Annotated in this window: 216 protein-coding genes, 26 pseudogenes and 1 riboswitch (1 of these 243 running past the window's edge); of the genes and pseudogenes, 62 read left to right on the plus strand and 180 right to left on the minus strand. The window is 40.3% G+C overall.

What is annotated here, in order from left to right; genetic code table 11:
* Positions 1–34: 34 nt before the first annotated feature.
* From M5V91_RS09235 to M5V91_RS09245, 3 genes are all read right to left on the minus strand, one after another.
* Positions 35–1,756: a glycosyl hydrolase family 18 protein gene (locus M5V91_RS09235; RefSeq protein WP_192908563.1), complete on the minus strand. Its 1,722-nt coding sequence runs from the start codon at positions 1,754–1,756 to the stop codon at positions 35–37.
* Positions 1,757–1,885: 129 nt separating this feature from the next.
* Entirely contained in the window at positions 1,886–3,328 is a 1,443-nt protein-coding gene (locus M5V91_RS09240) for a phospholipase D family protein (protein ID WP_192908562.1), read from the minus strand.
* Positions 3,329–3,459: 131 nt separating this feature from the next.
* A complete protein-coding gene (locus M5V91_RS09245) occupies positions 3,460–3,783 on the minus strand; it encodes a DUF3243 domain-containing protein (RefSeq protein WP_009334707.1) in 324 nt (107 codons plus the stop codon).
* Positions 3,784–3,979: 196 nt separating this feature from the next.
* On the opposite strand from M5V91_RS09245, the pseudogene plsY reads away from it, so the two are divergent.
* The 6 genes and pseudogenes from plsY to M5V91_RS09275 all read left to right on the plus strand — a co-directional run bounded on the left by plsY (position 3,980) and on the right by M5V91_RS09275 (position 8,105).
* A pseudogene (gene plsY, locus M5V91_RS09250) lies at positions 3,980–4,563 on the plus strand (glycerol-3-phosphate 1-O-acyltransferase PlsY).
* Positions 4,564–4,836: 273 nt separating this feature from the next.
* The gene (locus tag M5V91_RS09255) at positions 4,837–5,127 is read left to right on the plus strand and encodes a hypothetical protein (RefSeq protein WP_284522033.1); all 291 of its coding nucleotides are present in this window, start codon (positions 4,837–4,839) and stop codon (positions 5,125–5,127) included.
* A gap of 106 nt (positions 5,128–5,233) precedes the next feature.
* Positions 5,234–5,911 (plus strand): sensor histidine kinase, encoded by a 678-nt coding sequence (locus tag M5V91_RS09260; RefSeq protein ID WP_284522034.1) that lies wholly within the window; start codon positions 5,234–5,236, stop codon positions 5,909–5,911.
* 157 nt (positions 5,912–6,068) lie between these two features.
* The gene (locus M5V91_RS09265; RefSeq protein WP_009334710.1) at positions 6,069–7,226 is read left to right on the plus strand and encodes a CapA family protein; all 1,158 of its coding nucleotides are present in this window, start codon (positions 6,069–6,071) and stop codon (positions 7,224–7,226) included.
* A gap of 67 nt (positions 7,227–7,293) precedes the next feature.
* Complete coding sequence (locus M5V91_RS09270; protein WP_284522035.1) at positions 7,294–7,701, plus strand: hypothetical protein; 408 nt, start codon at positions 7,294–7,296, stop codon at positions 7,699–7,701.
* Between the two features lie 29 nt (positions 7,702–7,730).
* Positions 7,731–8,105 (plus strand): CPBP family intramembrane glutamic endopeptidase, encoded by a 375-nt coding sequence (locus M5V91_RS09275; RefSeq protein WP_009334711.1) that lies wholly within the window; start codon positions 7,731–7,733, stop codon positions 8,103–8,105.
* 95 nt (positions 8,106–8,200) lie between these two features.
* Here M5V91_RS09275 and M5V91_RS09280 read toward each other — a convergent pair whose 3' ends face one another.
* Entirely contained in the window at positions 8,201–8,461 is a 261-nt protein-coding gene (locus M5V91_RS09280) for a hypothetical protein (RefSeq protein WP_071158999.1), read from the minus strand.
* Positions 8,462–8,559: 98 nt separating this feature from the next.
* Here M5V91_RS09280 and M5V91_RS09285 point away from each other — a divergent pair, with 98 nt between their 5' ends.
* The gene (locus M5V91_RS09285) at positions 8,560–8,853 is read left to right on the plus strand and encodes a HesB/YadR/YfhF family protein (protein ID WP_009334713.1); all 294 of its coding nucleotides are present in this window, start codon (positions 8,560–8,562) and stop codon (positions 8,851–8,853) included.
* Between the two features lie 27 nt (positions 8,854–8,880).
* Here M5V91_RS09285 and M5V91_RS09290 read toward each other — a convergent pair whose 3' ends face one another.
* The 9 genes and pseudogenes from M5V91_RS09290 to acnA all read right to left on the minus strand — a co-directional run bounded on the left by M5V91_RS09290 (position 8,881) and on the right by acnA (position 16,877).
* Positions 8,881–9,180, minus strand: coding sequence for a hypothetical protein (locus M5V91_RS09290; protein ID WP_009334714.1), 300 nt, complete (start codon positions 9,178–9,180; stop codon positions 8,881–8,883).
* A gap of 33 nt (positions 9,181–9,213) precedes the next feature.
* On the minus strand, positions 9,214–9,651 hold the full coding sequence (locus M5V91_RS09295; protein ID WP_009334715.1) for an acyl-CoA thioesterase: 438 nt from the start codon (positions 9,649–9,651) through the stop codon (positions 9,214–9,216).
* 2 nt (positions 9,652–9,653) lie between these two features.
* Positions 9,654–11,965: pseudogene (locus M5V91_RS30935) on the minus strand (AAA family ATPase).
* Positions 11,966–12,108: 143 nt separating this feature from the next.
* Positions 12,109–12,351 (minus strand): small acid-soluble spore protein Tlp, encoded by a 243-nt coding sequence (tlp, locus tag M5V91_RS09310; protein WP_009334717.1) that lies wholly within the window; start codon positions 12,349–12,351, stop codon positions 12,109–12,111.
* 153 nt (positions 12,352–12,504) lie between these two features.
* Positions 12,505–12,648: an acid-soluble spore protein N gene (locus tag M5V91_RS09315; RefSeq protein ID WP_009334718.1), complete on the minus strand. Its 144-nt coding sequence runs from the start codon at positions 12,646–12,648 to the stop codon at positions 12,505–12,507.
* A gap of 62 nt (positions 12,649–12,710) precedes the next feature.
* Positions 12,711–12,842, minus strand: coding sequence for an FbpB family small basic protein (locus M5V91_RS09320; RefSeq protein ID WP_026041570.1), 132 nt, complete (start codon positions 12,840–12,842; stop codon positions 12,711–12,713).
* A 233-nt stretch (positions 12,843–13,075) separates the two neighbouring features.
* Positions 13,076–13,597 (minus strand): peroxiredoxin family protein, encoded by a 522-nt coding sequence (locus tag M5V91_RS09325; protein WP_071158994.1) that lies wholly within the window; start codon positions 13,595–13,597, stop codon positions 13,076–13,078.
* A 55-nt stretch (positions 13,598–13,652) separates the two neighbouring features.
* On the minus strand, positions 13,653–14,069 hold the full coding sequence (locus tag M5V91_RS09330) for a hypothetical protein (protein WP_254178954.1): 417 nt from the start codon (positions 14,067–14,069) through the stop codon (positions 13,653–13,655).
* 99 nt (positions 14,070–14,168) lie between these two features.
* Positions 14,169–16,877 carry an aconitate hydratase AcnA gene (gene acnA / locus M5V91_RS09335; protein WP_009334722.1) on the minus strand — a complete coding sequence of 903 codons (2,709 nt, stop codon included), beginning with the start codon at positions 16,875–16,877 and terminating at the stop codon, positions 14,169–14,171.
* 352 nt (positions 16,878–17,229) lie between these two features.
* Between acnA and sspO the strand changes: the two genes are divergently transcribed.
* Positions 17,230–17,379, plus strand: coding sequence for a small acid-soluble spore protein SspO (sspO, locus tag M5V91_RS09340; RefSeq protein WP_009334723.1), 150 nt, complete (start codon positions 17,230–17,232; stop codon positions 17,377–17,379).
* Between the two features lie 144 nt (positions 17,380–17,523).
* Here the strand turns inward: sspO and M5V91_RS09345 are convergent, their stop codons facing one another.
* Complete coding sequence (locus tag M5V91_RS09345) at positions 17,524–17,781, minus strand: hypothetical protein (RefSeq protein ID WP_009334724.1); 258 nt, start codon at positions 17,779–17,781, stop codon at positions 17,524–17,526.
* 264 nt (positions 17,782–18,045) lie between these two features.
* On the opposite strand from M5V91_RS09345, the gene M5V91_RS09350 reads away from it, so the two are divergent.
* Entirely contained in the window at positions 18,046–18,192 is a 147-nt protein-coding gene (locus M5V91_RS09350; protein WP_009334725.1) for a small acid-soluble spore protein P, read from the plus strand.
* 46 nt (positions 18,193–18,238) lie between these two features.
* On the opposite strand, the gene selA is transcribed toward M5V91_RS09350, so the two are convergent.
* Positions 18,239–19,642: an L-seryl-tRNA(Sec) selenium transferase gene (selA, locus tag M5V91_RS09355; RefSeq protein ID WP_284522038.1), complete on the minus strand. Its 1,404-nt coding sequence runs from the start codon at positions 19,640–19,642 to the stop codon at positions 18,239–18,241.
* Positions 19,643–19,734: 92 nt separating this feature from the next.
* Here selA and M5V91_RS09360 point away from each other — a divergent pair, with 92 nt between their 5' ends.
* Positions 19,735–20,136 carry an Hsp20/alpha crystallin family protein gene (locus M5V91_RS09360; protein ID WP_251157320.1) on the plus strand — a complete coding sequence of 134 codons (402 nt, stop codon included), beginning with the start codon at positions 19,735–19,737 and terminating at the stop codon, positions 20,134–20,136.
* 241 nt (positions 20,137–20,377) lie between these two features.
* Here the strand turns inward: M5V91_RS09360 and M5V91_RS30395 are convergent, their stop codons facing one another.
* Positions 20,378–20,611, minus strand: a complete 234-nt coding sequence (locus tag M5V91_RS30395) for an Rdx family protein (protein WP_341002335.1) — start codon at positions 20,609–20,611, stop codon at positions 20,378–20,380.
* Between the two features lie 131 nt (positions 20,612–20,742).
* Here M5V91_RS30395 and M5V91_RS09370 point away from each other — a divergent pair, with 131 nt between their 5' ends.
* Positions 20,743–21,486 (plus strand): arylamine N-acetyltransferase family protein, encoded by a 744-nt coding sequence (locus tag M5V91_RS09370; protein ID WP_019380006.1) that lies wholly within the window; start codon positions 20,743–20,745, stop codon positions 21,484–21,486.
* Between the two features lie 33 nt (positions 21,487–21,519).
* Here M5V91_RS09370 and M5V91_RS30400 read toward each other — a convergent pair whose 3' ends face one another.
* Genes M5V91_RS30400 through M5V91_RS09380 form a run of 4 tightly spaced genes read right to left on the minus strand, consistent with a single transcriptional unit; the run spans position 21,520 to position 23,706 of the window.
* Entirely contained in the window at positions 21,520–21,840 is a 321-nt protein-coding gene (locus M5V91_RS30400; RefSeq protein ID WP_369425949.1) for a Rossmann-fold NAD(P)-binding domain-containing protein, read from the minus strand.
* A complete protein-coding gene (locus tag M5V91_RS30405; RefSeq protein ID WP_369425950.1) occupies positions 21,831–22,172 on the minus strand; it encodes an NAD-dependent epimerase/dehydratase family protein in 342 nt (113 codons plus the stop codon). Before M5V91_RS30405 ends, M5V91_RS30400 begins: the two co-directional genes overlap by 10 nt.
* Positions 22,159–22,461, minus strand: a complete 303-nt coding sequence (locus M5V91_RS30410; RefSeq protein WP_369425951.1) for an NAD-dependent epimerase/dehydratase family protein — start codon at positions 22,459–22,461, stop codon at positions 22,159–22,161. The genes M5V91_RS30405 and M5V91_RS30410 overlap by 14 nt, the downstream gene beginning before the upstream one ends.
* A 54-nt stretch (positions 22,462–22,515) precedes the next feature.
* Entirely contained in the window at positions 22,516–23,706 is a 1,191-nt protein-coding gene (locus M5V91_RS09380; RefSeq protein WP_009334731.1) for a glycine C-acetyltransferase, read from the minus strand.
* 348 nt (positions 23,707–24,054) lie between these two features.
* Here M5V91_RS09380 and arcA point away from each other — a divergent pair, with 348 nt between their 5' ends.
* The 4 genes from arcA to M5V91_RS09400 all read left to right on the plus strand — a co-directional run bounded on the left by arcA (position 24,055) and on the right by M5V91_RS09400 (position 30,392).
* Positions 24,055–25,290: an arginine deiminase gene (gene arcA, locus M5V91_RS09385; protein WP_251175242.1), complete on the plus strand. Its 1,236-nt coding sequence runs from the start codon at positions 24,055–24,057 to the stop codon at positions 25,288–25,290.
* 295 nt (positions 25,291–25,585) lie between these two features.
* The gene (gene katA / locus M5V91_RS09390; RefSeq protein ID WP_019382982.1) at positions 25,586–27,043 is read left to right on the plus strand and encodes a catalase KatA; all 1,458 of its coding nucleotides are present in this window, start codon (positions 25,586–25,588) and stop codon (positions 27,041–27,043) included.
* A gap of 633 nt (positions 27,044–27,676) precedes the next feature.
* Complete coding sequence (locus M5V91_RS09395; RefSeq protein ID WP_009334734.1) at positions 27,677–29,230, plus strand: ABC-F family ATP-binding cassette domain-containing protein; 1,554 nt, start codon at positions 27,677–27,679, stop codon at positions 29,228–29,230.
* A 307-nt stretch (positions 29,231–29,537) separates the two neighbouring features.
* Positions 29,538–30,392: a DegV family protein gene (locus M5V91_RS09400; RefSeq protein WP_019382980.1), complete on the plus strand. Its 855-nt coding sequence runs from the start codon at positions 29,538–29,540 to the stop codon at positions 30,390–30,392.
* Positions 30,393–30,433: 41 nt separating this feature from the next.
* On the opposite strand, the gene M5V91_RS09405 is transcribed toward M5V91_RS09400, so the two are convergent.
* From M5V91_RS09405 to M5V91_RS09560, 30 genes and pseudogenes are all read right to left on the minus strand, one after another.
* Entirely contained in the window at positions 30,434–31,588 is a 1,155-nt protein-coding gene (locus M5V91_RS09405) for a homogentisate 1,2-dioxygenase (RefSeq protein WP_284522039.1), read from the minus strand.
* A gap of 10 nt (positions 31,589–31,598) precedes the next feature.
* Positions 31,599–32,522: a fumarylacetoacetate hydrolase family protein gene (locus M5V91_RS09410; protein WP_071157757.1), complete on the minus strand. Its 924-nt coding sequence runs from the start codon at positions 32,520–32,522 to the stop codon at positions 31,599–31,601.
* Between the two features lie 4 nt (positions 32,523–32,526).
* Positions 32,527–33,147: a flavin reductase family protein gene (locus tag M5V91_RS09415; protein WP_284522040.1), complete on the minus strand. Its 621-nt coding sequence runs from the start codon at positions 33,145–33,147 to the stop codon at positions 32,527–32,529.
* Between the two features lie 5 nt (positions 33,148–33,152).
* Positions 33,153–34,247, minus strand: a complete 1,095-nt coding sequence (hisC, locus tag M5V91_RS09420) for a histidinol-phosphate transaminase (RefSeq protein ID WP_192908558.1) — start codon at positions 34,245–34,247, stop codon at positions 33,153–33,155.
* A 148-nt stretch (positions 34,248–34,395) separates the two neighbouring features.
* Positions 34,396–35,511 (minus strand): 4-hydroxyphenylpyruvate dioxygenase, encoded by a 1,116-nt coding sequence (gene hppD, locus M5V91_RS09425; protein ID WP_192908557.1) that lies wholly within the window; start codon positions 35,509–35,511, stop codon positions 34,396–34,398.
* A 114-nt stretch (positions 35,512–35,625) separates the two neighbouring features.
* Positions 35,626–37,067, minus strand: a pseudogene (gene lpdA, locus M5V91_RS09435) (dihydrolipoyl dehydrogenase).
* Positions 37,068–38,291, minus strand: coding sequence for a dihydrolipoamide acetyltransferase family protein (locus M5V91_RS09440; protein WP_192908555.1), 1,224 nt, complete (start codon positions 38,289–38,291; stop codon positions 37,068–37,070). It lies immediately after the preceding pseudogene.
* Positions 38,292–38,302: 11 nt separating this feature from the next.
* Positions 38,303–39,298: an alpha-ketoacid dehydrogenase subunit beta gene (locus M5V91_RS09445; RefSeq protein ID WP_071157767.1), complete on the minus strand. Its 996-nt coding sequence runs from the start codon at positions 39,296–39,298 to the stop codon at positions 38,303–38,305.
* Positions 39,298–40,365 carry a pyruvate dehydrogenase (acetyl-transferring) E1 component subunit alpha gene (gene pdhA, locus M5V91_RS09450; protein ID WP_019382973.1) on the minus strand — a complete coding sequence of 356 codons (1,068 nt, stop codon included), beginning with the start codon at positions 40,363–40,365 and terminating at the stop codon, positions 39,298–39,300. The genes M5V91_RS09445 and pdhA overlap by 1 nt, the downstream gene beginning before the upstream one ends.
* Positions 40,366–40,439: 74 nt before the next feature.
* The gene (locus M5V91_RS09455; RefSeq protein WP_192908554.1) at positions 40,440–41,549 is read right to left on the minus strand and encodes a Leu/Phe/Val dehydrogenase; all 1,110 of its coding nucleotides are present in this window, start codon (positions 41,547–41,549) and stop codon (positions 40,440–40,442) included.
* A gap of 87 nt (positions 41,550–41,636) precedes the next feature.
* On the minus strand, positions 41,637–42,026 hold the full coding sequence (locus M5V91_RS09460; protein ID WP_009334747.1) for a thioesterase family protein: 390 nt from the start codon (positions 42,024–42,026) through the stop codon (positions 41,637–41,639).
* Positions 42,027–42,192: 166 nt separating this feature from the next.
* Positions 42,193–42,987, minus strand: coding sequence for an ABC transporter ATP-binding protein (locus M5V91_RS09465; protein WP_009334748.1), 795 nt, complete (start codon positions 42,985–42,987; stop codon positions 42,193–42,195).
* A pseudogene (locus tag M5V91_RS09470) lies at positions 42,962–43,941 on the minus strand (ABC transporter permease). The gene M5V91_RS09465 and the pseudogene M5V91_RS09470 overlap by 26 nt, the downstream one beginning before the upstream one ends.
* A 243-nt stretch (positions 43,942–44,184) precedes the next feature.
* The gene (locus M5V91_RS09480) at positions 44,185–45,195 is read right to left on the minus strand and encodes an ABC transporter substrate-binding protein (protein WP_009334750.1); all 1,011 of its coding nucleotides are present in this window, start codon (positions 45,193–45,195) and stop codon (positions 44,185–44,187) included.
* Positions 45,196–45,454: 259 nt separating this feature from the next.
* Positions 45,455–46,405, minus strand: coding sequence for an NAD(P)H-dependent flavin oxidoreductase (locus tag M5V91_RS09485; RefSeq protein WP_009334751.1), 951 nt, complete (start codon positions 46,403–46,405; stop codon positions 45,455–45,457).
* A gap of 144 nt (positions 46,406–46,549) precedes the next feature.
* Positions 46,550–47,050: a hypothetical protein gene (locus M5V91_RS09490; RefSeq protein ID WP_009334752.1), complete on the minus strand. Its 501-nt coding sequence runs from the start codon at positions 47,048–47,050 to the stop codon at positions 46,550–46,552.
* Positions 47,034–47,438 (minus strand): hypothetical protein, encoded by a 405-nt coding sequence (locus M5V91_RS09495; RefSeq protein ID WP_284522045.1) that lies wholly within the window; start codon positions 47,436–47,438, stop codon positions 47,034–47,036. Before M5V91_RS09495 ends, M5V91_RS09490 begins: the two co-directional genes overlap by 17 nt.
* Before the next feature lie 207 nt (positions 47,439–47,645).
* The gene (paaX, locus tag M5V91_RS09500) at positions 47,646–48,521 is read right to left on the minus strand and encodes a phenylacetic acid degradation operon negative regulatory protein PaaX (protein WP_009334754.1); all 876 of its coding nucleotides are present in this window, start codon (positions 48,519–48,521) and stop codon (positions 47,646–47,648) included.
* Positions 48,522–48,710: 189 nt separating this feature from the next.
* Positions 48,711–49,906 (minus strand): annotated as a pseudogene (locus tag M5V91_RS09505) (thiolase family protein).
* Complete coding sequence (locus tag M5V91_RS09510) at positions 49,903–50,769, minus strand: 3-hydroxyacyl-CoA dehydrogenase (RefSeq protein ID WP_192908552.1); 867 nt, start codon at positions 50,767–50,769, stop codon at positions 49,903–49,905. Before M5V91_RS09510 ends, M5V91_RS09505 begins: the two are co-directional and overlap by 4 nt.
* Positions 50,770–50,886: 117 nt before the next feature.
* The gene (locus M5V91_RS09515) at positions 50,887–51,660 is read right to left on the minus strand and encodes an enoyl-CoA hydratase-related protein (RefSeq protein ID WP_071157781.1); all 774 of its coding nucleotides are present in this window, start codon (positions 51,658–51,660) and stop codon (positions 50,887–50,889) included.
* Between the two features lie 18 nt (positions 51,661–51,678).
* Positions 51,679–52,458: an enoyl-CoA hydratase-related protein gene (locus tag M5V91_RS09520; protein ID WP_071157783.1), complete on the minus strand. Its 780-nt coding sequence runs from the start codon at positions 52,456–52,458 to the stop codon at positions 51,679–51,681.
* Positions 52,451–52,759 (minus strand): EthD family reductase, encoded by a 309-nt coding sequence (locus M5V91_RS09525; RefSeq protein ID WP_009334759.1) that lies wholly within the window; start codon positions 52,757–52,759, stop codon positions 52,451–52,453. The genes M5V91_RS09520 and M5V91_RS09525 overlap by 8 nt, the downstream gene beginning before the upstream one ends.
* 186 nt (positions 52,760–52,945) lie before the next feature.
* A complete protein-coding gene (gene paaD, locus M5V91_RS09530) occupies positions 52,946–53,443 on the minus strand; it encodes a 1,2-phenylacetyl-CoA epoxidase subunit PaaD (RefSeq protein WP_139266846.1) in 498 nt (165 codons plus the stop codon).
* Positions 53,444–53,464: 21 nt separating this feature from the next.
* Positions 53,465–54,285 (minus strand): annotated as a pseudogene (gene paaC / locus M5V91_RS09535) (1,2-phenylacetyl-CoA epoxidase subunit PaaC).
* A complete protein-coding gene (gene paaB, locus M5V91_RS09540; RefSeq protein WP_009334762.1) occupies positions 54,278–54,628 on the minus strand; it encodes a 1,2-phenylacetyl-CoA epoxidase subunit PaaB in 351 nt (116 codons plus the stop codon). The pseudogene paaC and the gene paaB overlap by 8 nt, the downstream one beginning before the upstream one ends.
* Before the next feature lie 25 nt (positions 54,629–54,653).
* Positions 54,654–55,613 carry a 1,2-phenylacetyl-CoA epoxidase subunit PaaA gene (paaA, locus tag M5V91_RS09545; protein ID WP_071157787.1) on the minus strand — a complete coding sequence of 320 codons (960 nt, stop codon included), beginning with the start codon at positions 55,611–55,613 and terminating at the stop codon, positions 54,654–54,656.
* Between the two features lie 34 nt (positions 55,614–55,647).
* Entirely contained in the window at positions 55,648–56,955 is a 1,308-nt protein-coding gene (locus M5V91_RS09550) for a phenylacetate--CoA ligase family protein (RefSeq protein ID WP_284522046.1), read from the minus strand.
* 344 nt (positions 56,956–57,299) lie between these two features.
* Positions 57,300–60,467 (minus strand): hypothetical protein, encoded by a 3,168-nt coding sequence (locus M5V91_RS09555; RefSeq protein ID WP_284522047.1) that lies wholly within the window; start codon positions 60,465–60,467, stop codon positions 57,300–57,302.
* Positions 60,433–60,684: a hypothetical protein gene (locus M5V91_RS09560; protein ID WP_284522048.1), complete on the minus strand. Its 252-nt coding sequence runs from the start codon at positions 60,682–60,684 to the stop codon at positions 60,433–60,435. Before M5V91_RS09560 ends, M5V91_RS09555 begins: the two co-directional genes overlap by 35 nt.
* 360 nt (positions 60,685–61,044) lie before the next feature.
* Here M5V91_RS09560 and M5V91_RS09565 point away from each other — a divergent pair, with 360 nt between their 5' ends.
* On the plus strand, positions 61,045–62,229 hold the full coding sequence (locus M5V91_RS09565; protein ID WP_071157792.1) for a processed acidic surface protein: 1,185 nt from the start codon (positions 61,045–61,047) through the stop codon (positions 62,227–62,229).
* On the plus strand, positions 62,226–62,822 hold the full coding sequence (gene srtD, locus M5V91_RS09570; protein WP_009334767.1) for a class D sortase, LPxTATN-specific: 597 nt from the start codon (positions 62,226–62,228) through the stop codon (positions 62,820–62,822). The genes M5V91_RS09565 and srtD overlap by 4 nt, the downstream gene beginning before the upstream one ends.
* Before the next feature lie 52 nt (positions 62,823–62,874).
* Here srtD and M5V91_RS09575 read toward each other — a convergent pair whose 3' ends face one another.
* From M5V91_RS09575 to M5V91_RS09585, 3 genes are all read right to left on the minus strand, one after another.
* Positions 62,875–63,066 (minus strand): hypothetical protein, encoded by a 192-nt coding sequence (locus M5V91_RS09575; RefSeq protein WP_009334768.1) that lies wholly within the window; start codon positions 63,064–63,066, stop codon positions 62,875–62,877.
* Between the two features lie 374 nt (positions 63,067–63,440).
* A complete protein-coding gene (locus tag M5V91_RS09580; protein WP_009334770.1) occupies positions 63,441–64,160 on the minus strand; it encodes a YebC/PmpR family DNA-binding transcriptional regulator in 720 nt (239 codons plus the stop codon).
* A gap of 191 nt (positions 64,161–64,351) precedes the next feature.
* On the minus strand, positions 64,352–65,305 hold the full coding sequence (locus M5V91_RS09585) for a Gfo/Idh/MocA family protein (RefSeq protein WP_009334771.1): 954 nt from the start codon (positions 65,303–65,305) through the stop codon (positions 64,352–64,354).
* Positions 65,306–65,473: 168 nt separating this feature from the next.
* Here M5V91_RS09585 and M5V91_RS09590 point away from each other — a divergent pair, with 168 nt between their 5' ends.
* Together M5V91_RS09590 and cypC are read left to right on the plus strand one after the other, a co-directional pair.
* The gene (locus M5V91_RS09590; RefSeq protein WP_009334772.1) at positions 65,474–65,704 is read left to right on the plus strand and encodes a hypothetical protein; all 231 of its coding nucleotides are present in this window, start codon (positions 65,474–65,476) and stop codon (positions 65,702–65,704) included.
* 267 nt (positions 65,705–65,971) lie between these two features.
* Positions 65,972–67,225: a CYP152 family fatty-acid peroxygenase CypC gene (cypC, locus tag M5V91_RS09595; RefSeq protein WP_071157794.1), complete on the plus strand. Its 1,254-nt coding sequence runs from the start codon at positions 65,972–65,974 to the stop codon at positions 67,223–67,225.
* Between the two features lie 116 nt (positions 67,226–67,341).
* On the opposite strand, the gene M5V91_RS09600 is transcribed toward cypC, so the two are convergent.
* The 5 genes and pseudogenes from M5V91_RS09600 to M5V91_RS09620 form a co-directional block, all read right to left on the minus strand.
* Positions 67,342–68,457 (minus strand): thermonuclease family protein, encoded by a 1,116-nt coding sequence (locus M5V91_RS09600; protein WP_083390498.1) that lies wholly within the window; start codon positions 68,455–68,457, stop codon positions 67,342–67,344.
* 112 nt (positions 68,458–68,569) lie between these two features.
* Complete coding sequence (gene sdaAA, locus M5V91_RS09605) at positions 68,570–69,445, minus strand: L-serine ammonia-lyase, iron-sulfur-dependent, subunit alpha (RefSeq protein WP_034297166.1); 876 nt, start codon at positions 69,443–69,445, stop codon at positions 68,570–68,572.
* Between the two features lie 34 nt (positions 69,446–69,479).
* Positions 69,480–70,142, minus strand: coding sequence for an L-serine ammonia-lyase, iron-sulfur-dependent subunit beta (gene sdaAB, locus M5V91_RS09610; protein ID WP_009334776.1), 663 nt, complete (start codon positions 70,140–70,142; stop codon positions 69,480–69,482).
* 85 nt (positions 70,143–70,227) lie between these two features.
* Positions 70,228–70,908 (minus strand): helix-turn-helix transcriptional regulator, encoded by a 681-nt coding sequence (locus M5V91_RS09615; protein WP_226280769.1) that lies wholly within the window; start codon positions 70,906–70,908, stop codon positions 70,228–70,230.
* Between the two features lie 166 nt (positions 70,909–71,074).
* A pseudogene (locus M5V91_RS09620) lies at positions 71,075–71,307 on the minus strand (hypothetical protein).
* 161 nt (positions 71,308–71,468) lie between these two features.
* On the opposite strand from M5V91_RS09620, the gene M5V91_RS09625 reads away from it, so the two are divergent.
* Genes M5V91_RS09625 through M5V91_RS09635 form a run of 4 tightly spaced genes read left to right on the plus strand, consistent with a single transcriptional unit; the run spans position 71,469 to position 74,079 of the window.
* Entirely contained in the window at positions 71,469–72,392 is a 924-nt protein-coding gene (locus M5V91_RS09625) for a sensor histidine kinase (protein ID WP_500797317.1), read from the plus strand.
* Between the two features lie 60 nt (positions 72,393–72,452).
* Positions 72,453–72,860: a sensor histidine kinase gene (locus M5V91_RS31090; protein ID WP_500797318.1), complete on the plus strand. Its 408-nt coding sequence runs from the start codon at positions 72,453–72,455 to the stop codon at positions 72,858–72,860.
* The gene (locus M5V91_RS09630) at positions 72,838–73,515 is read left to right on the plus strand and encodes a response regulator transcription factor (protein ID WP_071157798.1); all 678 of its coding nucleotides are present in this window, start codon (positions 72,838–72,840) and stop codon (positions 73,513–73,515) included. The genes M5V91_RS31090 and M5V91_RS09630 overlap by 23 nt, the downstream gene beginning before the upstream one ends.
* A 3-nt stretch (positions 73,516–73,518) precedes the next feature.
* Positions 73,519–74,079 carry a TVP38/TMEM64 family protein gene (locus tag M5V91_RS09635; protein WP_071157800.1) on the plus strand — a complete coding sequence of 187 codons (561 nt, stop codon included), beginning with the start codon at positions 73,519–73,521 and terminating at the stop codon, positions 74,077–74,079.
* 40 nt (positions 74,080–74,119) lie between these two features.
* Here the strand turns inward: M5V91_RS09635 and M5V91_RS09640 are convergent, their stop codons facing one another.
* From M5V91_RS09640 to ltaS (M5V91_RS09650), 3 genes and pseudogenes are all read right to left on the minus strand, one after another.
* Positions 74,120–74,719, minus strand: coding sequence for a YdhK family protein (locus tag M5V91_RS09640; RefSeq protein WP_284522049.1), 600 nt, complete (start codon positions 74,717–74,719; stop codon positions 74,120–74,122).
* 189 nt (positions 74,720–74,908) lie between these two features.
* Positions 74,909–75,238, minus strand: coding sequence for a four-helix bundle copper-binding protein (locus M5V91_RS09645; RefSeq protein ID WP_009334783.1), 330 nt, complete (start codon positions 75,236–75,238; stop codon positions 74,909–74,911).
* A 130-nt stretch (positions 75,239–75,368) separates the two neighbouring features.
* Positions 75,369–77,335 (minus strand): annotated as a pseudogene (gene ltaS / locus M5V91_RS09650) (lipoteichoic acid synthase).
* 377 nt (positions 77,336–77,712) lie between these two features.
* Here ltaS (M5V91_RS09650) and M5V91_RS09660 point away from each other — a divergent pair.
* Positions 77,713–78,288: pseudogene (locus tag M5V91_RS09660) on the plus strand (YczE/YyaS/YitT family protein).
* A gap of 34 nt (positions 78,289–78,322) precedes the next feature.
* Here M5V91_RS09660 and M5V91_RS09665 read toward each other — a convergent pair.
* A complete protein-coding gene (locus M5V91_RS09665) occupies positions 78,323–80,614 on the minus strand; it encodes an ATP-dependent DNA helicase (protein WP_284522052.1) in 2,292 nt (763 codons plus the stop codon).
* 137 nt (positions 80,615–80,751) lie between these two features.
* Here M5V91_RS09665 and M5V91_RS09670 point away from each other — a divergent pair, with 137 nt between their 5' ends.
* Positions 80,752–81,207 carry a hypothetical protein gene (locus M5V91_RS09670; protein ID WP_284522053.1) on the plus strand — a complete coding sequence of 152 codons (456 nt, stop codon included), beginning with the start codon at positions 80,752–80,754 and terminating at the stop codon, positions 81,205–81,207.
* 105 nt (positions 81,208–81,312) lie between these two features.
* Positions 81,313–81,498 (plus strand): hypothetical protein, encoded by a 186-nt coding sequence (locus M5V91_RS09675; RefSeq protein WP_009334788.1) that lies wholly within the window; start codon positions 81,313–81,315, stop codon positions 81,496–81,498.
* 71 nt (positions 81,499–81,569) lie between these two features.
* Here the strand turns inward: M5V91_RS09675 and M5V91_RS09680 are convergent, their stop codons facing one another.
* Positions 81,570–82,604 (minus strand): mechanosensitive ion channel family protein, encoded by a 1,035-nt coding sequence (locus M5V91_RS09680; RefSeq protein ID WP_192908548.1) that lies wholly within the window; start codon positions 82,602–82,604, stop codon positions 81,570–81,572.
* Positions 82,605–82,742: 138 nt separating this feature from the next.
* Between M5V91_RS09680 and M5V91_RS09685 the strand changes: the two are divergent.
* Both M5V91_RS09685 and M5V91_RS09690 read left to right on the plus strand, forming a co-directional pair.
* Positions 82,743–83,827 (plus strand): annotated as a pseudogene (locus M5V91_RS09685) (AI-2E family transporter).
* Between the two features lie 111 nt (positions 83,828–83,938).
* Positions 83,939–84,988 (plus strand): M42 family metallopeptidase, encoded by a 1,050-nt coding sequence (locus tag M5V91_RS09690; protein WP_071157809.1) that lies wholly within the window; start codon positions 83,939–83,941, stop codon positions 84,986–84,988.
* Between the two features lie 44 nt (positions 84,989–85,032).
* Here M5V91_RS09690 and M5V91_RS09695 read toward each other — a convergent pair.
* From M5V91_RS09695 to M5V91_RS09710, 4 genes and pseudogenes are all read right to left on the minus strand, one after another.
* A pseudogene (locus M5V91_RS09695) lies at positions 85,033–85,588 on the minus strand (M15 family metallopeptidase).
* Between the two features lie 128 nt (positions 85,589–85,716).
* On the minus strand, positions 85,717–85,959 hold the full coding sequence (locus M5V91_RS09700) for a M67 family metallopeptidase (RefSeq protein WP_369425952.1): 243 nt from the start codon (positions 85,957–85,959) through the stop codon (positions 85,717–85,719).
* Positions 85,950–86,345, minus strand: coding sequence for an MPN domain-containing protein (locus M5V91_RS09705; RefSeq protein WP_284522055.1), 396 nt, complete (start codon positions 86,343–86,345; stop codon positions 85,950–85,952). The genes M5V91_RS09700 and M5V91_RS09705 overlap by 10 nt, the downstream gene beginning before the upstream one ends.
* 28 nt (positions 86,346–86,373) lie before the next feature.
* Positions 86,374–87,555, minus strand: a complete 1,182-nt coding sequence (locus M5V91_RS09710) for a hypothetical protein (RefSeq protein WP_256814635.1) — start codon at positions 87,553–87,555, stop codon at positions 86,374–86,376.
* A 369-nt stretch (positions 87,556–87,924) separates the two neighbouring features.
* Between M5V91_RS09710 and M5V91_RS09715 the strand changes: the two genes are divergently transcribed.
* Both M5V91_RS09715 and M5V91_RS09720 read left to right on the plus strand, forming a co-directional pair.
* On the plus strand, positions 87,925–88,527 hold the full coding sequence (locus M5V91_RS09715) for a hypothetical protein (RefSeq protein ID WP_009334796.1): 603 nt from the start codon (positions 87,925–87,927) through the stop codon (positions 88,525–88,527).
* A 21-nt stretch (positions 88,528–88,548) separates the two neighbouring features.
* Positions 88,549–89,433 (plus strand): glycosyltransferase, encoded by an 885-nt coding sequence (locus tag M5V91_RS09720; protein WP_009334797.1) that lies wholly within the window; start codon positions 88,549–88,551, stop codon positions 89,431–89,433.
* A gap of 91 nt (positions 89,434–89,524) precedes the next feature.
* On the opposite strand, the pseudogene sat reads toward M5V91_RS09720, so the two are convergent.
* The 8 genes and pseudogenes from sat to M5V91_RS09760 form a co-directional block, all read right to left on the minus strand.
* A pseudogene (gene sat / locus M5V91_RS09725) lies at positions 89,525–90,687 on the minus strand (sulfate adenylyltransferase).
* 19 nt (positions 90,688–90,706) lie between these two features.
* Positions 90,707–91,300, minus strand: coding sequence for an adenylyl-sulfate kinase (gene cysC, locus M5V91_RS09730; RefSeq protein ID WP_009334799.1), 594 nt, complete (start codon positions 91,298–91,300; stop codon positions 90,707–90,709).
* 33 nt (positions 91,301–91,333) lie between these two features.
* A complete protein-coding gene (locus M5V91_RS09735; protein WP_071157811.1) occupies positions 91,334–92,191 on the minus strand; it encodes a sulfite exporter TauE/SafE family protein in 858 nt (285 codons plus the stop codon).
* A 134-nt stretch (positions 92,192–92,325) separates the two neighbouring features.
* Entirely contained in the window at positions 92,326–94,800 is a 2,475-nt protein-coding gene (locus tag M5V91_RS09740) for a glycosyltransferase (protein ID WP_284522056.1), read from the minus strand.
* 148 nt (positions 94,801–94,948) lie between these two features.
* Positions 94,949–95,311: a sulfotransferase domain-containing protein gene (locus M5V91_RS09745; protein WP_369425953.1), complete on the minus strand. Its 363-nt coding sequence runs from the start codon at positions 95,309–95,311 to the stop codon at positions 94,949–94,951.
* Positions 95,209–95,721, minus strand: a complete 513-nt coding sequence (locus tag M5V91_RS09750; RefSeq protein WP_284522058.1) for a sulfotransferase domain-containing protein — start codon at positions 95,719–95,721, stop codon at positions 95,209–95,211. The genes M5V91_RS09745 and M5V91_RS09750 overlap by 103 nt, the downstream gene beginning before the upstream one ends.
* A gap of 441 nt (positions 95,722–96,162) precedes the next feature.
* Positions 96,163–96,874 (minus strand): annotated as a pseudogene (locus tag M5V91_RS09755) (glycosyltransferase).
* 20 nt (positions 96,875–96,894) lie between these two features.
* On the minus strand, positions 96,895–97,713 hold the full coding sequence (locus M5V91_RS09760; protein ID WP_009334805.1) for a DUF4915 domain-containing protein: 819 nt from the start codon (positions 97,711–97,713) through the stop codon (positions 96,895–96,897).
* 160 nt (positions 97,714–97,873) lie between these two features.
* On the opposite strand from M5V91_RS09760, the gene M5V91_RS09765 reads away from it, so the two are divergent.
* Positions 97,874–98,986: a glycosyltransferase family 4 protein gene (locus M5V91_RS09765; RefSeq protein ID WP_372675446.1), complete on the plus strand. Its 1,113-nt coding sequence runs from the start codon at positions 97,874–97,876 to the stop codon at positions 98,984–98,986.
* 205 nt (positions 98,987–99,191) lie between these two features.
* Here the strand turns inward: M5V91_RS09765 and M5V91_RS09770 are convergent, their stop codons facing one another.
* The 5 genes and pseudogenes from M5V91_RS09770 to M5V91_RS09790 form a co-directional block, all read right to left on the minus strand.
* The gene (locus M5V91_RS09770; RefSeq protein WP_284522267.1) at positions 99,192–100,103 is read right to left on the minus strand and encodes an NAD-dependent epimerase/dehydratase family protein; all 912 of its coding nucleotides are present in this window, start codon (positions 100,101–100,103) and stop codon (positions 99,192–99,194) included.
* Positions 100,095–100,916: pseudogene (locus tag M5V91_RS09775) on the minus strand (dTDP-4-dehydrorhamnose reductase family protein); the annotation flags it as partial. The gene M5V91_RS09770 and the pseudogene M5V91_RS09775, both read right to left, overlap by 9 nt.
* A complete protein-coding gene (locus M5V91_RS09780; RefSeq protein WP_009334809.1) occupies positions 100,917–101,903 on the minus strand; it encodes a polysaccharide biosynthesis protein in 987 nt (328 codons plus the stop codon).
* Entirely contained in the window at positions 101,896–102,987 is a 1,092-nt protein-coding gene (gene wecB / locus M5V91_RS09785; RefSeq protein ID WP_009334810.1) for a non-hydrolyzing UDP-N-acetylglucosamine 2-epimerase, read from the minus strand. The genes M5V91_RS09780 and wecB overlap by 8 nt, the downstream gene beginning before the upstream one ends.
* A gap of 185 nt (positions 102,988–103,172) precedes the next feature.
* Positions 103,173–104,399 carry a BMQ_0737 family morphogenetic spore coat protein gene (locus tag M5V91_RS09790; RefSeq protein ID WP_009334811.1) on the minus strand — a complete coding sequence of 409 codons (1,227 nt, stop codon included), beginning with the start codon at positions 104,397–104,399 and terminating at the stop codon, positions 103,173–103,175.
* A 163-nt stretch (positions 104,400–104,562) separates the two neighbouring features.
* Here M5V91_RS09790 and M5V91_RS09795 point away from each other — a divergent pair, with 163 nt between their 5' ends.
* From M5V91_RS09795 to M5V91_RS09825, 7 genes are all read left to right on the plus strand, one after another.
* The gene (locus M5V91_RS09795) at positions 104,563–105,747 is read left to right on the plus strand and encodes a hypothetical protein (RefSeq protein ID WP_019382440.1); all 1,185 of its coding nucleotides are present in this window, start codon (positions 104,563–104,565) and stop codon (positions 105,745–105,747) included.
* A gap of 97 nt (positions 105,748–105,844) precedes the next feature.
* Positions 105,845–106,048: a hypothetical protein gene (locus M5V91_RS09800; protein ID WP_284522059.1), complete on the plus strand. Its 204-nt coding sequence runs from the start codon at positions 105,845–105,847 to the stop codon at positions 106,046–106,048.
* Positions 106,049–106,094: 46 nt separating this feature from the next.
* On the plus strand, positions 106,095–106,424 hold the full coding sequence (locus M5V91_RS09805; protein WP_284522060.1) for a hypothetical protein: 330 nt from the start codon (positions 106,095–106,097) through the stop codon (positions 106,422–106,424).
* A gap of 122 nt (positions 106,425–106,546) precedes the next feature.
* Positions 106,547–106,786 (plus strand): hypothetical protein, encoded by a 240-nt coding sequence (locus M5V91_RS09810; protein WP_284522061.1) that lies wholly within the window; start codon positions 106,547–106,549, stop codon positions 106,784–106,786.
* A gap of 4 nt (positions 106,787–106,790) precedes the next feature.
* Positions 106,791–107,354 (plus strand): hypothetical protein, encoded by a 564-nt coding sequence (locus M5V91_RS09815; RefSeq protein ID WP_284522062.1) that lies wholly within the window; start codon positions 106,791–106,793, stop codon positions 107,352–107,354.
* A gap of 53 nt (positions 107,355–107,407) precedes the next feature.
* Positions 107,408–107,533: a hypothetical protein gene (locus M5V91_RS09820; protein ID WP_284522063.1), complete on the plus strand. Its 126-nt coding sequence runs from the start codon at positions 107,408–107,410 to the stop codon at positions 107,531–107,533.
* A gap of 132 nt (positions 107,534–107,665) precedes the next feature.
* Positions 107,666–107,857 carry a CsbD family protein gene (locus M5V91_RS09825; RefSeq protein WP_251175215.1) on the plus strand — a complete coding sequence of 64 codons (192 nt, stop codon included), beginning with the start codon at positions 107,666–107,668 and terminating at the stop codon, positions 107,855–107,857.
* A 55-nt stretch (positions 107,858–107,912) separates the two neighbouring features.
* Here M5V91_RS09825 and M5V91_RS30940 read toward each other — a convergent pair.
* From M5V91_RS30940 to M5V91_RS09890, 13 genes and pseudogenes are all read right to left on the minus strand, one after another.
* A pseudogene (locus M5V91_RS30940) lies at positions 107,913–108,376 on the minus strand (C40 family peptidase).
* A gap of 816 nt (positions 108,377–109,192) precedes the next feature.
* A complete protein-coding gene (gene selB, locus M5V91_RS09840) occupies positions 109,193–111,070 on the minus strand; it encodes a selenocysteine-specific translation elongation factor (RefSeq protein WP_284522065.1) in 1,878 nt (625 codons plus the stop codon).
* 75 nt (positions 111,071–111,145) lie between these two features.
* On the minus strand, positions 111,146–111,949 hold the full coding sequence (gene coaW, locus M5V91_RS09845; RefSeq protein WP_019382446.1) for a type II pantothenate kinase: 804 nt from the start codon (positions 111,947–111,949) through the stop codon (positions 111,146–111,148).
* A complete protein-coding gene (locus M5V91_RS09850) occupies positions 111,924–112,676 on the minus strand; it encodes a YwaF family protein (RefSeq protein ID WP_019382447.1) in 753 nt (250 codons plus the stop codon). Before M5V91_RS09850 ends, coaW begins: the two co-directional genes overlap by 26 nt.
* A 65-nt stretch (positions 112,677–112,741) precedes the next feature.
* Positions 112,742–113,116 (minus strand): SET domain-containing protein, encoded by a 375-nt coding sequence (locus M5V91_RS09855; protein ID WP_009334820.1) that lies wholly within the window; start codon positions 113,114–113,116, stop codon positions 112,742–112,744.
* A gap of 35 nt (positions 113,117–113,151) precedes the next feature.
* Positions 113,152–113,652, minus strand: a complete 501-nt coding sequence (locus M5V91_RS09860; protein ID WP_369425954.1) for a Dph6-related ATP pyrophosphatase — start codon at positions 113,650–113,652, stop codon at positions 113,152–113,154.
* A gap of 20 nt (positions 113,653–113,672) precedes the next feature.
* Complete coding sequence (locus M5V91_RS30415) at positions 113,673–113,828, minus strand: Dph6-related ATP pyrophosphatase (protein ID WP_369425955.1); 156 nt, start codon at positions 113,826–113,828, stop codon at positions 113,673–113,675.
* Between the two features lie 64 nt (positions 113,829–113,892).
* Positions 113,893–116,673 (minus strand): SbcC/MukB-like Walker B domain-containing protein, encoded by a 2,781-nt coding sequence (locus tag M5V91_RS09865; RefSeq protein ID WP_284522066.1) that lies wholly within the window; start codon positions 116,671–116,673, stop codon positions 113,893–113,895.
* A gap of 20 nt (positions 116,674–116,693) precedes the next feature.
* Positions 116,694–117,026: an AAA family ATPase gene (locus M5V91_RS09870; RefSeq protein ID WP_284522067.1), complete on the minus strand. Its 333-nt coding sequence runs from the start codon at positions 117,024–117,026 to the stop codon at positions 116,694–116,696.
* A complete protein-coding gene (locus M5V91_RS09875; RefSeq protein WP_284522068.1) occupies positions 117,023–118,165 on the minus strand; it encodes an exonuclease SbcCD subunit D in 1,143 nt (380 codons plus the stop codon). Before M5V91_RS09875 ends, M5V91_RS09870 begins: the two co-directional genes overlap by 4 nt.
* Before the next feature lie 179 nt (positions 118,166–118,344).
* Positions 118,345–119,628: a Na+/H+ antiporter NhaC family protein gene (locus M5V91_RS09880; protein ID WP_251175210.1), complete on the minus strand. Its 1,284-nt coding sequence runs from the start codon at positions 119,626–119,628 to the stop codon at positions 118,345–118,347.
* Positions 119,629–119,714: 86 nt separating this feature from the next.
* Positions 119,715–119,819: riboswitch (SAM riboswitch) on the minus strand.
* 161 nt (positions 119,820–119,980) lie between these two features.
* The gene (locus M5V91_RS09885; protein WP_019382452.1) at positions 119,981–120,565 is read right to left on the minus strand and encodes a DUF421 domain-containing protein; all 585 of its coding nucleotides are present in this window, start codon (positions 120,563–120,565) and stop codon (positions 119,981–119,983) included.
* A gap of 117 nt (positions 120,566–120,682) precedes the next feature.
* The gene (locus tag M5V91_RS09890; protein WP_009334826.1) at positions 120,683–120,883 is read right to left on the minus strand and encodes a cold-shock protein; all 201 of its coding nucleotides are present in this window, start codon (positions 120,881–120,883) and stop codon (positions 120,683–120,685) included.
* Positions 120,884–121,217: 334 nt separating this feature from the next.
* Between M5V91_RS09890 and M5V91_RS09895 the strand changes: the two genes are divergently transcribed.
* Positions 121,218–121,496, plus strand: coding sequence for a phage holin family protein (locus tag M5V91_RS09895; protein WP_308937095.1), 279 nt, complete (start codon positions 121,218–121,220; stop codon positions 121,494–121,496).
* A gap of 52 nt (positions 121,497–121,548) precedes the next feature.
* Here the strand turns inward: M5V91_RS09895 and M5V91_RS09900 are convergent, their stop codons facing one another.
* From M5V91_RS09900 to M5V91_RS09915, 4 genes and pseudogenes are all read right to left on the minus strand, one after another.
* On the minus strand, positions 121,549–121,875 hold the full coding sequence (locus M5V91_RS09900) for a hypothetical protein (RefSeq protein ID WP_251175208.1): 327 nt from the start codon (positions 121,873–121,875) through the stop codon (positions 121,549–121,551).
* 126 nt (positions 121,876–122,001) lie between these two features.
* Entirely contained in the window at positions 122,002–122,757 is a 756-nt protein-coding gene (locus tag M5V91_RS09905; RefSeq protein ID WP_374940705.1) for an SDR family oxidoreductase, read from the minus strand.
* Between the two features lie 351 nt (positions 122,758–123,108).
* A pseudogene (rpmG, locus tag M5V91_RS09910) lies at positions 123,109–123,257 on the minus strand (50S ribosomal protein L33).
* Positions 123,254–124,455 (minus strand): annotated as a pseudogene (locus M5V91_RS09915) (GTP-binding protein). Before M5V91_RS09915 ends, rpmG begins: the two co-directional pseudogenes overlap by 4 nt.
* 298 nt (positions 124,456–124,753) lie before the next feature.
* Between M5V91_RS09915 and M5V91_RS09920 the strand changes: the two are divergent.
* A complete protein-coding gene (locus tag M5V91_RS09920) occupies positions 124,754–125,746 on the plus strand; it encodes a permease (protein WP_251175206.1) in 993 nt (330 codons plus the stop codon).
* 10 nt (positions 125,747–125,756) lie between these two features.
* Complete coding sequence (locus tag M5V91_RS09925) at positions 125,757–126,731, plus strand: TIGR03943 family putative permease subunit (protein ID WP_009334832.1); 975 nt, start codon at positions 125,757–125,759, stop codon at positions 126,729–126,731.
* A gap of 32 nt (positions 126,732–126,763) precedes the next feature.
* Here the strand turns inward: M5V91_RS09925 and M5V91_RS09930 are convergent, their stop codons facing one another.
* The 11 genes and pseudogenes from M5V91_RS09930 to M5V91_RS09980 all read right to left on the minus strand — a co-directional run bounded on the left by M5V91_RS09930 (position 126,764) and on the right by M5V91_RS09980 (position 136,077).
* A complete protein-coding gene (locus M5V91_RS09930) occupies positions 126,764–128,257 on the minus strand; it encodes a methyl-accepting chemotaxis protein (protein ID WP_369425985.1) in 1,494 nt (497 codons plus the stop codon).
* Positions 128,239–128,451, minus strand: a complete 213-nt coding sequence (locus M5V91_RS09935; protein ID WP_284522069.1) for a hypothetical protein — start codon at positions 128,449–128,451, stop codon at positions 128,239–128,241. Before M5V91_RS09935 ends, M5V91_RS09930 begins: the two co-directional genes overlap by 19 nt.
* Positions 128,452–128,816: 365 nt before the next feature.
* The gene (locus M5V91_RS09940) at positions 128,817–129,845 is read right to left on the minus strand and encodes a VanW family protein (RefSeq protein ID WP_251175205.1); all 1,029 of its coding nucleotides are present in this window, start codon (positions 129,843–129,845) and stop codon (positions 128,817–128,819) included.
* A 169-nt stretch (positions 129,846–130,014) separates the two neighbouring features.
* Positions 130,015–130,176, minus strand: a complete 162-nt coding sequence (locus M5V91_RS09945) for a hypothetical protein (protein ID WP_019382458.1) — start codon at positions 130,174–130,176, stop codon at positions 130,015–130,017.
* 23 nt (positions 130,177–130,199) lie between these two features.
* Complete coding sequence (locus M5V91_RS09950; RefSeq protein WP_019382459.1) at positions 130,200–130,343, minus strand: hypothetical protein; 144 nt, start codon at positions 130,341–130,343, stop codon at positions 130,200–130,202.
* Positions 130,344–130,462: 119 nt separating this feature from the next.
* On the minus strand, positions 130,463–131,968 hold the full coding sequence (locus M5V91_RS09955) for a sodium/proline symporter (protein ID WP_284522070.1): 1,506 nt from the start codon (positions 131,966–131,968) through the stop codon (positions 130,463–130,465).
* Positions 131,958–132,083, minus strand: a complete 126-nt coding sequence (locus M5V91_RS09960; RefSeq protein ID WP_019382461.1) for a hypothetical protein — start codon at positions 132,081–132,083, stop codon at positions 131,958–131,960. The genes M5V91_RS09955 and M5V91_RS09960 overlap by 11 nt, the downstream gene beginning before the upstream one ends.
* 23 nt (positions 132,084–132,106) lie before the next feature.
* Positions 132,107–132,898 (minus strand): enoyl-CoA hydratase, encoded by a 792-nt coding sequence (locus M5V91_RS09965; protein ID WP_019382462.1) that lies wholly within the window; start codon positions 132,896–132,898, stop codon positions 132,107–132,109.
* Positions 132,899–132,911: 13 nt separating this feature from the next.
* Positions 132,912–133,214 (minus strand): AMP-binding enzyme, encoded by a 303-nt coding sequence (locus tag M5V91_RS09970; RefSeq protein WP_284522071.1) that lies wholly within the window; start codon positions 133,212–133,214, stop codon positions 132,912–132,914.
* A complete protein-coding gene (locus tag M5V91_RS09975; protein WP_284522072.1) occupies positions 133,211–134,458 on the minus strand; it encodes an AMP-binding protein in 1,248 nt (415 codons plus the stop codon). The genes M5V91_RS09970 and M5V91_RS09975 overlap by 4 nt, the downstream gene beginning before the upstream one ends.
* 252 nt (positions 134,459–134,710) lie before the next feature.
* A pseudogene (locus M5V91_RS09980) lies at positions 134,711–136,077 on the minus strand (sigma-54 interaction domain-containing protein).
* A 171-nt stretch (positions 136,078–136,248) separates the two neighbouring features.
* Here M5V91_RS09980 and M5V91_RS09985 point away from each other — a divergent pair.
* Positions 136,249–136,431, plus strand: coding sequence for a hypothetical protein (locus tag M5V91_RS09985; protein WP_009334884.1), 183 nt, complete (start codon positions 136,249–136,251; stop codon positions 136,429–136,431).
* A gap of 89 nt (positions 136,432–136,520) precedes the next feature.
* Here M5V91_RS09985 and M5V91_RS09990 read toward each other — a convergent pair whose 3' ends face one another.
* Positions 136,521–138,062: a DHA2 family efflux MFS transporter permease subunit gene (locus M5V91_RS09990; RefSeq protein ID WP_251175202.1), complete on the minus strand. Its 1,542-nt coding sequence runs from the start codon at positions 138,060–138,062 to the stop codon at positions 136,521–136,523.
* Between the two features lie 189 nt (positions 138,063–138,251).
* On the opposite strand from M5V91_RS09990, the gene M5V91_RS09995 reads away from it, so the two are divergent.
* Positions 138,252–139,142 (plus strand): TetR/AcrR family transcriptional regulator, encoded by an 891-nt coding sequence (locus M5V91_RS09995; protein WP_009334886.1) that lies wholly within the window; start codon positions 138,252–138,254, stop codon positions 139,140–139,142.
* Between the two features lie 121 nt (positions 139,143–139,263).
* A pseudogene (locus M5V91_RS10000) lies at positions 139,264–140,753 on the plus strand (spore germination protein).
* A 25-nt stretch (positions 140,754–140,778) separates the two neighbouring features.
* On the opposite strand, the pseudogene M5V91_RS10005 reads toward M5V91_RS10000, so the two are convergent.
* Positions 140,779–142,193, minus strand: a pseudogene (locus M5V91_RS10005) (FMN-binding glutamate synthase family protein).
* Between the two features lie 135 nt (positions 142,194–142,328).
* Here M5V91_RS10005 and M5V91_RS10010 point away from each other — a divergent pair.
* A complete protein-coding gene (locus M5V91_RS10010) occupies positions 142,329–142,484 on the plus strand; it encodes a hypothetical protein (RefSeq protein WP_009334889.1) in 156 nt (51 codons plus the stop codon).
* A 35-nt stretch (positions 142,485–142,519) separates the two neighbouring features.
* Here the strand turns inward: M5V91_RS10010 and M5V91_RS10015 are convergent, their stop codons facing one another.
* From M5V91_RS10015 to M5V91_RS10055, 9 genes are all read right to left on the minus strand, one after another.
* Positions 142,520–143,605 carry a nitric oxide synthase oxygenase gene (locus M5V91_RS10015; protein WP_284522073.1) on the minus strand — a complete coding sequence of 362 codons (1,086 nt, stop codon included), beginning with the start codon at positions 143,603–143,605 and terminating at the stop codon, positions 142,520–142,522.
* A gap of 390 nt (positions 143,606–143,995) precedes the next feature.
* Positions 143,996–144,283, minus strand: a complete 288-nt coding sequence (locus tag M5V91_RS10020; RefSeq protein WP_251175200.1) for a DUF3986 family protein — start codon at positions 144,281–144,283, stop codon at positions 143,996–143,998.
* 251 nt (positions 144,284–144,534) lie between these two features.
* Entirely contained in the window at positions 144,535–144,993 is a 459-nt protein-coding gene (locus M5V91_RS10025) for a DinB family protein (RefSeq protein ID WP_284522074.1), read from the minus strand.
* Positions 144,994–145,422: 429 nt separating this feature from the next.
* Complete coding sequence (locus tag M5V91_RS10030) at positions 145,423–145,581, minus strand: hypothetical protein (protein ID WP_251175198.1); 159 nt, start codon at positions 145,579–145,581, stop codon at positions 145,423–145,425.
* 1,702 nt (positions 145,582–147,283) lie between these two features.
* Positions 147,284–147,772, minus strand: coding sequence for a hypothetical protein (locus tag M5V91_RS10035; protein ID WP_019383533.1), 489 nt, complete (start codon positions 147,770–147,772; stop codon positions 147,284–147,286).
* 361 nt (positions 147,773–148,133) lie between these two features.
* The gene (locus M5V91_RS10040; protein WP_009330420.1) at positions 148,134–148,679 is read right to left on the minus strand and encodes a GNAT family N-acetyltransferase; all 546 of its coding nucleotides are present in this window, start codon (positions 148,677–148,679) and stop codon (positions 148,134–148,136) included.
* Between the two features lie 256 nt (positions 148,680–148,935).
* Entirely contained in the window at positions 148,936–149,766 is an 831-nt protein-coding gene (locus M5V91_RS10045; RefSeq protein WP_284522075.1) for a sensor domain-containing protein, read from the minus strand.
* 552 nt (positions 149,767–150,318) lie between these two features.
* On the minus strand, positions 150,319–151,119 hold the full coding sequence (locus M5V91_RS10050) for a PP2C family serine/threonine-protein phosphatase (RefSeq protein WP_019382748.1): 801 nt from the start codon (positions 151,117–151,119) through the stop codon (positions 150,319–150,321).
* Between the two features lie 213 nt (positions 151,120–151,332).
* Entirely contained in the window at positions 151,333–153,018 is a 1,686-nt protein-coding gene (locus M5V91_RS10055) for a glycoside hydrolase family 13 protein (protein ID WP_019382749.1), read from the minus strand.
* Positions 153,019–153,268: 250 nt separating this feature from the next.
* Here M5V91_RS10055 and M5V91_RS10060 point away from each other — a divergent pair, with 250 nt between their 5' ends.
* Positions 153,269–153,445 (plus strand): hypothetical protein, encoded by a 177-nt coding sequence (locus tag M5V91_RS10060; RefSeq protein ID WP_157888535.1) that lies wholly within the window; start codon positions 153,269–153,271, stop codon positions 153,443–153,445.
* 73 nt (positions 153,446–153,518) lie between these two features.
* Here M5V91_RS10060 and M5V91_RS10065 read toward each other — a convergent pair whose 3' ends face one another.
* From M5V91_RS10065 to ltaS (M5V91_RS10075), 3 genes are all read right to left on the minus strand, one after another.
* Positions 153,519–154,529 carry a LacI family DNA-binding transcriptional regulator gene (locus M5V91_RS10065; protein WP_009330424.1) on the minus strand — a complete coding sequence of 337 codons (1,011 nt, stop codon included), beginning with the start codon at positions 154,527–154,529 and terminating at the stop codon, positions 153,519–153,521.
* Positions 154,530–154,749: 220 nt separating this feature from the next.
* The gene (locus tag M5V91_RS10070; protein WP_019382750.1) at positions 154,750–155,550 is read right to left on the minus strand and encodes a uroporphyrinogen-III synthase; all 801 of its coding nucleotides are present in this window, start codon (positions 155,548–155,550) and stop codon (positions 154,750–154,752) included.
* 265 nt (positions 155,551–155,815) lie between these two features.
* Entirely contained in the window at positions 155,816–157,819 is a 2,004-nt protein-coding gene (gene ltaS, locus M5V91_RS10075) for a lipoteichoic acid synthase (RefSeq protein ID WP_019382751.1), read from the minus strand.
* A 443-nt stretch (positions 157,820–158,262) separates the two neighbouring features.
* On the opposite strand from ltaS (M5V91_RS10075), the gene M5V91_RS10080 reads away from it, so the two are divergent.
* On the plus strand, positions 158,263–159,525 hold the full coding sequence (locus M5V91_RS10080; protein WP_284522076.1) for a serine hydrolase domain-containing protein: 1,263 nt from the start codon (positions 158,263–158,265) through the stop codon (positions 159,523–159,525).
* A gap of 104 nt (positions 159,526–159,629) precedes the next feature.
* Here the strand turns inward: M5V91_RS10080 and M5V91_RS10085 are convergent, their stop codons facing one another.
* The 22 genes and pseudogenes from M5V91_RS10085 to M5V91_RS10190 form a co-directional block, all read right to left on the minus strand.
* Entirely contained in the window at positions 159,630–160,235 is a 606-nt protein-coding gene (locus M5V91_RS10085; RefSeq protein WP_439649965.1) for a lysozyme family protein, read from the minus strand.
* Between the two features lie 249 nt (positions 160,236–160,484).
* The gene (locus M5V91_RS10090) at positions 160,485–161,378 is read right to left on the minus strand and encodes an NAD(P)-dependent oxidoreductase (RefSeq protein ID WP_251175196.1); all 894 of its coding nucleotides are present in this window, start codon (positions 161,376–161,378) and stop codon (positions 160,485–160,487) included.
* Entirely contained in the window at positions 161,375–162,136 is a 762-nt protein-coding gene (locus M5V91_RS10095) for a hydroxypyruvate isomerase family protein (RefSeq protein WP_251175195.1), read from the minus strand. Before M5V91_RS10095 ends, M5V91_RS10090 begins: the two co-directional genes overlap by 4 nt.
* Positions 162,137–162,337: 201 nt before the next feature.
* Positions 162,338–163,216: an MBL fold metallo-hydrolase gene (locus M5V91_RS10100; protein ID WP_009330432.1), complete on the minus strand. Its 879-nt coding sequence runs from the start codon at positions 163,214–163,216 to the stop codon at positions 162,338–162,340.
* A 111-nt stretch (positions 163,217–163,327) separates the two neighbouring features.
* Positions 163,328–164,938 (minus strand): glycoside hydrolase family 43 protein, encoded by a 1,611-nt coding sequence (locus M5V91_RS10105; protein WP_251175194.1) that lies wholly within the window; start codon positions 164,936–164,938, stop codon positions 163,328–163,330.
* A 28-nt stretch (positions 164,939–164,966) separates the two neighbouring features.
* Positions 164,967–165,515, minus strand: coding sequence for a YesL family protein (locus M5V91_RS10110; RefSeq protein WP_284522077.1), 549 nt, complete (start codon positions 165,513–165,515; stop codon positions 164,967–164,969).
* A gap of 140 nt (positions 165,516–165,655) precedes the next feature.
* Entirely contained in the window at positions 165,656–166,555 is a 900-nt protein-coding gene (locus M5V91_RS10115; protein ID WP_251175192.1) for a carbohydrate ABC transporter permease, read from the minus strand.
* A gap of 18 nt (positions 166,556–166,573) precedes the next feature.
* Entirely contained in the window at positions 166,574–167,449 is an 876-nt protein-coding gene (locus tag M5V91_RS10120; RefSeq protein WP_251175191.1) for a carbohydrate ABC transporter permease, read from the minus strand.
* A 76-nt stretch (positions 167,450–167,525) separates the two neighbouring features.
* Positions 167,526–168,839, minus strand: a complete 1,314-nt coding sequence (locus tag M5V91_RS10125) for an extracellular solute-binding protein (protein ID WP_217025103.1) — start codon at positions 168,837–168,839, stop codon at positions 167,526–167,528.
* 100 nt (positions 168,840–168,939) lie between these two features.
* Positions 168,940–169,731: pseudogene (locus M5V91_RS10130) on the minus strand (response regulator transcription factor).
* Entirely contained in the window at positions 169,700–171,424 is a 1,725-nt protein-coding gene (locus tag M5V91_RS10135; protein WP_284522078.1) for a sensor histidine kinase, read from the minus strand. The pseudogene M5V91_RS10130 and the gene M5V91_RS10135 overlap by 32 nt, the downstream one beginning before the upstream one ends.
* A 283-nt stretch (positions 171,425–171,707) precedes the next feature.
* The gene (locus M5V91_RS10140) at positions 171,708–172,151 is read right to left on the minus strand and encodes a RidA family protein (RefSeq protein ID WP_284522079.1); all 444 of its coding nucleotides are present in this window, start codon (positions 172,149–172,151) and stop codon (positions 171,708–171,710) included.
* A 302-nt stretch (positions 172,152–172,453) separates the two neighbouring features.
* A complete protein-coding gene (locus M5V91_RS10145; RefSeq protein ID WP_009330441.1) occupies positions 172,454–172,804 on the minus strand; it encodes a 2Fe-2S iron-sulfur cluster-binding protein in 351 nt (116 codons plus the stop codon).
* 106 nt (positions 172,805–172,910) lie between these two features.
* Entirely contained in the window at positions 172,911–173,081 is a 171-nt protein-coding gene (locus M5V91_RS10150) for a hypothetical protein (protein ID WP_251175190.1), read from the minus strand.
* A gap of 212 nt (positions 173,082–173,293) precedes the next feature.
* On the minus strand, positions 173,294–174,001 hold the full coding sequence (locus M5V91_RS10155) for a GntR family transcriptional regulator (RefSeq protein WP_019382766.1): 708 nt from the start codon (positions 173,999–174,001) through the stop codon (positions 173,294–173,296).
* A 24-nt stretch (positions 174,002–174,025) separates the two neighbouring features.
* Positions 174,026–174,556 carry a chromate transporter gene (locus tag M5V91_RS10160; RefSeq protein ID WP_019382767.1) on the minus strand — a complete coding sequence of 177 codons (531 nt, stop codon included), beginning with the start codon at positions 174,554–174,556 and terminating at the stop codon, positions 174,026–174,028.
* The gene (locus tag M5V91_RS10165) at positions 174,553–175,149 is read right to left on the minus strand and encodes a chromate transporter (RefSeq protein WP_019382768.1); all 597 of its coding nucleotides are present in this window, start codon (positions 175,147–175,149) and stop codon (positions 174,553–174,555) included. Before M5V91_RS10165 ends, M5V91_RS10160 begins: the two co-directional genes overlap by 4 nt.
* 84 nt (positions 175,150–175,233) lie before the next feature.
* Positions 175,234–175,713, minus strand: coding sequence for a GlcG/HbpS family heme-binding protein (locus M5V91_RS10170; RefSeq protein WP_019382769.1), 480 nt, complete (start codon positions 175,711–175,713; stop codon positions 175,234–175,236).
* Between the two features lie 18 nt (positions 175,714–175,731).
* On the minus strand, positions 175,732–177,240 hold the full coding sequence (locus tag M5V91_RS10175) for an aldehyde dehydrogenase family protein (protein WP_284522080.1): 1,509 nt from the start codon (positions 177,238–177,240) through the stop codon (positions 175,732–175,734).
* 76 nt (positions 177,241–177,316) lie between these two features.
* Positions 177,317–178,048 carry an iron-containing redox enzyme family protein gene (locus tag M5V91_RS10180; protein ID WP_019382771.1) on the minus strand — a complete coding sequence of 244 codons (732 nt, stop codon included), beginning with the start codon at positions 178,046–178,048 and terminating at the stop codon, positions 177,317–177,319.
* Between the two features lie 225 nt (positions 178,049–178,273).
* Complete coding sequence (locus M5V91_RS10185; RefSeq protein ID WP_009330448.1) at positions 178,274–179,044, minus strand: creatininase family protein; 771 nt, start codon at positions 179,042–179,044, stop codon at positions 178,274–178,276.
* A 60-nt stretch (positions 179,045–179,104) separates the two neighbouring features.
* A complete protein-coding gene (locus M5V91_RS10190; protein ID WP_009330449.1) occupies positions 179,105–179,437 on the minus strand; it encodes a 2Fe-2S iron-sulfur cluster-binding protein in 333 nt (110 codons plus the stop codon).
* 919 nt (positions 179,438–180,356) lie between these two features.
* Between M5V91_RS10190 and M5V91_RS10195 the strand changes: the two genes are divergently transcribed.
* From M5V91_RS10195 to M5V91_RS10205, 3 genes are all read left to right on the plus strand, one after another.
* Positions 180,357–180,692 (plus strand): hypothetical protein, encoded by a 336-nt coding sequence (locus M5V91_RS10195; protein WP_009330450.1) that lies wholly within the window; start codon positions 180,357–180,359, stop codon positions 180,690–180,692.
* 456 nt (positions 180,693–181,148) lie between these two features.
* Entirely contained in the window at positions 181,149–182,090 is a 942-nt protein-coding gene (locus M5V91_RS10200; RefSeq protein ID WP_284522081.1) for a hypothetical protein, read from the plus strand.
* Between the two features lie 2 nt (positions 182,091–182,092).
* The gene (locus M5V91_RS10205) at positions 182,093–182,530 is read left to right on the plus strand and encodes a hypothetical protein (RefSeq protein ID WP_284522082.1); all 438 of its coding nucleotides are present in this window, start codon (positions 182,093–182,095) and stop codon (positions 182,528–182,530) included.
* 25 nt (positions 182,531–182,555) lie between these two features.
* Here the strand turns inward: M5V91_RS10205 and M5V91_RS10210 are convergent, their stop codons facing one another.
* Both M5V91_RS10210 and M5V91_RS10215 read right to left on the minus strand, forming a co-directional pair.
* A complete protein-coding gene (locus M5V91_RS10210) occupies positions 182,556–183,236 on the minus strand; it encodes an NAD(P)-binding domain-containing protein (protein WP_251264604.1) in 681 nt (226 codons plus the stop codon).
* 91 nt (positions 183,237–183,327) lie between these two features.
* On the minus strand, positions 183,328–184,773 hold the full coding sequence (locus tag M5V91_RS10215) for a hypothetical protein (protein ID WP_009330453.1): 1,446 nt from the start codon (positions 184,771–184,773) through the stop codon (positions 183,328–183,330).
* A gap of 546 nt (positions 184,774–185,319) precedes the next feature.
* Between M5V91_RS10215 and M5V91_RS10220 the strand changes: the two genes are divergently transcribed.
* Together M5V91_RS10220 and M5V91_RS10225 are read left to right on the plus strand one after the other, a co-directional pair.
* On the plus strand, positions 185,320–185,472 hold the full coding sequence (locus M5V91_RS10220) for a hypothetical protein (RefSeq protein WP_284522083.1): 153 nt from the start codon (positions 185,320–185,322) through the stop codon (positions 185,470–185,472).
* Between the two features lie 41 nt (positions 185,473–185,513).
* Positions 185,514–186,125 (plus strand): aspartate dehydrogenase, encoded by a 612-nt coding sequence (locus M5V91_RS10225; protein WP_369425986.1) that lies wholly within the window; start codon positions 185,514–185,516, stop codon positions 186,123–186,125.
* Positions 186,126–186,152: 27 nt separating this feature from the next.
* On the opposite strand, the gene M5V91_RS10230 is transcribed toward M5V91_RS10225, so the two are convergent.
* From M5V91_RS10230 to M5V91_RS10240, 3 genes are all read right to left on the minus strand, one after another.
* Entirely contained in the window at positions 186,153–186,827 is a 675-nt protein-coding gene (locus M5V91_RS10230; RefSeq protein ID WP_009330455.1) for a GntR family transcriptional regulator, read from the minus strand.
* Positions 186,828–186,919: 92 nt separating this feature from the next.
* Positions 186,920–187,387 (minus strand): spore protease YyaC, encoded by a 468-nt coding sequence (yyaC, locus tag M5V91_RS10235; protein WP_284522084.1) that lies wholly within the window; start codon positions 187,385–187,387, stop codon positions 186,920–186,922.
* Positions 187,285–187,539 carry a hypothetical protein gene (locus M5V91_RS10240; protein WP_284522323.1) on the minus strand — a complete coding sequence of 85 codons (255 nt, stop codon included), beginning with the start codon at positions 187,537–187,539 and terminating at the stop codon, positions 187,285–187,287. Before M5V91_RS10240 ends, yyaC begins: the two co-directional genes overlap by 103 nt.
* Positions 187,540–187,814: 275 nt before the next feature.
* Between M5V91_RS10240 and M5V91_RS10245 the strand changes: the two genes are divergently transcribed.
* The gene (locus M5V91_RS10245; protein ID WP_157380156.1) at positions 187,815–187,964 is read left to right on the plus strand and encodes a hypothetical protein; all 150 of its coding nucleotides are present in this window, start codon (positions 187,815–187,817) and stop codon (positions 187,962–187,964) included.
* A gap of 39 nt (positions 187,965–188,003) precedes the next feature.
* Here the strand turns inward: M5V91_RS10245 and M5V91_RS10250 are convergent, their stop codons facing one another.
* On the minus strand, positions 188,004–189,131 hold the full coding sequence (locus M5V91_RS10250) for a M14 family zinc carboxypeptidase (protein ID WP_251175186.1): 1,128 nt from the start codon (positions 189,129–189,131) through the stop codon (positions 188,004–188,006).
* A 353-nt stretch (positions 189,132–189,484) separates the two neighbouring features.
* Between M5V91_RS10250 and M5V91_RS30945 the strand changes: the two are divergent.
* A pseudogene (locus M5V91_RS30945) lies at positions 189,485–190,389 on the plus strand (DMT family transporter).
* A 35-nt stretch (positions 190,390–190,424) separates the two neighbouring features.
* Here the strand turns inward: M5V91_RS30945 and M5V91_RS10265 are convergent.
* A complete protein-coding gene (locus tag M5V91_RS10265) occupies positions 190,425–191,672 on the minus strand; it encodes a helix-turn-helix domain-containing protein (RefSeq protein ID WP_071158424.1) in 1,248 nt (415 codons plus the stop codon).
* Positions 191,673–192,617: 945 nt separating this feature from the next.
* Between M5V91_RS10265 and M5V91_RS10270 the strand changes: the two genes are divergently transcribed.
* Positions 192,618–193,193 (plus strand): helix-turn-helix transcriptional regulator, encoded by a 576-nt coding sequence (locus M5V91_RS10270; protein ID WP_251175185.1) that lies wholly within the window; start codon positions 192,618–192,620, stop codon positions 193,191–193,193.
* Between the two features lie 4 nt (positions 193,194–193,197).
* The gene (locus M5V91_RS10275; RefSeq protein ID WP_232292460.1) at positions 193,198–193,314 is read left to right on the plus strand and encodes a LuxR C-terminal-related transcriptional regulator; all 117 of its coding nucleotides are present in this window, start codon (positions 193,198–193,200) and stop codon (positions 193,312–193,314) included.
* Between the two features lie 50 nt (positions 193,315–193,364).
* Here the strand turns inward: M5V91_RS10275 and M5V91_RS10280 are convergent, their stop codons facing one another.
* The 6 genes and pseudogenes from M5V91_RS10280 to ystJ form a co-directional block, all read right to left on the minus strand.
* Positions 193,365–194,639 carry an L-cysteine desulfidase family protein gene (locus M5V91_RS10280; protein WP_009330461.1) on the minus strand — a complete coding sequence of 425 codons (1,275 nt, stop codon included), beginning with the start codon at positions 194,637–194,639 and terminating at the stop codon, positions 193,365–193,367.
* A gap of 139 nt (positions 194,640–194,778) precedes the next feature.
* Entirely contained in the window at positions 194,779–195,126 is a 348-nt protein-coding gene (locus tag M5V91_RS10285) for a hypothetical protein (RefSeq protein WP_009330462.1), read from the minus strand.
* Positions 195,127–195,242: 116 nt separating this feature from the next.
* Positions 195,243–196,760: an osmoprotectant update ABC transporter permease/substrate-binding subunit OpuFB gene (gene opuFB, locus M5V91_RS10290; protein WP_251175184.1), complete on the minus strand. Its 1,518-nt coding sequence runs from the start codon at positions 196,758–196,760 to the stop codon at positions 195,243–195,245.
* Positions 196,757–197,709: pseudogene (locus M5V91_RS10295) on the minus strand (ABC transporter ATP-binding protein). The gene opuFB and the pseudogene M5V91_RS10295 overlap by 4 nt, the downstream one beginning before the upstream one ends.
* Before the next feature lie 280 nt (positions 197,710–197,989).
* Entirely contained in the window at positions 197,990–198,184 is a 195-nt protein-coding gene (locus tag M5V91_RS10300; protein WP_284522087.1) for a hypothetical protein, read from the minus strand.
* Between the two features lie 331 nt (positions 198,185–198,515).
* Positions 198,516–199,721, minus strand: a complete 1,206-nt coding sequence (ystJ, locus tag M5V91_RS10305) for an NADP-dependent malic enzyme (protein ID WP_251175182.1) — start codon at positions 199,719–199,721, stop codon at positions 198,516–198,518.
* Between the two features lie 141 nt (positions 199,722–199,862).
* Here ystJ and M5V91_RS10310 point away from each other — a divergent pair.
* A pseudogene (locus tag M5V91_RS10310) lies at positions 199,863–200,754 on the plus strand (LysR family transcriptional regulator).
* A 48-nt stretch (positions 200,755–200,802) separates the two neighbouring features.
* On the opposite strand, the gene M5V91_RS10315 reads toward M5V91_RS10310, so the two are convergent.
* The 3 genes from M5V91_RS10315 to M5V91_RS10325 all read right to left on the minus strand — a co-directional run bounded on the left by M5V91_RS10315 (position 200,803) and on the right by M5V91_RS10325 (position 204,761).
* On the minus strand, positions 200,803–201,507 hold the full coding sequence (locus M5V91_RS10315) for a gamma-glutamyl-gamma-aminobutyrate hydrolase family protein (protein WP_217025153.1): 705 nt from the start codon (positions 201,505–201,507) through the stop codon (positions 200,803–200,805).
* A 152-nt stretch (positions 201,508–201,659) separates the two neighbouring features.
* Positions 201,660–202,993, minus strand: a protein-coding gene (locus tag M5V91_RS10320) for an IS3 family transposase (RefSeq protein WP_099049179.1) whose coding sequence is annotated in 2 segments (ribosomal slippage) — positions 201,660–202,621 and positions 202,621–202,993 — 1,335 coding nt in all. Because the reading frame shifts where the segments join, the coding sequence is not laid out codon by codon here.
* A gap of 118 nt (positions 202,994–203,111) precedes the next feature.
* Entirely contained in the window at positions 203,112–204,761 is a 1,650-nt protein-coding gene (locus tag M5V91_RS10325) for a catalase (protein WP_217025156.1), read from the minus strand.
* Positions 204,762–204,996: 235 nt separating this feature from the next.
* On the opposite strand from M5V91_RS10325, the gene M5V91_RS10330 reads away from it, so the two are divergent.
* From M5V91_RS10330 to M5V91_RS10345, 4 genes are all read left to right on the plus strand, one after another.
* Positions 204,997–205,122, plus strand: coding sequence for a hypothetical protein (locus M5V91_RS10330; RefSeq protein ID WP_284522088.1), 126 nt, complete (start codon positions 204,997–204,999; stop codon positions 205,120–205,122).
* Positions 205,123–205,260: 138 nt separating this feature from the next.
* Positions 205,261–206,202, plus strand: coding sequence for a nucleoside hydrolase (locus M5V91_RS10335; protein WP_217025157.1), 942 nt, complete (start codon positions 205,261–205,263; stop codon positions 206,200–206,202).
* A 443-nt stretch (positions 206,203–206,645) separates the two neighbouring features.
* Positions 206,646–206,831 (plus strand): hypothetical protein, encoded by a 186-nt coding sequence (locus tag M5V91_RS10340; protein WP_284522089.1) that lies wholly within the window; start codon positions 206,646–206,648, stop codon positions 206,829–206,831.
* Positions 206,832–206,842: 11 nt separating this feature from the next.
* On the plus strand, positions 206,843–207,259 hold the full coding sequence (locus tag M5V91_RS10345) for a hypothetical protein (RefSeq protein WP_284522090.1): 417 nt from the start codon (positions 206,843–206,845) through the stop codon (positions 207,257–207,259).
* A gap of 42 nt (positions 207,260–207,301) precedes the next feature.
* Here M5V91_RS10345 and M5V91_RS10350 read toward each other — a convergent pair whose 3' ends face one another.
* Together M5V91_RS10350 and M5V91_RS10355 are read right to left on the minus strand one after the other, a co-directional pair.
* A complete protein-coding gene (locus tag M5V91_RS10350) occupies positions 207,302–208,087 on the minus strand; it encodes a glucose-1-dehydrogenase (protein ID WP_009330474.1) in 786 nt (261 codons plus the stop codon).
* A 19-nt stretch (positions 208,088–208,106) separates the two neighbouring features.
* A complete protein-coding gene (locus tag M5V91_RS10355; RefSeq protein ID WP_009330475.1) occupies positions 208,107–208,961 on the minus strand; it encodes a GRP family sugar transporter in 855 nt (284 codons plus the stop codon).
* 295 nt (positions 208,962–209,256) lie between these two features.
* Here M5V91_RS10355 and sstT point away from each other — a divergent pair, with 295 nt between their 5' ends.
* Positions 209,257–210,489, plus strand: a complete 1,233-nt coding sequence (sstT, locus tag M5V91_RS10360; RefSeq protein WP_019382012.1) for a serine/threonine transporter SstT — start codon at positions 209,257–209,259, stop codon at positions 210,487–210,489.
* A 113-nt stretch (positions 210,490–210,602) separates the two neighbouring features.
* Here sstT and M5V91_RS10365 read toward each other — a convergent pair whose 3' ends face one another.
* From M5V91_RS10365 to M5V91_RS10445, 18 genes and pseudogenes are all read right to left on the minus strand, one after another.
* The gene (locus tag M5V91_RS10365) at positions 210,603–210,998 is read right to left on the minus strand and encodes a VOC family protein (protein WP_019382011.1); all 396 of its coding nucleotides are present in this window, start codon (positions 210,996–210,998) and stop codon (positions 210,603–210,605) included.
* Positions 210,999–211,594: 596 nt separating this feature from the next.
* Positions 211,595–211,918: a class I SAM-dependent methyltransferase gene (locus tag M5V91_RS10370; protein ID WP_284522091.1), complete on the minus strand. Its 324-nt coding sequence runs from the start codon at positions 211,916–211,918 to the stop codon at positions 211,595–211,597.
* Positions 211,919–212,209: 291 nt separating this feature from the next.
* Entirely contained in the window at positions 212,210–213,109 is a 900-nt protein-coding gene (locus tag M5V91_RS10375; protein ID WP_251175766.1) for an NAD(P)/FAD-dependent oxidoreductase, read from the minus strand.
* Positions 213,110–213,172: 63 nt separating this feature from the next.
* On the minus strand, positions 213,173–213,613 hold the full coding sequence (locus tag M5V91_RS10380) for an Rrf2 family transcriptional regulator (RefSeq protein WP_284522092.1): 441 nt from the start codon (positions 213,611–213,613) through the stop codon (positions 213,173–213,175).
* 185 nt (positions 213,614–213,798) lie between these two features.
* Positions 213,799–215,357 (minus strand): annotated as a pseudogene (locus M5V91_RS10385) (SLC13 family permease).
* A pseudogene (locus tag M5V91_RS10390) lies at positions 215,254–216,434 on the minus strand (glycerate kinase family protein). Before M5V91_RS10390 ends, M5V91_RS10385 begins: the two co-directional pseudogenes overlap by 104 nt.
* Positions 216,435–216,677: 243 nt before the next feature.
* The gene (locus M5V91_RS10395) at positions 216,678–217,259 is read right to left on the minus strand and encodes an SRPBCC family protein (RefSeq protein ID WP_284522093.1); all 582 of its coding nucleotides are present in this window, start codon (positions 217,257–217,259) and stop codon (positions 216,678–216,680) included.
* A 14-nt stretch (positions 217,260–217,273) separates the two neighbouring features.
* Entirely contained in the window at positions 217,274–218,050 is a 777-nt protein-coding gene (locus M5V91_RS10400) for an SRPBCC domain-containing protein (RefSeq protein WP_251175768.1), read from the minus strand.
* Between the two features lie 281 nt (positions 218,051–218,331).
* Positions 218,332–219,690, minus strand: coding sequence for an IS1182 family transposase (locus M5V91_RS10405; protein WP_284522094.1), 1,359 nt, complete (start codon positions 219,688–219,690; stop codon positions 218,332–218,334).
* Positions 219,691–219,828: 138 nt separating this feature from the next.
* A complete protein-coding gene (locus M5V91_RS10410) occupies positions 219,829–224,217 on the minus strand; it encodes a TIM-barrel domain-containing protein (protein WP_251175462.1) in 4,389 nt (1,462 codons plus the stop codon).
* Between the two features lie 33 nt (positions 224,218–224,250).
* Positions 224,251–225,204, minus strand: coding sequence for a 1-phosphofructokinase family hexose kinase (locus tag M5V91_RS10415; RefSeq protein WP_251175461.1), 954 nt, complete (start codon positions 225,202–225,204; stop codon positions 224,251–224,253).
* A complete protein-coding gene (locus M5V91_RS10420; RefSeq protein ID WP_251175464.1) occupies positions 225,191–226,021 on the minus strand; it encodes a tagatose bisphosphate family class II aldolase in 831 nt (276 codons plus the stop codon). Before M5V91_RS10420 ends, M5V91_RS10415 begins: the two co-directional genes overlap by 14 nt.
* Before the next feature lie 115 nt (positions 226,022–226,136).
* Complete coding sequence (nagA, locus tag M5V91_RS10425) at positions 226,137–227,204, minus strand: N-acetylglucosamine-6-phosphate deacetylase (protein WP_284522095.1); 1,068 nt, start codon at positions 227,202–227,204, stop codon at positions 226,137–226,139.
* Complete coding sequence (agaF, locus tag M5V91_RS10430; protein ID WP_009330490.1) at positions 227,204–227,626, minus strand: PTS galactosamine/N-acetylgalactosamine transporter subunit IIA; 423 nt, start codon at positions 227,624–227,626, stop codon at positions 227,204–227,206. The genes nagA and agaF overlap by 1 nt, the downstream gene beginning before the upstream one ends.
* 22 nt (positions 227,627–227,648) lie before the next feature.
* Positions 227,649–229,289: a PTS N-acetylgalactosamine transporter subunit IIC gene (agaW, locus tag M5V91_RS10435; protein ID WP_284522096.1), complete on the minus strand. Its 1,641-nt coding sequence runs from the start codon at positions 229,287–229,289 to the stop codon at positions 227,649–227,651.
* A 20-nt stretch (positions 229,290–229,309) separates the two neighbouring features.
* Complete coding sequence (locus M5V91_RS31095; protein ID WP_500797325.1) at positions 229,310–229,597, minus strand: PTS sugar transporter subunit IIB; 288 nt, start codon at positions 229,595–229,597, stop codon at positions 229,310–229,312.
* The gene (locus M5V91_RS31100; RefSeq protein ID WP_500797319.1) at positions 229,540–229,782 is read right to left on the minus strand and encodes a PTS sugar transporter subunit IIB; all 243 of its coding nucleotides are present in this window, start codon (positions 229,780–229,782) and stop codon (positions 229,540–229,542) included. Before M5V91_RS31100 ends, M5V91_RS31095 begins: the two co-directional genes overlap by 58 nt.
* Positions 229,783–229,801: 19 nt before the next feature.
* Positions 229,802–230,686 carry the 3' portion of an SIS domain-containing protein gene (locus M5V91_RS10445; RefSeq protein WP_251175458.1) on the minus strand. The gene runs 285 nt beyond the window's last position, so only the last 885 of its 1,170 coding nucleotides appear in the window; the start codon falls outside the window, past its right edge — the gene reads right to left on this strand; the stop codon is at positions 229,802–229,804.

A 230,686-nucleotide genomic window follows, 5' to 3' on the forward strand; every position in this document is an offset into this window, starting at 1 on the left:
TTAAAATAAGGCCGGGGTTTTCTCCAGCCTTATTTCATTTCTTAGTGACTTCCTTATTATCTAATGTTAATGCTGCCCAAGCTGTTTCATCTGCAAAGTACCTGCTCCAGCTTGCCACACCGGCCAAATTATATTTCTTTGCCAATTCAGTCCGTTTGGTTAATGATAGTTCATCTTCAAGCCACACTTTATATGTGATTTTATCTTTTTCTGAAAAATGCTCAGCATAATTTTGCCCGCTTTCCGGATCATATACTGGAGTAACGTTATTCTGACTGAGCCACTCTTTTACTTTGCTCATAGAAAGTGCTTTAGAAGAAACATCCCCGTTTGATTTTTGTTCCCACAGTCTTGTATATAAAGGCACTCCCAATATTAATTTTTCATTAGGAACAATCTCCAGCAGATGTTTCAGGTTTTCTTCAACCCACGGCAGGCTCGCTACGCTTCCTGCAACCTGCGAGCTTCCCCAATGTTCATCATAAGCCATGACAACCAAATAATCTGCTATCCCGGCAAGTTTATCCCTTTCATAAAAAGCCGACCAATTACCGCTCGATGAAATGAATGTGATATCCATAGACACAACTAAACCTGCTTCATGAAAGTACGGAGTGGCTTCCCTCGCAAACTGTGTTATTAATGGCCCATCCTCCGGATTAACATTTTCAATGTCCAGATTCACCCCATTTAATTCATACATTTGACTGAAATGCATAAGCTGCCGAATCATATTCTTCCTTGATTCAAAAGAACCAAATGCTTCATGTGTTAAATCAGGGTCAAATGCATTTGAAAACAAGCCCCATATTTGGTATCCCTGTTTTCTTGCCCACATTGAATATTCTTTCGATCCCAGGTTTTTGATGGAACCTTTTCCGTCCGCAAGCTCAAACCATGTTGGAGAAATGACATTAATACCCGGCATCTTCGGTATTTTTGAAGTATTAGGGTTCTTTGTATATACCGCTTCCCAGGTCAGCTGTATAGGACCTTCCAGTTCCGGCACTGTATACGCAGATTCTTCAAGGGAAATAGCAATCTGTTTGTTCTCACCCTTTTTTATGTATTGTTTCTTCAAATAACCAGCTGTACCGTCTTCTTTTCTAATAAAATAGTAGTCTCCTTTTTCTTGTTCTACTAAAACTTCTTCATTTGGAGATACTGAAGCCGTGTACGGAGATTCCAGACTGTCTTTCGTCCTCAGCCGAAGCAATTCTTCATGAATATCTTTTTCCTTCACCTTGCCGGAAACCATTGACTCTCCATCTTTGTGAACCCATATTGCACCTGTATCAGAGAGAATTGAATAAGTAATAGGATAGAAAGCCAAAAGCGGCTCGATAGCCAAATATCTGTCTTTTCCTATCTGTTTAGCAGCTGTAAAATCCAGTTTCATAGGCTTATCATTCACATAATAGCTCAAAGATTCCAATGGCATCTGCACTACTTTATTTTTTGTGGCGATAATGATGGATTGTGAGTGTTCATCAAGAATAATGCCTTCATCGACAAATTCCTGCAAAAACGTTAATGGCAGGTAGATCGATTCACCTTCTATATAAGCATTGCCCGCCTGTTTGCCCATAAACAATATCGGATGTTCTCCTTTAAAGTAAGACACCTTTTCCTTTGAAGCAAAAGGATATAAAATCATGAAAATGCTTGAAATTATCAGTGTAAAAGCAAACAAAAGCCCCGCAAAGATAAGTTTTTTAGCGGCAGGCTTTTGTGGACTTGTTTCAATTTTATACATTCCTTTTCCTCCCTTAATTCCATCGTATCGAAATAAACAGAAAATGGGAAGAAAATTTAGAATACCTACAACTTATTTCCACCCCTCCTATATTAACGGAATGAAAACAGGAAAGGTTTCAGGTTTTTATCAATATGTTGTAAAGTGAGTAAGATTCTGCAATCTGTAAGTAATATATTTTACCAAAGGCATTTTTTCATTGGAAGGATAGTTTTTCGTATAAATTGCACCGTTATTATTCCAAAGCTTATTAAAGTAGCTGTCGACATCCTTCATAACCTGGGATTGGTCAGGAGCGCTGATTTTTAAATTTGTCTCCAGGTTTAAATCATCCAGATTTCTCTTTGTAAAATTGGCTGAGCCAGCAATGATCATACTATTTTCTTTGCCGGTTACATACATGATTTTCGAATGGTATTGCTCAAATCCCGTATTGTACCATCTGATTTTTATGTTTTCGTGGCCTAATTTGTCTAATTCAGCTGCGACAGGTATATTCGGAAGCCCAATTTTCTCAGAGCCGAAAGCATTCTGATTTGGATCCAGGATCATTTTTACTTTCACTCCCCGATCAGCTGCCTTTTTTAGAGAATCAACCACTTTCCGGTCAGCAAGATAGAACATGCCGAGCCAGATGGTTTCACCTTTGCCGGATTTATTGATTTCTTTAATAATGTGTTTATAGATTTTCCCTTCAGTCAGCACCTGGGCCTTTACAGTCCCAGTTTTTTTGCTGTCTTCAGGCTTAAAATCTGTCAGTTTGCCTGATGCTGAATAATCGACCACCGCCTGCTCGGTTTTAACGAGATCAGCCAGGATTGGCCCTTTTACTTCAAACGCGATATTAGAATGATACCCACTGGCATTGTGGGGATTTCCGGATGTTACAATCCCTGTTTTCTCCGTTACAAAAACCTTCCGGTGATTTGCTTTAATATTCATGAGATCGAGATATGACCCAAATGTCACTTCAGGAGCATTTTCTGCGAGCGGATTGGGAAGCCAGCCATTGCCTCCCTGTCCAAACCACTGTATAAATACACGCCAAAATGCCGAATAAATTGGATTAGAATCTCTCAAAGGGACTAATGAAGTATAAACTACATTTATTCCATTCTCCTTCAGCTTCTTGAATTCGGGTACATCATGTGATCCATATGTGCTGTTAATCCGATCTGTGATCACTGTAATATCCATATTGGGGTGGCTCTGTTTTTGTTCGATGAGCTTATCAGTTATTTTACCGCTAATATCCGGATAATCTTTATCCCCATCAGTAAAACCATTGAATAAAAACATATCCATCACGATAAAATCCTCCGCCTCACCAATGGCTTCTAATATCCGCTTAAAGATCTGTTGATCGCTTTCTCTTCTGCCGTTACCTTTTTCAAAATTCAAATCGTATAAAAACTTAATATCTTCTACAGTGTAAACTTCGCCTTCGAAAGAAAGGCCTTTTGGCAATGGTTTATTGGACTGATAGATAATAGTTGCTGCCAATACCAGCACAAGGCTCAAAATGGGTATCCATACCGTTTTTCTATTTAACTTTCCCAGAACCTTTTTCACCAGGACTCCCCCTACCCGCTAGACTGCGATAACTATATATAGACCATTTTTGACTATTGTAAACTCATCTATACGCCTTCACTCAATATAAAAGACGAAGGCCTGCGCCTTCGCCTTTAAAGATATATATTTTAACCTACAAGCTTTACAAGCATATGAGATAGTTTATGCTTTTCTTCTTCAGTTCCTACCTTCCACAATTCCTGCAGAAGCTTTTCTTCCCTGTTTCTTGGATCCTCTTTGGAAGCCAGATAATCGCCTACCTTTTGAGCTGTGTTCGCGAGCTGTTCCTCATCCATGCCCATTTTCTGGCCCAGGGAGACCTTTCCGCTTAAATATTCTTTAAAACCGTCAAAGCTTGAAAGAATTTCATCTTTCTTTTCGCTTCCCATATTACTGAGTTTTTCCTCTACATTGCCTGCTTGTCCATTTACATTATTCATATTCTGTTCCATGCTTGAATCTCTCCTTTATATGGATGTGATTGCTGTGACAGTCTACTAATACCCGCTGTTAATCATGTCAAACACAAGCCAGAGAGTTTGAAAAACCTCCCTGAAATAAATTGGACAACTTTTTATTTGCACATGGTATGCAGGTTTGCTCACATGGTACAATATACTAACATAGAAAGTATGAAGGAGAGTTTTTATGATTTATGGAATTATCATTATTTTAGCTTACTTACTGGGCTCCATTCCTTCTGGTTTAATAGTAGGAAAACTTTTTTATGGAGTGGATATCCGTGAGCATGGCAGCGGAAATTTAGGCGGAACTAATACTTTCCGGACCCTTGGAGTTAAGGCCGGCATGATTGTGACCATAGCTGATATCTTAAAAGGCACCCTTGCTGCATCCCTGCCCTTTTTCTTTGGATCGGACATGCATCATCTTGCTGCAGGAGTTTTTGCAGTTATTGGGCACATGTATCCGCTGTTTGCCGGCTTTCGCGGTGGTAAAGCAGTCGCTACATCGGGGGAGTGCTGTTAGCCTATGTTCCCTTAATGTTTCTTATCATATTGGGTGTTTTCTTTCTAAGCCTTTACATAACCAAGTACGTGTCCTTGTCCTCTATTCTGGCAGCACTGGCATCCATCATTTACGCACTAATTATATGGGACATTCCACTAATTATAGTAGTAACTATACTTGGCATCTTTGTTATTTACAGACATAGGGAAAATATTAAACGAATCAGGGACAAAACCGAGCCCAAAATAAAATGGCTTGGCTGAAAACCAGCCAGCCTGCAATGCAGCAGACTAGATCTGCTGTATTTTTTTGTCTAATTTTCTAATTCTTAAATTATTTTCAGATATTTCAGTCTAGTTTATTTGAATAAAGTGTTAAAGGAATATTATACTGATTACAAAGGCCTAGAAACATAATACTATAAAGCCTATATAACAATTTTTATACATAAAGAAACATAAATTGATATCTTTCGCCATACATTAGTTTAGGCTAAAATTTCAGCCAAAAACGTTAAAGTTAGGATGAAGAATTAAATGGATAAAACTCAAGGCCTGCTGGAAAACGTTTCCTTCCCATACTTTTTCATTGATCATAACCTAAGAATACTCACTTCATCATTAATAAGTGCTGAAGGAATGTTTACCGAATTTTTGGCAACAGAAGATATTAGCAGATTCAACAATCTATTAAAGAAAAATGAATCTGGCATTTTTAAACTTAAAATAGGTAATAGCATTCTTCCATATAGAATTCATCTAGAAAAAAGTGATGCTGCGCACTATCATCTTTTTTGTTTTCCCTCTCTTCAGAAGATGAGGAATTAAGAAAGATGGCGGAGCACATGCAAAAAAGGCTGCACCGCGTTAATTACCAATTAAGAGAAAAAAGAAACACTTAAATAAAGCAGTGAAAGAGAATAAAGAAACTGTTTTGATATCTGACTATTCAGCTGATGCTGGACAGTTAGCGGGGATTGCACATGAGATCCGGAATCCGCTAACAACTGTAAAAGGATTTTTACAGCTTTTGAAGCCTTATTTATTAGAAATCGGAAAAGAACAGTACGCTGAGATTGCAATTGAAGAAATTAATCGGGCAAATGATATAATATATGAATTCTTAAATGCATCAAAACCTCCTCAAAACAAAAGAACGGAAATAGAAGTCAACAGATTAGTTAAGGAAATGAAAATATTCTTCGAAAGCGAGGCGCATATTAGAAATATTAACCTTTCTGTATGCCTTTGCCCTAATAATCCCATTTTCTATGGTGATGTGAAGCAGATAAAGCAGGTCCTCATCAATATTATTAGAAATGCAATGGAAGCATGTGAAAGCATTCCTGCTCCAGAAGGAAAAATAGATCTTAAAGCAAAAGCCCTTAACCAAAAAGTATCCATCACCATCCAAGATAATGGATTGGGAATGTCAGAAAAAACAATAAGCAAATTGTTCGTCCCATTCTATACAACAAAAGAAAAAGGAACCGGCATCGGTCTATCCATATGCCAAAAAATAATTGAAGAGCATGATGGCAAGATAAATGTCCATTCGAAAATGTCACAGGGCACTGTCTTTGAAATTGAATTTCCGATGATTATCAACTGAAGTTATTAATTATTATTTTGTAAACAGTTATCAATGGAAATCAGATTATGACATTTAAAATAAAAAAATAGCAGAAAAATGATGAAAATTGAAAAAATTCATATTAAAATTAGACTATTAATATATCTTTATACTCTATATTAAGGGGATAATTTTTATGAAATTCAGTAATGCCTTCTTACTATCCACAGTCATCTGTACAATGTTAATTATTTGTTCGGCTTTATTCATCTATCAATTGCACACAGAGAATAAAGCGGAGGCAGCTGAAGCAAAACCTGCTCAATTGCATATGGAAAACAGAGAAACCACCGCGGTTAATAAAATGCTTATAGAGAAGGTGACATTGGGAGCAATTGGCGACATCCTTATTCATGACAGGGTATATAATGTTGCACAAACAAAAACAGGCTATGATTTCAAACCAATGTTTGAACATGCAAAAACGCTATTAAAAACGCCCGACATCCTGCTTGCCAATCAAGAAACTATTTTGGGAGGTCCGGAAATAGGAATTTCCAGTTACCCCATGTTCAACAGCCCTCAGGAAGTGGGAGACGCCCTCATTGAGGCTGGTGTTGACATAGTTTCAACTGCCAATAACCATTCACTCGATAAGGGAGAAAAAGGATTGAAAACATCCCTGGATTATTTGGATCAGATAGGATTGCCGCATGTGGGAACAAACAGAACACCCAGCGAACAGCAAACCTTGAAGGTAATAAACAAAAACGGAATTAAAGTTGCTTATCTTTCTTACACATATGGTACAAACGGAATTCCCGTTCCGGCAGGAAAAGATTATCTCGTTAACCTCATTGATAGAACAGCAATGAAAGAGGAAATTAACCGGGCAAAAGATGAAGCTGACGTAGTTGTTATGAGTATGCATTGGGGAAATGAATACCAGCTTCAGCCCACAGAGGAACAAAAGGAACTGGCAGAGGTCCTCGCAAATGATGGTGTGGATATTATTTTCGGACACCATCCACATGTACTGCAGCCAATGGAATGGATTGACAGGAAAGACGGACGGAAATCTCTTGTTGTATACTCTCTAGGCAATTTTTTATCCGGCCAGATTAATGATTACAAGGACATAGGCGGTATTGCAACTGTGGAGATTACGAAATATATTGATCAAAACGGGGTCGATATTGAACTTTCCAATCCGGGGTTCATCCCGACATACGTAAGTAATAAACAGCCAAAATATCGGGTAGTACCATTGAAGGATGCTGGCGGCTATGGCCTTCCCAATGCAGAGTCGAAATACAGCGAAATTATGGCACATATGCTCGATCATGTTCAATAAAGCGCTTTTTGGCGCTTTTTTTGTGTAAAAAATGGTAAAATATTTTGTAGGCAAAGGAGGTCTGATCATGAAAACCGCTTATGTTAATAAGTCTTTTCCTTATTTGCAATTATGTATATTCACAGCTGCAATATTGCTTTTTCAATACAAACTTTTTGCTTTCGCTTTCATACTTTGTTTTGGGCTTATCATTTTTTTACTATTCACTTCAGAGCAGGAACGTGTTTTTCCCTGGATCATTGCAGGGTATTTAACAGGCAGTCTACTGTTTCTTTACGGCGATAAAATGCTAGATGCACTGTCTTTTCAACACTTCATTTTAATGATTTTCAATCGGATTCTACTGTTGATCCCTATCCTTCTTCTTGTTTATATCTCAAAAAATTTAACAAAACTGCCATTCCTTTTTGGCGGAAGCCGGATTGGAATTCCCAAATATTTTTTCCATTCATATGGAGCGGCTTCCATTCATTAAAAATAAAACATTTTCTTGTGGTTGCTATCATGATTAATTTTGCTTCATTTGCGTATTCAATTTTTTTAGCTGAAAACTCCTTAACCAGGGACTTTATCATTTTCCTGATTGGTTTCTCCATCATTAATGGAATGATGGAAGAGCTCTTATGGAGAGGAATCATCTTATCCAGAATGTCGGAGCTTTCAGGAGAAAAGACAGCTGTCCTTTTTTCTGGGCTGGCGTTCGGTTTTTCCCATATAATGCTAGGCTACTCTTTTATCTCATGTCTGCTGTTTGCTTTTGGCGGAGTTTTTTATGCCGCCATTACAGTAAAATCCCGAAGCATTTTTCCGGCTGTCATATGGCATATTGCCATGAATGTATTTATGATTCTAAGCGGATTCATCCCTTTTCCAGGTTAAAAGCAGGACTTCTGACAGCAGCAAGTCCTTTTTATGTATAGGATTAAAGTAGCTTAATAAGCATAGCTGGATACACATCCTACTTTGCCAAATTATTAATGTCCTCCTCCAAATACCAGCTCCTGAAGAAAAACCATGCCAACAGAAAGCAGACCCAAAACTGCCATCAGGGGGACGAAAAGATTTTTGCTTTTATGAAAGATAAATGTAAGGGCAAAATACAATAGAGCTGATACAGTTAAAAAAATCCCTGATTCAGTTAATTTTTTAGTACCATCCGTTTGAATGAACACCTGGAGGGCTATGCCTGTAAACAGAGCGGCACCTAAGATATTAAAAAAACGAAATGAATTCATCTAATCACCCCATCAATTCATTTTATGAAAACATTATATTCGCGCATAAAGAAAAACTAGCCTATAATATGACTATCACCCAGGAGGAGGAATTTCAAATGAACATACATATTGAAGATCAGGCTGCCCAATGGTATCAGGAGGAAATGCTCTTGAATAAGGGTGACTTCGTCCGCTTTTTTGCAAGATATGGCGGGTGCAGTACTGTCCAGCAGGGATTTTCATTAGGAGTCTCTAATGAACACCCACATAACGCAGGAGTCCAGACTGAAAAAAACGGAATTACTTATTTTATTGAAGAAAAGGACTTATGGTACTTTGATAATCATGATTTATTGGTGACATTTAATGAGAAAGCACAGGAACCTGAATTCAAATATAACAATGGGTAAAAGAAGCAGATCCGGCCTGCTTCTTTTTCATTTCAGCCTTTCCAGCTGCTCCCAAAGCTTTTCCTTTTCAAGGATTTCTTTCTGCCTGGCACCAATCAAATCATAGTGCGAGTACCCATCATTACGATAATCAATCCACTCAGGCTTTAGGCCATGTGTTTCTCCCCATTCTATCAATTTCTTCAGATCCGAACATCCGACCTTTGTGACCGTTTTACAGCCTGGGAAACGATCATCTATCCAATAATGGGTTAAAAAAGCAATTTCTCCACGATCAATTTTCATCTTCCATTCCTGAAGATCTTTTCTGCGAAGACCGAATGCCATATATTTTCTCCATCCTTTAAGCAGCAGGCAAAATTATTTGACAGCACTCTCAGGCTGCTTTTTAGCTTCTTCATATGCTTCATGCCAATCAGGATATTTCTTTTTAATTGATATCGGCCGGAAATTATCCTTTTTGACGCAAACATGCTTGGACAAGCCTGTTACTGCAAGGTCTCCTTCATCATTGTATATTTCATATCCATAGCTGACGCGGAACCCGTCATACTCTTCAATCCACGTTTTTATCGTCGCGGTTTGACCGTAGCGCAATGGTTTCTTGTAGGAAGCCAGGATATCCAGAACAGGCGAAATGATGCCATCCTTCTCCATTTCAGCATAACTGAATCCAAGGTCTTTTATGATCTGTGTCCGGCCAAGCTCCATCCAAACCAGATAATTGGCGTGATACACGACTCCCATTTGATCTGTTTCTGCATACCTTACTTCTATTTCTTTTGTTGAAATGAGCATACCTATTCCCCTTTGCTTATCTTATTTAAAGCGATTTCGAAATCTTCTTTTTCCAAAATGCTAACCTGCTCAATATCCTCATCAATTGCTGATACAATTCTCATTGCCTGTGCCTGAATCGCCTCATCCGCAAGGTTGGCGGCAAAACGTCCGTTCCCATTTATTTCGATCTTTGATAAAGTGCGGTTAAGGTAGTCCCTCGCTTCTTCCGTAGGCGTATATTCATATTGTCCAGCATACGAAATTATTATTTCCAAGAGCTCTGCCGTTGAATAATCCTTAAAATGAAAGAACTTTTTAAATCGGGACTTTAACCCGGGATTGCTTGACAATAGCTTCTCCATTTCATTTGGATAGCCTGCTAAAACAACGACAAGATTTTCGTTATGTTTTGTCATTTCATCCACTAATGTATCGATGACTTCTTTTCCGAAATCTCCTGATGTCTGGGAAAGAAGTGAATAGGCCTCATCGATGAATAGGACGCCACCTAATGCCTCTCTTATCTTTTTCTTTGTTTTGATGGCGGTTTGGCCTACATAGCCAGCTACAAAATCCGCACGGCTCGCAACCATCAAATGTCCTCGTTTAAGAAATCCGCATTCCTCCAGCAATTCTGCATAAATCTTGGCTACAGTCGTTTTCCCTGTCCCCGGATTACCGGTAAATACTGAATGCAGCTGGATAGGGACTACAGGTAGCCCTCTTTCACGGCGCAGCTGCTGCATCTTAACAAATGACACTAAGTTTTGAACTTCTGTTTTGACTGTTTCAAGTCCGATTAACTGGGCAAGCTGCTCTTGAGGATTCATTACCTTTTCTTCTTCTTCACTTTCAAAATCTTCTTTTTCCAGGAGTGTATATGACATGATGTTTTCGTTCATTTTAGCTTGGGAGCCTTTTCTAAAAATGGCATCAAGAACAATGTTTCTGACGGTCCTGGCATTTCCGAACGTATCATCAACCCGCTCTTTTTCAATTCGTTTGCCCAGTTCCTGCTTTGCTCCTTCCGTAAGGACATAATCATTATCCGCAGACAGCTTTTCAGCAATCTGGAGAAGCTCCACATTAGAATAATCAGGCAGTGCAATAAAATTTGACTCTGGAAAACGGCTCCGAAGGCCAGGATTGCTGTCCAGAAATTGTCTCATCTCTTCTGGATAACCGGCCATGATAACCGCAAACTTCCCCCATATTCAGTCCCGGTCATCAGCGATACAAGAGTATCAATGGCTGTTTGTCCATAATCGCTGCCTGTCTGTCCCTCACGCTTTAAGCTGTACGCCTCATCAATGAACAGCACCCCACCGATTGCCTTTTCAACTGCCGCCCTGACATTTTCCTCTGTTTGCCCGACAAATCCGCCAACCAGCTGTGACCGATCTGCTTCAATCACTTCTTCCCGCGGCAATACACCCAGGCTATGATAAATCTTTGCTAAAAGCCGGGCAATAGTTGTTTTGCCTGTACCTGGATTGCCAGTTAGTATCATATTGAGGCTAAGTTCATCTTTCGTTTGAAAACCAAGTGACTTACGTTCGTTTTGATATTTTAAAAAACGGTAAAAGTCATGAACTCTGCTTTTGACCGAGTGCAGGCCAACCATTTCATTAAGTTCATCCAAGGGATCTTTTGATAAATCAGATTCTTCTTCCTCCGCATCAAATATCTCTTTCCATTCACCTTTAAGTCTGTTAATGGCATTCAAGTGCTTTTTCATATCGGTGTAGTAGGTTGAAGTATGAAAAACACCGGATATAGATTGCTCATATTCTTCAGATGCTTTTAAAAGAAAAGCTGTTTCTTCAATAGCTTTTTCAAGTATTTCAGTCAGCTTCCGGTATTCCACATCCTCATAGGCATGCTGCTTTTTCTGCAGATCTTCTAACTCATCATCTGATTTGTTGATAAAGCTTCTGCAAATTTCTATAAATTGCTCAGCTGTCTTCTTTTTTGCTGCCCTGTTATCGGTCTCCCGAATCGGCGGGAAAGTCAGGGTTTCAAGAAGATTGCTTTTATTTTTCCATTCCGATTTTCCCAATTGGGCAGCCGCCATACTATTGCCATTGTCCAGTTCAACAGCTTTTTGCAGCCATGCACTGGCAAGAGTATCATCTGTATACCTGCTTAACCGTGAAATAGCGGCAATGGTCAGTAATTCCGAAAGCAGTCCGGGATCTGCCTTTTCATTGATGTTTTTAATAACATTAAGCAATTCTGCTTCATTTTGTATGTATCCGTATTGATCAAGCTCATTTTTCCAATGATATGCCTGACCCTCTGCCGGTTTTGCCTGTCTTTTCTGCTGTGTCATCGATTATCACTTCTTCTTCTTAGTTTCCACAACTTATCTTACCATATTTCTGTAATTATCTATAAGGATGAGCTTCTTATCATGACCTTCCAGCAGAAAAAGACCTAATCACACTGGATCAGGTCTTTATAGGATGCTAATAATTATTGTTCAACGTTATTGCCGTTCTGCTGTGCCTGATATTCGTCCTTTATTTCTGAACGGAATGAAGCAAGGCTTTCCCTGCGGCGTTCATTTTTTGCTTCAATCCTTGCAAGATCTTCTGCATTTGCATACTTCATTGATTCTTCAGCTTCGTCCATATTCTCGATAGTATGAACGATCATGGATTGAAGCTTTTCAACGTTATCGCTGCGGTCATCTGGATTTGGTCTGTTATGTGCCATGGTTTGTTCCTCCCTTTATTAGGTGATGGTACAAAATTAGTTTGTGAAAGAACAAGAAAAATATTGGCGGTAATGTGTGGGCAGCTTGCCTGTGGTATGCCTGAATTTTGAAACAAAAAACCTGCCGAAAATGAAACGGCAGGTTAATTACAATTATTCGCCTTTAGTTTGAATTACTTGTGCATGCTGTCCGGATTTGTCCTGCATTTTTTTGCCTTTGTTGCCGCCAAATCCGCGTGATTGTGTACCAATATGGTTCGGAGCAAAATGATTAGGGTGTCTTTTTTGATTACTCATTGATATCCCTCCTCATTTTAAGTATGGTCAAATGCAGAGAGTTTCATGAATGGCAAGTAATTCTATTCGGCCTTATTAAGACGTTTAAGCTCGAGGCGTTCTTCGATTTTTTCCATTGCATCTTGGTCTTTAAGAAGCTGGCGTTTATTTTCTGAAACTAATTCAGCAAAGGAGCGTTTTCTAGGCTTTCTCATAAATCTTTCACCTTCCTTTAATACCATTGTAACAGTCATTATCTCCAGAAACTCTTTAAATTATTACAACTTTTCGAAAATTTAATCCGCATATATCCACAATACGTGAAAAAAGTACATAAGGTTCGCTTTTATTGGTAAAATATTCATAAAAATCACTCTTCTAATTTCATGTCCTTTTTTATAGCGGTGTAAACCTATACATAAAAAACATCTGCTCTTTGCAGATGTTCTTACATTTCATCTATATACTGATTCATAATTTCTAGGGACATCGCACTTAAGTATTTATTCCGGATAATTCCTTCTTCATCAATAAAAAAAGTGGTAGGAATCGTCATTATCTGATAGGCATTAGATACTTTTTCATCTACATCAAGCAGTATGGGAAAATTCACTCGCATTTCTTCCGCAAAACCGGCAACATCAGATTGTGGATCAATGTTCACTGCTAAGATAGCAACTTGATTTCCCTTTTGAGTATAGAATTTTTGGATGTCAGGCATTTCAGCTTTACATGGAGGACACCATGTTGCCCAAAAGTTAAGCATAACTTTCTTTCCTTTATAATCTGAGAGCTTTACTGTTTCCCCCTGAAGGTTTTTCAATTCAAAATCTGGGGCTTTCAAGCCAATTCCTAAACCAGTCTGATTAACGGGATGACTCTCGACTTCATCTTTTTCAACTGCCTGTACTACAAATATTGCAGTAGTAATTAATAATAACACAGCTGCTGCAAATAATTTTTTGAACATGCTGTTTTCCCTCCCGGCTATTAAAACCTTTTTGCTTCCTTGATTGTATTTTAACCTAGAAAAGCAAAATTAATAAGGTTCTGAACAGCCAATAAGACAGCATATATGTGACAGATCCGTAAACAATTCCATACATCCATTTTTTGAGCGGATATTTGTATTTCTTAATTTCCATTACTATATAGGTAAGTGCCAATAAAGTCCCTAAAATGGCTCCTTTCCTTCCACCTGAGAAATATAAAATCCCTATAGGGCTGCTTAGAATATTTTCGGTTTGAAAGAGAATTGAACTAAACTTATAAGTGAAAAAGCCAAAGAGCATTGAATTGAGCATGACATTCAGAAAGATTTTTTTATATTCCTTTTGGTCTCTTAATACATTTGCAATAGTAAAATAAGCAACGATACCTGATAGCAGGACTAAAACCCATTCATACTTTACTATTAAAGGTCCAATCAAAAAAGCATCCAATGTCACCCCCCAAAGTTAATATACATTTAGGATACCTAAGCCCGTATATTTTGTAAATAAAAAACCGCTATGTGAACGAGCACATAGCGGTTTTTTAAATTAATTTGCCAATTTATCACGAAGAACCATTTGCAGGATTCCGCCGTGACGGTAGTAATCAATTTCAACTTCAGAGTCGAAACGAACAAGAGCTTCAAAAGTAGTCTGATTGCCGTTTTCATCTGTAGCTGTAACCTTAACAAAGTCACGCGGTCTAACATTTTCGTCGATTTGAACATCGATCGTTTCTTTACCTGACAAGCCAAGAGTTTCTGCACTTTCGCCTGCCTTGAACTGAAGCGGTAGAACACCCATTAGAACAAGGTTGGAGCGGTGGATACGCTCATAGCTTTCAGCAATAACTGTTTTAATTCCAAGCAAGTTCGTACCTTTTGCAGCCCAGTCACGGGAAGATCCCATTCCATAGTCTTTGCCGGCAAGAACTACTAAGCCAGTTCCATCTTCCTTGTATTTCATGCAAGCATCATAGATGGAAGTTACTTCGCCAGTTGGCCAGTATGTTGTGAAACCGCCTTCTGTACCTGGTGCGATCTGGTTGCGGATACGGATGTTTGCAAATGTACCGCGCATCATAACTTCATGGTTACCGCGGCGGGATCCATAAGAGTTAAAGTCGCGTGGTTCAACACCGTTCTCGCGAAGGTATTTTCCTGCTGGTGTATCCTTGCCGATCGCACCTGCCGGAGAAATATGGTCAGTTGTGACAGAATCACCGAACTTGCCGACAACACGCAATCCTGATAAAGGTTTAACTTCATCAGCATTAGGAGTTAAGCCTTCAAAGAACGGAGGATTCTGGATATATGTTGAATTATCATCAAATGAATATAACGGCTCATTGCTTGTCTGGATTTGGTTCCAGCGGGCATTGTCATCAAATACATGCGCATATTCTTTACGGAACAATTCAGGTGTAACAGTCTGTTTAACCACTTCATTAACTTCAGCAGTAGATGGCCAAATATCGTTAAAGAAGACATCGTTGCCATTCTTGTCTTTTCCGATTGGCTCGTTTTGAAGATCGATATCGACTGTTCCAGCTAGTGCATAAGCGACTACTAATGGCGGAGAAGCCAGGTAGTTAGCTTTTACAAGCGGATGGATACGCCCTTCAAAGTTACGGTTACCGGAAAGAACAGATGTTACAAGAAGATCGCTTTCAGCTACAGCCTTTTCGATTTCTTCTCTTAATGGACCTGAGTTACCGATACATGTTGTACAGCCATACCCTACAAGGTTGAATCCAAGCTGTTCCATGTATGGAAGAAGTCCTGAATCACGCAGGTATCCAGTAACAACCTTAGATCCCGGAGCCAAGGAAGTTTTTACGAACTTAGGAACTTCCATTCCAAGTTCAACTGCCTTTTTCGCCACTAAACCTGCACCAACTAAAACATAAGGGTTTGAAGTATTTGTACAGCTAGTGATTGCCGCAATGGCAACAGCACCCGTTTTCATCTTGGTTGAATCGCCATTTGCAAACTCAACAGTGATTTCTTTGTCGATTTCTTTCTTATCCAAACCGAATCCCTGGTTGCCTTGAGGAGCTGTGATAGCGTCATTGAATTCCTTTTTCATAGCTGAAAGCGGAATTAAGTCCTGTGGACGCTTAGGACCTGAAAGGTTCGCTTCGATTTCGGCAAGATTGATTTCAACTACATTCGTATATACTGGCTCTAGAGCTGGATCAAAGAACATTCCATTTTCTTTGCAGTATTTTTCCACAATTTTGATTTGCTCTTCTGGACGTCCAGTCAGGCGCATGTAATCCAGAGCTTCCGCATCAACAGGGAAGAATCCGCAAGTAGCTCCGTATTCTGGTGCCATGTTAGCAATTGTAGCACGGTCAGCCAATGGAAGCTGTGTAACACCAGGGCCGAAGAATTCTACAAACTTGCCAACCACTCCCTGGCTGCGCAGTACCTGGGTTACCTTTAATGCAAGGTCAGTAGCAGTTGTTCCGTTAGGAAGCTCGCCAGTAAGCTTAACCCCTACAACTTCAGGCACAGGGAAATATGAAGGCTGTCCCAGCATACCTGCTTCAGCTTCAATACCTCCTACACCCCATCCAAGAACGCCGATACCGTTGATCATGGTTGTATGGGAGTCAGTACCTACAAGAGTATCAGGGAAAGTTTCAAAATCACCTTCCGTTGTTTCAAGAGCATGAACAACATTCGCAAGGAACTCAAGGTTTACCTGGTGAACAATACCTGTTGCAGGCGGAACTGCACGATAGTTGTCAAATGCCTTTTGTGCCCAGCTCAAGAACTGGTAGCGCTCAGCATTGCGCTCGAATTCAAGCTCCATGTTGGCTTCAAGAGAATCAGGAGTACCATACTTATCTACCTGTACAGAGTGGTCGATAACTAGATCAACCGGCTTCTCAGGATTGATTTTGTCAGGGTCCCCACCCATGTCAGCCATTGCCTTACGCAATGAAGCCAGGTCAACTACTGCCGGAACCCCAGTGAAGTCCTGCAGAATTACACGTGATGGTTTGAAAGGAACATCTACTTCTTTTACTTCAGAAGTTCCCCATTTTGCAAGGTTTTCAACATGCTCTTTTGTAATTACACGGCCGTCATATTGACGAAGTACTGATTCCAATAATACCTTAATAGAATAAGGCAATTTGGAAACATTACCTACTCCAGCTTCTTCCAGAGCGCCTAAATGATAGTAATGATAGCGCTTCCCGTCCAGATCAAAGGATTTGCGGGAATTGAACACATCATTCTTTGCCAAATGTATTACCCCTCTTTCAATAAACATCATATACCAAGTGTTAGGTAATTGTCGAAAAGTTTGAATTTTCATCCATCCTTACTTTTCTCACAATTCCTATATTAATACAACCTGTTATATAAGTAAATAACAAGAAAGTTATTGTTTTTGATAAGTTTTTCTTATCACAAATTCTTATATATTACAATAAGCCTTTTAAACGCCCTAATTGATAGCGTTTTTCAATTAGAGGATAAAACCCGTTCTAGCTTAGTTATTATACTGATAAAACGAAAAAGAGGAATCTCTTATCTAAAAAACAACATAAATTGACATCATTCACGGAAAAATAATAATACGGAGGTGATTCGCTATGGCTAAAAGAAAGGCTAATCATATTATAGAGGGTATGAATGATGCAAAAGGGCAGGGCATGGGCACCGGATACAATGAGGAATTTGCCAATGAACCCCTAACAGAAGCGCAAAAGCAAAATAATAAAAAGAGGAAGAAGAATCAGTAAATAAGGAATGCGGAAACGCCTTGCCCAACTCAGGACACCTCGAGGAGGCAGGCTCTTTGCGAGACCATGATTTTAAAGTAAATTACCCGGCTGGTCGCAGCCGGGTTTTTAGGTGAAACTTTATTCCCTTCAATTCATAACATTCTAGTATTGGTTCACATCATCAACCATGGACCGCAAGTCCTGCTGGAATCTCTCCAATTGTGCCCGCTGATGATCGGATGCAACCTCAAGTGCATTTTCAATTTGAGCGTACGCTTCATTTACCTCCTGCTTAAGATGTTTAAGCTGATGGCCGTAACTGGCAGAATCTTTTACAATTTCAGCATAAAGCTCCTGTGCATCTTCCATTCCCTGCTGCGCTGCCTGAAATGCCTGCTGTTTATCTTTATGATATGGCATGCTTTTTCACTCCTAATAAAATTTGTACCATTAAATTGCGCAATAGAACCATAAAATATTCCGCCAAATCACTCAGGTGGAAATCTTGAATTTCAGCCACAATTTGCAAGGCAATTTTCCATGGAAAAGAGCCACACTAACACATGAGAGGAAGATGAGTTTCACCTTCTATCTTGGTTACCCAGAGCCTTAAGACGGCAGCACAGTATGGACGCTGCCTGGAGCGGAAGTCAGCATCCTATATTATGAGGAGGGCATCAAAAAATGAATAAAAACAACGGCAAAGATATGCGAAAAAATGCACCCAAAGGGCATAATAACGATGGACAGCCTGAACCTTTAAGCGGCTCAAAAAAAGTGAAAAACCGGAACCATACCAGACAAAAACATAATTCCCACCATGATATGTAAAGTTTAATCAAAAAGCAGCTGCCTTAAAATCAGGCAGCTGCAAAAATTAAATAGCAGTTAATGCTTTTATAATGATGTCCTCTTCATTTACAGTTACTGCCCGCAGGTCAATCAGTACTTCTTCTTTATGTATCCTCACTATTATGGAAGGAGTACAATTAATTCTTAATTGTCGGCCAATATGTTCCGGTGAGTAACGCCGGTGCTTTAAAACGGCAATCCAGGAAGGCAGTTCAACATCAGGCATTGTTCCTCCCCCAACTTGCCCTGTGCTTTTTCTCATAGAGCATTCATAATCCTTCGCAGCTGCTTGTAATCTGTGAAGAAATTGTGCAGTTCTCGTTTCGAGTTCCTCACTTGTCGTCATTACATCATGGACTACCGGAATATTTTTCAGCCCCTCTTCCCCTTTTAAGTAATCAATAAGCGTGCCTTCGAGCGCTGCAATTGTCATTTTATCAACTCGAAGTACCCGGGCAAGCTGGTGTTTCTTCAGTTTTTCGATTAAGTCCTTTCTCCCGGCAATAATGCCTGCCTGCGGGCCGCCTAAAAGCTTGTCCCCGCTAAAAGAAACGATATCTGCCCCCATTTTTATCACATCACTTACGGCTGGCTCATTACCGATTCCTTTGCTTTTAAAATCAAATAGTGCACCGCTGCCCAAATCTTCATAGAATATGATATTTTTTTCTTTAGATAGCTGGGCTAGTTCGTCAGTTCCAACTTCTTTGGTAAAACCTATTATTTTAAAATTGCTCGTATGTACCTTCATAATCATGGCTGTATCTTCATTGATCACTTGTTTATAATCTTCTAAGTGGGTTTTATTCGTTGTTCCCACTTCAACAAGCTTTGCACCGCTCTCTTCCATTATGCTTGATACCCTGAAGGAGCCTCCGATTTCAACAAGCTGACCGCGGGAAACTATTACTTCTTTTTCTTCTGCAAGAGCTTTTAGGATGATATAAACGGCAGCAGCATTATTGTTAACTGCCATCGCTGCTTCTGCTCCTGTCAGCTCTTTGACCAGGCTTTCCAGGTGACTATGCCTGGATCCCCGGGCTCCTTCGCACAGGTTATATTCCAAATTGGAATAGTTCATGGCAATTTCAAGCATATGTTCAGCTGCTGATTTGCTTAAACGCGCTCGGCCAAGATTAGTGTGAAGAATAGTGCCAGTGGCATTGATAACCCTTTTAAGAGTATATCCATACCGAACATTGATTACCTCTTCTGCTTTTTTAAATATATCTTCCGTAAATTTTTCCGTACCAGGCTCCTCGCCCGTCCAATTCCCTTCAAGAATGTTATTCCTGATTTCAGAAATTACCTCTTTTAAAATATTTGTTGTATGTATAAAGTCAAGTCCATACTGTTTCATTAAATGGGTAAAACGCCGGTCTTTTTGCAGTTCATGAACCGGTAAAATATTTCTGACTGTACTTTTCATTAAGATCCCTCCAGCACTTGCCTGATTATTATATCATTTTTCACTATTTTGCATGAAATGAATACTATAGATTGAAACAAGGGGTTTTGAAATTGAACAAAAAGGAAGATTTCCATCCGTTTAATTTGGATAAATTGGAAAAATGGATGGAGGATTATTATCTGGACCCGCTGTCATCGTATTTGGATCAAATTACTTTTCGCATCGACTTATATGATACGGAAGCGGAAATTATTGTTGAGGCGCTCTTAACAGGATGCGTTTCAAAAGATGTAACCGTTTCCTTAAAGGAAAACACGGTGATCATTAAAGCGGTTAAAATAGATGAAACTGACCCGATTCGCTGCGGCCAGCCATGTATGCGGAAAGTTAAGCTGCCTTTTTCAGTTATTAAAAACAGGGTAAGTGCAAATTTTTCCAATGAGATATTAGAAATTTTTATAAATAAAAATGAAGCTGGGCCAGGATGCGATAGAGATATCAGCATCAATTGAAAACTGAGATAGAGGTAGCCTTTCTGCCCTTTGTTTACATATAGTGAAACTTCAATCAGTGGTGTTTTATCCCCCACTGATTGTTAATTGAACCAATCGGGCCTTTACGGGCAGTTTGACCCCCACTTATCCTCCATTGATTCCTCTGAGTCTTGAAGTGGGAGTCTTACTGCCCGTTAGACTGCGATAAAATGTTATGGATCAGTAAAAAACCTCCTCCCTGGGGAGAAGGTTTGGCAGGTTATCCCTGCATCTTATCAATAATTTCTTTGGTTTTAGGAAAAATGCCAGTATCGAGCTTAGAATAAAGCTTTTCTCCATTTACTGTCACTTCAAAAGCTCCGCCTTTACTTGGAACCAGTTCCATTTTTGAAATATCAGAGCGAAAATGTGTAAAAAGTTCTTCCGCGAAACTCGCGGCTTTTGGTGCGTAGTTTCACATCATGCAAAATTCAACAGTTACTTCATATGCCATATTTAAACCCCCGTGTGTAATTTGCTAAAATGTAAATATAATGACATTTTAGTATAACTATTTCATTACTGCAAATTGATTTATTTTTCCTTCTTAATCGCTAAAAAAGAAAAAATTTATGGAGTGATCTTATGGATGCAGAGAAATACTTAAAACGCATTGCAGTATCGGCTGAACGTAATCTTGATCTTGAATATCTGAAAGAACTTCAGAGCAGCCATATGCACAAAATTCCTTTTGAAAACTTGGATGTAACAAGAAAAATTCCTATTATGCTTGACACAGATGCGTTTTTTGAAAAAATTCTTGAAAGAAGCCGGGGAGGCTTTTGTTATGAATTAAACGGTCTATTTCAACATCTGCTGTCAGAACTGGGATTTCAATCCCACTTGATTTCCTGCACCGTCAAAAAGCCGGATGGATGGGTCAGAGAAGATTCCCATGCAGCCATACTGGTTTTATTAAACCAAATTCCTTATTTGGTGGACGTAGGATTTGGTGATTCCGTCAGGCAGCCTTTACCTTTAACGGGTGAGGAAAAAACTGATGTAAGCGGAACTTACCGGATAAGAGAGTCCGGTGAAGGAATTTATGATCTTCAAAGACTTGAGGATGGTAAATGGAGAATTCTTTACCGTTTTTCTGATAAGCCAAGGCAGCTGAATGACTTTCATGATGCATGTTTTTTCAATCAGACTTCTCCTGAATCCCATTTTACACATGGCGACCTGGCCACTATTGCGACAAAGAATGGCCGTGTTACACTCTCAGGATTGACTGTCACTAAGTCTGAAGCGGGCACAAAAGAAAAATATGAACTAACCGAGGAGGAAAAAAGGGAATTCCTCCGCAAGCAATTCAATATAAAACTATAAAAGGGACAGCCATACGGCGTCCCTTTTGCTTTATCATAATTTTGTTCTTAGTTTATCAAGCATATCAGCAGTCATCTTGGCTAAATCGAAGTCTGCTTTAAATCCCCACTCTTCTTTTGCTGCACTTGCATCAATCGAATTTGGCCAGCTGTCGGCAATCGCCTGGCGCACAGGATCAACTTCATAGGAAATTTCAAACCCAGGAATATGCTTTCTGATCTCTGCCGCAATCTGTTCAGGTTCAAAACTCATTGCAGTTACATTGAAGGAGTTGCGGTGACTGAGTTTATCTGCATCGGCTTCCATTAAATCAACGATAGCATTTAATGCATCCGGCATATACATCATATCCATATATGTGCCCTGGTCGATATAAGAAGTATAGCGGCCATTTTTAATCGCTTCATAGTAGATCTCAACAGCGTAATCAGTCGTTCCGCCCCTGGAGGAGTAACATAAGAGATTAAACCAGGGAATCGCAGGCCTCTAGTATCAACACCAAACTTGTAATAGTAGTAATCAGACAGTAATTCGCCCGCAACCTTGTTCACGCCATACATAGTAGTTGGGCGGTGAATAGTATCCTGCGGTGTGTTGTCTTTTGGCGTAGAAGGACCAAATGCGCCAATGGAGCTCGGCGTAAAGAATTGTGCGCTGCACTCTCTAGCCGTTTCAAGTGCATTCATAAGCCCCCATATTTAAATTCCATGCAAATACTGGGTTGGCTTCAGCTGTTGCTGATAACAGGGCTGCCATATGGATAACTGTATCCACATTATATTTTTTAGCCGTATCCAGCATTGATTTTGCATCAGTAACATCAACCATTTCAAACGGTCCTGATTGGGCAGCTTCAGACTCATTTTTTCTGATGTCTGTTGCAATAACATTGTCTGTTCCATAGATTTCTCTTAATTTCAAGGTTAGTTCAGAGCCAATCTGACCTAAAGCTCCAGTAATCATAATTCGTTTCATTTTATTCCTCCAACATTTCCTCTTTGCCTTATAGATTTTGCTTTATAGTCAAACTTAAATAATTCCCATTTCTTTGCCGACTTTTTCATAAATTGCAATAGCCTGATCCAGCATTTCTTTCGTATGTGCTGCAGAAGGCATATTTCTGACACGTCCCGTTCCCCTTGGGACAGTAGGGAAGACGATTGATTTCGCATAAACGCCTTCTTCATTGAGTTTTTTGCTGAATTCCTGTGTTTTTACTTCATCTCCAACAATACAAGGAGTGATTGGTGTTTCACTGTCGCCAATATTAAATCCTAATTTTTCCAGACCATCCTTAAGGTAATTGGCATTTTCCCATAACTTTTCATTCAGCTCTGTGCTTTCCATAAGCAGCTCAATGGCTTTCGTGCTTGCTGCTACATCAGCAGGTGTTAAAGATGTTGAGAATAGGAATGGTCTGCTGCGGACTTTCAGCCAATCAATCAAATCCTTTTTGCCGGCCACATATCCACCAACAACACCTATTGCCTTAGAAAGTGTTCCGATCTGGAAATCGATTTTATCGGAAAGGCCGAAGTGCTTTACAGTCCCTGCTCCTTTTCCAAGTACTCCTGAACCGTGCGCATCATCCACATAAGTGATCAGATCAAATTCTTCGGCGATCTCCACGATCTCAGGAAGCTTTGCGATGTCCCCATCCATTGAGAAAACGCCGTCAGTAATGATCATGATTTTGTTGTACTGTCCAGATTCTTTTGCTTCCTTCGCTTTTGCCCGTAAATCTTCCATATCAGAATGATTTACTCGAATAATCTTAGCTTTCGATAGACGGCATCCATCAATAATGGAGGCATGGTTTAATTCATCAGACAGAATAGCATCATTTTTATCCATAACAGCTGAAATAGCCGCCATGTTACAATTAAAACCAGATTGGTATGCGATGGCTGCTTCTGTATGTTTGAACTCAGCAAGCTTTTCTTCAAGTTTTGTGTGAAGTTCAAGCGTTCCATTTATAGTACGGACAGCACCTGCTCCAACCCCATATTTCTCAATTGCTTCGATGGCAGATTTTTTAAGTCTTTCATCAGTTGCCAAACCTAAATAGTTATTGGATGAAAGATTGATTAGTTCTCTTCCATTGATTTTGATTATAGGGCCATTTGGGCTTTCAAGAGGGTCGATTACGTTGTAAAGTCCTCTATCCTTTAAATCCTCCAGGTTTTCCTGTAAAAAAGAATCTAAAATTTTGCTGGTCATCTCAGTATCCCCCAGTTCATTTTTATTGAATGTCGCCAACTCATACACAACTGTATTTTCAGCACGGACATTATTTCATTAAGCAAATAAAGCTATGTAAAGGTTTTTCAATTTATACTTTAACACATTTTTTCAATTTGTACACTTATGAAGGACAGATTTTCTTTCAGTTTCACTAAGATTGCCTGATATGTAGTTTGCCCTTTTAATTTGAAAAAATTTACCCGGCACATTTTTGCTGTATTGAATAAATATGCGCAAAATTGATCTGTTTACTCTATGAATACACAGGGAACCAATCAAACATAGAACAATAGGTCAGGCATTTAGCCTTTGGAGGTATTAATAATGAAACATCCGTTAAATGTAACTTCGGAAATTGGAGAATTAAAGACGGTCCTTCTGCATAGGCCGGGTAAGGAAATTGAAAATCTCACACCTCAATATTTGAAAAGACTTTTATTCGATGACATCCCCTTTTTGCCTGCCATTCAAAAAGAACATGATTATTTCGCCAATATACTAAGCAATCGGGGAATTGAGGTCTTATATCTCGATAAATTGATGACAGAAGCCATACAGCTAGACGAGACAAGAATGTCTTTTATTGAAAAGGTCTTATGGGAAAGTCAATCGAATATAAATGGTTCCTACGAAACTGTAAAAGATTATCTCTTATCTCTTCCGCCTGATGAGCTGGTAAAGAAAGTGATGTCAGGTGTCGTAAAATCGGATATTGATCAGGATAAGAAAATTCATCTTCATGAACTGATGCCTGATCATTATCCTTTTTATCTGGACCCAATGCCCAACCTTTATTTTACCCGGGATCCTGCTGCGGTAATAGGTGAAGGCATTACCATTAATCGAATGCATGAACCCGCAAGGAGACGGGAGTCCATTTTTATGGACTACATCATGAATCATCATCCCCGTTTTAATAAACATGAAATTCCTGCTTACTTTAAACGTGATGATCTTTACTCACTAGAAGGTGGAGATGAACTGATATTGAGCGATGAAGTAGTCGCCATTGGCGTCAGCGCAAGAACTTCTGCACAAGGGATAGAAAAACTTGCAAGGGAACTATTCACCCGCCAGAAATCCATTAAAAAAGTTGTGGCAGTTGAAATCCCCAAAATCCGTGCATTCATGCACCTGGATACTGTATTTACAATGATTGACCACGATAAATTCACCTACCATCCTGCTATTGAAGATAGAGATGGCAGTATGAAGATTTACATACTGGAACAGGAGGAGAATTCAGATCTTCTTAAAATTACAGAGAAAAACTCTTTGAAGGTAACATTAAAAGAAGTTCTTAATCTTGATGAAATAGTGTTAATCCCTTGTGGAGGAGGCTGCCCGATTGCATCGGCACGCGAACAATGGAATGATGGATCCAATACACTCGCCATCGCTCCCGGTGTAGTTGTAACTTATGACCGGAATTATGTCTCAAACGACATCCTCCGTCAAAATGGGGTTGAGGTCATTGAAATTCTCAGCTCAGAACTCTCAAGAGGACGGGGTGGCCCAAGATGCATGAGCATGCCGATAATAAGAGAAAATATTAGCTAGTAAATCGGGCGGTTCCTTATACCGCCCGATTTTTTCATATGGATCCTCTAAATTTACATGAACATCCCCCTTCTGCTCCCATCCTTCCGAAAAAACCAGTTCTTTTAAGAAAAAACGCAAATATAAATATACTAATGCCGTTAAAAACAAGCATTCTCCTCCTCTTTTTATAAGAGATTCTTCTTAAGAACTTATCTTTATTTATAATAATTATAAAAAAGTATTGATTTTACATTGAGAAATGTTATCATTATGAATGTAGCAAGCTATTAAACTTTTATGAGGTGATTATAGAATGACAAATAAGAATAATCTAACTACAAGCTGGGGCGCCCCTGTTGGCGACAACCAAAATTCAATGACAGCTGGCTCTAGAGGGCCTACTTTGATTCAGGATGTACACTTGCTGGAAAAACTGGCCCATTTCAACAGAGAACGCGTGCCTGAGCGGGTAGTTCATGCCAAAGGTGCTGGCGCACATGGCTATTTTGAAGTTACTAATGACCTCACTAAATATACAAAAGCCGCATTCTTATCAGAAGTAGGCAAAAAAACTCCTTTATTCGTCCGTTTCTCAACTGTTGCGGGTGAATTGGGCTCTGCTGATACTGTACGCGACCCACGCGGTTTTGCGGTTAAGTTTTATACAGAAGAAGGCAACTACGACCTTGTAGGGAACAATACGCCTGTATTCTTTATTCGGGATGCAATTAAATTCCCTGACTTCATTCATACACAAAAGCGTGATCCAAAGACACATTTAAAAAATCCGACAGCCGTTTGGGACTTCTGGTCCTTATCACCTGAATCGCTGCACCAGGTAACCATCTTAATGTCAGACCGCGGCATACCTGCAACCCTTAGACATATGCACGGATTCGGCAGCCATACATTTAAATGGGTAAATGAACAAGGTGAAGGTGTATGGGTTAAGTATCACTTTAAAACGGAACAGGGCGTTAAAAACCTTAGCGTGGACGCTGCAGCGAAAATGGCTGGAGAAAACCCTGATTACCATACAGAGGATTTATTTAATGCAATTGAGAATGGCGATTTCCCATCATGGAAGCTATGCGTGCAAATCATGCCGCTTGAAGATGCGAATACTTACCGGTTCGATCCATTCGATGTAACAAAGGTATGGTCACAGAAAGACTATCCATTAATCGAAGTAGGACGCATGGTACTGAATAAAAACCCTGAAAACTACTTTGCTGAAGTTGAGCAGGCTACTTTCTCTCCTGGAACGCTCGTGCCGGGGATTGATGTTTCACCTGACAAGATGCTCCAGGGCCGTCTGTTCGCCTACCATGATGCACACCGCTACCGCGTAGGTGCGAACCATCAGATGCTGCCAATCAACCGACCTAAGAACGAAGTGCAAAACTATCAGCGTGACGGTCAGATGCGCTTTGACAACAATGGCGGAGGCTCTGTTTATTACGAGCCGAACAGCTTTGGAGGACCTACTGAGGCACCGGAGCACAAGCAGGCTGCATACCCTGTTTCCGGTTTAGCCGAAAGTGTTGCATATGATCATAACGATCACTACACACAAGCCGGTGATCTATACCGCTTAATGAGTGAAGAGGAACGCTCCCGTCTTGTGGCAAACATTGTTGCTGCCATGAAGCCTGTAGAAAAAGAAGAAATTAAGCATCGCCAGATACAGCATTTCTTTAAAGCGGATCCTGATTATGGTACACGTATTGCTAAAGGTCTTGGCCTGGCAGTTCCGCAGGGAGTTAAGTGAACCATTAAAAATAGCGAAAGGTGCCAATAACCTAATTGGCACCTTTTTTCCGGGTGAAGTGTTAGTGTGCCCCCTATTGCTGATCCCCCAACATAACTTCCTTCCTGGTTATCCTTTGTCTTCCTTGTGTAAGATTGGCTTCATGTCCATCTAAAGAAGCTTCCTGTCCCCCTGCCCATTACAAGCAAGAGGAGGAACTAAATGAAGCAACAGCCAAAATGGCAGATGCCACCCCTTAAGAGCATGAGGAGCATCTTGAAAAAATGGGCGAAGTCCAGGACCATCTTGATGATGGCGGCTTTTTATTCTCTGGATATTAAAATTGAGAAAGCAGCGCGGGTGGTCTCCCTTTGGAAATGGTCCTTCAAGGTTAATTTGGGAAATAGAAATAATAGAAATAATAGCTAAATCAGGGAATTATATGGATTCCATGATTTAGCAGATTCTTTCCGCCTATATTTCAATGCCATAAAATCAACATCCAGCTTTAATAGAGCCTTTAATTAAGAAAGGGCAGACTCCAACTTATCCCAATAATCGAATTACATTTTTCACAAGAAATAACTTTAGATAGAAAAAACAGTATAAATCTAGTAAGATATCCACATGGAATATTAGAGAAGGGGTAAAAAAATGAGCGTATTAAATGTACAAAATTTAAGTCACGGTTTCGGTGATCGTGCGATTTTCAATGATGTGTCTTTTCGACTTTTAAAAGGTGAACACGTTGGACTAGTTGGGGCAAATGGAGAGGGTAAGTCTACTTTCATGAATATTGTTACCGGGAAGTTACAACCCGACGAGGGGAAAGTTGAGTGGTCACGAAAAGTTCGTGTTGGTTACTTAGATCAGCATGCTGTACTTAAAAAGGGCACTACGATGCGTGACGCTTTGAGTACTGCTTTTCAATATCTTTTTGATGCTGAATCAGAGATCAATGAACTTTATGCAAAAATGGGTGATGAAGGTGCTGATATCGATGCATTACTTGCAGAAGTTGGCGAGCTGCAAGAAACTTTAGATAGTAATGATTTCTATCAAATTAATTCAAAAGTTGAGGAAGTTGCTCGTGGCCTAGGATTAGACGATGTTGGACTTGATCGTGATATAGATGATCTCAGCGGTGGGCAGCGTACGAAAGTTTTACTAGCAAAGCTTTTGCTGGAAAAACCTGAAATCCTATTACTAGACGAGCCTACAAACTATTTGGATGAACAGCATATCGAATGGTTGAAGCGCTATTTACAGGAATATGAGAATGCATTTATCTTGATTTCACATGATATTCCATTCTTGAACAATGTTGTTAACTTGATCTATCACATGGAAAACCAAGAGTTAAATCGCTATGTTGGTGACTATGATAACTTCTTAAAAGTATATGAAATGAAAAAGCAGCAGCTAGAGGCTGCATACAAACGTCAACAACAAGAAATTGCTGATTTAAAGGATTTCGTTGCTCGCAACAAGGCAAGTGTTGCGACTCGTAATATGGCGATGTCTCGTCAAAAGAAGCTCGACAAAATGGAAATTATTGAATTGGGGAGAGAGAAGCCGAAACCAGAGTTTATTTTCAAAGAAGCTCGTGCAGCTAGTCGCTGGATTTTCACGACTGAAGATCTTGTTATTGGTTACAATGAACCACTTTCACGCCCTCTGAATTTAAAAATGGAACGCGGACAAAAAATTGCATTCGTGGGAGCTAACGGTATTGGTAAGTCTACTCTTTTAAAAAGTATTCTTGGATTGATTAGTCCCATTTCGGGTAAAGTGGAACGCGGTGAGTATCAATACATCGGTTACTTCGAGCAGGAAGTTAAGCAGGCCAACTACAACACTTGTATTGAAGAGATTTGGAGCGAGTTCCCAAGTATGAATCAGGCTGAAGTTCGTGCTGCTCTGGCAAAATGCGGATTAACGACGAAACATATTGAAAGTAAAATCGAAGTCCTTTCTGGCGGCGAAAAAGCCAAAGTTCGATTGTGTAAAATTTTAAACACAGAAACGAATTTATTAATTCTAGACGAACCTACCAACCACTTGGATGTGGAAGCAAAAGAAGAGTTAAAGCGAGCTTTAAAGGCATATCGCGGAAGTATCTTGATGGTATCCCACGAACCTGATTTCTATCGTGAAATTGCGACCGATATTTGGAATTGTGAGGATTGGACTACGAAAGTTTTTTAATTTCAATAAACAAGTTTAAATGGTATTAGGTCAATAAAGTAGATACAATCACAATCCCCTGCGGCGCAGGGGTTTTTTCATTTCAGGTCGCCATTTTATCAGGTTCAAACATTGTTCACAAAAAATTCTTATTTACCTTCAAGTGCTACATATAAACATTCTATTAAGATACTCTGGCCATTTCCTATATATGGATCACTCAAAAGCAATACAGGCAATGATTTCTTCGTGTATAATAAGGGAAGTTTTCAATAATGGAAGCGGTTAATTTTGGTGAAAAATAATTGGCAAAGGACTTATAACATCCATGACAAAAAAGAAGATTGCCTGGATAACAGACAGCACTGCTTATATTTCTGAGGATCTGCTCGAACACCCTGATGTTTATATTGTGCCTCTATTAATAACATTCGGTGAGGAGTCATTTGAAGATGGTATTGATTTAAACACAGATCAGCTGTACAGCCGGATCCGGACTGAAAAAGAAGTTCCTAAAACTTCACAGCCTTCTGCCGGGAGATTTGCTGAACTATTTGAAACATTGAAGATTGAATATGATGCTGCGGTCGCTGTACATGTTTCCAGCAAATTAAGCGGTACGATGAACAGCTGCCTGGCCGGATCTGAGCTGGCAGGGTTCCCTGTTTCGGCAGTTGATTCAAAATGCATGTCTTATGCTATTACGTCTTTAATCTATAAAGGATTAAAGCTTGCTGAGAATGAAATGCCAGTTCATAAGATTGCTGAAATCCTTCAAAGTGAGGCAGACAAATCTGAGAATTATATCTTGCTTGGCAGCCTTGAGCAATTTTATAAAGGCGGCAGAATGTCAGGAACACAATATCTGCTGGGAAGCATATTAAAAATAAAGCCAATAATCCGCATTAACCGGGACGGTGCGTTTGAATTGTTTGATAAAGTCCGTTCGGATAAAAAAGCAATTAAAAGAATGATAGAATTGCTCGGGGATGCTTACGAAAGCCACACCATTCCTCAGGTTCAAATCATGCATGGGAATGTGCGGGGCAAAGCGGAGGAACTGGCAGAGGAAATCAAATCACACTTTCCCCGCCTCGATATTATCATTGGTGAAATAAGCTCAACCATTGCTGCCCATGCAGGCGAAGGTACAATCGCCATCATTTGGCAGAATGAAAAGTAAAAAAAGCACTCTCCCTACGGAAAAAGGGAAAGTGCTTTTTTCTATTCAATCCATGTATACATGTACTTTTCATCTTCTATTAACTTAGCTTTTTTCACCAATTTTAATGGCCTGAATGTATCAATCATAACAGCAAGCTCAAGAGTTTCCTTTTTGCCAATGCTTGCTTCAGTCTTCCCGGGATGAGGGCCATGGGGAATCCCGCTCGGATGAAGAGTGATGGAGCCTTCCCTGATACCCTTTCTGCTCATAAAGTTGCCTTCCACATAATAAAGCAGTTCATCACTATTGACATTGCTGTGATAGTAAGGGGCAGGGATGGCCTCTGGATGGTAGTCATATAATCTGGGAACAAAAGAACATACAACAAAATTATGTCCTTCAAATGTCTGATGAACTGGCGGGGGCTGATGGACCCTTCCAGTAATCGGTTCAAAGTCTTCAATATTAAATACCCACGGATAGAGATAGCCGTCCCAGCCTTCCACATCAAGCGGATGATGATTCAGGATATGAGAATGCAAATATCCCCTTGTTTTCGTAATGACTTCATGTTCCCCTTTTTGATCATATGTTTCCAAGGTCTCTGGTCCCCGAATATCTCTTTCACAGAAAGGACTATGTTCGAGCAGCTGCCCATATTCATTTCGATATCTTCTTGGTGTTGTAATTTGGCTGAAGGACTCCACCAGGAGTACTTTTGTCAATTGCTCATTGTCCGGAATCACCCGGTAAATAGTGCCTATCGGAATTATGACATAGTCCCCCGGACGATAGGTTAAGGTTCCGAACATAGTCTCAATTTTTCCTGTTCCATAGTGAATGTAAAGCATCTCATCGCCATCACCATTCCGGTAAAAGCTCTTCATCGGCTCTGTAATATTTATACTGCCTATTAAAAGATCATCATTACCAAGCAGATATTCCCGTGCTGAAAGTGCATTTCCTTTCTTTTCGATTTGATCTGTAAACAAATGGCGGTGCTTCAAGCTTTCCTGTTCCTCATACTCGGGAACATATTTTCCTATCAGCTCAGTACGTGCTACTTCTGTCGGCATGTAGTGATGATAAAGAATGGATTGGGTGCCGGAAAAACCTTTTGTCCCCATAACCTGTTCCCTGAAAAGGGTTCCATCCGATTTTTTGAAAGTCGTATGCCGTTTGTGCGGGATTCTTCCCATTTGGCGATAAAACATGTTTTCCACCTCACTTGTTTGCAATTCGATTTTTTAAGACCCCCAGATTTCCAATCTCAAGCTCAACTTCATCCCCTTGTTCAAGCCAGCGGTGCACATCTGTGCCAAGCTCAAGGATGCAGCCGCTCCCAACAGTCCCAGAGCCTATCATTTCACCAGGGCAAAGGGTTACACCATCAGAAGCCCGCTCAATCATTTCGTAAAAAGAATAGTAGAGATCCTGCATATTCCCCTCTGAGAGAAGAGTTCCATTTACTTTTGCTGTCATCGGCAAATCATAGCCGTTTTCAACACGGAAATGCTCCAGCTCATCTTTTGTAACGATATATGGCCCTGTACTAGTGGCAAAATCCTTCCCTTTTGCAGGGCCAAGACCTACCTTCATTTCTTTGCGCTGAATGTCTCTTGCGCTCCAATCATTCAAGATGCAATAACCGAAAATATAATCATCCGCTTCAGAAGCTTTGATATCCCTTCCTTCTTTTCCAATGATACAGGCAATTTCCAGCTCATAATCAAGCCATTTGCACTGACTGGGACGTGAAATTTCTTCATTCGGCCCCTTGATGCTTAAATGATTTGAGAAATAAAAAACTGGTATGTCATACCATTCGGGTATCATATCAAGTCCGCGGTTAGCTCTTGCCGTTTTTACATGTTCCTCGAAAGCATAGAAATCCCGGAAGCTTTTTGGATTTGGAAGTGGTGCTTTTAAGGTGACTTCCGATAAAGAATATACCCCTCTATCAGTGTCCTTCAGTTTTTTGCTGGTTAATAAGTATTCCATAAAAAATTCATGATTCTCCAGGAATGCCAGCATGGTTTTGGGAAGAACACCATTGGTCGCTTCATGCATATCAACGGCAAACTCCTTATTCTTCAGCCAGCCAGCTCTAATGGATCCATCTGATTTTTGAAAAGTTATGAATTTCATAGCATCACCTTGGCTCTGTTTTTCGGATTAATTCAAATACATCCGTCATCGGCCTGGTATAAATATGTCCTGCCATTCGGCCAACTGGCTTTAGTTTCTCAGAACTAATCCTTCCATTTTCATATAGCTCTTCAGCAACATGCACATGCTCCACTTTACCAATCACCAGGCTTCCTGAGCCAGGTCGTTCTCCAAAATGAAGTACCTGATGGAGACTGCATTCCAAGTGAATTTTTGATTCTTTCACCCGAGGAGGATTCACAGCGGCACTTTTTTCTTTAGTGAGCCCAGCGGCGACCAGTTCGTCTGTACCAGCCGGGTAATCCGCTGCACAAATATTCATCTTCTCTGTAAAGTCTTGACTGACTATGTTAATAACGAATTCCTTTGTTTCTTCGATATTGGCAAGTGTGTCTTTCTTAGAGCCATCTGTCCCTTTTCGCATCGGAGAAAAACAAATCAGCATCGGATCTGCACATATGGCAGTAAAAAAGCTAAATGGAGCTGCATTTACATTTCCATCCGCATCCATAGTGGTAACAAACGCAATGGGACGCGGCAGGATAGAACCAACCAGCAGCTTATAAGCGTCATTCCATTCCAGACTGGCAGGATTTAATTCCATACACCTTACACCGCCTTTTCATTTAGAAGTTTGTTTATCACATCTATGGCTGCTTCATTATCTTCCCTTGTGCCTAAAGTCATCCGAAAAGCATCAAGATATCCCTCAAGCTTCATTTGCCGGACAACTAAGCCATTGGCAATCAAGTTCTCCGCTATTGGATACTGACTAAAAATATAAATAAAGTTGGTTTGGGAAGGAAAAAAGCGAACCTGTAAATCATTTAACTTCTGACTCACAAATTTCATCTCTTTGGCATTTTTTTCAGCACATTCCCTTATAAAGCCTTGGTCATGTAATGCCGCTGCAGCGGCTGCCTGGGCAAGATGATTGACATTAAAAACATCTTTCACCTTATGAAGCTCATTCACTATCTCGGAATCCATGATTCCATAGCCGACACGGAGACCGGCAAGACCGTAAATTTTGGAAAAAGTCCGCAGAATGATCAAATTCGGCTTCTTTTCCAAAAGTGAAATAGAGTCAAGGTAATCTGATGATTGCACATATTCATAGTAAGCTTCATCTAGAATAATCAAGATATTCGAAGGAACTTTTTCGATGAATTGCAGAAGTTCTGTTTTACCGACTATGGTTCCTGTAGGGTTGTTGGGATTGCAGATAAATATCATTTTTGTTTTTTTGCTGACCTGTGCATACATGGCATTTAGATTATGTGTGCCATTTTGCAGCGGGACAGTAATAGCACTGCCTCCTTCAATCAGGACGTTTGTTTCATAGCGAGGAAAGGTCATCTGTGCCATAATAGCCTCGTCTCCAGTGCTTATGTATGCTCTAGTCAATAAACGGATGATTTCTTCTGATCCATTGCTTACAAGAAATTTATCTTGATTTATATTGTAGAATCCGGCCAGTTTGCGCTTAAGCAGGGAAACAGTTCCGTCCGGATAAAAATAAAGGCTATTCATCGCCTTGCTGATGCTGTTCTTTACTTCTGGTGAACAGCCATACACATTTTCATTATCAGACATTTTCCGGACAGCCATTAAATTGAACTTTTCTTTGATCTCTTCCGGCGAGCTGCCAAGCGGATAAGAAACAATCTTCTCCACGGCGCTTTTTGTCTGGATTCTGGCCATCTGTGTTGCCTCCTTCTTAATTATTAAAAAAGGGAGAAAGTATCTCCCCCTCAAAAATAAAAAATACATAATCTTGGAATTCCATTACTGTTTAACTGCTGCGCCTACCCCCTCATGGTGAAGGGGGCGGGGCATTCCTCTTTTCTATTTATAAGTTTCCCCGTCTTTCCTGCTCGCGTTCAATTGATTCGAAGAGTGCTTTAAAGTTGCCTTCACCAAATCCCCGTGCACCTTTACGCTGAATGACTTCAATGAATAGGGTCGGACGGTCTACAATTGGCTTAGTGAAAATTTGAAGCAAATACCCTTCGTCGTCACGGTCGACGAGAATGTTTAATTCTTTCAATTTATCAATCTCTTCATCAATCTTTCCTACACGTTCAGAAAGCATTTCATAGTAAGAATCAGGTGTACTTAAAAACTCCACCCCATTCTTGCGAAGGATGCTGACAGTGCTGACGATATCCTCTGTCAGGATCGCCAGATGCTGCACACCAGGCCCGTTGTAGTATTCCAGATATTCCTCAATCTGGGATTTGCGCTTCCCTTCTGCAGGTTCATTAATCGGAAACTTTATCCTGCCGCCATTATGCATAACCTTGGACATCAGTGCGGAATATTCTGTTGTAATGTCTTTATCTGTAAAGTGTTTCATTTCCTTAAAGCCCATTACATTTGCATAATAATTAACCCATTCCTCCATTCTTTCTACGTTTCCAACCACATGGTCGATTCCGATAAAACCGGCATCTTCAAATGGAACTTCAGTTTGATAAGGCTCAAAGCCAGGCATAAATACCCCTTTATAGTCATTTCGTTCGACAAGTGTGTGAATTGTATCCCCATATGTACCAATAACTGCTTTTTTTATTGTGCCATGCTCATCCCTTATCTCAAAAGGCGGCTGTATTTCAATTGCGCCTCTTTCGACTGCAGCATTGTAGGCTGTTTCAACATCATCGACTGCTAAAGCAATATCTTTTACGCCATCCCCATGCTTTTTAATGAAATTCGATACTCTGGAACTGTCATTTAAAGTTCCGGTTATAACGAGGCGGATCTTTCTTTGCTGAAGAACATAAGACACCGTTTCCCTATTGCCTGTTTCCAAACCAGAATATGCAACTGGCTTAAAGCCGAAAGCCGTGCAGAAATAATGGCAGGACTGTTTCGCATTCCCAGAGTAGATTTCTAAATAATCTACCTCCTTCACTGGAAAGAAATCGGCTTTCTTTTGCTCCCTTAACATTTTTTCATCTTGCATACTAACGCCTCCATTTCAAATATTAGTAATATTTTGAATTTATCATATATGAAACTTGCAAACGTTCTCAAGAGTTCAAGTTAAAGCTATAATGCACTTCTGCATTAAAGTAAGTTACACTTTTAATTTTTGCTCATTTATGCTTTTGGGCGGGATGTGAATAGCCTGATTCCTTAAAGCTTCTACAGCTTCAAGCAAGCCTTCATTTACACTGGGATGGGGATAGTTCGGGAAAATTAGATCTTCATCCCTGGCAGCCATTTCCAATGCCGTGATGCCGGCTGAAATTAGCTCTATTGCCCCGGTGCCTACCATGTGGATTCCCAGAAGAACTTGCTTTTCCTTGCAGCTGATCACTTTTATAAATCCTTCTTTTTTCCGGCCAAAGTGCTGAATCCGTTGGCAGACAATGAAAATTGGCCAATTTCAATATCGTTGCCCAAGTTAATTGCTTCCTTTTCCGTTAACCCGGCACTCGCAATAGCAGGCTGTGTATGAGCTACTATCGGGATGAAATGGAAATCTGATTGAGAATGAATCCCTGCAATCGCTTCTGCAGCTGTTTTTCCTTGTTTAATTGCTTTAACAGCAAGTGCAGGGCCTTCTGTAACATCGCCGACAGCAAAGATATGTTTCTGTGTTGTCCGGCTTTGAGCATCCACCTTAATAAACCCCGCTGCACATTGTTCAACCCCTATTCGGGAAAGACCCAGCTGATTGGTGTTTGGTCTGATTGTAGTTGAAACAAATAAATGTGTGCCTGAAATTGTTTCTATTTTTCCCTTCAATTCAAAAGTTACTGTAAACATGTCCTCCTTAAACTGTAATTTCAATACTTCCGAATTTCTTACAACGTCTATCTTTTTCTTTTTTAAAATCCTCTTCAGTTCCCGGCAAATGGATTGATCGAAATCAAAATCCTCTTTCCCATCATCAAGGATCATAGTTACTTTGGATCCCAGGGCCTGAAAAGCCATACCAATTTCAAGCGCAATATAGTCACTGCCATAGATTAATAGTTTATCGGGTATTTCACTCAAATCCGAAATGGAATGCTGATCAAATACCAGTTCACTTAACTCTCTGGTCCAAGGTGGTTTTTCTGGTGTTCCGCCGGTCGCAATGATTGCATTCCTGAATCTGAAAACATCAAATTTGTCTCCTTTTTCGATGCCAACCTTATCCTCAGACAGAAAAAAAGCTGACCCATTAAGTATTTCAATTTTATTGGCTTTACAGAGCGCTTCAACTCCTGTGCGGAGCTGTTCAATTTTCTTCTGTTTGTATTGCTGAAGCTTATTGAAATTAAACGATATATCTCCTCCTTCTAGCCCCCAATTTTCCCCCTCTAGAAATGAAGTGAATTTTTCTGCAGACTGTGTAAGGATCTTTGAAGGTATGCAGCCTTTATTTAAACAAATCCCGCCAAGCTGGTCCTGTTCAACCAAGGTAACACTGCGTCCAAGCTGAGCGGCACGGATCGCAGCATGATACCCTCCGGGGCCGCCTCCGATAATGATGACATCGCGCTCATGTGCCAGTTCTCCAACTACCATTTATACCATCTCCAGAACAAGCATTTTTGGATTTTTAATCAGTTCAGCAAACCGGTTAGTAAAGCGAACAGCTGTCGCCCCGTCTGCAACTCTATGATCAAAAGACATAGAAATATTCATCATTGACCGGATCACAATCTGGTCATCGTCTGTGACAACAGGCAACTTTTTTGTTTTATGAAATGATACCAGTGCGGTTTGCGGATGCTGAATAATCGGTGTCGCTCCAAAGCTTCCGCCCAGCGGTCCCACATTGCTGATCGTGAATGTCCCGCCAGATATTTCTTTTACAGAAAGCTTATTTTCCACCGCCTTTTCTGTGAGCTGTTTCATTTCCGCATGAATTTCTCTGATTGTTTTGTTCTCAACATGCTTAATGACCGGAACGATGAGCCCCTCATCCGTATCAACCGCAATACCGATATGGTGTACACTTGCTAAATGTATTTCTTCCTTTTCTTCATGCAGGACTGCATTGAACACAGGAAATTCTTTCAGGCATATTGACAATGCCTTCAGGAAAAAGGCTGTTGCAGATATATTTTGGTTTTGGTTTTTTAGTTCTTTTCTGAAAGTGATCAGCTCGGTTACATCGATTTCTTCAAAATGGGTGCAATGTGGAATGGTATAGAGGGATTGTGCCATTTTTCTGGCAATCTGTTTCCTTCTGCCCCTAAACGGAATGATTCCTTTTTCAGCAGGAGGGCTTAATATTGTATCCATCGAAACCGCTGGCTCCTGTTCAGCTGGGTCAGGCTTACTCTGTCCGGATGCTAAGTATTGATAGATGTCTTCATCCAAAATACGTCCGGCAGGACCTGTCCCTGTAATATTCTCAATGTCTATCGAATTTTCCCGTGCTATTTTTCTCGTAAATGGAGATGCAAGCACCCGTTTTCCTTTGAATGAGGCAAAAGATTGCAATGGCTCCTTCAGCTTATGAGAGTTTGCAGGATGAGAAGTGACCTTCACTTTCTCCATGCCATCATGTCCCGACGCCTCTAAAATTAAAATGGTCGTCCCCACTGTAATCGTCTCGCCGGGCTCCACTTTAAATTCCTTAATAATTCCCGCTCTGGGAGCAGGTATTTCAGCAGTCATTTTATCAGTCTGTACTTCAACTAGCGGATCATCGGCTTTCACTGCATCCCCTGGTTTGACTAAAAAGCAATTGATTTCTGCTTCTGTCATGCCTTCTCCAATATCGTGAAGTTTCACTTCCATGGCTTCTCCTCCTAAAACTTCATAACTTTTTCTATTGCGTGCTGGATCCTTGCCGGAGTTGGCAGGTAATGGTCCTCAAAACCGAAATATGGCACTGGTGCATCAAATCCAGTAACCCTTTCAACCGGTGCTTTCTGATATAAAAACGATGTATCATTAATGATGGCAAGCACATCATTTCCTACTCCACCGGTAGCATGAGCTTCATGGACAATGACTGTTCTCCCTGTCTTTTGGACAGATTCTGCGATCATATCTTTATCCAGAGGGAAAAGGGTCCTTAAATCAATCACATCACAATGAGTGTTCTTTTCTTTCATCAGCTCTGCCGCTTTCATAGCCTCAGGCACCATGGCTCCCCACGTAATGACCGTCACATCATCACCCTCCATGAGCTTATTGCCTTTTCCAATTTCAATGCTATACTTCCCTTCAGGAACTTCCTCCTTGGCCGAACGATAGCAGCGCATGGGCTCAAGAAACAGAACTGGATCCGGGTCTTCAATGGCAGCAATCAGCAGTCCTTTCGCATCATAAGGACTGGATGGGCAGACTACCTTAATGCCAGGCATATGTGTAAAAATGGCTTCCGTTGAATCACAGTGAATTTCAGGAGCCCTTACACCTGCACCATACGGAGCCCTTATAACCATCGGAACAGTAAAATGTCCCATCGTCCTCATTCGGATCCTCGAAGCATGAGTCATGATTTGTTCATATGCAGGATAAATAAAGCCCAGAAACTGAATTTCAATCACAGGTAAAAACCCATTTACAGCCATGCCAATCCCCGCTCCGACAAAACCCGCTTCACTTAAAGGAGTATCAATAACACGGCCTTCGCCATACTTAGCCTGAAGACCATCAGTTGCACGAAAAACACCACCGTTCTTTCCGATATCTTCGCCCAGCAGCAAAACCTCTTCCTTTTCATTCAGCATAATATCCAGGGCATCGGTAATGGCTTGAACCAATGTCATGGTTTTTGCTTCAACTGCCGTTTTCATTATTGGCCACCTCCTATCAGCTTCAGGTACTCTTCTTTCTGCTGCTTGATTTGCCATGTCGGCTCTGCAAAGACATGATCAAAGATAACTGCTGGATCGGCAGGAGGGAAATCTTCCATTTCGGCAATAGCCTTATCTATTTCATCTGCTGCTTTCTTTTCAATGGTCTGCACCCATTTCTCATCAAATCTCCCCATATTCTTCATCCAGCGCTCTAGTCTTAAAATGGGGTCAGTCTCCTGTCTTCTGTTGCTGCTTTCGGATTGATCACGGTACTTAGATGGATCATCTGCAGTGGTGTGTGCCCCATACCGCCACGTAACTGCTTCGATTAGTGTCGGCCCTTCACCTTTACGGGCCCTTTCTAATGCATTTAAGGTTTCAAAATAAACCATGAAAACATCATTGCCATCGATTCTGACTCCCGGAATATCATATGCCAGGGCTTTTTGGGCGATTGTTTTTGAATTCATTTGCTTGTTAAAAGGAACAGAGATGGCGTATTGATTGTTTTGATTAAAAAAGACAACCGGCGCTTTAAAAACGCTGGCGAAATTCAACCCCTCATGAAAATCCCCTTCGGAAGTAGCACCATCTCCAAAATAAGCAATAGCAGCATTTGCTGTGCCTTTTTTCCTTTCTGCGAATGCAGCTCCTGCTGCATGAGGGATTTGTGTCGCAATCGGGATGGCCGGAGGAAAAATTTTCTTTCCGTCAGGCGGAACACACCCTTCATTTCTTCCGTTCCAGAACAACAGGATATTTCGCAGTGAGTGGCCAAAGGTCATAGCTGCTCCGTGGTCGCGATAGGTAGGAAACATCCAATCGTTCTCCCTTAGGGCAGCAGCAGTTCCGACCTGGGAAGCCTCCTGTCCTTCATAAGGTGCATATGTGCCTATCCTGCCTTGGCGCTGGAGTGAAATAGCCTTGCGGTCAAAAATACGGATTCTTACCATATTTCTATAAAACTCTTTTACAAGTTTTTCAGTTATTTTTTCTTCATAATCGGAATTGATGATGTTTCCATTTTCGTCCATTATCCGCCTGATCGGAAAGTGATTTTCCATCTTCTCACCCTTTGGCTATTTAATTATTTTTATCACTTTTATAAGGTACATATATTGTTATCCAAGTAAAAAAATTAGGTTCTTACTGACCACTTCGGGCGTTTCATATGGGAGAAAAAGCTATTTCTGCGTGTGCGCGCTTCAATACGGCTCTCGCAGAATTGGTTGGATGCTTCCACGGTTGTTATACCATTTGCTTCAGCATGTTCGTAGATGTTCAGAAGAGAGTTATAAATAGCTTTTGTTTTGCGGAGTACCCTTTCTTTATTAGGTGTGTATAATTCGTCTGCGACCTGGATTAATCCCCCTGCATTCACAATATAATCGGGTGCGTATAATATGCTCTTATCTTTAAGGATTTGACCATGGCGCATATCCTTAAGCTGGTTATTGGCAGAGCCTACGATTGCTTTTACTTTAAGCAAACCGATTGTGTCATCATTAATGATCCCGCCCATTGCACATGGAACAAAAAAGTCTGCCTGGGCCTCATATATTTCATTGCCGGAAAGTACCTTCACCCCGGCACCAATTTCTTTCGCTTTACTGAGAAGCTGGTCGATTGCCTGCCGGCTGATATCTGTCACAAATAAATCTGCCCCTTCCTCCAGCAGTCTTTCTGCCACTTTATATCCAACTTTCCCCAGTCCCTGAATGGCATAACTTTTGCCTGAAAGGTCGTCTGTACCAGTCAGTGCTTTATTGGTTGCCTGCAGACCATAAATAACTCCATGCGCAGTTGGGACCGAAGAATCGCCGCTTCCTCCATAAACCTCATCAACACCTACAATGCAATTCGTTTCCTTTAGGGCATGAACAAAATCTTCTGTAGAAGTACCCATGTCTGTTCCTGTATAGAAGCGCCCGTTCAAGGATTCTACAAATTGGCCAAAAGCACGGAATAGTTCGGGTGTTTTATCTTTTAATGGATCCCCGATAATTACAGCCTTCCCGCCTCCAAAGTCACAATCGGCAGCTGCACATTTATAGGTCATGCCTTTTGATAATCGGAGGACATCTTCAAGGGCCTCATCCACACTGTTGTATGGAAACATACGGCATCCTCCCAAAGCCGGCCCCAATCTAGTGCTGTGGATTGCAATGATAGCCTTTAAACCGGTTGATTCATCGTTGCAGAAAACAACTTGTTCATGATCTTTAATTTTTTGAAACATATCTGTCATTTCATTCTCCCCTTTATTCATGATAGCGCTTACAATAAAATTAAATAAAAATGCCTTTTTTGTTTAGGCTCAGCTGCATCTAATCTTTTAATCTCTCTTTAACATTTCTGCAATCCTGCTTTTCTTCAGAATTACCTGTTTGACTTCACCTTCGCCAGCCAGTATTTTTCCATTATGGACTGTAACAGTTGAGTAAACTGAATTTCCATCCAGCTTGGATACGGTAGCCGTTATGATAATGGATGAGCCTTCAGGTGAAGGGGATAAATGCCTGGCAGAAACAGCTCCCCCGATCCCTTCTTCTTCCTCATCCAAGTAGGGGATGATCAGCAGGCGTGATGCCCATTCCATGTGATAGATCATCGTTACGGTTGAATAGGCAGGATGAATGACCTCCCCTTCAAACTGTGCGAACATCTCAGGGGAAACCACTGCATGGACAACTGCCTGGTTCCCAATTTGCAGCCCAGGTTTCATACCATCCCTCCTGTAATACATAAAATATGTATGACGTTTATTTAACGATATGATACCATTACGTTAAATAAATAGTCAATAAATTGTAAAAACTTTAAAAATTCTTTTGATTCCCTTCCATGCAAAAAGGATTAACCAGCAAAATTGGCTAATCCTTTTTATTTTTCTAAGAAAGCAAAGCACGATCACTTGCCATTTTTGTTCCGCGAATCCGCTGAAATTCGTTTAGCAGCTGTTCAATTGTCAGATGCTGTTTCTGTTCATCATCTACTTCAAGAATAATCTGGCCTTTATCCATCATAATCAGCCTATTACCTAAATCCAGCGCCTGCTGCATATTATGAGTGACCATTAAAGTGGTTAAATTGTACTTTTTAACAATTTCTTTTGTCAGATTCGTTATAAGCTCTGCACGAGCCGGATCAAGAGCAGCGGTATGTTCATCGAGCAATAGAATGGATGGCTCTGTGAAGGTAGCCATTAGTAATGAAAGTGCCTGCCGCTCTCCTCCTGATAATAAACCAACCTTTGCATTTAGACGGTTTTCAAGGCCGAGATGGAGGGTTTCCAGAACTTCTCGAAAATAGTCTTTGCGCTTTTTCGTAACTCCTTTTTTTAATGATCTTGTTTTATTTCTTGAATATGCCATGGCAAGATTTTCTTCAATTGTCATGGACGGAGCGGTACCAGCCATCGGATCCTGAAAAACCCGGCCTATGAGCTTTGCCCGATTATATTCAGACATGCCCGTGACATTTTGGCCATCGATATAAACGGAGCCGACATCAGGAATCATGACACCGGAGATAATATTCATTAAAGTGGACTTCCCTGCGCCATTACTTCCAATTACGGTGACAAAGTCCCCCTCATTTAATGTGAGATTGATCGTATCAAGTGCAATCTTTTCATCTGGAGTCCCTTCATTGAAGACTTTATGAATCTGATTTAATTGCAGCACCAGTCTCACCCTTTCCGCCTGATGGCAATTCACTTATGTTCATGCTTCCTGCCAGTCTTTTGGCTTTCCGTTTCTTCTCCTTAGTGCGGTCAATAATTTTCGGCATTATTAAAGCAAGGATTACAATTGTTGCTGTAATCAGCTTCATATCACCCGGTTCCAGGAACTCTACCCTCAGTGCCATGGTCACTACAATGCGGTAGATAATTGCTCCGCCAATAACCGCTAGAGTAGTTCTGGCAATGGTTTTTGTGCCAAATAACGCTTCACCGATGATGACTGAAGCAAGCCCAATGATAATCATTCCGATACCCATACCAACATCGGCGAATCCTCCCTGCTGGGCAATCAATGCTCCGGAGAAAGCGACCATTGCATTGGAAAGGCCGAGCCCCAAAATCACCATCATGTTGGTGTTGGCAGAAAGACTGCGGATCATTCTCTTGTTGTCGCCTGTAGCCCTTAAAGCTAAACCAATCTCCGTCTGAAGAAACCGATCTGTCAAAAATTTTATTGCCAATGTTACAACTAACATAAATATGATAATGCCCCATGTTCTCGGGAGGCTGCCGCCAAGTCCCGCCATGGTCAATAGACTGTTGAAAAAAGAATCAATTCCTGTTTTATCCCAAAAATCCCTGACATGAGTAATAGCAGTTTCTGTGTTCAAGAGCGGAACATTTGATTTACCCATGATACGAAGGTTTATTGAATACAGAGCAATCATCATAAGGATTCCTGATAAAAGCGCATTGATTTTTCCGAAAGTATGAATAATACCAGTAAGGCAGCCGGCAATAAAACCTGCAAATAAGGCAGTAATCGTAGCCAAAAAGGATTAGCACCGCTGACAATCATGGTTGCGGCTACCGCCGCTCCAGTCACAAAACTTCCATCGACTGTTAAATCAGGAAAGTCAAGGACCCTGAACGATAAATAAACTCCAAGTGCCATAATTGCGTAAATAATACCTGACTCAAACGCACCGAATATGGCTGTAAACACTAAGAATCACACCCTTTATAAATTGAATAAGAAATTAAAACATGCCGTCACTCGACAAAAACGTTAGCTTTTAGTAGGAGCGCCGCCCCCTCAAGGTGTTGAGGATCGGCAAGGCGCTTCCGCTTTTCTTCTTGGCTAATAGCTTAGAAAGCAGCCGGCCGGATATTGCATTGTCAGCCGGCAGATTTACATTTACTCTTCATGGAACTCAGCGAAATCAGCCCATTCTTCTTTTACTTCCAGTCCTTGTGCTTCAGCTGCTTTTTTATTGATCACCAGTTTGAGGCTTCCAGGAAGCTCAACCGGAATTTCAGATGGCTTTTTATTTCCTTTTAAGATCTCAGCGGCCATTTTGCCTGTCTGATAACCTAGATCGAAATAGTTGAATCCGCTGGCTGCAATAGCCCCGCGTTTCATGGAATCCAGTTCACCCACAAATAAAGGGATCTTTTTGCTGTCAGCGACAGAAATAACCGATTCAAGCGCAGACACAACCGTGTTATCTGTAGGGATATATATGGCATCTACCCTTCCAACAAGAGAGTCGGCCGCCTGCTTAACTTCAGCAGAGGTTGAAACAGATGCTTCAACAATTTTTGCTCCTTTTGGTTCTGCAAGTTCTTTTACCTGCTTAACCTGTACCTCGGAATTTTGCTCTCCAGAATTGTAAATGATGCCAATATTCTTAACACCCGCTTCATCAATCATAAAATCAATTGTTTTTGAAGTTCCTTCCGGGTGGTTATCTGTAGTACCTGTAATATTGTCTCCAGGCTGATCAAAGGATTCAACAAGGCCGGCTCCAACAGGGTCTGTAACAGATGTGAAAAGGATCGGAATGTCCTTCGTCGCATTTAGAGCACTCACGGCACTCGGAGTAGCATTTGCAAAAATCATATCCACTTTATCGCCGACAAAATTATTAGCGATCGACTGCGTGTTATTCATGTCAGCCTGAGCATTTTGGAAATCGAATTTTACATTATCGCCTTCTTTAAACCCTTCATCTTCCAATGCTTTTTTAAATCCCTCTGTCGCAGCATCTAAAGATGGATGTTCAACAAATTGTGTGATGCCAATTGTGTATTGCTTCTTCTCATCTCCTTCTGAAGAAGAACCACTGGATTTTTCCTCTCCGCAGCCGCTTAAAACAAGCATTCCTGCAGCCATTAATAAGGAAAGAGCTTTTAACGATTTTTTCATTATATGACCCCCTATTCAAATTTATTAACTATCAGCTTGCTGATAGTTTAATCCTGCTATGTATGCGCTTACATCCCGAAGTGGAAAACAGTACGCAAAATGGTTTTCACCATTTATATGATATTTACTTTCAATATCGTAAATACAACGTTATATTATCACCCTAAGCATTTGAGTGTCAATAATATTCTAAAAATTTAATATATTTAATAAGTTATGATGGCATAAAAAAACAAGCAGGAATATAACTGCCTGCTTGCTAGTTTAATAGCTTTTTAGCCTTATGAAGCTGAAGTTTAGCATCCTCTATCATATTATCCAAAAGCTCCTTTACGCTTGGAAGATCAGCAATCAGGCCAGCTATCTGCCCGCTGTTCATAAACCCTTCATCACCGTTTCCATTTATTGCTCCAATTTTATGATAGTCTTCTGAAGTAAGTTTATTAAACTCATCAAGACTGATGCCCTGTTTTTCGTAATCCAGCAATTTATTGGCATACCCGGTGGAAAGCACTCTTCTTATTCTTCCAACTGAACGCCCCACTATAAGGGTTTCATGATCGGATGCTTCAATAATTTTCTGTTTATATTGCGGGTGGAATGGTGCTTCCTTGGTTGCTATGAATCTAGTGCCCATTTGCACACCGCTTGCCCCCAGGGCAAGCATGGCAGCAAGCCCTTTGCCATCACCGATACCCCCGGCAGCCACGACAGGGACTGACACCACTCCTGTAATCTGAGGGATTAATACGAGTGTAGTGGTTTCAAGAGAACTATTGATTCCTGCTGCCTCATACCCTTCAGCAGCAATAATATCCGCACCGGCTGTCTCTGCTTTCAGCGCCTGTCTTACTGAAGCAGCTACAGTTATAACTTTCACACCTTTTTCATGCAGCTTAGGGATAAAAGGAGTCGGGTTTCCCGCCGAAAGGGATACGGCTGGAATCTTATGTTTAATTACAAGGGAAAGGATTTCCTTTACATAAGGGGAGACACTTAATGCTACATTAACTGCAAATGGCTTATTTGTTAAACTTCTTGTTTCCTCAATTATCTTCTCAACATCCTCAGGAGGCATTGTTCCTGCTCCGATGGTGCCCAGCCCTCCAGCTTCCGAGACTGCCGCTGTTAAAATGGCATTGCTGATATTCCCCATGCCGCCCTGAATAATTGGATATTTAATATTTAAAATGTCCGTTAATATATTCAATCAAATTCCTCCTTCGTTAAAATAATGTTATACTAATTTTAATAGTTTGACAATTAGGAGCACATATACTTAACAATGAAGGATGCAGTCAATGCCTCAGGTAAAATACCCTTTCATTCACATCGCCGTTTTGCAGACAGGCCTCTATTCATTCCCCTTTTCCATTTTCAGCGAAATTTTATAAAACATTATTTGCAGGGTCTGAACAAATGCATATATAGGGAAAGACCAGGCCATCTGATAGCCCTTTTCATAATGAAATATGCCGAGCTTAACAGAGAACCATTCAATCACTACAGCCAAAATAGACCAGAGTGTGACATACAGGATATTCATATATCCCTTTAGATTTAATTTCACATATAAATAAATGAAAAAGTAACTGTATGGCCCGTACATAATATAGCTTAAAAAATCAATGAATTGATATTTTGATGTATCATTGACATCATAATAATCCCACGCCCCGACACTTATGGTGTGATCGAAGAACATCCCGATAAATATGCCTATGGTGATATGTACTGCCGTTTCCAAGCCAGAAAATTTTTTAGGCAGTTTCCATATAAGAATTAGCGATACCAGTAAATTGGCCAATACAAACCATTCATTTGCGTCAAAAGCTCTTTCATAAACCTTTACCATAATTAGTAGACTCCTGCATTAGATACATTAACACCTTGGATAATCCGAGGCCGGCAATCAAGAAAGCCGTATTACCTATGCCAGCTTTGAGTAAATTCCAGTTTAAATATGTAATTACTCCAGAAGTGCTGCTGAAAAGATCCATACCAAGAAGACAGATTAAGAATAAGGCGAAGACAGTTATCCTTTTTACACCAGATGGAGTTTTCCAATAAATATTTATAAACATAAGAACTAGAATGGGGCCAATAATTTCACGATGAATCAAGAATACAATAAATAAAATAGAATCTTCTGTAATATGAATCCACTTTAATTGAAGAGCAAGTATGGTTGTGTAATTTCGGGCTGCAATTGAAATTAGCATAAGAACCAGAGAGTTTTGCAAAAAGGAAAGCTTTTTTCTATAAAGAAAAAGAAACTTAGTGTATAAAATGCAATTACAATTGCTGCAGGCAGAATCATTAAATCACCTTATGAGGCTTATTTTTAAATACCATCATACATTTAATATTGTTTTGGTAAGATGCATTTATTCATTAATCCTATGATTGTATAAATGAAAGAGCCATCCTGCCTGCAAGATGGCTCTTTCTCACTCAACCATATAGGGATGATTTAATGCGTCATAATCAGCATCCCTGTTTTTAAGTTCATTTCCTTCCTTAAAAACACTTTCAAAAAACCTTGATGCCGGTTCTGCCAGTTCTTTATAATATTCACTGAATAAAGCAGCAGCATGACCGCCCAGCCATTTATCAGGAAGAAGTTCTTCGGGAAGCCCCGGATCCACAAAGAGGAATTTCCGGTATTCATGCACAAGCTTTGTTCTTTCCACAAAACATTCTGCATCAGTCATATTCCCCTTTTGGATTTTATTTTTATCAATGATATATTTCTGGCTGTATTCCGAAATAAACTCCTGGTATCTTTCATTGATTTCTGTCAGGTTCCAGCTTTTTTCAACAATTTCGATATTCTTATGCGGACCTGCATACCTGGCAATAAAGAAATCAACATAGTCGGCAATTTCATATTTCTCAATCAAATCAAATACTTGTTTCTCAAGATTATTAGCTGAGATCCAGCAGCTGCTGGACATGGAGCCAAAACCGCTCCAAACTAGTTCCTTCCGCAATTCATCACGCACATTGCGGATTTCTTCCGGGATGGTATACATAAGCATTCGCCACTTGCCATCCCACTCTTCAGGCTTTAATTTAAAGATACGCTTAGCCGCTTCCTCAATCCTTTTCTGCCCTCTTGGCGTTAAGGAATAATAGCTTTTATTGCCGATCTTTTCTGCACTTACCCATCCCTGCTTATTCATTCTTGAAATAGCAGCTCTGACAGACTGATCATTATGCCCAAATTCGCTTAAAAGCTTGATAAGGCTGCCAATCCAAATGTTGCTTCCATAATGTGAAATATAATCGCCATAAAGTGTGAAAATCATTGACCTTGTATTCAACTTGCATTCATCCTCATTTCATCATGTGGGTTGAACGGAAAAAATTCGTTATATACAATTGTACTAAAATTAGATAGTTTTGAACAACACTTTTTCGGCATACTAAATAATTTGACTGCCTCTGCCTTCATTCTATACCGCCCAAGTCTTTATAAACCCTAAAAACCATAGAGTAAAAAGTCTCTATGGTCATCGCTCGACGATTGTAGAAATCCCCTGGCCAACTCCCACACACATCGTTGCCAGGCCGTATTTTGAATTCCTGCGCTTCATTTCATGCAATAAAGTTGTCAGAATACGGGCACCGCTCGCCCCAAGCGGATGGCCAAATGCAATCGCTCCGCCATTTACATTTACCCGCTCCGAATCGGCGCCAAGTTCTTTAATGCAGGCAAGGGATTGTGAAGCAAAAGCTTCATTTAATTCGGTTAAGTCTATATCATTCATCGTAAGACCAGCCCTCTTCAATGCTTTCTGAGTGGAATAAACAGGACCTGCCCCCATAATCGAAGGCTCAAGCCCTGCTGTTGCGGATACAATATAAGTTCCAAGGGGCTGTAATCCAAGTTCACTCGCTTTTTCCTCTGACATTAGCAGCAATACAGATGCACCGTCGTTAACACCTGAAGCATTACCTGCTGTTACAGTTCCCCCTGAAAAATGGGTTTTAAGCTTGAGAGCTTATCAAAAGTAGTTTCCGGACGGGGATGCTCATCACATGAAATCGTTATTTCATCCCCTTTTTTATCCATGTATGTAACAGGAATGATTTCATCGTCGAATTTGCCTTTTTCAATAGCTGATTTTGCTCTCTTCTGGCTTTCAAAAGCAAACAGATCCTGCTCTTCACGCGATATGCCATACTTTTCGGCCACATTTTCTGCTGTTTTGGGCATGCTTTCAGCACCGTACATTTTCTCAAGCCTGCTATTTGTAAATCGCCACCCGATGGTTGTGTCATACATCTCCATATTCCCTCTTGGAAACTCGCTGCTTGGTTTTGCCATGACAAATGGGGCACGTGTCATGCTTTCCGTACCGCCTGCAATAAAAATATCTCCTTCTCCGGCTAAAATGGCCCGTGCAGCATAATTAACAGCATCTAAACCAGACCCGCAAAGCCGGTTAACAGTTGAAGCAGCCACTTCGACAGGCAAACCGGCAAGCAAAGCTGCCATCCTGGCTACATTGCGATTATCTTCACCTGCCTGATTGGCATTTCCCAGTATGACCTCTTCAATTTCTGCAGGATTCACCATCGGATTTCTATCCAGCAGAGCCCTAATGACGATAGCTCCCAAATCATCCGGACGAATATCCTTTAACCCGCCTTTATATCTTCCGATCGGAGTCCTGACAGCATCCACAATTACTGCTTTTCTCATTGCTTAACTCCCTCTCTGGCAGTGTAATCAAAAACACCCCTGCCCGACTTGCGTCCAAGCCTTCCAGCTTTTACATATTGTTCAAGGAGCGGTGCCGGCCGGTATTTTTCTCCCAGCTTACTGTGAAGGTATTTTAAATTATTCAGGCGTGTATCGAGGCCGACAAGATCGCCAAGCTCGAATGGCCCCATTGGATAATTCAGTCCAAGCTTAATTGCCTTATCAATTTCTTCAGGTGAGCCGAGACCTTCCTGCAGCATATAAAATGCCTCATTACCAACGAGCGCACTGATTCTGCTTGTTACAAATCCTGGAAACTCATTAATGACTACTGTTTCTTTCCCCATTTGCTCAGCAGCACGTTTAATTGACTGTGCTGTTTCTTCGCTGGTTTCAAGCCCTTTAATAATTTCAACAAGCGGCATTTTTTGGACAGGATTAAAGAAATGCATGGCAATCACTTTGTCCGGACGTTTTGTAAATGATCCAATCTCGGTTGGACTCATGGTAGAGGTGTTTGTTGCAAAACAGCAGTGCTCAGGTGCGTGCTGGTCAATCACCTCAAAAATATTTTTCTTAATATCCATCACTTCAGGGACTGCCTCAATAACAAGATCAGCTGCACTTACATGCTGAGCAAGACTTACAGAATAGGTAAGACGATTTTTGCCTGCTTCCATATCAGCGGCTGTTATTTTATTCCTGGCGAGTCCTTTTTCAAAGATGCTATCAATCTCTCTTTCCGCACGGGTTAATTGTTCCCGGCTGATATCTACAAGAGTGGTGTAAAATCCTCCTATTGCACTGACATACGCAATCCCCCGCCCCATCACGCCTGAACCGATTACGACTATATTTTTCATGGTGTAATCCCCTTTCAGTTTATAAAAATGCGAGCACCCGAAACGAGATGCTCGCAAGAAGAACATAAAACGGGCAAATACTTTAATAGGATTCTAATTCCTTTAATCCAGCAAAGTCTATTTCCCTTGAAACACAGGCTTTCGCTTTTGCATAAATGCGGCAACACCCTCTTTATGGTCAATAGTAAGGCCAGCCAGCCTCTGTCCCTGTGCGTCTCTCTCCAAACATTCTTCTAAAGTGGATTCCCAGCTCGCTTTCAGGTTTTTCTTTATTATCGCAATCGCCGCTGTCGGCATGCCGGCAAGCCTTTCTGCAAAAGCAGTTATTTCATCCTGCCATCTCTCCATAGGAATTACCTTAGTAGCCAGGCCAAGCTCTTTGGCTTCCTGAGCATTAACCTTTTCACCGAGCACTGCAAGCTCCATGGCTTTCGCATGACCGATCAGCTTTGGAAGAAAGTAGAGATTCCCGGCATCAGGCACCAGCCCGACATGGATAAAAGCTTCTAAAAAACTGGCTTTATCAGAAAGAAGCCTGAAATCGCATGCTAATGCGAGACTCATGCCTGCACCTGCTGCCACCCCATTGACCGCTGCGATAACCGGCTTCTTACATTTATGAAGCTCCAATACCATTGGATTATAGAATCGGCGGAGTACCTCGCCGTGATCCATATCCTCATTTACTCCCTGAAGGTCCTGGCCAGAGCAAAATGCACGTCCTTCGCCTGTGATAACAAGACATCTGACTTCTTTATCCCGGCTTGCCTGTTTTATGGACTGCTGAACCTCTTTATTAAGCTGTTCTGTGAATGCATTCAGTTTATCCGGGCGGTTTAATGAAATCCAAGCAACACCGTTTGCGACCTCATATTTCACCGTTTCAAACATTTGCTATGTACACCTCCTCTACTTCCCTTTAAATTGCGGCTTGCGTTTTTCAATAAAGGCTTTCATTCCTTCTTTTTGATCTTCTGTCGAGAATAATAAATAAAAATTCTTCCGTTCGAATTCCATTCCCTCATTTAATGATGTATCAGCTGCCTTAAGGACTGCTTCCTTTATGAGGCGTATCGCAATTGGCGCCTGATTGGCAATTTGTTCAGCCGCTTTTATCGTTTCTTCCAAAAGAAGCTCTTCTGATATAAGCTGGTTGACGATGCCATGTTGAAGCGCTTCTTTGGCCGTGATTCTTTTGCCGGTAAAAAGCCATTCCATTGCTTTCGTTTTTCCAACAAGCTTAGTAAGCCTCTGTGTGCCGCCTGCGCCAGGCATTACTCCCAGGTTTACCTCAGGAAAGCCAAATTCCGCATTATCAGCGGCAAAAAGCAAATCACAGCATAAAGCAAGCTCAAAGCCCCCGCCAAGGGCAAAACCATGAACCGCCCCTATAATCGGTTTCTTGATCATGGCAAGGCGATCCCAATCTTTAAATTGATTGCGAAGCTCAAAATCTATTGTCTGGTCGTTTGCCATCTCATCAATATCTGCTCCGGCTGCAAATGCCCTGCCCTTGCCGCATAAGACGATAGCCTTAATGCTGCTGTCAGCCTCAAACTCTTCCATCGTATCCAGAATCTCTGAAACCATTGAGCGGTTGATTGCATTTAAGACTTTTGGGCGGTTTAAAGCAATTAAGCCAAGCTTTCCATGCTGTGAAACTTCAATAGCTTCATAGCTTTTACTCATCTGCTTCCTCACCAATCATAAGAGTGATAATATCACCTGCAAATTTCATGGCGTCTTTTCCTGATGCCTTGCCTTCATCTGTTCTCATAGCCTCCTGTAAAGCTTCATGGCTGTCATAGTACATTTCACACATCAAATAGTACTTCCCTTCGCCCCCCATAGGACTGCCAACAATTTTTGTAACCTCCATCTTGCGGAGACCCGGAATTTTGGCTGTAAGCGGCGCGTGCGTATTAAAATAATGGTCATCAAATGCCTCCTTATTTTCAGGGTGCTTATAAAGAGCGATTAATTTTACCATTTGTCAACTTCCTTTCAGGTTTAGTGGATTTGATTCATTTTATAGTATTCCTGGAGCCGGATTCATATGTTATTTGTGTTATCTCCAGGAATTTATCATTAAAGAATTAACAGTTTATCCAGCATCTTAAAATAGTATTAGACACAATTTGACCGGCTTATATAACAGATTCGAAAGTCCTTATAGCTACATCATTGTTGATACAGGCTTCATAGCTTCAAAGGGGTTCCTGCAGGATTTGCAGTATAAAATACTGCGGCAGGCTGTAGGGCCAAACAGGTTTTCCATTGTCGTATATGTGGATCCGCAAAAAGGGCAATCCACATGCCATTCACCTGTTTCACTTATTAATTTTGGAGGCGGCGCAATCCCGAATTCCTTTAGCTTTAACCTTCCTGTTTCTGTTACCCGGTCAGACGTCCAGGGCGGATGATAGATAAACCGGACTTCTATTTTTTCAAATACCCCTGCCTTGTCTATTTCGATTTCCACGTTTTTTCGAATGATATCCAGTGCAGGGCATCCCATAAAAGTAGGCAGGAGTTTAACCATTACTGAATTGCCTTCCACCTCAATATGCTCCAGCATTCCTAAATCAACAATAGAAATGGTATCTATTTCAGGGTCCATAACATTATGAAGCGCTTCCAACGCTGTTTTTATCAACATTTGATCCTGCTCCATTTACATCACCCTTTAAAGAACTTACCAGCTTGCAGCTGGATTTATATTATACACCTCGCTCAAAGTAGCTAAAGCATCATCAAGGTCGGCTGTATGCTCACCTATACGGCCATTGCCATTTTTCATTGCAAGGTCTGCCTCTGAGACTGCCAGATTGATAGATTCAAAAACAGGCTTCATGATAAGCAGCCATCGCTGCTTTAACACCTCTTCCGGTTCAATAAGACCATGTTCCGCCATATCTTTTGCCAGCGGTCCCAATGATATAACTCCTTCAAAATCGGCTAAAACCTTCCCAATGGCTAATTCCATTCTCGTTCTGGCTTCCCCGCCAGCCTTCATTAGCTGGATAAACCATGTTTTCCAGTGAAGGAGATGATAATAAAGCTCCATATTAACCTTTAATGCCACCTCGGCTAAAGGCTGATAAGAAGAATTTTTCAGAGAGTCCAATCTGATTTTTTTGATTGGATATAAAAATAATTTCTTGCTACTGCGAATGCCCAGTCATATTGTGCTGTAGACAAGTAATGACCTGGACCATTTACCGCTTCCAAAAGGACAGCATTTCTCCTTTCGGCCGCTTTTCGCGCATGGGCAAGACTGTCTACAGTGCCTTCTCCAAGATCCTCCAGCAGCTGATAAAACATGGCGGCATGACCCATGGTATCCTGGCTGATGGATGAAAAGGCGACATCCTCCTCTATATGAGGCGCCAGCCCAAGCCACTCTGAACCCCGGTAAGCAAGGATGAAGTCATCGTCAGCCAGCTGATATAATAATGATGTCAGTGCCGGCTTTATCCCAGCGTCGATTGGCATTTTATTAACTGGCTCAGTCATCTTTCTTCATCCCTCCCCATGATAGAATTTCCTTCTCATCAAGCATTTCCTGCTCGTAGTGGCGCCACTTTTTCTTCAAATATCCGTATCCTTTTGTCGTGCGGTACTCTTTGTTATCCAAACGCTGAAGTGATTGCTTTTCTTCCGGTGTCAGCTTCCGGATATCAGAGCGTTTGACGACCCAGATATCAGCAACCGGTTCTCTCCGCATAAAATTTTCCTGTGCCATGACGAGTGCAAGCTCGCGATTTGGTGCCAGCAGGGAAAATTGATATTGCAGAGGCGAGGTATCGGTTCTTTGACTAAAGACTTCGAATTCCTGATAAAATCCTTCGTTTCCCAAAGGAGACCCCTCCCATCTGAACGGTTTAGTTTGCAGTATTGAGAGCTTCGCGCACCCATCTGTTAGCCTCATAAGCTGTGCGGCGGAGCCCGAGTCGCTCCTGAGATTTTGGCCCATTATTTTTAATAATGTCCTTGAACTTATTCCAGTCAGGCTGCCTATAGACCCAAAGCTCCTGATTCTGGTCAAAATGCATTGTCTCATCCGGCAGTTTAAGGCCAAGCGAGAGAACGCGCGGAATATACTTTGTAAAAAAGTCCTGCCTTAAGTCTTCGTTCGTCTTTGTCCGGATTCTATATTTTATCGTTATATCCTGTTTGGATGTGCCGGTAGTAGAGGCATCACCAGGGCCAAAGAACATTAACAGCGCTTCCCACCAGCGGTTAACCGCATCCTGAACCATCGCTTTCTGCTCCGCAGTTCCTTCAGCCAGTGCCATGATGATTGCTTCACCATGCTGGGCATGAAAAACCTCTTCCGCGCAAATCCGTTTAAGTGCTCTTGCATAGGGCCCATATGAAGCATTAAGCATATTGGTCTGGGTAATGATAGCAGCACCGTCAACCAGCCAGCCGATCAGCCCGGCATCCCCCCATGTTGGAGCCTCCATATGAAAAACATTGTGGAATTTCAGTCTTCCGCTAAATAAATCCTGCATAATATCTTCGCGGGTTTTCCCGAGAGGCTTCATTAAATCCTCTGCAACACGAAGCAGCAGCTGTCCATGCCCCATCTCATCCTGCACCTTTGCCATGATACCCAGCTTGCGTTTTAATGAAGGGGCTTTCGGCACCCATTCCTTTTCAGGAAGTGCTCCCATAATTTCACTGATACCATGCATCGAAATCAATTTGATTAATGTCATTCGGTAATCTTCAGGCATCCAATCATCCGCTTCAATTTTCTCTCCTGCATTTATGCGTTTCATAAACTGCTCGTATTTTTGTTCTTCCGTCATCTCTTGAAAGAAAAGAGCCTCTGACATGTGATTCACCCCCGTCGAGTTAAAAATTACTGATTCAGGTTACAGCATTTTCCACTGCCGGATTTACAATTCTGACAGCTTTCCCTTCCGATCTTGGCAGCGTTTTAGGCGGATGGAGAACAAGTCCAATGGTAATAAAGCAATTTTGCTTCACTGCTTCCTTGATCTTCTTTTTTACATGTTCTGCTTCTCCCATATCTCTATAAAACTCTTCGCTCCATTCAGCATGAAGCTCCAAAACTTTTAAACTTCCCTTGTTATACACTTGGATATGGTAGTGGGGAGAAAGCTCAGGCATCTGAAGAATGCACCGTTCGATTTCGGAAGGAAAGACGTTTACACCATTTACATTAAGCATATCGTCTATGCGGCCTTTCACACGGCTCATGCGAAGCGTTGTTCTCCCGCAAACACACTTCTCTTTAGAAAGGGAGGCGATATCACCCGTTCGGTAGCGAATCACCGGAAAAGCTTCCTTCGTTAAACTTGTAAAAACAAGCTCCCCTTCCTCTCCGTTTCGAAGCGGTGTCATTTTTTTCGGATCGATTACTTCTGCATAAAAATGATCCTCTGCAATGTGCAGGCCGTCCTGGGATTCATGGCATTCCATGGCTACACCTGGTCCAAGAACCTCACTCAGCCCATAAATATCGCATGCTTTAACCCCAAGCTTAGCTTCTAGTGTTTTCCTCATTTCTTCGGACCAGGGCTCTGCACCAAAAATCCCATACTTTAATGATGTATCAGCCGGGTCCATTCCCCTCTCCTCCATCTTCTCTGCTAAATTAAGGATGTAGGAAGGAGTTCCGCAAATAACTTCAGGCTTAAAGTCTTGAATCAGCATAATTTGTCTGTCAGTATTTCCTCCAGAAACGGGTACCGTAGCCATGCCAAGCTGTTCGCTGCCATAATGCAGTCCCAATCCACCTGTAAAGAGACCGTATCCGTAAGCATTATGCAATGTCTGACCAGGTTCGCCTCCTCCGATGGAGATTGCCCTGGCTATCAGATTGCTCCACATTTTGATGTCATTTCGTGTATATCCTACTACAGTCGGCTTTCCGCTCGTTCCCGATGAAGCGTGCAGACGGACAATTTCTTTTTTATCCACGGCAAAAAGCCCGAATGGGTAATGTTCCCGCAAATCTGCTTTAACAGTAAAGGGCAGCTTTTGAATATCATTCAGGCTGTTAATGTCTTCAAGTGCAATATTACTTTCCAAAAACTTTTTCCGATAAAAAGGCACATGATTAAATACTCTTTCCACTGTCTGCTTGAGCCGGTCCAACTGCAATTGTTCTATAAAATCGCGGCTTTCCGTTTCAATATCATGCAGAATCAAGACATGACCTCCCAGATTTTAATCATATTAAGATAGTAATTTTATATAACGTTAAAATATCGTCAGATAAAATAAGTGTTATATGTTTAACACAAAGATACCGTGTAAACAGGAAAAAGTCAACTTATTTTCTGAAAATTTACTCATTTATTTTAAAAGCGGAAGCGCCTTGCCCACCACCGACAAGCACAAGACGAGCCTTCCGGAAAGGCGTTTTTTGCCTTTTTGGGAGGATTGGCTTGTGACCTCGAGGGGTAGGCGCTGGAGCTAGACAGTTATCGACGTACAAATTTATACAATCTGAATTAATAAAAAGACCTAGCCCGAGGGCTAGGTTAACTTTCTTAGGACCATTCTTTTAATTTATTCTTTATGCTATTTTTCCATTTAGATATTAAAGGCTCCTCACCTTTAGCTGTCTTTTGCTTCTGCCATTCATTATAGCTTGCTGCAGAAATGAGGATAGATCCTGCAATTAAAAGATACGCCCACCAAGGAAGATTTCCCCAATAAGGTCTTGTTTGCAGCAGCACATTCAGGAGCAGTACCCCAGATCCAACAAAGAAATAGGACTTTATTCTCCAGAAGGAGCCAGCTAGCATTGAAATCAGGGAGAGCGTGCCAACTATAAGTGCATCATAAACCGTATTGCTGGCAAGGCCATCCTGTACAAGCAGCAGGGAAACCGTTATTAGAACTGCCCACTGAATTTTGTTAGTCGGTGCTGCGTATTGCCCTTTAAGCACTTTCTTGACAAAAATAATCAGGATAATCCATGGAAGCACGTATGCCTCCCTTATGAAAAGGTCCGGCAGCTCAATATTCTTTAGTAAACTATAATAAGGCTCCAGCAATACCGCTCCCGACAGCAATCCAGGCAGCCATACGTATTTTGATGCCATTCTGCCCCTCTGTAAAAATAAAAGTGTGCTGATCAGGAGGCCAGGGAGAACTTCCGCCCATAGGGAAACTGCCGGAAAAAGATAGGCGGTAAGGAAAAATAACAGCGAGAAAATAGTGTAGCTATCAGCTTTTTTATTCATAAGAATTTTGGCATATACCATTTTGCCGATGATTGCCGATGCCAGGCCGAAACCAGCTACAACCAAAATTTTCATATCTGGAGCGATTCCGTTAATGAACAGGAATTTGAGTACTGCCGTACATATTAATAACAATGGAACTGCAGTCAATATATCAAGTTTAGTTCTATGCAAATATACGATTAATCCTGCAGAATAGATAATAGAAACGAAAAACGGCACATCCCCAAAGGGATATGAAGTTAAAAATGCCAGGATCCCAATCACAGACCAGGGTATAAGAAAGTAAACACTTCTCATTTTATCTTGAGTTTTTCCGGTTAGCCAGAATAAGAATACGGCACAGCTGACTAAAAGAACGGCATACTCACTGAAGTTCTCTTCCCATACATGATTCATTCCCGTTAAGATTACCATGAACAAAGTTAAGAATGAGCTGTAGAGGAATATCTTTACCTTCCACTCTTTAAAAGAAACCCTGAAACTGATCCAATAGGCTGCCAGGGTGACCAGGAAGGACCAGAAACTATTTTCCCTATAGATAAAAAATGTCAGGATCATGGCAAACGGCATGAAAATATGGCCAATCCAGCTGAACCCTCTTGACAGGACAAAGTCTTTATTAGAAATATAGAAAGCCGCACCAAGCAGGATCCATGCCCCTAGGGGAAATTGCACCCAATTAAAAAATGTAAAGTTAAATGGCAAACCAATCAAGATCATAAAATAAGCAAAAAGTGAAATCGATGCTGACACAAACGGAATCCAGCTTTGTTTATGGAATCGATACAGGGCAAGATACATCATAATGCCGCCTATAAATACTGCCGGTCTCATCCAGACTTCATTGATTGACAAAGCAACTGCTGTAAATAGTGAGATTGTATAAAATCCCAATGAGATTAAAAACACGTTTCCGGCTTGAGTTTTGTGCCCTTTCTTAGAAAGAGCGCCATAAAGGATAAGCAGGGCAATACTTGCCATTACGGTATTCATGGCCATACCTAACTCATTCTGATAAAAGCTTGAGCAGCTTCGCAGATGTTCACCATAAAACATAAAGGCAAACCCGATTGACAAAGGAATGGCCCAAGGAATTGCTTCTGTATAAAAAACCCTATTTTCAGCCTTATTCATGAGGTACATGACAAAGCTAAAGATTAATAGCATGGAGCCTGCAGCGAGCCAATCAAGAAATCCTGCTGCAGTCACAACTGAAAATAACATAATACTAACAGCCACATCTCGTGAGCTTGATTCCACCACTTTTAAGAGCGGATACTTCAGCAGATACCCTAAACTTATAAAAAGCACAAAGCCAATGAAGAAAACAGGTAAAGATAGATTATTGAACGGGGCGGCTTTATCCAGCATTAATACTAGTTCAAATAGAGCAGAGGCTAAAAACACGGGTGCCAAGTAAGCAAATAGCCCGTTTTCCATAACATTTGCCAAATATAGAAACTGCACCGCAAGAATAATGTAAGCCAGCAGCAGTGCTGCAGAGGGTTCGCCGGCCATTAACAGGAGACCTTCAACTGAAATATAGAGAAAAGCAAGTATGGAAACCGCTGCACTGGTCAGTCTAAATATCTTATCCCAGGAATAGTGCTTATCCATAACTCTAGGAACAAACAGAAAACCAATCCCTATAAGCGCAAATAAAACTGGTCCTGCCAAATGTAGAATCGTATTTTCAATCAGCTGATAGGCACCATAGACAATCAGTAAGCTGAAGACAAAATGAAACTCCTTCCTGCCTGTTACATACACCATTGATAAGTAAACGGCTGCCGTCAGCAGAATATTCAGACTGTATAAAACATGGCTATTGAAAAATACAAGCATCAATAATGTAGAGATTACTAAATTGATTTGAGCAAAGTAAATCAATTCTCCCGAAAACAGTTTAAGGGAAGCCTGTTTTTTCAGGCGATGATAGGCTGCAGATAGCAGCGCATTGAAAATTATCAAACCAAGATAAAAACTGTCATTTTCAAGATTGAATGCTGCCAGGGTATAACCTGCCCCAGCAGACAGGGCAATATAAGCAAACCATACAAAAAGACGTGAGCCCAGCTTCTGTGCAAATATACTGTATACTGGAACGACCAGTAAACTGCCAGCTGCTCCGAGTATAAAGCGTCCTTCCCCATAAAAAGAAAGATAAGGGCCAAGCAATTGAAACCAGCCTATGGATAAAATAAATATTGGCAAGAATAAACTCCCTAGAACAATAAAAGCAAACGACGTTCTTTCTATCTTTAATACCTTACCCGAAATAAAGGCAAAGCCATAGAAAATAAGTGAAACAACAGCAATGGATGCACTTTTCATGAAATTTGACATTGTATCCCAATTGCTTGTTGCCACAAAAAGTCCGCCGATAAGGAGCAGGATGACTCCAACATTCAGCAGCCAGGAAATGTTTCTTTCACGGATTTCTTCCTGAGATAATTTCTTTTTCACTGTTTTTTGCCGTCTGAATGGGCTTTTGCTTGATTTCTTCTGCAGCTTTTGCTGCCTTAACCTGCAACTGCTTCAGCTCTTCAAGGTCCTGATAGTACTGATGGTGGGCTTTCAAGGTGATTTCATAATGTTCTGATGTTATATAATCTTTATCTTTCAATTTCGTAAGTTCAACTTGAAATATGTTCTGATGATATTTTTCTGTTTCGGGCTTCAAGGGGTCCACCTCTTTTAAATCGAATAATATTCGATTGTTTCTATTAGTGTAATTTTACACATTTTAAACTAATTAATCAATCCCTGTTTTGGCATTTGTTACTTCTCAAGGATGTTTATATAAATATTATTTAATTACAGGAAGAAATGGGATTTTAAGGAGCTCCGCGCGCGCTTCTGGCCCAAATTATCCCACTCCAATTTTTAAACCCCTTGATTAACCTGCGTTTTCCCCGTCCCTTTCTGCTGCAAAAAAATCCAAATATTATATCTAATAAAATGTTAAATAACAATTCTATCCGGAAAATATTTTTTCCATTATATTATTCTAGAAATTATTACTTATATGGAGGAACTATCATTGAAAAGACTAAGTATAATTATTGCGTCCATCTTATTGTTAAGTTTGTTTCCGGCTGTCAGCCTTGCAGCACCAAGTGAAGATGAAGTGGCTGAATTCGTTAAGGAAACAAATTGGTCTGAAGAAGGATTAATTGACCACCTGGAATATTTTTGGGATATGAATATCGAAGATTTCGATACGTTGGAGGAAATGATCGAATATCTGGGTGAGCCTATTACGGAAGAAAATCTCCAGCAGCTCTTAGCTGAATATGTTTTTGAAAATGAGGAAGAGTTAGTGGCACTGCTTGCGGAGAATGGAGAAATGGAAACGACTGATGATGTTCGGGATGTTTTCCGATATATTGATGCCCTAGATTCCACTGTATCTTTTTTAACATATACAGGCACTGAAATTAACGAAGAAACTCTTAAGCAGCTATTAAATGATTACGGGCTTACAAAAGAAGAGCTCATTTCCCTGCTTGAGGAGAACGATGACTCCCTTGAAAACTACGAATATATTGAGGACCTTGATATCATGGTTTCCATTTATTTAGGTGGAGATGAATTGCCTGGTGAAGACGAAATGAACCAAATACTCGCAGATATAGATCTTACCGATGAAGAACTTGAAGCATTATTTGCACATTTTATGACTTTGGATTTCGAGAACCCAGACTTGCTTGATAAAATGATGGACCTTGAAAGCCGTTTAATGGCATTTGGCGAGTTTGATAGTGCCGGGGATTTAACAGAAGCAGAAATAGCTGAACTTATCAGCATTATGCAGGAAATGATGGATCTATTCCAGCTTGATGCCGAGTTTTATCTTGTGAAAGATGGCGAAAAAACCCATTTAACAACAGCTGAAATGGTTGCTTTGGAAGAAACAAAAGGCCATGACCTGCTTATTGAACTTTATAATACTCAAGGCCAGTTCCTGGCAGATATGATTATTACAGCTGAGATGTTCAGTTCAGAGCTAATTGAAGACACAGTGACTGATTTGAATCAGGCGGAAACTGTTATCAAAAAGCAGGGTCCTGCTAAAGTCAAACCAGTTTCCAAACACCCAAAAACTGTAAAAGGCGGAAAACTGCCAAACACAGCAGGCAACTATATTGAAGGAGTATTAGCAGGCATCGGTCTGATCCTTATAGGGATGGCCATTTTACACAGACGGAAAGTGAGAGCTGCGTGAAAAGGAAACTTACATTAAAAGGAGCTATTGGTCTAACGTTTATTTTGGGTGGAATTTGGATTGCCGCTTCAAATTTTATGCCATATTTGAATAGCCAAAAAACTTCAGCCCATATAGATCCCTCCAGCACTGGAAAAACAGATGTGAAGACTGAACAAAAAACGGAACAGCATAGCCTATACACTGTCCGTCCTGAAATGGGAGAAGAAATGGGCGTACTATCAATACCTAAAATATCGGCCCATCTTCCAATCTTCCATGGTACGGACGAAGATGAGTTAGAAAAGGGTGTTGGCCATTATGCCGGCAGCGTCCTTCCAGGAGAAGAAGACAATTCAGTCCTTTCCGGCCACCGGGATACAGTCTTTCGCAAACTTGGAGAAGTAGACATTGGCGATTTGCTTGTCGTGAACACTTCTGCTGGTGAATTTACCTATAAAGTTCGTAAAGTAAGAATCGTCGATGCAGACGACAGAACCGTAATTGTACCTAAGCCGAGAGCAACTCTTACTGTCACAACCTGTTATCCTTTTGACTTTATTGGCGATGCACCACAGAGATATATCCTCATTGGAGATCTTGTAAGAAAATGAAAAACCCGCTAACCAGGCGGGCTTTTAGAGGAGGCCGTTTTTGGCCTTCCTTTTATTCTGTAATTGTGACTAACTTTACATCTGCAAAATCAAATCGATGGTAGTGGCCTTCAGTACATGTTAGTTCTACAAATCCTTCCAGGTCTTTAATGCTTCCAATTACTTCGGATTTATTTTCTGCTTCAACCTCTTCTGTTACGGTAACACCTTTTTCAAAAGTATAAATAACCTTAAACGTATTCATGTGTGCTTAACTCTCCTTTCCCCATTCAAGTTCCCGTGTACACAGTATTTAAACACAGAAATTTCTATTGCAGTTATTTTCCATTAGTCAGACTTAACTCCAATGTATCTTTGGATGGGAAATTAGGGACAATACTTACATTCGGCAAGGAGATAGCACTTAATAGCAAATTGCTATTCGACAGATATCGGCTGATATCACCATAAAACCATATTTTTTTCAGCAGTTTTGCAAAAGAGAGTGAATTCAATTTGATAATCCAGTATTCCTTTTTTTCCATATGCATAATACTTTATACTGGATTTATTAGTTTACATAATAAAATTATTTTACAAAAAAGAAGTCCAGCAATTAAGTGGACTTCTCTTTCTCTATTATTCACCTAGGTCTGCATTATGATAAACTCTCTGGACATCTTCCAGATCTTCAAGGGCGTCAATCAGCTTTTCAAATTGAGCCTGTGCATCAGCCTCAAGGGTGACTTCATTTTGCGGGAGCATTGTTAATTCAGCAACAGCAAACTCATTGATGCCTGCTGACTTGAATGCTTCCTGAACTGCATGAAACTGATCGGGTTCTGCATAAATGATTACCGTATCATCTTCTTCCAGAATATCACGTGCATCTACGTCTGCTTCCATCAGGATTTCCAGGACTTCTTCCTCCGATTTGCCTTCAATGCCGATAACTGCGGTTGAGTCGAACATATAGGAAACGGATCCGCTCACGCCCATATTCCCGCCATTTTTTCCGAATGCAGCACGTACGTTAGAAGCTGTGCGATTTACGTTATTAGTCAATGCATCGACTATTATCATGGATCCGCTAGGCCCGAATCCTTCATAGCGAAGCTCATCATAGTTTTCTTCCGCTCCGCCTTTTGCTTTTTCAATTGCACGATCAATGATATTTCTTGGCACGTTATATGTTTTTGCACGTTCGAGCACAAATTTTAAAGCCTGGTTTGCTTCCGGATCAGGCTCCCCTTGCTTGGCAACCACATATATTTCAAGTGCAAACTTGGAATATACACGGCTCGTATTTGCGTCTTTTGATGCTTTCTTTTCTTTAATATTGTTCCATTTACGGCCCATATGTCCCACTCTCTTTCAACTTTGGATCTATGAAATTTATGATTAGTAATAGAGTCTTCTTTACTGGGAAGAACTCTCACCTGATTATTATACATTAAAACACCTGATTTTTTCGAGTATTGTTTCATAAGAAGAAGCATGGGACTTCCAGGGTAACGATAAATAAAAAAGAGACACAAATGTGCCTCTAATTAGCTTAATAGGATTTTTTCCAGTACCTTCTGCACCTGATACCCTTCTTTAAAGGAAACCAATAATGCGTGTTCTCCTCTTATTGCTTTGCAGAGTTCTGCAGGCAGACTGTTTTCCGGCTCATCAAGCCTTAAAATTTCTCCGCTGTTTTCGGACGTACTCTGTACAAGAACACTCCAGTTCTGCATATCCAACGTGCCCTTTTCACCAAAAACCTTAAAAGACAGATGTTCTTTTTGTCCAATTCCCGCTATACCGTTTAATAGAACAGGAATGCCGCCTGAAAGCTTCAATGATGTGGTAAAGCTGGTTTCACATAGATGTTCATTATCCGGATATTCCACAAAAGAACGGACATGGAGCAGCTCTCCGAAGGTGTCCAGAATCATATGAACAAAGTGAGGAGCTACTTCCCGGATAAAGCCTCCCTGTTCCCTGCTGGAAATCCAATCGTTCTGCTGCCATTCACGCGGCCATTGTGTAAATTGCAGGTGCAGTTCTACCTTCTTAATCTCACCCAGTTCACCATTCTGTATCTTTTCCCTAAACATTTTAAAGGCTGGGCTGTATGCCATTGGAAAATTCATGGTATGGATGATTCCTGCATTTTCAGCAGCTTCATACATTTCCTTCGCCTCTTCAATGGAATTGGCCAGGGGCTTTTCACAAAGAAGATGCTTGCCGCTCTTTATAATATCCATGCTAATTGAATGATGCCATTTTGGCGGAACACCTAAATAGATGAGTTTTATCGTTTCGTCCTTGAGCAGATCGAAATGATTTGTATGTATCGCTGCATCTGGCAGCTCAGCTTTAAATTTATCTAATCGATCGGCTTTTCGATCACAAAGCGCTGCAATCTCAAACTCCTCATGCTGCCGAAATTGACGCAGTATCCTTTCCCCTACGGCACCCATTCCTATTAATCCAACTTTAATCTTTTCCTTCAACATACTTCACCTGCTTGTTTAATTTCATAGTTCTCAATTGAATTATACAGTTTATTATAAAAATTCTAAAGTTGCAAATTCTCTAATAAGTTAATAAACAAAAATATACTGGCCAATAATTGGATAGAAAGACAATGAATGGGGACATTAAAAATAATTAAGCATTAGGAGGTGTCATCATTGAACCTTGATAAGGACATGCAATTTGAAATCAAAAGTACTTTCGCGCCGAATCTTAACCGTTCCCAAACACTTAGAATTTTAGAGGTGACTCAGAACAGCGTTGTCATCCAGATGGACAGGTCAAATGGACGCGGTGTTTTCCCGGCAGATAATTTTCATTATTGGATTAAAAGAGGTTCCCTTATTAAATTGAATGACCATCATAAAAGAACCTCATAGAACACTGGGCAGGAGCCAGTGTTCTTTATTTTTGGATCCGTCTATTAAAGCTTTATGACACTACCCTTATCTTTCTGCTTCAATCAGGCAGATCGCTGCCTGCAGGATAACCAGTAATCATTTACCTGCAGCCGAATCTATCCATTATCCCCCCTGTATACATATTTAATATTATAATGCTGGATCCTGAACAGGTTTAAAGAAATGAAATTAAGTAAATAGCCTAAAAGAATGGATTAATAATATTGAGACAAGGAGTATTGATAGATGACTAATCGTAACATCCCCCATGACAAAAACCTTGATAACAGCCTCACATTATTACAGGAAGGGTATCTATTCATTAAAAACAGAACAGAAAAGTACCAATCTGATCTATTTGAAGCACGCCTGCTGGGCGAAAAAGTTCTTTGTATAAGCGGAGAAGAAGCTGCAAAGGTATTTTATGATGACAGTCTATTCCAGCGAAAAGGTGCTGCGCCCAAAAGGATACAGAAGTCACTTTTTGGCGAAAATGCTATTCAGTCGATGGATGGTGAAGCACATATTCACAGAAAGCTTCTGTTCATGTCACTAATGACACCTCCACATCAAAAAAGGCTCACCAAGCTTGCCATACAGGAGTGGGAAGCATTAATCCCAAAATGGGAAGGAGCCAAGCATGTCGTTCTTTTTGATGAGGCGAAAAAGCTATTAACCCGCATTGCATGCAAGTGGGCAGGAGTCCCCCTTAAGGAATCGGAATTAGAGGAGCGTGCTGAAGATTTTTATGCGATGGTTGATGCTTTTGGTGCTGCAGGGCCTCGTCACTGGAAAGGCCGGAGAGCTCGATCCCGTACGGAAGAATGGGTAAAATCGATTATGGAAGGTGTACGCAATGGTACATACAGTGCAGAAAAAGGTTCCGCACTGTATGAAATGGCTTTTCACAAAGAACTTAACGGCAGACAGCTTGATGTTCAGATGGCTTCGGTTGAATTAATTAATGTGCTGCGTCCAATTGTGGCCACTGCAACCTTTATTGTCTTCGCTGCCGTTGCTGTACATGAATATCCGGAAGTGAAACAGCAGCTGCAATCCGGGCCTCCGGAATATCTTGAGATGTTTGCTCAGGAAGTAAGACGCTATTATCCGTTTGGTCCTTTCCTTGGTGCAAGGGCCAGAAAGAATTTCACATGGAAAGAAGCTGAGATCACAGAAGGAATGCTTGTGCTGCTTGATATGTATGGTACAAACCATGATGAGCGGCTTTGGTCGTCACCGAATGAATTCAGGCCAGAAAGATTTAAAGATTGGGATGGAAGCCTTTTCGATTTTATTCCCCAGGGCGGTGGCGATCCTGCCAAAGGACACCGCTGTCCAGGTGAGGGCATTACGGTTGAGATTATAAAAACGAGTATAAATTTTCTGGTGAATTTTTTAAACTACAATGTTCCAGTTCAAAATTTAAACTTCAGCCTGTCCCGAATGCCTTCATTGCCAGAAAGCGGATTTGTCATGGATAATATTAGAAAGAAGTAAAAATAGGGGCATCCTGCTTATTAAAATGACAGGATGCCTCTTAATATGGTTATTTCGCTATTAAGCAGTTGAACTTTAATATAAGTGGATGCAGGTTAATAATTGCTTAAAGTTAATCAGCGTTCACAGGCATAATTGTCCTTGTCTCTATCATGTTTTGAGTCATAGGCAGGATGTGTAGAAGGCACACCACTTGGATATACCTTCCTTAACTCGGTACAGTTTTGGTAGGACTCAGTGCTGCTGCCTGTACTGCTGGCTGTCCCACTGCTGTCATTCGACCCGCTTCCGCTGGCATTCCCCGAACTTGACGAAGAACTGCTGGCTGCTGCAGAATCCAGGTCCCCTTTAGTTGTTCCCTCATCCCCGAGAGCCCATAACCCTTTATTGGCTTCCCTTGCTTCCCTTCCAAATTCTCTGAAGTATTCACTGTATTTTACATCAGGATTATAGGTGGATGGCTCGGCATAACCATTCAGAACCAAGTGTGCATTGAACATTTTTTCACGTATTTCATTTTCGTCCATATCATCAGTGGGGATGTCCACCCAAACAATTCTAAGCAGGCGGCCATACCGGTCTGTGTCAGAGACATCCTTTTGCATCCAGATTTTCTTGCCAGACAGCTCAGATGTGGTAAATTGGCTTGCTTCTTTTCCGTATTCTTCCACTCTCGTTGTTGATTCGGGAGTGTTCACTCCAATCAGGCGGACTTTCCTCCCGTCTGATGTTTCAATTGTATCACCGTCTACTACTCTGCCAACGGTAACTAGTTCCAGGCCCAAGCTCTCTGCAGCCTGATTTTGATCCTGTTCCTGTTTTTGCTTTTCAGCCTCTTCTTGTTTCTGTTTTTCTACCTGTTCTGCTTCCAGCCGGGCTTGCTCCTCTGCCTGCTTTTTGGCTTTCTCTTCTTTAGCCTTCTCTTCAGCAAGCTTTTCTTCTTCAGCCTTACCTGCTTCACTCTGATCTGTTACTATTTGTTTTTTCTCAGGCTCATTTACAGTTTCTGTTGCATCTGAATCTGCAGTTGCTAAAAAAATGGATAACACAAAACCTGCAGCCATAATCCAGCCAGATCTTTTGAAATTTATCTTATATTTTCGATACTGATTATTTAAATATAATCCAATAAGAAAGACAGCTAACCCAATAAATGCGGCAGGAGCTGCAATTCCCAGTAACAGCATAAACACAATAGCAATAGTGATAATAGTCCATCTTATAACTTTCAAACTCTTTTTCTCTCCCCTTTTTAAAGTTAACCTAAATTAGCATAAACTTTTTTCCACATAATTATAAACACCAATTCACTAAAGAATTGGTGTTATAACCCAATAAACTAATTTACTGTTTTTTCCCAAAGATCTCTTCCTGCAGTCTTCTTCCGGTTGGCGTGGCAGCCAGCCCTCCCTCAGCTGTTTCCCTGAGTGCTGAAGGCATGGATTGCCCGATAAGGAACATTGCGTTGATGACTTCATCACATGGAATTCTGCTTGTAATTCCGGCGAGGGCCATGTCTGCTGCTGTCATGGCGTTGGAAGCACCCATGGCATTTCGCTTTACACATGGAACTTCTACTAGTCCCGCAACTGGATCACAAACAAGGCCCAGCATGTTTTTAAGTGTTATTGCCATCGCTTCAGCCGCCTGTTTTGGTGTCCCGCCTGCCATTTCTACAATAGATGCTGCCGCCATGCCGCTTGCAGACCCTACCTCAGCCTGACATCCTCCTGCTGCACCGGATATGGAGGCATTGTTTGCCACCACAAAGCCAAATGCTGCTGAAGTAAACAGAAATTCTATCATTTCCATTCGTGTTGGATTGAGAACTTCTTTTACAGCGAACAGTGTGCCTGGCACCACGCCAGCCGAACCTGCTGTAGGGGTGGCACAGATTGTACCCATTGCAGCGTTCACTTCATTGGTTGCAACTGCTTTGCTGACAGCATCCAATAAAATATTTCCTGATAAAGCCTTTCCGCTCTGAATGTACTTTTGCAGAAGGACTGCATCACCGCCAGTCAGACCCGTAACAGACGTGACACCTTTCAGTCCTCTCTCGACAGCCTGTTCCATGACTGTCAAATTGCGGTCCATTTTGGCGATAATTTCATCACGAGTCAAACCAGTTACTTCTATCTCCTGCTGAATCATGATTTCAGCAATTTTTACACCTTTATTTTCAGCGAGCTCAACAAGCTCAGCAACATTTCTAAACAACATTAGACTTTCCCTCCTGATGACCAGCTAACTATTAGTCAACCATTCTGATAATTTGAGTGATATTCGGAAGCCCTTCAAGCTCTGTCATCACATCATGGCCGATCTTCTGATCCACTTCAATGACCATAATTGCCATTTTCCCTTTTTCCTTGCGTGAAACTTCCATATGTCCAATATTAATCTGGTGCTTTGATAAAATATTCGTAACAGCGGAAATAACTCCAAACTGATCGTTATGCACAACTAAAATGGCAGGATGTTCGCCAGATAACTTTAGTTCAAAAGAATTCAGTTCGGTTATTTCTATTGTCCCGCCGCCGATGGATATCCCCACAAGTTCAAGGTCACGATCTCCTTCGGTAAGCTTGACCCGTACAGTATTAGGATGGTCTGTAACGGTATCTTCAACTGTAAAAATGACTTCAATCCCTGCTTCTTCAGCTAATTGAAGAGCAGAAGGAATTCGCTCGTCAAAAGTATCAAAGTCGAGGATTCCGCCAACAATGGCAACATCCGTACCATGTCCTTTATAGGTTTTTGCAAAAGAACCGTATAAAGAAATCTCGGCTTTGGACGGCTGTTTTCCGAAAAGAGTCCGGGCAACACGCCCAATGCGTGCAGCTCCGGCTGTATGTGAACTTGAAGGTCCGATCATAACCGGTCCAATAATATCAAACGCGGATCTGTATTTCATTTTTTATGCCCCTTTACTTTTAAGGTCTTTTAATTCATATAGCTGCAATGAAAATTACAGCAAGCAGGCTTTTCCTCAAAATTATTTATTTATGCTCCACAGCTTCCGGCTGCAGCTCATTAATCGTTCTGATTTTCTGCAGGTAATTATAGATGGTGAATTTGGAAACCCCAAGCACAGATGCAACATAATCAGTTGCCCCTTTAATGAGGAATGTCCCTTTATCTTCAAGCTGGCGGACACATTCAACTTTTTCTTCGAGCGTCATCAATGAAGGTGCCTTCCTAAAGCCTTGAAGTACTTGATCCACCATCTCGTGAATAACATCCTGGACGGAATTAAAAAAGGTCTCCGATTTAGAAGAATGTTCATCAAAGCTGATAAACTCTTCAATCTCTCCTCCAAATTGCATGAGCAGACTAATATCATAATTAAGGCACAATGCACCAATTACTTTATTTTCATCATCACGCAGAAAAATCGTGGATGATTTCATGACATTCCCTTTTTTGGATTGTGTTTTATAATTGGCTATATCATTAACTTCGTTTTTATGTTTGGCTAATTCATTCAATACAAGATCTGTAATGGGTGAGCCGATTTTCCTGTCCGTTATATCTCCTGCTATATGAATAAGCGATTTTTTTAAGTCGCTGAAATCGTGCACGGCCACTTCACAGCGGGAACCAAACATTCGAACCAGCATATCTGCGGTTCGGATCGCCAAGTCAAAAACAGGTCTATGGCATTCCTTCAACTTTGTCACTCCCTTTTGTGAAATCGCTTTCATTATTATACTACTCTATATTTCTTTATAATTTCATATTAACATAAAAACATACATTGTTAAAATAAAATTTTAATAGCTACAAAAAAATTGTAAGACACATAAAAAATTGCCGCAACAATAAATCAGATGCGGCAATTCTATATTATACATTTTTTAATACAAGATAAAGCCTGTTGACTCGCTCAGTTCGTTCCTCCTCGGAAGCAAGATCAAATTTTTCAGTAAATGGAATACCTCATTTAAAATATCCTGTGTATGTTCCTCCTGAAAAAAAGATTGAAACAAAGAACTCATATCGTCCGGCAGAAATTCTTTCTGCTGTTCAAACTTATTTTGTACATCTTCCGGTGTGTGATCCAGTTTACATTCACTCATAAAAAAACCTCCAGTATGACTGTTACTTACTTTTTTCATTATGATAAATCATTATTCTATTTTACCTTCTACAGTCCTATTAAAACATATACCTCTTCTGCATAGTTTCTTCAAACATTTCGACTATAATAGAATTAATTGATTTGAAATGAGTGAGTTCTTTGAATAAACTTTCCATGAAGCTGGGCCTGTTGTTCTTTCTGATCCTTTTTGGGCTTGAAACAATTATGTTCTTCTTTTTACATAGTACCCTTGTTGAATCACGTGTGGAGGAAGAGCTGATAGCTCTGCAGACACGCGGCAATTCACACCGTGCTATACTCGAAAAGCATTTTGATGAAAATACGATTTCCCATGTGGCTCTGATGGAATCTGAAGCAAATACAGATGTAGTTATTACAAATACGAATAATGAGATCCTTGGTGCTTCTGTTGATAGCAGTTTGATCCAAAAGTACATAGAAAGGCCGCTAATATCTTCTATAAGGGAAGGCATAACCATCGAGGACAATTGGAAAGAGGAAGATTATATCTCAACAGTCAGCCCGATCGATCAGAATGGAGTGCTGACTGGCCATGTATATATGTTTCAGGATACAGCTTGGATTCAGTCGTTAATTTCACGCTTAAATGAACAATTTTTAATCGCCGGTTTCATTGCCGTCATTTTTACCATTACTATCATCATCTTTTTATCAAAGGCACTGGCAAAACCGCTGATTAAAATGAAGGAAGCCACCTCACAAATTAGCAGCGGTGATTTTTCAGTTTCCCTTCCTAAAACCGGTGACGATGAACTTGGGGATTTAGCTCGGTCCATTCAGTTATTGGCGGATGACCTGAATTATCTCAGAGAAGAACGCAATGAATTTTTATCCAGTATATCGCACGAACTTCGCACTCCTCTTACTTATATAAAGGGGTATGCGGATATAGTTCAGAAGCGGAACCTGAGCCCGGAAGAAAGAAATCAATATTTATCAATTATTCTGGAGGAAACCAACCGGCTTTCAGATATGGTTAAGAATCTTTTCGATTTGGCTAAAATTGATAAAAATACCTTTGATATAAAAAAGATCTATTGACCTGAAGGATTTTATGAAAAAATTGAAACAAAATTCTCACCGGCATTCACCGAAAAAGGTATGCTGCTGTCTGTTATTTGTCGTGAATCAATCACTATTTCTGCGGATGCATCAAGGCTGGAACAGATCATATTTAATCTTCTGGATAACTCCATTAAGTATTCCACAGCTGGAGATAAAACAACAATTAATATAAACAGGACCAAAAAACATGTCATCATTAACATAAAGGATACCGGAAGAGGAATCTCTGAAGAGGAACTGCCCTTTATCTTTAACCGGTTTTTCCGAGTGGATAAATCACGTGCAAGAGCTCTTGGAGGGACTGGTCTCGGGCTTGCCATTGTTAAGGAACTTGTCCATGCCCATGGAGGGACTATATCGGTCTGCAGCAGAGAAGGTGACGGCACAGAATTCGAAATTGTTTTTAAGGGAGAAACGGAAAGTGAAAACAATACTTTTGGTTGACGATGAAACAAGAATGCTGGATCTAATTTCTTTATACTTAACACCCCTCGGCTACAATTGCATTAAATTGGCATCAGGCTCAGATGCCTTGCTTTACTTAGAAACCCATTCAGCAGATCTCGTCCTTTTGGATGTTATGATGCCTGAAATGGATGGATGGAAAGTATGCGAGGAGGTAAAAAAATATTGGGATATTCCCATCATTATGCTTACTGCGAAAAGCGAAAAGCCGGACATTGTAAAAGGATTGAACATCGGAGCAGATGATTATATTTTAAAGCCATTCGATGAAGAGGAGTTATCTGCAAGGATTGAAGCAGTTCTGAGAAGAAACAAAAAAGATGGAAAAACCAAAACCTTTAAAGGGCTGGAACTTAAAGAAGATTCTTTTGAACTTTGGTATAAAAATAAGGAAATCCTTTTGACTCCCAAAGAGTTTTCAATGTTAAGCCTGTTCCTCTCAAACCTGAACAGAGTTTTTTCACGTGAGCATTTAATAGGCTCTGTATGGGGTTATGGCGTTTCAATCGAAGACCGCACCATCGATTCGCATGTCAGAAATTTACGGGAAAAATTAAGAAAAGCCGGGTTTCCTGCAGATCAGTATCTGACGACTGTCTGGGGTTTAGGCTATAAATGGGCCGGAAAGGATTAATGGATGTTTTCTGATATCATAGGATGGCTTTCAGATGAACCGATATTGGCAGCTTTTTTTAGCATATCCATGAACATTGCTGCCGCGATAACGGGTTTCCTCCCAAGTGCCTTTATTACTGCGGGCACAGTTGCTGCTTTTGATCTGAAAATGGGGCTAATCCTATTAATCATCGGAGAAGCAGCTGGAGCAATTATAAGTTTTATTCTTTATCGTAAAGGAATCACTGCGCTTACCTCCTCTTTTCCTCAGCTTAAGAATAACAAATTATTTTCTAAGCTCCAAAATGCGGAAGGGCCGGCTGCCTATTTCATGGTTGTTTTGCTGAGGGTATTGCCGTTTGTCCCATCAGGTGCAGTCACACTGGCAGCAGCATACAGCAGGATGAGGCTTCTGCCCTTTGGCATTGCCAGCACCATCGGAAAAATACCTGCTTTGTTAATTGAAGCCTTTGCGGTTTCACATGCACTAAAATTAAAAATGGAGCTGCAAATAGCCATTTTCCTTTTTACTGCTTTTTCCTTTTTGGTTTACTATTTATTAAAAAAATATAAATTAAGTTAAGGAGCTTATCTTCGGCAGATAACCTCCTTAACTTACAGTATTATTCAGATGGAGAAAGCTCGTTTTCTGTTACCCACATGTGGTTTTTTACTTCCTGACCGTCAGCTGTAGTAAAGTCAACTGTATAGACAGTTGTTTTCTGCACAGAATCGATTACAGCTGCTGCTCCGTCCATCCCCTCCATGTGACTTGGATTTATTTTTACCTCGGCGCCTTCTTTAAATGGCTCTTCTCCTGCATCAGCAATCTCTTCATGAACTACCCATTTATGATTTTCAACTTTTTTACCGCCAGTGGTTGGTGTATAAGAGACCGTATATACAGTAGTATCATATGCGCCTGTAATTGTTGCTTCGGCTCCCTCCATCCCTTCCATATGTCCTTCTGTTATAAAGGCCTGGCTTCCAACTTCATATTTTGGATTTTCAGCTTCCTTTATTCCTTCAGGAACTTCCCCGGAGCCGGAATGGTCCATGCTTGAATGGTCTCCTGAGTGGCCGCTGCTTTCATTATTCGTTGTGCTTTCTTCAGTGCTGGTGCCTTCCTGACCGGCATTCCCATCATTTCCGCCGCAGGCAGTTAATGTTATCGCTGCAGTTAGAGAAACCAGCCAAATCGCAAATTTTTTACTTGTCAGCATATCTATTCCTCCTTTTCTTCATGAAGTTAGTATGGCAATAAATTGTGCAGAAATTATGGAACAGGCATACAAAAGGCTAATTTAATTTCCCTTCAATAATGGAAAATATGTACAATTATTCATAACCGGGGATTGTAACTAAAAAGCATTGAAACAGACACCCTGCTGGATGTCTGTTTTGTCACTAAATTAAGAAGCCATTTTACGGCATTCCTCCGCACACTTAAAGCAGGCTTCAGCACAGCGCTTGCAATGGCCGTGATCATGTTTTTTGCACTCATTTCCGCAAGCTTCACAAATTTCTGCGCATAGGATACAAATTTGCTTGGCAAATGGGCTGTTTGACTGCATCGTCTTAGCTGCAAAGGCACAGATATCAGCACACTCCCTATCCAGGCGGATACATTCCGCCATCATTTTAACATCCTCTTCTCCTAAGCATGCATCATAGCATACATTACAGGCTTTCATGCATTCTAAACAAGCCTGAATGCATTCTTCAAAGGATTGGCTATACATTCTATCATCCTTCCTTTTATCTCATTACAAAGATACTCTACCCGTGCCTTCTTTTAGTAAACTGCATATTTTCTGCATATATTGCAGGCTGCAAAAAAAGAGCAGAGAGTTATCTCTCTGCTCCTAAATCTTACTTCTGTATACCCGGCCCATTTCTTTCCTCTATAAATGGCACCTCTTTTTTTACATATGAGTAATCATTCCGGTTGACTGGAATAAATCCTTCCGGTTTATAAAAGCGCAGCAGGTCTTTGTAAACAATGTTGTCTGACATTTCAAGCTCTTTTTCGCCTGATCGGAAAACGGCTTACAGGCATTAGCTTCAGCTATTTCGCCGGTTTCAGTAAAATAACAGGTCTCTTCAATCTGTGTATATTCAGGGGAAATGAAGTTGCCGTTTCGGAACGGGACTACTTCACGGTGCTTATCTGATAATAGATCTGATCCCATCTCCAGGTGATTTTTTGTATCAATGCCCAGCAGGTGAAGTAATGTCGGGCGCACATCCACCTGTCCGCCAACATTATGGACAATGCCGCCATCCACTCCTGGTACATGGATGAATACTGGCACTCTTTGAAGCTTGGCATATTCAAATGGTGTAATCTCTTTTCCGATTACTTCCGCCATAGCTTCATTGTGGTTTTCGGAAATTCCGTAGTGATCGCCATACAGAACAACGACTGTATGATCATACAGCCCGGACTCCTTTAAATCATCAAAGAACTGCTGGAGTGCCTGGTCCATATAATTCGCCGACTGAAAATAGTGGTTCACCACATCATTATCCGTTTCGCCAGAAGGGAAATCAGTATCCCACTCATCCATTTTAAAGGGGAAGTGATTAGAAAGAGTGATGAATTTTGTATAAAACGGCTGAGGAAGACTGGTCAGCATAGGCATGGATTCCTTGAAAAACGGCTTATCCTTCAACCCGTAGTTCTTAGTATTTTCATCGCTCATATTGTAATACTCAGCATCAAAAAACTTGTCATAGCCCATGGTTTTATACATTTCGTTACGGTTCCAGAATGTCTTGTAGTTTCCATGGAAAGCTGCTGAAGTATAGCCTTGAGACTTTAAAATAGCAGGTGTGCCATGGAAGGTATTTTGCGCTTTTGTTACATATACCGCTCCCTGTGACATTGGATATAGCGATGTATCCATGATAAACTCTGCGTCAGAAGTCTTTCCCTGCCCGGTTTGATTCACAATATTATCAAAATAAAATGTCTTGCCGCTGTGTGCAAGTGAGTTCAGGAATGGAGTAACTTCTTTTCCATTCAGCTTGTAGTCAATAATAAATGTCTGAAGAGATTCCATAGATACGTAAATAACGTTCATGCCCTTAGCTTTTCCGAAGTATTCAGGGTTCGGAGGTGCATACTTGGCTTTCACATAGTTCTCCACTTCAGTCACATCATTATTATCCGCAAGAGCCCTTTGACTGGCAGACTTCGCATTTTGCACAATATCATATACGGTGAAATTGTATGCTCCAAGGTATTTCACCAAATAATTGCGGTCGAAGGAACGTGTAAGCAAATCAGGCCGGTCATTCTCTGCAACCTCAAGATTGATGAAGAATACAATGATGCCTGCAGCGATTACAGCCAATGCGGGCTTTCGGCTCATTTTCTTTCCTGGTTTGTACCATTTCCTGACTGCCAGGAAAAGAAGCAGAAGCGTATCTGTAAAATAAAAAATATCCCAAGGAGACATTAAAGACAGAGCACTATCTCCCAGCTGCCCCCCATTAACTTTTGCCTGCATTAGTACGGGAACAGTAATAAAGTCGTTGAAGAATCTATAATAAACGACATTTGCATAAAGCAGGAAAGATAAAAATAAATTCAAGCCAATAAGCATGCCTGATTGCCATTTTCCTTTGAAAAACAAAGCAAATCCAAGGAATACCAATGTAGAACTTAATGGATTCAAAAACAGCAGAAATCGCTGTATGTCATTATTGATCCCTAAATTAAATTCGACGCGGTAGGCTATATATGTTTTTAGCCAAAAAAGGATAACAGTCAGAAAGAACACAGCAAGGCTGTTTTTCGCCAATTTCCTTGGCGATTTTAATAACTTTCCCATAAGTGTGGTTTCACCTCTTAAATTGTAAACATGCGAAAAACTTAGCAGCGGCTAAGTTTTTATACGTAAAAAATATGTAAAGCCAGCATTAATAAATGATGAAGGAATGTAAAATAATATAGCACAGTTTGAGATGAAAGAAAACTGATATCAACTTAATATCTTTCGCCTTTTTCCTGCAAAATCCAACAACTTTTCATAATAATTTTCTGTTAACCCATGCAATCTGATGATAAAATGAATTTTCCCTTCATAATTTCTGTGCTGCAGGAGTATTGATCTTAAAAAGGGCAAGCTAAAAATTAAACATAGATGATTGGAGAGTCTTCATGAAAGAACGTTTCTTATTTTTTATTATTGGGATGCTTATCCTGACAATGGGTGTAGCCCTAATTATCAGGTCAAACCTTGGAGCTTCTGCATGGGATGCCCTGGCTGTTGGTGAATCTCAAATGTTTCACTTAACAGTTGGCACCTTTGTTTTTATAAATGGAGTCATTCTCATTTTTATAAACGCTTTTTAATGAAAAAAGCCTGAAGTCCTTGCAGCCATTTCCATTTTGATTATTGGCGCACTAATTGACTTTTGGCTTCTCGTTATTTTTGGTGACCTTACCCCGCAAACATTGGCAGGTCAATCATTCATTTTGCTTTTTGGGATCCTTTCGATGGGTATGGGAGTGGCCATCTATCTGCAGGCCAAATTCCCCGCTAGTCCGATGGATACATTGATGGTGGCCATTCACACTAGATTTGGATTGAATTTAAGAAACTCAAGGATTATCAGCGAAAGCTTTGCCCTGCTCCTTGCATTCTTATTCAAAGGTGCAATCGGTGTAGGCACGATTGTGGTCACATTAACACTTGGTCTGGTTGTACAATTCTTTTACCCGGTTTTCGAAAGAACGCTTGAAAGAATGCAGGCGCCCAAAGGCCCGCTTATCACCAAATGATTACCCTCATCCTGCTCTTCCTGGGCAGGATGTTTTAACTTCTTAACAAAATAGAATCCTTCCATTCATCAGGCAGCAGGGTCTGATACTTTGCCTGTAAATACCTGTCATCCATTAAGACAATCATCCCTGTATCGTTTTCAGAACGAATAAGCCTGCCCCCTGCCTGAAGAACTTTGTTCATTCCAGGATAAGTATAGGCATAATCATAGCCGTTTTTCCCTTGCTGCTGGAAATAAGCTTTCATCATATCACGTTCAAACCCGATCTGGGGAAGACCCACACCAACCACAAATACACCATTCAGCCTATCTCCCTGCAAATCAATTCCTTCTGAAAAAATCCCGCCCATGACGGCGAACCCCAACAGAGTACCAGAAGCATTTGGCTGAAATGCATCCAGAAACTCCTCCCTTTCTCTTTCATCCATTCCTGTCTTTTGAATAATTGCATGTACTGGCATTTCCTCATTGAGGAACCTTCCATAAACAATTTCCATATATTGATAGGATGGAAAGAAGATTAAGTAATTCCCCTTCTGTCCCTTTAGCATGCTCTTGATTGTTCTGACAATCGGTTCGATAGATCCTTCCCGGTCACGATATCTGGTGGAAAGCGGCTGTATGTAGACCTTAGCCTGATCTTTGGAGAAAGGGGAAGGAACGGATACAATGAAATCTTCCTCTTGAAAGCAAAGCATGTCCAGATAATAGTTAAGAGGCATTAAGGTAGCGGAAAAAAAGATAGCCGATTTATATCCTTTTCTGGCCTTGTGCAGAAGACTCGAAGGATCCAGGCAAAATAACTTGATGATCAGGTCATTCCTCTCCTTTTGAATATACGTTACAAACCTGTCATCATACAGTTTTCCTATTCTGATGAAATTCTGGGCAGCAAAGAATACTTCCAGCAATTCTTCTTCCGTATTGTTTCTGTTTTGCCCCAGGTAGTTTTCGGAGTATTGAACAAATTCTTCAAGAATCTCAAAAAGTTCTTCTGGGGGATTTTTTTCTGCGATTTCCTGATTTTCACCACATTTCTTTTTTAATGCAATAAAAATTCCATTAACCTGTTTTGCGCTTTTTTGAATCCCTTCATCCTTCCCCTTAAAGCTTCTGCTCAACTGAAGAAAGGCTGATTTCTCCAGGGAACTTGAATACATTTCCCTTCCGCGGTCCACCAGGTTATGAGCTTCATCGATCAATAGAGCCGTTTTCTTTTTCTCCTCTTCCAGTAATCGCTTAAGTGAGACCCTCGGATCGAAAATATAGTTATAATCACCAATAATGGCGTCAGCGGCATATGCGGCATCCAATGAAAATTCAAAAGGGCAGACTTTATGCTTCTTAGCATATTGTTCAATTGCCGTTCTGCTTATCATGTTCTCATTCTTCAGGAGGTCAAGTACGGCCTGGTTGATCCGGTCGTAATATCCATTGGCAAACTCACAGTTGTCTTTTTGGCAATTGGTTTCTTCCTTAAAGCAAATTTTGTCTTTAGCTGTGATTGTGACCGATTTAAGATTCAATCCATCATCCCCCATCATGGCTATGGCCCCTTCAGCAGCCTGACGGGTAATGGTTTTGGCTGTGGCATAAATGATCCTCTGAATATGGCCTTCCCCAATGGCTTTTAATGCTGGAAAAAGAGTGGAAATTGTTTTGCCGATGCCTGTAGGTGCGTTGGCAAATAAGTTTTTCCCCTCTGCAATGGTTTTGTATACTGCCCCGGCAAATCTTCTCTGGCCATTTCGGTAGGCAGGAAAAGGAAAAGCCAATTCTTGTATGCTCTTTGTTAATGCCTGTTGATGCTGAATCTTCCAGTCGGCGTATGGAAAATAGGATTCCAGAAGGTAAAGTATAAATTCTTCAAGTTCACGTAAAGAATAGCTTTGCTGAAATCTTTTCACTTCATCTGTTTTAGATTGTACATAGGTTAATTGAACTGTCATGTCTGGAAGATTATGATCTTTTGCATACATGAAAGCATAGCATTTAGCCTGAGCCCAATGGACTGGATATGCAAATTCATCTATTTCAGATAGCGGGAGGGAAACAGACTTAATTTCATCGATAATGTGTTCTTCATTTCTGATGAAAAGCCCGTCACACCTGCCCTCAAGCTGAAAGTCTAGGTGATTGAAGGTTAAGACTGTGTGCAGATACACTTCTTTTTGGTCTTCTTCCCCATAAAGTTTTTGGATTCTTTGATGAATCCTTGTTCCTTCTGAAAGCGGCACTGCAGAACGGAAGCCTGTTTCAATGCTGCCGCTTTTATAAACATATTCAACTAACGATCTAACCGATATTTTTATCTTATTATCCATTGAAACGGCTCCTTAGTTTATTATTTCTCTATTATAGCACATACGTTCTATTGATAAGAAAGATTTGCATAATAAGGAAATGACCCTTTACAATTTAAGGAGATAAAAAATGGGAGGAGAGTGAGCGGATCTGTTCGTTGTTTGGGCAGGCCATAAAAATTGAAAAAAATTATTTTTGGACAATTACCGGAGGATCTTTTATTTTATTGGGATTCCTCACCTATTTTGCTTCAATGGATCTGATATCAAATAAAGTAATGACAGAAGTTGCCGGCAGCATCACTAATGATGATCTGGAGATGCTTGCCGCTGATCCAAATGTAGAGGCCCTGCTCGGAAGCAGCCCGGAGGATTTAACAGCAGTAAATCTTGAAAAGACATCGTTGCCGATCAAGACAAAAGAAGAGGCTGTGAAGAAGATTTCAGAAAGCTTTTCGTTGAAGGAAATCCAGCAGAGTGTCTCAAAAGTAAAAGGCGGACTGACCGCTGAAGAGCAGAATGAATTATACAGCCTTTTAACAGAAAGGTTATCAGAGGAAGAATTAACTGCCCTGAAAATCATTGCTGTACAGGAAACAAATAAGAATCAATAGATAATTCTAAAGAACTGTTTTTTATCTTATTCGGAAGATTCGGGATATTAGACCAAGCAAGATTCCGCCCTTTTCATACCTTAGTATGGAAGGGAGGGATCTATAATGTATCAATTGGCATTATTATATCTTGCTTGTATGCTTGCAGGCTACGGATTGACAATGGTACCTGTTTCTGCAGTTATTACTTCAGGCATTGCCAGCTTTTTCACCATTGTCGGCAGTCTGGCTATGATCATCTTTGGTCTTGCCATTCTTTATCTTGGAGTGAAAGCTTTGTTAGGGAAATAGAGTGCACATTGGAAATCACCAGCCCTGAGCGGCTGGTGTTTTTCGCTTTATCTCCTTTTAACTAAAACCCGTCATTCGTTTGACAGCAGCTGTGCTGTGGCAAGTTCGATCCCATTTTTATAAAACTTCTCAGCAATTACATGTCTTAACCGGCTTTCAAATTTCTGTTTGGCTTCAAAGTTTGCAACAGGGACTTCTATTAGAAAGTCCATGGCCTTATTGCGGAAATCCACAAAACGGATATCAGGTGCAGGTGCCGTTAAAACCCCTTCTGTTTTAGGCATTACAACCTCGACTGCTTCTCTAAGAAGCTTTTCAACTTTATCTGTATCAGTACCGTACGCTACGCTGATTAGGACCTGGGCAAGCATTTCTGAGCCTGTCCGGTTCTTGATGATTTGTTCGATGAAGTATTGGTTTGGGACGATGAGGGTTCCCTCTTTAGCAGTGCGGACGATAGTGGATCTGAGACGGATGCTTTCTATTTTACCGATCTTATTATTGATCTCGATTACTTCCCCAATTTCAATAGGCCGTTCGAAGAGGATGATGATGCCTGAAATAAAGTTACCGGCAATATTGCGCATGCCGAATCCTATACCAATGCCGAGAACACCCAGCATGGCAGCAGCCGCTGTTAAATCAAGCCCAACCGTTGTCAGGCTGATGGCGAGCGCTGCAATCATGACGGTATAATAGATCATTCTGTTGAATGAATAGCCGAGCCCCCGATCAACTCCATAGAATTCATAAACAGATGTTAATACATATTTAGTGAATACTTTTACGATCCGATTTGCAAGCGAGACTGTCAAAAACGCTACAATTATTAAATATAGCGTCACATCTACCTCCCCAGCTGTGAACAAGGTATAAAAAAGCCATTTCTCCCTCGAAAAATAAAACAAGAATAGAATGATAATTCCATAAAAAGCTGCCCAGTTCACGAGTGAAGAAATTCCCTGCATGATCCGGTCGTTTTGTGCTGACTTGCCCTTTCTCTTTTTCACGAGTAAGTTAACGGTCCATTTGGCAGCCAATATTACTCCTGCAAACAATAAAAACAGCATTGCTTCCTTAATGGTTACATTTTTTATAAACAGCATAATTAGACTCCCTCACCTGTTGCGTTTTTAATGTTTTACCTATTCCTCTTACATCGATTCTTAAACGGCTGTGTTTAACAATGTTTGAAAAAAGGAAAGGTGAATAGTAAATACATATATTAAGGTTGGGGTATATGAATGTGGATCAATAAACCATTTTTTAAATATGCAGCAGGTACTATTTTCGTATTAATCATCATTTTCCTGCTTGGGAAGATTGATTACTTCCTATGGCCAATTCGGGCTTTAGTTGCCACTATTTTCTTTCCGGTAGTGATCTCCGGTATTCTTTACTATATATTGAGGCCCCTGGTAAGATTGGTTTCCAGGTCTTTACCCAAAACAGCCAGTATTATCGTCATTTTTGCCGTTGTGCTGGGTGCAGGGTATTTAGGATTTAACGCAATCGGCAATTTGATTGGCAGCCAGGTTACTGAACTAAGCGAAAACCTGCCGGCAAAGATGGAGGATTTATCGGATGAAACGGAGAAAGTGGTTGAAAAAAACAATATGGGCATGTTTTCTTATGACCAAGTCAAAAACAAAGCCTTGAACTTTTTAGAAACCATCCTATCAGGCGCTGGCGAGAACGTGATGAAAGTCTTCTCCACCATTACAAGCATTGTGACTGTCATGGTTGTGGTGCCGTTTATCCTTTTCTACTTCCTTAAGGATGACCATAAGCTTCGGCCTTTTCTGTTAAAATATCTTCCTGATAAACACGAGGAAGAAGGAAATAAAATTCTCGGAGATATTGATAAGACCTTATTTTCCTATGTTACCGGCCAGTTTATAGTGGCAGTCGTAGATGGTGTGTTAATGTATTTCGGATATAAGATTATAGGTTTGGAATATGCATTAATTTTAGCATTCTTTGCAATGTTCCTTACTGTCGTGCCCTTTCTTGGCCCGGTACTTGGCATCATACCCGCCATTTTCATCGGATTACTGCAAGGCACCGGAATGGTATTAAAAATAGTACTGGTATTGATCGCTGTTCAGCTGCTTGAAAGTAATCTCGTTTCCCCCATGTGATGGGCAAAAGGCTTAATCTCCATCCCCTTACAGTTATTATTATCCTAATGGCTGCAGGATCAATTTATGGTTTTATCGGAATCCTCATTGCCATTCCGTTCTATTCCGTCGTTAAGGTACTTGTAAAAGACTTTAGAAGGTTTTACCGTTTAAGAACGAGGAAAAGCTTGCTTTCAGAAGAAATATAAAGTTACAGACTGCCGTTCTGGCAGTTTTTTTTATTTATAGGGCATGCTTATCCCAAGAAATAACAGTATAATAAGAATTGCGCGTGAATAATTTGAGAGGAGATTTTCTAAATGTCATACCCAAATACAAAAGAAACCATTAACTTGCTAAAAGAAATCGTTTCTATTCCAAGTCCATCCGGAAATACCAATGAAGTGATTACATATGTGGAAAAGTTTTTGAAAGAGCTTACTGTTGAAACAAAACGCAACCGCAAGGGAGGGCTAATTGCTTCCCTTCCCGGTAAAGACCAAAATCGTCACCGGATGCTGACTGCCCATGTTGATACTCTGGGAGCGATTGTGAAAGAAATTAAGCCAAGCGGACGCCTGAAGATTGACCTGATCGGCGGATTCAAATATAACTCGATAGAAGGCGAATATTGTGAAATCGAGACATCATCAGGCAATAAATTCACCGGTACCATTCTGATGCATCAGACTTCAGTTCATGTATACAAAGATGCCGGGAAAGCTGAAAGAAACCAGGAGAACATGGAAGTCCGAATTGATGAAAAAGTACATAATGCTGAGGATGTCCGTGCACTGGGTATTGAAGTTGGGGACTTTGTTTCCTTTGATCCGCGTGTGCAGACGACACCGGCAGGATTCATTAAATCACGCCATCTTGACGACAAGGCAAGTGTCGCCATCCTTCTTCAGCTGATTAAACAGCTGAAGTCCGAGAACATTGAACTGCCGTACACAACCCATTTTCTTATCTCAAATAATGAAGAAATCGGCTATGGCGGCAATTCCAATATCACACCGGAGACAGTAGAATATCTGGCTGTGGATATGGGTGCTATGGGAGACGGGCAATCTACTGATGAGTATACCGTTTCCATCTGTGTGAAGGATGCAAGCGGCCCTTATCACTACGAACTAAGAAAGCGTCTGGTTCAGCTTGCAAAGGATAATGGAATTGGGTACAAGCTTGATATCTATCCTTTTTACGGATCTGATGCTTCGGCAGCCATACGTGCCGGACACGACATTGTCCACGGCTTAATCGGACCGGGGATTGATTCTTCCCATGCATTCGAGCGTACACATGAGGATTCAATTGAAAATACAGCTAAGCTGCTGTATCACTATGTACAGTCGGAAATGGTCCTATAACAAAAATAAGAAACTGCACATCTTGAGTGCAGTTTCTTTTATTATCATTCCGTTTCAGGCGGTCTCTTCCCTCTTTGCAGTTCCCAAATGGTAAGTCCAAAATCCATTTGGAGATGAGGATAGTCCTTAAATTGCGTCCAATCCCCGCCCCATTCAAAACCAAGCTCTTTTGCGATTTCGACGACCTCATCCCAATCTGCTTTACTGTTGCCGTTGCTGTCATAATTCATATCCCAGATAACCTGGCCGTCTACAGACATAAGGGCAAAGTCAATCGCCAGTCCGAAATTATGGTAGGACTCTCCCCTTTTGCATGAGTAACAATACTCCCCTCAGCCGTGCGGCCTTTTTCATATAAAGCATCCTGTTCTTCTATGCTTCTGAAATCCTGGGTGATGACTACGTTAATGCCTTTGTCGGCAGCCTGGGAGATCAGCTGATCCTTTTTTCAGCAACTGCAGGGTGAAGAGCAGTTGGGAGAGAAGTGTCCTCTAAATTAGGAGGGCCTATATAATATCTGCTATATTCATAAACTATTAAGCCAATGGCAGATAGTATGAGCAGAAAAACAACTAGTTTCAAAAGTGATTTTACTGGCAAGATTTTAAGTTCCTTTCTTAGCGGTATTCCCTATATGTATATTAAATCATAAAAAGCCTCGGATTTCCCGTATCCGAGGCTTATATGACGATCTACACAACACACCTGTTAAATTAGAAAGGATAATATTATCTTATAACTTCAAATTTCACTTGAAAAGCTTTATGGTCAATTATCTTAAAACACTTTACACTTGTCTTCCTATTTGCGAATGAAATAATAAAATAGGCTGCAGCAGGGTCATGAAAGTTCCTGATGTCATCTCTTGAAGGCAATGGGGCTGCGGAGGGATGTGAATGGTACATGCCTGTCATTGTTTGAGAGAGCTTTTTCATCCCAGATAGGGCAGCTGAGACCTGTTTCATATCCATTGCAAAAGAAGTCGGACTTTTTCCGTGCTCCTAATTTTCCACATCATTTCGTTTCGGCCATGTTGACCGGAAAGAAGCCCGCATGCTTCATAAGGAAGATCTTCTCTGCAATGATTAATTATTTCATTCAAAACCGAACGATTTATATAAACAACATTTTTGTTGTAAAAGTCAAATTTTTGGTTAACGGCCGCAGCAGCTCCTGCGTCTGGGTTGAGTGGCACTCGCAGTTCCCGAAACATAGATTTTTTCTTGCCATTGCTCGATGTTTGTTTTAATTCTTGATTTTTCCCTTTTAAAAGCCCTGATGCTTTCTTGGCTTTATTACCAGCTGGGAATTTTCTTGCTTTTTTAAAACTCTCATAAAATTTTTTCGGTGTTTCCACTTCAACCACTCCCGTTAGTTTTTTATTTTTAATATTTAAAAGGATTAAAAACGCTGCTCTGCGATCGAGCCTGAGGGTAGAATTTCTGGATTAAATCCAGTTTGTTCTGAGCTCGCTGCTGACTTGGATTCAATTGTCTTGGCTGATTATTCATATTCCTTGGCATTCCATTTACATTAGGGGTCCTGGACCTCCTAACGGAGCTTTGTTTTTGTTCAAATTGTCTCATTTCTGTTCTTTGGCTGCGTTGAGGAATTGCATTTTGCTGCTTCATCTTTTTCGATAATTTTTCCTTCTTCTGCATATTCTGCGGAGGTAATGAAGGTTGGTTATTCATATTTTCATATTCTTTTAACTGCTGGGATTTTGCATCCAGCTCTTCTTTCAAACGATCCAATTCTGATATCTTTTTTTCAAGACTAATATTTTTCTGCTTATATTCCTGAATCTCTTCTTTGAGCTGCTGGATTTCATATAGATACTCATCTTCACTGCCAGCTATGGCCTGCAGATTTTCCTTTAGGTCAACCATTTCCTGCAGATAAAGTTCCTCATTTTTTTCATACTGGTCAAATTGCTTACTAAGCTTCTCCAGAACTTCTTCATATGAACTAACCGTAGCTTTCAACTCATTGATGGTACTTTGTAATTCTGCTGTTTTTTCCAAATACTGAGTTTGTTTATCTCCATTAAGCCAATTCCAAGCCAACTCTAACCAACTCCCTCTCTTTATGTTATTCATGTCCATTTCATGATGAATAGGCATAATAATCTCTTTTATTGCCCAATTTTCATGGATTATCTGGTAATCGGTGCCCAACTTCTGTATCATCAAATAATCCTTTTTCTTTAACTCGGATAATTCGTTAATCTTTCTTTCGATCAGTTTAATGCTCTGCTTTTTATCTGCCCCTTTTTGAGTTACAGGGTATGAAGCCCCTGGTTCTAAGCTTCTTGCTTCATGCTTTAACTGGTGACGCACTTTTTTATTTCCGTTTCCATTTTTTCGCTGTAGTGCGTTCTTGTAAAACTGTGTTCTCTTTTCGTGAATAGCAGCCAAATGTTTATAATCGGATATTTCTTTTTTCATTTGTTTTTTTTGTAATACAAATTCTTTGATCATTAATTCTTTTTTCTTTTTATCTTTTCTCCATTTTCCCTCCTCGAGGCGAAGATGCTTTAAATAATGCCTGATTTCACCAATGATCATTTCTGTTTGGAGGAGAGCATCCTGCGGGTTATTAGATTTCTCCTTATGGACTGAAAAGCTGAGAGTCTTTTGATTTGTTATCTTATTAAAGGAAATCTTATTATCCTGGTCGTTTTGTAAACTTTTTCTGTTTGGCTGTATATCATGTTTGGAGGAAAAAGTCTGCCTTGAAGATTTTTCATCTCACACGAGTATAGTTGCCAAGTGCCGTTCCTCACTAATACCATTTTGGCCCTTTTCAACATTTCACTCTCCTCCCTCTGCACAGATTCTTGATATATCTATATGTATTTATTTTTGTCACGTTACAAGCTTAAAGAACATTAAGTTATTACTACTGATGACAATGTTAATTCCGAGGTGTTAAGCATGGAAAAGATTTATCTTCTTGATGAGTTTTTAACTGTTCCCTATTTGAAGGAACTCGTGAAAAGCAATGGTTTGAAAATGGTAAATCCCCCGCCGCAAGAGCTTGAAGAGACCCTGAGATATTATAAACAGCGACTAAGAAGCTCATTAGACGAGCCATTTATCATGAATGATCACCAAAAAGCTAAAGTGAGAATCCCGCTAAACCAAGACGAGTACTATTGCATGGAATGGAACATGACGAAGCTGAAGTACCTTATAAACCGAGCACAAATAAAAAAAGTGGAAGTCACAGAAAAGATCATTGCTTCTTCTCTCCCGGCTCATTGCGAAGGTGATAAAGATGGTAATTGGACACTGCTATCCTTCCCTCCAATCACAAGCAAATATATCCTTGCCGAAGGAAATAAGGAAAACATAAGCACCGATCAAAAAATATGGGATGCCTATCTAATCCAGCCTCAAATACACCTCCAGGCAGTGACCCGTTCTATTTATAGGTATTTATTTGCTATCCATTTTAATTATTCCCTTATATGCAGTTATATCGCCGGGCAGCTTACCCTTAAGGAAGTGGAAGCGAGGGTTCTTCCAGTAATATAACAATAAAGGAGTGAAATAAATTTGCTTGCTTCCATCATCTTTCCTGTAAAAAACGAAGGAATAAACGTAAAGAACACACTTGAATCTTTTTTCTCCGTAGAGATTGGCTCTCCATATGAAATCATTGTTGTAAATGATCAGTCTGATGATCATTGCTGTGATTTTCTTCGGGATCAGTTTCTGAATAAAAATATCACAGTAGTGAATACATCCGGTGTCGGGGCAGCAAATGCAAGAAATGCAGGGGCAGAAAAAGCAAATGGGAGCATTCTTGTGTTTTGTGATGCCCATCTGGAATTTGAAGATTCGTGGCTAGACAGACTGCTTGAACCAATTCTTGAGGGGACCTGCGATTCCATTACCCCTGCCATTGGCGCTATAGGTAATCCCAATTTTATCGGGTATGGCCAAACACTATGGGTAAATGAAAGATCAAATAAGTTCAGGACCCACTGGAACACAAAAAGAGATTATCTATTTGAAACCGCCGTTCTGCCAGGCGGATGCTTTGCGATCAGACGGGATGTATTTGAAGATGTGGGAGGATTTGAAACAGGGTTTCCGACTTGGGGACATGAAGATGTGGAACTTTCTATTAAGCTCTGGTTATTCGGCTACAATTGTTATGTACAGCCAAAGACGAAAGTACTGCATTTATTCCGGAAAGTACAGCCCTACAAAATTGAACTGGAAGATTACTACTATAACCTATTAAGACTTGCCTATCTGCATTTTAACCCCAGCCGCATTCAAAAGATCCGTAAAATGATGATAAAGCATACTAAATCAAAAGATGTTGAAAAAAGAGTGATTCAGAATGGGGCAATGGAGAAGAAACAGGTTTATTTGAAGAAAAGGAAATTTGATGATGATTGGTATTTTCGGAGGTTTGGGGTTGAGTTTTGATAGCATTTATAAAAATTAAAGCAAACAAGGAACCAGCCTTCAGCATCAATTAACAGACTCCGAGGATGATTCCTCAAATGAACTCTAAATGTTAAACGTTATTGCTAAACCCCTTCCTTAATATATCCGCTACTTCAGGCCTTGTAATTTCAGGTGGAAGCTGCTCTCCATTTCTTAGCATCTCCCTAACTTTGGTGCCGCTTAGAAAGAAGCGGTCCTCTTCTAAGTGGGGACACGTCTTAGCGGACGCCATATTCATGCATTTTTTACAGTAAAAACTATGTTCAAAAAATAACAGTTTAATTCCAATTTTTTCGGGGTCAAAATTGGAAAATATTTTTTGAGCATCATAAGTTCCATAATAATTTCCGACACCTGCATGATCTCTGCCGACAATGAAGTGTGTGCACCCATAATTTTTACGGATAATAGCGTGATGCACAGCTTCTCTCGGACCTGCATAGCGCATAGCACCTGGAAATACTGCCAGCTTAACTCGATCCATTGGATAATATTTATCAAGCAATACACTATAGCTTTCCATTCTGATATCTGCTGGTATATCATCCTTTTTTGTTTCTCCGACAAGGGGATGAAGTAAAAGACCATCTACCATCTCCAATGCACATTTTTGCAGGTATTCATGGGCCCGATGTACTGGATTACGTGTCTGGAAGCCAACGATAGTACTCCACTTCAAGTCATTGAACATTTTTCTTGTTTCAGCTGGTTCTTTTAGATAGTCTTCAAAAGGGGCATGTGAAGGCTGATTAATTGCATAAACCGGACCTGCAACATAAATATCCCCCTGGGTATTTAACTTCTTCACACCAGGATGATTATGATCGTTTGTGCCGTAAACCATCAATGCCTCATATTCTTTGTTGTAACTATATATTTCCTCTATTTTAATTACTCCGTAGGTAATATCATCTTTCCCTCTTAGGAGGACTTCATCTCCTATTTCAAGTTGTTCAGCCTCCTCTTTATCAACGGGAAGAGTGATGGGGATTGTCCAAGGAAGACCGCTTGGGAGATGCATGTTTTCCAAAACACTAAGGTATTCCTTTTGATTCATAAACCCGCGAAGCGGACTGTAACCGCCATTCGTAATCAGTTCAACATCAGATATTGTCCACTTCGAAATTGAAATATAAGGCATGGAATCTTGTTTTGATAAATATTTTTTCTCTCTCCTTCAGATAACTTGCCATTTACTAAATTTCCACCGTGGGGGTCAATAATTGAATTCATTTTTTCCCTCCTTAGCCATTTACAGTAATCTTTTCAGATAATCATAAAGAATTTCTGTACACTCTTTTATCGAATAGTTAGAAGTCTCTAAGATGATTTCTGGATTCTCAGGCACTTCATAAGGCGAAGAAATCCCCGTAAATTCTTTGATTTCACCATTTTTTGCCCTTTGGTACAAGCCCTTTGGATCTCTTTTTTCGCACTCTTCCAAAGAGCAATTGACATACACTTCAATAAACTCGTCCTTTTCAACCATATCTCTGACCAGTTTACGCTCTGAAGCGAATGGTGATATAAAGGTAACCAGAACCACAATTCCGCTATCTACAAATAATTTTGCTACCTCTCCGATTCTGCGAATATTTTCTTTTCGATCTTCCTGACTGAATCCTAAATCGTTATTCAGTCCCTGCCGAATATTATCTCCATCTAAAATAAAGGTGGAGATACCTTTTGAATGAAGAATGTCTTCCAGTTCATTTGCGATGGTTGTTTTACCTGATCCTGATAAACCAGTAAACCAAATAATCTTACTATTATGTCCATGAAGAGCTCTTCTTTTTTCTTTTGTTACTTTAAATATAGGAGAATATAAATTCTTGTCTTTTTCCATGCCTTCCCTCCTTTTTGTATGACAGAACCTGTATCAGCTCTTATTCTTTTTAATTGTATAAATAATGGCTATTATCCAAAGCATAAAAAGACAGGGATATATAAAGTAAGATAATGTAATCCCTATGCCAGATAAATTAATAATGGTATGCAAATTGGTTATAATGATCACTCCACCTACTGCGACTCCAAGGAGGTAGGAAGGAAGGATCCTTACGAGCCATGCTGCAATAGGAGCAGCAAACAATCCACCTAGCATTAACGCAAGAACCCAAAACCAATCAAATTCCTTCCAGCCTAAAGAGATAAGAAACCCTGCCGTTGCTGATAATGCTATTACAAATTCACTCGTATCAACAGTTCCAATCACTTTTCTGGGAGCAGTGTCTTTTTGGGCCAGAAGAACAGGTGTTGTAATGGGCCCCCATCCGCCTCCACCGGTAGCGTCAGCGAACCCGCCTAATAGACCAAGGATTGCAGCTTTCCTGTTAGATAACTGGATTCCCTTATTCTCATTTGGAATACTATTAAGAAACAAAAAGCGGAATAAGATATAAACTCCCAATAACAACAAAAAAACAGATATAAAAGGCCTGACAGCTTCTCCTGGCATGCTGCTTAAAAAGCATGCTCCAATAAATGCCCCTACACCACCGGGTAGAATTAATTTCATTACTGTCCCTCTATCTACATTTCCAAACTTAAAATGAAAAAAACCTGAAGCAGCAGTCGTAACCACTTCCGAAATGTGAATACTGGCAGATGCAACCGCAGGAGCCATACCTAGCATTAAAAACAAAGAGGAGGATGTAACTCCGTAAGCCATCCCTAGTGATCCGTCAATTAATTGGGCAATGAATCCAACAATTGTAACAGTAAGTAATTTTCTCAATTCTTCTGCTCCAATCTGTTTTTTTATACACGAGGGTATACCTTTATTAGATTCAAAACTCTTGTATCATGAAACGGCTAATGCACCAAGGTAAAAGAAAAAAACTGGAAAGCTATATCTTCCCAGAATTTGTTTTACATCTTAATAATGTTCTTAAAATTACTTGCAAACGGCTTAACTTTAGGATACCTTTCTAATTCTTCAAGATTTTTTATAATTTGTTCTTTATTTACTGAACTAGTATTTAGTAAGTTTGTTAATGGTTCTTCTTTCCATAGTTTAACAGATATTCTTTGGAGTATTTGCTCTAATAACTTCGGAATTCCTTTATAAATATTTGAATATCCACTTAAAAAGTTCAAGTATGAATCATAAATTAAGTGTACATTAGGAACGGATATACCCAAGAAATGCAATATAAAAATCCTTAATTGTACCTCAGGATATTTATTAAACACTCGGACAAAATTTTTAATAGCATCTTGAGGATTTGTCTTTGAAATAGGGTGTTCTTGATGATAGGCTGCTAACCCATTATGATTAAAAAATCTATACCCCTTTTTATATAAACGATATCCAAGTTCATGATCATCCCAGCCGTATCCTGGGTACTCTTCAAATAGGCCTACTTCCTTAATGGCCTTTGCCTCAACAGAAACATTCCCAGTGCAAAATAAGAGCCATGGAAAGTGAAACCCATTCAGATTATTCCCAAAACGATTAAAAAGCGTTTCTTTGTAAACCTTTACGAATGGTTTATCAAATGAATAATTTTGATATGATTGATTACTAACCTCTTTTTCAGTTAATAGTTTAACAGTCTTACCACTTTTTATCTCATTCAAAGTACTAGGAGTAAAAGTCGGATAGTTTTTCAACAGCTTCATTATTTGAGTCTTTTGTTCCATGTTGTATCTTGGATGATATATTGTATATAATCCTTTAAGTACCAAGCTTCCACAAATGACTATTTTTTTGTTCTCCTTATGTCCTTGGTAATGCAGAGAAACAAAGTCAGGCTTAACAATTATCTCTGCATCCAAAAATACAATAACTCGGCCTCCAGCATTCTGAATCCCAAGGTTTCTCATACTAGCCCTTCCAATATTTTGGTTGGATCTTATATATTTTAAATCAAATGAAAAATTGTGTTCATTGATTATAGAAGCAGTTTTGTCAATTGATCCATCATCGACAATAATTACTTCATACTTTTTCTTATCAAAATGCTGGCATTCTAAGGAATGAAGTGTTAACAATAATTCTTGATATTTATTAAAGGTCGGCAATATTATACTGACTTCGTAGTCAGATTTCTTCCCATTTTTATAGGCAGACCCGCTTAAAAAGTCATAACCCCACACAATATTTTGATTTACATTCATATCTTCCCTCATTAACCGAATTTCTGATTGGTTTGGGGGTACTTTCCAAAGTTTTATTGATTGGATTTTTCCATAGAAACACCCATCTTTAATGTTGCCGCCAAAAACCAAAGATGGACAAATGTGAGTATATCTGCTTTTTGTCCCCACAGCTACTTCCTTTTCATTAATATACACTGTTGGTGTCTTATCTATATAAATAAGGACTACTTTAATCCACTCATTCTGATTTATAGGCAAACTTATAACTGTTTCAACATTATTTTGATATTTTTCAACCACACATAACCTATTACTTTGGAATAATATACCTGCTACAGCAAAATTTCCTTCAATATTATTTACCTCTGGTGAAATAAGATATGATGCATTTTCATTATTTGACCTTCTTTGTGGTAAAATCACACATTCATATTTAAAATTATCAATTATTTGCCGAGGGTTAAATTGTGCAGCAATATATTCATTCCCTCTAAAAGTAAATGGAGAGTTAAACATGTTTCTCTCCTCTCTGTTCTGAAAAAATTTATTATATTTGACTCTATAATTCTCTCTAAGTTCATAGAATTCTTTCATTTGATCTATATTATGACGAATTGATCCCATTAAATCATGGACCCGGTAGTTAGTTAAAGTACAATGGAAATAATGAAGAGGAAAATGGGCCGAAGTTCTTATCCAGTAATCATAGTCTTGTGCATATTTTAAAGTTTCGTCAAAATATCCAATTTTTTCAATAACCTTCCTGGACATCATAACCGTACAACCATTTATAGGATTAAAATCTTTTAATGATTGTAAGACTTCTATTCCGCTCTTGAAATGTATCCCAACATTATATTTTTTTATCTGATTATGGCTATCGATAATATTAAAATTTGTAAAACTAAATAATGATTTATTCTCTTTCATAAAATTAAGCTGTAGTTCGATTTTCTTCTCAGAAAATAAATCATCTGAGCTTAACCAAGCTAGATATTCACCATTAGCTATCTTGATTCCCTCATTTAAAGCAGACGCAACACCTTTATTTTTTTGTTCTATATATATAATTCTTGATAAGTATGGTTTTAATAATTCATTATACATATAGGACCCATCATTAACTAATATAATTTCGATATTCTTGTAAGTTTGTCTTAATACGGTTTCAATTGCCTGGGGAACATATTTACAATTATAAAATGGTATTAAAACACTTACTAATGGCAGTTCTTTACTCAAACTTCTCACTCCTTTGTTCGAAAAATAAAAGATAAATCAGTTTCCATATACTATTTTCAACAACTGCTAATAAAATCATAGACCTTTTGTGGATTTTTAGATTTGGCCTAATCTTCCTTAGACTCGATCGCAAAATCGGCCATGTAAATCACCAATTATTGTCCTTTTCATAACCTAGTTTAATGATCAAATCACCAGCTACTTTTTTAAAGTTCGCTTTATTTCTAGATGTAAATTCTTCACGCCACCCTCCAAATTTGCCTTGTCTATATGTCCATGAGTTTTTAGTATCAATGTTGTTTTTCATTATTTTTAAGAATTCACTTTTACTTATGTTTAGGTTTCTTAGATCTTCCCATAAAAAATTTATTATTTTTAATATTTCAGTATCTGCAGTTAAATTATTTACTAGATCTTCGTAACGTATGCAGCACACGCTGGGATCTTTACGCCATTCATAAATTTTATAAGTTTCCTCATAAATGCCTGGATAATGTTTCTTAACCCCCACTTATTTTCATTTTCTTCACCAATCAGATCTACTCCAAGAATGACAGCATCTAATTGATCTTCAAATAAGGTAATTCTCTTTTTAAAAACTTGATGAAGAGGATGATCAAAAAATACATCATTAATAAAGTAAACCATTGAAACAGCAACATCTCTTAAGTCTCTGTAAATGAATATCTGATTTATTGACATACTTTGAAGTCCGCTTGAAAATTTTTCATTATATGGCAGGTGACTATAGACCAATTCACCTTCCTTAATACTTAATACATCATTTTCATTGTTTACCCAATATGATTTACCTTGATATAATTTAGTTATGCCTTTTACTAATTGTATTACTAAATTAGTACTGCTTTTTGGGACAGAGTTAATAAATATCTTAGGTTGTTTAAAAGATTTGTTTTGCACTTTTTCACTCCTATTTAATGTTTTTATGATAGTAATTTAATCTCTTCTAATACAAATTCTTTCATAGTTAAAACGCCATGTTACATTCAAACAATCTTTCCACACAAATCTCCCTCGATAATTACTTAATACGGAAATGAAAATTAAATTTAAATACCCTTCAACCTGTCTTTTATAAGTTATGTCTAATTCTTATTCTTGCTATAGGCTAGTTTTATAGAATTATTCTTTATATTTACAAAATCCTCTTTTGCCTAGCCATGATCAATATTTTCAATCCTGAATTGATTTGAAAAGCAAAAAAATTTATTTAAAGCAGGCATAAATTAATGTCACAAAATATTTTTTCAATTAGAAAGTTTATTAATATAGGATATACCGGCAAAAGATCTAGCTAAAAAAACAGCAGCTTGTCTATAGAAGCTACTGTAAAGTAATTAATTATTTTTCTTTTAAATATTTCTCCAGTTCTGTTTTATATTTTAGTTTTACTTTCCTTGATTCCTTCAACACATCATTTAAATATTGTTTACTTCCCATTTTCCCATGAACTCTATACAATGTGAGTGGAATATTTAAATGCCCTATTTTAAATTTTAGAAACACCCTAATCCAATAATCATAGTCATTGGCATATCTCAGTGATTCATCAAAAAGCCCAATACTTTTAGTAACCTCTCTCCGCATCATAATAGTGGAACCGTTTATCGGGCAGCCTACTATTAGGCTTTTTAGGAGCTCTTCAGAGTTTAAAGGACCAACAGAATCAGATATTATTCGATTCTTTTCATTAATGCAAAAGTAATTGGTATAAGAAAACATATACATTTTGTTTTTCATAAAATCTAATTGTGTTTCGACTTTTGTATTAATAAATAAATCATCTGAACTCAACCATACAATATATTCTCCCTTTGAATTCCTTATTCCCTCATTTAATGCTGAAGCAGTTCCACCATTTTTTTCTTATATAGAAGATCTTGTCCTTAAGTGGTTTTATCATTGGTATATGAGAAGTTGATCCGTCATCCACCACAATAACTTCAATATTTCTATAAGTTTGTTTTAATGCACTAGAAATTGCTCTCTGGACATATTTACAATTATAGAATGGAATAATAATAGAAACTAAAGGATATTCATTTAATTCCACAATCTTTCACCTCTTTGTAATCAGATAAAAATAATTCCATATATTTCCAAGGAGGGGATCGGCACAAAAGTTGAAAGTTTATTATTCATATTTAATAAATAGACTCCACAGTCTGAAGAAATATTAGGATGCTTTTCTAATAATTTATTTATATGTCTAGTTATACTTTGGCCAATTAGAACCGTTTCATTCTGAACAGCTAGACCTCTCGTATAACCAAGACATTTAAATAATATATTATTTTCTTTACGTACAGAGAATTCTTCCGAATTACAAAAATACAGATCATTTTTATATAACATAACACTATGAGGCTGAGATATTCCTTCATATAGAACATTCTTAACTTTCTTCTTTTTTAAAGAATATTCAACTACCCCGCCTCCAATATTAAATTGGCCAGGTAAATGAAACATTGATACAAAAAGACTATTTTCTTCAATAAATATATCATTAATATGGCAAATATCTGTTGCTCTGTTGGAAGAAAAGCAAATCTCATCGACTCTGTTTAATCCATTTGATAAATCATATATGCCAATACAATTAAGCTTAGTTTCTGCTAAATAAGCAAAATCTCCACTAATAGCTATTCCATGCAGATCTAATCCTTTTCCTGCATGGCTAAAATTTACAACATTTAAACTTTCATCCAATAGAATAATTCCTTCCTCATTTGATGCAACAACAAATCCCTTACCATATCTAGCTATTCCTCTGCATTCAATATCTAATATTATTTGAAGTGTATTCATTCCTTTTTGGCGTTTCAGATGGTATAGTCCCCCATTTTGGTTACAGCAGCTTATCAGTGCATTAAAATCTTTAACTTGTAACATATACAACACTCCAACAATTTTAACTATGTTTTAGTTACTTTTATTTTCTTAGTAAACAAAACACCTTTCAAGGTATTTTATGCATATATAATAATGAGTGCGCAATATATTAATCATAGGATTAAAATATTTGGAAATAAACTTATTCAAATAAATCGAGGTGGAATTATTGGACTTATCTAAAAAAACCGGAGCAGGCGGAATTAAAGTTTTATTTACGTATTATATTCCCAGTGGAGGTATCGAGACACTAAATAGACAGCGTTTTTATGCTCTAAGTAAAGCAGGAGTTACCTGTCACTTTTTGTATAAACAACATGGAACCGGATTACAGAATATGTTAAAACCAGTTTTTGTTCTTGATAAAGAAGAACTTATCAGGGAGTTAGTTATTCGTGAAAAGTATGATGCTATAGTAGTGGCATCAGATCTTCAAATGCTTGAGAATTTAAAGAAATGGGGAATTAAAAGTACATTAATCTATGAAGTTCAAGGACTTGGCTTCTATAAAGAATATGCAGAAAAATTCATTAAAACTCAAGCTTATGATATTATTAATAATTTTGCTGATGGAATTTTATACCCTAGAACGCCTCATTTAATAAAAGCTTTTGAAAAATATTTTCCCAATAAAAAAAAATTTTGCTTTCACAATTGCTTTAACTCAAAAAGTTTTCATTATAAGAAACTGCCTGCTCCTAAGAACCCTATCCTTGGCTGGGTTGGAAGGATAGAAGAAAATAAAAATTGGAGGGATTTTTTAACAATAGGGTCAAAGTTAAGTGAATCTATCCCCAATATCCAAATGTGGATGTTTGAAGACAATACTCTTTCAAAACCTGAATCAAGAAAAGAATTTGAAAATATGGTATCTTCCCTCAAACTGAATAACAGATTAACAATCTACCCTAATCAACCTCATAGTAAGATGGCAGACTACTTTTCAATGATCGGGGATTCTGGTGGCCTGTTATGCTCTACCTCAAAAGTTGAGGGTTTTGGATACGCAGTTCTTGAAGCTATGATTTGTAGATGTCCTGTCCTTACAACAGATTCAGATGGAGTCCGAAGCTTTATTGTTCATAACCATACAGGAAAATATTATAAACAGGGAGATATCAATCATGCTATCCAGGAAGCTAAAATATTACTAACAAACATTCCTATTAGAAATGAAATAAGAAGAAATGGAGTAGCACATATTGAAAAAATATTTTCGCCTGAAATTTATGCTGCTAATTTTCTGAATATGCTTATTACATTAAAAGAATAAAAATAATTTCAACCATTACATTCTTCAACCACTAGCTTTTTATAGGATTTGTATTATTTTGTTAGTTTCATAGCTGTGTTTACATTTTAAACTAATGATTTTACTTTTAAATTATAAATGGCAGCCATTCAAAAGATCGTAAATCAAGAACATTTTAATATCTCATCTAAGTTAATCTGTAAATTTCTAATAGAAGAAACCCATTTTAATAAGGGTTTCTTCTATAATATTTAAGATTATCCTCAAGTGATTTTTTAAAAGAGATAATTGGTTTCCACCCCAATTGGTTTATTCTTTCAGATGATATCTTAACTTTATCTTCTCTAATGCTCCTTTCAGATATTTTAACTTTAAAGTTAATGGGTGTCATCGTTTTAAATATTTTTACAACTTCCCCTAATGAGCGGCTTTTTCCTGATGAAATTGGATAAATTTCTTTACTTACCCCGTTCTTTAAAAGAATTTCATAAGCTCTGACGGCATCTCGAACGTCTATGAAGTCACGCTGAGCGTACAGATTGTTCACATTAAGAATATGTTCTGCTTTTTGGCTTTCCATTTCAGCAATCTTTTTTGCAAACATAGAACATACCCCGTTTGAATTGCCTGGACCTATTAAATTCGTTGGTTGGGCAATGACAATCGAAAGGCCATAAAGTTCTGCCCAAGCTCTGGCAGCTAGCACTTGAAATGTTTTACTGAGACTATATGGATGGGTAATTGCAGAGATATTGGAAGGGTCGATTTGAAGAGCGGATCCTACTATGACAGACTTTGATTCAGGGCATTCTTTATGGATAGCATCCAGTATATATACAGTTGAAAGCAGATTGGTTTCCAACGTTCCTGTTGGATCGGACCATGATTGACCAACATGGTTTTGACCGGCCAAATGCAACAGATATTGCGGTTTTACTTTCTTTATTAAATTTAGCACCAATTCTTTGTTATGAAGATCGCATTGTTCTACCATAACATTATCAATAGCAATATCCTTACTTCTTGTAACAGCAGTTACCTCATATCCGGCAGATGCAAAATACCTGCAGGAATGGAGGCCAGTAAATCCAGCTGCACCAGTAATTAATATTTTAGACTTCCCGCTCACTTTTTTCATCCAGTCTCTAAGTTCCAATAGCATTTCCTTATAAGGCGGGACTTGATACTTCCAATCACTTCTTGTATTTATAATGGTTCTATCCTGTTTAATTTCGCTATCAGGCTGAATGACAACATCTCTTTTATTAAATATCTCTTTAATTAACATCAGCAAATTATATTTTGAAATTTTTTCATCACAAGATAAATGATAAAGTCCCGTTATATTCTGCTTAATCATCCAATCGATTGCCTTTGCCAATTCAAGAGTAGTAACACCATTCCAATAAACTTCCTTATATCCCTTTATGTTCCCTTTTTGCTTCATGAACCACAAAAATAATCCGATCCCACTTCCTTTTAATTCAGGGCCTATTATAGAAGTCCGAATGGTCAAATGTGTATCACTGATGATTTCTCCAAGCTGTTTTGATTCAGCATAAACAGAAGTCCCATCTGGTATATCATTTTCAGAATAATTCCCTTTCGTCCCTAAAAATACACAATCAGTGCTAATGTGAATTACCTTCCCATTGTATCTCTCTGCAAATTTGACTAATTGATGGGGAAGCAAACTATTAACCTGAAAGGCTAGCTTTTGGTTTTTTTCTGCAAATTCGTTCAATATTCCAATACAATTAATTATTACATCGGGCTTTTGCTTATTAATTACGTCCTCAAGCTTTAAAGAATCTGTGATATCAAGATAAATTCCATCTTCATCTTCTTTATTCCTTGAAGTATAAATGACATTATATTGTGGCTGCCTCTGAAGATAATCTACTATCATATGGCCTGCCATCCCTTTTCCTCCAAGGACTAATACCTTCATTTATATAAACCTGCCTTTCTTTAAAACTTTCCTGATTTCATCCGTGCTCATTAGGTCTTTGCTGGAATTATAATTTATTAGATTAACCGGTTTATAATTTGCATATTTTTCCTTCAAGCCATCAATATGAATACTTGGCAATATAACAAAATACTCTTCATCATAAGCAATTGTTGTTTCACTTTCATACTCTGAAAGCAGAAGTTCATGAATCTTCTCTCCTGGTCGAACACCCAGAATCTCAACATCGATTCCTTTTTTGCCCATATCCTCAGATAAAACATGTGCAAGATCCAGGATTTTACATGCTGGCATCTTCATGACAAAAATCTCCCCGCCCAAACTTTCAAAAGTGGCCTTAAAAACCAGTTTGATAGCTTCTTCAATTGTTAAGAAAAATCTTGTCATCTCTGGATCAGTAATGCCAATCCTGCCTTTTTCTATTATCTGTTTCTTAAAGACATGAATCACGCTTCCATTTGTTCCAAGAACATTCCCGCCTCTTATGCAAACAAATTTTGTGTCAGTGTTAAGTGTATTTGCATGGATGATTAGCCTTTCTCCCATCGCTTTAGATAATCCATAAAAATTTGATGGATTTGCCGCTTTATCCGTGGAAATGTATACGACTCTTTTTACCTTGTTATGAATCGCAGCTTCAATTACATTCTGGGTACCGTGAACATTTGTCTTTAATGCTTCTAGGGGCTGATATTCACATACAGGAACATGCTTCAGAGCAGCAAGGTGAAAAACATAATCAACACCCTCAGATGCTTCCATGATAATTTCTTTTTCTTTAATATCTCCGATCACAAAATGAAGCAGCGGGTTATTGTCAAATTCTTGCTTCATCGAAAATTGGTTAGATTCGTTCCTGGAAAAAATTCTTATCTCCTTAGGCTTATAATCTAAAAGCTGCCTAACGAGTTCATAGCCCCATGATCCCGTTCCTCCAGTAATTAGAATTGTCTGGTTCTTAAACAACTTCCATGCCTCCCATCAATAATTTCACCACTTTATCAGAAACACCTGTCTCGCCATATCCCTCAGGCAAAGACCAGTCTCTTTCTCCTTTTAGCATGACATTTACACAATTCAATATCTTTCCCGAGTCTATACCTGATAGAACATTGCTTCCGCAATCAATTGTTTCAGGTCTTTCCGTTGTCCGCCGTACTGTAACCGTTGGCACCCGAAAAATACAGCACTCTTCCTGGACAGTTCCACTATCCGTTAAGACACATAACGCCTTTTGCTCCAATTGAACAAAATCAAAGAAACCAAAGGGTTCATGAAATTCAACAAAGGTATTAAGCGTAAATGAATCAAGCTTTTGAAGCTTTGATCTTGTGCGGGGGTGAATACTGCAGATGATTCTTTTTCGATAAATCTCTGCCACCCTGTTGATTCCATTCATAATTTCTCTTAGGTGGCATAAATTATCTACATTCTCAGCCCTGTGAATAGTTACTAAGAAATATTCTTCCTGCTGTAGACCAAGCGTCTTAATTATCTGACTCTGATCAATACTTGTTTTGTAAGCACTTAATACTTCTTTTATTGGGTTCCCGGAAAGGATGATTCTGTTTTTTGGAAATCCTTCTTTCATTAAATTTTCTTTACTTTGTGGTGTATAAGGCAGATTAAAGCTAGCAATAGCATCAATTACTTTTCGGTTCTTTTCTTCAGGAACGTTCAAATCGAAGCAACGATTCCCGGCTTCCATATGAATAACCGGGATTCCCATTCTTTCAGCCAATATTGCGCTTAATCCACTATTTGTATCTCCCAGTACCAAAACCTTATCCGGCTTTTCTTTTAGAAGGATATTTTCTAATTGATTAAACATATTTCCAAGCTGGCCACCTAAAGTGGCCTGTTTTTTCGATAAGATATAATCCGGTTCCCTGATCTTTAATTCCCGAAAAAACAAGTCGCTTAATGATTCAGTAAAGTTTTGGCCGGTATGGACAAGTATGTGTTTTGAGGCTAATAAATCAAGCTTTTTAATAATAAGGCTAAGACGGATTATTTCTGGTCTTGTCCCCAAAATTGTCATAATTCTCACTTTGTGCACTCCTTTCTGCTAAAATCATTATTTCAATTCGTCCCTATTAACCTATTCATATATCTTTAATTTGAATAGGTTTGTATCATTCATTTAAGTTAATTTTTTTGCTGCCAAAACGGATTCTTTGAAAAAAAGAAGGGTTGCCCCTTCTAATCATAGCTATTTAACATTTATACTTGGGATTAGTCATCTAGTAAGTTAGGAAAAGTAACACAATCCTGTACAACTAAATCTTCATCTGGTACAAAATCTACTGCAGCAGCAGCAAAAGTTATCAGAGCTGTTCCAGCAAGATCAGTAAGGGTAATGGCATATGTGTCATCAGCTGATCCGATATTTTCTACTAATGTCAATGTGAACAATACAGTCCGGTCAGCAACTCCAGGGTCTGCAAAGCTTACTGTACCTGCCCCTTCAACAGTCATCGTTGTTACCCCAAGAACCTCTGTACATTCCGGCATTCCAATTTCTGAAGCAGTAAACGTAAAGCTTTGATCTACAGTACCTGTTCCTGTTCCTGTTGGAACAACGAAATCTTCGACAATCCAGGAAATAGTGCTCCCAGTTAATTGACAGTTATCGCAAATCTCAGCATTAAGTTCCGTAGTATAAGTTCCTGCAGCTAACGGTGTATCAAAAAGAATTGGTGCGAAGGTAATATCAACTGGACCAGTCAATGGATCTGTATCCACAAACGCCTGGCAATCACAGTTGTCGCGAGGGAAGAAGTCACATTGTGCAGGCCATTCGAATTCCGGACATACGCCGTTAGTAGGAAGTTCAATGTCATTTGGACGCGGGAAGCAGAATTTAGCAAGTACTTCTAGTTTTACATCTGCTTCTACTTGAATCTCGAAACAGATATCCAGCATAACCTGAAGGCCAAGGTCTGGGTCTCCAGTTTCGATGAAGTTAGTGTCACAGTCTAGTGAAATTAAACGGCAGAACACGTTATCAGCTGTAAACGGTTCTGGAGCACAAACAACTAAACGGCGGGATTCACTGATAGTAGGACGGAATTGGCAAATGATAGCACCTGTGCTATCAAAGATTGTAATTAGCGGTCTAATAGTGAAAATGACTTTTACAATGGCCACTTCTACTAGTCTGCCGCCTAGCGGAATTTCACGTCTTTCAATTCTGGAAGAAACTGTACACAATGCGTTTCCATCCGTATCTGGAGGATCAAGCGGGAAGAAGCCTCCTACATCTGGAACTTCGCATGTTACATCTAGCGGTGTTCTTCCTGCTGCAACCGCTGCAGCAACTGCAGCTGCGCAATCATCCGGCAAGGTTATACCTGTATCGGTAGAAATAGCATCAAAAACCCAGTCATAAACCTTGGATACCCGAATACATTCTTCTTGAACGTTATTAGGAGTCAATTGGGATCCTCTAATAGGTTTCAAGCAAATCATCCTTTCTAATAGGTTGTGTTTTCACTTCATAGTATGGATATATTTAGAATTGTGTTCTAATCAAATAGCCTGTTTTTGTTGATTCTCACGAATTCGGTCTCTTCTTCATATATATAGGTGTTACAAATGCAATTGATAAAAGGAGACTGTACACATGACCTATTCTGTTTTTATTGATGGCGAACTTTTAGGCAAAGCTCTCTATCAGTCAGCAGTTAGCCTAGCATTATTTTGTGAGCAGCAGGGATTTGAAGCAGTTATTGATCAACACAAAGAAACGATTAATATTGAAACCGGAAGAAAACAGCACCCTATCTCAATTTCTGCTCGTTCAAAGAACCAGCCAAGCCAGGACGCTGTTCTAAAATTGAATGATATCCTTAAAGCTGAGGGTCTGGATCTTTTGAAAGAGCCAAGTATCATTATATATTTGGATAGCATTGACCAGCAGTATTCTGATCAGCAATTGATCATTGAACATAATGTTCTTCTTGATGAAAGGCTCAAAAATCTTCTCATTATAGAGTTTAATAAAGCAAAAATACCTTTTGTTTTAAATGAAAAGAAAAATTTAGCTGCTGATGGGAAACAGCAATTAGCCTTCAGATCTCAATTTAACGAAGATGATCGACTAATATTAAGCATATCTCGTGCTTTGATCAGGTACTGCAGCGTCAAACCTGCTGCAAATAATTCGGCTATAGTGCCAATGCCACTTATAAAGTCCTGGTTAAGCTCCTTTTTAGATCAAGCACCACTGCCTAATACACAAGAAAAGAAAGCTGTAACAAAGGGTCCTGAAAAAACCATGAAACCCGAAAAGAATAAAAATAGCTCAGCAGTCAACAGCCAAGACCAAAGATTAAAGAAAGCCAATGCTGAAGTATTCCTAAATTACACAATGCTCATTCCAAGACCGGATGATGAACAAAAAGAGTATATGGTGAACGGTTCAATCATAATGAAAAATACTGGGGATCTTGATTTAAAGAATCCTGTCATATGCATTAAAATCCCCGTCGAACAAGGAATCTCTTTACAGGGCCAGATCCTGCCGCCTAAACTGGTTGCAGGTCTGGCAATGAAGGGCAGTGATGGAGAAAAAGGCTGGAAATATGTATATGATGATTGGAGAGATAGGGTGAAAACCAAAGGGGAATATTGGATTACTTCCATTCAGGAATTAACTATTCCCCCTGGAGGCTCTGAAGTATTCAACGGGTTAAAGGTCCTTATAAGAGAACCTAAAAATTCCTCAGTCGGTATCCATGCATTTGTATACTTTAATGAAGGCAAACAACAATACGCATCCAACAACACCATTTCACTTTCATTTTAAGCCTGTGTTAAACAGGCTTTTTATTTTGCAACAATCTGCCTATTAGCACATAGGATAGTGTATATGCTCCTAATTGTAAGGTCAGGAGGGCACATACATGTTGAATGCACCTTTCATTAAAGATAATGGGAAACAAGACTATAGAAATCTTCAGCAAAAAGTGATTTATCTTACTGCTGAAATCTCAAAATATAAAAATAAAATTAAGGAATATCAAGAAAATTATCATTACAGCCAATTGGAAACTTTGAAAAATGAGAACCAATACTTAAAGGAACAAATCCAAAAACCAGCAGGATGAATTAAATATAAAAGAACAACTTAGTTTTGCAATAGCCCGTTATGAAATGAAGCTGAAAGAACTTTCTTCTAAAGAAGCAGATTACCTCTCTAAGATTGAATCATTAGATGAACAAATCCAAAACAGTCAGAAGCTTATTTCAAACCTGCAGGAAAATAACACCTCTTTACGTCAGGAAATTGAAGAGTTTCATAAAAATAGAATCTACCTGCATAAACAACTTTCAGAAAAAGATTCTGATCTTATCAGATTGAAAAGTGAGAATAAACATCTCCAATCAAAGAATAATGACTTTAAAGACTTAGTTGTAAGTATGAAAGATGAATTGAACAAATACTCAAATCAATTAGAGACAATCGAAAAAAGGATCAGCTAATTATAGACGACCTGCAATATAACCTATCCATACAAAAAGAGGAAAATGAAAAGCTTCTTCTTGAAATACTGGAATACAGTACCTTAATTAGTGAATATGAAGATAAAATAAAGAAAAATGAAATGAATATAAATGAATTAAAAATAAAAGATGATAAAAACCTTCAGCTTCAACAGCAAAATGAGCAGCTGGAAGCATTAAACAGGGATTTGTATGAAGAAAAGGTGTTGTTGGAGCATGTACAAAAAGAAATAATTGCTCAGTTACTATTAATTAGAGATGAGATCAAGGAATATCCAAACTCCCCTTTTAGTTCGGATGTTATCTCTTACGGTAAACTTATGGGCAATGTTAAGAAATAATGTATTGCAGCTGAAAGAATGTAGAATATCAGAAAGGAGAATGAACATGCTCCGCAATCATACTCCCAATATGGATAACCAGATACAGCAGAAAATCACTAACCTAAAATCAGAATTAGCCAAATGTCAGTCCATGCTTAGCTCCCCTTTTAAAAGAGATGACTCAATAGAATTCGAAAATAACATGATGCAAATTAATGAATTGATCAATAAAAATGATACCTTGAGAAAGAAATTGGCTTTATTATCTGAAGAAAATAAAAAACAAAGGTCATATTTGCATAACCTACAGAAATCAGTTTATGAGCTTCATAATAAAGATTTAACAGATGAACTTTTTATAAAAGAAGATAAAGAGCTGATTTACAAATTAGAAAGACGAATTTATGAGCTTGAATTAACGTTTTGGGAAATGCATTGTAAAATTGAGAATTTGGAAAGGGAAAATGAAAGACTGATTCAAATACCTGAAAATGAAAATTCACTTCACTTATTCCATAAATCAGATTCTGGTGACACCAGCAGTGAGATCATTATATTAAAGGAAAAAAGAGGCTTGAACAATTAGTAAGTATAGAAACGAACACAGTAACAGCCTTCAGCAAGCCAAAGCTTCAAAAAATGTCTAATAATGAAGCAGAAATTATTAATCCTGGAACTGCCCGCAATATAGAGCTTGAAAGGGCTATAAAACTTTTGGAGGGGGAAATTTTATCATTAGAAAATAAATTGAATGATCAAGAATAAAACACGTCTTTGAATAAGTCGTGTTTATTTTCTATCATTCTCCAATAAGTGTGAAGGCTGTATTTCTCAGTTAGTTTTAGAGTGCTCATTTTGGGTAAATAAGAAGTAAGCAAACACAAGGAGGAGATACTTATGAACAAAGACCAGACAAATGGAAATGTGGACCAATTAAAAGGCGAATTTAAAAAGCAATATGGCAAACTGACCAATAATGAATCCAAAGAAGCTGAAGGGAATATGGATAAATTCAAGGGACAGGCACAGGAAAAATGGGGAGATGCAAAGGAGGCACTCTCAAAGACTTTCAGTGATCGCAGAGATTAATAAAAGTACTCAACGCTGCATTTGAGCGTTGAGTACTTTTTCATGAGCAGAATGATTAAAAAGTCGTTTTCGCCCCTAAATAACGAGGCTTCCAATATGAATTATTCATATCACTGATTTCTACACCTCGTGAAGAACCAGCATGAATGAACTTGTAATTGCCAAGGTAGATACCTGCATGTGATGGACCGGACTTGTATGTTTCAAAAAAACCAAATCGCCCACTCTTGGTGCTGCAACATGTTTTGTCGCGCTCCAAATGGATGCTACAGTACGAGGAATAGAGATTCCCACTTTACCATATACATAGTTCAGGTAGCCGCTGCAGTCAAATCCAGCAGGTGTGCTTCCTGCCCATTCATAAGGTGAACCGATGTATTTCTTAGCTTCAGAAATCAGTTCATTCACCTTTGATGTCGTTTGGCCTGCAACCTGTGATTCTGCCGGCTTGCTTGATGCCGTACCAGATACTTTTAAAGTCTGACCAGCATAAATCAAGTCAGAAGAAAGGTTGTTCATTGCCTTTAGTTGTGAAACCGATAAGTTATGGCGAGATGCAATACCTGAAAGAGTGTCTCCTCTTTTGATGGTATAGGATCCAGTGCTTGCAGGAGCAGAAGGTGCAGCAATGTTAGCCGAACCTTTCACTTTTAGCTTTTGACCTGGATATATCGTGTCACTGCTGAATCCGTTTAAACTCTTTAGTGTACTGACGGAAAGGCCGTGTGTTCTTGCAATTCCCCATAAAGTATCGCCCGATTTCACTGTGTAGCTGACTGTACCGCCAGAAGACCCTCCTGTTGAAGCGTCATGGCTGTGCGGTGCCAGAAGAGTCAGAGCTTGTCCTTTATATATTATCGATCCTGATATATTATTCCATGTCTTTAACTCTTCAATTGAAAGATTGTTAGAGCGGGAGATTCCCCATAAGGTGTCGCCAGACTGAACTATATATTTATTTTCATGAGCACTTGCTTCTCCATTGAACGGTGTAATCAAAAAACCAGCTGTCGCAGCCATTGTAAGTAGTTGTTTCTTCAAGTTGTACACTCCTTAAATTTCTTTGACAACCTAATATTAGTAATAATTCTAGTAAAATCCTATCTGAAAATAATGGACAAATAGGTAAAATCATCTATAATTTCATGGAATTCCCTACACTGGTTAAATTGTAGTAACTTTGTCCTGTATTTATTAGTAGTTATTTCCACAATAACAGGGGTAACCGGGTAAATCTTCGTCATATTTCGGACTATTCTGATTAAACTTTCTTTTCCCCAAACAAAAAATAGATCAGCATTTTAAAGCTGATCTACTTAAAGAAAACTCCTTACTTTAAATCCATATTCTTTTATTTTCTGCTCTGCGTGTCATTCCCAAAGTATCAAGTTTTTCGAGAAAAGGAATCATATACTTTCTGGAAAGACCCAATACATCCTTTGCATTGCCCACTTCAAATTCAGCAGCTGTGCTCTTTTTCAGTTCTTCTACTGCTTTTCTAAAATGATCACCATGCCAATAGTATTGTGCATCTAGCGGTACGACGATTTCCTGGTCTTCTAAATAGCGTTTTAAATCGCCTTTGAGATTCTCTGGGATTCCTGCAGAAGCATAATATTCATCGAAAGGCTTTACTTTATAGCCATCTTTTTTTAAGTCAGCAAGAAGATTGTCAGTGCGTTTTTGCCAGCTTTTCGGTACATGCGGATAAAAACCTTTATTCTGTAAAAACTGGCCTTTTCGTTGGAACGCGCTCTTTTCAATCGCTGCATTCAAAACAAATTCAACCAGCATTTTAGGATATTTATTCTGCATTGCCTGCAGCAATTCTGCTTTATTGGCCCCTTGCTTCATTGGATTTTCCAGGTGGAACTCATTCAGGCGGTCAGCTATTTCTTCCTCTACTGCCTCTTTGATGGCTACTAAAGTGAATTCCTTGCTGTTAATACTCAGAAAATCTTCTTCTTTAAGTATTTCTTTAACCGTCAATTCATCCAGTGAGGTTTTTGCTGTAATCTCTGAAACCGTAAGTACCTTATCATCTGACAACGCCGTTTTTATGCGATCTTTCGGTGTCCCTTCTTTTTTCCGGCTTAAGTTTTCAATGGTTTTTTGGCCGAACCGGTATTTTTCCCCGTTGGGATCTATAACCCAGCCCCCGCCGATAGTCTCCTGGGGACTAGGCCGTCTTAAAATGAACCTGTCTCCCCTTTTGGCGACGACTTCTTCTTCTAAAGGGAGCTGGCAGAGAATTTCTCCCTCTGAATTGGATAAATCATTACGGTCAAAAAAGACGATTTTGCCCATGACCTCAGCTGTACCAATATGGCATTTGATCGGCATTCTCTGTTTGACGATATGCTCTAAATCTCCCACCATTCTTACTGCCACATCAATGGTTTTCGTGACGCTGAAATGCCCAGACGATACAAGGACCTCTCCCCGCTCAATATCCTCCTTCGAAACACCCGAAAGGTTAATGGCTGCCCTTTGCCCTGCAAATGCCGCTTTTGCAGGCTGATGATGTACCTGCAGCTGGCGTGCCCTGGTCTCAATACCATTTGGCATGATTTTCAGAAGCTGTCCTTCTTCGACTTTTCCTTCATAAACAGTTCCTCTGACTACGGTTCCCTGGCCTTTCACCGTAAATACCTGATCGATTGGAAGGCGGAATGCGCCTTTTGCATCCCGTGTGTCCCTTTCTTTCAGCGTAAGAATAATCAACTGCTTTAACTCTTCAATCCCTTTGCCTGACAAGCTATCTGTTAAAATAAATGGAACATCTTCAAAAACAGTTCCTTTCAGTTCCTCAATAATTTCTTCTTTTACAAGGCCGGTGAACTCTTCGTCCACACGATCAATTTTTGTTATGGCGACAATGCCATTTCGGATCCCCAGAAAATCAAGAATTTCCAGATGTTCTCTTGTTTGCGGCATAACACCTTCATCTGCTGCAACAGCCAGGATGACTAAATCAATACCTGCAACACCTGCAATCATTTGCCTGATAAAACGTTCATGACCCGGTACATCCACTACTGAAATTTGAATTTCCTCATCTTCATGTAAAGGGGCAAATCCTAGTTCTATGGATATTTGCCTTTCTTTTTCTTCTTTTAGCCTATCTGTATCCACGTTTGTTAATGCTTTAGTCAATGTAGTTTTTCCATGATCGATATGGCCAGCCATACCGATTGTAAAGTATCTTTTCATCAAATCTGCCACCTGCTTCTTTTTGCATTCTTGTTCAACTGTATCCTGAAAAAAGAATCTTTCAATCATCTGGTTTTATAAGGACAGCATCGCACCTAATGCTCCACAATACGCCCCATTTTGAATAAAGACAGGTTTCTTGCCAAGCATGGCGGTATATTTCTCTAACAGGTGCTTTAACGGGGCATTATGCCGAAGTGTGCTTCCTATATAAATTATGTATTCAATTTGGTGCTGATCTGCAGCCTGAGTGCTTAAGAGTACTATCGTTTCAGCAATCATGCTGGTTAAACTGGCAGCTTTGTCTTCCTTGCTTACTTGATCATCCTTAATTTTCCCAAAATTGCTCGCAGTTAGGCTTCCATCTAACGGTGAATCGAATGGTGAATAAATATCTTTGACCAATAAATCTGCATTCTCTGCTTTCCCGCTGGCAGCCAGCGAAACGAGCTTGGAAAAGTCACCTTCACCAGTCAGCAATCTTCCCAGTCCCATCAACGTGCCCCCGCCAATGCCGCTCCCAGTCACCCTTGAGATACTCCCGCCGTTGTTTAGGGAAATCGAGGTTCCTGTGCCTATACTTATGAAGAGAAAATTTTCATAGGATAATCCATCTTGCTTCATCAAATAGGATGCACCCATACCGCAAGACTCAAATTCAGGAACAATCCGGGCATTTTGAAAAAACTCATTTTGAAGGTATTCAGCCTTCCCGCCTGTCAAGGCAATTGGCGCATCAGCAGCAGTCATTTTCAGCCAATTCATTGAACTGTACAGCTCATCAATCGGATAGCTTTTGTAATGGATTTGACCTTGTTCTTCAAATGCCATTTTCAGCAGAGAACCTCCAGCATCAATCCCTATTTTTGCAGGTTTCATGCAGATTCCGCCTTTCCAGCTTTATTTTTCCAATCATTTTGAATGGCAGCAGCAATAATGAAAACAGCATTAATGCCGCTATCTCCAGTGTTATTATGTAATAAGGGTAAGGTCCGAAGTAATCTAATAATGAAGTATTCTCAGGCTTACGGGAAAGGAACATATAATTTCCTCCTGTTAGCTTGTTTGCGAAAAATGCCGCAGCTGCACAGAGATTCAGGAAGATAAAAGATTGGAACAGACCCTTTCCTGTTGGCCTGAATTGATGAACAAACACGAAATAAAGGCAAGTCCAAACAATTAGATTATGAGTAATAAAAAATTGAAAATAGCGAAAATGAGGAAAGCCTAAAAACAGCTCAGGAGTCAGAATGGCCATTATTGCCCCCGTGACGCCTATGTAATAGACAATCTGGAAGACGGCCTTAGATTTTGATGCCAATAATAACAAGCAAAGGACTAAGCTTATGGAGCAAAGCTGGAGCGGCAGAGTGAAGGAAAGATCCCATTTCCCGCCATGATAAAGCCAGAAATGGTAAAGCAGCTCCAGTGTAAAAAGCAGCAGAAACATATACAGCCTGAATTTTTGATCAAGCCGGTATAACCCTTTTCTGAATATGAATAAAAGCGCTGATGCTGCTGCAAATAACACAATCATGGCAATATGAGGCGCGGAAAAAGACATAAAAGGGAAAGCTTTATAATCATGAGAAAATACATCGGACAAACTATTCTCTCCCTTCCGGGCTGGAGACTGCTCTCCAGGCCTGGAAAGGACTAGACTCAATTAAATTATTTATTAAACCAAAGGGGATCATCATTATCAGCTTCCCCATTATAATTAATCAATACCTCTTCACCTGCTTTAATGTCTCTATAAGCGAAAAAGTCAAAGGTATGATTGTCAAAGTTAATATCATATACTGCATTTGGCTTGTAGGAATGGTTAAAAAGCATCCCATAGCCTAATAAAATGGCACTGTGATTTTTTCCGTATTCAAATGCATAATCAGCCAGAGCCGTTTTTTCAATATACTGATGCTCTTTGTTTGGATAAGGAAGGACCGGAGCCTCATGAATCAGTTCACCCTTCTTAATATCACGAGTAGCAAAGACTCCTCTATTATGTTCGCCATCGCTTACTGCTGATGTCTTAATTTCGATCATTTCATTACCTGCACATTCTCGTCAATGACGTTTTTTTATTTTTCAGCGAGCCTAAACTCACCAAATTCCAATTTCTTCGTGGTTTCAAGCTGAATCACTACAGGAGAGTCCAGCTGGATGCTTTTATAAAATAGCGGACCGTCATAAACAAATGTATGATACTCACCTGATTCACCCATTGGACAGACAGGCTCATCTTCAATTTTGCTTACAAAGTCTTGATTAAGTTCCTTGCCCAGCCAGGAGCTGTCCAATACATCTTCCCGGACACGTATGACTTTGGCTTTATAGCCTGATTCCGCAAAGGCCTTTAATGCCTTAAGACTATCTTTCTCCTCCATCCATAGAGGATATACCGCATCCAATCCTGCTTCGGCAGCTGTTTTTTCTCCCCATTCGCGGTGACCATCCAAGTATAGATCCCCATATGCAATGCCTGTAATCCCATATGTATCTTTTATTTTTCTTAAATCACTCACGAAACGTTCCGAGTAATCCTCAAAAGTACAATAAATAAACTCTGCAGGTATGGACAAGCTTTTAGCCTGAAGCTGGATTAATTCCTTTTTTCACCATGCCCGAACGTTCTGCCAATTTCCTTTGGAACCGTTGTCAGAAGGCATGCAACCTCGTACCCCTGTTTTATTAGAACATCTAGAGCCAGACAGCTGTCTTTGCCGCCGCTCCATGATAAAACGACTTTCTTCCTCAACAGTCTTCACCAACTTTAATAGTATTGGAAAAAGGATAGAAGGTCTATCCTTTTTCCTTGAATCCTAATTTAAAAATTGAAACTGTGTACGGCTTCCTGTCTGGCTTGCTGTTACTTCCAGACGTGCATCAATTCTTTCCTTCAGCTCAGGAACATGAGAGATGATGCCTACAAGCCTTCCGCTGCTTTGGATTTCGATCAATGCTTCTATTGCCTGATCTAATGATTCGGGATCAAGTGTTCCAAATCCTTCATCAATGAACATCGTCTCAAGGGATACCCCTCCTGCGTATTGCTGCACCACGTCCGCCAGACCAAGAGCAAGTGCGAGCGCGGCTTTAAAGCTTTCTCCGCCAGATAAAGTTTTAACATGCCTTTCCTGTCCAGTGTATTGATCGAACACTAGCAATTCCAGGCCGCTTTGTGCGTTGCCCTTTGACCGGTCTGTTTTTCGAAGCAGCATATATCTTCCGCTAGTCATCTTTGATAAACGTCCGTTGGCTTCCCTCAGTATATCATCTAAAAAGGCCGCCAGGACAAATCGTTCAAAAGTAATTCGGTAAGTGTTCTGCCCTTTTGAAATTTCATACAAGTGCCCGATTACTTTGTACCTTTCCTCCAGGGCTTTCATATTTTCATTTATTTCTTCGATTTTTTGCATAGTCTCTTTATTTTGCTTTTTCATCATAAACAGATTTGTATATTGATCCTGCAGCAGTTTCAATTGATCATCTGTTTCCTGCAATAATAGCTGCAAGCTATCCAGGTCAGGTTTTTCAATCCCTTCCAAGAGGTGCCCCAGCTCAGCGTATCGATCATGAACAGAACGGACTTCTTCCCGATATTCCCTTACTTCACCTTCAAGCTGCCTGATCTGATCCTCTGATTTTTTGGCATCACGGTATTCTCCGTAGACTTCAAAGCCCTGGTCCTTCATGCGCTGCACAAAATTCTGCCTTTCGGCTGCAAGCTTTTGCTCGATTTTATCAGCCTGCTTTTGAAGTGTCTCCAGTTTTGCCTGTTCTGCCAAGAGGGCCGACTTTGCATCTTGATAATTCTGCTGGGATGATTCCAGCTGCCTTTGCATAATTTCAAGTTTCTCAGCAGCAGTTTTCAAACTTGACTCATAAGCATCAATAGACCGCAGGTTTTCAGGAATAGTATCCGTCATCCTCGCCAAGTTGCTTCTCTTTTCCGCATGCAAAATGGCTGCGTCATTTATTTGGTCTTGCAGCCGGTCAATTTCTGCAGCTAGAGCTTCTTTCCTCTGCTGTGTTTTTTCTAACTCAGCAGTACAGTTTTCCAGCCTTAAAGATTTCTTCTTCAGTTCAGCATGAATTTTCAGAAGATCCTTCTTTTGATCGGCAAGAGTATTTTTCAGCACTAGCAAACTTTCTTGTTTAAAGTCAGGACGGTGTTTTTGTATTTGGGCTGTGAGTTCAGCCAATCCACTCTCGCTGGAATTCATGCGGGACTGGGCTTCATAAAAAGCAGACTCCGCTTTCGCTTTCTCGGCTTCAATTTGAGCTGCCTGTTTTTTTGCTTCCTTTAGGTCTTTTTCATCCGGAATATCATGCGGAGATACAGCCGGATTTGGATGGTGTTCTGAGCCGCAGACCGGACATGCCTCCCCGTTTTGCAGCCTGTTTGCCAAGATCGATGCCTGTCCATGAAGCCACTTGCCCTCCAGTTCTTCCACAAGCAGTTTGGCATCAGTCAGCCTGGATGAAGTCTGATCAAAATAATTTCTCTTATTGCTGAAGGCATTCATTGATAATTGATGCTCTTTATGCAGCTCTTCATATTTATGAAGCCGTTCTATTTCGTCTGTCAGTTTCTCCAGGTTTCGTTCATTCTCAATCTGTGCAAGCTTACTCTTTTCAATGTCCTGCTTTTCTTCAGAAAGTGTTTTTATTTGTAAATCAGCTTTTTGATGGGCTTCATCTTTCTGTCTCTTTTGAAGCCGGAGGTATTCAAGATTTTTTTCAAGAGAACGGACCAGCTTTTCCACTTTTGCATACGAGAGAATGTCCTCTTTCATATTTTGCAGGTGATTAACCTGTTCGGCAGCTTGTTTTCTTTCTTCCTCGCGGTTCTTTTCAGATTCCCATTTATCTTGCTTTTCTTTTAGGAGAGTTTCAAGAGTGCCTATATTTTTCTGAAGCTCATGAAGATCGGCATGTGCTGCATCAAGATCTTTCTTCAGTTCATGACAGAGCTGCTCCTGCTGATTAAGCAGGGCTGCTTTCTGGGCAAGAGCAATGGCATTCTCTTTGGCAGTATATTGGCCCCTAAGCCCCTCCAGCTCTTCTTTCCTTTGCATTAGCTCTTCTTTCGTCTTCAGCTGTTTGAGTACCATTTCAGCTTCATAGAGCTTTTGCTGAAGATGATCTCTCTGTTCCTTCTTTTTCCTGCCTGCTTCTGTCAGCTCAGCAAGGCCTGCTTCCATTTCCTTAATTTCCTCTGCAAGAAGCGGCATGAGCAGGGTGTCATTAACACTTCCTGCTTCGAGGCAGGATTTCAGCTCCTCGCTATATAAAGCCTGAACCTGATTAAAATACTGATCTCTCAGTTTTATCTGTTCTTCTACCGTTCTTTTTAATTCAGTTGCATCTTCTTTTAGTTTTTCTTCTATGCTTTTGTATATTTGAGTATGGAATAACCGCTGAAGAATGACTTCCTTATCCTTGCTTTCAGAAGTTAGGAGCTTTCGGAACTCTCCCTGGGGAATCATCAGAATTTGCCTGAACTGATTGCTGTCAATGATCATAATTTCTTTTATCTTTTCATCAACATCCCTGACATTTGAAGCCAGGAGCTTTTGCTCTCCATTTTCACCATACATATACAGTTCTGCTTTGGCACTTACTGTCGTCGTGCCATCGCCGCGCTCTTTTTCTTTTCCTGCTGAGGAGACCTAGTAATATAATATCTTTTATTTCTTAAAATGAATTCGAGGGAAATCTCGGTTAGTGTATTATTTTTCGCAAACTGGCTTCGAAGTTCGGGGCCATTTCGATCCTCCCCGCTCGCCTTTCCGTAAATCGCATAGCTGATGCCGTCAAAAATAGTGGTTTTACCTGAACCCGTCTTTCCGGAGATGACAAACATGGTCCGATTTCCAAGTTCCGTAAAATCAATGCTCTCACTGTCTGCGTAGGGGCCGAACGCCTGCATCGTTAATTTTAATGGCTTCATTTCAGCGCCTCCTCCCTTAGCACTTTTTCGATCACATTGGTCATAACCTGCTGTTTATCTTCTGTAAATTCGGAAGTGGTCATTTGTTCATAGAATTGTTTAAACAGATCAAGCTCCGACTTTTTCTCTTCCTTCATCGAAAGGAAGGAGCTTTTTTTCATATCTGTAACGGCTATCCTTCTTTCAAGGTGAAGAACATTTGGGTAGACCTGTCTCAGCTTATTAATCGGATCAAGCAATGCGCCTTCATCAAAAAGGGTGATTTTCAGATAGTCATCAAGGTTCTGTTTTTCATAGAAAGCTGGATCCATCAGTTCATCCAGATGCCCTTCGATCTCTCTCAAGTCTTTTTTAGGCTTTAATGAACGAGTACGCAAGTCAAATTCACCATTCTCCTTCATTTCTATAATAGAAATGGATTTTTCCTGTTTAGCTTCGGAAAAAGAATATTTTAATAGGGAGCCTGAATAGCGGATCTTGTCATGCTTTATGGCATCAGGACTATGCAAATGACCAAGTGCCGTATAGGAGAAAGGATCAAAGCTGCTGGAATGGACACAGCCTGATCCTCCGACAGAGAGGGTCCTCTCCGAATCACTGGTAGCACCGCCCAAAACAAAAGCATGTCCGACAAGAACGTTCGGTTCATTTGGATTCAGGTACTCTTCAATTCTGTTCACAATTGCCTTCATTGCATCATCATGGGAATGCACACGGTCGTCATCAAGCAAATGCCTGACCATTCCGGGTTCAGCATACGGAACCAGATAAAAGTTCACACCATTAATATGTATGGGCCTAAAATCATTTACCAGTTTTCCAGACAGGTAGAACTTGCTTTGTTTGTACCAGGAGCTACCAAAGGACAGCCTTTCAGCGCTGTCATGGTTTCCTCCTATGGCAACCACAGGTGTATTGAGCTCTACATTTATTTTAAAAAGGATTTCATTCAGCAATTCTACAGCATCAGTCGGAGGTACGGAACGGTCATATAAGTCTCCTGCAATAACGACTGCATCCGGCTTTTCTTCCTCTACCACATCAATAAATTGATGCAAAAAATGACGCTGATCTCCGGTCATATATACACCATGGACCAGCTTGCCCAAATGCCAATCAGCGGTATGGATAAATTTCATATCTAACACCCTCTTTTCCTTGCCTGAGATTCTTTCTGCAATGTTACCATTATACCAAATCAAAAAACGGCAATGGCTCAGCAAAATTTGACAGAACATTCGTTCTAATTATATCAAAGATTATTTCCAAAACATAGCATTATTCGAAAAGAAAAAGAGCCCAACAAAGGCTCTTTCATCTATTGCTTTTTTAGCTTAGGGAAGTTAATCAAAATGGCTATAACACCGCAAATGCCAATTAATATTGGATAAATGGAATATGCCATGATGCTCACCGGCGAAATGGCAGCGAGCCCGGAAGCAGCCAGCATCTGTGCCCCATATGGGATAGTCCCTTGTACAAAACAGGCAAATATATCAAGAATACTTGCTGATTTACGTGGGTCAATCTCATATTGATCTGCAATTTTTTTGGCAAGCGGCCCTGCAATAATGATGGCAATTGTGTTATTGGCTGTAGATAAATTTGTCAGGGTGACAAGTGACGCAATACCAAATTCAGCTCCCCTGCGAGATTTTATTTTGCTTGTAGCCATGTGAAGCAAGTAATCGATTCCGCCATTAAATCGGATGATCTCAACCAATCCGCCAATGAGGATGGCAATTATCGCAAGGGTCTGCATACCAGCCATTCCTTCAGCAACCATTTGCAGGAATGAAACAAAGGTATAGCTGCCGTCTGCAATTCCGATCAGCCCTGCAAGAAGGATACCCCCGCTAAGGACAAGAATGACATTCATGCCAAGCAAAGCTGCAGCCAATACGCCAAGATAAGGGACTACTTTCAAAAAGCTGTAATCCCCGCTGGTTACCACGCTTTCCTGACCTGCTGTTAAAATCCCAAGAATCAAAGCCGTAAGCAATGCAGCAGGCAGGACGATTAAGAAATTCACACGGAATTTATCGGTCATTCTCGTTCCTTGTGTCCTGACCGCTGCAATGGTCGTATCAGAAATGACGGAAAGATTATCCCCGAACATGGCACCGCCTATTATTGCTGCCATGGCCAATGCGACGGAAATATCGGTCTCCGCAGAAAGAGCTACACCAATTGGAGCGAGAGCTACAACTGTCCCCATTGATGTTCCCATTGATAATGAAATAAAGCATGCAATGATAAAAATTCCGACCATAAGCAGATTCTGCGGGATAAAAGAGAGTGCAAGGTTCACTGTTGAATCAACTGCACCCATACCTTTAGCTGTACCAGAAAAGGCCCCTGCCAGGATAAAAATGATGGACATTAATATAATATCGGGATGACCTGCCCCTTTAGTGAATATCTCTACTTTTTCCATGAATGGCTTTTTTCTGTTCATTGCCAGTCCTATTCCGGCTGTAGCGGATACACTGACAATGATTGGAATGCTATTGAAATCTCCTGTTGCTATGCCGCTTCCAATAAAAATTAGAAGGAAAGCCAAAAGCGGCAATAATGCCCAGGGATTGCCCTTGTTTTTCATTAAAAATCTCCTCTCCGAATGGATTTTCCAGCAAAATAAAAAGACCTCTTCAAGCAAGAAGAGATCTTAACAAATCAATCGTTCTCTTCTTATCTGCCAAGCACCTATGCTTGCTGGATTTGGCACAGCGCTCTATAGAGCCCGCTGCCGAGACATCTTCGGGCCAGTCCCTCAGTCTCTCTTGATAAGTGATTTATATGAAATTATTCTGAAATAACTCACGTTTGAAAATTATACAGGAAACTCGCGAAACTTCAAGCACTTTTTTGTTATAGATTAAGAATCTGAATAATACTTTAAAAGGGGAAAGATGGGGATTATGAATTTAAAAAAGCCGCAATGCGGCTTAAAATTAGTGCAGATCTTTTGAATTTGGCGGGGAATGCCCCTTTTTCAGCTCCTGAAATATATCACCTGATGCTTGTGGTGCAGGCTGAACGGGTGACTGCAAAATCATTTCTCCTATCAGCCTTTTAAATTCTCCAACAGTCAAAGGCTTCGCATCATTCATTAACTCATACCCAAGCTGTCCATTCGGTTCAAGCGTAGCCATTTTGACATCTGAAATTTTTGTGATTCCGTTGGTTCTAAGCCTCATTTCCAGCTGATCAGCTGTAAAGCGCAGCTTCCTCATATTTGCTGTTTTTAGCTTCCCATCCTCAATCACAATTTTGGATTTGCCCGTTATAAATTTTTCAATAAAATTAAACTTTACCTGCAGATATTCCATTAATATTAATGATCCGATTAAGATAGCTGCTGCCACAATCGTTTTCCAAACACTTGTCTCAATGATCGGCTGAATGATAATGGTACCTATTGAAATCATCACAACTGTTTGAGCTAATGTCATTTGCGAAATGGATTTTCTTCCGGCCACACGTAAAAGCAATACCCCTGAAAAAATTAAAAGGACTGATTCCCATAAAAAATCCATCTTATACCACCTTCCCTTTTTCCCATAGGTTGTGGCATAGCATGTACTTATATACAATCGTTGATAAATAAAACAGCCTGACCAAATGGCCAGGCTGTTTTTGTATGGGTCTGTCGATTATAGTTTAGTTACGTTAGCTGCTTGAGGTCCGCGTGCACCTTCAACAACTTCGAAAGAAACTTCTTGGCCTTCTTCTAAAGATTTGAAACCTTCAGATTGGATAGCAGAGTAATGTACGAATACGTCGTTTCCGTCTTCACCTTCGATGAATCCGAAACCTTTTTCAGCATTGAACCATTTTACTTTACCGTTTTTCATGAAAAAATCCTCCTATTGGCTAGAAAAAGCCATGTGTAAATTCACCATATACACGCTTATAACTTTACGTTCATTACTCATCCAGACCATTGCCTAACGGTTGAAAAAGCAGCTAGCAAAATATAACACGATGCATAACGGCTGATTCAAATTTAGCACTTATAGGAAGGAATGTCAACTATACCACCCGTTTGCAAAAGGAATTTTCAAACTATTTCGTCTTCCGCGGATTCCAAAATGTGTAAATCTATCATGATATATCTACCATTTTAGAGACAATCAGACAAACAAATTATATGATGCATTCATAAAATATAGAAAACAGGATCAGGAGGTGAATGGATTGAACTTACTGGATTTTTTAAACCAGAATTATTACATGCTGGTCCCGGCCTTGTGGGTAATTGGGTATGCATTGAAACAGACACCAAAAATTCCTGATTGGTCCATCGTATGGATTCTTGTAATCATTTCTGTTTCCGCAGGCAGCCTGGCATTAGGCTTTTCTTTTGAAGGGCTCCTTAACGGAATCGTTGCAGCAGGCGTTGCGGTGCTTGGACATCAAATGATGAAACAGACTATAGAAGGTGCATACAGCAATAAAAAGAATTAGATGATATCATAAAAGGTTCATCCCAATTAGGATGAACTTTTTATTTACTCTATTATTTTAAGCCGGCCAGAACTTTTTCAATATACTCGCCAGTCATTTCCTGTGCTTTTGCAAAACTGTATACATGATTCGATGCCCAGTAATCATAAAGCCTGGCAAGATCATTTCGGTCATATACTTTATTCGCAAATGTGCTGAAGAAATAAACGATCAGGACATTCACGACATTTGCCGGCAGCTGTTTTCTGTTTGCAAGCGTGCCCAAAGCGATTTTTTCCAATCCTCTAATATTACCGCCTGTTAAGTATTCAACCATCTCAAGCGGGGAGGAAGTTTCACACTTTTGAATAAAATCAGGGTCATTTAATAAATTTAACATAGGTCTCTCCCCTCTATAACTTCTATTTATACACATTTGGAGGAGATCAATAAACCCTTTTGGGTATTTTGTATCAAAAATGATATAAATAGCTGAGATTTGTAATAAATGTCACTTGCTTTTAGGTTAACCGCGAATGAACCCTCCCTCGGAATGGATCACCTGCCCTGTTATCCACTTTGACTCTTCACTTGCCAGAAATGCTGCAAGATTGGCTGCGTCTTCAGGCTGGCCGATTCTGCCGGCTGGAAATTTAGGCAATAGGTGATTTCTTATGCCTTCATCCATCCATGTAGAGTCTGTTGGACCAGGGTTAATCGCATTGACGGTTATTCCTAAATGAGCAATTTCTGTTGACAGAGTTCTGGTAAATGCCGTGATGGCTGCTTTAGTAGAAGCATAAGCCAATTCACCGGGCATTGGACCCAGCTCTTGTCCGGAAGTCATATTAATGATTCGACCGTAAGGTAAATTCCAATCCGGAAATCTTTTGGCGAATTCAGTGCAGAGAAGAAATAGGGCTCTCATATTAACCGCATAGTGTGCGTCCAGTGTTTTTGCATCAAGCTCCAGATATCCATCTCTTGTTGAATGAGCTGCATTATTAACAAGTATCATCGGCTTTCCAACTGTCAAGGCAGCAGATTCAAGCACCTTTTCTGCTGATTGAACATCCGATAAGTCTGCTTCAAGACCTTTGCATTCAACCCCGTTTTCCGATATCTCCTTGCTGAATACTTTTTCCCAATGGGGCTCGGCATCCCAATAAGTAAAGAATATGTTAAAATCTCGGATAGCCAGCTTTCGGCATATAGCAGCACCTATGCCTTTATGGCTGCTGACACCTGTAACAATAACGGTCTTATTCTGTTGATTCATCAGCTTTCCCTCCAATTTGGCCTGCTGCGGGGTAGCCAGGAGATAAAGATTCCAATAAAAAAGCAGATACACAACAAGGTATCTGCCAGCTTATGGTTTAAGAATTCACAGCAGGGCATACCTTGTTTTCATCATTTTTAAAAATAGAGAGACCTTTCCGACATTATGAGAAAGCTGCTCTATTTTAGCTTAAAATGATTACATGTTCTGCCACATAATAGAATCTCAATTCCCATTCCGTATATCTCCTAGTTTGAGAATATCTGCAAGGCCGGGAAAAATCAACATAATTTTTCAGATTGCTCTGTTAGTTTCCGTCAGAGCTCATCCAGACATTAAAAGGAAACGATTATGTTATTTTGTCTCCCTGTGCAGGGTGTGTTTTTTTAGCTTTGGAGAGTATTTCATTAATTCAATTCTATGTGGATTATTTCTTTTATTTTGGTTGTTATATAGTTGCGATCCCCTGTTTCAATGCATGCCAAAGTAATTTTCACTCTCATACTATTTCCTCCATCATAGTAGAATTAAAAGGTGGCAGCCTGTCAGCCAGCCTGCTCCAGGCTGAACTCATTTCTTTGTCGGTTAGTAAGCAGTCATCCAGGCTTGATGCAACCTCTTCTTGTTTCATTTCCATGCCAATGAATACAAGCTCTGTCATTCTGTCTCCAAATTCCTTATCCCATCTATTAAGCAGTTCTGGGTCATTTTTTAAAATTTCGTTTCTTTCCACTTCTGGAAGGGCTGCTATCCATTCCCCGGCACCTTGCAGTGTTATGGATGGCCCTGCCTGAGACAGGAGCCCAGCCATGTCATTTCGGGAAGCCAGCCAGAAAAAGCCTTTGGCTCTCACAATATCTGCAGGGAATTCTTCTAGCCATTGCATGAATCTTTCTGGATGGAAAGGCCTTTTCCTTCTATATACAAAGGATGAAATTCCATATTCTTCAGTTTCCGGTGTATGTTCCTCATTAAGCTCCTTAATCCAGCCTGCTCCCTGGCTCGCCGTTTCAAAATCAAAAAGACGAGTATGAAGGATCTCTTCCGGTTCAACCCCTGAATTTACGGCATTAATAATTTTCGCTTCAGGATTTAACTTTTCTAATATAGCCCTAAGCTCATCAGCGCTTTCCGGATCAACCAAATCCATCTTGTTCAGCACTATAACATTTGCGAATTCTATTTGATCAATTAATAAGTCAACAATTTCCCGAACGTCACTTTCATCTGTGCCCTGTTTGCGGTCCAGCAGAGTTTCTCCGGATGCAAAGTCATGCCAAAAACGATTTGCATCTACAACTGTAACCATGGTGTCAAGAGTGCACCATTTTGAAAGGTTAATACCCAAACTTTCATCCATATAAGTAAAAGTCTGGGCAATCGGAATAGGTTCTGAGATGCCTGAGGATTCAATCAGGATATAATCGATATCCCCTTCTTTAACCAGCCTTTCCACTTCTATCATTAAGTCTTCTCTCAGGGTACAGCAGATACAGCCGTTTTGAAGCTCAACCAGCTTTTCATCGGTTCTGGTAAAACCGCCTTTTTTACCATGGATGCGTCTATGTTGACTTCACTCATATCGTTTACAATCACTGCAATTTTCTTATTGCTGCGATTATGTAGTATGTGGTTGAGCAGAGTGGTCTTTCCTGAACCTAAATAGCCGCTCAGTACAGTGACGGGTAACTTCTTTATCATGGATTCTCTCCTTTTTTCGGTATAAATAGTAATTATTACGATTTATTTTTGATTACTCCCCCTCACCCTGATTAGATATAGTGTTTACTCGAGAATATTGGTGGATTTTTATTAAATCGTAATTGTTACGATTTAAATCATATTAAAATTTTCTTACGATTGCAAGGATAGACTTTATATTTTTTTATCCTCCAATTCTCCTATCCTTTCAAAATGCTCATAATCCCATTTACAATATCATAAAATTAATATAGAGTATAAAACGAAATCATTACGATTTTAACCACAGGAGGATACTATGAATCGAGTTTTTCGCAGCCATATCATTGATATAACGGGCATAATTTTGATAGCCATTCTGGTATATTTAATATCTTTCAGCTCTGGCTTAGGTTTATCTTTTGATATTCCCCCTTCTCTGTTAAATTTGAATGTTATCTTTATCAGCATCTTAATAGAAGCGTTGCCTTTTGTCCTGATAGGTGTGCTGATTGCAGGGTTTATCCAAATTTTCATTACAGAAGACCATATAAAAAGGTGGATACCGAAAAATAGAACGGCTGCTGTTGTTATGAGCTGTGTGGCGGGCGCCCTTTTTCCAGCGTGTGAATGCGGAATTGTCCCCATTATCCGCCGTCTTATGTCCAAGGGTGTTCCAGTATATGCAGCGATTGGTTTTATGCTGACTGGGCCCTTGATTAATCCCATCGTCATTGCTTCTACATACATGGCTTTTGGAAACGATTTTGAAATGGCGGGCTTAAGAATGGGACTTGGATTCCTAATTGCTATAATAGTCGCCTTTAGTGTGAGCATCTTCTTTAAGTCCGGGCAATTGAAAAATAATCTTCATTTACCCCACAGCAGCGAATACAATCGTTCTTTCCTGGACCGGATTTGGTCGATGCTGACTCATTCAATCGATGAATTTTTTGACATGGCCAAATATTTAATAATTGGTGCTTTATTAGCTTCCATTGTACAAGTCTATATGCCAGCAAAAACATTTCTGCAAAATGCTGATAATCCGGTTGTATCCTTGCTGATCATGATGGGCTTTGCTTATGTGTTGTCACTATGCTCCGAGGCAGACGCTTTTATTGGTGCGTCATTCAGCAGCATATTTCCTAAGTCTTCCGTACTGGGGTTCCTGATCTTTGGTCCAATGATCGATTTTAAAAATACAATCATGATGCTTAGTGTGTTTCGGATGAAGTTTGTTCTTGGGGTATTAGCGCTGACCGCTTCCGTTGTCTTTTTCACGCTGGTTCTTGTACAGAATTTCATTTAGGAGGATTGCTATGAAAATCCATTTTCAGCAGGCATTGAGGGCGCTGATTCTACTGGCTTTTTGCGGACTGATTTTTCAGCTTCATTATACAGGCGATATAACCAAATATATTAATCCGAAGTATGTCCGCTTAAGTCAATCCGCTTCCATACTGTTTTTATTTTTATTTTTTATTCAGATTACCAGGATATGGAGTTCCAAAAGAGAAAAAGAGGATCACGAACACCATCACGGCGAGGATTGCTGCCACCATGACGATCATAGCTGTTCTCATCACCATGATCATGGTGATACACCGTTTACAGGTAAAAAGCTGCTTTCATACTCTATTATATTATTTCCACTTTTAACAGGATTCTTCTTACCCGCGAGGACGCTTGATGCTTCAATTGCTGAAAAGAAAGGCGGGCTGGCCATACTTGGGAATCAAAAACAAGAGGTGAATACATCGGCAGGCTCTGAAGAATCAGACTTTGACCTTGAAGACTATTCTTTTGAAGAAGAGCTGGAAGAAGTTGAGGAGCTGGAACATGACCTGTCTGTAAATGAAGAAGTAGAGGAAATATCCAATGAAGAGTTTGAGCAATTAAAAAAGGACCTTTATTCGGCTTCTGCTATTAAGATGGATGATAAAGTTTTTAGCTTGTATTATGAGGAAATCAGTAAGGATATTGATAAATTCATTGGCAGGGAAATTGAATTTCAGGGATTTATATATAAAGAAGAAGGACTTGCTTCCAATCAGCTTGTCATTTCGAGGTTTTTGATTACGCATTGTGTGGCAGATGCAAGTATGATTGGCTTTCTTTCAGAAATGGAGGAAGCTCCGGAACTCTATGATAATATGTGGGTTAAAGTTAGCGGAGTCATAGATAAGGCATCCTATAATGGGACGGAGCTTCCTCTGATTAAAATTAAGGAATGGAAAGAAATTGAGGAGCCGTTTATTCCATATCTGTATCCCTTAACCATTAAAATCTTATAATACAAATCAAAAGGGACTCAGCTGAGTCCCTTTTATAATTTAAATCTCGATACAACCTCCTGCAGTTCTTCCGCAAGCTTTGCAAGTGATCCTGCTGATGTTGATACTTCTTCCATTGTCGCGAGCTGTTCTTCTGTTGCGGCAGAAGTTTCCTGTGAAGCTGCTGCATTTTTTTCTGAAATGTCCTGCACATTTGTCATGACTTCAATGATCTGGCTGGTTAAGGCAGTCAGTTCCTCCACTGAGGATGAAACTTCCTCGACTTTATATGTTACATTACCCATTGAATCGGCGATTTCGGCAAAAGCAGCACTTGCTTCCATCGTGTCTTCAAGGCCTTCTTTTACCTGGTCATTCCCTTTCTCCATTGCCTGAACGGCCTGCTTTGTTTCTTCCTGAACAAGTCCGATCATTTGCTGAATCTGAACAGCAGATTGTTTGGAACCCTCTGCCAGTTTGCGGACTTCATCTGCGACAACCGAAAAGCCCCTGCCATGCTCACCAGCCCTTGCAGCTTCAATGGCAGCATTGAGTGCAAGCAAATTGGTCTGCTCGGCGATAGTGGTGATCAGTTCCACAATATTGCTTATTTCTCTTGATCGGGATTCGAGCGTATAAATATACTGTGTGGCATCGCCTACCGAAATATTTATTTCATTCATCTGCCTTACAACATTTTCGACTGATTTAGTGCCTTTTTTAGTTAAGAAATCAGTTTTTTCTGCTGCTTCAAGCATCAGCTCGCTGCTTGACGAAATCTGCTGCATTCCGGAAGCAATCTCTTCCATTGAAGAAGATACCTCTCTAAAACGGTAAAGCTGCTGTTCAGTGCCAAGGGCATTTTTTTGTGAAATGGCAGCAACCTGTTCAGAAGCCAATGAACTTTCCTCTGCACTCGCAGCCAGTTCCTCACTGCTTGATGCAACTTGTTCTGAAGTGCTTCTTACCTGGCTGACCACAGATCTCAAGTCTTTTACCATCTTATTTAAAGATAAAATAAACGCTCCTATTTCATCCCTGTTTTTCACTTTAATGGAGCTCTGGCTTAAATCTCCTCCAGCCACCTTGTCTATCGTGGCTGCAGCCTGATTTATCGGCCTTGAAATCATTCTGCTTATAAAATAAGCGATCGCCATCGCAGCCAGAATGGCTGCAATCGTAATGATTAAAGTAATGACCTGAGCGGATTTTACGCTGGATACTGTTTCATTTATCCCGGCATCTAATTGGGATTCGTAAAATTTTACAAGTTCATCCGCTTTTTTGTTAAAATCCTGGCTGACCTGTTTATCAGAGGTTTCAACTAATGACATGTATGCATTATTATCTTCCAGCTTAAACTTAATTTCCTTATCAATAATGCTCTGGTAGCGATCATGGAGCACTTTCAGCTCTTTCGCCAGCGCCTTTTCTTCTTTATTGGCGGTTAATTTATTCAGTTCATTAATATGATGTTCCATTCTCTTGCGGGAACTTTCATAGTCACTGAGATATGTAGAGTCGCCTGTCAGGAGGTAGCCTCGGATTCCCCTGCTTCATTCATAAGCTCTGCCTTCAGGGTTTTTACAAGCATCACTTCAGAGACACTTTCATCTAGTAAGCTTTGATAATTTCGGTTAACGTTACCGAGTTCATAATTCGATAAACCGGCTACAAGACCAAATAATAAAAGGACAGATAAAAACCCGAGGAACAGTTTTTTTGCCACAGATAATTTCATGACTTTCCTCTTTTCCAGATAAAATAGGATATTCTACTTATAATTTAACATGAACACACCTGGTAAGTCAGGTCCTTTTTACCTATCAGCTCATGTATTTACAGAAAATTCTCTTCCTTTCTCATTATTTGCATATAACAAAGAAAATGCCGCTAATCCGGCTGGCAGATTAGCGGCGACTATGCAGACCAAAGATCCTTAGGGAGGAGATCTTCTATATTATTGTATTAAGAGGGACTAAAAAGGTGTGGACAAACCCCTCCGCTTTTTGCTTATTTTTTCAGCAATTTATTCTGTCAATGCAAGAGTGGTTTAAAAACAAGACAGGCACCTTACCGGAAACCTGGTATAGGTGCATGCTGCCATCATACTGCTTTCTTCAGTAATCCTTCATATTTTTTTGCTGTTCTGATTTCAATCGTTAAAACACCATTTCCAAAGTTTGCTTTTACAAGAAGAGGGATGCCCGTAGTATTTTCAAATCTGAAGTCTTTTCCTCCATAGGACACGGTTGCATCCCTGCCCTTAGGGACATAGCCCACCGTCACGGAATGGTGGTGTTTTTCGACATAGCTGACCCCGACTTTATCGACGGCATTGAAAAGTGTGGAGGATGTTTGGCAAATACCGCCGCCAATGCCCATCACGAGCTTGCCATTAATGGCTTCTTCAGCAGGCTGATATCCATGAGCTTCATCACTGGGACCCACAGTTGTATTAAAAGAAAAATGATCTCCGACACCTAGAATAATATTATTGATGGCTTCTGCAGAGAGTTCAATATTTTTTGTTCTGCCTGCCACACCACTGTTAAAACGGGTTGTATATGACGCAACGACCACTTCACCCAGATAGGGTACATCTGCAGGGTCATATCCACTTTCAGATACATAGAGCGGCAGTTCGACATCGCCTCCGCTTACAGACGAATCAATAATCCTCTGCACCAATTCACTTTCTTCAAGGATAATTTCAGGCTGCCCCTTAATAATTTTCCCATCCGGACCTAATTTATCAAGGGTCATTCTTTGATCATACCCTTGCTTTGCATCCGTGCCCCGTGCTATTTCTTTAGCCCATTGGGCAAGTTCTGCCTTATATTTTTCATCTTCACCTCCAAAGCCCATCTCAGCAGGGCTGAAGGTTTTAAGTACTGCTTTTGTATTGGGATCGATCACATTGACCACAACCGGTTTTACTTCTTCCTTCTTTTCTTCCTCTTTGGCCTGCTCCTCTTCTTTTGCCTCCTCTTTGGACTTTTCTTCATCTTCTTTAGCCCTTTCCGCTGTCTTTTTCTCCAGCTCATTATCGCCGGCAACTTTACCTGAACACCCGGCTAATCCTATGAAACAGACAATCAACAAAAGTGATATTCCCCATTTTCGCTTACTCATTTTTCCCCCAGCTTTTTAAATATTAGCTTCCTCTCTCTATTTAGGAAACTGTTTCCATTTTCTAATTGTATTCACCGGCGATATGAGGTATTCCTGCATTGCTGCAAGTTAAGTTGTACCTTTTTTACTATTTAAAAACGCCTGCGGGTTGCAGACGTTTTACAAGCTATTATACTCCTCCGCAGCCGGACGGATTTTCCCGTTCTTTTTCATGAGAATTAACTTCACTTTCTGAAACAGATTCTAAACCATAGCCTGTTGAACTGATTTCAAGCACTTCTTCAGCCGTTTCAACTTTTGATTTTTCATTTTCATCTTTGTCCCATTTCATGCTAAAACCTCCCTATTTCTTACTTAACCTTTTATCCCATGAAGCCATTCACTATAACATTCTTTGCAGAGGATTTCTTCCCGTTCATTTTCTGCCATATCAAACGAAATCAAATGCATTTGTTTGTCCGTGATCTCTTTCGTACAATAAAAACACGTTTCTCTCATGAATAATCCTCCCTATTTGAAAGTGTTTTTATTTTGGGATCAGTGGTGCTTATTTATTCATGAAAAGTACCAGGCACCTATACCATGTTGTTAAAGCGGTATAGGTGCCTGGCGCCATTTTATGAGAAGTTAGCTGCTGCCGGATCTTCGGTTTTGGCAGATCCTTTTGGCTTATCTTCAAAGATTGGACTTGATGCAGGCTTTGTGATAAGGGAGATACCAACTAATGATATGGTCGAGATGATCATAGCAATCGCCCCTGTATCAAGTGCTGGAACATAAATTCCTTTTACTTTCAGAATGTATAGACCAAGGCTGGAGATGAACCCTAAAACAGATGAACAAATAGCAGCTGTCTTCGTTGCACGCCTCCACAATAGGCCGATGCTTAATACAGGCAGCAATGATGCTGAGAAGATACCCCATGATGCATTGCCCAGCCAGCCAACGAGATCAGGGGGATTTAGGGAAAGCAGGAATGTGACAGCTATAATCGCAAGAGTGAACCATCTGGATAGCGCCAATTCCTTTTTCTCAGACAATTTTTCACCTTTCTTAATGATCTGCTGGTAGATGTCCCTTACAATCGATGAACTCGCGACTAGAAGAAATGCTTCGCTAGTCGACATGATCGCTGCCATGACAGCAGCAAATATGATTCCTGCAACAACAGGCGGGAAAAAGTTTTCGATAAACATCGGCGCCACCATATCAGGAGTTGCCGGTGCTGCCATTTCTCCGCGATTTACCATTACTCGTGTATAAAGGCCAACAAACCACAATAAAGCTGTTATCGCGTAAGTTGAAGCCGCAATAATACAAGCCCACTTTAGCATGGAAATTTTTCTGATCATATAGAATTTGGTTACAACATGCGGCTGACCCTGATGACCGATTACGTAAATAAAGAAATAGGATATGAAAGCAAAAATTCCGATTGGGCCTGTAGTATGGAAGGCCTGAACCATATCAGGATTAATAGCTGTCAGCTCAGCATTCATTTGGGACATGCCGCCAACCATTTTCATTCCGCCTATAAAAACAATTAAAGCGCCCACAATCATGACAATCATTTGAATAAAGTCTGTCCAGACGGCACTGATCATTCCTCCGCCGACAACATATACCGTTAAAATGGCCACTCCTATAAATAAAGCAAGCTTATAATCAACCCCTAATACGGTTTCAAGCATATTGCCCAATGCTTTATATTGAGCCATCTGATAGCCAATTGCTCCGCCAAGGATGGCAAGTGCAGTAATGCCCCGCACAGTTTTGCTGTTATAGCGGATTTCCAATAAGTCCGGAATGGTCAGTGCGCCAAATTTTTGTGTAATTCTCCTCATCGGCTTTGCCAATATCAAGAAGCTTACAAAGATTCCGGCAGTGGCAAAAATACCGATCATAAAAATGGCATAGCCATGCTCATATACCAGCCCGGTCAGTCCAATAAAACCGTAACCTGACATGGTTGTGGAAGAAACAGCCAAAGCGACCAGCCACGGGCCAAATCTCCGCCCCCGGTATAGAAGGTGTCCATGTCTTTTTGGTGTCTCATGGATAATAACCCGATAACGAGTATGACAAGAAGATAAATAATTCCGATGGCCAATATCATAAAGCATCCTCCTCTTCCCCTGAATTTTTAAATGCCAATACTCCCCATATACCTGCGGCTGCCAATGACAGCGGCCAAAAACCAAATAACATAAAAGTCATTAATGGCGATAATCCAAACATACCAATACCTCCTATTCTTTTAGCTACTGATCAGTAAATTTAGGATCCCTTTTTTGAATAAAAGCACCGACACCTTCTTTTACATCTTCAGTTTGAAATACCTGTCCAAAATATTCAGCCTCGGTGATTAGTGCAATCTCAAGTTTTTGCTCATAACCTTTATCGATCGATCGTTTGGCAAAAGTAAGTGCTGGCAAAGAATGTGCACTGATTGACTCAGCAAGATCCAGAGCCATTTCAAGCGACTTTCCTTTTGGGGCAATACGGTTAATTAACCCTATCCTCCAGGCCTCCTGTGCAGATATCGGCTCACCAATGAAGATCAGCTCTTTGGCTTTTGATTTACCAACAAGACGTGAAAGCCGCTGAGTTCCTCCCGCACCTGGAAATAAGCCAAGCTTTATTTCGGGCAGCCCAATTTTTATGTGCTCCTCTCCTATCCGGATGTCACAGCTTAAAGCCAATTCACAACCGCCACCCAAAGCAAACCCATTGATGGCAGCAATCGTTGGCTGAGGCAGCCTTTCAAGTTTATTTAAGGGTTCCTGCAGCCAAAGAGACTTTTCTTTTGCGAATTCAATTCCTTTTCCCATCCAATCCGGAAAGCCTTTTATGTCGCCTCCGGCGACAAAAGCCCTTTCTCCAGCCCCTGTTATGATTACAGCCTTAATATTGGAATCGCTTTCAATCTTATCTGCTGTATGTGACAATAACTCAATTACTTCGGCACTCAGAACATTTAATGGCGGATTAGCAATCTTAATAATGGCAATATTACTTTGAACTGACCAGGAAACAGCTTTTGTCTTTTCCAAATCTGTCCCTCCTTCATGAGCTATATTGTTCTCTGAGCATGAACTTTTGAACTTTACCGGATGGTGTGCGGGGCAGTTTCTCTGTAAAGATGACTTTCCTCGGTTTTTTGTAACTCGCAAGATACTTTTTGCAGTGGTTGATAACCTCTTCTTCTGTAAGAATACAGCCATCCTTCCTGACTATGACTGCACAAACAGCTTCAATATATTTCGGATCAGGGACACCGATAATGGATACTTCTTTCACTCCCTCAAGCCGGTACAGGACATCTTCAATTTCAGCAGCGTACACATTTTCTCCACCGCTTCGGATCATATCTTTTTCCTTCCAGCAATGGATAAATATCCATCCTCATCCAGCCCTCCTAAATCACCTGTTCTGCACCATCCACCTGTAAATGTCTCTTTGGTGGCTTCCGGCTTTCGCCAATAGCCAGCTGACACTGCAGGGCTTTTGATCACAATTTCTCCAATTTCCCCTGGAGGAAGAGGCCTTCTATTTTGATCAATAATCTGGATTTCAGTCAATGGCAATGGCCTCCCTACCGTCTCGCCTTTTTTACAGGCATCTTCTGGATCCAGACAGGCCGCAATCGGCGTACCTTCTGTAAGTCCATAAACCTGAACCACCCCGATATGAGGAAAATTCACTTTTAATTTTTCAATAGCCCAAGGCATTAAAGGGTCTCCGCCTGTATAAATAGTTTTTAAATGTGTAAATCTAAAATCGGATAATGAAGACAGGTTAAGCATTTCATAAATCATAAACGGAAAGAGAAAACAGTCGGTGACTGATTCCTTTTCAATCACTGCCAGGATCCTGTTTATTTCAAAACCTTTGCTGCCGGTTATCACTACGGTACCGCCCATCATTAAAATAGGAAGCGCGATATCTTCCATCGCTCCCACATGATAGAGCGGTCCTGTTGTCATTCCAATTTCCTTGCCATTAAAATTCCATTTAAGCGCCTGCATGACAGAAAACCAATAAGTCGTTTCGTGTGTCCAGATGGCTCCTTTCGGTCTCCCGGTAGTCCCGGACGTATACATTAGCATTAAGGGATCGCTTAATCCTATGGAATCTGTATTGATTTCATCCTCGGCGCCCCCATCCAGTAAATCCCAGCCTTGAGCCCATGCAGGCTTTGATTCATCCTTATCCGCTAGACAAAGATATCTTTCCACTCCTACATGTTTACGGATGTCTTCAAGCTGAGGAGTTAGCTTTAAATGAAAACATAGTATTTTTGTACCAGAATCATTTAAGGCATACTCAAATTCATTGCTGGTCAGCCGGAAGTTTAGACGGACAGCAATAGCCCCGATTTTCGCAGCTGCAAAATACAGCGCGAAATATTCAAGACAGTTATAAAGCAGTATACCTACACGCTCGCCTTTTTTGACGCCAAGTTCCTTAAGCTTATTTGCATAGGAGTTTGAAGTCCGATGAAGACAGTCGTATGTCCATTTCCTGCCTGTTTCTTCTTTTATTGCTACTTTCATAGGGTTTTCACTATTGAAATCAAGTGCCATCTTCCGTGTAAAATGTCCAATATCCAAAAAAATCTTCCTCCTTCACTAATGTAAGCGTATACATTTTATATAAAGGCTTTCATGCTAAAAATCTATTGCAAGTTTTGTGCCAGTTTGAAAATACTTTAGATAATAGTTTTACAGCCAGATAAGCAGATTATTTTTCCGACTTTTCAGAAAGTAAATTACATATTCTTGTATTTAGCTATGTAATGCTACTAGGAAGAAAACAAAAATCCGGGATTTCGGATTGAATTCCGAGTTCCCGGATTTTTGGCATTATGAGGTAATATTATATTTTTTTATTTTATCGTAAATAGTAGAATTGCCTATTCCCAATGATTCGGCAGCTTTATTTTTGTCCTGGCTGTATTTTTTTAAGGCTGTTTCGATAGCATTCTTTTCAGTTTCCTCCAAAAGAAGTTTTAAATTTTTGATTACTGATTTCTCTTTCCCGCCTTTTAAATAATCAGGAAGTTCTTCCAATCCAATTGTTTCGCTATCCGTTAAATGGACACTGGCTTCCAGAACATTCTCTAATTCACGGATATTCCCCGGCCAGTCATATTGTTTAATCAGTGCAGCTGCTTTTGGACTTGTTCCTGTCACCCTCTTGCCTATCCGCTTTGACGCTTTCCTTAAAAAGTGTTCAGTCAGGAGGGGCAAATCAGATCTTCTCGATCTTAAAGGCGGTATAAATAACTGAACTGCATTAATCCTGTAAAACAAGTCTTCCCGGAATAAATGATCATTGATCATTTTTTCAAGTGGACGATTTGTTGCGGCAATAACACGCACATTCACTTTTTTAGGCTGCAGGGCTCCTATAGGCTCAAATTCCCTTTCCTGCAGAACTCGTAAAAGTTTCACCTGCATATGTAAAGGCATGTCCCCTACTTCATCAAGGAAAATGGTTCCCCCATCAGCCAAATGGAATTTTCCTATCTTACCGCCTTTTCTTGCGCCTGTGAATGCACCATCCTCATAGCCGAACAGCTCAGATTCCAATAAATGCTCAGGTATGGAACCGCAATTTACTTTTACAAAAGGTTTGTCGCTTCTTTCACTCAGCTGGTGAATGCTTTGTGCCAGGATCTCCTTTCCTGTACCGCTCTCCCCCTCAATAGTATGGAGATATCCCCTCTTGAAATGCGCATGACCCTTTCCTTCAGATCTATAATCTCCTCTGTTTCCCCTATCAAATCATGAAGAGAATATCTTAATCCATTTGATTCATTCCACTCGCTTCGATAATAATTAAGCTCGGATAATACCCCTTTTATATGACTGTTCAATTTCTTCCATTCATCCAAATCACGAAAAATAATCGTCCCGACTGCTCCGATAATTTGATTATTTTCGATAATCGGAATTCGATTTGCGATAACAAAATCGCCCTGCAGAAATTGCAGATCAGCAAAATCCTGCTTTCCTGTTTGTGCAACCAGGTGCATTTTGGTATTTTCAATCACCTCTGTGGCATGCCTGCCAATTACCTCGTCTCTCTGGACATCTAGAAAATCACAATAATTATTGCTCATATATTGTATGATTCCTTCAGTGTCCACGATCACAATCCCATAATATGTACATTCAAAAATTAAATCCAGCAAATGATTATTTATGAAAAGTGCTGTGTTTTTCATAATAAATCTCCTTTTTATGTACTCATTAGACATATTTTAGCATAAAAGGGCCAACTAAAAGCTGAAAATTCTAATAATTAAAACAGGGTCGATTTTAATTTATTAATCCCTACTTGACTAATCGGATAAATATGAATTAAAATAAAACTAACAAAAGGGAGGGTTCATTACATGCCATTAAACAGAGAAACGTTAATCAGCAAATTATTATCTCTATCTAAATTCCAGCATAATCATAGCTTGTTCAATTTAAGTGACCGAAAGCTGGAAGCTCTGTATCTGGATCATATTCTTTTTTCACCTCACCCTCACAGCGGACATCAATCAATCAAATTAGTTGGAAAAAATAGATAATAAGAAAGCCTGCTAATGCTCAGAATGCATAGCAGGCTTTTTCATATAACCATAAAAAAGAGGGAATCCTAAGATTCCCCCTCTTCTAACTAATTTTTTGCTAATTTAGGCACCATATTCTCCTGCTTTGGCTCTTCAACCGAGTCTTCCATTGGTATTGCACGTTGAATGAAGAAGGCCAGAACCAGTGCAGCTGCTGCGATGAAGGTTGCTACGAAGAAAGCATCGTTGATTCCCTCGAGCATGGCTTTCATTAAAACTTGCTGCTGCATTTCCGCCACAGCGGCTTCAGTCATTTGGCCGCCATTAGCCATAGCCCCGCCTTTCATCGCTTCTTTCGCGATTTCAGCAGCATGCGTTTCTGTCCTTGTTGACATAACTGTTACCAATAAGGCTGTACCAATGGCTCCTGCCACCTGGTTCAGCGTGTTGTTCATTGCTGTTCCATGAGGATAAAGTCTTCTTGGCAGCTGGTTCAAGCCATTCGTAGAAACTGGCATCATGACCATGGACATCCCAAACATCCTGATTGAGTTCAGAATTATCAGCTGTGTATAAGTTGTTTCCAGAGTCAGCCTGCTGAATGCATAAGTAGTTCCAACTGTAATGGCTAACCCAATGATCGCCAGTATCCGGCCGCCGATTTTATCGAACAGCTTTCCTGTTAATGGCGACATCACGGCCATAACAATGGCACCTGGAAGCATCATCAATCCTGCATCCAGCGGTGAAATTCCCCTTAGTGTCTGAACATAAATCGGAATCAGAATCATCCCGGAGAACAGCGCCATATTTACGGTCATGCTGATGGCTGATGACAAGGCAAACATCGGGTACTTATATACCCCAAAGTTGAGCATTGGACGATCAGATTTCGATTGTTTTAGGATAAACCATACTAAGCTGATGACACCTACAGCAATTGTCAAATATACATGAGGGCTATCCCAGCCTTTGTTCCCTGCAGAACTGAATCCATAAAGTATTCCGCCAAACCCTACACTTGATAGAATTAGGGAAAACAGGTCCAGACGAATATTCACTTTTTCCTTTTTGTCTTTTAGCATGACGGCACCAAGCACTAGTATGACACCGGCAATTGGTGAAAGGAAGTGGAATAGCATTCTCCAATCATAATGTTCAATAATCCATCCGGAAAGAGTAGGCCCAATAGCAGGGGCAAACATTAAGATCAGGCCAAATACACCCATGGCTGCTCCGCGTTTTTCCACCGGAAAGCTGATCAGCATAACATTCATTAACAAAGGCATCATGATTGCCGATCCTGATGCCTGCAGCATTCTGCCTGCCAGCAATACCGGGAATGCATGAGCAACACCCGCTACAAGCGTACCAATTGTAAATAGCCCCATTGCCACAATAAATAACCTGCGGACTGTATATTTTTCAATTAAAAAGGCAGTAGCCGGGATCAAAATACCATTTACCAGCATAAAGCCGGTAGTCAGCCACTGCACTGTTGCCGCTTCAATTTCTAAATCTGCCATAATAGATGGCAAGGCAATATTTAACAATGTATTATTCAAAAAGGCAATAAATGCCCCAATCATTAAAACAGCCAGAATCCCATAGGGCGGTCGATCTGTTTTTTTATTTATTGCTTGTTCCATTTGCATTTTTCCTCCTGTACTATCAGTTCATTCTTTTATACTTGCGTTACACACAAACCATATAATATACCATGAGTACAATTTTTGCAACAAAAAAATCCTTGTTAAATAGAGGGTTTGTGAAAAGTCTTAGAATGATGTACTATTAAATTATACACACAGTTCAAATAAAATGACAGGTGATAATAAATGAATGACAGGAAACTGCATGTAATAGAAAAAGCACATCAATTATTCCTGGATAAAGGGTTTCAAGCTACCTCCATTCAGGATATTTTAGAATACAGCGGGATCTCTAAAGGAACCTTCTATAATTATTTTTCCTCAAAAAATGAGCTGCTTATGTCCATTTTTAAAACATTGCATAAAAAAATGGAGGATGAACGCAATAAGCTCCTTATTGGCCAGGATCCAAGCAGCTTAGAAGTATTCACACAGCAGATAGAATTACAAATGAATATGAATCGGACGAATAAATTGGTTGCCCTTTTTGAAGAAGTGCTTGTTTCAAATGATCCTGAACTCAAGCAGTTCATTAAAGAAGGCCAGCTTAGAATGGTGGATTGGATTTTCAACCGGTTTATTGAAATTTTTGGTGAAGACAAGAAACCCTATTTGCTGGACTGCGCTGTGATGTTCCTTGGAATCCTCCATCATAACGTAAAATACTATACAAAATTCTTTGAGTTCTCTTCAAGCATTAATCCTGTGGTCCGTTATAGTGTAGAAAGAATCAGGAAGGTCGTTGAAGAGGTCAGTTCTGCCGATGAATACCTGCTGAAGCCTGAACTGATTGAAAACAGATTTAAGCAGACAGATCATAGAAATGTGCATATTCTTTGCAAATCCATTTTGACTTTAAAAAAGTCCATACAGCAGGAATCTCAGAACGATTGCATGGATCTTCTGGACTTTATTCAGGAAGAAATGGTTCATTCGAAAAAGCCAAGAAAATTTCTCATTGATAGCGCACTGAATACGTTGCGCAGCTGCATTTCCTTTTTGGATGCTAAAGAATTTGAGAATCTTGAAATGCTTGTTTCTGCCTGTTTTAAACAGCCGGAAGAAGAACCCGTGTAATTAAAAATGCCTTCCTCCTTCTTCAGGAAGGCTTTTTTAGCTATTCCCCGTCTATTCATTCATAATCCTTCCAAAAACGGTAACACTACACATAATGCCGAAACAAACTGGTGATTTGTGTATGAAAAAAGAGTTAAAAAAGAAGAAGAATATATCCGAGTATGAATTTGTCGAGCTGGAAAAGTCCTTTTCACGATCTCACGATTTCCAAAAGGTAAATTATAGCAATAGGCAAACAGGTCTCTGTTTTTCTTTTATTTATTTCAAAACACTGACTGACCAAAAAATGATCACCAAGAGTTTGCTTCCTCAGCTTCTTCAGGGTGAGTTCAACAAGATCGATGATTTGAAAAAGCTTTTGCCATCGGCAAGCATACAAATTTGTGAGGATCTTTCAAAAGCAGAACATTTGCTTTTAAATGGCTATGTGATGGTTACAGTAGAAGCAGAAAAGCAAAAAGCGGCTTTTATGGCTGCTAAATGTTCATATGTAAGGGAGCTGACGCATCCGGAAGTCGAGCAAACGGTTATTGGACCGAAGGAAGCTTTTGTCGAGTCTTTAGACAATAATTTAAATTTAATCCGCAAACGGCTGCCCGTCTCTGAACTGATCATTGAGGAATATATAATCGGAAGCATATCCAGAACAGTGGTGGCCGTTCTCTATATTGAGGGAATCACGAATGCAGATTATGTCAGCATGGTTAAAGAAAGAATTGAAAATATCGATTTTGATGAAATCACTGACAGTTCTTATATTGGACAGCTCATTTCTGATAATAAGAACTCTCCTTTCCCTCAGCTGCTCGATACAGAAAGACCGGACAGGGCAGCCGCTGTCCTTGCAGAAGGAAAAATCGTGATCGCCATAGATGGGTCACCGCATGTGCTGATTACCCCTACAACGTTTTCTGAATTCTTCAGTTCCTTTGAGGATTATTTTTTAAATTGGACTATCGCTTCTTTTGCAAGAATATTGCGGGCCTTTTCTGTTATATTTTCCATACAGATCACGTCCATTTATGTTGCAACGCTTACTTATCATATGGAGCTTATCCCCACGGATTTGTTAGGTACACTGGTGACTTCAAGACAGCATATTCCCCTGCCGCCTTTCTATGAAGCTTTAATGCTTGAACTGGTAATTGAGCTTTTAAGAGAAGCTGGAGCCAGACTGCCCACGAAAGTCGGGCAGACAATCGGTATCGTAGGAGGGATTGTCATTGGAACTGCATCTGTACAGGCAGGACTGACAAGTAATGTCTTGTTAATTATTATCGCATTGGCAGCTCTTGCCTCTTTTACAACACCTGTTTACAAGATGAATAATACGATTCGATTTCTAAGATTTCCGTTTTTAATTTTCGCCAATTTATGGGGTTTTGTAGGTGTGTTGTTCTGTTCCTGCATCTTGCTGACGCATATGATCAGGCTTACCTCTCTCGGAAGACCGTTTTTGGAGCCGTTTTACCCGCCAAGATACCGGGACTTGAAAGATTCATTTCTCAGATTTCCGTTTCAGCCTTTAAGGCCGGTGTATTTAAGAACTCAGAATCCGCATCGGTTTCAGCCCCTCAGAAATCAAAAGTTAAGAGAGATATTGATGAATAACAGCCTGGCTAAAAGCGCCAGGCTGTTATTCAGTTTTCTTTGATTTGTCTTCCCAAGGTTCAAAGGAAAATGGAATCCCGATCATTTTTGCCGTCATCTCATCATAGGACACAAGATCTTTCTTGGACAGTTCTTTTAAAGTCTTTTTCCCCATGGCTCGCAAAGCCATTTTGATTTCCTCCGTGCTCGCGGTTAAAAACTTTTCTGCAGATTTTGTCCCATCTTCGATTTTAAAGGTATCCTTGAATTTACCTTCGTTCCACACAGATTGTGTTGGCGGTTCAAAAGGCAGCGAATTCAAAGTCTGCTTATGGGAAACAGTAAACAGCATAACAGATCCAAGGTAGACAGCATCAGCGCCAAGAGCGAGGACTTTTAAAAAGTGTCCTGGTGTGAAGAGGCCGCCTGATACAATTAAGCTGATTTCCCCCTTCTTTTTCGTTTTTCAAGGTGATTGGATGCACGGATGAGAGCATGTAAAGTTGGAATCCCAAAATCATCTGACAATAAAGGCGGCGCACCGACAGATGCTCCCTGGCCCCCATCAACTGCTATAAAATCAACGCCCATTTCGATTAAATGGTCAATGTCTTCTTCTATTTTTCCTCCTGCCCCTATTTTTGCACCAATTGGAACACCTCCGGTCATACTGCGGAGTTCATCCACCAGTTCCTTTAAATCCTTCAATGTCTGTTTATCAAAAAAGTGTTCCATTATATGCGCAGTTTCATTTTCCTTTAAGCCCATTACTTCCCTTGCACGGCCGGTTAAATTTTCAGGAGATATGTTTCCTCCCATCCCCATTACAGCTCCCTGCCCCAGCTTAATTTCAATCATGTCGGCACGTTTGATGGTTTTTTCTTCCTTCCCCCATTCGGTTTTCGAGAACTGAAGGATATACTTTCCTGCACTTTCAAGCTCTTCGGGAAGGATTCCTCCTTCACCGGAATTGACAGCCGTACCTGTATTCTTGGCAGCTGTTGCCAGCGCAATTTTCACTTGCTCACTCAATGCTATTCCATAGGCCATTCCACTAATCATCAGGGGTATTTTGATTTTCATTGGTTTTTTCGCTTTTGGCCCGATTGTCACCTTCACATCAACATCTTCATCCCCGTCAATCGGAAAGGGCGAAGTCTGTGCAGGAATAAAGGTAATCTCATCGAAATGAGGCCATTTTTTCGAAGAGCCAAATGGGCGGTGCAGGACATCACCCGTTTCGGCTCGCAGGTTATTTTCAAGTGCATTTTGAATGCCCATATGCTTGAAACCAGGGATCAGCTCAATGAGATTTTCCTGGTAGCTGTCTGTCATAATTATTTTCCCTGCCTGCTTAACGAGCCGCTTCATGATCCAGCGCCAGCCGATCAACATTAAAATTAAAAAGATAAATAATATAAAAATCATAGCCAGAGTTGCAATCAATAATATATTTGTCATACGTTTTCTCCAAAAGATCTTTTAGCCTCCATTATTTCCATTGGAAGGGAATTTAACCTATGACTTCTCGGTTTTTGGAATAATCATTAAGCGGGAAGTAAATTCTATGAAAAATTAGTAAAATGAGGTGAAGTGATGGACAACCGCGATACTATTCAGCCGGATAATATGGATGAACAGAATCAAGTTAAAGGAAGTCTTCTTGAATCTATGATGGAGCCTATGGACCAGCTTTCCAAGATTCCTCCTGAGAAGACAGACCGGAGAACCAGTGATGAAGAGATGAATTAACCAATGCAGAAAGCCAGCATGATTGATGCCGGCTTTCATTTTTGATAAGGAGTATCCTGATAGAAGTAATTAGGCGTTTTTACTTCATTAATATACTGTTTATGAAAAATGTGTGTAGCTGCAGGGGATACGGGCGGGATCAGCCAGGTCCAGTCACCGGTCAGATCCCTTCCCTGGCCCTTTTCGTTTTCTTCAAATTTCTTGAACTGCTGTGCAGCAGTATGATGGTCTACTATGCTGACACCTTCTTTTTTAAATGAATGCAATACAGCTGCATTCAATTCCACCAGTGCCCGATCCTTCCAAAGCGAAGAATGCGACCTGGTATCCAGCCCCAATAATGAGGCAATCTGCGGGAGCACGTCATAACGAAAATCGTCTGCCAGGTTTCGCGCACCAATTTCAGTACCCATATACCAGCCATTAAAAGGGGCTGCTTTGTAGGAAATGCCCCCAATTTCCAGCTTCATATCCGATATCATCGGGACTGCGTACCATTTCAAGCCGAGGTCACTGAACCAATTATATTCTGGATGCACAATCGCGACTTCGAGAATCAGCTCTTCAGGTATTTCCCTTAATCGGGGCTGCTGATTGTACATTTGAACAACTAATGGCAGCACATCAAATTTGCCGTACTTCGGCTCCCAGCCCAATTTCACGCATTGTTTAGTAAAAGGGATGGAGTGGGGATCGCCAATAATCCCATCCGCAGTCTCATAGCCAGCATACCGGATTAGCTGATGGTTCCAAATTCTGATTTTCTGTTCGGAAGTGTCAGGAGAGAAGATGGTGATGGCCGGACGAAGCCTGCCATTGTTAGTGGCAAATTGTATATGTTCAAACAGAGCAGAAAATACTTCATCCGCTTCTTTCGCCTCCCGCTTATCCAAAACTTTTAGATGATCCCAGAACAGTCTCCCTATACAGCGATTGCTATTTCGCCAGGCAGCTTTGGCACCAAATTCCAATTCTTCATAAGTATGTTCATAAACTCCGTGCTCTGCAATTGAATATTCGATTTCCATTAGTCTGTTGCTTAGTTCAGCAGGACTTCTATTCTGTTCACTATAAAACATTTTTATAAATTCTGCTGCTTTTTCAAATAAGTCCTTTTTCAAAGATAAATCCTCCCAGAATAGACTATTGGTTAATGATAGCATAGGGAAGGTTGGGGAGAAAGAAATGATGTTCTGGGGTTTGCCGGATCGTCTAAGGATGTTGGTTTAGAGTGGACTTGGCAAAATTATCTTTCTGATTAACATCCGTTATTAAAGAGGGGTTTCTTTTTCGTCGTTATTCATTTCGATTAGCTCTCATTTTTTGAGTAGAGGTTTCTTTTTCGCCATCCTTAGAGTAAAGGGTTCCGTTTAGAACTGCTTTTTAAAAAATCTGCACCGAAATGACAGCCCTTTTGACAAGGTTTATGTCGGATAAAAAAGCAAAACTCGCCCTTTCATAAAACTGCCCCGTAAGAACAACAAAAAACCCAGCAGCAGTCATCTTCTTCATTAACCAACAATTAAGATTATCTTATTAATGGATAACCATTGCTTAAACTGGTATACCCCACTATCATAATCAATTTCTTTATTGCGTATTGAAAAAATTCTCGTTCCGTATGAGTTTAGTGTTAATTCGTTTACTGGGGTATTATTTTTAATCCCATACGCTTTAAAGTCAAAGAATATATCCCATATATCCTCTGATTTTCTTTTAAATGCTATCGACTCATAATCACAATCATCCTGGTAATAACCTAAATGCAGATGATATTTATCATCATACAAATTATCCATTAAGCACCTCTTTTTTTATCATTTAAATTTCGAAGATAAAAATCAACAATTCTTCTTCATATTCCTCAATAAAAAAAGTTTGTTCAATATGGTATTCAACAAAAATAGCGGTTAATGCTTCCGAACTCAACGACTCGCTACTTTCTTAACAAACTCATAATCTACATAAAACCGAATAAGCAGCAGAATAAGTAAATTAAATTATCACACCCAGAATATACAGAAACCGGCTATATTGCTTTCTATTTGCACTATTTATAGGAATGAGAGGAAAGACCCCGACCAATAAGGTTTGCAGAAACAGGGTTTATTCCAATATCCCTTGCCCAAATTGATAATTGTCCTATATGGTGAATTTCATGAGCAATAGTATGACGCATAATCTCACCCCAGGTATCCGTCACTATTCTTCCATCTGGTAAGGTATCGTAAAATAAACGATTTTCCATACTGGCATCCCAATTTTTCACAAAGTTTTCTACTTCTAAATGAAATTCAGCGTCCAATTTTCGAACCTTATTCAAACTTTTATAACCATCGAAACTCTCTTGAAAGTCGGTTTTTCCTTGTAAGAGCCGTATCCAGCTCCATTCGACATCAACTATATGGAAAAGTGTATACAAAATACTTCCCATTCCACCCGTTCGGTTTTGCTGGAGTTCTTCTTCACTTAACTCTTCACACCAGCGATAACAGTCTTCTCTTACCATCCAGTTATATTTAAAAAAATTTGCAAAAAGCCCCTCCTTATTTAGGAAATAATTGACCTTGAAAAAAACAGTATAAAAGCAAAACGAAACATTGTTAATTATTACTATTTCACAATTATTATTAGAATTCCTTGTTCCACAAACCTGCCCTATAGTTTTTATAAAAAAAGCTGACCGGAATGGAAGCCTGTATTTAGCACCGATTTCTGGAAATAAAATTCTTTAGTACAAGGCATTAAATCTCTTTTACCATTTTAGTACTTCAGTTTCATAGTTTAAATGCCTATAGAAATTTACCGCACGATCATTCTTGGCAAAGACATCAGGAAGAGTTGATGATATCCTTTTTGCTGAGCCCAACTACTGCCTTCTCCATTAGGCTCTTACCGATACCCTTCCCTTCACCTTTAGATGAAACTGCAATGGCTACTAGGTTCCTTGTTCTATACCGCTTAAAAAATCTTTATGTGGTTTTACTTCTATGAAACCTAATAAATCCCCTGTCTCTTCCTCTGCCACAAAGATCTCTGTATAAAGTGAAGGATCGTTAAGAGATTCTTCAGCTATTTTTAATTGTGCCTCTTCCATTTTTTGAGGATCACGCGGCCATAAGGTCGAATTTCGCAAACCGTGTTGAAAGACTTACAAGAAAAGCTTTATCTGTCTCTTTATATGGTCTAATATTCATTCTATTCCCCTTTAAATTGAATTTTTTCTATCCATCAAGAATAAATAATTCTCCTCTCTTTAAAATAATCCCTTTTTTCGCTAACCTGCCTTTTTAGTAAAATAATAAACAGCCACCAAATATGGCAGCTGATCTTTAAAATACACACAATTAATTGATAAACGTCCTTTTTCTTAGTGCAAAGTTTGGTTACGGATGAAACATCAATAAGACCATCTGAAATACTTAAATCCCTTTTCTTTGGGTAAGATAAAAATAAAGAGTAAAGATAAGGCAAGCTTTCCAGTTTACTCGCTTAAGCCATGCTCCTTACTCGCATCCTCATTCAATTTTGAACATATACTACAGATCAATTCACAGGGTAGCTGCAAATCTGCGGGTGTTTTTGTATTTTAAATTAGATAATTTCACAAGCACTGGGCATAATACTTCTGGAGTAAGGGCTTTGTATATTCTCCTTGTATATTGAATAAGTTTCAGCCCTTTCTCTTAGTACATGAGGTGATATCATGCTTCATTGGATAGATCAACATATTTTAAACACTCCCTGGTTTTTACTAGCTATTTCAACAATAATTTTTTTACTTGGGCTATAGCTACTACCCTGGTATATATAGCGGGAAGAAAAGATTAATGAAACAAGATGCTTATTAATACAACTTCTTCGAACTTTGCAGGAACATTATAATTTTTAAATGTCTGGGAACAAAAAAGTAATACAACCTCTTTAGCGAAAGGCATGATTTTTGTGTTTAAGGATACCCGAATGCTAATTAAATGGCTAACGATATTTAATATAGCGAATATTATTATTGCTGCAGTAGTAGGACAATTGCAAACTGAATATCTTATACGTCGAATAAATAAAAATACAAATCGTAATAAGAATTAGCTAACCATGGTCACTTTTATTGTTTTACAATCATTAATACTCTTTTCTCTGTGTAACGCCTTAACTAGGAATTCCCTTACTCCTTTGTTTCAAAAGCACTATCTCCTTTATAGTAAATACAATGTATACGGCTCCTCTGATAAGCTTGCTCCAACCTGGTCCCTCTATAAGGGAATGTTTCAATGTTTATAATTAGGCTCATAAGCAATCACCTATAAATTTAGTCAAGCTTATAGATTTATTAACTCCTTAATGATAATCGTTTTTTTCAGCACATCCTTTTTTCCCTTTAATGGGCTTTTTCTTTTGTTGAGGAAATTTCCCCTTTAAATAAAATCCTACAATATGCTAATTTAGAATTGTCCCTTAACCATGCATTCTAGGAGGTATAACCATTAGTATAGGAGCCAAAGTTGTTTATAAAACTGACACATATACCGTATTATGGATATATGAAAGTGGTTTCTGTGAAATCAAGAAAGATTACCAAACAAAATTAGTTCCTCAATCAGAAGTTACACTTTTAGAAAATTAGTTCTTTACTATTGCAGCGGTTAAGGGACATCACTTAATAATTGAAACCTATAACCATAAGGCAAAACCTTATTGAACCCCTTTGTTTAATACCGTTTTCTCAAATCTGTCCTTTAGTTGAACAAAAAAAGCCGCCAGAAATGACAGCTGAATCTTTTACCCTTGTTTTGAATAGTTTATAAGCTGCCAGAATCCTTATAAGTGGACTTAAACACTTCCTCGAGCCAATAATGGTAACCATAAATAACAATTGATAGTGTGATGAAAATACAAAGACGACCCCAAGGAGTTATGTTAATCAATTGATAAATTTTTAATTTTTCCTGAAGGATAAAATGGACAGGGAAAATTGCAAACATAAAATCCAGTACAATATTAGTCACTAAGTAAATCCAAAACTTACCATATGTGAAGTAAAAAATCCATATAGTTACAATTAAAAAAGCACCTAGTATACCTGAAGCAAAGGAAGGTTTTAACCATGGTAAAATTGATTCTTTAATTATCCAGTGTTTTTGATTGTGAGCTATCAAGTTATAGAGAACCATTAGAAATGCAGCTAATATTGCAACAGGCATAAAACGCTTAATATCTTCTCTCTTTAAAAAGAATAATGTGAACCATGGAGCAATTAAAATTGTCCAAAGTACAACTTTACTTAACAAAATAAACCCACCTTCTTTTATTTTGTAGTTTCTCCTGGTAAAAGTTATTTATACCATAATTTATCAGCTGTATTATAAAAGATAATGCCCTTAGTCAAATAAGAAAAAGGCTGTATTTTTTAGCAGCCAGTTCTTTAAGGGAAGCACCCGGTAGTTTAAGTGAAACACTTCACAAAGCACTATAAAAAAGTGAGTTGCCAAGCAACTCCTTAGGTAAATACCAAATCCCTCTTATGATTTACAGTTTTGACGTTAATATTTTTCTTGAAGTAGAGTTGGTATGATTTATAAAATTTGTATCAGGCAGTCTCACTCCAGAACACGTTTCGTTTACAGAAAAATTATCGGAAGTGAAACGAGCTTATGCATCCAAGCTGTTGATGATAGCTAATACTTGATGATCTGTCCACTTTCCATTAATCTTTAAATTTTCTTTAGCTATACCTTCTTTTTTAAACCCCGCTTTTTCTAATACACGAATAGATGCTATATTATCAGGCATAGCTCCTGCTTCAATTCTATGTAGTTTTAATTCTTTGAAAGCAAAATCTACAACAAGTTGAAGAGCTTCTGTTGTATATCCCTTTCCATTATACTCCTTATCTAAAGTAAATCCCGTATAACAGCTTTGTTGGTCTCCCATAGTAATTTGAGTTAATGAAATGTCTCCGATAAGTTTATCAGTTGCTTTTAAAAAGATTCCAAAAGCATATAATTGCCCTTCGCCTGTCTTTTTTAAAGCCTGTTCAATGCGTAATTTTTGATGTTCTTCCGTATAAAAGGCTTCCGGGAGTAATGGGCTAACTCGTTGAAAAAATTCGCGATTTCTAGTATGTAAGTTAGCTAACTCGCAGGCGTCAGAAGTTTTGTAAAGTCTAAGGTAAATTTGTTGTCCTACTAGCTCCATAAAACCCCTCCAATATCATTTTACTGCCATTTTATTCTAAATAGTCAAAAGTATGATATTAACACCTAGGTATTTACCATATTTCAAAAGTTATTGTTATAATATAAATCCTTATTGACTAACCAGCCTCTTTAGTTCAAAAGAAAAAAGCTGCGTTTAGCAGCAGATTTTGAACATAAGCATCCGTAAGTTGAATTCAACAAAAATTGCATCAATCCTCCGTGGATCAACGCTAATAATAAAGTCATATTTAGCTTTATCTGATCTGTGAAACTTGATAATTATTCTTTCCGTTCTGTTTTGCTTGATACATAGCTTCATCAGCATATTTCAGCAAATTCCTGACATCCATATTGAAATCATCGCAAAAAGCAATTCCGATACTGGGAGTTATTGAGATAACAACATTCTGCACCGACACTTTATTAGATAGAATGTCGATGATCCGTTCGGCAACATGTTTTGCATTATCGATTGTCGTTTCCGGAAGTAAAATCGTGAATTCATCACCTGCAAGCCTGGCCACAGTATCCTTATTTCCTATACAACCTGTAAGCCTGCTCGCGACTTCTTTTAACAATAAATCTCCTAAGTCATGACCGAAGGTATCATTTATTTGCTTAAACCCATCTAAATCAAGATACAGTACTGCGACTAGCCCTTTATTGAAATTAGCTGATTCAATTGCATGATTAAGTCGTTCTTCAAATAATCTCCGATTTGGCAATTGGGTTAGAAAGTCATAATGAGCCATTTGTTTCAATATTCTTTCTGAGTTTTTACGATCGGTTATATCTTGTATTTGAGAAATAAGGAATAATGGCTTGTTCCCTTCCCGCACTATGGATACAGATAATAACACCCATACAATCTTCCCGCTTTTATGGACATACCTTTTTTCCATCTCAAAAGAGTCTCTTTTTCCTTCCACTAATTCTTGTGTGTAAGATAAATCAGTATCTAAGTCCTTTGGATAGGTTAACGTTTGAAAGTTCGTGGTAAGGAGCTCGTCCTCTGTATATCCAGTAATTTTAGTTAAAGCATGATTTACCCTAATCCATTTTCCCTCTAATGAGACTATCGACATCCCAATCGGAGCAAAAAAAAGGCCTGATTAAATAAATCTATATTTTTAAACATATTTATATCCTTTTTATAAAAAGTTGAAAAGCATTCCCAATTTTTTTATTTTATCTCAAACTAAACTGGCAAGCAATAAATTTCAACTTTCCTGGTTAGCTTAACAGACAGAAAAGGGAGTAAGGAGAAAAGAGCTGCAAAAACCGTACGGAGTATTACTCACCATCATATATAAACCTGCCCCGTTTGTTCAATATGAGTAAGAAATTGCGGCAGTCCAAGTGACATTGAAATTGACAGCATCTTGGCACTACATTTTATTTGCACAATATTTATCGTTCCATTATAAATTATAAAGTCTAGAAAACATAAAATAAGTTAAAAACCTTATAGGAAAATGACCTGTGCCAATTCACACGTCATTTTTATGCCCTTTATCCAATAAATCACCCCGAAACGGAACCCTTTTCCTTAGAGTGGAGGCTTCTTTTTCGACGTTATTCATTCTGAGTCTCTTGTCTCCAGTTTTATCTCCTTTTACTGCCAAGTTTCAGTAAAATCAGCCGCTGGGCTGGCATCCTTCATGCTCTGCATCAATTATCCAGGATATGATGGTCGTACTGTCCCGGACATCCCTATCTTTTATTATCTTTAATAGCTCACGGACCCCATCCTCATTCCCGAATAAGCTAAAAAGATTAAATATTTCTCTTGGTTCAGCAAAGTTGGTGTTGGGACATTCCGTCAGCCCATCTGTTGTTAAAAAAATATGATTCCTGCCTCTTCTGAGCTCCTTTGTACCCGAGCTATAACAGGGAACCGGCAAATCAAACGTATTGACTTTGCCCACCCATTCATAAAAACTTCGGTGGTTTTGCTGATATTCGTTAAATGCAGCCAGTTCAGGGTGGAATAAATGCAGAATACAATCCCCGATCGATAGCCACCAAAGAAATGAGCCTTTTCTGATCACACATAAAAAAGCTGTTTCACCTTTAATCCTTCTGCATTCCTCCTTGAAACCCTGACTTTTAAATTGTTTAAGCAGTAATCCGCCAACTTGTTCAAACACTTCCCGGGGCGGCAGCACTAATAAAGCAATGATTTCCGTTTTCATTGATTTGACCGTTTGAATAACTAACTCAGCGCTTTCCGCAGTAGTATGGGCATCCAGTAAAATAGTAAACTCCCAATCTTCGTTATTACCTGTCCATAACAGGCAGCCGTCTTCATTTTTATTTTGCCCAGCATTCCTGTTTCCGCCGAAACGCCCTAATACCATTCTACCGATATGCTGAATGCTTATTTCATCCAGGTAAGGCTCCTCACTGCCAACCCAGGAATATTCTAATAAATTCATTGAAATGGCCCCTTCCATGTTTTAACATAATAATATTTATTAATAAGAATATGTCAACAAAAAAGAGAACCTCAATGGTCCTCTAAGCAATACTTCTTCATTTTTTCCCCTGTCACTCTTGTAATTAGAAAGAATCAGCTTCCAGCTTGTAAATCGATCAAAGGAAAATGTCTGTTTATTAACACCAATAAGGGCCCTAAACAGGCCCTATCTTTATTTCTTCAAACGATACACTCTAGCTTCATAAGGCTTGAGTGGCAGATTTTCAATTTCTTCATTTTCATCTGCATTCAGGTTGGAAATCAGCAGTTCCTTAGAAGAGTACCGGACATGGACTGGAAGTTTAAAGTCAGGAGTTTCTTCACTGAAGTTGCAGATCACAAGCAGCTGGTCATCTCCAAGAGTTCTTGTAAAGGCGAAGATCTGCTCATCTTCTTCCATGATTAAATCGAATGTGCCATAAACAATCACTTCATTTTGCTTTCTAAGCTGAATGAGCTTTTTATAAAAATGGAAGATGGAATCTTCATCTTTAAACACTGCTTCAGCGTTAATTCTCTCATAATTTGGATTCACATTAATCCAAGGCGTTCCGTCGGTAAAGCCTGCATTCGGGCTGGCATCCCACTGAACAGGCGTTCTCGCATTATCCCGGCCTCTCTCATGAATGCCTTTAAAGATTTCATCATGTGTTAGGGAATCCGGTGTAAGATCACGGTATGCATTTAACGTTTCGATATCACGGTAATCATTGATATCAGTGAACTTTACATTTGTCATGCCGATTTCTTCGCCCTGGTAAATATAAGGCGTCCCCTGCATCATATGCAGACATGCCGCAATCATCTTACCAGAAATAACGCGGTATTCCTCTGATTCATTTCCCCATCTGGAGATGGCACGAGGCTGGTCATGGTTGCTCCAGTACAAGCTGTTCCATCCATCTTCCTCCAGACCCTTTTGCCACTTGCTGAAAATCTCTTTCAATTCAGTCAGTTTCCAAGGACGCGGATCCCATTTGCCGTATTGCCCGTCGCCAAGCCCTACATGTTCAAAATGGAAAACCATATTCAATTCATTTCTGTCTTTGCCTGTATAGAGCTTGCCTTCTTCTACTGTTACACCCGGCATCTCCCCAACCGTAATGGTATCATACGGGCTAAGGGCTTCTTTGTTCATTTCCTGCAGGAATTGATGAATTCTTGGTCCATTCATATAATACTTGCTGCCGTCCCCATATTTGTGTCCTTCACGAATCTCCCCCTGTGGATAGCTGGTATCTTTTGAAATGAAATTGACGACATCCATGCGGAAACCATCAATCCCTTTGTCCAGCCAGAAGCGCATCATATCATACACTTCATTTCTTAATACAGGATTTTCCCAATTCAAGTCAGGCTGTTTCTTACTGAAAAGGTGCAGGTAATATTCACGTGTTTCTTCATCATATTCCCATGCACTTCCGCCAAACGCAGCGCCCCAATTCGTAGGAGGTTCGCCGTTGTCTGTTTTCTTCCAAACATAATAATCTCTGTAGGGATTATCTTTGGATTTTCGTGATTCCTGGAACCACTGGTGTTCATCGCTTGAGTGGTTGACAACGAGATCCATCATGATTTTGATGCCGTGCTCATGGGCTTTGTCCAGCATACCGTCGAAGTCATTCATATTTCCGAACTCGTCCATGATATTGCGGTAATCTGAGATGTCATAGCCATTATCATCATTAGGCGATTGGTAAACGGGGGATAGCCAGATGACATCGATCCCCAGTTCGCTTAGATAAGGAATTTTTTCAGTGATTCCGTTGATATCTCCAATCCCATCCCCATTGGAGTCATTAAAGCTTCTTGGATAAATTTGATAAATGACACTTTCTTTCCACCATGTTTTGTTCAATTTATTACAACTCCGATCTAAGAATAATATTTATTTTATAAAACCTTTCATTACATCGCTTATAATCCATTTCTAGGCAAAGGTATACATAATAATCATAGTGCAAGTGCCATTAAGCAGGACGCAGATGAAAGATCTGTGCTGAAATGGGCCTTGGAAAATATACAGGAGTAGCGGCAGTGTGGCCATTTTCCGGTCGCTGATCAAAACGAGGTGCAGCATGTAGTCATTCCATGCACCAAGACTTGTGATGATTGCCACCGTTGCATTCAGGAATAGCACGAATATAGCCAATATAGATAAAAATAATATCGGAAAGATTGAAAGCGATATACAAAATGATCAATCCAAGCAGCTCATCCATACCCCAGGCACTCGTTTGCATGACAAGCTGCTGAATGAAGATCGGGAAAGGAATGGACATTGAATTTAAATTTGTTATTTGTTATTTAGCTCTCAATTACGTAAACGTTTACGTAATTAAGCCGAGAAAAAGAGAGTTATTTTTTCCTCTCTTTCACACTCATTCTTTCAATGATTCTATGCGGCATAATCCGGCTTTCCGGAATTTCGCCAGTTTCCATTATGGTAAAGAGCATTTCTGCGGCAGCCTCACCCATTTTTGCGAGAGGCTGTCCCACTGTTGTCAGCGGCGGAATGGACATCTCAGCAAGGTTTAAATTATCGTACCCCATAACAGATATCTCATCCGGGACCTTAATTCCTAATTGATAAGCTGCTGATAAGGCCCCGATAGCCATTTCATCACTTGCTGCAAATATCGCTGTAACATCCGGGAACTGCCCGATTAGCTTTTTCAAGCCCTCGATCCCATCAGGAAATGCAAATCCCCTGCTGAACACAACATTTTCGGAACCCAGCGATATGCCATGATCTGAAAGAGCTTTCTTAAAGCCTTCAATCCTCGGAATCCCCGCGATGATATCATCCTTTTTTCCGCTTATCATTCCAATTTTGGTATGCCCCTTGCCGATTAAATACTTGGCTGCAGCATATGCTGCATGAAAATCGTTGACCTTTACAAAAGGCACAGGGTACGCATAGGACTCGGTTGAAAGCAAAATAATCGGCATCTTGGTTTTAGCTACAAATTGATAATACTCTTCTTTTAATATTTCACTTGCAAAAATTATCCCGTCTACCCTTTTTTCGATAAGCAGCTGGAGATATTTCATCGTTTTTTCGCCATTTGATTCTGTATGGCAGACGATCACACTGGAACCATTGTCATTTGCAGCCTTTTCAATGCCATCCAGCAGATCGGTAACCAGAGAACTGGAAAGCTTCGGGAAAAGCACCCCAATCGTATGTGTTCTTTTGTTAATTAATCCTCTTGCCACTGCGTTTGGCTGGTATCCCAGCTCTTCAATCACTTTAAGAACCTTGAATTTTGTTTTTTCCGAATAGCCTCCCTGGTCATTCAAAATCCTGGAAACGGTTGCAATGGAGACATTTGCTTTTTTGGCAACATCTTTGATGGTATTAGTCATATCCCACCTGCTTAAAATTGATGTATTATTTTTGGTGCGAAAACGTTTACGTTGTAACATTATCATCCCTTGTATGCATTTTCAATATATTTTTTATGATTTTTTGAAATTAGTATATCCATGAATTAATTAAAAAGGAGCCTAAAGGGGCCCCTTTCAAGAGTATATTCTGCGCTCTAGAAGCTTATTTATTTTTACAAATTAGTCCTTAAATGACTTCTTAATTATAAAAACGGGCTAATTCAATAACCGCACTCCCGATCCTCTCGGCTTCCGGAAAAATGACTCTTTCAATTCCTTCTTCATGTAAAGCTTGTGCAGTTACTTTTCCAACTGATAAAGCCACAACCTGTTCTGATAGACAACTTTTCAATTGCGTATCTGCCTTCTTTTTCCGGGCGAAGGTGAATAAATTCCTTACTTGAGGTGTGCTGGTGAAAAATACTGAATCAAGCTTTCCGTCAAGGAGCTCGGACAGCAGCTGATTCATTACATTTTCATCAGGAGGAATATGGGTATATGGCAGTATTTCTTCATAGTCCGCATGGTTATCTTCCAGCCACTGTTTAAGGCGTGGTGCCGGGTCCCCGTGAAGCTGCAGGGCTACTTTCCGGCCTGTTAGGGAATGAGCTGAGAACTCTCGGATTAAGCCTGCCGTACTTCCGTCATCATCCCGCACTGAAGGTGTGATATCAAGTTTTTTCAGAGTATTAACGGTTTTATAACCCCTTGCTGCAATATTTGCTTTTTGCAGGCTGTTGATTAGGGCGTCACCCTCATTCATATCAAGAGCCGTTTGATATATGGTTTCGACCCCGATTCCGGTAGTAAAAATAATCCATTCAAAGCTTTCCTTTATTAGCAGTCTTACATGATCCTGGAGTTTATCGTCTTTGAGCAGTGTTGTCCCCTGGGCTGGCCTGCTGAAGGCAATCCCTCCCTGATTCTCCACCAATTTGCCAATTTCTTCTATTTTCCGAGAACCTAAAAGTGCAATCCTTTTGCCAGCAAGCTTCCTCATCTTAATCCCCCTAGAAATGTATCTTTTTATTTTTAATTATAAAGGTTGAATGGTTATTTATCACATAATATTAGGCTTGAACCAGATTTAGCTAATGCATAATGGTATTCCACACTGAATCAAAGTAAACACCCTTACTTTTGTTTATTTGATTTTACCTGCTTTATAAAAGTATTTAGTTTGGTATGTGACTTATTTATTTTCGAATAGAGGAGTTATCCAGCAAAAAAACTGCCCGCAGGATTTCCCGCAGACAGTTTTTGAATTATTTATCAGCTGGCTCTTCTTCAGCCATTTCTTCAGTTACTTCGTTCTTCTTGTTGACCCCATTGCTTTCTGCTTTGTAATCGTACTTTGAACGATCAACCGGTTCGAAGTTTTCCGGTGTGTAGAAGCGGAGAAGATCTCCGTTTACGACTTTATCAGATAGCGCCAATTTCTGCTCGGCACTTTCCTGAAGTTTTTTCGCTTCTTCAAAACGGCTTTCATCCAGCAGTTCACCAGTTGTTGAGTCATAGAACTTTCCGTCAACAGATGAAATGGTTGGACTCATGAAATCTCCGTTACGGAAAGGAACAAGATCATCATGCTGTTCTGATAATAAGTCTGTACCGAATTGCAGATACTGTTTAGTATCAATGCCAAGCAAGTGCATCAATGTTGGCATCAGGTCGATCTGACCGCCAAATTCATGGTTTACCCCGCCTTCCATGCCAGGTACGCGGATGAATAGAGGCACACGCTGTAGACCGGCACTATCGAACGCTGAAATTTCCTTGCCTAGCACTTGTTCCATTGCTTTATTATGGTTCTTGGAAATACCATAATGGTCACCATACATGACAATCACTGAGTTCTCATACAGGCCGGAAGCTTTAAGCTGCTCAAAGAACTGTTTAAGTGCTTCATCAGCATAGCGGGCTGTCTGGAAGTAATTATCCACTGATTTGTCACCAGTAGTATGAGGCTCAATTGTCGCCAGTTCCTGATCCATATGATAAGGATAGTGATGGGACACAGTAATGAATTTAGAATAGAACGGCTGTTTAAGTGACTTAAGATACGGCATGGATTGTTCAAAGAACGGCTTATCCATTAGACCATAGTCAGCCATGTTTTCTGGTTTTAAATCATAATATCCTGCATCGAAAAAGTTGTCATAGCCAAAGGATTTGTAAATTTCGTTACGGTTCCAGAAACTTCCCGAGTTACCGTGAAAAACTGCAGAAGTATAGCCTTTATCCTTCAGAATTGCTGGTGCTGCATTGTAGGTATTCATGCCCTTTGTTGTAAAGGCAGAACCCTGCGGCAATCCATATAGGGAGTTTTCAAGGATAAACTCAGCATCAGCTGTTTTCCCTTGTGCAGTCTGATGGAAGAAGTTATCAAAATACGTTGTATTTTCTTCTTCAATCAGTGAGTTCAAAAATGGTGTTACTTCTTCACCGTGCAGTTCATAGTTCATCAAGAATGTCTGAATGGATTCAAGGTGAAGGTAGATCACATTCATGCCTTCCGCTTTTCCGAAGTACTTCGGGTTCGGTTCAGCATAATTCGATTTTGTAAAGTTGATGACTTCGGTTGTATCACTGCTATCCGCCATAACTCTTTGCGCGGATGCCTTCGTGCTTTGTACTGCATCATAAATCGTATAATTGTACATGCCTAAATACTTAACAATGTAATTGCGGTCAAAACCTCTTGTCAAAAGTTCAGGGCGGTCTGTTTCAGCCAATCCCAGGTTTGCAAATGAAATGGCCAGAGAAGCATAAATTAATGCTGCTGATCTGCGGCGCGTCAAATCCTTTGTTTCCACTTTTACAACTTTAAATACAAGCAAGCCGGCAAGCACGATGAAATCAAGGAAGAAAAAGATATCAGTCGGCTGTAATAATGAGCTGATGCTTCCGCTGACGTCACCAAAGTTCTGTGTCTGCGTCAAAGTCGGCAATGTAATAAAATCATTAAAGAAACGATAGTACACTGCGTTCGCAAACAGCAGGAACGATAGCAAGAAATACATTACCATCAAGGCGATATATTTTCTTCTGCCTTTGAAAAAGAATGCAATTCCTAAAAACAGCAATGAAGACCCCAGCGGGTTGATGAATAAAAGGAAATGCTGCAAGGCACTTTCAATGCCTAAGTTAAATTGTGTCATTTGAGTAATATACGTTTTCATCCAGAGCAGAAATACTGCTAAAAAGAAAAAGCCAATATATTTATTTAATATATCCTGACTTTTATGAAGTAAAGTATTCAAAATCATACACCTGCCTTCTAGCACTTTATTCTAACATACTTTGCTAGTAATTTAAAAATCTTATGTTGGCAATCAGCCCAATAATTATTAGTTTACCTGATAAATATTAAGAATCTATGAACATCCAAAAAGCACTGCACAAGAATATAACTATACTCGCATTTAATAAAATGTCAAGCATGTCCAGATTAAATGCTCTTTTTATGACTATTAAACAGAGTAAGTGCAGTTCACAGCCTAAGCTGGGTGTTGCCCATTAATAAATGCTGCACGTCTATATAGACGAATGAAATGCCATTTGGTTTCACTTTTTATGTAAAAACTTATAAATCTTTAATTTTTCAAGGAAGGAGAAAAATCAGACAACAGCCAATATATATGAAGAATGTAAACGAATTATACATAAAGGTGGAAATTCCTATGGACCAAAAACAGCAAATAACGAGTATATGGACATTCTTGCTGAGGGCAATTATTTTAATGGATGTGTTCTTGCCTCCCATAAAGGCAAAGTCATCCTGAATGAAGGATATGGACTATCAAGCTATCAATATGCCATTGAAAACACTCCTATTACCAAATTCCGCATTGGGTCTTTGACAAAGTCATTTACGGCAGCAGCTACTCTTCTGCTTCACCAGCAAAAGAAGCTGAATCTGTTTGATATGATTCATACTTATATTAATGATTTTCCTGCTGAAAAAGGTGTGACCATTCATCACTTATTAAGTCATTCATCAGGCGTAGCCGATTTTACCTTTTCTCCTGAATACTGGGAAAAATTCATGCGTCTGCCCTCCAGTCTGGAAAAATCCATCAATTGGATTAAGAGGAAGCCTCTGCAATTTCAGCCCGGTAAGGACATGCAATACAGCAATGCAGGATATTTACTGCTAACTGCTTTAATTGAAAAAGTTTCAGATTTACCCTATGAACAATTCCTCCTGGAGAATATTTTTAAACCTCTTCAATTAAAAAATACAGGAATTGATAATGGCCGTAAGATTGTAACGGACTTGGCTTCCGGTCATTCGGTCTGGGAAGAGGCCATTCACCCAGAGTATGTCGCTATGAGCATCCCTCAGGGAGCATATGGAATGTACAGCACTGCAGAGGATTTATTTAAATGTACAGAAGCTTTGCAGAATGGTTTGCTGCTAAACAAATGTATGACATCAAAAATGTTCACTGCCAACCCTGGGGGCTATGGGTATGGCTGGTTTATTAACGGCGAACAAGGGACAGCGAGACACTCTGGGGATATTAATGGCTTTACAAATGAACTGTTAATGAACTTTAAAGAAGATCTGACTATCGTCATCTTGAGTAATATGAATATCACTCCAGCAGACAAAATCTGTGAGGATCTATACCGCATCACTTTAAAAGAAAAGGTGCGAATGCCTCAAAGGTTAGCATACTCAAACGATCCCGTTCCCTGGAGAATGCTGACAGGAGAATACCGGGCGCATGAATTATATGCTGCGGTCCATTGGGGGGAAAATAAACTATTTGTGACTATGCCAAAGAAATATGGGGCGTTATATAAATATGAAGTAAAACCCATTACCATTGCAGATGACAAAGTATTTTTCAAATCGAATTTTATAAATGAAGATTTTATTTTCGATTTGAAAGGTCAATGCCTCGAGATTGTGGATGTATATGAGCAAAAGCAGACACTGAAAAAACAAACCGCACTTATTAGCTAAGTGCGGTTTTAGTTTACCATAATATTATTATGTTTTTTACCATACTGATTTAAATTCTCCGGATTTTCCTGTGTCACTTGCTGTAAGTATCTCAATATTTTCGGTTACCTTTGTTGTATAAGTAAAATCCCCATAACAGTATGGATAGCGGAAATTATTCTTGTCGCCTCCGCAATTATAAATTTCCGGATTTTTTCGGCCTGTTTGAGTGAGAATTCTTTCGCGATTTCTTCACTGTGTTTTCCGCCCTGATCTGCAACAAAGTCAATATATCCGATTCCCATATTGTAGGCCTGGATAACGGCAGGGAAGTCTACATTTTTCTGACTGCCATAATTTAGTGCTTTCTGAAAGTGTTTAACACCCTGCTTAATGCTTTGTTCCGGATCCTGAATGGAATTCGGGGGCAATCCAGCTGATTCCGAAGCCTGCATCGGGTCCCCGCCCTTCCCTTTGCTTTCCTGCTGCATGATCGCGGCTAATACGAGAGTATATTCTTCAAGGTTAACTTCCTTCAATTCCTTCTGAAGGATCGGCGTATAATTCTGAACATCCCTTGACACCGTATTAGGCAGTAAGGATACCGCTGTTTCCTTAATATTAAGCTGCTTGAATTGATCAAATAAGACAAAAATCAGAACCAAAAAAAATAACAGGAATGCTACATTTGATCTGCGTTTTGTACGCTTTTTGCTTTTTTTGCGTTTCATTGCTGCTCTCCCGGTTTCTCTATTATTTCAGATTATCATTATAGCAGAAAATACTGATATTTTAATAGGAATAGCTCCTTTAGAGAAGACCGGAAGAAGGTTTTTCGGAAAGTTCGGTTTTTATCATTGGTTTTTATCTGCCTGAATTTTGGTTTAACCCAGCATTTAAATTATATCGGTCAGTTTGCTTACACCGGCTTTCTGCTATACATACCAAATGAAGTAACTGAGCCTTCCTGTCTCCGCTGATTATTTCTTCCTCTTCACCATAATTCCGGCCTCTTCCTCAAGAGGCTTAATGACTGCCGACATATCCTGATCGCCATGGCCTTGCTCAGCGGCTGTCTGGAATGCTTTTTCAGCCAGTTGCCCGGTAAATTGGTTTAAGCCGGCTTCCTGTAAAAGCTGGTTGGCAAGCCGGACATCCTTGTGGACATATTTCACAGCCCCTCCTGGTGTGAAGTGGCGATCGAATACGTATTGTTCCATATGCCTGCGCAGGATTCTGCTGTCGCCATAGCTTGTCTCCAGCACTTTTAAGAGCTGTTCGGAATCCAGCCCATAAGCAGATCCGGCTACCATTGCCTCTGATGCAGCCAGAGAGTGAACAGCAACAAGATACTGATTAATCAGCTTGGCAATGCTGCCTGAACCCGAAGGTCCCAGATATTCTATGGTGTCACCGAGCATCTCCAGTACCGGCTTAACTTTTTGAAAAGCCACTTTTCCGCCGCCTGCCATGATCGTTAATGTCCCGCTTTCTGCTCCTTCAGGACCTCCGCTAACCGGACAATCCAGATAACTGATCTTTTTTGCATCTGTCATCTCAAAGATAGTTTTACTCGTGTCTGCCCCTACCGATGTGAAGTCAATGCATATCGTTCCAGGCTTGGCACTTTGAATGATTCCCTCTTTACCTGTATAGACGTTCAGCACATCGTCTGGCATAGAAAGACAGGTACACACGACTTGACATTGGCTGGCCAGATTGCTGATCGTTTCCGAATAAAAGGCACCCAGATCAATAAGGGGCTGTGCTTTTTCAATTGTCCGATTATGAACGATGACGTGAAAGCCATTGCCCAGGAGGCGCTTGGCCATCCGCGAGCCCATTACTCCTGTTCCAATAAATCCAATCTTCATGATATCACCCCTTTCTGCCAGGCAAAACTCTCTTCACTTCTGCCTTGCGGATTATATTCAAGACCAATTAAGCCTCGATAGTGTTTACTCAAATATTGAAGAATATCGGTATAATTCATTTCACCTGTCCCTGGCTGCTGTCTGCCCGGATGGTCAGCAATTTGCACATGCGAAACCAGCTCAGCGTATTTTTGATACATGGAAAGAGAATGGCCATAAATTCTTTCAATATGGTAAAAGTCGAATTGAAGCTTCACATTCGGCAAAGCGACACGATGGATTATGTCTGATGCCTGCTGGATATCATTTAAGAAATAGCCAGGCATGTCGAATGGGTTGATAGGCTCAATTAATAGGGTTATCTCATGCCTAGACATTGCAGTGCCCGCATAAAGGAGATTTTCTATAAATACTTCCAGATTATTGTCTGGCTGTATCCCCGCCATACAATGTATCTTTTTAACTCCAAGGCCATTTGCATAACGGATCCCCCTTTCAACTGATTTTCTAAATTCCTCTATACGTACGGGGTCTGCTGCCAGGCCACGGTCCCCTTTTTCCCATTGACCTGGCGGCAGGTTAATTAAGTCCATCGATAACTGATTTTGCTTAAGCTCTGCTTTGATTTCTTCTATTGTAAATGTATATGGAAACTGGCACTCCACATAAACAAAACCAGCTTCACGGGCTTTTTTAAACCGCTCCAAAAAAGGAAATTCTGTAAAAACGGTTGAAAGATTAACAGAATATCTATTCATGATAGCCTCCTGGAATAGGGTTATTGTTAATAAAATGGTCTTTTCTCATAGATTGTTGTTTTTGGTTTTGAAATCAGCGGGGAGGACGTAAGCCTCCCGCTGGAGTCAAGTGACCTCAGCTCCAATCAACTCAGCAAATTAAACGAAGGTATTTAGAAAGAAGGAGACTTCACAAAAATAGCCTTTAAAACATGCAGAACTTTAAATATCTGATCCTGTTGAAGGCCCTTTTAGTTCATAGCCATTTGCAAAGTACTGTATCGTTTCTAGCTCATTGCCATTCAGTTCACGATTGACACTGGATTGATAGGCATTCTTCATTTCTTCCATTTGTCCTTCGAATTCTTCTGTTAGTCTTGCTGCCTTCCTGAGCATGGCCGTTTCCACCTGGTACTCTGCCTTTGAGATGGCAGTCCCGTGGGACAAAATATATGTATCTGCATCAAACTGTTCCAGTGCATCCAATAGCTGAAGCACACAGTCTGCCGTGTAATTCCATTTACTTGCGTAAAGATTCGCGTAAATCGCATCGCCGAGAAATAATATTTTTTCTTCTTTTATATATACCACCACCGAGTCTGGAGAATGGTCCCCGCCGACTCTTTGCAGTTGGCAGCTCACACCGCCAAGATCGATTTCAAGAATATTCTCAAAAGTGATATCTGGAAGTTTAACCTTAATGCTTCGATCATTACCATACTCGTTCTTAATAGCGCTCGCGCAAAATTCTATTTCGATTCCGCTTTTCACACGTTCATCCAATGCCTCATCTGTCCATTGGTAAGGGATTAGCTTTTCCATTTCAGCTTTGGTGAGATTAGAAGCAATAGATGGAATATCCAGTGCAGGCAGGCCGAAAATATGATCCCAGTGCCAATGAGTCAGGACCACCATTCTCGGTGAAGGTATTCGCAGTTTCTCCAGCTCGCTTAAAAACAATTGAGCATGTGCTTCAGAATTGCCTGCATCAATCATCAAAGTCATTCGATCCCCGACCACAGCCCCTAAAATAGGACGGTCAGTTTCTGAAACAGGAGTTTGATACCAAACCCTGTGCTTAAGTTTTTCTAAAGTTTGCATAAAATCCTCCCTCCGATTCTTTTGTACATTAATTCGTTAAAAGTGAATAGAATCCTTTTTCTCTATTATATAGAAAAAACTGCTCAATACTTGAGCAGCCCCATTTTATGATTAAGATTCGCCTTTATAAACAAAGTAATCAAAATCGGCAAATTGATTTTGGCCGGAAGTGTCCTGACATTGCATGCCGACGAATGCACCTGTAAAAAAACCGCCGCCCTTTATGTAATCATCCGATAATTTATGAGATTGAAAAGGAACTGCAAGTTCTGTCCAGTTCTCACCGTCGAATGAATAAGAATAATTATATTCATGGATATGGACATTTACACGAAGGTAAACATATTTCACTTCTGCCGGGATTTCAATTTCACTCCCTTTTAACGGCTGGGAGAAAGTAAAATTATCGCATGACACCAATTCCAGGATTCGTCCTTTATCTTCATTCCAGCTGACCTGGCATGACGTCCAGTTTTCAGTATTATAATAATTAACGAGACCGGCAGATTGCTGGAAGGTTTCGGGCTCAAATGCCACCTTTGTTTCAGCAGTAAAAGAAAAGTGCTGCCATCTTCTCGCTATGAAGGCCTGTGTGAATTTGGATGTTAAGCTTTCTTTCCCATATAACCGAAGATGGCCAGGGTTATCCTTCAAAGAAACAATATTCTCACCGAGCGGAATCCTTAAATTCTGGAAATGCAGGTTTAGGGTTTCACTATCAAAATCGTCTTTTTCCGGAAAATCTCTTCCCCACTTTACTTCCTTAATTTTTGGCCCTTCTATTTCAAGGGCAGGCTCGTTCCCGCCAGTTACATAAGGCCAGTCATTCTTCCATTCCAGCCTTTGTATGGCAGTCTCCCTTCCAAGAGGACAATAACCGCGCGGGTCAAGTAAGGGATGACCCTCTCTTGTTAAGGGGCGTCCTGTAAGATGGACAAGAAACCACTCATCTGTATGAGTTTTTACCATTGAGGCGTGACCGGCCTTTTGCAGAGGGTTCCTCGGTGACCCGAAAGATGAAATGAGCGGATTTTCAGGGTGTACTTCATATGGCCCCCTTATGTTCTTTGATCTCGCAATGGTGGCCTGATGATCATATTTAGTTCCGCCTTCAGCAGTCAGCAAATAATAATAACCATTGATTTTATACAAATGCGGTGCTTCTGTCAGTTTGATATCAGTCCCCTTGAAGATGACCTCCGCTTTCCCTTTCAGCTTTTGCTTCTGTACGTCAAATTCCTGCAAAGCGATTCCGTAAAAGTTGTGATGGCCGGCACGGTGATCCCACACCATGTTGACCAAATATTTTTTTCCGTCCTCATCATGGAACATAGAAGGGTCAAAGCCTGAACTATTTAAATACACAGGATCAGACCATTCCCCTTCTACGCTTTCACATACTGAAAGGTAATTATGGCAATCCTTCCACTGGCCATCCACCACTTTTACATCCGTATAAATAAGCCAGAACCGGCCATCGTGATAGGATAAAGCAGGTGCCCAAACCCCGCCTGAATCCGGACTTCCTGTCATATTCAGCTGGCTTATCCGACTTAATGGCCTTGCAGCCAGACGCCAATTTTTCAGATCCTTAGAATGATAGATTCCAACACCGGGAAACCACTCAAAAGTGGAAACAGCAATATAATAATCTTCTCCCACCCGGCAAATGCTCGGATCAGGATTAAATCCTGTTAAAATCGGATTGCGTATAAGTGCCATTTGACCATACCTTTCATTTTATTATTCCTTAAATATGTCTGCTTAAGCCCGAATGACTGAACTGTTCAGGCTGCTGGCGCTTTTGCCTCGCTTCAATCTTCCTAAAACTGTACATTCCCCCATACATCAAAATCCATGTAATGGAAACAGCGCTAAAGAAGGGAATAAATGCAGGACTGTACAAAAGCAGAAAAATGATGGATCCGGCAGAGGCTGCTATGATCAGGGTAAGATGCAGGTTAAGGATCCCAAGTAAACATGAATTTTTTATATATTCGGTTACTGTTAAATCAAAATGTACATAAACCGGAAAAATATACATCAGAGTAATGAAATAAAGAGCTGATATAATCAGCATCGGTACGAAAAACAGCAACTGCAGAACCCCTTCTAAGCCATTTACAAAATGCAAATCCAAAAGAATGAACCCCGCGCAGATAACAAGTATGAAACCAAGCAAATTAGATTTAGTAAATTCCTTTTTATAGATTGATAGGAAAGTATCCCAAACAGGCACTTCTGTCTGTTTCATCTGCCACTTGCGGACGATAGTGAAGAGAGATACAGTTGCCGGCATGAAGCCAAATACAATTAGCCCCCCGCCGTAAATAACAGCCAGAGCAAGTTAACATAAGCAAGCTTCATGATCCATTCACATATTGTAAATAGCTTGCCCAGCGTACTTTGCATGTTTATCACCTCCTCTGCTTTGGATGATTAGCCTTTAACGGAGCCAGATGCTATCCCCTCAACGATGCGATTGCTTAATATCAGAAAGGCAATTAATATTGGCAGGATGCTGATGACCAGTGTGGCACCTATAGCACCCCAATCCGTAGTATACTGGCCAATGAAATTCTGGATTCCAACTGTAAGTGTCTTAAAGCTATCCGAACTGATAAATGTATTCACAAATACAAATTCATTCCAGTTGTAAATCATATTAATAATCGCAGCCGTTGCCATTACCGGCATCGTCATAGGCAGAGTGATTTTAAAGAAAATATGATGGATGGATGCACCATCCATGACTGCTGCTTCTTCTACCTCCCTTGGCAAAGCTTCATAGAAGCCCAGCAAAATCATAATGGTGATTGGAAGGTTGAAAGCTGTGTAAGTTAGAATAATGGATATCGGATTATCAATCAGATTGGTATTGGTAAAAGTGCTGAATAAAGGGATCAAAGTTGAATGGACCGGTATCATTAAACCGACCATAAACAGTCCCAGCACCAGCCTGTTGCCTTTCCAATGCATTCTCGTAATGGCAAAGGTAACCATGCTGGCTAAAACAACAGTCAGAATGACAGCTGCAAGGGTGTACGTTACACTATTTATAAAATAGAGGCTGATATTTCCTTCCGTCCAAACCTTTGCGTAATTTTCCCATTTAGGGTTTTCCGGCAATGAGAATGGAGACATATTGAATACTTCCTGGCTGCTTTTCAGGGAAAAAAGAAATAGCCAGATAATCGGGAAAATCTGAAACACGGCGACAAGAACCAGGAACACATACATGATGCCATATGCTAAACGGTTCACAATTGGTTTTGAGACAAGCTTTGTGTCCAGTCCATTTCCTATGCGCGGGGCGCCATCAGGTTTTACTGTTTCCATACATTTTCCTCCCTTCCATTAATAGATATCTTTATTAGCAGCTGTATATCTGCGGATGATGTAAGTAACAACAAGACAAATGACCAGCAGGAAAAATCCGATGGCACTCGCATATCCAAAGTCAAAACCCTTAAATGCTTTCTGATACATATAAGACGCCATTACTTCGCTTGCTCCATTCGGACCGCCTCCGGTCATGACATAGATCAGGTCAAAGTATTTCAGCGAGCCTACGACTGCTAGAACAATTGTTACTTTAATTACATTCATAATCAAAGGGAGCTTTATTTTAAGGGCAATCTGCAAGGGAGAAGCCCCATCAATTCTTGCTGCTTCAACAAGTGATTCAGGAATATTTTTTAATGCTGCATAATAAATGAGAATGTAAAAACCGGCGTATTGCCATATAATTGGTATAATGATGGCATAGAGTGCGAGATTGGCATCCGCTAGCCATGCAGGCGGATCTTCAATGCCGATAGCTACTAACACTGTGTTCAGCATGCCATTTGAAGGGTGGTATATCTTCATCCAAAGCTGTGCAATTGCGACTGATGCCAGCAGCATGGGGATCAGGTATATCTTCCTTAATAAATCTGCACCTTTGATTTTACTGGCGAGGATAATGGAAATGAACAAGTAGCCGATCAGACTTAATGCAGAAAACAGGGCCAGCGAAAAGGAATGCAATGCACTTTTCCAAAAGAGTGCATCTTTCATCAGTACCTTGTAATTCTTTAGGCCGATGAAATCCATTTCTCCAATGCCATTCCATTTCATTAAACCATAGTAGCCTGTCTGTATAATCGGCACATAGATCAGCGTAAGGACCAGGAAAAGGGCAGGTGTGATGTACAGTGCGATGACTTTTTTATTGGAAAGCACTTTATTCATTTCATTTCAGCTCCTTCCTGTTAGAATTAGAAAGGATATACCCCAACAGCAGATATATCCTTTTTCGGGAAGGCTGTTAATTCCCTTCCTCAGCCTTAAGAGCCTCTTCATGCTGTTTGGCATAATCAGCTGGTTTTACTTCATTGCCGAACAGTGATTGGATAAGGTTTAAATGTGTTTCTGCAACCGAAGCACTCATTTGGACATCAGCAAATAAGGTTAAGCTGCTGGCTTTATTTAACTCATTTAAAACATCAATATACAGTTCCGGAAGATCCACTTTACCGGTATCAACCTTCGTGGCAGGAATTACACCCGCTTTTTCAACAGATTGCTCTCCCCATTTTTCAACAAAGAACTTTACAAATTCTTTTGATTCATCTTTAACCTTTGAATTCTCAGCTACGAATAACCCTACTCCCGGGCCGCCCACCCAGCTGTCGATATTTCCTTTGCCTCCGTCAACGGTCGGGAATTTAAAGAATCCAACGTTTTCCCTGAAATCCTGCGGAATTTCTTCATTCGTCGTAAAATTAGGGAGCTCCCAGGTTCCCATTAGATACATTGCCGCATTGCCGTTCAGGAACTCAGCCTTTCCTTCGTCATTTGAAAGTCCATTATAGCCTTTATTAAATGCGTTCTCTTTGACAAGGTTTTGAACTTCTTCAGCAGCTGATACCAGTGCCGGATCTTCGAACGAACCAGAGCGGTCAATAGCTTTATTAAGAACTTCAGCCCCGCCAATTCGGTCTGCCAGGTACATGTACCACAAGGATCCTGTCCAGCGGTCTTTATTTCCAAGTGCAATCGGGGCAACCCCGTTGTCTGTCAATGTCTTAACAGCATTTTCAAACTCACTGTAAGTGTGGGGTACATCAAGATCATATTTCTCAAAAATTTCTTTATTGTAGTAAATAGGTGCAATGTTCAGCTCAAGAGGCAAACCATAGGTTTTTCCATCGAGAGCGTAGGCTTCCGTAGTCCCGCTTACAAAAGATTCCTTCAAACCATCATTCAGTACATCATCCAGCTCTGCAAATAGATTGCCTTTCACAAATGGGGTCATATATCCGGCTGCCCAGGTAAACCCTACATCCGGCAATTCATTAGAAGATGAAAGAACTTTGATTTTATTTTTGTACTGTTCATTTTCCAGAACTTCGACTTCAATTTTCACATCTTCATGCTCGGCTTCATATTGTTCAATAATATCTGTAACAATCTGATTTTGCTGCTTGGAGCTTCCTGCCGGCCATAAGTGCATGAATTTAATGGTTTTTTTGGAACCGTTTTCACCACTGGCCGTATCGGTGTTTCCGCTGCATCCTGCGAGCGCTGCTGCCAGGATCAGCACTGCAATAAGTATTAATGAATGCGCTTTCTTAAGCATTTTCCTAACCCCTATTTCTTAATTATTCTAACAATTCTAATGATAACACCACTAAAAAATCGCGGTAAGGTAACCGCGATTGGGAAAAATTCCACTATTTTTAGATGGGAGTTTCATCAAGTTCGGTCAGCTTCCGGTATTTGCTTGGGGTCACACCTTCCGAGTCTTTAAAAAGTTTAATAAAGTACTTGGCTGTTTGATACCCGGCCTGCCGGGCCACTTCATCTATTGGCAAATCCGTGGTTATGAGCAGCTTTTTCGCCAATTGCAGTCTTTTTCTTGTCAAATATTCACTAAAAGTAATGCTGGTCTGCTCTTTAAACATCGCACTAAAATAACTGGCATTCAGATGCACTGCATCAGCGACTTCTTTGAGAGAAATTTGTCCCGGAAGGTTTTCGTTCACATAAGCAATGGCCTGTTTGACAGATGAATTTACATACTCTTTTTTGCTTCCAGCTCAAGCAGGCCTTGATCTGCGACTTTTTCCAAATAATCTGCCCTGACCATATGTTCTTCCGTTTCAAGGGCTTCTTCAATTGCCTTTATAAGACTTTCCTTCCGCAGTGGTTTGACCAGATAGTTGAGAACACCAAGCCGGATGGCTTCCTGGGCATATTCAAAATCAGGATAGCCTGAAATTATCATGACAGCCGGCTTGTATCCTTGGTTTCTGATGTTTTTCAGCAGTGCCAAACCAGTCCATTTCTGGCATGCATATATCTGTAATAAGCAGGTTCACTCTGGTCCTCTGGAATAACTCTAAAGCTTCCTGTCCATCAGCTGCGCTTAGAATCTCAAGTCTCCCTGCTGACCATCCTTCCAGTGTCTTTTTCAGCCCCTGTCTTGTTGTCTCTTCATCATCCACTATTAAGATTATCTTTGTATTCACCTTTATTTCCCTCCCCCGCAGGTATTACGAACACAACTTTAGTGCCTGAACCCAACTCACTTTCCAGATGAAGACCGCCAAGGGAATAGGCATCATAATAAAGGCTGAGCCTTTTGTTAACGTTTGTCAGCGCCATCCCAATCCCTTTAAATGAAGAAACATTCTCTTTTTTTATCTCCTCGTTTAACTGATGAAGCTCTATCTGATCAATCCCCGGGCCGTTATCCTGCACCGTGATTTTGACCGAGTCCCCACCGGCTGATTCTTCTAATTTGATAAGGACAGTTCCTTGTATTCTCTTATTTTCAATTCCATGCTGTATAGCATTTTCAACTAATGGCTGTATAATCAGTTTTGGTATTTTCACACCAAGGAGCTTGGGCGGTGCAGCAATTTTCCATAACAGTCTTTCGCCAAGCCGCATTTTCATTAGGCGCATATACCGTTCAATATGATCAAGTTCATCATGTATGGTAACCCATTCAGCAGATCTGCGATTCCCGATTGTATATCGGAAAAGTTCAGACATTGAAATGACAATCTCAGCCAATTCCTCTTCCTCTTTCTCCTCCAGGGACCAGTAAAGTGCGTTTAGAGTGTTGTAAAGAAAATGCGGATCAATTTGGGCCTGCAGTGCCTTCAGCTCCGTTCGGGACCGAAGCAATTCTTTTTCATAAACAACCTGTATTAAGTGGTTGGTCCTTTCAACCATTTTATTGTAGGTGTTATTTAATTCAATAAATTCAAGTGAGGAATTACTCTCAGGATTCAGTTTTAATTCATCCATTTTGGCATTTTTCATCGTATTAGTCAGTTTTTTAATCGGTCTGGTGATCATGGTGGCAAGCACTATGGAGGAAATGACAAATAAAAAGAATCCAATGGAAACTGCTAAAATGATTACTGCTCGAACTTTCGTAACGCCCTGCAGCAGAAAACTCATCGGCTTCAGGATGACAAAAGTCCAGCCTGTCAGAGCTGACTTTTCAGTAACAGCCATATATTCCTGATCACGGATCATAATCGATTTTTCCTCTTGCTGGATAATGCTTTTTATGTCGAGTCCATAATCATAAGTAATGGGTGTTAAGTCGCGATCGAGAAGCATCATATAATCGTTTTGTCCGTTTTCTTCATTATTGCCCTGAACCTGAAAATAACTGTTGGAAATACGGACGACAAGATAACCGCCATTCGAGAACCAGCGATCCATCAGACTGACTCTCCGTATGGCTGCGGAATAGCTGGTGTTTCCCTTATCCTTCCCAGTCCAAACAAGCTTCCCCTTTTCCTTGTCAGCGGCTTTCACCCACTTTGAATCGATGACTTTAAAAATATTTTTCCCATCGAATGGATAAATTCTTTTGCCTTCTGCATTATACAGTTCAATTGAAGATATTCCATCTGAGTAGGCATATGTATTATTGATGATTTTTATCAGGGATTCCAATTTTCCATAATCCATGCTTTCCCCTTCAAGCATCTTTAGGAGCATTTGCTGAACAGTGCTATTGGTCATGAGCTGATTAGTCAGAGTATCAATCTGTTTATAAAGCGTTTCCATTCTGCCGTTGGCTTCTGCAGCAGTTTGCTGAATCTGGCGTTCCGCATTTTGCCTGAAAAAGCCGCCTAATTGGTCATAGACTACGAGTGAAACAAATGCCAGGACAAACAGCATGACGCTTAAAAACACTGCTAAAATCTGGTTTCGCAGTGTATTGAATTTTTTAAAGAAGAAAGAAAACTCTTCATATGAATCACCTATTCTCAGGTTATCTTATATATTTATTTAAATATAGCAGATTTAAAGCTGGATAACATGAAAACCCTTACATTAATTTATTTGGGCTTACATCCTCCATCTCCTTTTTGAAAGTATGCTAGCATTTTATATATGGAGAATAAATAGAAAAACTGCTCAATATCTGAGCAGCCCTTGTTCGGAAGTTATTCTATTTCAACGATCATTTCAATTTCTACAGGGGCTCCGCCTGAAGGGAGGCAAGCCCCACAGCTTTGCGGGCATGTCCATTTTCCTTGCCGAAAATGTCATGAAGCAAATCTGATGCAGCATTAATGACTATAGGATGATTTTTAAAGCTGCTTGTTGAGGCAACGTATCCATCCATTTTGATGATTCTTTTTACTTTATTTAAATCTCCAATGATCCCTTTAAGGGCTGACAGCAAATTCAGCGTACAAATTCTTGCTGCATCCTTTGCTTCCTCGATTGAGATATCTTCCCCGACAATTCCTGCATATTTTTGCGCGCCATTTACCCTGGGTGTTTGTCCGGATAAAAAGACTGTATTGCCCGAGATAACGCCCGGTTCGAAAGGCATTCGGATATCAGCCAATACAGGGAGCTGGATATTCAGCTCTTCCAGTCTTTCTTCAATTCCCTTTTTTACCCCTTCCATCACTATGCCTCCTGGGAAACACTTTGTTTTAATGAAGAATATAGTTGTTTAGTGAATTTAAATGAGCGGTGAGTATAATAGACTTTGGCGAAAGCTTGATTTTCACAAAGTGAGCATTTGATTTCATATGGAGCTTTTCGAATATGAGGAGTTTTTAATATTTGCATGGCTTCTTTTAAATGTGTGCTGCAAACCCACATAATGTCACCTTCTTCTATTTTATTGGGATTCTATATACTATTACATTCTGTAATGGGCAAATGACGTTATTTCATCCATTACAGAATGCAGTATTCGCAATCTCATTTTCCTGTTGTAACGGTTTGCTTTAATTTATCCGGCTTTCTCTTTTTCACCTGATCTGTAACTTCATCGTCCCATGAAATGGTGATATCCCCGTCTGTAACGAATGTCTGGCAGCCTAAACGATAGCCTTTCCCCAGCCATTCTTCTCCCAGCTTCCTTCTTTCCTGGATTTTTACGTTGTCCAGGTATTCTGCTCCTTCTTCAGTTTTAAAAACACAAGTACCGCAAATTCCTCCGCCGCAGCGATTTGGCAGATCTCCATCATAGCGGAGCGACATTCTTAATATATTAGAATCCTCAGGCACTTCCAGAGTTTTGTTGCTATTGACAAAATGGATGTTTGGCATGATTGAATTCCTCCCTGTGGTTTCGTTTCTTAGTTCTTGGTATACAATATACCATATAAATAATATTCAGACAATACTAAACTTTTAAATATTTTATTTTAAGTTATTACTCTAATCCCGTAACTGCAGCACTGCTTTGCCCTTGACCCTTATGCATTTTCCATAGTCGACATTCTTTGAACATATCCCCATTGGTTTCTTCTCCCTCTAAAGAAATGGCCAGTTCGGACTGATTTCTTCCTCTTCTGTCCCGAAGGTCGCCCAAGTTCGGACTCACGCCCTCCAGTTTCTTCCTCTACTGTCCGAAGGTCGCCCAAGTTCGGACTCACACCCTCCGGTTTCTTCCTCTACTGTCCGAAGGTCGCCCAAGTTCGGACTCACGCCCTCCGGTTTCTTCCTCTACTGTCCGAAGGTCGCCCAAGTTCGAACATTATTCCTAATGTTCCTTGCTCTCCTGTCCGAAGGATGCTTCATTATTTTCTTTTACTTTCATTCATAAACGTTTTGCTGTTGAAATTTTAGTAGGTCCCTCTTTTTAACACTGTTTATATACGCCATGTAGGCTTTCTTCGAATTTTCAATATGAATCCTCATCAGGTATTCAGCTATTTCGGCATCTTTATCGCGCAGTGCCTTCATTATATCGATATGTTCTTTTAATGAGTCCTTCCTTCTTCCTGGTGTTTCATATCCCATATTGGCCGCCATATGAATAAAATCGATCAAGCCTGATAGGATTTCATATAGTTTTGGACTTTTGGATGCCTTATTAATCAGCCTATTCATTTGAATATGTTCGGAATTGAAGTTTTCTTCATCCTGTTCACTTAGCTCCATTAGTTCCTTGATTTTGAGATCCAGTTCTTTTTGTGTACTTGTATCCATTCTTTGTGCTGCCAATTTTACAGCCAGCACTTCCAGTGAAGAGAGAATCGTAAATACCTCCAATACTTCATCCTCTGAGATATTGGAGATGACAACCCCTTTTCTGGGAACTGTTTTCACGAAACCTTGAGATTCCAGCCTGAACAGAGCCTCCCGAATCGGTGTGCGGCTAATGTTTAGCTTGGCTGCAAGTTCTCTTTCTACCAGTCTGTCTCCTGCCTGGTATTCTCCTTCTAAAATGAGTCTTTTCAGGTACAAATACGCATGTTCGCGTATAGATATTAAGTTGTTTTCCTCCCATGTTCTATCCATTTTTCCACCTCCTATTTTTATAACTTAAGATAAAAAGATTCCTCCATAAAATAAAGCTCCAAATATAACAAGCGAAGGATGAACCTTGAATTTAATTAATGTTAAATAGCTAACGGCTGCAAGAAGCACAAGATGCAGCATTCCGCTGTTTTCAAAGGCTGTCAAAAAGAACTGGTAGGCCATGACAGCCAGGAGGACAGCAATGATCGGCTGCACGGATTTGGTCATTAGCTTTACTTTAGGGGAATCTTTGAATAGATTAACAAACTTAAACAGGACGATGACTGCCAGCGCTGATGGCAGGATGGTAGCTGCCAAAGCCACTGCCGCCCCTAAAACCCCGCCTAATTCATAGCCGATGAATCCAGCCATTTTTGTTGCAATGGGACCCGGCAGCGCATTGGCAATGGCGAGAACATCCCCAAATTCAGTGAGTGTCATCCAGCCATTGTTGTTCACTACTTCTATTTGAATGAGCGGGATCGTTGCGGGTCCCCCTCCGTAACCCAATAGATTTGCTACAAAAAATGCCCAAAAGATCTCCCAATATATCATGAACTTTTCTCCCTTACTGGCATGTACTCTTCAATTGCCTTTTTATTCGCCTGCTCCTTCCGATGGGCAATATAAAATGCTGTGCTTAAGACTATCGCAATTAAAATACCGGGATGCCATTCCAAAAACTGAACAAATACCAGTGATACGGCAGCCAGCATAAGATTTTTTGGCAGCCCTAAGCCCTGGCTGCCTTTCTGGTAGAAACGATAGGCCATCTCTGCCAGCATAAAGCCAATGACTGGTGTCACTCCCTGTACCATTCCGCTGACAATCGGGGACTGGCGAAAAGAGTATAAAACGCCAAGCAAGGCTAGCATGGCAATAATAGAAGGAAGGATATGAGTAAGGATAGCTACTGCGGCACCCATGCTGCCTTTGACTTTGTAGCCGATATAGGCAGCCATTTTCGTTGCAATCGGTCCTGGCAGCGTATTGGCTAATGCCAGAATCTCCCCGAATTCCTCCTCCGTCATCCATTTATATTTCTTAACTGCTTCAAATTCAATCAGCGGTATTGTCGAAGGACCTCCTCCATACCCTGTCACGCCGGTGCGTGCAAATCCAATTGCCAATTCAAGATAAGGCTTCATGCGATCCTCCCCTTATTTAGGTGTTATTGACTGAAGAAGGACCTCATTCCGCTACCTATTAATAACGAATGAGGTCCCTTTCTATTATTTTTTAATATCTGCTTCGGTTACAACTTCATAGCCGTCTTTTTCCACGTGGGATTGAAGGGCTTCTAATGCAGCGATACCAACAGCCGTATCCTGCTCTCCATTTCCTCCGCTGATGCCGATTCCGCCAACGACTTCCCCATTAACAACAATTGGGAACCCTCCGACAAACACAGCAAATTTGCCATTAAGCATATGCTGGATGCCAAATGCCTCATTGCCTGGAAGGGCAGGCCCGTTCGGTTCTTTATTGAATAGATGGGTGGAGCGTTTATGGCCGGCTGCTGTGTAAGCCTTGGCAATTGCAATTTCTGGCCCGGTGATTCTTGCTCCATTCATGCGCTCCAGGGCAATCACACTTCCTCCGTCATCGACAATTGCAATGGTTTCAAAGACATTGATTTCCGCTGATTTTACCTTTGCTGCTTCAATCATCAATTTTGCTTCTTCCAATTCAAGTTTTAGAGCTGTTTTCATCATCATTCTCCTTCTGATTTAATAGCCAATATAAACGGTTTTCACTTGAGTGAAAAATTCCAGGCCCACTCTTCCCGATTCCCGGAACGTAGCGGTGCTGGATTGCTTTAATCCGCCAAAAGGTGCATTGATTAAGTTGCCGGTTGTTGTCCGATTCACTTTTACCGTGCCTGCCTGAATGTCTTTAGTAAACCGGCTGGCTGTTTTTAAGTTAGTTGTCACAATGGAAGCAGACAATCCATAGTCAACGTCATTGGCAATCGCAACGGCCTCTTCATATGTATCTGCCTCGATCACGGCAATGACAGGTCCAAAGATTTCTTCCTTGGCAATGCGGTGATTTGGCTTAACATTAGTAAAAATGGCCGGCTGCACAAAATATCCTTTTTCATATTCACCTGATGTGAGGTGCTCACCGCCATATGCTAGTTCCGCACCGTCTTCTTTGCCAACCTCAATATACTTCAGGACATTTTTCAGCTGTCTTTCATTTGCAAGCGGGCCGATCTTAACTCCTTCTTCAAACCCGCTGCCAATTTTAAGGGCGCTTGTTTTTTCAATCAATTTCTCCAAAAATGCATCTTTTACTTCGTTCATCACGATCACTCTGCTTGTTCCTGTACAGGCTTGCCCGGTTAAAGAAAACCCGCCATTCACTGTTAATGCAGCGGCAAGATCAAGGTCAGCATCTTCCATAACTAGAAGCGGGTTCTTTCCTCCAAGTTCCATTTGAGTGCGGGTGGTGAAAGAGCATTTGCTATGGATGTCCTCTCCTGCAGCTGTTGAGCCAGTGAAAGTGACAGCCTTGACTGCAGGATGGGTGACCAGTAAATCACCAACATCAGATGCCTTCCCAGTAACAAAGTTCAAAACGCCATTTGGTATACCGGCCTCGTGCAGCGCTTCAACAAGCCGCACGGCAATCAGAGGGGTATCTGAAGAAGGTTTGAACACCACTGTGTTTCCAGTAATTAATGCCGGAGCAATTTTTCTCGCAGCAATGGAGATTGGAAAGTTCCATGGCGTGATCACACTTACCACTCCAAGCGGCTCTCTTTCTGTCGAAACTCTCATATTTGGATCATCATTCGGGAAGGTTTCACCTGTGAAGCTTTGTCCCTCGACCGCATAATAGCGAAGTGTCTGTGCGGAGCGCAGCACTTCATTTTTCGCATCATTGACATGCTTTCCTTCTTCCCTTGTCAGTTCTTCTGCATATTGGGCAGCATTTTCTTCGAGATGTGCTGCGGCCTTGTTTAAAATGGCAGCACGCTTTGATGGAGCTGTCTTTGCCCAGCCAGGGAAAGCTTCACTGGCAGCTTCAATTGCCTCTTTCACATCGGTTTCAGTGGATGCCTGAAAAACGCCGACAACATCTTCTGTATTTGCAGGGTTCACACTATAAAACTTCTTTTGGCTCGCGGATTCCTGCCACTCACCATTAATATAGTTATTGAATGTTTCTACCTTTGTTGTAATCAAACCTATCACCTTACTCTCTGTTAATTTCTCTCTTTCCTGAGACAACTTCTCCTATTATAGAAAGAGCCGCCACATAGACCTCGAAGGACAAGATTTAGTGTGACGGCCTGGATATTACATATTATTTTGCTTCTACTAAAGAACCAAGATCTTGTTCAAGATATTCCCTCCATAAGCCATCCATGTACATACGGCGCATTTTCGCACCTGTGCGGACTACTTCAAGGCAGCGCTGCTGTAATTCAGGAGTATCTGCATGGTCCAAAACGATTTTGTAGCCGCGTTCTCCATGGATTTCATCGGATACGATATGAAGATCGAAGAATTCGATTTCTTCATCCGTGAATCCGTATTGTGCACGGAGAGCCGGAGTCTGCTTTCGATAAATGTCCGGAACCTGGGATTCCAGGCCGACAACTAGAGCAGCTGTTGCTACAACGAAGTTTTCACGGGCAGCTACTGCGTAGCACCAGCTTTGCAGGCCTAATGTTGTTGGAGCCATGTTTTCTGGATTGATTACTCGTTCGCGGGTTGTTCCACATGCTTCCGCAAAGCGAATCAGCAAGTCTGTATGGCGGTCTGCCGCAATTTCTTCTTCATACATGTTTTGAAGTGTGAAATCTTTTGCTGCTTCAAATTTTGGATCGGTTGGAGTGTTGTGATAGATGTATGCTAAGTAGTCAGCAAAAGGTCCAACATAGTGGTAATGGTTTTCTGCCCATCTGGCAAAATGCTTTCTTTCCAATTTTCCTTCAGCCCAAGCTACAGTGAATGGAGCTTTCTGGCTATGGTTTCCTTTAATGGCTTCCTCTAGTTCTTTGCGAAATTCATCTTTCGATAATAATTCTGGCATGTGTAAACTCCTCCTCGAAATTTATGTAGCCTATTGGCACTTGATATTTTGTATACCAAAACTTATTAAAAAATAATAGGTTGCTAATTTACAACCTTATATTACCTTGTTTTTTTGGTCTTTGGTATACCTTAATGAAATCATAACCTATTCTTTTTGAATTGTAAACATAATTTTTAGAATTTTTTAAAGATTAATTTTTATCGTATGATAGATTGTAAGTAACTAATAAAGCAGCTCTTCTTTAAGATCAAGCAGCTCGGAAAGTTCTGCAGACAGATTATCCAGGGCTTCTTCAACGATTTGCTCTCCGATTTCCCTGCTCCCTTGCCGGCCATCACCTATACAGCCGTTTCCAGTCATTTCTTCATAGAAGTAAAATCCCTGGACAGCTTTCCCAGGCCGGAGCCTTTCCCATCTTCCGCCTTCCTTGATATCTCCTTTTTCCAAGAGGTCCTCTCTTACCAGTTCAGGAGCAAGATACAGGGCTTCAGACACTTCCCGTTCGCAGCTGTGGCCAAATAAAGGGGATTTTACATATTTCCCGATAGATCCCTTTGCAGATGACGTGGTCTTTGCATAGTAGACTTCTACTTCCAGTTCCTTGGTGATAGTCATGGCGGCCAAATTCAGTGTAGATTGGTTTCCGCCATGTGAATTCAAAAATAAAAACTTCTTGATTCCATGCTGTTTCAGTGAGGAAACCATGTCTGTAAGAATGGCAATCAAAGTTGAAGGCTGAAGTGTTATTGTACCGGGAAAATGGATGTGATGCTCGGAAACCCCCATGTTAACAGTCGGCGTCACAATAGCATATGGGAACATTCTCTGCCCCAGTTTATTAGCCATTCTCTCCGCAAGCACCGCATCACAGCTTTCGGCCATATGTGGACCATGCTGCTCATGTGCTCCAACAGGAATTATGGCAAACTCTACTGTGTCTAGTGATTTCTCGACTTCCTTCCAAGTCATTTTAGTAAGATCATAACAATTCATTTCTTGATACCCCGCTTATTTTAGGTATTTTGTATACCAATAATAAATAAAAATAAAAAACTATTTTGTAATAACTGCAGTAGTCTTCTTAGGGGGCTTTACAGAGATGTTTTCCTGGGATATTTCAATGTCGTTTTGGATCGTCATTTGACAGGTTAACCGATACCCTTCTTTCACTTTGTCGCCAAGCATTTTTTCTTCCTTCCAATTTGGCGGAGCGAGATCATCTCCCCCATTTAATACTATGCACGTACATTTTGTGCATCTTCCCATGCCGCAACCATATTTTAATTCGGGAAACTGGCGGATCCCTGCAAGGACAACCAAATTGGCATTATCCTTTACCTGCTTTTCCACAATCTCTCCATCCACATGAAGCGTTACCTTCGGCATAATATTACCCCTTTCAGTTAATTCTAAAGATTTTGATACTTTTTCAAAGTATACAATCTTTCGGGAAGATTAGCAAACTCGTTTTTTATTTTTTTGTGTTTGGCGGATATAGGTAGGTGTCTCTTACTGGATTAACTACGATTTTCCTTTGAGTGCGATTAATTTCGTCGTGATTCGGCTACATTAACTACCATTTTCTTTGGGTTTAATTATTTCGTCGTGATTCGCTCACATTAACTACCGTTTTTCCTTGTGTGTGATTAATTTGGTCGTTATTCAGCGAGATTAACTACCATTTTCTTTGAGTTTAATTATTTTCATCGTGATTCGGCCGCATTAACTACCGTTTTTCCTTGTGTGTGATTAATTTGGTCGTTATTCAGCGAGATTAACTACCATTTTCTTTGAGTTTAATTATTTTCATCGTGATTCGGCCGCATTAACTACCGTTTTTCCTTGTGTGCGATTAATTTGGTCGTTATTCTGTGAGATTAACTACCATTTTCTTTGAGTTTAATTATTTTCGTCGTGATTCGGCCGCATTAACTACCGTTTTTCCTTGTGTGCGATTAATTTGGTCGTTATCCTGTGAGGTTAACTACCATTTTCTTTGAGTTTAATTATTTTCGTCGTGATTCGGCCGCATTAACTAACATTTTTCCTTGTGTGTGATTAATTTGGTCGTTAATCTCCCAGTTGGCTCTCGCCCTTTTCCTCTTTAATGAACAATAGATAAACTTTTCGCTGAATTATTAAAAAATTTAGAATATATTATTGAATATTTCAAAATCTTAGTATAAAATAAGCTCAAGACAAATGGTATACAATATTCCAAATAGAAGGAGGTATGCTCTCGAGCTACATATGAGCAATTCTGCATTTGCAACTAAGTTCAAATAAAACTAAAGGAGTGTTTTAAATGGGTAAATATATTGTATTAACAAATAAAGATACTTTCCAGACCATTCTTGAAAATGAGGGTCTAAAGCCGGTTGAGACATATCATTTTTATTTTTTCGAAAAGCTGAAGGCTAAGTACACAATAGCGGAAGTTTTGGATGAGAATATGAAAATCCAGCTTTATGAAGAGTATGAAGGAAAAGAGTATGTAAATCATATAGGTGTTAAATTTTTTGAGCGGTTTGAAACGCTGGAAGCAGCCAGAGAAGAACTGGATGAAATAGTAAAGGCATCCGGCAATAGTGAAGACTCCATACATTCCAAACTGGTAAAATCTGATGAAGTAGCAGTATAAATGTTATTACTAAACCCGGAGGAAGCCGCTCTTCTTCCGGGTTTCCTGTTCATAAAAAAAGCGGAAGCGGCTTGTCAGGGGGCAGGCTTCTTGCACTTGACATTTTTCTGTGTTCATAATTCTAACTTTCTTATACTATTGAAAAAACCGCCAAAGATAAGGCGGCTTTACTAGAATTTTAAAGTTCTTCTCAAACGGGCTAATTTTCTTTCTGTTTTCTCAATTGCATATTTGGATCCAAATAGAAAATGGAACATCGGGGCGTCCTCCTTTTTTCTCTAACCTGTTATCATTATTATATTATGAATTTTTGAGATTCACAACAAAATTGTATACCAAATACCAAAATAACAATAGAAATGTGGCTGATTTTTGAATAAATAAAGAAAAAGTGAAAATTTGGTATACAATTTACTTTTTACCATATATTTCATTTAAGATCGCGAGGGTGTTGATATGCTGAGAGTTTTATTTTTGACCGTGATTGGTTTATATTTGCTGTCCACTTTACTTCCGCAATGGAATATCGATCCCCTCCTCTCTATCTTGTGTTTTATCATAGTAGTTTTAACATTCAGGCTTGCGAAGAGATTTGTACAGATTCTTGGGGGCGTATTCCTGGCTTTTGGTGCTGTGCTGCTTTGGACAAGCGGCTCAGACTGGCAGCAATATATTCTTGCCTTTGGACCAATGCTTGATCTGCTTACCATGTTTACGTTAATACCGATACTGGGGATTCCGGTTAAACTTGGGCGATACGGGGAAGGCATCCAGGCCATTATCCAAAATCGGGTAAAAACATCTGGTCATTTATATATGATGACTTCGGGGATCTCTTACTTTTTTAGCATTTTCATGAATCTTGCCACTCTTCCCATGACGTATTATTCAATCCGGCCGGCACTCGGGAGCTTTCCGGTGCGTAACAAGGAACGATTCATGAGCAGAGCGATTTCAAGGGGGTTTGCAATGCCATTAATCTGGGCGCCTGTTACGCCTATTGTGGGAATTGTGATTACAATGACAGGAGTCAGCTGGGTATCCATCCTCCCCTATGTCATTCCGCTGAGCATATTGGGTTTAGCAATGGATTGGTTTATTGGTTCCCGTCAGTCCCAGCCTATGAAACTCCCCCAGCCCGGCGAAGTAACTGTGCATGAAACGGCTGCAGCCCTGGAAGCAGGTTATGCCGGCCGGCCTGGCAGAGTTTTTCAAATCCTGATAGCCATCGCAATTTTTAATGTTCTTGTATCCCTAGCTGAGACGCAGCTATCTTTGCCTTTCTTAATTCTTGTTTCTTTAATCGTTATTCCATTCGCATTCAGCTGGTCTCTTTTATTAAAAAAAGGGAAAAATTTGGCGAACAGCTTGCTGAGCATTTTAATACCTTCGCCTTGAGCATGAAGGATCAATTTTTCATTTTTTTATCAACAGGCTTTTTTATCTCAGCCATGAACTTGTCGAATGCAAATGAAGTCCTTTACGATTGGATTGCAGCCTTTATAAATGTGGCTGGGGTCGAATTTTTCCTGATCATCTTGCCTTTGATCCCTTTAGGGCTGGCATTTCTGGGCCTTCATCCAGCCGTCTCACTTGCATTGATGATTGAAGGCGTCAACCCGGCAGACATCGGAATTTCACCTCACATTCTGACAGTTGCGATGCTGTCTGGGGCTGTTTCCGCCTTCTTAGTGGGTCCTTATAATGCCACTCTTGGCCTCATGTCAAACATTATCAAAGTCGATTCCTATAAAGTCTCCAACTGGAATATGCCCTTCGCGGCAGTTTATGTTGCTTGTGTGATGTTCTATTTGTTTTTACTGGAAAGATTACTCTAATAGAAAAAGCTGCTGATCAACTAGTTTAATCAGCAGCTTTTTTAGTGGATTCCTTTATTTCTTTCACGACCTCCTGTGCAAAATGCCCCAGGGTGCCTTGACTGTAAGAGCGGATGACTTCAGGTGCCAGGGAGGCAAGAGCTCTTTTAATATAAGCTGGCGGATAGTCTTTGCTGATAAATTCGTTCTCGATTTCGACAGCTGTCTTTATGGCAAAGAATGTTGCCAGTTTGTTAACTTCTACTAATCTTCCTTCACTATCCTTTACGATTTCCCCCAATGGCTTGATAAGGTCTATTATCGGACCTGGCAGTTGGTCCTCTGAAATAAACAGTCCATTTCCATTCTCCATTAAATCTCTCGAATGCCCCATATACTTCAATCCATATACCTTGAAGGAAGGGAATCTTTCTGAAATGCCTTTCGTTGGAAGTGCAGTCGCCATGTTGATGAAAGCAACTGAAGACTCCACAGGAAACATGCTTTCCATGAAAGAAATCACTTTTCCGGCCGGCAAAGCGAGCAGAATTATATCCATTTGTTTCAGTTCGTCATCGTTTAAAGGGCGTCCGTTAGGGAACTTTTCAGCAAATTGTTCTGCCTTTAATCTGTCGGGATGATAAATGCCGATTGGAAGGTTTGCTTTATGCCAGTGAGTCATCATGGCAGTCCCCAATTTTCCAATCCCTGCTAAACCTATTTTCATCAAATGCCTCCTATTCTGAAAAAAAGACTATCCTCTAAGTTAGTTTATTCTAACTTTGCAGGATAGCCTTTTATTTTTCAAGATTACTGTTTTACCAGATTAAAATAGCTATTAATGTGGCGATAAAAAGGCTGGCGACAACAGGGATAAAGTTTTTCCTGGCCAGTTCCAGCGGTGAAAGCTGAAGGAATCCTGCTACTGCCACAAGGGAAGACCAGGCAACAATTGTTCCTCCGCCCCAGATGGCACCCATCTGCCCGATCGCTGCCAATGTTGAAGGATCGATATGACTTCCATTTGCCAAAGCACCCGATAAGGCACCTGTTAACGGCAGCCCCGAAAAGCCTGAACCATCCAAACCAGTGATCAGACCGACGATTAAAAGACCAAAACCGGCAATAAAGGCATTTTCCGGAATATAAGCCTGTCCTGCCTGTATCATATCAAACAAGAACGCAGGCTTGGCAGCGCTTTCATCCAGGGATAGTATCGTGCCGGTGAAGTCCGAGCTTCCCATAAAGAAGAAACCTGCTATTGGAATAACGGGGGCCATCGCTCTGAAGGCGAAAACAAATCCTTCAGTTAAATGCTCGCTAATTTTATCCAAGGCATGGATGCGATTAAATGCCACGGTGGCGAGCACCAATAAAAGTGTCGCTACCCCTCCGATAAAGGCAGCTCCATCTGTTCCTTCAAATCCGGATCCACCCGCCAGCTTTGTTGAGAACATATAGAGCATAACAGCCAGCATGGATAAGGGCACTACTACGGCAAAGACCTTTCCCCATGTATTTTTTCTCTGGATAGTTTCAGCACTTTCTTCAGCTGTGGCCGCAAGCTCATTGGCTACACCAAAAAATGCTGAATCCTCAGGGTTTAGCGAGGAGTCATGGTGTCCATTTTTAACAATAGATTTTCTATGTGCCAAATAAATATAGCCTAATGCGCATACTCCTGTAATGATGGAAAGAACCAATGTCTTATCAGCAACCAGTGCCTTATCAATTCCAGCTGCTTTGGCGCTTAGCATCGGTGCTACCTGCATGATATAATCAGATGAGAGCGCCATTCCCTGGCCCGCAATGACAATGACCATGGCAGCCGTCATCACAGGCAATCCAGCCCTGACCGCTGCCGGGACAAGCAATGCACAGATAAGCGGGACAGCAGGAGTCGGCCAGAAAAAGAGTGAAATTACATAGGTAGTAACCATTAATACTAAATAGGAAACATGCCCATTGATCATTACCTTCTCAATCGGGCCGATAAGCTTTTTATCAGCTCCCAGGTCTTTCAAAGAATTAAGAAGCGCGATCATAAGGGAAATGATTAAGAATATACTGAACAACTCTTTTGCTGCGAGGAGATTAGCGTTAAATACCGCCTGGAAGCCGGCGATCAGACTTCCTTTATAGATGACTGCCACAAAGAAAGTTCCGATGATAACCGGCAAGACAACGCCTCTTCTAAAAAGCATTGTTGCGATTACAGACACAGTAACAATTGCATAGACCCAATGAGCAAATGTTAACTCCATATATTCCCCTCCGTTTTTCGTATTAAAAATATCTCTCTATAAATAAATTGCAAAAGACAGATTGCAGGAGGCATGATCTGTTTATCTACAGCTGAATATGTAATACCTCAACACTTGGCTTATTCAGGAGGTTTTGAAACATTTTCCAAAAAGCATACTGCATTTTGTGGATTGTATACCAAACTAAGCAAAAAACAAAAAAGCGACAATCTTCGATGTGTTTGTGATATGTGAGTTCGCCAGCCGAATCATCCAATACTATTTACTTATGCTCCTTCAGAAATACAGTTCTAAAGATCAGCCTTACTTCCTCTGGTAGACCACCTCCCATTTTCACTATTTTAAACTTGTATACTATAATAACACTAAAAATAAATATTGTGCAAATAATTTTGAAAATTTAGATGTTTTAATATTTTCTATAAAATATATTGCTCTCTTTATGGATTTAAGTTAAAATCTAGAATAAAATTGCACAAAGTATATAGTATACCGATTTATAAATTCCTAATTTTTAGGGGTGATTCCCAAGAAGGAGTGATAAATATGCTTAAAGCTGGAATTATCGGTTATGGAACGCTGGGGAGAACCATTTCGGAATTAATTGAAGCCGGTCATGCTGGCGACGTGGAATTAAAGTCTGTACTGGTTAGAAGAAAAAGGGAGCAGAGCATGCTGATAAAAAAACATTTGCTCTAACATCAGATGAAGCAGAATTTTTTAATGGGGATTTAGATATTATCATAGAAGCAGCGGGTCATCAGGCTATACATATGTTCGGGGAGAAAGTGCTGGCAAATGGAAGCCATCTTGTGGTGCTTTCCGTAGGAGCATTGGGAGACTCCGGTTTTTATGAACAACTGCAGACCGCGGCCAAGCAGCATAACCGGCAGATTTTTATCCCGTCTGCTGCTATCGCCGGTCTGGACCGGATTGCAGCAGGTTCATTGGGGGAAATTGAAAATATTACCTTAATTACAAGAAAGCATCCCCGCAGCTGGAAAGGTACGATTGCGGAAGAAAAAGTGGATTTACATACGCTGACTGAACCATTTTGTATTTATGAAGGGAATGCACGGGAGTCATCCAAGCTGTTTCCGCAGAGCGTGAATGTGTCAGCGGCCCTTAGCCTTGCAGGAATCGGCTTCGAAGATACTAAAGTAAAAGTCTATGCTGATCCAACTATCCAATCGAACAAACATACCATCAAGGCAAAGGGTTATTTTGGCGAAGTGGAGATATCCGTATCGAATGTTCCTTATGAGGAAAATCCAAAATCCAGTCCGATTGTCGCCATGAGTGTGGCAAAGGTTTTAAAAAATTTAACTTCGCCATTTGTGATTGGAGTGTAAAAATTAAGAAAGAGCTTCTGCTCTTTCTTAATTTTTCTTTTCACTCTGCTGCACCGCTTCAATATATGCTTTTTTGGAGTTTTCAATATGTATTTTGGTCAGATATTCAGCCATTTCCATTTCTCTATTGACGATGGCTTCCATAATTTTCAAATGCTCCTCCATTGATTTCTTTGCCCTGCCCGGGTTTTTATGCCCGATTTTGGCAAATGCGCGAATGTAATCGGATAATCCGCTCAGCATCTCATAAAGTTTCACATTCTTGGCGGAGCTGTATAGGAGATGATTGAGTTCCCTATGTAATTCAGAAGCATCCTCTTCAGGATTGTTCAAGTATTCCTCGACCTTTTTTATGCTGGCAGTGAACTTGCTTTCCATATCATTATCCAGCTTTTGAACAGCCAATTTTGCAGCCAGTACTTCAAGTGATGATAAAATGGTAAACACTTCGATAATTTCCTTTTCGGAAATATCGGCAACAATTACGCCTTTTCTTGGGACTGTCTTAACAAACCCCTGGGATTCCAGGCGGAACAGCGCTTCCCGAATTGGTGTCCTGCTGATACTTAATCTCTCAGCAAGTTCTCGTTCCACCAGACGGTCTCCCGCTTTAAATTCTCCGTCCAAAATAAGATCCTTAATATGCAGATAAACCCTCTCGCGTATCGAGATCAGATTATCTTCCGTCCAGTTATTCCCCATCCCTTTCCCTCTTTCTCTTTGGTATCCTTACGCTCATTATATCTTACCTATCGGGGTACAGCAATTTTTTGGCTGATTTACCCAATTTATGTTTACGGAACATTCATTTTTTCAATCACTCCTCTGGAAGTACGGTCATTTACCGCTACACGTGAAATGATTTCCGCAATGATTTCAGCCAGTTTTAAAACCAGGTATAATCTCGTGCTATTTAAGGAATTTACAGGTGATAATGGATCAAGCGTGTTGACAATGGCCTTCAAATGATAATCACCCACACTCGGAAGAGCCCGATTCACTGCATTTCCTGGAATAAACGACCCCTCCCTTATTAAAATATAGCCGATTTGCCGCTCGTCTCCGAGGCAGGCATCTATGCCAAATATAAACGGTTCATCATGGGTTTCTTTGATTTCTTTAAGAACCTTTTTGATATTCAATGCGTGAACAGGCTCCTTCAAAGTCCCATACACTGGATAGGGAATGTTCTTTTCTTTGAGGATCTTCCCTGCCAATGGCCCAAGAGAATCTCCTGTTGAGCGGTCAGAACCAATGCACAAAATAACGATTTCCCTGGATGTGCTGAAAAAATCTGTTCCAGCTTAGATACCATCTTATCGATTTCTGCTTCTTCCGTCGTTTCTTTAATGGAAATATAACTGGCTGCATCGACGGCATTTTTGTTCTGTTTGCTGGATGAAAATGGCCACATCTTGGTCCCTCCTTTCCGCGGTAATCGTTATTTATATACCAAATCGTCTTTATTTTTTAATTGATAATCATTCTTAGTGTATACAATGAATGCAGTAATTGTAAATTTTTTTACCAGTATATTATGTCCTGCCCAGACATTTGGCGATATATCCCCGTTAATATCTTTCTACAATCATACTAGAAGCCCAAGCTTTAGTTCATCTCCTTTTTAGATTCCTTTGAAGAATATTTTATTACCTTATACAAAAAATATTTTTTATGGAGGTGATCAGAATGAAAAAGGATATTAATGATGGAATTGAAAATCGAAACAGCACTTCCCAGGATATTTTGATGGATCGGGTAAATCAGGCTTTTAATAAAGTGGCGCAGGATGTAAGAGGAATGGTTGCAGAGAGTACAGTGAAGAAGAGCAACAGATAAAAAGAAGCTGGCTCCATGACCAGCTTCTTCTTTATTAACTTAAAAGCCTGATGATTCCGCAGGAACAATCCCATTATAATCTGTCCAGTAGCCTGCTAAAGGATAGGCCGGGATACTATTCCAACTCTCAGGATCCACATCATTTACTTCACCTGTAACATAGCCATATATCAAGGATTTTAAAGCTAAATAGTTTTGTTTTGTTAAATATCCATTCGATTTCTGCCCCAGGCTGCCATCGCTTGAATTGCCTTTTGTTTCAAAAAATACTGCTGGATGGCTGTGATTTTCCGGGTTTAAACCACTATAATTCAACCCCATCATCATAGCTGAAACGACTCCGCCTTTAATGTCGATATCATAACCTACCTGTTTTTCACTATCAACAATCTGGTAGCGGTCAATATGGGTATAGCCGTATCCGTTCATTTGATCGTAGACATATGCCAACATTTGTCTTGTCACATCATTGTAGTTTTTGTATGCAGGCAATGTTGGTCCATTCGGCGCAAGGGAAATACCGAGTGAAAATGAAGTAGCTTCATTTGTTCCATAAACCTGTTTTAAGCCTTGATGATGCAAATCGATTGCAAAGTCAGGTTTTAATTCGGCCCAAAAGGAATAAACGACTTTAGACTCTTTGGCTTTAAAGCCGCCTTCTGGAGACCAATCCCGGTTCAAATCCAGTAATTGTCCTGTCTCCGTAATCTTTGTACCACGGGTATTCATTTCTGCTCCATCCGGATTGTACATTGGAATGAAGTATAGTGTGGACTCTTCCAGAACGGTCTGTACCTCTTTGGAATTGTTGCTCGCATAAGTTTTTAACAGCTGAAGCGCTGCCTCTGTAACCAGCTTTTCATTTCCATGGATTTGAGCCTGAATCCAGATTTTCTTCTCCCCGGTTCCAACCTTGGCGACATAAATGCTTCTGCCCTGCTCTGATTTGCCGAAGCGGTCGAGTGTAAAAACTTCCACCTTCCCCTTGCTTGCCTGCTCAATGCCGTTGAGCGTTTTCACGACATCTTCGTAGGAGAGCATGCTGTTAATACTTGTGTTTCCATTTGTAGATGGCCCTCCTGGTACGGTTGCCGCAAAGGAAAGTGTGGAGAACAGCATAACAAGAAATGCTGTCAGCAATGCGATTTTCACTGCCGGTTTCTTCATATGTATTTCACCCTTTCTATTAGCCCCTTTATTCGGGACTCTAAAGAAATGATACGGGATGGGCTTGTCCCTAGACAGAGAAAAAAGAATGAATTTTCAGCTAATTCAGGAGATCATTTTGTTAATTGTGGTAATGTGACTAAGAATAAAGAACTGTTTTGTGCTGTAAATCGATAAAGTGTGACAAAAACCAACATATTCCCCTCTTCTTTTTTTCCTAAAGTTAAAATTGATAAGTCTTTAATAAAAATTAACTATTTCGCCTTCCGAAAAAGGTGTTATAATACTATTTATAAAATTTTACAGAAATGAAGGCGAGTTGTTTGAAAAAGAGATTATGGCTTATTTATGGAATGCTGACTTTGGCTACTGCTACATGGGGCAGCGCTTTTATTGCCGGCAAGTTTGCTGTTCAAAGCTTTGAACCTGCAACAGTTGCTTTTTTGCGGTTTTTGGGAGCTGCCATTTTGCTTTTTCCGCTCATGTGGATCATGGAAAAAGACCGGAAACGACCGAATTTGAAAGATCATGGATTGTTTGCTCTTTTGGGCCTGACCGGAATTGCCTTATATAATATTTGTTTTTTCCTGGCCACAAAGCATGCGCCCGTGATTAAAAGCTCATTATTTATTGCTTCAAACCCGGTGCTGATTGTCCTTTTATCAGGGTTATTTCTAAAAGAAAAGATAACAAAAAATCATATCATTGGAATGGCCGTTGCTTTGACAGGTGTAGTGTTTATTATAACAGATGGCCATTTGCTTAAGCTTTTCCAATATGGCTTTGAACCCATTGACTTCGTATTGCTGGGAGCTGTGGTCAGCTGGGCCATCTATAGTGTTGTGGGGAAAGTGGTTTTGAAAAATTCAGCTCAGTGGAGTCCACTACTTATGCAGTTGCCTATGGAACTTTATTTCTATTGCCATTCGCTTCTGCTGAAACATCGTGGATGGATATCCAGCAAGCCAGCATGACGACATGGACTGCTATAGCCCATATGAGCATTTTTGTTACCGTGGTTTCATTTGTCATGTATTATAACGGAATTAAAGAGGTCGGTGCGGCCAAAGCCTCAATTTTTATTAATGTGATGCCTGTATCTGCCGTTATCATGGCTACGGTCTTTTTGGGTGAAACATTCACCATGGCTCATGGAATAGGGGCAGCCTTTGTTCTGACAGGTGTTTATATAGGAACAAATGCGAAAATGTTTAAAAAAAGGATGCATAAACAGTCAATGAAAAATGAGACAGCATAAGAATGCAGTCTCATTTTTTTCATTGCGAAAAAAGGTTACTCGTGATCATAATAGCTTTTTTGTTTCTGTATAAAAGAACGGGCGAGCTCAATTGCTTTTTGTGCCTCACCTATTTCTGAATAAAAATGGAAAAGCTTTTTCTCATAATGGTCGATTAAAATGCCATAGCCAATTTTCTTAAAGTACGGCAAAGCTGTTTCCTCAATAAATTGATAGTATTGCTGTTCTTCTTTTTTCAATAGATAGAGATGAAGCTGAAAGTAAATCCAGGTAAATGAATCAGCTGCTTTTGCCCTCTCCATGCCCTCTTCAGCTAATTTTATTAGCGCACTGCCGGCCTGAAGTTTTCCTTTATAACAGGTATGAATGTAACCATCTAAAGCAGTTAAATAGTGAGGAGCATTTTCGGCAGTAAGCTTAAGTGCTTCTTCATAAAGGCCTGCTGATTCCCTGTATTTCTTTCGGCGAAAATATTCGAATGCCAGATTATGATAAAGCTTGGATTTCCGGTCACCTGAATTACACGCATCACATAACTTAATTAACTGTTCATATTTTTCCTTTGTTTCATTAAAATCATGTAGTTCTTTGGCATTTAGCTGAACAATCAGCAGCATTTCTGTGTCTATAATGCGGAGAATATTTAAGGTTCTTTGAAAATATTGAAGAGCCTTTTTCCCGTAATAATAGGCTGTAATATTTGAATGGATGGAATGGTAAGCAATCGCTAGGTGGTAATAGTATTCATCATAGTTGTACTGATCTCTGTCAATGGAAGCTAAACAGCTGATGCAGTCACGGTATTGACCTGTAAGAAAGTAATAGATGCCCTGGATATGTTTCAACAGATTCGCATCATGAGGCGAAAAGGCAGCGGAAGCTTTATTAAGATCCGAGATTAATTTTGAGGCTGACTCCAAATCACTCACAGATAAATAGAACCTTGCTGACAGAAGCCCATATAGAGTCTGAAAATCTGGCATATGAATCAGTTTTTCAACCTGCAGCTCCTTTTTTATCTGTTTTGATTCCTGTATTCGCTGCATGATCATGCTCTCATGCCATTCATCCAGCCTCTTTGCAAGCTGATGATATCGAAGTATTTCTTCTTCGGGATTAATGCCGAGCCTCCTGGCCAGGAGGTGTGTAATTTCCCCGGAGTATTCGGTAATCCCCCTTTCAATTTTACTTAAATGGGTTACTGAACAAATCCCTTCTCCCAGCTGACCCTGAGTTAGGCCTTCTCGTTCCCTGTAAAACTTAATTATTTTCCCAATGATCATGCTGCACCTCGATATTAAAGTTTCTATTATTATAGTGAAATCACCAGTGATTTTCTATAGGTTAATAGAAACAGGCAGTAGACCTGTCTCCCGCCATCTGTGGAAATGTATCTTAATAGATAGGAGGAAGCTTAAAAAGATTACCCCACAATGGCAGTGGCAGCTCGTTTGCTGGATATTTTTGATCTCTGTTCTTTATGACGACTGTTTTCTTTTCCCCGATTTCGCTTTCGTCTTCATAAACGCTTTATGGCGACCGTTTTCTTTTCCTCTCTTACATTTTCGTCGTCATGAGCCCTCCATGACGACCATTTTCTTTTCCTATCTTGCATTTTCGTCGTCATGAACGCTCCATAACGACCATTTTCTTTTCCTCTCTTGCATTTTCGTCGTCATGAACCCTCCATGACGACCGTTTTCTTTTCCTCTCTTGTATTTTCGTCGTCATGAGCCATCCATGACGGCCATTTTCTTTTCCTCTCTTGCACTTTCGTCGTCATGAACGCTCCTTGGCGACCGTTTTCTTTCCCTCTCTTGCATTTTCGTCGTCATGAACGCTCCTTGGCGACCGTTTTCTTTCCCTCTCTTGCATTTTCGTCGTCATGAGCCCTCCATGGCGACCGTATTAATTCCTTTAGTCGCCATGAGCTCTTCAGAAAATCTGGCAAGTAATTAATTTACAAAACTAACACAAAAAAGGACACTCCTTCAATCAGAAGTGTCCAATCTGCATATATTATTTCGAAGCGACACTCCCCTGGAACACACGCTTTAAAGCATTTGCCGCCTGCTCAATCGATTTTCTTCCCTGCTCCAGTACACCTGGCATCCAGAAGAAGCCATGGATCATGCCGTCATACCGTTTGGCTTCGACCGGGACGCCTGCTTCTTTTAAGCGTTAAGCATAGGCTTCCCCTTCATCCCGCAGCGGGTCAAACTGTTAATATGGCATTAGAATCTACCATTTTGGATAATATCCAGAATTTAGAGGATGTCGATAGTCATGAGGAAAAGCTGTATAAAATTCTAGAGGTTTATATGAACGTTTTCCCTGTAAAGAATGCCCATTTATTCCGGTATTCACCTTTAGGTTTTATTGGTGAAGGAATCATCGCAATAACGTGCCACGGATTAATTCATATCAGAGATATCAGGGATGATATTCGTTCATTGCCGCTCATTTACTCCGCCCTTTATGAACGAAAAGCAAAATATTGTTCTGGGATCGAGTACCTTAAGCAAATAAACATCAAATACATAACAACTTCCAATGTCAACTCCTTCCTGGCTATCCCCATCTGCTTTGGTGCCGTTCCTATCGGCTATATTTGCACAAACGAATTTGATGAGCACGGAAAAATATCTGATCAGCAGCTTTCTTCTTATACACAATTTGGTCAACACGTAGGAAAAACCCTTGAAAAAACGGAAGGAAATGGAGATGCCCGGCTATTAAGCAGAAGAGAAATGGAGGTCATGAAAAGGATTTCCTGGGTGGGAAAGCATCAAAGAAATGGCTGACTCCATGTTTATCAGTCAAGTCACCATCAACCAGTATATTAAAACAGCTATTAGGAAACTGGGAGCTCAAAACCGGACACAGGCAATTGCGGAGATGTTTCGACGAGGGATGATTTCGTAATTAGCACACCAAAAAGGCCCTTTTCTTAAAGAGAGGGCCTTTTTTTCAGTTTATTTCTCCATCATCAATTTTAAAATCAGCTCATCCGTATGACGGGTTCCTTCATTCCCTAATTTACAAAAACTCTCGATGCTCTTTTCAACGTCATCGTGAATAAATCCATCGGTTGATTTGATTTCCTGATCGTTGAGCGCAAGGAGGGCAGACTGCACAGCTACATTGGAGCAGGTAGATACTTTCATGGCACAGCCGGCTTTTGCTCCGTCACAGATCATTCCGGAAACATTCCCAATTGTGTTTTGTATGGCTGCTTTAATTTGCTGAAGCTCTCCATCCAGCAAATATACGATGGCTCCACTTGCCCCCATTCCTGCAGCTGTTACACCGCATAATGCTGAAAGCCGGCCAAATTTAGATTTAATATGAATGGTTATCAGATGACTGAGTGCCACTGCCCTAATCATTTTTTCCTCAGAAACCTTTAGTCTTTCTGCAGCAGCAACAACTGGAAGTGTGACTGCGATTCCCTGGTTGCCGCTTCCGGTATTTGCCATGACAGGCAGAGTGGAGCCTGCCATTCTCGCATCTGATCCAGCTGCTGCCAAAGACATTGCTGCAGTGGCAATATCATCAGACAAGATGCCCATTTTCACATTTTTCTTTATCGTTTTCCCTACCTTTAAGCCATATTCGCCTGAAAGGCCTTCCATTCCAATGACCCGATTGAGCTCGATACTCTTTTTGACAAGTGATAAGGAACTGATTTCAGCATTAAGCACCCATTCATATATCTCATCAATAGAAAGTGCAATTAATTCATCTTCTTCCGATTGAATTCCTATATTTTCACATCCGCCCTGGTAGATAGCCTTGCCATCAACCTCTATTAAAGTAATATTGCTGTGGTTATCAGAGATTACCACTCTGGCAGTCTGCATATCTGTTTTTAATTCTGCTTCGATAAACAGCCTTTTTGGCGTCTCCGCCTGAAGGGAAATTACTTTTCCTTCTTCAATAAGTTTCAGCGCCAAAAGTTCATCTTCTGGCCCCACTCCCTCTAATACTTCCAGCTTTCTTGCAGGGTCCCCTGCCACAGCGCCGATTGCCGCTGCGAAATCAAGACCATAGGAACTCATGCCGGGTATTCCTACTGACTTAGCATTTTTAATAATATTTCCGCTCGCTTTTAAGCAAAGCTCTTTTATTTCCCCTTTTGCATGGCTCTTTGCAGTGGCTGCTGCAAGTGCAATCGCAACAGGTTCCGTACATCCAAGGGCAACCACTAATTCTTTTTCCAGAATTCTTAAGATCTTGTGCTTCTCCATTTTTCATACCCCTAATTGTTTAAAGTAAAAGAATAAACTTTAACTATTATAATCCAAATAGTTAAAAATTAAGAGAGGCAATATTTCCTTCCACGCTAAAACTCTTAGGAATCAGAAAAATAGGAGCAGCTCTGTCTGTTTAATCTTTGCTGAATAATGCACTGAGATTCTTCAACGTATATAATCTTCCAGTCACCATAAACAGGCTGTTATAGTTTCTATGTACATATTCATCTATAATGGTGAGCCCTTTTACAAACCGGTCCACCAAATAATTTGTATACTTTGGGTCCCAGACAAAGCGATTGATTCTGAACAGCTCATCTGCGAGGATATGAAACTTAAAGTCTGCAGCAATCAATTTGATTTGATGTATTTTGTCAGTGTCCATATAAAAGATATTTCTTTCAAGATTTTTATCGAGAAAGTCAAGAAAGTCCTTAATATTTTCAGCGAGCAGGTTAGCCTTTTCCATCTCAAATAGCATATCAACATCTCCTTAAGCACAAGTGCGATTAAGAAATGTGTATGATAGTCGGGCATAATTTAAAACAGTTCACCATGCAAAAACCGCCTGGATTCTCCCCAGACGGTTTTCGAGTACTACTTCAGAAGCCCCTCCTTTTCCAAATACTCCCGGGCAGTTTCTTCTGCACTTGCCCCTTCCACATTGACTTTATAATTCATTTCACGCATTTCATCGTCGCTAATTTTACCCCTCAATTTGTTCAAGGCTCTAACCAATTCGGGGTGTTCCTCGACTGTTTCAGCTCTTAGCAATGGTGCACCCTGATACGGAGGGAACAGATTCTTGTCATCCTCCAGGACAGTGAGGTTATATCTTGCTATTTCACTATCTGTTGAATAAGCATCCACTAGGTTGATTTCGCCTTTTTCGATTGCTCCATAGCGTAGCTTAGGCTCCATGGTTAAAACAGTTGGAAATTCCACGCCATATAGCTCCTGGATTCCACGATAACCATCTTCCCGATCCGAAAATTCAAGGGTGAAGCCAGCTTTTATGTTTTTCTCGACAGCTTTTAGATCTGAAATAGATTGCAGGCCAAATTCCTCGGCCAATTGCTTAGGAACTGCCAAAGCATAGGTATTATTGTATGCCATCGGTTCTAACAGCTCCATGTCGTATTGTTCTTTCATTCCTTTTCTCGCCTGCTCATAAACCTCTCCACTGTCGGTGCTTACCGCTGTCTCTTTTAAAAATTCAGCAATGGCCGTACCGGTAAACTCAGGATACGCATCGATGCTGCCTGATTTCAGCGCATTGAAGACAAACGACGTTTTTCCTAATCCTGGCTGTAACTCAACGTTAAGGTCGGTTTCATTTTCAATCAGTAATTTGTACATATTGATAAGGATTTCCGGTTCTGAACCAAGCTTCCCGCCAATGACAAGATTCTCTTCTGATTTATTTGTCACTAAAGGGATGGCCATAACCAGTATCATCGCACAAATAAATATCCCCAGCGCTGTGAGCGATCTTTTAAATGACATATGCTCGAAGCGGCGCAGCAGCATGTCAAAAAGGATTGCCAATATGGCTGCAGGTATGGCCCCAAGAACGATCAGTGCCGTATTATTCCGGTCGATTCCAAGGAGGATCAGTTCTCCCAGTCCTCCTGCCCCAATTAATGCTGCAAGTGTAGCCGTTCCAACAATTAAAACCATAGCTGTCCGGATTCCGGCCATTATCACCGGCATGGCGAGAGGAAGCTCTACCTTCAAGAGCCTTTTCCGCCTGTTCATTCCCATTGCCCTTGCCGCTTCGATAATGGAATCATCCACTTCCTTTATGCCTGTATATGTATTTCTTAGTATGGGCAGAAGTGCATATACGACTAGTGCGATAATTGCCGGAACTTTCCCAATGCCGAATAAGGGAATTAAAAGACCAAGCAAAGCTAAAGAGGGCACAGTCTGCAATACTGCCGTCACTCCAATGATCCCTTCTGCTATTTTTTGTTTGTTAGCCAGATAAATTCCAAGCGGGATCGCAATCAGGACTGCGAAAAACAAAGCAATAAGCGAAATCTGTATATGTTCAATAAGTACACTTAATAATTGCCCTTTCCTTTCATTAAAAACAGAGCTGAAGGTGTTCATGACCTCACCTCTTTCTTCATGCTGCCAGCCAGCTTACGAATAACGGCCTGCCTGTTAACCATTCCAATGATGTTTCCGCCCTCTTCCACAGCAAGTTCATCTTGAGCTGCCAATAAGTTAAGAGTTTCTTCCAGTGAAGCCGAGACGGAAATGACTGCCCCGTTCTGTTCGGTTTCTGAAATCGGCTGGAGGATATCTTGAAGGCTGAATCCCCCCATGTAAGGACCCCGCTCTTCCCCGACAAACTGCCGGACAAAGTCATCCTCCGGGTTAGCAAGAAGCTCCTCTGGAGTGCCAACTTGCACGATTTTCCCGTCCTTCATGACACAAATGCGGTCACCAAGCTTTAAAGCTTCCTTCATGTCATGTGTGACAAAGACGATTGTCTTCTCTATTTTTTCTGGAGATGGATTAGGTCGTCCTGAAGCTTTTCCCTGCTTATGGGATCCAGCGCACTAAAAGGCTCGTCCATCAGGATGATAGGCGGATTGGCGGCCAGGGCTCTTGTTACTCCGACTCTTTGCTGCTGTCCCCCTGAGAGTTCATGTGGCCTTCTGCTGCGGTAGATGTCAGGCTCCAATCCGACCATTCCCAATAATTCATCAATCCGTTCTTGGATTTTTCCCTGTTCCCAGTTCTTTAGCTCGGGTACTATTGCGATGTTCTCCGCAATTGTCATGTGAGGAAAAAGGGCAATTTGCTGGAGGACATAGCCGATATCCCAGCGGAGCTCATGAATGTCATAGTCACTTATCCGTTTGCCTTTAATGGATATCGTTCCTGATGTCAAAGGAATCAGTCTATTAATCATCTTCAGAACGGTTGTTTTTCCAGAACCGCTCGGACCGATAATAACGAAGAACTCGCCTTCTTTTATATGTAAATTAATTGAATCAACAGCCTTGGTTCCATTCCCATACTGTTTTGACACATTGTCAAATCGAATCATTGCTCCACCCCTCTAATAAGTTCACATCTGGATTGTTCCCTAAATATTTTACGGAAAAACAGCCGTGCAGAAGTTTTCTTTTTACCGTTATACCATCATACAGATAGATAGGTTATTTTTCCATTATGGGGTTCTATAAAAAAGGACAGCCTCCATCAAATAGAGGCTGCCTGTTATTATTATGCCGGAGACCTGTTCAGTTTCTTAAAGAGATCCGGAAAGTCGTTTCTGATTGTTTCGCGGATATCTCCAAATGCAAGATGGCGAATGGGATATGCTTTTACTTTTTTAGGGTGGAGTGCGGGTTTCCTTTAAAGACATTAACTGTCTCTTCTAAAAATCTTTCCTGCTGAAACAGATGATTGTTTCGATTTTCAAAGATTTTGTTTTCTGTTTGCTCGTAAATAATATAATAGTCTTCGATGATTTCACCACGGAACATTTCCTGCGTCTCGATTACTTCGTATACTTTCATCGGTATCAATCTCCTTAATAAAATTAATTTGCTCTTTTCTAAAGATAGGAAATTTTATAAGGCTGTCCGCTGATTTCCGCTACGGACACATGCTTTCCGCAGGGAGGAACGGGAGCCTCCTCGGTTTTGCAGGAGTCAAGTTTCCTCCGCTTTAATCAACTCAGCTGATAAACTTAGTTATCCGCTTAGAAACATAGAACCTTAAGAAAACAGCCATTAATTCAGAGTGACGAAAGTGATAAAATAATTCCCATTGGCAAAACCAGCATCCTGATACTTTGGATACTATGATTTACTTCGCTTGAACATGCCTCCGCATGCAAATTTCAGTCTATTGGCTTATCGTCTCGCTCTGCAGGATTTCGATCCGGGCAGCACCGGTTTTCTGGGCGGCTTTTACTACGGCATCCCTTACGGCCGGAACAACTCGGCTGTCGAGCGGTCCTGGTATTACATAATCCGGTGATAAGTCTGTAGCGTCGATTAATCCGGCGATGGCCTCAACAGCTGCCATCTTCATTTCTTCATTAATTTCAGTAGCCCTGACGTCCAAAGCCCCTCTGAAAATCCCCGGGAATGCGAGGACATTATTCACCTGGTTAGGCAAGTCAGAGCGTCCTGTTCCTACCACTTTGGCTCCTGCCTCCTTTGCCTCTTCCGGCATGATTTCTGGAACCGGATTTGCCATGGCGAAAATAATGGAATCCTGACTCATTGTCTGGACCATTTCCTTTGTTAAGGCTCCTGCAGATGAAACCCCGATAAACACATCAGCGCCGATAATAACCTCTTCAAGCGGACCCTGCCGTTTGTCTTGATTGGTGATTTTCGCCACAGACTCTTTGACAGGGTTCATTCGCTCCTGCCTTCCTTCATAAATCGCTCCCTTTGTATCGCACATGATGATATCTTTTACACCCATATTGAGGAGCAGCTTGATAATCGCGATTCCTGCGGCACCTGCCCCATTGATTACGATTTTTATTTTTTCCATTTGTTTATCAACAAGCTTTAAAGCATTTTTTAAACCGGCAGCCGTTACGATGGCTGTTCCATGCTGGTCATCATGAAAAACGGGAATGTTCATTTCCTGCTTAAGGCGTTCTTCAATGTAAAAGCAATTAGGTGCCGCGATATCTTCCAGGTTGATGCCTCCAAAGGAAGGCTGCAGCAGCTTGACTGTTTTAATGATTTCTTCGGGATCCTTCGTATCAAGGCAAATTGGAACGGCATCAATTCCTGCAAAAGCTTTAAATAGGGCAGCCTTCCCCTCCATGACGGGCATGGAGGCTTCAGGGCCAATATCGCCAAGCCCCAGCACCGATGTTCCGTCAGAGACAACCGCGATTAAATTGCCTTTTATTGTATAATCATAGACTTTCTCAGGCTGGTCATGAATTTTCCGGCATGGCTCTGCTACTCCTGGGGAATAGGCTAAGCTTAAATCCTTCATGCTGTTCAGCGGCATTTTCACATCAATTGATAACTTCCCTCGAAACTTCTCATGAAGCAATAAAGATTCTTTCTGCAAATCCATCTTAACCATCTCCCCAAATTGAATATTGTTAATTTTCAGTATTATATTGTTGTAGATTATTATATAATGAATGATATCCATAAATGAAATACATATAATCTATAAACATTATGCCTTTTGGTTATATGAAGGGGGATCTGTTTGGATATACGGCATTTGGAATATTTTGCTGAAGTAGCTCAGCACTTAAGTTTCACAAAAGCATCACAGACCCTGCATGTCACCCAGCCATCCATCAGCAAAGCCATAAAAAACCTCGAAGGCGAACTGGGGGTGCCGCTTTTTTACCGGTCATCGAAGCAGCTTGAATTAACGGATGCGGGAAAAGCGGTGCTGATTAATGCAAAGAAAGTGCTGGACGCATTTAAAAACCTGACTTTGGAGTTAACAGATGTGACGGAGCTGAAGAGCGGTGAAATCAAAATTGGCATCCCTCCTATTGTAGGTGCCGCTTTTTTCGCAGCTCATCAGCCAGTATAAAGAAAAATTCCCATTGATTGAAATTAAATTAACAGAGGTAGGCACAAAGAAAATTAAAAAGGGCGTAGACGATGGAACATTGGATATTGGCCTTATTTGTACGGTGCCTGCACAAGGCAGCAGCTTTGAAATTATTAATGTTTTAAAGGACCCCTTAATGCTTATTGTCCATCGTGAACATCCGCTGGCTTCAAATAGTGAGGTACACTTTTCACAATTGGCGAATGAGCCCTTTATACTCTACCGGAAAGATTTCACCCTTTACGACCTGATCATTGAGGAGTGCTCGAAAAGCGGATTTCATCCCAATATTGTCTGTGAAAGCTCACAAAAGGACTTCCTGCTGGGGATGGTTGAAGGAAAACTGGGGATCACTATGCTGCCAAGTAAAATCTGTCAGAATATATACAGCCAAGACCTTGTTGTTCTGCCAATCTCTGAATCTGCTATAAATTTGGAGCTGGGGATGATCTGGAAAAAGGAAAAGTACTTATCGTTTGCGGTTCGGGAGTTTATCGCCTGTTCAGAGAGTTATTTAGAGAATGGACTATGAAAGAGCCGTCGCAAAAATGAAAAATGCGACGGCTTTTTATTTCTAGTTTTATTGTTTGCAAGCCTTTATAAATGCATCAAAAATAGCTAAGGATGGGTGATCGTTCTTTTGTGTCATGCATTCAGGGTGCCACTGTACCCCTAATACAAAGCTATGCTTGTTACTCTCAAAAGCCTCAATGACTCCATCATTTGCCTCGGCACATACCTCAAAGTTTTCAGGCATCTTGCGGACAGCCTGATGATGATAGCTGTTTACTTTAAAACTTAGATCACCAGTGGCTCTGTGCAGAAGAGAATTTCTTTTTACATTTACAAAGTGGGACGCATGCCACCGGGGTGCTTTTTGGGCATGCTGCAAAAGAGGGACGCCCATCTGGAAATAGATGTCTTGATACATATCACCCCCAGCAGCAATACTGAGGATTTGGCAGCCCCTGCATATGGCTAAAATTGGTTTATCAAGAGCCAGCATTTTTTTAATAATGCTGAGTTCAAACGTGTCTCTTTCAGGACAGATGCTTCCCAGATTTTGATGGGGTTCTTCACCAAATAGGGTGGGATCGATGTCCCCTCCACCCGTAAGAAGCAGCCCATCCATCTCTCCAGCTAATTTTTCAATTTTGCCATCTTCCAGCAGATTAGGCAAAACAATTGGAACGGCCCCTGCGTTTAATAATGAATGGATATTATCCATTGAAACGGAAAGCTGCTTGTCATCTAAATTCGATGTAACCCCTATAATTGGTTTCATTCGGCACCTCTGGCTATATAGTTTAGGAGATTATTCTACAAAACCGGGAGGAAGTCTTACCTGCCTGCAATTAAAAAATGGAAAAAACAAAGAAAAAAGCTGTCCACCTTTGGATGAACTGTGCCCCGATTTACGGACAGTTTAAAAAGCGCCTATGCGGCTAGTAAATGGCCCCGGTATTGCCCCGGGGTCATTTTATTTAAGCCCCATTGATAACGATGCTGGTTATATTCCTCAATCACTCGATCCACTTCTTTTCTAACATCTCCTAAATTATCTAATGATTTATACTCTGCTAAATCCTTAAAGTGCCCAAAGAAACTTTCCATTGGTGCGTTATCCCAACAGTTTCCCTTTCGGGACATCGATTGTATTAAGCCAAGTTCTTTTACTTTGCTTTGGAATTGGGGATGGGTATAGTGGAAACCTTGGTCAGAGTGCAGTATGGCTTCTGGATGAAAATGATCGCCAACAGCTTGTTTTAACTTTTTAAGCGTCTTATATACAATATCCATTTCTAACGAAGTGGATAGATGATAAGCGACAATTTCTTTGGTAGCTCCATCTTTTACGCAGGATAAGTATGCTTTTTGTCCCTTTCCGAAATAGAGATAAGTAATGTCAGTAAGCAGGACTTTTCCTGGTTCTTCTTGATTAAATTCTCGGTTAAGGAGGTTGGGACAAGATCGATGCTCATGGGTTGCCTTAGCCATTTTACGATAAGGATTGGCTTTCCTTACTTTTGTTACAAGATTATATTTTGCCATCAGACGCCTAATCTTTTTGTGGTTCATTACCGATGAATAATCATTCTCCATAATCATTTTGATCTGGAGGACACCTACTTTTTCTTTTTTACTTATGAATATTTCTCGAATTAACTCTATATCCAATTGATCCTTCTCGTCACGTTGTGCCCGTAATTGTGCTGCCTTCAGCCAATCATAGTAGCCACTTCGACTTACGCCTGCCAGTTCACACAGGTAGGAAACAGATTTTTTCAACTGATATGTTCTGATGGTTTTCTCAATTAAAGAAAACTTCTCAGCTGCCGTTAGAATCGTTTCTTCATCAACGCCTGCCTTTCTAGTTCTTCCAGCTTTTTTAAGAAGTCATTCTCTGCCTCAAGGAATTTAATCCTTGCCTCAGCCTTCCTTAGTTTCTCCTCAATGGAAAGTTGTTTAGAAGAAGGACGTCCAGTGCTCCCTTTACCTCGACGTTCCGTAAGGAAACCTTCCTCCCCGAACCTTTCGAATGTTTCTCTCCAACGCTTAAGACAACGTTTTGGCTGTTCCTTGCCAATCATCTCGAGATCAAAGCCTTGTTCAATAAAGATTTGCGATGGTGTTTTCCCACTTTTGTACTCCGCCACTGCTTTTATCTTAAATTCAGAACTATAGGAGATTGACCTCTCAGAAGCCCTCAAAACATTAGGATTCTTTTCAAGCTCTTTCATTTGGAATTCATTATAGATATTCTTACTCATAAAAAATCCTCCGCCTTATTCATTAAAACTATTGAAACACAAAAAACCCCAGAAAGGGGCACTTTTTTATCAGTGTCCACTATCTAGGGTATAGTTCAGGACAGCCCTAGCTTCTTAATTAATATGGATCCGTTTCACGGCTTTTCTCAACAGCTTCCTTTGCTGCCTCGTTTTCAGCAATCGAACCCTGGCCATATTTGGATCTTCCAGCGTCTCGGCCAGGCACTTGCTCTTCCCCGCTCATTGCCAGCAATTCTTTCATGACTTTCTCGGTTCCTTCCTTCACACGGCGTCCATAATCTTCATCAGCCTGTGTGAAATGCTCAAACATAGCATCCTGAATACGTTTGTCACATACCGCCAGTGCTTCAGAGAGGTTTTTGATTAATTCCTCGCGCTCCCAATCTTCAAAGCTCCGATATGTATGGCCTGCCTGACCATAATTATTTGGACGATCGATAGGTGCGCTCATGGCTGCAGCATTATAGGTTGGCCGATGCGGTGTGCGCCCTTCCTCAGGTGCTTCCTTGAAGCCGCCCTTCATCGATGGCTCATAGTTAATATGCGGATTTTCTCCCGATTCTTTAGGGTCACGAGTATCCATTTGGCCGCGCTGCTGGTTTGTGCGAACAGGTGCTTTCGGCGCGTTCACCGGTAATTTCAGATAGTTTGCCCCTACGCGATAGCGCTGTGTATCGGAATAAGAGAATGTCCGGCCCTGAAGCATCTTATCATCAGAAAAATCCATTCCGTCAACGAGTACCCCTGTACCGAAGGCAGCCTGCTCAATCTCTGCATGATAATCCTCTGGATTGCGATCAAGAACCATACGGCCAACAGGAAGCCAAGGGAACTTATCTTCCGGCCAAAGCTTTGTATCATCAAGGGGATCAAAATCCAGTTCAGGATGGTAATCATCCTCCATAATCTGTACAAATAGCTCCCATTCAGGATAATCTCCCCGTTTAATTGACTCAAATAAATCCTGTGTGGCATGACCGACATTTTTCGCCTGAATTTCGTTTGCCTCTTGCTGTGTCAGGTTGCGGATGCCCTGCTTCGGCTCCCAGTGATATTTCACCAGTACCGCTTCCCCTTTTTCATTCACCCATTTATACGTATTGACGCCGGAGCCTTGCATATGACGGTATGTAGCGGGTATTCCCCAAGGTGAAAACAAGAATGTAATCATGTGTGTGGCCTCAGGTGTCCTGGATACAAAGTCAAACATCCGCTCGGGATTTGACACATTTGAAACAGGATCAGGCTTGAAGGCGTGAATCATATCAGGGAATTTCATCGCATCCCGGATAAAGAAGATTTTCAGGTTATTACCGACTAAATCCCAGTTTCCATCCTCTGTGTACATTTTTACTGCAAAGCCGCGCGGATCACGAGCCGTTTCCGGTGAATCTTTTGCCCCTGCAACGGTAGAAAAGCGTACCATCAATGGCGTCTTCTTCCCTGCACCAGAAAAAACCTTTGCGCGTGTATACTTTTCGACCGGCTCATCCCCAACTTTTCCGTATGTCTCAAAGTAACCGAATGCCCCTGCTCCTCTTGCGTGAACCACACGCTCCGGTACTTCTTCCCTGTCAAAATGGGAGATTTTCTCAATGAAATGGTAATTCTCCAAGGTCGCTGGTCCCCGATTGCCTATCGTACGGATGTTTTGGTTATCAGTAACAGGATGTCCCTGCCGAGTCGTCAGCGTCTCACGCTTTACATCTTGATCATTTGCTGAATTCCTATCATTATTCTTTGCCAAAATCAGACCTCCTAATATTTTATGACGATATTTTACCTCGGTTTTAGAAATTTATACCTGGATTTTCCTGTATTGTTAGGTGATGGGGTTTCTTCCAAAACACAATTACTTCAGGTGTTATCATACCCTGTGTGGCTGAAATGAAACCTTTTTACGAAAAAAGCTCCTCGTTTATTTGTTCGAATAATGTTCTTGCCTTTGTAAAAAAATACTCTTGTCCAAAGGGGGTGAAGACGTGCCTAATCTAAATGATAACAAGTTCAAAAAAATTCAATCGGAAAGCCAGAAGCAGGGTAAATCATACGAAGAGTATGCTGCTGAACTGGAAGAGAACAAAATGAAGGCTCAAAAAAGAAAATAGAAGAAAAGAAGACACGCGCTTTTCCCTTCAGCTTTTACGGGAACAGGCGCTTTTTATATTTTTAGACCTTTTCTTAAAACAACATATTAAAAGTCATTTATGAATATTTTTGTATAAGCAATTTAGGGAGGGGTTTAAATGGCGAAAAGAAAAACGAAGAAAATTTTATTATTTTGTGACCCTGGAATTGACGACTCTCTAGCGATCATTTATACATTGCTGGATCCGAATCTTGAACTGGTCGGACTTGTTACAAGCTATGGAAATGTAACTGAGGACCAGGCAACAGCAAATGCTTATTATCTGCTAGATCTGGCTGGACAAAAAAATATTCCTATTATTCCTGGTGCTGCTCAGCCTGTTCAGCAGGAAAAAGTTACGTACTATCCGGATATCCATGGAGCCGAAGGGATTGGACCTATTCAGCCTCCTGCTGATATGAAATATCAAACCTATCCATTTGATACAATAGGTATCCTTATTGAAAAGTATCAGAAAGACTTGATTATTGTTGATACCGGAAGATCTACTAGCTTGGCGATAGCTTTTATACTCTTTGACGAACAGATCAAGCAAGTGGGAGCTTTTTATATCATGGGCGGTGCTTTCTTTGTTCCCGGGAACGTTACACCTCTTGCGGAAGCCAACTTTTATGGTGACCCTACCTCTTCCAATTACATTTGTAAATATGCCAATAACCTTACGATTACACCTCTAAATGTAACAGAATTCGCCTTATTGACCATGGAAACAGTGGAATATGTAACTAATACAGCTACAAACCCTTTCACCATTTTATTAAAACCTATTTTCGAGTACTATTATAAAGCTTATCAGAAGCTGGTTCCCGGGATTCAAGGAGCCCCTATTCACGATCTGCTTACTATCATGATCATTAATAATCCTGCTATAGCAGACTACATTTATTACGACGTAAGTGTTATAGATGGAACTGTAGAGGGAAAGGGTCTATCATACATCGATATCCGGCCCGGCAGCCAGAAGGGAAAGACCAGAATAGCCGTTAAACTTGACTACGATGGCTTTATCAATGAGTTTCTCAAAGTTATGCTTGGATAAAATTATGAATGTCTGATGCCGCCTTCGCTGCTGACTCCCTTAGCAATTTGTATGTCCCCCCTGCAGGTTCAAATTCCTCATGTATTGAAAAGTTAACTGCAAAGTTATAGATCATTTTAACCCGATTTCTGCTGCAGGATTTTTTGTCCAGCCTGATTGTATACTCATTTAATAATTTTAACAAATGGACCTTTCACTCTTATATCGAAAGGAAATATTTAATACTTTGTCCGCATCCCGTTCATAGTTTGTTAACATTTAAGTATTACAATGAATTTGTACCGAAACATCATACAGCCCTTTTTTCTTTACCCCTTCAGGTCCGGCCCTTATTAAGAGGCCGGATTTTTTTATTTATGTCTTTCACCCTTCCAAAAATTTAATCAGCCTTCATGCTACTATTTTCCTTGTAGAGATCAAGATAACTAACTGGAGGGATTAATATGAAACATAGGAAATTAGTAAAATTAGCTGTGGCAGGTTTGGTGTCTGCATTGTTTCTAACTGCGTGCGGTGAAAGCAAGGGTGTATCAACAAAAAGCAAAACAGAGGAGAATGGCGAGGAGCAAAGTGCAAAGCCTGAGGAGAAAAAGAAGAATCAAAGGCTGGCTCCCGCTCCAATCCGATAAAAGTAAATGAGATGGCTGCGATTGAAACGGTCACATACGATGATTCATCAAATGAATATAAAACAAAGATTGAGCTGTCAGTAGAAGAGGTCATTCGCGGACAGGATGCACAGGTCAAACTGAAGGAAATGAATGAGTTTAACGAGGATGCACCTGAAGGATATGAATGGGTTCTTGTAAAAAGCAAAGTAATAGTTGCCGACTCTGAAACAGAGGACCATCCATTCACGATCGATGGAATCATGAACTTTAAATTTGTCAGCGAGAGCGGCGATACTGTCGCAACAGCAGAACCTGATTTTTCTTTTGAAATGTATAAAGGAAACGAGAAGGAAGGGTATATAGCCGGTTTAGTAAAAACCGGCGAGGATGCCAAAATGGAATATGATTCCTGGGTAGGAAATACCGTGTTTTTTGATTTGAAATAAAACTTCAAAGCCCCTCTCATTAGTGAGAAGGGCATTTTTCCATCATCCTTTTCCCGCCTGGAATCCGGGATATTGTGTCATGCCTCCGTCAGCATATAATGTCAGTCCGGTGACATAGCTCGCTTCTGTGGAAGCCAGCCACACTGCACAAGCTGCGATTTCTTCGGGCTTCCCGATGTAGCCCATAGGAATGAGCTCAAGGACACCTTTTTTCAATTCAGGATCTGAGAATTTTTCAGCATTAATCGGTGTATCAATAGCACCAGGGGCAATGCAGTTCACCCTGATTCCGTGCGGGGCAAATTCAAGAGCCAGAGTCTCGGTCATCAATTTGACCCCGCCTTTGCTTGCGGCATAGTGAACAAAATGGGGCCAGGGAATTTCCTGATGAACAGATGACATATTAATGATCGAGCCTTTTATTTTGTTTTCCAGCATATAATCAAGGGCTTCCCGGCAGCCAAGAAATTGTCCCGTCAAATTCGTCGAAATAACTTTATTCCAATCCTCAAGGGTGAGTTCTTCAGATGGGACTTCATTTTCGATTCCCGCGTTATTGATCATGACATCGAGGGAACCGAACGTGTTAATTGCATGGGCAATCATTCTTTTAATATCCTCTTCCTTTGTAACATCCCCCTGGATGGCAGATGCACTTCCGCCTGCATTTTCAATCGTTTCAATGATTCCCTGCAGTTCCTGTTCCTCATTAAAATAATTGATGACAACCTTCGCTTTTTCAGCACCGAATCGCTCAGCCATTGCCTTCCCTAGCCCGGTAGCTCCGCCGGTAATGACGATAACTTTGCCTTCAAGACTTGGATACATAAGATCCGCTCCCTTATTTTTATTTTTTCGTAAAGCCCAGCAAAACTCCACCTGCGATAATAAACAAACAGCCCAGGAGAACCATAAACACCTGCTTTTTGCTTTTGCGTTCATTTAAAAAGAAAAGCCCGCCAATGGTCGATATGACAATTCCGGTCTGGGAGAGTGAAAAGCTGGTGGCAACGCCGATTTTCGGCAGTGAAAGCAGCAATCCCAGATTCCCCGTGCTCCAAATCAGTCCCGTAATGATATTCCTTATAGCAAATTTGTTATATGGCTTGCGGCGCAGAGTTATGAGGAATGCTCCTGTTACCATCCCAATCGCCTGCGGCAGAATCGCAGACCAGCCGTCAATATCAAACCAGCGGATTAAAACGACATACCCCACAAAACCTGCCGTCGATAAAAGCAGTACAAGCAATCCTTTCTTGAGACTTTTTCCCTGTTCCTTGTCATCCCCCTGTTTCAGAGAAGTCAGAACGGCACCAACAATGATGCAGACAAGAGAGGAGACCCCGATGATAATGCTCATCGTTGTTTCCCATTCTTTAAAAATGAATACCCCAAAAAAAGTTGTTCCAATAAGCTGCAGACCTGTGGACATCGGAGCTGTCTTGGCAACTCCCAGATAGCGGACTGCCCCAAACTGATTTTTCTGCCCGATTGACCAGAACAAACCAGAAATAAAGCCGACTGCCCAAACAATATTGGACAGATCCGGCCTCTTGAAAAGATAGACAGCGATGGCAAATAACAGGGCACCTATTGTCGTACCAAGTGTCTGGCTGTCCTCGTCACCGCCAAGCTTGTTGCTGACAAATACAATGCTGCCCCAGGAAACCGCTGCTATGAGGGCTAGTAGAATTCCAGTCATGGTGTATACCTCATCTTTCGATTATATGTACATTTTTAGATTGCGGCTATAGAAAGGCTCTTATTCCACAAGCAAAAAAAGTATTAAATTCTTTATTATTCTTTCCACAAAAATAAACAAGTGAAACCAATAGCATCAGCAATCTTTCTTAATAAAAGCTGTTTGACAGATATTTCAATATAATAATTTATCGCACAATTTATAATATTTGTGTTAAACTAACAAATATCACTGTCAAATAACAGTGACAAGCAATTATTCTCTTTTATATAATAATCACTTCGGAGGGAATTCTATGAAAAACGCAATCAGCAAGTGGAACCAAATAAGCCTGGTCAAAAGAATTCTGCTGGGCATCATCGCAGGTGTCGCCCTGGCTTTGACCATTCCTAAAGCAGCGGGATGGATCACTATCTTCGGCACTCTTTTTGTAGGTGCATTAAAAGCTGTAGCGCCGGTATTGGTATTTTTCCTGGTAATGCACGCCATTTCCAAGCATAGAAGCGGCCATAAGACGAATATGAAATCTATTATCGCCCTTTATGGATTAAGTACTTTTCTGGCTGGATTTGTAGCAGTTGTTGCCAGCTTTATTTTTCCGGTTACCCTGTCACTTGCTCCCGGAGCTGAGGATGTAACACCTCCTGGAGGGATAGCAGAAGTTCTTCAAACTCTTCTGACTAACGTAGTGGACAACCCGGTCAATGCACTGATTAATGGTAACTATATCGGTATTCTGACTTGGGCAATTCTCCTCGGCATTGCTTTAAGAAAATCTGCTGATACAACAAAAAACATGCTCGCAAACTTCTCAGATGCAATCTCGACTTTAGTAAAATGGGTAATTAGCTTCGCTCCAATCGGGATCATGGGTCTCGTGTTTGATGCGATAGTCACCAATGGTCTTTCAGCATTGCTTGATTACGGAAAACTGCTTGCAATCCTGCTCGGTTCTATGTTCTTTATTGCTCTTGTTGTGAATCCGCTTATCGTATTCTTAAACATTCGCAGGAACCCATATCCTCTAGTATTTAAATGTCTGAGAGAAAGCGGAATGACAGCATTCTTTACGCGCAGCTCAGCAGCGAACATCCCTGTAAATATGAGCTTATGCGAAAAGCTTGGGCTGGATGAAGATACTTATTCCGTATCCATCCCATTAGGCGCAACGGTTAACATGGCAGGTGCAGCTGTTACAATTTCTATTCTGACTCTTGCTGCTGTCCATACACTAGGCATTCAAGTGGACTTTGCAACTGCTCTTATCCTTAGCGTATTAGCAGCAGTATCTGCCGCAGGTGCATCAGGTGTTGCAGGCGGTTCGCTTCTTCTCATCCCTTTAGCAGCCAGCTTATTCGGAATACCGAACGACATCGCGATGCAGGTTGTGGGTGTAGGATTCATCATAGGAGTTCTTCAGGATTCTTGTGAAACGGCCCTTAACTCGTCATCAGATGTTCTATTTACCGCAACTGCTGAATATGCAAAGAAACGCAAAGAAGGCAAAATTGTAAAAATCAGTGCCTGATTACGAAATACAGTTGCCAGTCCTTCTGGCTCCTAAACAAAAAAGCCCTCTCATGGAGAAGGCTTTTTCAATTATGTATTTTTTCCATTTGATGATATAAGTTTTAGATAGATTTACTTGGCACTTGCATCCGGCTGGTGAATTCCGAAAATATTCCCTTCAGTATCCTTATAATAACCCTGCCAAGCCATTCCAGGAAGAGCATACTTCGGCAATGCGACAGTGCCGCCATTCTCAATGATTCTGGCTTCAGCTGCATCATAGTCCTCCACACCCATCGTGCAGGCATATCCGTTTAACGCTTGATTAGCTTCTGGTGGTGGTCCCTGTCTTTGCAACAGAGCACCGTTAATGCCAAGTTCTTCTTCATTTCCAGTCACTGCTCCATAATAAGGCATTCCGGCATACTCACTCCAATCCTGAAATGACCATCCGAATACCTCGCCATAAAACTTCTTGGCGCGCTCCATATCGTCCACATGAACTTCAAAATGAACTAATCTGCCCATAGTCTCCTCCTTTTAATTTCGTAATCGCTTACAAATCTATTATAATGCCTATGGAAAAAAGTACAAGGCGCCTTCTTAACCTCTTATTGCTCTTGTTTCTGAAAATAAACAAAAAGATTCGTTAACCAAATTGATACGGGTGCTACAGAGAAATAGGTTAGATACAAGTAAAAATAGACGGTTCCTATTTGCAGGATAAATAGGAGAAAAGGATACGCTTGATACAAAAGTAAAAATAGCACTCAAAGTTTATTTATAAACACCCTTATACAAAATCAAATACAGCACCGGAACTAAAGCGAGTAGCGTTCTCTGATGGTATCAGTGCAGGTGAACGTTTTCCTTCCCTGTGCAAACCCGACAACGTTTATAAGTATGAAAATAAGAAGCGAATGAAACCAAAATTGATGAGTACTCCAGCTCGAGTATTGATTCCAATTATCGCTAGATTGATTTCATAGCCATGTCTCACTCCTTAGGTCTATACTGCCCGCTAAAGAAATGGAGAAGTTCACAGCTCTTCCTCATTTTTCAATTATAATTTTTTAGATATAATCATATAGATGGCATCTGTTAAAAAAGCTTCATGGATACATTCAGCCCTGCAAGTTTAATTGCTTCTTCCATTTCAGATGAAGCAATTCTGGGATGTCTTTCTTTTGGAAAGTCTTTCTTTTCAATTTCGATACATACGAAATAGCCGCCAGGCTTAAACACTCGTTTATTTGCCCCAGTGCACGTAGTAAGGATGGCATCTCATGGAGAACTAATGATGCAAGTGCAAGACCAATACTATTGTCGGGTAATGGAATATGATTAATACTTTCTTTTAGTATTATGATATTTTCATTTTTTCCTTTTCCGCTTTGGGGTTTGATCACATCCAGCATATCTCCATCAATATCTAATGCATAAACCATTCCAGCTGTGGCTCTTGCTGCGGACTGTAATATTACCAGTGCCAGCACCTATATCCGAAATCGTGTACGTATTCTTAATAGGGATCATTCACAGCAGTTCTTTAGTGGAATATCACCTCTTATTTTGGATTTTCCAGAAATTCTATTTTTCTTTCTGCACGTTCCATTTTTTCTTCCATATTGATCAACTCTTCCTTTGGACAATTTGTAACTCACCAAATAATATTAATGGATATTACAGACACACATACTCTTTAATTATAGTAAAAAAAGTTTTACTTCCAACACCTTTTAAAAATCTTCATTTACTAAATCATGAACGATTCCTATAGCCGCTTTACTTCCCTCACTGGCAGCAATAATCAATTGTGAAGGTGCCAGGATAGAATTATCACCACTGGCATAAACACCTTCAATATTTGTTCGGCCAAGGGTGTCTGTTTCAATTCCTCCCATATTATTCATCTTGCATCCTAATACTTCTGCAAATGGCGCAGCTTGGGTTAAACCCGTTGTGACAAAGCCTCCAGCCCTAAAAAGTTCATTGCCATTTCTAAATTTTATTTTGGCCAAGCGCCCGCTTTCCCCTTCTAAAGCAGCTATCTCATCATCAAATACCCTTATTTGTTTTCTTATTAATATTTCTTTTTGTTCTTCCGAAAATATCAAATTGCCATTCGTACAAACAGCAAGATTATTACTCCAATTTGAAATCATTTTTGCCATATGGAAAGCACGGTTATCCTCTGAGATTAGAACTAATGGGCGGTCTCTTAATTCCCAGCCATCGCAAAATGGGCAACTAAATAAGGTTTTGCCATAAAACTGGTGAATTCCTTCAATTGCTGGAAGTTCATCTTTTAGACCTGTAGCCAAAAGGACCTTTCTGGAGCGAAAGCTTCTGCCGTCTTCTGCACGAACCACGAAAGCATCATTTTCTTTCTTTATATCAGTAACCCGCTGGTTCTCCATTGTGATGTCAGGATAGTTCATTAAATCTTCCCTGGCAATTCTCTTAAACTCAGAAGGTTTGATGCCATCCCTTGTAATAAAACCATGAGATTCGTGAGTTACCGCATTTCTGGGTTTATTCTCATCAAAAAGGATAACCTTTTTCCTTGCCCTTCCAAGAACAAGTGAAGCATTTAATCCGGATGGCCCTCCGCCGATAATGACACAATCTAACAGCATATTTATTTCCTCCTCAATTAAATATATTATAGACTTTTAATATCTATGATTATCACAAAAAAATTACTTAGACTGATTACAATTCTTTTTTTTTTTTGTGGAATCAATCTCTTTTGCAATATCAGAAATATATTTTGTATTCAGCTCATCTTTCATCTTTTTCTCAGCTTCAAACATTACCTTTTCAATTAAGCAATCTTCATTTTGTAAATCATCATGTTCCAAAGAACAATGAAACAAGGTGGTGTGCCCTTCGATGGCATGAATGACATCCAGAAAGGAAGTTTTACGCGAATGGCTTACAATGCTGTATCCGCCCTTAACACCAGGAGTTGATTCAATAAGGCCTGCCTTTACAAGTTTCGTGAGAATTTTCGACAGGTAGGTCGGGGAAAGATTTTGGATTTTAGCCAGCTGTTCAACGCCAACAGATTTCCCCTTGGGTGTTAAAGTTAAATATACCATTGTGTGCAATGCATAGTTGGTGGCTTTTGAATATTTCATTTCCTATCTCCTTTATGAATACATTAAAGATCTTTAATGTCTACAATTAACTTTACCCTAAATTTAAGTAACATTCAAGCACACTATCTAATTTTCCCTAACCAGTTCGTTCGGTTCATCCTAATTAAATATATTTCCAATTCAAATGAAAAACCGCATTTTTAAAAACGCGGTAAGTATTTCAGTCAATATAGACTCATACCCGTCCACTGCCAATAAGTACAGTAGAAAATAACTGCAATGGCAATGTAAAGGGGCATTAGGATCGCACTTAACTTAGCTAAAATACCTGCATCATAACTTAATTCATCATCTTCATAAAAAAGGAGAAGTGCCTTAGAACTTACTGGAAAAGTGATGCAGTAGTTCATGCCAATTAAACTGATAAAGACGGCTGCGTATGGATTCATTCCCATTGACTGACTAAACAGAATGATCCCTGGAACCAAAATAATTGCCCTTGTTGTATGGGATGTAATGTATAAATGGCTGGTGACGGTGATGATAAGGATTACTGCTGCCATAATCCAATCCGGAGCATCAGTGAAGATTTGAAGAAAACCTGTAATCTTTCCTTCCATCCAATCTGCCACACCATTTTCAACAAGAATTTTTCCTAGTGCGGATGCTGCTGCAACAAAAAGAATCAAATTCCAAGAAACTGCTTTAAGCCCCTGTTTCCAGGTAATTACACCCATATTCGGCATGGTCAGCGCAATTGCCCCGATTATGGAAACAAATGCAAGATCATATCCATGGAAACTGTCAGTCATCCATCCTATGATCAGAAGAGAAACTATTATTAGAGTTTTAATTTCCGCTCCTGTAAGCGGCATTTGAGGTGGCGTATCCTGTATATTAGGTATAAAAGGTGATTCTTCCAATTCCTTATCGCTCCTCACCATCCACTGAACGGCTATTGAGCTCACGATTGTCATGATCAATGCAAAAGGCAGTCCCCACATTAGCCACTGCAAATAAGAGATGGATTGGCCAGCCCCAGTTTCCAAAAGACCAACACCAATGACATGGGAACCAGCACCAATAAGTGCTGCCGATGTACTCATTAAAATGACAATAGGTATAGTGATTGTTAGAGTTTTTTCTCTTTTACGGTCAGCCTGCTTGCCAGATGAATAATGACCGGCCTTGCCATGGCAGCTCTGGCGGATGTTGAAGGTATAAAAAAAACAGAGGCGAAAAGAAAGGATATCATCCCACTTTTCAGCTTTGCCGGCGTCCGGCTTTTTCCTAAGATAAACTGAATGAACCGTCCGGTTAAACCTGATTGTTCAACTGCCTCCCCTATGATAAATGCCCCCACCATCAGCCATACCACTTCCTCCGAAAGGGACAGATATAATAGCTCCTGACTCGCTCCATTCATTAAAATGATGAATACGATGCTGGCAAATGCAATGAATCCAGCAGGGAGTTTTGTTGAAATCCATAGTGTTACAGCGGAGAGAAATATGAAAATCGATAACTTTGCTTTATAATCAACCCCATCAGCGAACGCAATCAACAGAAAGAAGAAGACATGGGCGCTGATTATGGCCAGGCTTCTCCCGGAAATACAGTCTATAAGCATAATTAATGGATGGCCGGATTGCCCATGCTTTCCCATTCTAGTCTGCATATTAGACTGCCCCTTCATTGACCCGGTTTCTGCTGGCCATTTTATAGCCAATGTCCACTTGCCGCATGACTGATTCTGTACTGTCCTCAATCCACTGAGGAGCATACAGAATTGCTTTTTCCAGAGATGTCGGCTTTGGAATTATGCTCAAAAAGGCATCTATGCCGGCATCATAATTCAAGGATGCCCCTTTTCCAACCGAACCTGTGATGGCTATGACGGGTATATCGTATTTTTTGGCAATTCTGGCGACTTCAGTCGGTATTTTTCCATTTGGAGTCTGGAAATCGATACTCCCTTCCGCTGTCAGCACGATGTCAGCGGAAGCAATTTTTTCTTCTATCTTTATGTATTTTCTTATAAGGCTGAAACGAGGATGAAGCACTGCCCCAGCAAAAACAGCCAAACCTGCCCCGAGCCCTCCTGAGGCACCGCTTCCCTCGAGGTATCTGACATCGAACCTATAACTTTCTTCTAAAAGTTTCGCATAGTGCTCCATGGCTTCGGATAATATTTTTACCTGCTCTTTGGTTGCACCCTTTTGCGGGCCAAATATCCTCGCTACTCCATTGTCCCCGCATAAAACATTTTTCCAATTGCAGGCCACGTCAATTTCAATTTGCCTGACTCGCTTGTCCATGTCTGAGTCATCTATTTGCTTTATTCTTAATAAATCAGCACCTCCCTTTATTTCGGCTACATTTCCATTACCATCCAAAAACCGGACACCAAGTGCCTGGGCCATCCCTGCCCCCCATCTGAAGTGCCGGAGTCGCCGCAGCCGATCAAAATACGATCAGCTCCAAAATCCAAAGCAGCAAGAATCAGTTCCCCTACCCCATAAGTAGTCGTCAGTAAAGGATTGCGCTCCTGCAGGGGAACATGCTTCAGACCTGCCACTGCAGCCATCTCTATAACAGCAGTCATTTCACCATTTTCTGCAAAAATGCCGAAATGGGCATTTACCTTTTTGCCGACAGGACCCGTCGCATCTACGTAAATCAAGTGACCGCCTTTTAATCTCGTAATGGTTTTTGCAAACCCTTCTCCGCCATCAATCATAGGAATTATTTCAATGTCGGCTTCCCCGTTATAACGCTGCGCTCCCCTTTCCATCGCCAGCGCCACATCCTCCGCATCCAGGCACTCTTTAAAACCAGACGGTATAATCACAATTTTCATTTAGCTTTCCTCCTAAATTAGTTAGTAATTGTAATGTACCTTCCAAAAACTAGAATTCTTTTAAAATATCATTAAAAAATGATGAGAATGGCGCTGCCCCTATCTGCTAAAAGGAGCATCTACTATAAATTAGTTTTATAAAAAAGGGGAACATAACCAAACTAAGCCGCCCTAAATAGGACGGCTTAGTTTGATTTGATAGGGATTGGACGGTTTTAAAATTGCTAATTGAATAATGAGGCATTAGTATCGCCATATGTATGCTTTAAGGTGAAAACTGCAGCTTATTAATAAGGTGCCCAGCCCTTTAAACAGCCTTTTTAAAGCTGCATAGGGCATACACCTTATGTGAACCCACAGAAAAACCTTCCTGCCGGATGGATGATAAAAATTATTTTTCAAGTATGGCTTTGATTTTTTTAAATCCTTCATATTTGCTCTTCTCATCATCGGTTCCATCAATGGAGACATGACCTTATTAAACCCTTTTGGGTTCCCTTTATTTCTTAATGTCATGAGGGTATGATTTTCATCGATCGCTTGCCATGTATAGATAGTCTCCATTGGAAATGGTCCATTTGCAGTTTTCATTACCAATATTTCATCTGGAATATAATCAGTAATTTCGTAAACATAAGCAAGTTCCCGGCCAAGAAACTTCGCTCTAAAAGCAATCTGTGATCCTAGTTGAAGCGGTTTTGGTGTCTTCCACTCAACAGCATGTATATTGACATACCATTCAGGAGCATGATCGGGATTTGAAGCATACTCTGACACTTGTGAAGCAGGACAATTAATTGTTATTTCTGTGATTACATCTACCATCTTGTCCTCCAGAATTAGTTCGATTCTACGTATTTTTTTAGCAGGGTTCCAAGCAGGTATTCCCATCCCTTGGAATGCTCCTCTTCCCATTGCTCCTGAATAACACCAGAGGCTGTATGGGAAAGCTGCAGCAGCGTCCCTCCTTCTTTCTCAAGAAGACGATACGTATAGGCACTGTTTACCGCTCCATGCATGCCCAGATGGCCGTGCAGCCGTATTTCTTCAGGCGCATTCACATAGTATACATTCCCCCAGACTGCGCCTTCTTTTTCACCCCATTTTTCGGTGAATTGCCCTCCTGGAACAGGCACAAACGTAAAGTGGGATGTTACTCCTTTTGGAGCTATGCGAAACTCCCACCACTCTTCCACCTTTTCGGTTAATGCCCTAAATACTTCTTCTCGTGGTGCATCAAGAAATATCTCCTGTTCAATGCGAAACTCCTTTGCTGAATCCATCGGATTGTCTCCTCCTTTATCTTGAACGGCCCTCCGTAAATTCAACAGCGAGCTGGCTGCGGATTTCATGTATTTACCTACCCAGCGCTCATGCATTTCCTGAAGGGGCACTGCATTAAGAAAATGCCTTTTATATTTTCCTTCTCTCCGTACCAAAACTAATTTGCCTTCCTCTAAAATATTTAGATGCTTCATAATGGCATACCTTGTAACTTCAGGAAAATAGTCGTTAAGTTCTCCGGTCGTTCTTGGCGATTTCTTAAGAATATCGAGAATTTCCCTGCGGATTGGATGTCCCAATGCCTTAAAAACGGTGGAAAGCTCGTCGCTCATTACATCGGCCCTTTCGTTATAAATAAAAGTTTAACATGTGACGTTATGGTAACATGTTGATCATCACCAGTCAAGATAACCATGAAAACCCCTCTATCTAAATCCGTTGTTACTTATAAATTGATTTCTTAAATCCTAACGAAGAAAAGCCATGGAACTATCCATGGCTTCAGTTTGTAGACAAAAAGAGTTCGGAATAGTCTCATTCCGAACTCTTTTTTTCATTTTTTGTAGGACTTCAAGTAATTACAGAGAATTGCAGACCTCTCCGAGGTTATCATTTAGGCCATTTCTGGACCTTGCCAAGTCCAGGTGGCCATTTTCTTCAAATTCATGGCAGCGAAAGTAAGCATCGCCTGCATCGACATTTTTTTAAGTCCCCTGAGGGTTGTCCAACGCATGCCATGCTTTTCTTTTGCATCTGCGAATACTCGTTCAATTGTTTCTTTGCGTTTTTCATAGATCGGTTTGACGTCTTGATGGTGGCGAAGATGATCTGCTTCTTCCACATGTTCCTCCCACACATGACGTTGAATCAGTTTTTGATGTGCTTGACTCTGTGTGCATTGAGACAAGAAAGGGCATCCAGCACAAATTCGAGGATCTGATTTATATTGACGATACCCTTCCTTTGTAGTTGTAGTATATTTTAATATCTCACCAGTTGGGCAAATGTAACAGTCAAAATGCTCATCATAAACATACTCATGTTTTCTGAAGAAACCCTCTTTTGTGCGAGGTCGTGTGTAAGGTAAAGCAGGTGTGATGTCGTTTTTCAATAAGTAGCTCGTGATAGCAGGTGTTTTATAGGCTGCGTCTGCCGCAACAGCTTTTGGTTTACTAACTTTCTCAATAACTTGTTCTACCAATGGCTCTAAAATATGACTATCATGCGTGTTACCAGGGGTTACAATTGCGCCTAACACGAAGCTGGTGCGGTCTGCGGCCGCATGGAAAGAATAAGCGAACTGTTTTGTACGCTCATCTTTTACATAGTAGCCACTCTCTGGATCTGTTGTACTTTCCTTGATTTCTTTGTATTCTTCTTTATCAAACTTATCTGGTGGAAACGGCTTTTTTCCATGATCCTCGCGGTCTTGGTTAATCTCCTCTTGAAGGCGTTCTTGATAAGCACGGGTTTCTTTTCGAACAACTTTCTTTTCAAATTTGCGTTTATTTGCACTCGCTTTTACATGAGTAGAATCTACAAAAACGTGTTCAGCACTAATTAAATTCTTTTCAGCTGCGGTTTTTAAGATTCGGTAAAATATTTGTTCAAAGAGATCGGTGTCTTTAAATCGGCGCTCATAATTTTTACCGAAAGTTGAGAAGTGAGGAACTTTATCGTGAAAGCCATATCCTAAAAACCATCGATAAGCCATATTCGTTTTCAATTCTTCAATTGTTTGACGCATGGAGCGAATACCGAAGGTATATTGAATAAATGTGAGTTTAATTAATATTACAGGGTCAATACTTGGGCGGCCTTTTTCTGAATACTTATCTTTTACCAAGTCATAGATGAATGAGAAATTAATCGCCGCTTCAATTTTGCGGACCAAATGGTCCGCCGGTACAAGTTCGTCTAAAGCAACCATTTCAATTTGATCCCGTTGAATTGGATTATGTTTTGAAAGCATTTAAATCACCTCAAGCATTGTATTACTTCTATTTTAAAATAAAAAAGACTGCAGACAAGCACGATTTTCATCGAGTTTGTCGACAGTCTGAAGCCATGGAACTATCCATGGCTTTCTTCAATTCTTTTTTAATTGCTCTCAATTGGCAGCGTTTCTCTTCCAGAATTGCACTTCTGCAACTGAAAGCATAAGCGGCCCACTATGAGATTCTTCAAATATTATTTTGAACTTAACCATTTTCTTGCCGGATGGCATTTGAGTATGTTCAGCTAAATCGCAGGTTACAGATTTATCGCTTGACCCGACTTCCATTCTACCCAAATCATACTCATTCCCTTCTTCATCAAAAGCTTTTGCACGAAGGGCTTTTATTTTCCCATTGGTATAAAGCGGTCTGTTGAATACTTCAAATCTGGTAAGTTCTGTTGGACTATTAAAGCTGAAATCAACCTCTAATGGAAGAGAAATACCATCGGCTTCCGTAATGCTCCACTTAAGCTCAGCCAGGGAAGATTCACTTATTTCACCGTCAATTAACCGCGGGAAGGCTTCAGCACCATCCTGCATTTTATCTGCTTCACCAGATACAGCGATATCCCTTGCCGTCATGAGCAGTTCCTTCGGCTCTTCAGGCTGCTCGACTTCTCCAGGCTCTTCTCCAGGCTTTAAAACCTGACCGATTTCATCGATGGTATCAAAGCTTGTATTCACAAGCAAGGATCTCGTAATCGGTATATCAAACTCTAAATCTTTCTTCGCTTTTAGCTTAATGACTGCCAGAGTTGATGTGCCTTCTAACGTTTCAAAAGAACCTTTGTTTGAAAAAGCAGCCATAATTCTTTGCTTCTCATTGCCTATTCCTGCAAGAATTGAATAATTCAGCATATTCGCGGTAGAAGCAGCAGAGTCGGCAATTCTCTCCCCACATTCAGATCCTTCTAAACACTCTTTTACAATTTCATACTTATTTGGATCAATTTCAAGTTCAAGATTGAAGGCATTAATATCCTTCATCCCTGCACCTATTACCTCTACTGCAAACTCTTCCCCTGCTTTTAATTGCTGCTTATCAGGACGAATGCTCAGCAGTCCTGCTGCAGGACGCTTAGTCGGCTGGAGCTGTGTCTCACCAAGCTGTCCTGCTACATACATTAAATCATAAGAATCAATCACGCCATTATAGTTAATATCAACTTTGGACACCTGATCCCAAGAAGTATCTGTGGTGTCCACACCCATATAACTGGCAAAGAAAAGCAGGTCCTCTTCGTCTATGGCACCATTAGGTATATTTTCACCGACTACCATTCCTTCAGTTTTATCCTTTTTGTAAGGCCTGAATTCCTGTGCAGATCCGAATTTTCCCACAGCATCCTTAATCGTTAATTTAATATACCGTGCAGTTACCTCTTCGTTGAATTGAATCGTTTTTGTCTCATTGCTCCTAATAAAAGTGCCATCGGTAATAACATTTTTGTATGTCTTCCCATCAAGGCTGACATCCAGGTCATACTTAAGAATTGTTCCGTTCCCTGCATCCGGCCTAGGCACATACTCCAGCTTATCTAATTGATAGGCAAGCTTCATATCAATCTCAAAGGTATGAGGAAGAACGTTTCCTGACCCCCAAGCTGTATGCCATTGTGTTTTTTCATCTCCGTCTACTGCTCTCGATGCTTCGCTCCCAGGCTGATTGCTTGAGGCATTGGCTGTCATATTCTTCGGAACGTTTCTGAATCGATCAAGCTTGGTTTTTACGGTTATTTCATCACTCCAGTCTGATGCACCCTTTGTATTAACTGCCCGGATACTATATCTGTATTCTGTGTCAAAGTTTAGATTATCGTGCTCGAAAAACGGCTTCTCATTTTCTTTTTCGAAATAAACATTTTTGTATATCATTCCATTAATTTTAAGGTCATAGGAAAGATTTTCACCTTCAACTTTATTCCAATTAAGTTTTATGCTTTTATCTGTAATATTTTCATCTGCGGCTCCGAGTCCGTAAGGCACATCAGGCACTTCTGTATCTTTTACTTCTTTCTCTTGCGTGTTGTTAAATCCATTTACCGTAAGCATCACTTGATTCTTGGTTATATCCGTTTTTGCAATCTTTACAAATAACTTCGGTGCAGTAGTTACCTTTGTTTTGGCGAACTCAGAGCCTTCCGTTGAATATTTATTAAGATTCGGACTTTCATTGTAGAAATAAACATTTTCAGAGCGGCTGTATTCTTCCTCTGTTAACGCTTTTCGCAGTTTATTATTTTTGCCGCCAACCTTTACAGTTACAGATTCAGGCTGCTTTCGTGTATTAACGAGGAATTCGGTTCCTCTTTCCTTGACCATTCCTTTGTAGCCTTTTCCTTTTGCTTTATGAACGGTAATTTTTACTTTATCATTTGCTACGACAGATGAAATCCTGGTTTTTGTATTCTTCCCAGATTTGTAATCAGTTGTTTTACCGTCATCCTCGTAAAGAGTAAATTCAGATTTCCCTGCTGGATATATATCAAAAATTCGATTTTCAGATCCATCCAGCTCATTAATCGCATTGTTTTCAGGAGCCATTGGGATGATAGCTCCATTTTTCACGAAGACTGGTGTCTTCCACAATGGGGCGTCAAAATTATTTAAAACTGCTCCGCCCTGATACTGCTCACCTGTAAAGTAATCGATCCAAACCTGTTCAGAATCCGGTAAGTAGATTCCGTTTCTTACACCAGCTGCATGATCCTTTTCATTGTAGACAGGCGCTATCAGTAAATTTGGCCCCCACATATATTGGTACTGTGTATCAGTGCCATACGTAAATGGATCTTCTGGATACTCCAGCATCATTCCCCGGACAGAAGGCATAGAGGTAGAAGTGGATTCTTCTGCAATCGTATAAATGTATGGCATCATTTGCGCTTTTATCTTCAGATACATGCGGTTTATGGAAGTATAAGGTTCGCCAAAATTCCAAGGGTTTTTGGATTTGCTGTAATCGTTTCCGGATGACGCCCATCCATCCATATCAATTTGAATTGGCGAGAAAGCCTTCCATTGAAAATCTCTTGTCTGGATGACTGGATCTCCTCCAAAAATACCATCCATGTCCGAACCAACATTCGGATTGCCGGATAATCCCGCTCCAATGTATGTTGGGATATGCATGCGGATGTATTCCCACTCCCCTCCATACTGGTCACCAGACCAAAGAGTGGCATAACGCTGGGTGCCTGCCCATCCATCGAGACTAATCACAAACGGGCGTGCTCCGCCTGAGTTTTCCTGCTTTTCGATTCCTTCAGCAGCCTGGCGTGTTGCGTTAAGAGCCATGGAATAGCCCTGTCCTACCCATGCAACATCCGTTTTAACAGCTCTTACTCCCGCCTTCACTTCACCATCAAGATCCCTTCGCAATGGGCTATCCTCAGGCAGGCTCGGGTCTGGGTATAAATTGCTTTGTGTCCAGAGGCCTACTTCAACATCTTTCTCATTTGCTTCATCCGCAAATTTCTCCAAATTCTCTAATCCACCATAGCCGCATCCATAACCGTCATTCGGCAAAAACCAGCCGAGCGGCATATCCTTCTCCACATATTGATTTAATGTATCCAAGCCTTTGCCAAGGAGGGTTCTCTGGTCTTTATGACCGTTGTGAGTGCCATTAAAGCAATCTGCGTGCCCTAAATAAAACGCATATTCCGGCATTAATGCTGCTTCTCCAGTCAGCTCGGTATATTCGTTAATAATTTCCGGAATGGAGTCTTCAACAAAATAATAAGCGTCAAATCTATTTTCCTCATGTGAAAAAGTTGCCGTTTTGGAAAAGTTATAGACACCCGGCTTAAACGTATTTCTCATCACTCCATATCCTTCAGTGCTCAAGTAGAACGGAACAGGGCTTGATGCTGCACCTGCATCCCATCCGCCTCCGATGGAGATATTTACTTTATTATTTTTGTGAGAGTAGTAGCCGTTTTGCTGTCCTCCACCGTAAAAGTATTCACCATCTTTTGTATTAAGTGTCTGAACTGCGCTATTCGCTTCAAGAGAAAGCGGCTCCTTCTCACTCCAGATAACCTTGTTATTTTGTTTATTAATCATGCTCATTTTGGAGTCAGTTTTGGAGATTTTTAGTTCCAATATTTTTGTATATATCCTATAAAAATCGGAATCTTCTTTTACCTTTACGTTTACGGTTCCATATTCTTTTTGGTAGTCGTTTTTATCTTTATCCACGATTTTCGTCACATGGTCAGGCTTGTTAGGTGTTGGGTATTCAGGAAATTCACTGCTCGGATCCAGATGAAGCCTGAAAACATTGTCTTTCAGAAAGCTTAATTTAATTCCTTTTCCAGAAGAGAAATCAAGATAAATATCACTGCCTTCTTTTTGTATCCTACTAACTTTGCCGATGGAAGAAGTATCTGAATTTTCTTCAGCATCAGCCGCACTGAGTGGAATAAGCGATATGACCAAAAGGAATGAAAGAAATATAGAGGCAAATCTTTTCTGTTTATTTCGCTTTCTTAACAATATCCGGCACCTCCGCGATCTTTTGAAAAATTTTTATAAACTGCCTGACCAAGTTGAGTTTATTGAAATTTGTTCAATCAATGTATTCAAGTTTTGGAGATTTATATATCCAGTCCTCTCTTCCATTGCGTTTGCTGAGCCGCAAGCAGAAGCCAGGATCAGAGTATCCTTTACTGAATATCCTTTTGAAAGTCCAGCGGCAAAACCTGCAATAAATGAATCTCCGGACCCCACAGGGCTAACTGCCCGAATTTCTGCAGTTGCCACTTTCATCCGTTCCCCTTTATAATGAACGAATGATCCCCTTTCACCGTCTGAAACAATTACAATCTCTATGCCGTTCTCAGCTATCTTCTCCATCGATTTCCAGATTTCTGTTTCTTCCCGGCAGGGACGGCCAAGAAGCCCTTCAAGTTCCTCACGATTAGGTTTGATTAAATAAGGTCCATAAGACAGAGATTCGGCTAGTGCCTCTCCACTGGTATCCAGGAGAACTTTGACTCCATGATTTTTAGCCTCTTTTATCATCCATTGATAGAGGCTGTATGATACTCCAAGGGGCATTGAACCACTTACTATAAGGATTTGAGCTTCAGGTATTAAGATGCGCAAGCGCTGTTTTAACTCTTCCTGCTCCAAGACGGAAATGAAGGGCCCTTCCTCAAGAATTTCTGTCTGATTATTTCTGTTGTCAAGAAAGGCAAGACACTGCCTTGTTTCCCCTGCAATCTTCACAAATTCATCACGGACACCAAGGTTTACCAGCTCATTCCGGATAAAATCCCCGTTGCTCACCCCTAAAAAACCGGTTGCCGTCACACTTTCTCCAAGAATGCTCAACACCCTTGTAACGTTCAGTCCTTTTCCTCCTGCAGTTTTAAGGGGACTTTTCGTACGTGTGCTTCTTCCAATCTTAAGGTATTCCAGGCGGTAGACAGTATCTATAGCGGGGTTAAGGGTAACGGTTAGAATGCTAGGCTTTATCATTGCTGCCACACATAAGAATTTTTTCCTCGACTACCTTCTTCATCGCGTCTTTGCCTGGAGTCATATATTTTCGGGGATCATTTGCGTCCGGGTTCTCGATAAAGTATTGTTTGACCGCATTAGAAAATGGGATTTTTAGGTCTGTTGCAATATTTACCTTGCAAATACCGAGTTCTATTGTTCTCTTCACCATTGTGTCCGGGATATCGGAAGCCCCATGAAGGACGAGAGGAATAGAAACCATGGAGCGGATCTCATCCAGCCTATCAAAATCAATTTTAGGCTCACCCTTGTATAATCCATGTGCAGTTCCAATAGCAACTGCCAAAGAGTCAATCCCGGTTAACTCCACAAATTTTCCAGCCTGCTCCGGATTGGTAAACTTCGCGTCCTTTTCATCCACAACGAGGTCGTCTTCTACTCCCCCTAGACGGCCTAATTCAGCCTCAACAGAGACCCCATATTCATGGGCATAATCGACAACTTCCTTTACAATCTTGACATTTTCTTCAAAAGGATGATGGGAGGCATCGATCATCACAGACTTAAAACCAAATTCAATATATTTCTTGATTTCTTCAAAACTCTCAAAATGGTCAAGGTGGAGAGCGATCGGAATCTCATATCTTTTTGCTGCAGCATTTCCAATTGACACCAAATAGTCACCGCCTGAATAAGAAATGGTACCTGGTGTGGAAGCCAGTATGACAGGTGAGTTCAATTCTGCTGCAGTATCCACCACCACTTGGAATGTTTCAAGGTTGTGGATATTAAAGGCAGGAATCGCATATTCTTCTTGCTGGGCTTTTCTGAACATATCAATGGTGTTTACAATGTTATTTTTACTCAATTTATTTTCTCCTCCATAAAAGCAACTTTTCCATTAACAAAGGTGGCTATTACATTGAATGCATCGTCAATAACAGCTGCATTTAACTTTTTCCAATTTCAATGGTGCCGATTTCATGATCAACACCCAGCAATTTAGCTTGATTTATAGTAGCCATCGGCAAAATGGATTCAAGCGGCAGCCCTAGAACCTCCTTTGTGTTTCTTAAGCAGCTCATTAAATTTGCAGTACTGCCTGCCAGGGATCCAGTCTCCATTGTTCTGGCTATTCCGTCTTTTACTCTGACAGTTAGGCTTCCAAGCTTATACTTCCCATCCGGTAAATCCGCTGCGGCCATACTGTCGCTAATTAATAGAATCTGGTCTGCTCCTTTTGCTTTGTGAAGCAGTTGAATACCTGCTGGATGCACGTGTTCCAAATCAGCTATCAACTCGCAAAAAATATGTTCATTTGTCAGGAAAGCTCCCAGACATCCCGGATCACGATGGGTGAATCCACGCATTCCGTTAAACGTATGAACTGAAATACTAGCCCCGCTATCTATTGCCAGATTGGCAGTTTCATAGTCTGCATTGGTATGTCCCAGTGAGACAAGAATTCCCAGACTTTTCAGATAGGGAATAACCTTTAAAGCCATCTCCTTTTCCGGTGCCAGCGCTAGAATTTTAATCGTATTTTGGGATGCTTTAATTAACTCATCAATTTCTTCCATTGATATTTCTCGCATGTAATTCACAGGATGCGCGCCTCTGTGCTCAGAGGCTAAATAAGGTCCTTCAACATACGAACCGAGGATTTCTGCTCCAGCTGTCTTTCCTATTTGTCTGCCAATCTCGCTAACGGCAGCCTTTATTTTCTCAAAATCATGCGTAAGAGTTGTAGGCAAAAAGGACGTCACCCCATGCCTTGCAAGTGATATAGAAATCTCCTGCAAAGCTTCCGGCGCTGCATCCATCGTGTCATTCCCTGAAATGCCATGGATATGAATATCAATAAGACCAGGGATAACGGAAAATCCCGAGAAATCATGTATCTGGCAGTCTGGTTCATCTTCCGTAATATCCGTTATGAATCCATTCTTATAAATCACAAATCCTGAATGTATTCTGCTGTTAGGGCCATAGATTTTATCTGCACAAATAGCCTCCATTAAATGCCTGCTCCATCTCTCTTGAGGCGATCAGATTTCTGGAAACATTTTATCGCTTCTTTTCCTGAAGTGATGGCTATTTCTTTTAGTTCGTCTATGGAGACATTGTCTTTGATAATGGCGGTTTCCATAACCATTGCCAGATTTGCTCCGCCAATAACAGCAGTATCCTGTTTGTCGTTTGTTAGAGAAACAGCCGTTTTAAAGGGCGAACCTCCCACAAGGTCGCATAGAACGAGTACCCCATTGCAGCACTTTAAGTTTGCCAATGCTGCTTTCATCTTTACTTCAAGATCTGATGTAGATTCTGATTCTAAGAAATCAACATACTCTATACGTGGCTGTTCCCCTGCAATCAACTTCACTGAAGAGTGAAGACCTGCAGCAAAGGAACCATGCCCTGAAACAATTAAACCGTTCATTATTTTTCCTCCTCACTCCCGTTTAAAGAATGGTGCCGAATGGGAATGGTATCTTACCAATAATGCCAATAACAACTGTAATCAGAATTAAAATAACAGGGGACAAGCCTCTTTTTAGCAAGTAATACATTAATAAGGTATAGCCTAACGGCAGCATGTTTGGCATGATCTTATCCAGCAAATCTTCCTGCAGGGCAATTTCAGCTTTGCCTGCATGAATGACCAGATTTGCCTTTAACTGCACAAATGAGGCAATAAGCCCGCCTACCACTGTCAAGCCAACGATAGAGGCAGCATGAGACACTTTCTTGGTGTTTTCTTTTAATGAGCTGATGGCATTGGTTCCAGCATTATAGCCATATCGCATAAGACCGAAGCGCAGTCCAAAATGGACGACATTGAATATAATAAGGAACACAAGTGCACCTATTGGATTGCCATCTGCTCCGAGCGAAGCACCTATACCAACACAAATAGGCAGAAGTGTTAACCAAAACAAGGCATCCCCGATACCACCCAGGGGACCCATCATGGCAACCCGGATAGCACGTATGGTATTCCGGTTTTGTTTTCTCTCCTCCATTGCGAGGACAATTCCCATAATGATGTTTACTAGAAAAGGATGGGTATTAAAGAATTCCATATGGCTTTTCATTGATTCACTAAGGTCATGCTTATTTTTGTGAACCTTCTTTAGTCCTGGAAGAATAGAGTATAGCCAGCCTGCTGCCTGCATTCTTTCATAGTTGAAAGATGCCTGAAGCAATAGTGAGCGCCAGACCATTTTGTTGAGGTCTTTTTTTGTAATTAACTGTTCGGCTGAAGAATCTTCATAAAACTCAGGATTGTTTGCCTGAACAGAAATTTCCGGTTCAATCGCTGCATTTTCAGATGCCACGGCCCCTCGCCCCCTCATAGCAGCTCCCTGGCCGCCAGATGTTTTATAAAAGTCATACATAGCAATTGCCAGACCGATTAGCGCGACAGCAATAATCGGCATTTGTAAATAAGTAACAAGGATGAATCCAACTATAAAATAGGCAATATACTGTTTCTTAAGCATAATTTTTAAAAGCATGGCAAACCCAATGGCTGCCATCATACCGCCAGCTGTACCGAGACCTGCAATGATCCAGGCAGGAAGTGATTCGACTACACTCTTGGCTGCATCAGCTCCAAAGTAGATTGGAAGGAATGCAACCACAAAATAGAAAACGAATAGTGTTGCTATTCCAAGGTAATTAATCCTGTCGATGCCTTTTGTATTTGCTTCTTCGGCATATTTGTCAGCTTTATGCATGACAGGTGAAAATGCCGTAAACATTAATGTGATACAAGCCTGGACTGCAACGGCAAATGGAACGGCAACTCCTATTGCAACCTGAGGCTCCTGCCCAGTTAAAATCGCAAATGCTGTACCAATTATTCCGCCGATTACAACGTTTGGAGGCTGAGCTCCTGCAAGCGGTACCATTCCTGCCCATACTAATTCAATTGCAGCCCCGGTCATCACACCAGTAGGCAAATCGCCTAGAATTAACCCAACAATGACTCCAGTTACAATAGGGCGGTGAATGTGTAACAAACCGTTAAACAAATCGATGCCGGCAATACCTGCCCAAATGGCAATCAACAATGCCTGAAGCAATATTTCCTGATCCATCCTTCACACCATCCTTTCCCTTAAAGGAATTTATAAATGTCATCCGGCCTTTCATCAGGAACACGGCGCACTTCGAGTTTCACACCATGTTCTTTTAGTTTGCGGAATGCTTCTTTGTCAGCATCATCAATAGAAACGGTCGAGTAAATTTGTGTCTTCCCTTCAGAATAGTGCATATTTCCAATATTCACTTTGTCGATCGGAACACCTCCTTCAACCAGCCTCAGAACATCCTGAGGAGTTTTAGAAACTAAGAAGATATTTTGATCTTCAGATGCTTTATGAATAATGTCTGCAGTTGTCTGGATCGAGAAAAACGGACACCGATTGCTTCAGGGACTACCATTTCCATTAAGTCTTGCTGTACTTCATCTTCAGCAACCTCATCATTGGCTACAACAATGAGGTTAGCCCCAAGGTGATTAACCCAGGTAACACCTACCTGACCATGGACAAGCCGGTTATCAATTCGTGTCAATAAAATGTTTGGCACTTTGTATTCCCCCTCTTTTTTAAAAGTTATATATGTTAACTCCTTTAACAACCCTATTAACTATTCCGGTTGGGCTTGGATTATCAGGTGTCACACCCAGGTGGATGGAGTTAAACAACGCAAATAACTGTCCGATAATTAAGTAATTCAATGCAATCAAGTGGTCTTCCAGGTGAATATTCTCCTGTTCCGGAATAATAAAAGCGCAGTCACATAATTCATCAATTCCTTCATCAATGGTGTTTGCAATTGCTACCACTGTTTTACTGCCGCCATCATTCTTTAACTCTTGCAAGAAATCAATCTCGTATTTTCTGGTATAAGGATCATTGGAAATAAAAACGAAAATCAGGGTTTCGTCATCAACCAGTGACTTCGGGCCATGTCTAAACCCAAGAACCGATTCGTGAAATGTTGGTATCTTCCCGGAAGTAAGCTCCAAATGCTTTAAGCTCGCCTCCTGGGACAAGCCTTTTAAAGTTGACGAACCAAGATACACAACTCTTTTCTTATTGAGGCTGACAATACTTTTTAACGTTTCATATTTCGTGGTTAAAATGCTCTCAGCGTTTTTGGAAACAGCTTCTGCTTTTTTCTTTAACACTTCGAATCGATTTAACTGGAAAGTAAGGAGAGCAGAAAGGTACATACAGCTGAATGAGCTTGTCATCGCAAACCCCTTGTCATTTGCTTTTTTCGGCATTAAAAGGAGCAAAGAATTTTCGTCTTTTCCAGCCTCCTTTGCAAGCTGTCCATCTGGATTGCATGTGATGATTATTTGGCTAACATTGTTGATCAGCTTTTTAGCCAAACTGTAAGTAGCAACTGATTCAGGGCTATTTCCACTTCTGGCAAATGATACTAAAACGGTGGGAACCTCTGGCTTCAAATAATTCAGCGGGTT

It is taken from the genome of Cytobacillus pseudoceanisediminis (assembly GCF_023516215.1).
GTDB classification, from domain to species: Bacteria; Bacillota; Bacilli; order Bacillales; family Cytobacillaceae; genus Cytobacillus; species Cytobacillus pseudoceanisediminis.

Coding starts and splice junctions, on each gene's coding strand:
- M5V91_RS09235 (WP_192908563.1), bottom strand. CDS start 1,756: ATGTATAAAATTGAAACAAGTCCACAAAAGCCTGCCGCTAAAAAACTT.
- M5V91_RS09245 (WP_009334707.1), bottom strand. CDS start 3,783: ATGGAACAGAATATGAATAATGTAAATGGACAAGCAGGCAATGTAGAG.
- M5V91_RS09255 (WP_284522033.1), top strand. CDS start 4,837: ATGGATAAAACTCAAGGCCTGCTGGAAAACGTTTCCTTCCCATACTTT.
- M5V91_RS09265 (WP_009334710.1), top strand. CDS start 6,069: ATGAAATTCAGTAATGCCTTCTTACTATCCACAGTCATCTGTACAATG.
- M5V91_RS09270 (WP_284522035.1), top strand. CDS start 7,294: ATGAAAACCGCTTATGTTAATAAGTCTTTTCCTTATTTGCAATTATGT.
- M5V91_RS09275 (WP_009334711.1), top strand. CDS start 7,731: ATGATTAATTTTGCTTCATTTGCGTATTCAATTTTTTTAGCTGAAAAC.
- M5V91_RS09280 (WP_071158999.1), bottom strand. CDS start 8,461: ATGAATTCATTTCGTTTTTTTAATATCTTAGGTGCCGCTCTGTTTACA.
- M5V91_RS09285 (WP_009334713.1), top strand. CDS start 8,560: ATGAACATACATATTGAAGATCAGGCTGCCCAATGGTATCAGGAGGAA.
- M5V91_RS09290 (WP_009334714.1), bottom strand. CDS start 9,180: ATGGCATTCGGTCTTCGCAGAAAAGATCTTCAGGAATGGAAGATGAAA.
- M5V91_RS09295 (WP_009334715.1), bottom strand. CDS start 9,651: ATGCTCATTTCAACAAAAGAAATAGAAGTAAGGTATGCAGAAACAGAT.
- tlp (WP_009334717.1), bottom strand. CDS start 12,351: ATGGCACATAACAGACCAAATCCAGATGACCGCAGCGATAACGTTGAA.
- M5V91_RS09315 (WP_009334718.1), bottom strand. CDS start 12,648: ATGAGTAATCAAAAAAGACACCCTAATCATTTTGCTCCGAACCATATT.
- M5V91_RS09320 (WP_026041570.1), bottom strand. CDS start 12,842: ATGAGAAAGCCTAGAAAACGCTCCTTTGCTGAATTAGTTTCAGAAAAT.
- M5V91_RS09325 (WP_071158994.1), bottom strand. CDS start 13,597: ATGTTCAAAAAATTATTTGCAGCAGCTGTGTTATTATTAATTACTACT.
- sspO (WP_009334723.1), top strand. CDS start 17,230: ATGGCTAAAAGAAAGGCTAATCATATTATAGAGGGTATGAATGATGCA.
- M5V91_RS09345 (WP_009334724.1), bottom strand. CDS start 17,781: ATGCCATATCATAAAGATAAACAGCAGGCATTTCAGGCAGCGCAGCAG.
- M5V91_RS09350 (WP_009334725.1), top strand. CDS start 18,046: ATGAATAAAAACAACGGCAAAGATATGCGAAAAAATGCACCCAAAGGG.
- selA (WP_284522038.1), bottom strand. CDS start 19,642: ATGAAAAGTACAGTCAGAAATATTTTACCGGTTCATGAACTGCAAAAA.
- M5V91_RS09370 (WP_019380006.1), top strand. CDS start 20,743: ATGGATGCAGAGAAATACTTAAAACGCATTGCAGTATCGGCTGAACGT.
- M5V91_RS30400 (WP_369425949.1), bottom strand. CDS start 21,840: ATGGATATGATGTATATGCCGGATGCATTAAATGCTATCGTTGATTTA.
- M5V91_RS30405 (WP_369425950.1), bottom strand. CDS start 22,172: ATGAATGCACTTGAAACGGCTAGAGAGTGCAGCGCACAATTCTTTACG.
- M5V91_RS30410 (WP_369425951.1), bottom strand. CDS start 22,461: ATGAAACGAATTATGATTACTGGAGCTTTAGGTCAGATTGGCTCTGAA.
- M5V91_RS09380 (WP_009334731.1), bottom strand. CDS start 23,706: ATGACCAGCAAAATTTTAGATTCTTTTTTACAGGAAAACCTGGAGGAT.
- arcA (WP_251175242.1), top strand. CDS start 24,055: ATGAAACATCCGTTAAATGTAACTTCGGAAATTGGAGAATTAAAGACG.
- katA (WP_019382982.1), top strand. CDS start 25,586: ATGACAAATAAGAATAATCTAACTACAAGCTGGGGCGCCCCTGTTGGC.
- M5V91_RS09395 (WP_009334734.1), top strand. CDS start 27,677: ATGAGCGTATTAAATGTACAAAATTTAAGTCACGGTTTCGGTGATCGT.
- M5V91_RS09400 (WP_019382980.1), top strand. CDS start 29,538: ATGACAAAAAAGAAGATTGCCTGGATAACAGACAGCACTGCTTATATT.
- M5V91_RS09405 (WP_284522039.1), bottom strand. CDS start 31,588: ATGTTTTATCGCCAAATGGGAAGAATCCCGCACAAACGGCATACGACT.
- M5V91_RS09410 (WP_071157757.1), bottom strand. CDS start 32,522: ATGAAATTCATAACTTTTCAAAAATCAGATGGATCCATTAGAGCTGGC.
- M5V91_RS09415 (WP_284522040.1), bottom strand. CDS start 33,147: ATGGAATTAAATCCTGCCAGTCTGGAATGGAATGACGCTTATAAGCTG.
- hisC (WP_192908558.1), bottom strand. CDS start 34,247: ATGGCCAGAATCCAGACAAAAAGCGCCGTGGAGAAGATTGTTTCTTAT.
- hppD (WP_192908557.1), bottom strand. CDS start 35,511: ATGCAAGATGAAAAAATGTTAAGGGAGCAAAAGAAAGCCGATTTCTTT.
- M5V91_RS09440 (WP_192908555.1), bottom strand. CDS start 38,291: ATGGAAGTGAAACTTCACGATATTGGAGAAGGCATGACAGAAGCAGAA.
- M5V91_RS09445 (WP_071157767.1), bottom strand. CDS start 39,298: ATGAAAACGGCAGTTGAAGCAAAAACCATGACATTGGTTCAAGCCATT.
- pdhA (WP_019382973.1), bottom strand. CDS start 40,365: ATGGAAAATCACTTTCCGATCAGGCGGATAATGGACGAAAATGGAAAC.
- M5V91_RS09455 (WP_192908554.1), bottom strand. CDS start 41,549: ATGACAGATATGTTTCAAAAAATTAAAGATCATGAACAAGTTGTTTTC.
- M5V91_RS09460 (WP_009334747.1), bottom strand. CDS start 42,026: ATGAAACCTGGGCTGCAAATTGGGAACCAGGCAGTTGTCCATGCAGTG.
- M5V91_RS09480 (WP_009334750.1), bottom strand. CDS start 45,195: ATGAAAAAATCGTTAAAAGCTCTTTCCTTATTAATGGCTGCAGGAATG.
- M5V91_RS09490 (WP_009334752.1), bottom strand. CDS start 47,050: ATGGTAAAGGTTTATGAAAGAGCTTTTGACGCAAATGAATGGTTTGTA.
- M5V91_RS09510 (WP_192908552.1), bottom strand. CDS start 50,769: ATGAAAAATATAGTCGTAATCGGTTCAGGCGTGATGGGGCGGGGGATT.
- M5V91_RS09515 (WP_071157781.1), bottom strand. CDS start 51,660: ATGTTTGAAACGGTGAAATATGAGGTCGCAAACGGTGTTGCTTGGATT.
- M5V91_RS09520 (WP_071157783.1), bottom strand. CDS start 52,458: ATGAGTAAAAGCTATGAAGCTATTGAAGTTTCACAGCATGGAAAGCTT.
- M5V91_RS09525 (WP_009334759.1), bottom strand. CDS start 52,759: ATGGTAAAATTAATCGCTCTTTATAAGCACCCTGAAAATAAGGAGGCA.
- paaD (WP_139266846.1), bottom strand. CDS start 53,443: ATGGAGCAGGATCAAATGTTGATAAAAACAGCGTTGGAAGCGCTTCAT.
- paaA (WP_071157787.1), bottom strand. CDS start 55,613: ATGTCAGAGGCTCTTTTCTTTCAAGAGATGACGGAAGAACAAAAATAC.
- M5V91_RS09575 (WP_009334768.1), bottom strand. CDS start 63,066: ATGAATACGTTTAAGGTTATTTATACTTTTGAAAAAGGTGTTACCGTA.
- M5V91_RS09580 (WP_009334770.1), bottom strand. CDS start 64,160: ATGGGCCGTAAATGGAACAATATTAAAGAAAAGAAAGCATCAAAAGAC.
- M5V91_RS09585 (WP_009334771.1), bottom strand. CDS start 65,305: ATGTTGAAGGAAAAGATTAAAGTTGGATTAATAGGAATGGGTGCCGTA.
- cypC (WP_071157794.1), top strand. CDS start 65,972: ATGACTAATCGTAACATCCCCCATGACAAAAACCTTGATAACAGCCTC.
- sdaAB (WP_009334776.1), bottom strand. CDS start 70,142: ATGAAATACAGATCCGCGTTTGATATTATTGGACCGGTTATGATCGGA.
- M5V91_RS31090 (WP_500797318.1), top strand. CDS start 72,453: ATGCTGCTGTCTGTTATTTGTCGTGAATCAATCACTATTTCTGCGGAT.
- M5V91_RS09635 (WP_071157800.1), top strand. CDS start 73,519: ATGTTTTCTGATATCATAGGATGGCTTTCAGATGAACCGATATTGGCA.
- M5V91_RS09640 (WP_284522049.1), bottom strand. CDS start 74,719: ATGCTGACAAGTAAAAAATTTGCGATTTGGCTGGTTTCTCTAACTGCA.
- M5V91_RS09645 (WP_009334783.1), bottom strand. CDS start 75,238: ATGTATAGCCAATCCTTTGAAGAATGCATTCAGGCTTGTTTAGAATGC.
- M5V91_RS09665 (WP_284522052.1), bottom strand. CDS start 80,614: ATGGATAATAAGATAAAAATATCGGTTAGATCGTTAGTTGAATATGTT.
- M5V91_RS09675 (WP_009334788.1), top strand. CDS start 81,313: ATGTATCAATTGGCATTATTATATCTTGCTTGTATGCTTGCAGGCTAC.
- M5V91_RS09680 (WP_192908548.1), bottom strand. CDS start 82,604: ATGCTGTTTATAAAAAATGTAACCATTAAGGAAGCAATGCTGTTTTTA.
- M5V91_RS09690 (WP_071157809.1), top strand. CDS start 83,939: ATGTCATACCCAAATACAAAAGAAACCATTAACTTGCTAAAAGAAATC.
- M5V91_RS09700 (WP_369425952.1), bottom strand. CDS start 85,959: ATGGATATGAAACAGGTCTCAGCTGCCCTATCTGGGATGAAAAAGCTC.
- M5V91_RS09710 (WP_256814635.1), bottom strand. CDS start 87,555: ATGATCATTGGTGAAATCAGGCATTATTTAAAGCATCTTCGCCTCGAG.
- M5V91_RS09715 (WP_009334796.1), top strand. CDS start 87,925: ATGGAAAAGATTTATCTTCTTGATGAGTTTTTAACTGTTCCCTATTTG.
- cysC (WP_009334799.1), bottom strand. CDS start 91,300: ATGGAAAAAGACAAGAATTTATATTCTCCTATATTTAAAGTAACAAAA.
- M5V91_RS09760 (WP_009334805.1), bottom strand. CDS start 97,713: ATGTTACAAGTTAAAGATTTTAATGCACTGATAAGCTGCTGTAACCAA.
- M5V91_RS09770 (WP_284522267.1), bottom strand. CDS start 100,103: ATGAAAAAAGTGAGCGGGAAGTCTAAAATATTAATTACTGGTGCAGCT.
- M5V91_RS09795 (WP_019382440.1), top strand. CDS start 104,563: ATGACCTATTCTGTTTTTATTGATGGCGAACTTTTAGGCAAAGCTCTC.
- M5V91_RS09800 (WP_284522059.1), top strand. CDS start 105,845: ATGTTGAATGCACCTTTCATTAAAGATAATGGGAAACAAGACTATAGA.
- M5V91_RS09805 (WP_284522060.1), top strand. CDS start 106,095: ATGAAGCTGAAAGAACTTTCTTCTAAAGAAGCAGATTACCTCTCTAAG.
- M5V91_RS09810 (WP_284522061.1), top strand. CDS start 106,547: ATGAATATAAATGAATTAAAAATAAAAGATGATAAAAACCTTCAGCTT.
- M5V91_RS09820 (WP_284522063.1), top strand. CDS start 107,408: ATGTCTAATAATGAAGCAGAAATTATTAATCCTGGAACTGCCCGCAAT.
- M5V91_RS09825 (WP_251175215.1), top strand. CDS start 107,666: ATGAACAAAGACCAGACAAATGGAAATGTGGACCAATTAAAAGGCGAA.
- selB (WP_284522065.1), bottom strand. CDS start 111,070: ATGAAAAGATACTTTACAATCGGTATGGCTGGCCATATCGATCATGGA.
- coaW (WP_019382446.1), bottom strand. CDS start 111,949: ATGAAACCTGCAAAAATAGGGATTGATGCTGGAGGTTCTCTGCTGAAA.
- M5V91_RS09855 (WP_009334820.1), bottom strand. CDS start 113,116: ATGATCGAAATTAAGACATCAGCAGTAAGCGATGGCGAACATAATAGA.
- M5V91_RS09865 (WP_284522066.1), bottom strand. CDS start 116,673: ATGTATGGTGAAAATGGAGAGCAAAAGCTCCTGGCTTCAAATGTCAGG.
- M5V91_RS09870 (WP_284522067.1), bottom strand. CDS start 117,026: ATGAAGCCATTAAAATTAACGATGCAGGCGTTCGGCCCCTACGCAGAC.
- M5V91_RS09875 (WP_284522068.1), bottom strand. CDS start 118,165: ATGAAATTTATCCATACCGCTGATTGGCATTTGGGCAAGCTGGTCCAT.
- M5V91_RS09880 (WP_251175210.1), bottom strand. CDS start 119,628: ATGAAAAACAAGGGCAATCCCTGGGCATTATTGCCGCTTTTGGCTTTC.
- M5V91_RS09885 (WP_019382452.1), bottom strand. CDS start 120,565: ATGGATTTTTTATGGGAATCAGTCCTTTTAATTTTTTCAGGGGTATTG.
- M5V91_RS09890 (WP_009334826.1), bottom strand. CDS start 120,883: ATGAAAAACGGTAAAGTAAAATGGTTCAATGCTGAAAAAGGTTTCGGA.
- M5V91_RS09900 (WP_251175208.1), bottom strand. CDS start 121,875: ATGTTAAATTTATTAAATGACCCTGATTTTATTCAAAAGTGTGAAACT.
- M5V91_RS09920 (WP_251175206.1), top strand. CDS start 124,754: ATGAATCGAGTTTTTCGCAGCCATATCATTGATATAACGGGCATAATT.
- M5V91_RS09925 (WP_009334832.1), top strand. CDS start 125,757: ATGAAAATCCATTTTCAGCAGGCATTGAGGGCGCTGATTCTACTGGCT.
- M5V91_RS09935 (WP_284522069.1), bottom strand. CDS start 128,451: ATGAAATTATCTGTGGCAAAAAAACTGTTCCTCGGGTTTTTATCTGTC.
- M5V91_RS09940 (WP_251175205.1), bottom strand. CDS start 129,845: ATGAGTAAGCGAAAATGGGGAATATCACTTTTGTTGATTGTCTGTTTC.
- M5V91_RS09945 (WP_019382458.1), bottom strand. CDS start 130,176: ATGAAATGGGACAAAGATGAAAATGAAAAATCAAAAGTTGAAACGGCT.
- M5V91_RS09950 (WP_019382459.1), bottom strand. CDS start 130,343: ATGAGAGAAACGTGTTTTTATTGTACGAAAGAGATCACGGACAAACAA.
- M5V91_RS09955 (WP_284522070.1), bottom strand. CDS start 131,968: ATGCTTTATGATATTGGCCATCGGAATTATTTATCTTCTTGTCATACT.
- M5V91_RS09960 (WP_019382461.1), bottom strand. CDS start 132,083: ATGTTTGGATTATCGCCATTAATGACTTTTATGTTATTTGGTTTTTGG.
- M5V91_RS09970 (WP_284522071.1), bottom strand. CDS start 133,214: ATGATCCGAAGCGGTGGAGAAAATGTGTACGCTGCTGAAATTGAAGAT.
- M5V91_RS09985 (WP_009334884.1), top strand. CDS start 136,249: ATGCCATTAAACAGAGAAACGTTAATCAGCAAATTATTATCTCTATCT.
- M5V91_RS09990 (WP_251175202.1), bottom strand. CDS start 138,062: ATGGAACAAGCAATAAATAAAAAAACAGATCGACCGCCCTATGGGATT.
- M5V91_RS09995 (WP_009334886.1), top strand. CDS start 138,252: ATGAATGACAGGAAACTGCATGTAATAGAAAAAGCACATCAATTATTC.
- M5V91_RS10010 (WP_009334889.1), top strand. CDS start 142,329: ATGGACAACCGCGATACTATTCAGCCGGATAATATGGATGAACAGAAT.
- M5V91_RS10020 (WP_251175200.1), bottom strand. CDS start 144,283: ATGGATAATTTGTATGATGATAAATATCATCTGCATTTAGGTTATTAC.
- M5V91_RS10025 (WP_284522074.1), bottom strand. CDS start 144,993: ATGGTAAGAGAAGACTGTTATCGCTGGTGTGAAGAGTTAAGTGAAGAA.
- M5V91_RS10030 (WP_251175198.1), bottom strand. CDS start 145,581: ATGGAAGAGGCACAATTAAAAATAGCTGAAGAATCTCTTAACGATCCT.
- M5V91_RS10040 (WP_009330420.1), bottom strand. CDS start 148,679: ATGGAGCTAGTAGGACAACAAATTTACCTTAGACTTTACAAAACTTCT.
- M5V91_RS10045 (WP_284522075.1), bottom strand. CDS start 149,766: ATGTCGATAGTCTCATTAGAGGGAAAATGGATTAGGGTAAATCATGCT.
- M5V91_RS10050 (WP_019382748.1), bottom strand. CDS start 151,119: ATGAATTTATTAGAATATTCCTGGGTTGGCAGTGAGGAGCCTTACCTG.
- M5V91_RS10060 (WP_157888535.1), top strand. CDS start 153,269: ATGATTGCCACCGTTGCATTCAGGAATAGCACGAATATAGCCAATATA.
- M5V91_RS10065 (WP_009330424.1), bottom strand. CDS start 154,529: ATGACTAATACCATCAAAGATGTTGCCAAAAAAGCAAATGTCTCCATT.
- M5V91_RS10070 (WP_019382750.1), bottom strand. CDS start 155,550: ATGAGGAAGCTTGCTGGCAAAAGGATTGCACTTTTAGGTTCTCGGAAA.
- ltaS (WP_019382751.1), bottom strand. CDS start 157,819: ATGATTTTGAATACTTTACTTCATAAAAGTCAGGATATATTAAATAAA.
- M5V91_RS10080 (WP_284522076.1), top strand. CDS start 158,263: ATGGACATTCTTGCTGAGGGCAATTATTTTAATGGATGTGTTCTTGCC.
- M5V91_RS10085 (WP_439649965.1), bottom strand. CDS start 160,235: ATGAAACGCAAAAAAAGCAAAAAGCGTACAAAACGCAGATCAAATGTA.
- M5V91_RS10090 (WP_251175196.1), bottom strand. CDS start 161,378: ATGAAGATTGGATTTATTGGAACAGGAGTAATGGGCTCGCGGATGGCC.
- M5V91_RS10095 (WP_251175195.1), bottom strand. CDS start 162,136: ATGAATAGATATTCTGTTAATCTTTCAACCGTTTTTACAGAATTTCCT.
- M5V91_RS10100 (WP_009330432.1), bottom strand. CDS start 163,216: ATGCAAACTTTAGAAAAACTTAAGCACAGGGTTTGGTATCAAACTCCT.
- M5V91_RS10105 (WP_251175194.1), bottom strand. CDS start 164,938: ATGGCACTTATACGCAATCCGATTTTAACAGGATTTAATCCTGATCCG.
- M5V91_RS10110 (WP_284522077.1), bottom strand. CDS start 165,515: ATGCCGGCAACTGTATCTCTCTTCACTATCGTCCGCAAGTGGCAGATG.
- M5V91_RS10115 (WP_251175192.1), bottom strand. CDS start 166,555: ATGGAAACAGTAAAACCTGATGGCGCCCCGCGCATAGGAAATGGACTG.
- M5V91_RS10120 (WP_251175191.1), bottom strand. CDS start 167,449: ATGAATAAAGTGCTTTCCAATAAAAAAGTCATCGCACTGTACATCACA.
- M5V91_RS10125 (WP_217025103.1), bottom strand. CDS start 168,839: ATGCTTAAGAAAGCGCATTCATTAATACTTATTGCAGTGCTGATCCTG.
- M5V91_RS10140 (WP_284522079.1), bottom strand. CDS start 172,151: ATGGAAGGGGTAAAAAAGGGAATTGAAGAAAGACTGGAAGAGCTGAAT.
- M5V91_RS10145 (WP_009330441.1), bottom strand. CDS start 172,804: ATGCCAAACATCCATTTTGTCAATAGCAACAAAACTCTGGAAGTGCCT.
- M5V91_RS10155 (WP_019382766.1), bottom strand. CDS start 174,001: ATGGATAGAACATGGGAGGAAAACAACTTAATATCTATACGCGAACAT.
- M5V91_RS10160 (WP_019382767.1), bottom strand. CDS start 174,556: ATGATATATTGGGAGATCTTTTGGGCATTTTTTGTAGCAAATCTATTG.
- M5V91_RS10165 (WP_019382768.1), bottom strand. CDS start 175,149: ATGAAGCCTTATCTTGAATTGGCAATTGGATTTGCACGCACCGGCGTG.
- M5V91_RS10170 (WP_019382769.1), bottom strand. CDS start 175,713: ATGAAAACAGCTCTAAAACTTGAATTGGAAGAAGCAAAATTGATGATT.
- M5V91_RS10180 (WP_019382771.1), bottom strand. CDS start 178,048: ATGCCAGAATTATTATCGAAAGATGAATTTCGCAAAGAACTAGAGGAA.
- M5V91_RS10185 (WP_009330448.1), bottom strand. CDS start 179,044: ATGAATTGTTATGATCTTACTAAAATGACTTGGAAGGAAGTCGAGAAA.
- M5V91_RS10190 (WP_009330449.1), bottom strand. CDS start 179,437: ATGCCGAAGGTAACGCTTCATGTGGATGGAGAGATTGTGGAAAAGCAG.
- M5V91_RS10195 (WP_009330450.1), top strand. CDS start 180,357: ATGGGTAAATATATTGTATTAACAAATAAAGATACTTTCCAGACCATT.
- M5V91_RS10200 (WP_284522081.1), top strand. CDS start 181,149: ATGCTGAGAGTTTTATTTTTGACCGTGATTGGTTTATATTTGCTGTCC.
- M5V91_RS10205 (WP_284522082.1), top strand. CDS start 182,093: ATGAAGGATCAATTTTTCATTTTTTTATCAACAGGCTTTTTTATCTCA.
- M5V91_RS10210 (WP_251264604.1), bottom strand. CDS start 183,236: ATGAAAATAGGTTTAGCAGGGATTGGAAAATTGGGGACTGCCATGATG.
- M5V91_RS10215 (WP_009330453.1), bottom strand. CDS start 184,773: ATGGAGTTAACATTTGCTCATTGGGTCTATGCAATTGTTACTGTGTCT.
- M5V91_RS10220 (WP_284522083.1), top strand. CDS start 185,320: ATGCTTAAAGCTGGAATTATCGGTTATGGAACGCTGGGGAGAACCATT.
- M5V91_RS10230 (WP_009330455.1), bottom strand. CDS start 186,827: ATGGGGAATAACTGGACGGAAGATAATCTGATCTCGATACGCGAGAGG.
- M5V91_RS10240 (WP_284522323.1), bottom strand. CDS start 187,539: ATGTGGCCATTTTCATCCAGCAAACAGAACAAAAATGCCGTCGATGCA.
- M5V91_RS10245 (WP_157380156.1), top strand. CDS start 187,815: ATGAAAAAGGATATTAATGATGGAATTGAAAATCGAAACAGCACTTCC.
- M5V91_RS10250 (WP_251175186.1), bottom strand. CDS start 189,131: ATGAAGAAACCGGCAGTGAAAATCGCATTGCTGACAGCATTTCTTGTT.
- M5V91_RS10265 (WP_071158424.1), bottom strand. CDS start 191,672: ATGATCATTGGGAAAATAATTAAGTTTTACAGGGAACGAGAAGGCCTA.
- M5V91_RS10270 (WP_251175185.1), top strand. CDS start 192,618: ATGGCATTAGAATCTACCATTTTGGATAATATCCAGAATTTAGAGGAT.
- M5V91_RS10275 (WP_232292460.1), top strand. CDS start 193,198: ATGTTTATCAGTCAAGTCACCATCAACCAGTATATTAAAACAGCTATT.
- M5V91_RS10280 (WP_009330461.1), bottom strand. CDS start 194,639: ATGGAGAAGCACAAGATCTTAAGAATTCTGGAAAAAGAATTAGTGGTT.
- M5V91_RS10285 (WP_009330462.1), bottom strand. CDS start 195,126: ATGCTATTTGAGATGGAAAAGGCTAACCTGCTCGCTGAAAATATTAAG.
- opuFB (WP_251175184.1), bottom strand. CDS start 196,760: ATGAACACCTTCAGCTCTGTTTTTAATGAAAGGAAAGGGCAATTATTA.
- M5V91_RS10300 (WP_284522087.1), bottom strand. CDS start 198,184: ATGAAAGTATACGAAGTAATCGAGACGCAGGAAATGTTCCGTGGTGAA.
- ystJ (WP_251175182.1), bottom strand. CDS start 199,721: ATGGATTTGCAGAAAGAATCTTTATTGCTTCATGAGAAGTTTCGAGGG.
- M5V91_RS10315 (WP_217025153.1), bottom strand. CDS start 201,507: ATGAAACCAATTATAGGGGTTACATCGAATTTAGATGACAAGCAGCTT.
- M5V91_RS10335 (WP_217025157.1), top strand. CDS start 205,261: ATGGCGAAAAGAAAAACGAAGAAAATTTTATTATTTTGTGACCCTGGA.
- M5V91_RS10340 (WP_284522089.1), top strand. CDS start 206,646: ATGAAACATAGGAAATTAGTAAAATTAGCTGTGGCAGGTTTGGTGTCT.
- M5V91_RS10345 (WP_284522090.1), top strand. CDS start 206,843: ATGGCTGCGATTGAAACGGTCACATACGATGATTCATCAAATGAATAT.
- M5V91_RS10350 (WP_009330474.1), bottom strand. CDS start 208,087: ATGTATCCAAGTCTTGAAGGCAAAGTTATCGTCATTACCGGCGGAGCT.
- M5V91_RS10355 (WP_009330475.1), bottom strand. CDS start 208,961: ATGACTGGAATTCTACTAGCCCTCATAGCAGCGGTTTCCTGGGGCAGC.
- sstT (WP_019382012.1), top strand. CDS start 209,257: ATGAAAAACGCAATCAGCAAGTGGAACCAAATAAGCCTGGTCAAAAGA.
- M5V91_RS10365 (WP_019382011.1), bottom strand. CDS start 210,998: ATGGGCAGATTAGTTCATTTTGAAGTTCATGTGGACGATATGGAGCGC.
- M5V91_RS10370 (WP_284522091.1), bottom strand. CDS start 211,918: ATGGTTTATGCATTAGATATTGATGGAGATATGCTGGATGTGATCAAA.
- M5V91_RS10375 (WP_251175766.1), bottom strand. CDS start 213,109: ATGCTGTTAGATTGTGTCATTATCGGCGGAGGGCCATCCGGATTAAAT.
- M5V91_RS10380 (WP_284522092.1), bottom strand. CDS start 213,613: ATGAAATATTCAAAAGCCACCAACTATGCATTGCACACAATGGTATAT.
- M5V91_RS10395 (WP_284522093.1), bottom strand. CDS start 217,259: ATGGTAGATGTAATCACAGAAATAACAATTAATTGTCCTGCTTCACAA.
- M5V91_RS10400 (WP_251175768.1), bottom strand. CDS start 218,050: ATGAGCGACGAGCTTTCCACCGTTTTTAAGGCATTGGGACATCCAATC.
- M5V91_RS10405 (WP_284522094.1), bottom strand. CDS start 219,690: ATGCTTTCAAAACATAATCCAATTCAACGGGATCAAATTGAAATGGTT.
- M5V91_RS10415 (WP_251175461.1), bottom strand. CDS start 225,204: ATGATAAAGCCTAGCATTCTAACCGTTACCCTTAACCCCGCTATAGAT.
- M5V91_RS10420 (WP_251175464.1), bottom strand. CDS start 226,021: ATGTTCAGAAAAGCCCAGCAAGAAGAATATGCGATTCCTGCCTTTAAT.
- nagA (WP_284522095.1), bottom strand. CDS start 227,204: ATGGAGGCTATTTGTGCAGATAAAATCTATGGCCCTAACAGCAGAATA.
- agaF (WP_009330490.1), bottom strand. CDS start 227,626: ATGAACGGTTTAATTGTTTCAGGGCATGGTTCCTTTGCTGCAGGTCTT.
- agaW (WP_284522096.1), bottom strand. CDS start 229,289: ATGGATCAGGAAATATTGCTTCAGGCATTGTTGATTGCCATTTGGGCA.